The 224,831-nt window shown below is 71.3% G+C and carries 219 protein-coding genes and 2 tRNA genes (1 of these 221 running past the window's edge); 101 read left to right on the top strand and 120 right to left on the bottom strand.

All coding sequences use genetic code 11. The features are described from left to right. The 8 genes from FLV34_RS00005 to FLV34_RS00040 all read right to left on the bottom strand — a co-directional run. Nucleotides 1-413, bottom strand: a 413-nt coding sequence (locus tag FLV34_RS00005) for a transposase (RefSeq protein WP_187280500.1), incomplete at its 3' end; no start/stop codon positions are given. Nucleotides 414-526: 113 nt separating this feature from the next. Next, nucleotides 527-1,765, bottom strand: a complete 1,239-nt coding sequence (locus FLV34_RS00010) for an IS110 family transposase (RefSeq protein WP_147942084.1) — start codon at nucleotides 1,763-1,765, stop codon at nucleotides 527-529. A gap of 567 nt (nucleotides 1,766-2,332) precedes the next feature. Next, a complete protein-coding gene (locus FLV34_RS00015) occupies nucleotides 2,333-2,983 on the bottom strand; it encodes a bifunctional 2-polyprenyl-6-hydroxyphenol methylase/3-demethylubiquinol 3-O-methyltransferase UbiG (RefSeq protein WP_147942085.1) in 651 nt (216 codons plus the stop codon). Continuing rightward, nucleotides 2,980-3,888 carry a phosphotransferase gene (locus tag FLV34_RS00020; RefSeq protein ID WP_222709369.1) on the bottom strand — a complete coding sequence of 303 codons (909 nt, stop codon included), beginning with the start codon at nucleotides 3,886-3,888 and terminating at the stop codon, nucleotides 2,980-2,982. The genes FLV34_RS00015 and FLV34_RS00020 overlap by 4 nt, the downstream gene beginning before the upstream one ends. 78 nt (nucleotides 3,889-3,966) lie before the next feature. After that, entirely contained in the window at nucleotides 3,967-4,713 is a 747-nt protein-coding gene (locus FLV34_RS00025) for a hypothetical protein (protein ID WP_147942086.1), read from the bottom strand. A gap of 44 nt (nucleotides 4,714-4,757) precedes the next feature. Then, nucleotides 4,758-4,910 carry a hypothetical protein gene (locus FLV34_RS42110; RefSeq protein ID WP_205831149.1) on the bottom strand — a complete coding sequence of 51 codons (153 nt, stop codon included), beginning with the start codon at nucleotides 4,908-4,910 and terminating at the stop codon, nucleotides 4,758-4,760. Between the two features lie 189 nt (nucleotides 4,911-5,099). Further along, nucleotides 5,100-5,393, bottom strand: coding sequence for a hypothetical protein (locus FLV34_RS00035; RefSeq protein ID WP_142651842.1), 294 nt, complete (start codon nucleotides 5,391-5,393; stop codon nucleotides 5,100-5,102). A gap of 58 nt (nucleotides 5,394-5,451) precedes the next feature. Then, the gene (locus FLV34_RS00040) at nucleotides 5,452-6,702 is read right to left on the bottom strand and encodes a helix-turn-helix domain-containing protein (protein ID WP_147942087.1); all 1,251 of its coding nucleotides are present in this window, start codon (nucleotides 6,700-6,702) and stop codon (nucleotides 5,452-5,454) included. A gap of 111 nt (nucleotides 6,703-6,813) precedes the next feature. Here FLV34_RS00040 and FLV34_RS00045 point away from each other — a divergent pair, with 111 nt between their 5' ends. Both FLV34_RS00045 and FLV34_RS40085 read left to right on the top strand, forming a co-directional pair. Beyond that, the gene (locus FLV34_RS00045) at nucleotides 6,814-7,374 is read left to right on the top strand and encodes a flavoprotein (protein ID WP_142651844.1); all 561 of its coding nucleotides are present in this window, start codon (nucleotides 6,814-6,816) and stop codon (nucleotides 7,372-7,374) included. A 32-nt stretch (nucleotides 7,375-7,406) separates the two neighbouring features. Next, nucleotides 7,407-7,580: a hypothetical protein gene (locus FLV34_RS40085; protein WP_168066541.1), complete on the top strand. Its 174-nt coding sequence runs from the start codon at nucleotides 7,407-7,409 to the stop codon at nucleotides 7,578-7,580. A 280-nt stretch (nucleotides 7,581-7,860) separates the two neighbouring features. Here the strand turns inward: FLV34_RS40085 and FLV34_RS00050 are convergent, their stop codons facing one another. From FLV34_RS00050 to FLV34_RS00060, 3 genes are read right to left on the bottom strand one after another with little or no spacing between them, the layout of a single operon-like run. Next, nucleotides 7,861-9,177 carry a hypothetical protein gene (locus FLV34_RS00050; protein WP_147942088.1) on the bottom strand — a complete coding sequence of 439 codons (1,317 nt, stop codon included), beginning with the start codon at nucleotides 9,175-9,177 and terminating at the stop codon, nucleotides 7,861-7,863. A 9-nt stretch (nucleotides 9,178-9,186) separates the two neighbouring features. Further along, on the bottom strand, nucleotides 9,187-9,639 hold the full coding sequence (locus tag FLV34_RS00055; RefSeq protein WP_142651846.1) for a hypothetical protein: 453 nt from the start codon (nucleotides 9,637-9,639) through the stop codon (nucleotides 9,187-9,189). A 31-nt stretch (nucleotides 9,640-9,670) separates the two neighbouring features. Then, entirely contained in the window at nucleotides 9,671-10,570 is a 900-nt protein-coding gene (locus FLV34_RS00060) for a copper resistance protein CopC (protein WP_142651847.1), read from the bottom strand. A 241-nt stretch (nucleotides 10,571-10,811) separates the two neighbouring features. Here FLV34_RS00060 and FLV34_RS00065 point away from each other — a divergent pair, with 241 nt between their 5' ends. The 5 genes from FLV34_RS00065 (at nucleotide 10,812) to FLV34_RS00085 (ending at nucleotide 14,757) form a co-directional block, all read left to right on the top strand. Continuing rightward, nucleotides 10,812-11,426, top strand: coding sequence for a hypothetical protein (locus FLV34_RS00065; protein WP_147942089.1), 615 nt, complete (start codon nucleotides 10,812-10,814; stop codon nucleotides 11,424-11,426). 203 nt (nucleotides 11,427-11,629) lie between these two features. Then, nucleotides 11,630-12,310 carry an SCO family protein gene (locus FLV34_RS00070; RefSeq protein ID WP_187280501.1) on the top strand — a complete coding sequence of 227 codons (681 nt, stop codon included), beginning with the start codon at nucleotides 11,630-11,632 and terminating at the stop codon, nucleotides 12,308-12,310. After that, nucleotides 12,307-12,783, top strand: coding sequence for a copper chaperone PCu(A)C (locus tag FLV34_RS00075; RefSeq protein ID WP_147942091.1), 477 nt, complete (start codon nucleotides 12,307-12,309; stop codon nucleotides 12,781-12,783). Before FLV34_RS00070 ends, FLV34_RS00075 begins: the two co-directional genes overlap by 4 nt. After that, nucleotides 12,780-14,000 carry a Dyp-type peroxidase gene (locus tag FLV34_RS00080; RefSeq protein WP_147942092.1) on the top strand — a complete coding sequence of 407 codons (1,221 nt, stop codon included), beginning with the start codon at nucleotides 12,780-12,782 and terminating at the stop codon, nucleotides 13,998-14,000. Before FLV34_RS00075 ends, FLV34_RS00080 begins: the two co-directional genes overlap by 4 nt. A 40-nt stretch (nucleotides 14,001-14,040) precedes the next feature. Then, nucleotides 14,041-14,757 carry a thioredoxin domain-containing protein gene (locus FLV34_RS00085; RefSeq protein ID WP_147942093.1) on the top strand — a complete coding sequence of 239 codons (717 nt, stop codon included), beginning with the start codon at nucleotides 14,041-14,043 and terminating at the stop codon, nucleotides 14,755-14,757. Between the two features lie 84 nt (nucleotides 14,758-14,841). Here FLV34_RS00085 and FLV34_RS41225 read toward each other — a convergent pair whose 3' ends face one another. From FLV34_RS41225 to FLV34_RS00115, 5 genes are all read right to left on the bottom strand, one after another. After that, nucleotides 14,842-15,810, bottom strand: coding sequence for an acyl-CoA dehydrogenase family protein (locus FLV34_RS41225; RefSeq protein ID WP_222709370.1), 969 nt, complete (start codon nucleotides 15,808-15,810; stop codon nucleotides 14,842-14,844). 436 nt (nucleotides 15,811-16,246) lie between these two features. Next, on the bottom strand, nucleotides 16,247-17,422 hold the full coding sequence (locus FLV34_RS00100) for a cytochrome P450 (RefSeq protein WP_147942094.1): 1,176 nt from the start codon (nucleotides 17,420-17,422) through the stop codon (nucleotides 16,247-16,249). Nucleotides 17,423-17,557: 135 nt separating this feature from the next. Beyond that, nucleotides 17,558-18,181, bottom strand: coding sequence for a copper resistance protein CopC (locus FLV34_RS00105; protein ID WP_147942095.1), 624 nt, complete (start codon nucleotides 18,179-18,181; stop codon nucleotides 17,558-17,560). After that, nucleotides 18,178-18,774, bottom strand: a complete 597-nt coding sequence (locus FLV34_RS00110; protein ID WP_147942096.1) for a copper resistance protein CopC — start codon at nucleotides 18,772-18,774, stop codon at nucleotides 18,178-18,180. Before FLV34_RS00110 ends, FLV34_RS00105 begins: the two co-directional genes overlap by 4 nt. Nucleotides 18,775-18,996: 222 nt before the next feature. Further along, nucleotides 18,997-19,617 carry an MFS transporter gene (locus tag FLV34_RS00115; protein ID WP_142651865.1) on the bottom strand — a complete coding sequence of 207 codons (621 nt, stop codon included), beginning with the start codon at nucleotides 19,615-19,617 and terminating at the stop codon, nucleotides 18,997-18,999. A gap of 189 nt (nucleotides 19,618-19,806) precedes the next feature. Between FLV34_RS00115 and FLV34_RS00120 the strand changes: the two genes are divergently transcribed. The 4 genes from FLV34_RS00120 to FLV34_RS00135 all read left to right on the top strand — a co-directional run bounded on the left by FLV34_RS00120 (nucleotide 19,807) and on the right by FLV34_RS00135 (nucleotide 22,527). After that, nucleotides 19,807-20,379: an MFS transporter gene (locus FLV34_RS00120; protein WP_147942097.1), complete on the top strand. Its 573-nt coding sequence runs from the start codon at nucleotides 19,807-19,809 to the stop codon at nucleotides 20,377-20,379. 139 nt (nucleotides 20,380-20,518) lie between these two features. Continuing rightward, nucleotides 20,519-21,070: a copper chaperone PCu(A)C gene (locus tag FLV34_RS00125; RefSeq protein WP_261985600.1), complete on the top strand. Its 552-nt coding sequence runs from the start codon at nucleotides 20,519-20,521 to the stop codon at nucleotides 21,068-21,070. Beyond that, the gene (locus FLV34_RS00130) at nucleotides 21,063-22,325 is read left to right on the top strand and encodes a Dyp-type peroxidase (RefSeq protein WP_147942098.1); all 1,263 of its coding nucleotides are present in this window, start codon (nucleotides 21,063-21,065) and stop codon (nucleotides 22,323-22,325) included. Before FLV34_RS00125 ends, FLV34_RS00130 begins: the two co-directional genes overlap by 8 nt. Before the next feature lie 4 nt (nucleotides 22,326-22,329). Further along, nucleotides 22,330-22,527, top strand: a complete 198-nt coding sequence (locus FLV34_RS00135) for a recombinase family protein (RefSeq protein WP_205831152.1) — start codon at nucleotides 22,330-22,332, stop codon at nucleotides 22,525-22,527. Between the two features lie 501 nt (nucleotides 22,528-23,028). Here FLV34_RS00135 and FLV34_RS00140 read toward each other — a convergent pair. Then, the gene (locus FLV34_RS00140; RefSeq protein WP_147942099.1) at nucleotides 23,029-23,466 is read right to left on the bottom strand and encodes a helix-turn-helix transcriptional regulator; all 438 of its coding nucleotides are present in this window, start codon (nucleotides 23,464-23,466) and stop codon (nucleotides 23,029-23,031) included. 139 nt (nucleotides 23,467-23,605) lie between these two features. Between FLV34_RS00140 and FLV34_RS40090 the strand changes: the two genes are divergently transcribed. From FLV34_RS40090 to FLV34_RS00160, 5 genes are read left to right on the top strand one after another with little or no spacing between them, the layout of a single operon-like run. Next, the gene (locus tag FLV34_RS40090; RefSeq protein WP_222709371.1) at nucleotides 23,606-23,881 is read left to right on the top strand and encodes a hypothetical protein; all 276 of its coding nucleotides are present in this window, start codon (nucleotides 23,606-23,608) and stop codon (nucleotides 23,879-23,881) included. Continuing rightward, nucleotides 23,878-24,726: a DUF2637 domain-containing protein gene (locus tag FLV34_RS00145; protein ID WP_187280503.1), complete on the top strand. Its 849-nt coding sequence runs from the start codon at nucleotides 23,878-23,880 to the stop codon at nucleotides 24,724-24,726. The genes FLV34_RS40090 and FLV34_RS00145 overlap by 4 nt, the downstream gene beginning before the upstream one ends. A 12-nt stretch (nucleotides 24,727-24,738) precedes the next feature. Further along, nucleotides 24,739-25,800, top strand: a complete 1,062-nt coding sequence (locus tag FLV34_RS00150) for a toprim domain-containing protein (protein WP_147942101.1) — start codon at nucleotides 24,739-24,741, stop codon at nucleotides 25,798-25,800. Then, nucleotides 25,769-26,404 carry a hypothetical protein gene (locus FLV34_RS00155; RefSeq protein WP_147942102.1) on the top strand — a complete coding sequence of 212 codons (636 nt, stop codon included), beginning with the start codon at nucleotides 25,769-25,771 and terminating at the stop codon, nucleotides 26,402-26,404. The genes FLV34_RS00150 and FLV34_RS00155 overlap by 32 nt, the downstream gene beginning before the upstream one ends. A 27-nt stretch (nucleotides 26,405-26,431) precedes the next feature. Continuing rightward, on the top strand, nucleotides 26,432-26,647 hold the full coding sequence (locus FLV34_RS00160) for a superinfection immunity protein (protein WP_167530297.1): 216 nt from the start codon (nucleotides 26,432-26,434) through the stop codon (nucleotides 26,645-26,647). A gap of 6 nt (nucleotides 26,648-26,653) precedes the next feature. Here the strand turns inward: FLV34_RS00160 and FLV34_RS00165 are convergent, their stop codons facing one another. The 3 genes from FLV34_RS00165 to FLV34_RS00175 form a co-directional block, all read right to left on the bottom strand. Further along, complete coding sequence (locus tag FLV34_RS00165; protein WP_142617318.1) at nucleotides 26,654-27,466, bottom strand: hypothetical protein; 813 nt, start codon at nucleotides 27,464-27,466, stop codon at nucleotides 26,654-26,656. Between the two features lie 826 nt (nucleotides 27,467-28,292). Next, entirely contained in the window at nucleotides 28,293-29,735 is a 1,443-nt protein-coding gene (locus FLV34_RS00170; protein WP_142652670.1) for a relaxase/mobilization nuclease domain-containing protein, read from the bottom strand. Further along, nucleotides 29,732-30,151: a MobC family plasmid mobilization relaxosome protein gene (locus tag FLV34_RS00175; RefSeq protein ID WP_142617316.1), complete on the bottom strand. Its 420-nt coding sequence runs from the start codon at nucleotides 30,149-30,151 to the stop codon at nucleotides 29,732-29,734. The genes FLV34_RS00170 and FLV34_RS00175 overlap by 4 nt, the downstream gene beginning before the upstream one ends. Nucleotides 30,152-30,658: 507 nt before the next feature. Here FLV34_RS00175 and FLV34_RS00180 point away from each other — a divergent pair. After that, the gene (locus FLV34_RS00180) at nucleotides 30,659-30,877 is read left to right on the top strand and encodes a hypothetical protein (protein WP_142617315.1); all 219 of its coding nucleotides are present in this window, start codon (nucleotides 30,659-30,661) and stop codon (nucleotides 30,875-30,877) included. A gap of 41 nt (nucleotides 30,878-30,918) precedes the next feature. Here FLV34_RS00180 and FLV34_RS00185 read toward each other — a convergent pair whose 3' ends face one another. Together FLV34_RS00185 and FLV34_RS00190 are read right to left on the bottom strand one after the other, a co-directional pair. Beyond that, nucleotides 30,919-31,281, bottom strand: coding sequence for a hypothetical protein (locus tag FLV34_RS00185; protein WP_142617314.1), 363 nt, complete (start codon nucleotides 31,279-31,281; stop codon nucleotides 30,919-30,921). A 361-nt stretch (nucleotides 31,282-31,642) separates the two neighbouring features. Further along, complete coding sequence (locus FLV34_RS00190; protein ID WP_147942103.1) at nucleotides 31,643-32,188, bottom strand: GNAT family N-acetyltransferase; 546 nt, start codon at nucleotides 32,186-32,188, stop codon at nucleotides 31,643-31,645. Between the two features lie 65 nt (nucleotides 32,189-32,253). Between FLV34_RS00190 and FLV34_RS00195 the strand changes: the two genes are divergently transcribed. The 7 genes from FLV34_RS00195 to FLV34_RS40095 all read left to right on the top strand — a co-directional run bounded on the left by FLV34_RS00195 (nucleotide 32,254) and on the right by FLV34_RS40095 (nucleotide 38,736). After that, on the top strand, nucleotides 32,254-33,858 hold the full coding sequence (locus tag FLV34_RS00195) for an ABC transporter substrate-binding protein (protein ID WP_147942104.1): 1,605 nt from the start codon (nucleotides 32,254-32,256) through the stop codon (nucleotides 33,856-33,858). A 17-nt stretch (nucleotides 33,859-33,875) separates the two neighbouring features. Further along, nucleotides 33,876-34,838, top strand: coding sequence for an ABC transporter permease (locus FLV34_RS00200; RefSeq protein WP_261985601.1), 963 nt, complete (start codon nucleotides 33,876-33,878; stop codon nucleotides 34,836-34,838). A gap of 62 nt (nucleotides 34,839-34,900) precedes the next feature. Further along, nucleotides 34,901-35,692: an ABC transporter permease gene (locus FLV34_RS00205; RefSeq protein ID WP_244312456.1), complete on the top strand. Its 792-nt coding sequence runs from the start codon at nucleotides 34,901-34,903 to the stop codon at nucleotides 35,690-35,692. Next, the gene (locus tag FLV34_RS00210; RefSeq protein WP_147942106.1) at nucleotides 35,689-36,636 is read left to right on the top strand and encodes an ABC transporter ATP-binding protein; all 948 of its coding nucleotides are present in this window, start codon (nucleotides 35,689-35,691) and stop codon (nucleotides 36,634-36,636) included. The genes FLV34_RS00205 and FLV34_RS00210 overlap by 4 nt, the downstream gene beginning before the upstream one ends. Next, complete coding sequence (locus tag FLV34_RS00215; RefSeq protein ID WP_142617308.1) at nucleotides 36,623-37,285, top strand: ABC transporter ATP-binding protein; 663 nt, start codon at nucleotides 36,623-36,625, stop codon at nucleotides 37,283-37,285. The genes FLV34_RS00210 and FLV34_RS00215 overlap by 14 nt, the downstream gene beginning before the upstream one ends. Before the next feature lie 162 nt (nucleotides 37,286-37,447). Continuing rightward, on the top strand, nucleotides 37,448-38,053 hold the full coding sequence (locus FLV34_RS00220) for a superoxide dismutase (RefSeq protein ID WP_142617307.1): 606 nt from the start codon (nucleotides 37,448-37,450) through the stop codon (nucleotides 38,051-38,053). Nucleotides 38,054-38,598: 545 nt separating this feature from the next. Beyond that, nucleotides 38,599-38,736 carry a hypothetical protein gene (locus FLV34_RS40095; protein WP_167530296.1) on the top strand — a complete coding sequence of 46 codons (138 nt, stop codon included), beginning with the start codon at nucleotides 38,599-38,601 and terminating at the stop codon, nucleotides 38,734-38,736. A 195-nt stretch (nucleotides 38,737-38,931) separates the two neighbouring features. Here FLV34_RS40095 and FLV34_RS00225 read toward each other — a convergent pair whose 3' ends face one another. After that, nucleotides 38,932-40,338 carry a PepSY domain-containing protein gene (locus FLV34_RS00225; RefSeq protein ID WP_147942107.1) on the bottom strand — a complete coding sequence of 469 codons (1,407 nt, stop codon included), beginning with the start codon at nucleotides 40,336-40,338 and terminating at the stop codon, nucleotides 38,932-38,934. A 154-nt stretch (nucleotides 40,339-40,492) separates the two neighbouring features. After that, entirely contained in the window at nucleotides 40,493-41,146 is a 654-nt protein-coding gene (locus tag FLV34_RS00230) for a hypothetical protein (protein WP_147942108.1), read from the bottom strand. 303 nt (nucleotides 41,147-41,449) lie between these two features. On the opposite strand from FLV34_RS00230, the gene FLV34_RS40100 reads away from it, so the two are divergent. Further along, on the top strand, nucleotides 41,450-41,614 hold the full coding sequence (locus FLV34_RS40100; RefSeq protein WP_167530295.1) for a hypothetical protein: 165 nt from the start codon (nucleotides 41,450-41,452) through the stop codon (nucleotides 41,612-41,614). A gap of 118 nt (nucleotides 41,615-41,732) precedes the next feature. On the opposite strand, the gene FLV34_RS00235 is transcribed toward FLV34_RS40100, so the two are convergent. The 5 genes from FLV34_RS00235 to FLV34_RS00255 all read right to left on the bottom strand — a co-directional run bounded on the left by FLV34_RS00235 (nucleotide 41,733) and on the right by FLV34_RS00255 (nucleotide 49,154). Further along, a complete protein-coding gene (locus FLV34_RS00235; protein WP_222709372.1) occupies nucleotides 41,733-43,994 on the bottom strand; it encodes a DEAD/DEAH box helicase in 2,262 nt (753 codons plus the stop codon). Beyond that, nucleotides 43,963-45,315: an ATP-binding protein gene (locus FLV34_RS00240; RefSeq protein WP_147942109.1), complete on the bottom strand. Its 1,353-nt coding sequence runs from the start codon at nucleotides 45,313-45,315 to the stop codon at nucleotides 43,963-43,965. Before FLV34_RS00240 ends, FLV34_RS00235 begins: the two co-directional genes overlap by 32 nt. Continuing rightward, nucleotides 45,312-47,384 (bottom strand): TerB N-terminal domain-containing protein, encoded by a 2,073-nt coding sequence (locus FLV34_RS00245; protein WP_168066519.1) that lies wholly within the window; start codon nucleotides 47,382-47,384, stop codon nucleotides 45,312-45,314. Before FLV34_RS00245 ends, FLV34_RS00240 begins: the two co-directional genes overlap by 4 nt. 495 nt (nucleotides 47,385-47,879) lie before the next feature. Then, a complete protein-coding gene (locus FLV34_RS00250; RefSeq protein WP_142651618.1) occupies nucleotides 47,880-48,668 on the bottom strand; it encodes a DUF6461 domain-containing protein in 789 nt (262 codons plus the stop codon). Between the two features lie 412 nt (nucleotides 48,669-49,080). Next, nucleotides 49,081-49,154, bottom strand: a tRNA-Pro gene (locus FLV34_RS00255). A 92-nt stretch (nucleotides 49,155-49,246) separates the two neighbouring features. Between FLV34_RS00255 and FLV34_RS00260 the strand changes: the two genes are divergently transcribed. Continuing rightward, nucleotides 49,247-49,681 carry a hypothetical protein gene (locus tag FLV34_RS00260; protein WP_147942110.1) on the top strand — a complete coding sequence of 145 codons (435 nt, stop codon included), beginning with the start codon at nucleotides 49,247-49,249 and terminating at the stop codon, nucleotides 49,679-49,681. 10 nt (nucleotides 49,682-49,691) lie between these two features. On the opposite strand, the gene FLV34_RS00265 is transcribed toward FLV34_RS00260, so the two are convergent. After that, a complete protein-coding gene (locus tag FLV34_RS00265) occupies nucleotides 49,692-50,027 on the bottom strand; it encodes a DUF6458 family protein (RefSeq protein WP_147942111.1) in 336 nt (111 codons plus the stop codon). 119 nt (nucleotides 50,028-50,146) lie between these two features. Between FLV34_RS00265 and FLV34_RS00270 the strand changes: the two genes are divergently transcribed. The 5 genes from FLV34_RS00270 to FLV34_RS00290 all read left to right on the top strand — a co-directional run bounded on the left by FLV34_RS00270 (nucleotide 50,147) and on the right by FLV34_RS00290 (nucleotide 56,042). Then, nucleotides 50,147-50,788, top strand: coding sequence for a hypothetical protein (locus FLV34_RS00270; RefSeq protein ID WP_240972105.1), 642 nt, complete (start codon nucleotides 50,147-50,149; stop codon nucleotides 50,786-50,788). Beyond that, entirely contained in the window at nucleotides 50,785-51,747 is a 963-nt protein-coding gene (locus FLV34_RS40105) for a hypothetical protein (protein ID WP_187280504.1), read from the top strand. The genes FLV34_RS00270 and FLV34_RS40105 overlap by 4 nt, the downstream gene beginning before the upstream one ends. 7 nt (nucleotides 51,748-51,754) lie before the next feature. Beyond that, nucleotides 51,755-51,949, top strand: coding sequence for a hypothetical protein (locus FLV34_RS00280; protein WP_142651622.1), 195 nt, complete (start codon nucleotides 51,755-51,757; stop codon nucleotides 51,947-51,949). A gap of 377 nt (nucleotides 51,950-52,326) precedes the next feature. Then, a complete protein-coding gene (locus FLV34_RS00285; protein ID WP_147942112.1) occupies nucleotides 52,327-54,060 on the top strand; it encodes an ABC transporter ATP-binding protein in 1,734 nt (577 codons plus the stop codon). Then, nucleotides 54,057-56,042 (top strand): ABC transporter ATP-binding protein, encoded by a 1,986-nt coding sequence (locus FLV34_RS00290; protein ID WP_147942113.1) that lies wholly within the window; start codon nucleotides 54,057-54,059, stop codon nucleotides 56,040-56,042. The genes FLV34_RS00285 and FLV34_RS00290 overlap by 4 nt, the downstream gene beginning before the upstream one ends. 194 nt (nucleotides 56,043-56,236) lie before the next feature. On the opposite strand, the gene FLV34_RS00295 is transcribed toward FLV34_RS00290, so the two are convergent. The 3 genes from FLV34_RS00295 to FLV34_RS00305 all read right to left on the bottom strand — a co-directional run bounded on the left by FLV34_RS00295 (nucleotide 56,237) and on the right by FLV34_RS00305 (nucleotide 58,920). Beyond that, a complete protein-coding gene (locus FLV34_RS00295) occupies nucleotides 56,237-57,535 on the bottom strand; it encodes an NAD(P)/FAD-dependent oxidoreductase (protein ID WP_142651625.1) in 1,299 nt (432 codons plus the stop codon). 15 nt (nucleotides 57,536-57,550) lie between these two features. Continuing rightward, nucleotides 57,551-57,967 carry an ATP-binding protein gene (locus tag FLV34_RS00300; RefSeq protein ID WP_168066521.1) on the bottom strand — a complete coding sequence of 139 codons (417 nt, stop codon included), beginning with the start codon at nucleotides 57,965-57,967 and terminating at the stop codon, nucleotides 57,551-57,553. Nucleotides 57,968-58,140: 173 nt separating this feature from the next. Further along, nucleotides 58,141-58,920: a SigB/SigF/SigG family RNA polymerase sigma factor gene (locus FLV34_RS00305; protein ID WP_142651627.1), complete on the bottom strand. Its 780-nt coding sequence runs from the start codon at nucleotides 58,918-58,920 to the stop codon at nucleotides 58,141-58,143. Between the two features lie 184 nt (nucleotides 58,921-59,104). Between FLV34_RS00305 and FLV34_RS00310 the strand changes: the two genes are divergently transcribed. Beyond that, a complete protein-coding gene (locus FLV34_RS00310; RefSeq protein WP_260617518.1) occupies nucleotides 59,105-59,461 on the top strand; it encodes an STAS domain-containing protein in 357 nt (118 codons plus the stop codon). 46 nt (nucleotides 59,462-59,507) lie between these two features. On the opposite strand, the gene FLV34_RS00315 is transcribed toward FLV34_RS00310, so the two are convergent. After that, a complete protein-coding gene (locus tag FLV34_RS00315) occupies nucleotides 59,508-60,218 on the bottom strand; it encodes a GAF and ANTAR domain-containing protein (protein ID WP_142651629.1) in 711 nt (236 codons plus the stop codon). 97 nt (nucleotides 60,219-60,315) lie between these two features. Here FLV34_RS00315 and FLV34_RS00320 point away from each other — a divergent pair, with 97 nt between their 5' ends. The 5 genes from FLV34_RS00320 (at nucleotide 60,316) to FLV34_RS00340 (ending at nucleotide 66,559) form a co-directional block, all read left to right on the top strand. After that, the gene (locus FLV34_RS00320; RefSeq protein WP_240972106.1) at nucleotides 60,316-62,121 is read left to right on the top strand and encodes a SpoIIE family protein phosphatase; all 1,806 of its coding nucleotides are present in this window, start codon (nucleotides 60,316-60,318) and stop codon (nucleotides 62,119-62,121) included. 304 nt (nucleotides 62,122-62,425) lie between these two features. Then, entirely contained in the window at nucleotides 62,426-63,478 is a 1,053-nt protein-coding gene (locus FLV34_RS00325) for a glycosyltransferase (protein WP_147942114.1), read from the top strand. Nucleotides 63,479-63,570: 92 nt separating this feature from the next. Continuing rightward, nucleotides 63,571-64,926, top strand: a complete 1,356-nt coding sequence (locus FLV34_RS00330; RefSeq protein WP_142651631.1) for a glycoside hydrolase family 16 protein — start codon at nucleotides 63,571-63,573, stop codon at nucleotides 64,924-64,926. Between the two features lie 43 nt (nucleotides 64,927-64,969). Continuing rightward, entirely contained in the window at nucleotides 64,970-66,034 is a 1,065-nt protein-coding gene (locus FLV34_RS00335; protein WP_260617519.1) for an RNA polymerase subunit sigma-70, read from the top strand. Between the two features lie 87 nt (nucleotides 66,035-66,121). Next, nucleotides 66,122-66,559 carry a hypothetical protein gene (locus FLV34_RS00340; protein WP_142651632.1) on the top strand — a complete coding sequence of 146 codons (438 nt, stop codon included), beginning with the start codon at nucleotides 66,122-66,124 and terminating at the stop codon, nucleotides 66,557-66,559. Nucleotides 66,560-66,562: 3 nt separating this feature from the next. Here FLV34_RS00340 and FLV34_RS00345 read toward each other — a convergent pair whose 3' ends face one another. Further along, nucleotides 66,563-67,612 carry a CdaR family transcriptional regulator gene (locus tag FLV34_RS00345; protein WP_240972107.1) on the bottom strand — a complete coding sequence of 350 codons (1,050 nt, stop codon included), beginning with the start codon at nucleotides 67,610-67,612 and terminating at the stop codon, nucleotides 66,563-66,565. 83 nt (nucleotides 67,613-67,695) lie between these two features. Between FLV34_RS00345 and FLV34_RS00350 the strand changes: the two genes are divergently transcribed. After that, nucleotides 67,696-68,607 carry a proline dehydrogenase family protein gene (locus tag FLV34_RS00350; RefSeq protein WP_142651634.1) on the top strand — a complete coding sequence of 304 codons (912 nt, stop codon included), beginning with the start codon at nucleotides 67,696-67,698 and terminating at the stop codon, nucleotides 68,605-68,607. Continuing rightward, the gene (gene pruA / locus FLV34_RS00355; protein ID WP_142651652.1) at nucleotides 68,607-70,280 is read left to right on the top strand and encodes an L-glutamate gamma-semialdehyde dehydrogenase; all 1,674 of its coding nucleotides are present in this window, start codon (nucleotides 68,607-68,609) and stop codon (nucleotides 70,278-70,280) included. The genes FLV34_RS00350 and pruA overlap by 1 nt, the downstream gene beginning before the upstream one ends. A gap of 86 nt (nucleotides 70,281-70,366) precedes the next feature. On the opposite strand, the gene FLV34_RS00360 is transcribed toward pruA, so the two are convergent. The 3 genes from FLV34_RS00360 to FLV34_RS41235 are packed head-to-tail and all read right to left on the bottom strand — an operon-like array spanning nucleotide 70,367 to nucleotide 71,501. Beyond that, complete coding sequence (locus FLV34_RS00360; RefSeq protein WP_142651635.1) at nucleotides 70,367-70,699, bottom strand: putative quinol monooxygenase; 333 nt, start codon at nucleotides 70,697-70,699, stop codon at nucleotides 70,367-70,369. Further along, nucleotides 70,696-71,058 (bottom strand): hypothetical protein, encoded by a 363-nt coding sequence (locus FLV34_RS41230; RefSeq protein ID WP_222709373.1) that lies wholly within the window; start codon nucleotides 71,056-71,058, stop codon nucleotides 70,696-70,698. Before FLV34_RS41230 ends, FLV34_RS00360 begins: the two co-directional genes overlap by 4 nt. Next, nucleotides 71,010-71,501: a serine hydrolase gene (locus FLV34_RS41235; protein ID WP_205831103.1), complete on the bottom strand. Its 492-nt coding sequence runs from the start codon at nucleotides 71,499-71,501 to the stop codon at nucleotides 71,010-71,012. The genes FLV34_RS41230 and FLV34_RS41235 overlap by 49 nt, the downstream gene beginning before the upstream one ends. 126 nt (nucleotides 71,502-71,627) lie before the next feature. On the opposite strand from FLV34_RS41235, the gene FLV34_RS00370 reads away from it, so the two are divergent. Then, entirely contained in the window at nucleotides 71,628-72,236 is a 609-nt protein-coding gene (locus FLV34_RS00370) for a copper chaperone PCu(A)C (RefSeq protein WP_142651636.1), read from the top strand. 134 nt (nucleotides 72,237-72,370) lie between these two features. On the opposite strand, the gene FLV34_RS00375 is transcribed toward FLV34_RS00370, so the two are convergent. The 3 genes from FLV34_RS00375 to FLV34_RS00385 form a co-directional block, all read right to left on the bottom strand. Continuing rightward, a complete protein-coding gene (locus FLV34_RS00375; protein WP_142651637.1) occupies nucleotides 72,371-73,036 on the bottom strand; it encodes a triacylglycerol lipase in 666 nt (221 codons plus the stop codon). Between the two features lie 215 nt (nucleotides 73,037-73,251). Further along, the gene (locus FLV34_RS00380; RefSeq protein WP_147942115.1) at nucleotides 73,252-74,382 is read right to left on the bottom strand and encodes a PP2C family protein-serine/threonine phosphatase; all 1,131 of its coding nucleotides are present in this window, start codon (nucleotides 74,380-74,382) and stop codon (nucleotides 73,252-73,254) included. Continuing rightward, on the bottom strand, nucleotides 74,383-75,174 hold the full coding sequence (locus tag FLV34_RS00385) for an alpha/beta fold hydrolase (protein ID WP_147942116.1): 792 nt from the start codon (nucleotides 75,172-75,174) through the stop codon (nucleotides 74,383-74,385). A 193-nt stretch (nucleotides 75,175-75,367) separates the two neighbouring features. Here FLV34_RS00385 and FLV34_RS00390 point away from each other — a divergent pair, with 193 nt between their 5' ends. Then, nucleotides 75,368-75,778 carry a hypothetical protein gene (locus FLV34_RS00390; RefSeq protein WP_142651640.1) on the top strand — a complete coding sequence of 137 codons (411 nt, stop codon included), beginning with the start codon at nucleotides 75,368-75,370 and terminating at the stop codon, nucleotides 75,776-75,778. Nucleotides 75,779-75,797: 19 nt separating this feature from the next. Next, nucleotides 75,798-76,253, top strand: coding sequence for a DUF6789 family protein (locus FLV34_RS00395; protein ID WP_142651641.1), 456 nt, complete (start codon nucleotides 75,798-75,800; stop codon nucleotides 76,251-76,253). Nucleotides 76,254-76,297: 44 nt separating this feature from the next. Here FLV34_RS00395 and FLV34_RS00400 read toward each other — a convergent pair whose 3' ends face one another. Both FLV34_RS00400 and FLV34_RS00405 read right to left on the bottom strand, forming a co-directional pair. Further along, complete coding sequence (locus tag FLV34_RS00400; protein WP_142651642.1) at nucleotides 76,298-77,137, bottom strand: MBL fold metallo-hydrolase; 840 nt, start codon at nucleotides 77,135-77,137, stop codon at nucleotides 76,298-76,300. 134 nt (nucleotides 77,138-77,271) lie between these two features. After that, nucleotides 77,272-77,697 carry a PPOX class F420-dependent oxidoreductase gene (locus tag FLV34_RS00405; protein ID WP_142651643.1) on the bottom strand — a complete coding sequence of 142 codons (426 nt, stop codon included), beginning with the start codon at nucleotides 77,695-77,697 and terminating at the stop codon, nucleotides 77,272-77,274. Nucleotides 77,698-78,001: 304 nt separating this feature from the next. Here FLV34_RS00405 and FLV34_RS00410 point away from each other — a divergent pair, with 304 nt between their 5' ends. Then, on the top strand, nucleotides 78,002-80,230 hold the full coding sequence (locus tag FLV34_RS00410; protein WP_147942117.1) for a M4 family metallopeptidase: 2,229 nt from the start codon (nucleotides 78,002-78,004) through the stop codon (nucleotides 80,228-80,230). A 114-nt stretch (nucleotides 80,231-80,344) separates the two neighbouring features. Here FLV34_RS00410 and FLV34_RS00415 read toward each other — a convergent pair whose 3' ends face one another. From FLV34_RS00415 to FLV34_RS00450, 8 genes are all read right to left on the bottom strand, one after another. Further along, nucleotides 80,345-83,374, bottom strand: coding sequence for a LuxR family transcriptional regulator (locus tag FLV34_RS00415; RefSeq protein WP_147942118.1), 3,030 nt, complete (start codon nucleotides 83,372-83,374; stop codon nucleotides 80,345-80,347). A 129-nt stretch (nucleotides 83,375-83,503) separates the two neighbouring features. After that, nucleotides 83,504-84,241, bottom strand: a complete 738-nt coding sequence (locus FLV34_RS00420) for a 1-acyl-sn-glycerol-3-phosphate acyltransferase (RefSeq protein WP_147942119.1) — start codon at nucleotides 84,239-84,241, stop codon at nucleotides 83,504-83,506. Between the two features lie 228 nt (nucleotides 84,242-84,469). Next, on the bottom strand, nucleotides 84,470-86,224 hold the full coding sequence (locus tag FLV34_RS00425; RefSeq protein WP_142651647.1) for a thiamine pyrophosphate-binding protein: 1,755 nt from the start codon (nucleotides 86,222-86,224) through the stop codon (nucleotides 84,470-84,472). Next, complete coding sequence (locus FLV34_RS00430) at nucleotides 86,221-87,006, bottom strand: cyclase family protein (protein ID WP_261985602.1); 786 nt, start codon at nucleotides 87,004-87,006, stop codon at nucleotides 86,221-86,223. Before FLV34_RS00430 ends, FLV34_RS00425 begins: the two co-directional genes overlap by 4 nt. Nucleotides 87,007-87,240: 234 nt before the next feature. After that, a complete protein-coding gene (locus FLV34_RS00435) occupies nucleotides 87,241-87,780 on the bottom strand; it encodes a DUF1062 domain-containing protein (protein ID WP_261985603.1) in 540 nt (179 codons plus the stop codon). A gap of 572 nt (nucleotides 87,781-88,352) precedes the next feature. After that, nucleotides 88,353-88,736, bottom strand: coding sequence for a DoxX family protein (locus FLV34_RS00440; RefSeq protein WP_142645192.1), 384 nt, complete (start codon nucleotides 88,734-88,736; stop codon nucleotides 88,353-88,355). 455 nt (nucleotides 88,737-89,191) lie between these two features. Beyond that, nucleotides 89,192-90,118, bottom strand: a complete 927-nt coding sequence (gene sigJ / locus FLV34_RS00445; RefSeq protein ID WP_147942121.1) for an RNA polymerase sigma factor SigJ — start codon at nucleotides 90,116-90,118, stop codon at nucleotides 89,192-89,194. A gap of 6 nt (nucleotides 90,119-90,124) precedes the next feature. Then, entirely contained in the window at nucleotides 90,125-90,808 is a 684-nt protein-coding gene (locus tag FLV34_RS00450; protein WP_147942122.1) for an NAD(P)-dependent oxidoreductase, read from the bottom strand. Nucleotides 90,809-91,025: 217 nt separating this feature from the next. Here FLV34_RS00450 and FLV34_RS00455 point away from each other — a divergent pair, with 217 nt between their 5' ends. From FLV34_RS00455 to dhaL, 3 genes are read left to right on the top strand one after another with little or no spacing between them, the layout of a single operon-like run. After that, complete coding sequence (locus FLV34_RS00455) at nucleotides 91,026-91,796, top strand: MIP/aquaporin family protein (RefSeq protein WP_147942123.1); 771 nt, start codon at nucleotides 91,026-91,028, stop codon at nucleotides 91,794-91,796. Further along, nucleotides 91,793-92,785, top strand: coding sequence for a dihydroxyacetone kinase subunit DhaK (gene dhaK / locus FLV34_RS00460; RefSeq protein ID WP_142645188.1), 993 nt, complete (start codon nucleotides 91,793-91,795; stop codon nucleotides 92,783-92,785). Before FLV34_RS00455 ends, dhaK begins: the two co-directional genes overlap by 4 nt. Before the next feature lie 28 nt (nucleotides 92,786-92,813). Then, entirely contained in the window at nucleotides 92,814-93,440 is a 627-nt protein-coding gene (gene dhaL / locus FLV34_RS00465) for a dihydroxyacetone kinase subunit DhaL (protein WP_142645187.1), read from the top strand. 149 nt (nucleotides 93,441-93,589) lie between these two features. On the opposite strand, the gene FLV34_RS00470 is transcribed toward dhaL, so the two are convergent. Beyond that, nucleotides 93,590-94,354, bottom strand: coding sequence for an IclR family transcriptional regulator (locus FLV34_RS00470; protein WP_142645186.1), 765 nt, complete (start codon nucleotides 94,352-94,354; stop codon nucleotides 93,590-93,592). Nucleotides 94,355-94,390: 36 nt separating this feature from the next. Here FLV34_RS00470 and dhaM point away from each other — a divergent pair, with 36 nt between their 5' ends. Beyond that, complete coding sequence (dhaM, locus tag FLV34_RS00475; RefSeq protein WP_142645185.1) at nucleotides 94,391-94,765, top strand: dihydroxyacetone kinase phosphoryl donor subunit DhaM; 375 nt, start codon at nucleotides 94,391-94,393, stop codon at nucleotides 94,763-94,765. 169 nt (nucleotides 94,766-94,934) lie between these two features. Next, entirely contained in the window at nucleotides 94,935-95,198 is a 264-nt protein-coding gene (locus FLV34_RS40110; protein ID WP_187280505.1) for an HPr family phosphocarrier protein, read from the top strand. Nucleotides 95,199-95,253: 55 nt separating this feature from the next. On the opposite strand, the gene FLV34_RS00485 is transcribed toward FLV34_RS40110, so the two are convergent. Together FLV34_RS00485 and FLV34_RS00490 are read right to left on the bottom strand one after the other, a co-directional pair. Beyond that, entirely contained in the window at nucleotides 95,254-96,144 is an 891-nt protein-coding gene (locus FLV34_RS00485; protein ID WP_187280506.1) for a tetratricopeptide repeat protein, read from the bottom strand. Then, the gene (locus FLV34_RS00490) at nucleotides 96,084-98,054 is read right to left on the bottom strand and encodes an AfsR/SARP family transcriptional regulator (protein ID WP_187280507.1); all 1,971 of its coding nucleotides are present in this window, start codon (nucleotides 98,052-98,054) and stop codon (nucleotides 96,084-96,086) included. Before FLV34_RS00490 ends, FLV34_RS00485 begins: the two co-directional genes overlap by 61 nt. 116 nt (nucleotides 98,055-98,170) lie before the next feature. On the opposite strand from FLV34_RS00490, the gene FLV34_RS00495 reads away from it, so the two are divergent. Both FLV34_RS00495 and FLV34_RS00500 read left to right on the top strand, forming a co-directional pair. Further along, the gene (locus FLV34_RS00495) at nucleotides 98,171-98,623 is read left to right on the top strand and encodes a carboxymuconolactone decarboxylase family protein (protein ID WP_142645184.1); all 453 of its coding nucleotides are present in this window, start codon (nucleotides 98,171-98,173) and stop codon (nucleotides 98,621-98,623) included. A 30-nt stretch (nucleotides 98,624-98,653) separates the two neighbouring features. Continuing rightward, nucleotides 98,654-98,944 (top strand): hypothetical protein, encoded by a 291-nt coding sequence (locus FLV34_RS00500; RefSeq protein ID WP_147942127.1) that lies wholly within the window; start codon nucleotides 98,654-98,656, stop codon nucleotides 98,942-98,944. A gap of 94 nt (nucleotides 98,945-99,038) precedes the next feature. Here FLV34_RS00500 and FLV34_RS41240 read toward each other — a convergent pair whose 3' ends face one another. Then, nucleotides 99,039-99,338 (bottom strand): MarR family transcriptional regulator, encoded by a 300-nt coding sequence (locus FLV34_RS41240; protein WP_222709374.1) that lies wholly within the window; start codon nucleotides 99,336-99,338, stop codon nucleotides 99,039-99,041. A gap of 384 nt (nucleotides 99,339-99,722) precedes the next feature. Between FLV34_RS41240 and FLV34_RS00510 the strand changes: the two genes are divergently transcribed. Then, a complete protein-coding gene (locus FLV34_RS00510; protein ID WP_147942129.1) occupies nucleotides 99,723-100,202 on the top strand; it encodes a cupin domain-containing protein in 480 nt (159 codons plus the stop codon). 868 nt (nucleotides 100,203-101,070) lie between these two features. Here the strand turns inward: FLV34_RS00510 and FLV34_RS00515 are convergent. The 4 genes from FLV34_RS00515 to FLV34_RS00530 all read right to left on the bottom strand — a co-directional run bounded on the left by FLV34_RS00515 (nucleotide 101,071) and on the right by FLV34_RS00530 (nucleotide 103,698). Then, nucleotides 101,071-102,294: an RNA polymerase sigma factor gene (locus tag FLV34_RS00515; RefSeq protein ID WP_147942130.1), complete on the bottom strand. Its 1,224-nt coding sequence runs from the start codon at nucleotides 102,292-102,294 to the stop codon at nucleotides 101,071-101,073. Further along, nucleotides 102,294-102,692 (bottom strand): YciI family protein, encoded by a 399-nt coding sequence (locus tag FLV34_RS00520; RefSeq protein ID WP_142645178.1) that lies wholly within the window; start codon nucleotides 102,690-102,692, stop codon nucleotides 102,294-102,296. The genes FLV34_RS00515 and FLV34_RS00520 overlap by 1 nt, the downstream gene beginning before the upstream one ends. 196 nt (nucleotides 102,693-102,888) lie before the next feature. After that, nucleotides 102,889-103,143 (bottom strand): Smr/MutS family protein, encoded by a 255-nt coding sequence (locus FLV34_RS00525; RefSeq protein ID WP_030509549.1) that lies wholly within the window; start codon nucleotides 103,141-103,143, stop codon nucleotides 102,889-102,891. 126 nt (nucleotides 103,144-103,269) lie between these two features. Beyond that, nucleotides 103,270-103,698: a CBS domain-containing protein gene (locus FLV34_RS00530; RefSeq protein ID WP_142645177.1), complete on the bottom strand. Its 429-nt coding sequence runs from the start codon at nucleotides 103,696-103,698 to the stop codon at nucleotides 103,270-103,272. Between the two features lie 166 nt (nucleotides 103,699-103,864). Here FLV34_RS00530 and FLV34_RS00535 point away from each other — a divergent pair, with 166 nt between their 5' ends. Then, nucleotides 103,865-105,259 (top strand): aminopeptidase P family protein, encoded by a 1,395-nt coding sequence (locus FLV34_RS00535; protein WP_142645176.1) that lies wholly within the window; start codon nucleotides 103,865-103,867, stop codon nucleotides 105,257-105,259. A 580-nt stretch (nucleotides 105,260-105,839) separates the two neighbouring features. After that, nucleotides 105,840-106,487 (top strand): 4'-phosphopantetheinyl transferase superfamily protein, encoded by a 648-nt coding sequence (locus FLV34_RS00540; protein WP_142645175.1) that lies wholly within the window; start codon nucleotides 105,840-105,842, stop codon nucleotides 106,485-106,487. On the opposite strand, the gene FLV34_RS00545 is transcribed toward FLV34_RS00540, so the two are convergent. Beyond that, nucleotides 106,467-107,408: a cation diffusion facilitator family transporter gene (locus FLV34_RS00545; RefSeq protein ID WP_147942131.1), complete on the bottom strand. Its 942-nt coding sequence runs from the start codon at nucleotides 107,406-107,408 to the stop codon at nucleotides 106,467-106,469. The two genes, FLV34_RS00540 and FLV34_RS00545, sit on opposite strands and share 21 nt — an antisense overlap. Before the next feature lie 38 nt (nucleotides 107,409-107,446). Here FLV34_RS00545 and FLV34_RS00550 point away from each other — a divergent pair, with 38 nt between their 5' ends. The 3 genes from FLV34_RS00550 to FLV34_RS00560 all read left to right on the top strand — a co-directional run bounded on the left by FLV34_RS00550 (nucleotide 107,447) and on the right by FLV34_RS00560 (nucleotide 110,311). Then, nucleotides 107,447-107,914 (top strand): MarR family winged helix-turn-helix transcriptional regulator, encoded by a 468-nt coding sequence (locus tag FLV34_RS00550; protein ID WP_142645173.1) that lies wholly within the window; start codon nucleotides 107,447-107,449, stop codon nucleotides 107,912-107,914. A gap of 115 nt (nucleotides 107,915-108,029) precedes the next feature. After that, entirely contained in the window at nucleotides 108,030-108,677 is a 648-nt protein-coding gene (locus FLV34_RS00555) for an LppX_LprAFG lipoprotein (protein WP_142645172.1), read from the top strand. Then, the gene (locus tag FLV34_RS00560) at nucleotides 108,674-110,311 is read left to right on the top strand and encodes an MFS transporter (RefSeq protein WP_142645171.1); all 1,638 of its coding nucleotides are present in this window, start codon (nucleotides 108,674-108,676) and stop codon (nucleotides 110,309-110,311) included. The genes FLV34_RS00555 and FLV34_RS00560 overlap by 4 nt, the downstream gene beginning before the upstream one ends. A 108-nt stretch (nucleotides 110,312-110,419) precedes the next feature. Here the strand turns inward: FLV34_RS00560 and FLV34_RS00565 are convergent, their stop codons facing one another. Next, nucleotides 110,420-110,887, bottom strand: a complete 468-nt coding sequence (locus FLV34_RS00565; RefSeq protein ID WP_222709375.1) for a MarR family winged helix-turn-helix transcriptional regulator — start codon at nucleotides 110,885-110,887, stop codon at nucleotides 110,420-110,422. Nucleotides 110,888-110,948: 61 nt separating this feature from the next. Here FLV34_RS00565 and FLV34_RS00570 point away from each other — a divergent pair, with 61 nt between their 5' ends. Both FLV34_RS00570 and FLV34_RS00575 read left to right on the top strand, forming a co-directional pair. Further along, nucleotides 110,949-111,326 carry a cupin domain-containing protein gene (locus tag FLV34_RS00570; protein ID WP_142645169.1) on the top strand — a complete coding sequence of 126 codons (378 nt, stop codon included), beginning with the start codon at nucleotides 110,949-110,951 and terminating at the stop codon, nucleotides 111,324-111,326. A 193-nt stretch (nucleotides 111,327-111,519) separates the two neighbouring features. Continuing rightward, a complete protein-coding gene (locus FLV34_RS00575) occupies nucleotides 111,520-111,936 on the top strand; it encodes a cupin domain-containing protein (RefSeq protein ID WP_147942133.1) in 417 nt (138 codons plus the stop codon). A 109-nt stretch (nucleotides 111,937-112,045) separates the two neighbouring features. On the opposite strand, the gene FLV34_RS00580 is transcribed toward FLV34_RS00575, so the two are convergent. The 4 genes from FLV34_RS00580 to FLV34_RS00595 form a co-directional block, all read right to left on the bottom strand. Beyond that, nucleotides 112,046-112,693 (bottom strand): response regulator transcription factor, encoded by a 648-nt coding sequence (locus FLV34_RS00580; RefSeq protein WP_142645167.1) that lies wholly within the window; start codon nucleotides 112,691-112,693, stop codon nucleotides 112,046-112,048. Next, on the bottom strand, nucleotides 112,684-113,931 hold the full coding sequence (locus FLV34_RS00585) for a sensor histidine kinase (RefSeq protein ID WP_147942134.1): 1,248 nt from the start codon (nucleotides 113,929-113,931) through the stop codon (nucleotides 112,684-112,686). Before FLV34_RS00585 ends, FLV34_RS00580 begins: the two co-directional genes overlap by 10 nt. Nucleotides 113,932-114,002: 71 nt before the next feature. Beyond that, nucleotides 114,003-114,680, bottom strand: a complete 678-nt coding sequence (locus tag FLV34_RS00590; RefSeq protein WP_147942135.1) for an alpha/beta fold hydrolase — start codon at nucleotides 114,678-114,680, stop codon at nucleotides 114,003-114,005. A gap of 16 nt (nucleotides 114,681-114,696) precedes the next feature. Continuing rightward, nucleotides 114,697-115,953, bottom strand: coding sequence for a YbfB/YjiJ family MFS transporter (locus FLV34_RS00595; RefSeq protein ID WP_261985604.1), 1,257 nt, complete (start codon nucleotides 115,951-115,953; stop codon nucleotides 114,697-114,699). Between the two features lie 79 nt (nucleotides 115,954-116,032). Between FLV34_RS00595 and FLV34_RS00600 the strand changes: the two genes are divergently transcribed. Next, complete coding sequence (locus FLV34_RS00600) at nucleotides 116,033-116,782, top strand: TetR/AcrR family transcriptional regulator (protein ID WP_147942136.1); 750 nt, start codon at nucleotides 116,033-116,035, stop codon at nucleotides 116,780-116,782. A gap of 140 nt (nucleotides 116,783-116,922) precedes the next feature. On the opposite strand, the gene der is transcribed toward FLV34_RS00600, so the two are convergent. Then, entirely contained in the window at nucleotides 116,923-118,353 is a 1,431-nt protein-coding gene (der, locus tag FLV34_RS00605) for a ribosome biogenesis GTPase Der (protein ID WP_142645164.1), read from the bottom strand. A 151-nt stretch (nucleotides 118,354-118,504) separates the two neighbouring features. Continuing rightward, nucleotides 118,505-119,152, bottom strand: a complete 648-nt coding sequence (gene cmk, locus FLV34_RS00610; protein ID WP_142645244.1) for a (d)CMP kinase — start codon at nucleotides 119,150-119,152, stop codon at nucleotides 118,505-118,507. 275 nt (nucleotides 119,153-119,427) lie between these two features. Here cmk and FLV34_RS00615 point away from each other — a divergent pair, with 275 nt between their 5' ends. The 3 genes from FLV34_RS00615 to FLV34_RS00625 all read left to right on the top strand — a co-directional run bounded on the left by FLV34_RS00615 (nucleotide 119,428) and on the right by FLV34_RS00625 (nucleotide 123,527). Beyond that, nucleotides 119,428-120,555 carry a MerR family transcriptional regulator gene (locus FLV34_RS00615; protein WP_222709376.1) on the top strand — a complete coding sequence of 376 codons (1,128 nt, stop codon included), beginning with the start codon at nucleotides 119,428-119,430 and terminating at the stop codon, nucleotides 120,553-120,555. After that, complete coding sequence (locus tag FLV34_RS00620) at nucleotides 120,552-122,393, top strand: MFS transporter (protein ID WP_147942138.1); 1,842 nt, start codon at nucleotides 120,552-120,554, stop codon at nucleotides 122,391-122,393. The genes FLV34_RS00615 and FLV34_RS00620 overlap by 4 nt, the downstream gene beginning before the upstream one ends. A 114-nt stretch (nucleotides 122,394-122,507) precedes the next feature. After that, nucleotides 122,508-123,527: a TIGR03617 family F420-dependent LLM class oxidoreductase gene (locus tag FLV34_RS00625; RefSeq protein WP_142645162.1), complete on the top strand. Its 1,020-nt coding sequence runs from the start codon at nucleotides 122,508-122,510 to the stop codon at nucleotides 123,525-123,527. 248 nt (nucleotides 123,528-123,775) lie between these two features. Here the strand turns inward: FLV34_RS00625 and FLV34_RS00630 are convergent, their stop codons facing one another. From FLV34_RS00630 to FLV34_RS00650, 5 genes are read right to left on the bottom strand one after another with little or no spacing between them, the layout of a single operon-like run. Next, on the bottom strand, nucleotides 123,776-125,386 hold the full coding sequence (locus FLV34_RS00630) for a PQQ-binding-like beta-propeller repeat protein (protein WP_142645161.1): 1,611 nt from the start codon (nucleotides 125,384-125,386) through the stop codon (nucleotides 123,776-123,778). Next, nucleotides 125,386-125,895 carry an ester cyclase gene (locus FLV34_RS00635; protein WP_205829684.1) on the bottom strand — a complete coding sequence of 170 codons (510 nt, stop codon included), beginning with the start codon at nucleotides 125,893-125,895 and terminating at the stop codon, nucleotides 125,386-125,388. Before FLV34_RS00635 ends, FLV34_RS00630 begins: the two co-directional genes overlap by 1 nt. 29 nt (nucleotides 125,896-125,924) lie before the next feature. After that, complete coding sequence (gene fabG / locus FLV34_RS00640; protein ID WP_142645160.1) at nucleotides 125,925-126,629, bottom strand: 3-oxoacyl-ACP reductase FabG; 705 nt, start codon at nucleotides 126,627-126,629, stop codon at nucleotides 125,925-125,927. Continuing rightward, the gene (locus FLV34_RS00645; RefSeq protein WP_142645159.1) at nucleotides 126,626-127,276 is read right to left on the bottom strand and encodes an HAD family phosphatase; all 651 of its coding nucleotides are present in this window, start codon (nucleotides 127,274-127,276) and stop codon (nucleotides 126,626-126,628) included. Before FLV34_RS00645 ends, fabG begins: the two co-directional genes overlap by 4 nt. Then, a complete protein-coding gene (locus FLV34_RS00650) occupies nucleotides 127,269-128,282 on the bottom strand; it encodes an AfsA-related hotdog domain-containing protein (RefSeq protein WP_168065563.1) in 1,014 nt (337 codons plus the stop codon). Before FLV34_RS00650 ends, FLV34_RS00645 begins: the two co-directional genes overlap by 8 nt. A gap of 178 nt (nucleotides 128,283-128,460) precedes the next feature. On the opposite strand from FLV34_RS00650, the gene FLV34_RS00655 reads away from it, so the two are divergent. From FLV34_RS00655 to FLV34_RS00675, 5 genes are read left to right on the top strand one after another with little or no spacing between them, the layout of a single operon-like run. Continuing rightward, nucleotides 128,461-128,709: an acyl carrier protein gene (locus FLV34_RS00655; RefSeq protein WP_142645157.1), complete on the top strand. Its 249-nt coding sequence runs from the start codon at nucleotides 128,461-128,463 to the stop codon at nucleotides 128,707-128,709. After that, nucleotides 128,702-129,919, top strand: coding sequence for a beta-ketoacyl synthase (locus tag FLV34_RS00660; RefSeq protein ID WP_147942139.1), 1,218 nt, complete (start codon nucleotides 128,702-128,704; stop codon nucleotides 129,917-129,919). Before FLV34_RS00655 ends, FLV34_RS00660 begins: the two co-directional genes overlap by 8 nt. Further along, nucleotides 129,916-131,022 carry a beta-ketoacyl synthase N-terminal-like domain-containing protein gene (locus tag FLV34_RS00665; protein WP_168065561.1) on the top strand — a complete coding sequence of 369 codons (1,107 nt, stop codon included), beginning with the start codon at nucleotides 129,916-129,918 and terminating at the stop codon, nucleotides 131,020-131,022. The genes FLV34_RS00660 and FLV34_RS00665 overlap by 4 nt, the downstream gene beginning before the upstream one ends. Beyond that, nucleotides 131,013-131,471, top strand: coding sequence for a MaoC family dehydratase N-terminal domain-containing protein (locus FLV34_RS00670; RefSeq protein WP_168065559.1), 459 nt, complete (start codon nucleotides 131,013-131,015; stop codon nucleotides 131,469-131,471). Before FLV34_RS00665 ends, FLV34_RS00670 begins: the two co-directional genes overlap by 10 nt. Beyond that, nucleotides 131,468-131,908 carry a MaoC/PaaZ C-terminal domain-containing protein gene (locus FLV34_RS00675; protein WP_260617032.1) on the top strand — a complete coding sequence of 147 codons (441 nt, stop codon included), beginning with the start codon at nucleotides 131,468-131,470 and terminating at the stop codon, nucleotides 131,906-131,908. Before FLV34_RS00670 ends, FLV34_RS00675 begins: the two co-directional genes overlap by 4 nt. A 10-nt stretch (nucleotides 131,909-131,918) precedes the next feature. Here the strand turns inward: FLV34_RS00675 and FLV34_RS00680 are convergent, their stop codons facing one another. Further along, a complete protein-coding gene (locus tag FLV34_RS00680) occupies nucleotides 131,919-132,677 on the bottom strand; it encodes an AfsR/SARP family transcriptional regulator (RefSeq protein WP_187280509.1) in 759 nt (252 codons plus the stop codon). Nucleotides 132,678-132,871: 194 nt separating this feature from the next. Here FLV34_RS00680 and FLV34_RS00685 point away from each other — a divergent pair, with 194 nt between their 5' ends. Together FLV34_RS00685 and FLV34_RS00690 are read left to right on the top strand one after the other, a co-directional pair. Then, nucleotides 132,872-133,276 (top strand): MaoC family dehydratase N-terminal domain-containing protein, encoded by a 405-nt coding sequence (locus FLV34_RS00685; protein WP_142645152.1) that lies wholly within the window; start codon nucleotides 132,872-132,874, stop codon nucleotides 133,274-133,276. Then, nucleotides 133,269-133,691, top strand: coding sequence for a MaoC/PaaZ C-terminal domain-containing protein (locus FLV34_RS00690; RefSeq protein ID WP_142645151.1), 423 nt, complete (start codon nucleotides 133,269-133,271; stop codon nucleotides 133,689-133,691). The genes FLV34_RS00685 and FLV34_RS00690 overlap by 8 nt, the downstream gene beginning before the upstream one ends. A 37-nt stretch (nucleotides 133,692-133,728) precedes the next feature. Here FLV34_RS00690 and FLV34_RS00695 read toward each other — a convergent pair whose 3' ends face one another. Together FLV34_RS00695 and FLV34_RS00700 are read right to left on the bottom strand one after the other, a co-directional pair. Next, nucleotides 133,729-134,385 carry a MerR family transcriptional regulator gene (locus tag FLV34_RS00695; RefSeq protein ID WP_142645150.1) on the bottom strand — a complete coding sequence of 219 codons (657 nt, stop codon included), beginning with the start codon at nucleotides 134,383-134,385 and terminating at the stop codon, nucleotides 133,729-133,731. 59 nt (nucleotides 134,386-134,444) lie between these two features. Next, nucleotides 134,445-135,863 (bottom strand): MFS transporter, encoded by a 1,419-nt coding sequence (locus FLV34_RS00700; RefSeq protein WP_142645149.1) that lies wholly within the window; start codon nucleotides 135,861-135,863, stop codon nucleotides 134,445-134,447. Nucleotides 135,864-136,019: 156 nt separating this feature from the next. Between FLV34_RS00700 and FLV34_RS00705 the strand changes: the two genes are divergently transcribed. Together FLV34_RS00705 and FLV34_RS00710 are read left to right on the top strand one after the other, a co-directional pair. Further along, nucleotides 136,020-138,116 (top strand): MMPL family transporter, encoded by a 2,097-nt coding sequence (locus FLV34_RS00705; protein WP_222709377.1) that lies wholly within the window; start codon nucleotides 136,020-136,022, stop codon nucleotides 138,114-138,116. A 107-nt stretch (nucleotides 138,117-138,223) separates the two neighbouring features. Next, nucleotides 138,224-139,177, top strand: coding sequence for a hypothetical protein (locus FLV34_RS00710; protein ID WP_147942142.1), 954 nt, complete (start codon nucleotides 138,224-138,226; stop codon nucleotides 139,175-139,177). A 125-nt stretch (nucleotides 139,178-139,302) separates the two neighbouring features. On the opposite strand, the gene FLV34_RS00715 is transcribed toward FLV34_RS00710, so the two are convergent. The 3 genes from FLV34_RS00715 to FLV34_RS00725 form a co-directional block, all read right to left on the bottom strand. After that, nucleotides 139,303-141,054 (bottom strand): biotin carboxylase N-terminal domain-containing protein, encoded by a 1,752-nt coding sequence (locus tag FLV34_RS00715; protein WP_147942143.1) that lies wholly within the window; start codon nucleotides 141,052-141,054, stop codon nucleotides 139,303-139,305. 93 nt (nucleotides 141,055-141,147) lie between these two features. Beyond that, entirely contained in the window at nucleotides 141,148-141,330 is a 183-nt protein-coding gene (locus tag FLV34_RS00720) for an acyl-CoA carboxylase epsilon subunit (protein ID WP_142645145.1), read from the bottom strand. Next, nucleotides 141,327-142,841 carry an acyl-CoA carboxylase subunit beta gene (locus FLV34_RS00725; RefSeq protein ID WP_240970874.1) on the bottom strand — a complete coding sequence of 505 codons (1,515 nt, stop codon included), beginning with the start codon at nucleotides 142,839-142,841 and terminating at the stop codon, nucleotides 141,327-141,329. The genes FLV34_RS00720 and FLV34_RS00725 overlap by 4 nt, the downstream gene beginning before the upstream one ends. Before the next feature lie 689 nt (nucleotides 142,842-143,530). Between FLV34_RS00725 and FLV34_RS00730 the strand changes: the two genes are divergently transcribed. The 5 genes from FLV34_RS00730 (at nucleotide 143,531) to FLV34_RS00750 (ending at nucleotide 148,436) form a co-directional block, all read left to right on the top strand. After that, a complete protein-coding gene (locus FLV34_RS00730; protein WP_147942144.1) occupies nucleotides 143,531-144,613 on the top strand; it encodes a lactonase family protein in 1,083 nt (360 codons plus the stop codon). Between the two features lie 278 nt (nucleotides 144,614-144,891). Further along, nucleotides 144,892-145,920 carry an aldo/keto reductase gene (locus tag FLV34_RS00735; protein WP_147942145.1) on the top strand — a complete coding sequence of 343 codons (1,029 nt, stop codon included), beginning with the start codon at nucleotides 144,892-144,894 and terminating at the stop codon, nucleotides 145,918-145,920. A gap of 250 nt (nucleotides 145,921-146,170) precedes the next feature. Next, entirely contained in the window at nucleotides 146,171-147,166 is a 996-nt protein-coding gene (locus FLV34_RS00740) for a sensor histidine kinase (protein ID WP_147942146.1), read from the top strand. Then, a complete protein-coding gene (locus FLV34_RS00745) occupies nucleotides 147,166-147,894 on the top strand; it encodes a response regulator transcription factor (RefSeq protein ID WP_142645140.1) in 729 nt (242 codons plus the stop codon). Before FLV34_RS00740 ends, FLV34_RS00745 begins: the two co-directional genes overlap by 1 nt. A 23-nt stretch (nucleotides 147,895-147,917) precedes the next feature. Then, nucleotides 147,918-148,436 carry an ABA4-like family protein gene (locus FLV34_RS00750; protein WP_142645139.1) on the top strand — a complete coding sequence of 173 codons (519 nt, stop codon included), beginning with the start codon at nucleotides 147,918-147,920 and terminating at the stop codon, nucleotides 148,434-148,436. 11 nt (nucleotides 148,437-148,447) lie between these two features. Here the strand turns inward: FLV34_RS00750 and FLV34_RS00755 are convergent, their stop codons facing one another. From FLV34_RS00755 to FLV34_RS00795, 9 genes are all read right to left on the bottom strand, one after another. Further along, a complete protein-coding gene (locus FLV34_RS00755) occupies nucleotides 148,448-149,542 on the bottom strand; it encodes a prephenate dehydrogenase (RefSeq protein WP_142645138.1) in 1,095 nt (364 codons plus the stop codon). A 157-nt stretch (nucleotides 149,543-149,699) separates the two neighbouring features. Next, complete coding sequence (gene aroH / locus FLV34_RS00760) at nucleotides 149,700-150,059, bottom strand: chorismate mutase (protein ID WP_142645137.1); 360 nt, start codon at nucleotides 150,057-150,059, stop codon at nucleotides 149,700-149,702. 113 nt (nucleotides 150,060-150,172) lie between these two features. Further along, the gene (locus tag FLV34_RS00765; protein ID WP_261985605.1) at nucleotides 150,173-152,017 is read right to left on the bottom strand and encodes a pseudouridine synthase; all 1,845 of its coding nucleotides are present in this window, start codon (nucleotides 152,015-152,017) and stop codon (nucleotides 150,173-150,175) included. Further along, the gene (gene scpB / locus FLV34_RS00770) at nucleotides 152,017-152,727 is read right to left on the bottom strand and encodes an SMC-Scp complex subunit ScpB (RefSeq protein WP_142645135.1); all 711 of its coding nucleotides are present in this window, start codon (nucleotides 152,725-152,727) and stop codon (nucleotides 152,017-152,019) included. Before scpB ends, FLV34_RS00765 begins: the two co-directional genes overlap by 1 nt. A 127-nt stretch (nucleotides 152,728-152,854) precedes the next feature. Continuing rightward, nucleotides 152,855-153,721: a ScpA family protein gene (locus FLV34_RS00775; RefSeq protein ID WP_260617031.1), complete on the bottom strand. Its 867-nt coding sequence runs from the start codon at nucleotides 153,719-153,721 to the stop codon at nucleotides 152,855-152,857. A gap of 55 nt (nucleotides 153,722-153,776) precedes the next feature. Next, nucleotides 153,777-154,637, bottom strand: coding sequence for a ParA family protein (locus tag FLV34_RS00780; RefSeq protein ID WP_260617044.1), 861 nt, complete (start codon nucleotides 154,635-154,637; stop codon nucleotides 153,777-153,779). A gap of 125 nt (nucleotides 154,638-154,762) precedes the next feature. Then, the gene (locus FLV34_RS00785; RefSeq protein ID WP_260617030.1) at nucleotides 154,763-155,689 is read right to left on the bottom strand and encodes a site-specific tyrosine recombinase XerD; all 927 of its coding nucleotides are present in this window, start codon (nucleotides 155,687-155,689) and stop codon (nucleotides 154,763-154,765) included. A gap of 35 nt (nucleotides 155,690-155,724) precedes the next feature. After that, a complete protein-coding gene (locus tag FLV34_RS00790) occupies nucleotides 155,725-156,354 on the bottom strand; it encodes an NUDIX domain-containing protein (RefSeq protein WP_142645131.1) in 630 nt (209 codons plus the stop codon). Continuing rightward, the gene (locus tag FLV34_RS00795; RefSeq protein ID WP_142645130.1) at nucleotides 156,351-158,021 is read right to left on the bottom strand and encodes a CTP synthase; all 1,671 of its coding nucleotides are present in this window, start codon (nucleotides 158,019-158,021) and stop codon (nucleotides 156,351-156,353) included. Before FLV34_RS00795 ends, FLV34_RS00790 begins: the two co-directional genes overlap by 4 nt. A gap of 155 nt (nucleotides 158,022-158,176) precedes the next feature. Between FLV34_RS00795 and FLV34_RS00800 the strand changes: the two genes are divergently transcribed. Both FLV34_RS00800 and FLV34_RS00805 read left to right on the top strand, forming a co-directional pair. Beyond that, complete coding sequence (locus tag FLV34_RS00800; protein WP_147942147.1) at nucleotides 158,177-158,872, top strand: acyltransferase; 696 nt, start codon at nucleotides 158,177-158,179, stop codon at nucleotides 158,870-158,872. 82 nt (nucleotides 158,873-158,954) lie between these two features. Beyond that, nucleotides 158,955-159,422 carry a Uma2 family endonuclease gene (locus FLV34_RS00805; RefSeq protein WP_260617043.1) on the top strand — a complete coding sequence of 156 codons (468 nt, stop codon included), beginning with the start codon at nucleotides 158,955-158,957 and terminating at the stop codon, nucleotides 159,420-159,422. A 59-nt stretch (nucleotides 159,423-159,481) separates the two neighbouring features. Here FLV34_RS00805 and FLV34_RS00810 read toward each other — a convergent pair whose 3' ends face one another. The 6 genes from FLV34_RS00810 to uvrB form a co-directional block, all read right to left on the bottom strand. Beyond that, nucleotides 159,482-160,087 (bottom strand): DUF4126 domain-containing protein, encoded by a 606-nt coding sequence (locus tag FLV34_RS00810; RefSeq protein ID WP_142645127.1) that lies wholly within the window; start codon nucleotides 160,085-160,087, stop codon nucleotides 159,482-159,484. Between the two features lie 160 nt (nucleotides 160,088-160,247). Further along, the gene (locus tag FLV34_RS42115) at nucleotides 160,248-160,379 is read right to left on the bottom strand and encodes a hypothetical protein (protein ID WP_260617029.1); all 132 of its coding nucleotides are present in this window, start codon (nucleotides 160,377-160,379) and stop codon (nucleotides 160,248-160,250) included. Further along, nucleotides 160,376-161,671 carry a cell wall metabolism sensor histidine kinase WalK gene (locus FLV34_RS00815; RefSeq protein WP_142645126.1) on the bottom strand — a complete coding sequence of 432 codons (1,296 nt, stop codon included), beginning with the start codon at nucleotides 161,669-161,671 and terminating at the stop codon, nucleotides 160,376-160,378. The genes FLV34_RS42115 and FLV34_RS00815 overlap by 4 nt, the downstream gene beginning before the upstream one ends. 49 nt (nucleotides 161,672-161,720) lie before the next feature. Further along, on the bottom strand, nucleotides 161,721-162,203 hold the full coding sequence (locus tag FLV34_RS00820; RefSeq protein ID WP_147942148.1) for an Rrf2 family transcriptional regulator: 483 nt from the start codon (nucleotides 162,201-162,203) through the stop codon (nucleotides 161,721-161,723). 470 nt (nucleotides 162,204-162,673) lie between these two features. Further along, nucleotides 162,674-163,213, bottom strand: a complete 540-nt coding sequence (locus tag FLV34_RS00825) for a hypothetical protein (RefSeq protein WP_142645124.1) — start codon at nucleotides 163,211-163,213, stop codon at nucleotides 162,674-162,676. Nucleotides 163,214-163,784: 571 nt separating this feature from the next. Then, complete coding sequence (gene uvrB / locus FLV34_RS00830) at nucleotides 163,785-165,896, bottom strand: excinuclease ABC subunit UvrB (protein WP_147942149.1); 2,112 nt, start codon at nucleotides 165,894-165,896, stop codon at nucleotides 163,785-163,787. A gap of 241 nt (nucleotides 165,897-166,137) precedes the next feature. On the opposite strand from uvrB, the gene FLV34_RS00835 reads away from it, so the two are divergent. Genes FLV34_RS00835 through FLV34_RS00845 form a run of 3 tightly spaced genes read left to right on the top strand, consistent with a single transcriptional unit; the run spans nucleotide 166,138 to nucleotide 168,640 of the window. Further along, nucleotides 166,138-167,175 (top strand): hypothetical protein, encoded by a 1,038-nt coding sequence (locus FLV34_RS00835; protein WP_142645122.1) that lies wholly within the window; start codon nucleotides 166,138-166,140, stop codon nucleotides 167,173-167,175. Continuing rightward, nucleotides 167,172-167,825: a hypothetical protein gene (locus tag FLV34_RS00840; RefSeq protein WP_147942150.1), complete on the top strand. Its 654-nt coding sequence runs from the start codon at nucleotides 167,172-167,174 to the stop codon at nucleotides 167,823-167,825. Before FLV34_RS00835 ends, FLV34_RS00840 begins: the two co-directional genes overlap by 4 nt. Continuing rightward, nucleotides 167,798-168,640 (top strand): inositol monophosphatase, encoded by an 843-nt coding sequence (locus tag FLV34_RS00845; RefSeq protein WP_147942151.1) that lies wholly within the window; start codon nucleotides 167,798-167,800, stop codon nucleotides 168,638-168,640. The genes FLV34_RS00840 and FLV34_RS00845 overlap by 28 nt, the downstream gene beginning before the upstream one ends. 118 nt (nucleotides 168,641-168,758) lie before the next feature. On the opposite strand, the gene FLV34_RS00850 is transcribed toward FLV34_RS00845, so the two are convergent. The 6 genes from FLV34_RS00850 to FLV34_RS00875 all read right to left on the bottom strand — a co-directional run bounded on the left by FLV34_RS00850 (nucleotide 168,759) and on the right by FLV34_RS00875 (nucleotide 174,165). Beyond that, nucleotides 168,759-169,364 (bottom strand): energy-coupling factor transporter transmembrane protein EcfT, encoded by a 606-nt coding sequence (locus FLV34_RS00850; RefSeq protein WP_142645119.1) that lies wholly within the window; start codon nucleotides 169,362-169,364, stop codon nucleotides 168,759-168,761. Next, a complete protein-coding gene (locus FLV34_RS00855; RefSeq protein ID WP_142645118.1) occupies nucleotides 169,361-170,035 on the bottom strand; it encodes an energy-coupling factor ABC transporter ATP-binding protein in 675 nt (224 codons plus the stop codon). The genes FLV34_RS00850 and FLV34_RS00855 overlap by 4 nt, the downstream gene beginning before the upstream one ends. After that, on the bottom strand, nucleotides 170,036-171,181 hold the full coding sequence (locus FLV34_RS00860) for a thiolase family protein (RefSeq protein ID WP_147942152.1): 1,146 nt from the start codon (nucleotides 171,179-171,181) through the stop codon (nucleotides 170,036-170,038). A 14-nt stretch (nucleotides 171,182-171,195) separates the two neighbouring features. Further along, nucleotides 171,196-172,569 carry an AMP-binding protein gene (locus FLV34_RS00865; RefSeq protein ID WP_147942153.1) on the bottom strand — a complete coding sequence of 458 codons (1,374 nt, stop codon included), beginning with the start codon at nucleotides 172,567-172,569 and terminating at the stop codon, nucleotides 171,196-171,198. A gap of 7 nt (nucleotides 172,570-172,576) precedes the next feature. Further along, nucleotides 172,577-173,188, bottom strand: coding sequence for a biotin transporter BioY (locus FLV34_RS00870; protein ID WP_222709378.1), 612 nt, complete (start codon nucleotides 173,186-173,188; stop codon nucleotides 172,577-172,579). Nucleotides 173,189-173,319: 131 nt separating this feature from the next. Continuing rightward, nucleotides 173,320-174,165, bottom strand: coding sequence for an NAD(P)H-binding protein (locus FLV34_RS00875; protein ID WP_147942155.1), 846 nt, complete (start codon nucleotides 174,163-174,165; stop codon nucleotides 173,320-173,322). 107 nt (nucleotides 174,166-174,272) lie between these two features. On the opposite strand from FLV34_RS00875, the gene FLV34_RS00880 reads away from it, so the two are divergent. Beyond that, on the top strand, nucleotides 174,273-174,665 hold the full coding sequence (locus tag FLV34_RS00880) for a helix-turn-helix domain-containing protein (protein ID WP_240970792.1): 393 nt from the start codon (nucleotides 174,273-174,275) through the stop codon (nucleotides 174,663-174,665). Between the two features lie 27 nt (nucleotides 174,666-174,692). Here FLV34_RS00880 and FLV34_RS00885 read toward each other — a convergent pair whose 3' ends face one another. Then, nucleotides 174,693-175,883, bottom strand: coding sequence for an SLC13 family permease (locus FLV34_RS00885; protein ID WP_142645113.1), 1,191 nt, complete (start codon nucleotides 175,881-175,883; stop codon nucleotides 174,693-174,695). Between the two features lie 78 nt (nucleotides 175,884-175,961). On the opposite strand from FLV34_RS00885, the gene FLV34_RS00890 reads away from it, so the two are divergent. Next, nucleotides 175,962-181,748 (top strand): TIR domain-containing protein, encoded by a 5,787-nt coding sequence (locus tag FLV34_RS00890; protein ID WP_147942156.1) that lies wholly within the window; start codon nucleotides 175,962-175,964, stop codon nucleotides 181,746-181,748. 137 nt (nucleotides 181,749-181,885) lie between these two features. Here FLV34_RS00890 and FLV34_RS00895 read toward each other — a convergent pair whose 3' ends face one another. Beyond that, nucleotides 181,886-182,446, bottom strand: a complete 561-nt coding sequence (locus tag FLV34_RS00895; protein ID WP_147942157.1) for a TetR/AcrR family transcriptional regulator — start codon at nucleotides 182,444-182,446, stop codon at nucleotides 181,886-181,888. Beyond that, nucleotides 182,439-183,275, bottom strand: a complete 837-nt coding sequence (locus FLV34_RS00900) for an alpha/beta fold hydrolase (RefSeq protein WP_142645110.1) — start codon at nucleotides 183,273-183,275, stop codon at nucleotides 182,439-182,441. Before FLV34_RS00900 ends, FLV34_RS00895 begins: the two co-directional genes overlap by 8 nt. Nucleotides 183,276-183,404: 129 nt before the next feature. Between FLV34_RS00900 and FLV34_RS00905 the strand changes: the two genes are divergently transcribed. Both FLV34_RS00905 and FLV34_RS00910 read left to right on the top strand, forming a co-directional pair. Continuing rightward, nucleotides 183,405-184,022 carry a TetR/AcrR family transcriptional regulator gene (locus FLV34_RS00905; RefSeq protein WP_260617027.1) on the top strand — a complete coding sequence of 206 codons (618 nt, stop codon included), beginning with the start codon at nucleotides 183,405-183,407 and terminating at the stop codon, nucleotides 184,020-184,022. A gap of 54 nt (nucleotides 184,023-184,076) precedes the next feature. Next, nucleotides 184,077-185,234 carry an SRPBCC family protein gene (locus FLV34_RS00910; RefSeq protein WP_222709379.1) on the top strand — a complete coding sequence of 386 codons (1,158 nt, stop codon included), beginning with the start codon at nucleotides 184,077-184,079 and terminating at the stop codon, nucleotides 185,232-185,234. Nucleotides 185,235-185,496: 262 nt separating this feature from the next. On the opposite strand, the gene coaE is transcribed toward FLV34_RS00910, so the two are convergent. The 5 genes from coaE to FLV34_RS00930 form a co-directional block, all read right to left on the bottom strand. Further along, the gene (coaE, locus tag FLV34_RS00915; protein WP_142645109.1) at nucleotides 185,497-186,102 is read right to left on the bottom strand and encodes a dephospho-CoA kinase; all 606 of its coding nucleotides are present in this window, start codon (nucleotides 186,100-186,102) and stop codon (nucleotides 185,497-185,499) included. A 10-nt stretch (nucleotides 186,103-186,112) separates the two neighbouring features. Beyond that, a complete protein-coding gene (locus FLV34_RS00920; RefSeq protein ID WP_142645108.1) occupies nucleotides 186,113-186,586 on the bottom strand; it encodes a GNAT family N-acetyltransferase in 474 nt (157 codons plus the stop codon). Between the two features lie 51 nt (nucleotides 186,587-186,637). Continuing rightward, nucleotides 186,638-186,787, bottom strand: a complete 150-nt coding sequence (locus tag FLV34_RS41245; protein WP_222709380.1) for a hypothetical protein — start codon at nucleotides 186,785-186,787, stop codon at nucleotides 186,638-186,640. 101 nt (nucleotides 186,788-186,888) lie between these two features. Further along, nucleotides 186,889-188,349 (bottom strand): 30S ribosomal protein S1, encoded by a 1,461-nt coding sequence (gene rpsA / locus FLV34_RS00925; RefSeq protein ID WP_142645107.1) that lies wholly within the window; start codon nucleotides 188,347-188,349, stop codon nucleotides 186,889-186,891. 208 nt (nucleotides 188,350-188,557) lie between these two features. After that, on the bottom strand, nucleotides 188,558-189,607 hold the full coding sequence (locus FLV34_RS00930) for a polysaccharide deacetylase family protein (RefSeq protein ID WP_142645106.1): 1,050 nt from the start codon (nucleotides 189,605-189,607) through the stop codon (nucleotides 188,558-188,560). A gap of 74 nt (nucleotides 189,608-189,681) precedes the next feature. On the opposite strand from FLV34_RS00930, the gene FLV34_RS00935 reads away from it, so the two are divergent. After that, nucleotides 189,682-190,479, top strand: coding sequence for a DUF2127 domain-containing protein (locus FLV34_RS00935; protein ID WP_142645105.1), 798 nt, complete (start codon nucleotides 189,682-189,684; stop codon nucleotides 190,477-190,479). 261 nt (nucleotides 190,480-190,740) lie between these two features. Here the strand turns inward: FLV34_RS00935 and polA are convergent, their stop codons facing one another. Further along, nucleotides 190,741-193,422: a DNA polymerase I gene (polA, locus tag FLV34_RS00940; protein ID WP_147942158.1), complete on the bottom strand. Its 2,682-nt coding sequence runs from the start codon at nucleotides 193,420-193,422 to the stop codon at nucleotides 190,741-190,743. A gap of 98 nt (nucleotides 193,423-193,520) precedes the next feature. On the opposite strand from polA, the gene FLV34_RS00945 reads away from it, so the two are divergent. From FLV34_RS00945 to FLV34_RS00970, 6 genes are all read left to right on the top strand, one after another. After that, complete coding sequence (locus tag FLV34_RS00945; RefSeq protein ID WP_142645238.1) at nucleotides 193,521-193,901, top strand: PaaI family thioesterase; 381 nt, start codon at nucleotides 193,521-193,523, stop codon at nucleotides 193,899-193,901. 616 nt (nucleotides 193,902-194,517) lie between these two features. Beyond that, entirely contained in the window at nucleotides 194,518-195,663 is a 1,146-nt protein-coding gene (locus tag FLV34_RS00950) for a branched-chain amino acid ABC transporter permease (RefSeq protein ID WP_261985606.1), read from the top strand. 13 nt (nucleotides 195,664-195,676) lie between these two features. After that, the gene (locus tag FLV34_RS00955) at nucleotides 195,677-196,666 is read left to right on the top strand and encodes a branched-chain amino acid ABC transporter permease (protein WP_142645102.1); all 990 of its coding nucleotides are present in this window, start codon (nucleotides 195,677-195,679) and stop codon (nucleotides 196,664-196,666) included. Next, nucleotides 196,656-197,585 carry an ABC transporter ATP-binding protein gene (locus FLV34_RS00960; protein WP_142645101.1) on the top strand — a complete coding sequence of 310 codons (930 nt, stop codon included), beginning with the start codon at nucleotides 196,656-196,658 and terminating at the stop codon, nucleotides 197,583-197,585. The genes FLV34_RS00955 and FLV34_RS00960 overlap by 11 nt, the downstream gene beginning before the upstream one ends. Beyond that, the gene (locus tag FLV34_RS00965) at nucleotides 197,582-198,460 is read left to right on the top strand and encodes an ABC transporter ATP-binding protein (RefSeq protein WP_147942159.1); all 879 of its coding nucleotides are present in this window, start codon (nucleotides 197,582-197,584) and stop codon (nucleotides 198,458-198,460) included. Before FLV34_RS00960 ends, FLV34_RS00965 begins: the two co-directional genes overlap by 4 nt. Nucleotides 198,461-198,562: 102 nt before the next feature. Then, a complete protein-coding gene (locus FLV34_RS00970) occupies nucleotides 198,563-199,039 on the top strand; it encodes a hypothetical protein (RefSeq protein WP_147942160.1) in 477 nt (158 codons plus the stop codon). A gap of 112 nt (nucleotides 199,040-199,151) precedes the next feature. On the opposite strand, the gene FLV34_RS00975 is transcribed toward FLV34_RS00970, so the two are convergent. Next, nucleotides 199,152-200,453, bottom strand: coding sequence for an ABC transporter substrate-binding protein (locus FLV34_RS00975; RefSeq protein ID WP_142645098.1), 1,302 nt, complete (start codon nucleotides 200,451-200,453; stop codon nucleotides 199,152-199,154). A gap of 206 nt (nucleotides 200,454-200,659) precedes the next feature. After that, nucleotides 200,660-201,256, bottom strand: a complete 597-nt coding sequence (locus FLV34_RS00980) for an ANTAR domain-containing response regulator (protein ID WP_260617025.1) — start codon at nucleotides 201,254-201,256, stop codon at nucleotides 200,660-200,662. A 112-nt stretch (nucleotides 201,257-201,368) separates the two neighbouring features. Here FLV34_RS00980 and FLV34_RS00985 point away from each other — a divergent pair. Continuing rightward, nucleotides 201,369-201,454 (top strand) — tRNA-Leu (locus tag FLV34_RS00985). Between the two features lie 77 nt (nucleotides 201,455-201,531). On the opposite strand, the gene FLV34_RS00990 is transcribed toward FLV34_RS00985, so the two are convergent. Further along, nucleotides 201,532-202,710 (bottom strand): CdaR family transcriptional regulator, encoded by a 1,179-nt coding sequence (locus FLV34_RS00990; protein ID WP_142645097.1) that lies wholly within the window; start codon nucleotides 202,708-202,710, stop codon nucleotides 201,532-201,534. Nucleotides 202,711-202,897: 187 nt separating this feature from the next. Here FLV34_RS00990 and FLV34_RS00995 point away from each other — a divergent pair, with 187 nt between their 5' ends. The 7 genes from FLV34_RS00995 to FLV34_RS01025 all read left to right on the top strand — a co-directional run bounded on the left by FLV34_RS00995 (nucleotide 202,898) and on the right by FLV34_RS01025 (nucleotide 209,794). After that, complete coding sequence (locus FLV34_RS00995; RefSeq protein ID WP_147942161.1) at nucleotides 202,898-203,854, top strand: ABC transporter ATP-binding protein; 957 nt, start codon at nucleotides 202,898-202,900, stop codon at nucleotides 203,852-203,854. Continuing rightward, a complete protein-coding gene (locus tag FLV34_RS01000; RefSeq protein ID WP_240970791.1) occupies nucleotides 203,842-204,738 on the top strand; it encodes an ABC transporter ATP-binding protein in 897 nt (298 codons plus the stop codon). Before FLV34_RS00995 ends, FLV34_RS01000 begins: the two co-directional genes overlap by 13 nt. Further along, nucleotides 204,738-205,628 (top strand): branched-chain amino acid ABC transporter permease, encoded by an 891-nt coding sequence (locus FLV34_RS01005; RefSeq protein ID WP_142645095.1) that lies wholly within the window; start codon nucleotides 204,738-204,740, stop codon nucleotides 205,626-205,628. The genes FLV34_RS01000 and FLV34_RS01005 overlap by 1 nt, the downstream gene beginning before the upstream one ends. A gap of 229 nt (nucleotides 205,629-205,857) precedes the next feature. Continuing rightward, a complete protein-coding gene (locus tag FLV34_RS01010) occupies nucleotides 205,858-206,907 on the top strand; it encodes a branched-chain amino acid ABC transporter permease (RefSeq protein WP_261985637.1) in 1,050 nt (349 codons plus the stop codon). Beyond that, nucleotides 206,868-208,142, top strand: coding sequence for an ABC transporter substrate-binding protein (locus FLV34_RS01015; protein WP_142645094.1), 1,275 nt, complete (start codon nucleotides 206,868-206,870; stop codon nucleotides 208,140-208,142). Before FLV34_RS01010 ends, FLV34_RS01015 begins: the two co-directional genes overlap by 40 nt. 75 nt (nucleotides 208,143-208,217) lie before the next feature. Beyond that, nucleotides 208,218-209,363 carry an acyl-CoA dehydrogenase family protein gene (locus FLV34_RS01020; RefSeq protein ID WP_147942162.1) on the top strand — a complete coding sequence of 382 codons (1,146 nt, stop codon included), beginning with the start codon at nucleotides 208,218-208,220 and terminating at the stop codon, nucleotides 209,361-209,363. Then, nucleotides 209,360-209,794: a thioesterase family protein gene (locus FLV34_RS01025; protein WP_168065553.1), complete on the top strand. Its 435-nt coding sequence runs from the start codon at nucleotides 209,360-209,362 to the stop codon at nucleotides 209,792-209,794. Before FLV34_RS01020 ends, FLV34_RS01025 begins: the two co-directional genes overlap by 4 nt. Nucleotides 209,795-209,810: 16 nt before the next feature. On the opposite strand, the gene FLV34_RS01030 is transcribed toward FLV34_RS01025, so the two are convergent. The 5 genes from FLV34_RS01030 to pyk form a co-directional block, all read right to left on the bottom strand. Beyond that, complete coding sequence (locus FLV34_RS01030) at nucleotides 209,811-210,419, bottom strand: NAD(P)-dependent oxidoreductase (protein ID WP_187280510.1); 609 nt, start codon at nucleotides 210,417-210,419, stop codon at nucleotides 209,811-209,813. Between the two features lie 11 nt (nucleotides 210,420-210,430). Beyond that, nucleotides 210,431-210,712, bottom strand: a complete 282-nt coding sequence (locus tag FLV34_RS01035; protein WP_142645091.1) for a hypothetical protein — start codon at nucleotides 210,710-210,712, stop codon at nucleotides 210,431-210,433. A 126-nt stretch (nucleotides 210,713-210,838) separates the two neighbouring features. Further along, nucleotides 210,839-212,683, bottom strand: a complete 1,845-nt coding sequence (locus tag FLV34_RS01040; protein ID WP_142645090.1) for an ABC transporter ATP-binding protein — start codon at nucleotides 212,681-212,683, stop codon at nucleotides 210,839-210,841. Beyond that, nucleotides 212,680-214,473 (bottom strand): ABC transporter ATP-binding protein, encoded by a 1,794-nt coding sequence (locus FLV34_RS01045; protein WP_147942164.1) that lies wholly within the window; start codon nucleotides 214,471-214,473, stop codon nucleotides 212,680-212,682. Before FLV34_RS01045 ends, FLV34_RS01040 begins: the two co-directional genes overlap by 4 nt. Nucleotides 214,474-214,640: 167 nt before the next feature. After that, the gene (pyk, locus tag FLV34_RS01050; protein WP_142645088.1) at nucleotides 214,641-216,074 is read right to left on the bottom strand and encodes a pyruvate kinase; all 1,434 of its coding nucleotides are present in this window, start codon (nucleotides 216,072-216,074) and stop codon (nucleotides 214,641-214,643) included. Between the two features lie 198 nt (nucleotides 216,075-216,272). Between pyk and FLV34_RS01055 the strand changes: the two genes are divergently transcribed. Continuing rightward, the gene (locus tag FLV34_RS01055; RefSeq protein ID WP_147942165.1) at nucleotides 216,273-217,037 is read left to right on the top strand and encodes a hypothetical protein; all 765 of its coding nucleotides are present in this window, start codon (nucleotides 216,273-216,275) and stop codon (nucleotides 217,035-217,037) included. On the opposite strand, the gene FLV34_RS01060 is transcribed toward FLV34_RS01055, so the two are convergent. From FLV34_RS01060 to gltB, 4 genes are all read right to left on the bottom strand, one after another. Further along, the gene (locus FLV34_RS01060; protein ID WP_142645086.1) at nucleotides 216,958-217,374 is read right to left on the bottom strand and encodes a DUF2784 domain-containing protein; all 417 of its coding nucleotides are present in this window, start codon (nucleotides 217,372-217,374) and stop codon (nucleotides 216,958-216,960) included. The two genes, FLV34_RS01055 and FLV34_RS01060, sit on opposite strands and share 80 nt — an antisense overlap. Before the next feature lie 107 nt (nucleotides 217,375-217,481). Then, nucleotides 217,482-219,179 (bottom strand): S8 family serine peptidase, encoded by a 1,698-nt coding sequence (locus FLV34_RS01065; protein ID WP_261985607.1) that lies wholly within the window; start codon nucleotides 219,177-219,179, stop codon nucleotides 217,482-217,484. A gap of 179 nt (nucleotides 219,180-219,358) precedes the next feature. Next, on the bottom strand, nucleotides 219,359-220,843 hold the full coding sequence (locus FLV34_RS01070) for a glutamate synthase subunit beta (protein WP_142645085.1): 1,485 nt from the start codon (nucleotides 220,841-220,843) through the stop codon (nucleotides 219,359-219,361). 68 nt (nucleotides 220,844-220,911) lie between these two features. Then, on the bottom strand, nucleotides 220,912-224,831 hold the 3' portion of the coding sequence (gene gltB / locus FLV34_RS01075) for a glutamate synthase large subunit (RefSeq protein ID WP_147942166.1). The gene runs 607 nt beyond the window's last position; 3,920 of the gene's 4,527 nt are visible here — the last part of the coding sequence; the start codon falls outside the window, past its right edge; it ends in the stop codon at nucleotides 220,912-220,914.

Below are 224,831 nucleotides of genomic sequence, written 5' to 3' on the forward strand. Positions count from 1 at the left end.
GGGACGAAGTCACCGGAGGACAGGCCGTGCAGGTAGAGCAAGGGCAGCACTTCGGTGATCTTCGGTGTCTTGCGCGCCCAGGGCGGCAGGATCGCCGAGGAGAAGCGTTTGCGCTCGCCGGTGACCTCATCGACGCGCCTGTCGTTGACCCTGGGCGCCTTGACCTCGATCGCGCCGGCCGCGGTGAGCACCTCGCGCGCCTGGTGGTAGCCGTTGCGCACGACCAGACGGCGCCCATCGTCGTCACGCTGATCGGCGAACTGGGCGATATAGGCATCGACCTCGGCTTTGAGCGCTTCGGCGAGCATCCTGCGGGCGCCTTCCCGGACGATCTCGTCGATCAGGGAGGAGGAGACCGGGGCGTCTGCGGTACGGCGGTCGCCGTCAGCGGGGTCAGGGACTACGGTGAGCACGGGTGTGCCTTCCCGACCGACGTTGGCGCGTCGGTCATGCATGAGACCTACATGATCATCGGGAAGGTACACCCCTTCCCTGAAGATCCACAGACATCCGATCTCGCTAAGAGTCAAGCCGCGGTGGGCTCGGATCGGTCCGGACGCGTGGGGAAGGCCTTGTCCGGGTCGAAGGTCTGCCGGGTCTGCAGGCAGTGGTACAGGCAGCCGAGGAACCGGTTGAACAGGTTGCGCATCGCGGCCGTGTGCTTGTCGCCGGCTGCCCGGCGGCGGTCGTAGTGTTCCTTGACCTGCGGCGAGGGAAGAGCACCGAAGATCCAGACGTATCCGGCCGCCGCGAGCCGCTGGTTTTTCACCGTCCGGTGGCGCACGACCAGGCTCTTGCCGCTGGCCATGGTGATCGGCGCCGATCCGGCATAGGCCTTCAAGCCGCGGGCGTCGCGGAACCGGGTGCGGTCGTCGCCGATCTCGCCCAGGACGCGTGCCCCGGTGAGCGGGCCGATCCCTGGGAAACTGGTCAGGATCTCGGCGTCGGGGTGCTGAGAGAACGCCTCTGCCACGGCTTCGGCCAGGTCGTCGGCCGCGCGGCAGGCGGCATCGAGCTGCAGAACCAGCGCCTGCGTCTGGCGTCCCATGGCCTGCTCAACGAGCGGCAGTTGATGCAGTTGCTCGCCGGCAAAGACGGCCAGCAGGCGCTGCGCCCAGGCGTCGATGCCGCGCTGGCGTCCACAGGCGCGCAGCACCGACCCCAGGCGTGCCAAGGTGAGCTTTGCGGCTGTGGTGGGGTCAGGCGCCACGGCGAGCACTGCTCGTGCTTCGCGGGAGTCCAGGCCGATGCCGCGGACCTGAAAGGCCTCCAGCGCCGCCGGGAAGTACTGCTTGAGGTGCGAACGCAACTGGTTGGACAGCTGCCCGCGGTTCCACACCGCATCCTGCTGCGCCCTGGCCAGCACCGCGATGGCCTGCACCAGTTCTGAATCGGCTGGCAAGGGCCGGTGCGCATCTGCGTCGGTGCGCAGGATGTTGGCCAATGCCATCGCGTCGGCGTGGTCGGACTTCGCGCGGGTGACCCGGTGGCGTTCTCGGTAGCGGGCCACTGCCATCGGGTTGATCGAGTACACCTTGCGTCCGGTCGCGCGCAGGCAGGAGATCAGCAGGCCTCGGGCGGTTTCCACCGCGACGGGGATTGGGTGCTCGGCGGTGTCACCGGCCTCGGCCAGCAGGTTGAGCAGTCGCCGGTAGCCCTCGGCGTTGTCGCTGATGCGCTGCTTGGCGACCAGCTTGCCGTTCTCGTCGATCAGTGCAACATCATGGTGTTTCTCCGCCCAGTCGATACCACAGGTGATCGCCAATGGAGCCTCCCGTGTTCTGATGTGCGCCCAGCGTGTGAGCCTGTGCGGGGTCACGCAGCGCCCTAATAGAAGGGCTCGGTGGCCCGACATCCGATGAGCAGTTCGCGGCCCCAGCTCACCGCACGGGTGTCAGTCTGTGGGCAGAGCTCGCGGCTCGCGTTGCAAGAGGGGAAGTCACCGTGCGGTCGGCTCAGGTCACGATCATGGCCCTCGTGCGGCCAGGAGCGCATCTGCTTCACGAGAGGCACGGCACCGGAGCCCGCCGCCTGTGGATAGGGGTCAAGCCCCGGGTTTCAAGTAGGAGTCATCCGGTGCCGTGCAGTGCTATTAGGTTCTAAGCATTGCTCCCGGTGTCAGAGGCAGCTCGCTGATCAGCTTCGCCAGCATGGAACCGTGCGTGGAATTCAGCCATATGGGGACGGGTGAGCCCGCGTCATAGCCGGTGGGGACGACGCTGTGCCTCACATGAGTAGCCGGTCCGTTCCCCTCACTGTCGGGGAACGGGATCAACACGCCGTCGACGTCGATGAGCAGATAAACCTCAGGCACGACAGCCTCCTCGAACCGTCATGATTTCCGGGCGACAACGAGCAAGGTCTTCGGGCCGGCTGGCGGCTCACCAAGGTTCTGGAGGTCGTCGACTCGGAAACCGGCTGCCGACAGCAGCGCGACCCAGCCGAGCACGCTCGGCTCCCAGCGGCGGATCGGCACCCTGCCGCCGGACGGCAACAGCAACGTGCTGCCCCGGTCACTGCGTCTGGGATGCGGAACGGCGAAGGCCAACACTCCGCCGGGCCGCAGCACCCGCGCGATCAACGGCACGAGCACATTCGGCGATGTGAGTCCCACGGCGCCGAAGACGGAGTAGCAGATGTCGTACGGATGGCACGATGCCTGCAGGAACTGGGCCGCGTCGTCGGCGATGAAGGCGATCCCCGGCAGGTGCCCATAGCGCGTGCGCGCCCGTTCGACTTGCCTCTCGGAGATATCGACGCCGACCCCGGTGGCGCCATGGACTCCGACAAGGTGAGCGAGGTGATGGCCCGCGCCACATCCCAACTCGAGAACGCGCGCACACGCGAGGTGTCCCAGGATCTCGGCTCCTGGCCCACCGTCAAGCTCCGGCGTCCAATACATGCGAGACGGAGCCGCCGCCGGCAGTGCCGGCTCGACGGCCTGACGTTGCCGGGCGTGCTCCTGCCATGCCTGGCGGTTCATGGCACGAGCAGCCGTACGGCTTCGCGGAGGTGACGCCGTACGACCTTGATGTAGACCGGATCGCTCGTCGGGTCGTTGATCCAGCGCACGGTCTGATCCATGAACCACTCCACGATCCAGACCCGGTGCCAGCCGAGGGCCCACGCCTCGGCGGACAGACCACCCCGTGGCGCCAATGCCTCCTGCGATCCGCCGGCGGCGACGTAGGCTTCGATCAGCCGACGGACCCGTTGCACGTTTGCGGGCTGTTGGGTTCCGGGCCAGGATGCCAGGTCGAGCAGACCGGGGCCGTTGAACGCGCGGGCGAAATCGAGCAGCCGCCATCCCATCCGCCCGATGTGCAGCGAGCTGTGGTGGAACTCCGAGTGGCACAGCCCGAACGGCGTCAGCTCCGCCCCCTGAGCACGTGCGGGAGCCACCTTGTCCAGGGCGGAGAGCATCTCTGCGATGTCGAGAGTGGATTTCCAGCGGCGGACCTGCCGCAGGTAGTCCAGGTGGGCGAGCGCCCGCAAGGGCAGGGCCCGCAGTTCGTCGGCGTCGATGGTCGTCGGCAGGATCTCCGAGGGGCGAACCCGGTGGAGGACAACCGCCGCCTTGACCCCGTCGTCGTCCGCTGCCTCCCGAACCGGTTCGCCAAGGTCCTGCATCAGCATGCCGAGGATGCCGCCGCTGACGGCGGAGGCGTACAGCTCGGGGACGGGTACGCCATGAACGCCGGCCAGCTTGAGCGCCCGGTCCTCGCCGGTGAACGGCTCGGCGGCGAATTTGAAGATAGCCGTGGAGCCGTCGGGAAAGTGCAGGCGTTCCACCGCCGACAGCGACCAGGCACGCATCGGCTCACGTTTCGGCTCACCCGGGACCCTCGCCTTGGCACACAACTCGGCGCACAGCCGGGTGACGGTCAACTCATGCACGACGGTTACTCCTTCGGCATCTGGGGCGCACGGCCCGCGCTCATCGAAGCGCGGGCCGTACGGGAAGGGTCAGCTGGCGGTGCGACAGGCGTAGACCTTGGCGAGCCACTCCTCGCGGAAGCTCGTCAGCTCGGTGCGGAAGGTCTGCATCGAGGCGCCGTACGGCACGCAGGCGCCGCCGGACTGGTTGGGCACGGACTGGCAGCCGTGGACCAGCCGGCCGCCGAGCGCGGCGTGCGCCTTGATCGACTCGATGCGGCGGTACTCGTTGAACCAGGTGCCGTGGTAGACCTCGTCGAGCATGCCACCCTCCTCCTCGTCCAGCTCGTAGACGACGGAGGTCGCGGCGGGAAAGAACCAGCACGGGCCGACGTTGGAGATGTGGCCGTCCAGCTCGACCTTGTTGAGCGCCATGAAGGTGGCGGCCTCGCGGAGCATCCGCAGGTGGTCGGCGGTGATCTGGGGCAGGCCGAGGGTGGGCAGGTGCTCCTCGCGGAACAGGTAGCTGTAGACCTCCCAGGCCGTGGCCAGCACCCGGCCCGCGTCGGAGGTGGAGAAGCCCTGCTCCTGCACGAACTCCAGGGCGAGCTGTTCGACGGCGGTCTCCGCGGACTCCTCGGTGCCGAGAAGCTGACTGGCGACGAGGTTCCAGTCACACAGGAGCCAGGTGGAGTTCTCGAACCGGAAGAAGTACTTCTCGGGGTCGACCGTGATGGTGGCTCCGTCCACGGTGATCCCGGGGATGCGGTTCCAGCGTGGGTCGAAGACGACCGGCAATTCGACGGCGAACGCGTCGAGCTGGGCGCTCAGGGTCATTGAGGCACTCTCCTTCTGACGTGGGATTACTGGCGAAGGGGGAGCTATCGGGCCTGCCCGGCGAGCAGGCGTCGCCAGAGCTCCATGGCTCTGGCCGTCAGGAGCCACTCCGTCTCGCGTACGGACAGACCGGCCGGCTTGCGGACGGTGCGGCGGATGAACACCAGGCCGCCGGAAACGCACAGCTCGTAGACCACCGGCTGGCACTCACAGGTGTGCCGTCGTACCCGCAGGTGTGTGCACCGCGCCGTCGGTTTCCTCCACACGAGCCTTTCGCAGCCTGTCTGCGGTGGCGCGACGTGGACACCGTGGAACGGCGCGGGAAGCTGCGCGTCCTTGGGAACGCCGCGAGGTGCACCGTGCGAGACCATACGGGCGCACTCCGGCTAACGGTCTACCTCGGCCAGCACACGCTCGATGCGGTCTGCGGCCTCGGTGACGTTCGTGACGAGAGCGATCCGTTCGGGCCAGGGGAACCAGAAGCTCCACTCCCCCTCCGCATCCGGCACGATCATGATGTGTTCCGTGAGGACGGGAGCCTCAGGGTTCATCACGAACAGGTGGAGCGAAGACCCCTCACCGCTGCGGAGCCGCGCGGCGAAGCCCCGGCCTTCGAGTGCGGCGGCGAGCGACTGGAGCGCGTCGCGGACCACCGCCGGATCGGCAAGCTGCGTACTCATGGCGCGACCGTACGGCCGGCTCACGTGGGCAAACCCAACCAGCGGTTGGGGGTGGCATTCAGGCGATGACGCGGGCTCTTGTCGCGAGGTCCAGCAACAGAGCCGGAGGACGGCGCCTCGCCTCGATCATCTCGCCGATGGTCTGACGTGCGAGCGGGTTGAAGACGACGGTCTCCGTCGACTGTGTCTCCGACATCCGAAGGCAGGTGAGGGCTGCGTCGAAATCCCGCTGCCGCATGTGCCCTCGCGCCAGGTCGAGGAGGTGCTGCGCCCGCCGATTCGTCGAAGGGATGGCGGAGACGGTGATGGCCTTGGCCCGGTCGATCGCCGCGCTGGAACGCCCTGTCTCCACCTCGATCGCGACGCCATAAATGGCGACGTTGGCCTGGCCGAACATCGTCAGAGGGTTGTGGTGAGCAGGACCGAGAGCGGAGGCGGCCCTGTGAGCGAGGTCCCAGTGCCGCCAGGCGTCGGCGCCGCGGTGGTTCTTCGCGCAGGCGATGGCGGCGAACAGGTGCAAGGAACCCCACGCCGACAGCACGGCCTGTGAGGAGCTCGACCTCGGCTCCAAGTAGGTCGCCGCGGTCGACGCCACCTCGAAGGCCTCGTCAGTCTGACCGCGCCCGAGTGCGGCCATCGTGGAGGTCCAGGCGGAGATCGCGATCAGTTGCGGATCATCGGTCTCCTCAGCGGCGACCATCGCGCGGTCGGCGGCGCGGGCCGCCAGCTCGGCCTCCCCGACGCAGTAGAGGAAACGCTGCGCGAGCTGGAAGGTCTCGGCGAGAAGCGCCCAGGTGCTGCGCCGCATGCTGGGCGCGGCCGCTCGGTGCAGGTTCAGCGCGTCTTGTAGCAGGCCGGGTGCCACCGCGCCCAAAGCGGTGTAGGGCCGAGCCGACCCGTGCCAGGCCGACCAAGCGACGGCCAGCCGACGCCGCAGCTTCTCGCTCTCGGCGGGCAGGTCTTTCACGGGTTGCGACGGATAGAGCGGCGTGGACAGCACCTGCCGAATGGCTGGGACGGCCTCGTGCCGGATCCTGCCGCCCTCGGTGACGGTGCACGTCATGCCCTGAAGCCGGTCTTCGACGATGAGGCTGAGATCTCGTACACCGAGCACGTTCGCCAGGGCGACGAGGGTGGAGAGCTTGTCCAGGCGCTGCTCGCCGCGCTCGACCTGACGCAGCCACTCCTCCGTCCGTCCGCACAACTCCGCACACGCGCGCAATCCAAGGCCTCGGCGCAACCGAAGCACTCGGACGCGCCTGCCGATGCGCCGGTCCAGCTCTCCACTTTCCACGTGCTCAGTCGCCATGGCACGACCTCACGTTGGGGACGTAGTGTTCGCCTCGACCACGGTAACCGTGTCCGTGGGTCAGCGGATAGTAACCGATGGTGATCGCAGAGGAATGGGGAACGGCGGGATATGGCAGAAAGCAAGCCGGTTCTGTATGTGATCGCGTGCGGAGGCCGGCCGGCGGGTGAGCTTCCCGCCTTCGTCGAGCGCCTTGCGGCGGACGGCTGGACGGTCTGCATCATCGCGACGCCGTCAGCCACGAAGTTCACCGACGCCGAGCGGCTCAGCAAGCTCACCGGCTATCCCGTACGGCACGACTACAAGCGGCCCGAGGAGCCGGACGTGCTGCCCCCGGCGGACGCCATGGCGGTCGTCCCGGCGACCTTCAACACCACCAACAAGTGGGCCCAGGGCATCAGCGACACCTTGGCACTGGGCCTGCTGAACGAAGCCCTCGGGCTCGGCCTGCCGATCGTCGCCGTCCCCTGGCCCAACCATGCGCTCGCGAGGCATCCCGCCTTCCCCAGCAGCGTGGCCCGGCTCGAGGAATGGGGCGTACGGATAATCCTCGATTGGGACCGTCTCCCCGCCCCCAACTCAGGCGCCCCAGGAGCGGTCTTCTTTCCCTGGGACGATCTTTACGAAGCACTGCACGCCATACGCGAAGGCTTCGATTCTTCATCCAGCTGAAGCGGTTTCACTGCCCCGCTCTCCACATCACGGTGGCCGTCACACGCGAAGGCCTTTCGCCACACGCCCTGCAGGCCACCGTGGTCCGCTTCCCCGTCTACCCGGTCGGCGGGCTCATCGCGGTGCTCGCCACGCTGTACCTCATGTGGCGCTTCATGGCCTCCCGGTTCACCCTGCAACGCCGCCCACCACAACCACCGGCATGACGGGGACAGCAGCCGAAAGCCGCGCACTCGCAAGTTGCGGTGATAGCCCCCCGATACCCGGGCATCAGGGGGAGGCCGGGCATCGCTCACACGCCCGGTAAGGCGGGCAGGTCGGCTCCCAGCGGCCTGCTCATCGTCCCGCTCCCCGAGCGAATCGCCTGGTGAGCGGTGCCGTCTCCCTCATGCACGACCTGAGGTGCGGACAGGGTGTGACTACGGAGCCTGGGGCCTGTAGTAGCGGGCCCGGCTCTCGCGGTTCGTCACGGGCTCCCTTCGCGCCTCAGGCGGCGAACAGGAGAAGCAGCCCCACGACGGTGTAGACCACCATCAGCACGAGCAGGGGAATCTGCCCGAGGACGGCGGTCCGGCGGGGGAACAGGGCCAGTGCGCGGTCGTGCGCCAGGACGGTGCCCAGCACGTGGCCGATGACGATGACCGTCACCTGGAGGGTGGCGACTCCGGCCGGGGTGGTGCCGAACGCCTGGATGGTCCACCCGGCGGTGCCGAGCCAGTCCGCGCCGGTGTCCAGCGGGTCGGACAGCAGGGCGATGGTCCGCTGCCCCTCCAGCAGGAACAGGGTGTAGTAGTGGGCGACGACGTATCCGACGGCGATCGGCACGATCGAGTGGGCGATCTCGCCCGCCGTCATGCCGGGATCGGCCGCGCCCCATCGGCCGGCGAGCGCGGTCGCGGCACGGTACGCCGCGAGCACCACAGCGATGACGGCCACCAGGCCCGCGGTGCCCGTGACCGGGGCCGGCACCGCGCTCTCCTGAACGAAGCGCACCCACACCGGGGCGTTGGACAGGCTGTCGTACATGGTGGAGCCCAGGAGCACGACCACCAGCGTCGTCAGCCCCGGCGCCGGTCGCAGCCCGGCCATGCCGTCGAGGGAGTTACGCCAGACCACGACGCCGTCGCCGCGTCTCGCCGACGGGGCGAGCCTGCCCACGAGGTCGCTGTAGACCTCGAACGGATCGGCGTGGCCGAACCACCGGGAGCCGAAGACCACCGCCCCGGCGAGCATGAGCACGGCGTAGGCCGCGAGCCAGGCGCCGATGACCGGCAGGGTGGCCCGTTCGGGGGCGACCAGTTCCAGCCAGACGAAGGCGAACAGACCGGCGCAGGCGGGCCAGTATCCGACGCGAACGGGCAGTGGCCGCAGGCCGAGTTCGGGGTCGCGTCCGAGTCCCCTGCAGGCCAGCAGGTGCAGCGTCCGCAGCGGGCTCAGGCCGCGCCACACCGGGCCGAACAGCACCGACAGCGGCACCAGGCCGACCCAGAACAGGACGTAGAACGCCCCCGCCGTGGGATTGTCGGCCCGATCGGGACCGAAGACCAGCCCGATGCAGAAGTACGCCGCGACGACGAGCCCGGCGATCCGCCAGCCCCACCGCCAGGCCGGCGAGGTCACCGCCGTCTGGATGGCGGCGGGCACCGAGCGGGCAGCGGTGAGGGCGGCGTCCAGGCGCGGTTGTTTCCACAGCGCGCCGAGCGCTACGAACGACACCAGCAACGCGAGGGCCGCGCCGGTCAGCGCGGCCGAGAACGGGATCGGCAGGTCCTGACGGCCCCCGACGCCGTGAGCCAGCAGCATCCCGGCGGCCTAACGCACGACGAGCTGGAACAGCTGCAGTCCCGAGCCGTGGGTTTCCATCTCGAACAGACCGGTCTGATCGGCGACGAACTCGATGCTCGCCGGGGTGCCGGGCTGAAGCTCGGCCTCCTTGTCGTACCCGTGCAGATGCGCCTCGTCGGCGGCGTCGCCGGTGACCGTGATCCGCACCGTCTGGCCCTTGGTCACCTCGATCCGTCCCGGCGGCGGGGTGACCTTCCGACCGGCGATGGTGACCGTGATCTCCTTCACGGCCGAATCGGCGGGGGCGGCGGCTGCTGACTCCGCAGGGGCCGCGGGAGCCGATTCGGCGGATGCCGGGGCGGCCGACTGGGCGGGGGCGGCGGCATCCGACCCGCCGCAGGCAGACGTGGCCATCAGCAGGACCACGCCGAGCGGGAGCGCGGCGAGCAGCGGGCGCAGGCGGGCAGGGACGATCATCATGGGGGGGTTCTCCTGAAGGGGTGGTGGCGCGTCAGCGTCGCCTGGTGGATTTGGAACGCTCTGGGGTGCGCGACGACGCCGCGCGTGCGGGTTTCTTCGCCTGTGGGCGGCCGGAAGGCCGCCCTGGCGCCGGGGTGACGGGCGCAGGTCTCCGCGCTGCCCGCACCACCAGGACGCCCGCTCCGACGACCAGGACCGCGGGCACCAGCCATACCGACAACCCGCTGCCGGAGTCGCCCGGCTGCGCTGCCCTCGCGGCGGTGCCGGCCGTGCCGGTTTCGGGCACGGCGCCCTGACTGCCACCGGTTTCGGGAACCGCGGCCGCGCCGGCGCCAGCCTGTGGCGCCGCGGGGCCCATCGCCGCCGGGCTGCCCCCACTCTGCGGCGCCGGGGGCTGGGCGCCGCTTCCTGGCTCGGCCGAGGCGAGCAGGCTGGGGTCGGGCTCGTCGTCCGGGGCCTGCCAGCCCTTCGGCGGTCCCGAGGTCGGGCCCTTGTAGGTGAACCGCAGCTCACCCTGCACCGGCTCCCCGTCCGAGGCGATCGACAGATACCGGACGACGTACTCGCCCCGCTCCGGCCAGTAGGCGACCGGGATCTGCGCCGGGTATCCGGTGTTGTACACGCTCGGTTCCCAGAAGCCGTTCACCAGGTGATACTCCTGGACCGGCTTGTCGAGGCGCTTGGGTCCACCGTGCGTCCAGGGCCGGTCGACCCGGGCACCGCTGGGAGCGGTGACCGCGAAGTACGCGTTCGGAGCGGGCGCCTCGGTGAAGTAGAGCGCGAGGGACTCCATCGGCTCGCGCACCGTACTGTCCTTGACCGGTGTCGACATCGCGAGCTGGCCGTGGGCGGAAGCAGGCGCCGCCAAGGCGGCCATCGCCAGCACACCGACGATGATCAGCAGAAGCAACCGGCCCAACCAGCGCGCCATGGTCACTTCTGCTCTCCACGAAATACGGCCCCTGAATAGGGAGATTCGGCTCGGACCGATAAGACCGACAGCGACGAGATTACCGACTTTCACCACAAAAGAACACAACTTGGATCGCTGACAACAGAAGTAGATATGTTGCCGTTAGCGCTGCCGCGCGGGTCCGCCTGTAGACTGCTGCTCTACGCGGCGTAGAGCAGAGGTGGAGGTCGTGCGGCGCCCGCCTGGATGGTTTCGGCTGATGCGTGCCGGGGTTTTCGCCCTGGTGTGCGTTGGCCTGTCCCAGGTAGGTCATGATCTGATGGCCCCGCGGCCGGTGCCGGCATGGTCGGTAGGCATGGCATTAGGCCTGGTCACGATGATCGGCTACCGGCTGGCCGGTCACGAGCGGTCGACCCGCTGGCTTCTGGCGGCGGTGGAGGCGGTCCAGCTCTACCTACACGCGTGGTTCACCTGGACGACCCCGGCGGACGGAACCTACAGCGTCGGCGCACACACCATGATGCCGGGGCACACGGCCTCGGTGGCCCTCGCGCACGGCGCGATCCCCGCACATCACGGGATGTCTGTCCCGGCGATGTTCGCCGCGCACGCGGTGGCGGGCGCGTTGGTCGCCTTCTGGCTGTCGGTGGGTGAACGCGCGCTCTGGCGGGCCCTGCGTTCGCTGGCGTTCGCCGTCTCAGCCCACCTCTGCCGCGTTCTCGCTCTTATCGGGCCTGTGGCGATCCCCACCCACCCGGGCGCGGCGCCCGTGTCGCACGACGAAGACGATCTTTCGGCCACGACCGCGCTCCGGCACACCGTGGTCCGTCGGGGGCCCCCGAGGCGACGGCGTATCTCCCTTCATCCCGCCTGACCGCGCCGGATCTCGTCCGGGCAAGGCACCGCGTCGTCTGAAGCACCGCGTCGTCTGAAGCACCGGGCCGTCCACGGCCCCGGGCCGCCTGTGGTCGTCCTCGGCATCGTCCTGGTCAGGCGTGCCGTCAGCCTGCCCGAGAACGAGGAACGACCTTGACCCATCCACCAATTACTTCGGCGGCGCCCCGGCGAAGGTCCGCTGTGCGACGATCGGCGGCCGGGCTCGCCCTGCTGCTCCTGACCGGAGTGCTCGCCGGCTGCGCGGGATCGGCGGACACCGCCGCAGCGCCCGTGCGGTTGCTCGGCCCCGCGCGCGAGTTCCACGGGACCTGGCTGGAGCAGCCGCTTCCCGAGCCCGACGTGACGCTGACCGACACCTCCGGCAAGCCGTTCGACCTGCGGCGAGACACGGCGGGCCGGCTCACGCTTGTGTACTTCGGCTACACCCACTGCCCGGACATCTGCCCGACCACGATGGCCGACCTCGCCGCAGCCCTGAGAGATCTGACCGGACCCGAGCGCGACAAGATCTCCGTCGTCTTCATCACCACCGACCCCGACCGGGACACCCCAGGGGTCGTCAAGTCGTGGCTCGCGGCCTTCGATTCCTCCTTCGTCGGGCTCACCGGCGACTACGCGACGATCCGGTCCGCGGCCAAGTCGGTGGGGATCGCGCTGGAGCCGCCGGCGACCGAGAAGGGCACATACGAGGTGACGCACGGCGCCCAGATCATCGCCTTCGACGGCACCCACCGAGGCCGCCTGATCTTCAGCTCGGGCACCTCGTCCGCCGATTACGTGGCCGACCTGCGCAAGCTGCTCGGGCGAGTCACGCTCGGAAGCTCCACACCGGGTGCCGGCGGCCAAGGAGCGGCGTCATGACCGCTCTCGCGAGAACCCGCACACCTCTGATCGTCGTGGCCGCCGTCGTGGCCGCGATCGCCTGGGTGTCGACCGGCCACGCCGGGCCCATGAAGATTTCCGATCTGCGGGTGACGGGGGCGTACGTTCCGCAACCGGCCTCCCCGGACGTGGCAGCCGCCTACTTCACCGTCACCAACTCTGGCAACGTCCCCGCCGTGCTCACCGGCGTCCACACGGATGTCTCCGACATGTCGATGATGCACGAGAGCACCGGCACCACCATGACGATGCTCCACTCGGTGACCGTACCCGCGCACGGCACCGTCGCCTTCAGTCCCGGCCGCTACCACATCATGATCGAGTCGCCGACGCGGGCGCTGAAGCAGGGCGACCACGTGACACTCATGCTGAGCTTCGCCAAGGTCGGCCAGATCACGGTGACCGCTCCCGTCATGCCGGTGGGCTACCGTCCCCCGGCCCAGGGCCGATGAGCGCCGCGGGCGCACCGCGCCGGTTCACCCGGCGCGGCGTGCTGGCGGCGACTACGGCGGCCGGCGCCGCGGCCGTCGCGGGAGCGGTGGGCGGCGACGCCGCGGCCTCGGTCTTCGGAGGGGAGCGTGCCGAGGAGGTGGGGGGACGGCGCATTCCGTTCGACGGCGCCCACCAGGCCGGCATCCTGGCCCCGACCGCCGCACACGGGTGGTTCGCCTCCTTCGACCTGGCCCCCGGCGTCACGGCCCGCCATCTGGAAGCTCTGCTGCGCACATGGACACGTGACGCCCGGCTGCTGACGGCGGGCGAGCCCGTGCCGGGAGACGACGCCATGGCGCTGGGCCACGGGCCGTCCTCCCTGACGATCACCGTGGGGTTCGGCGCCTCGCTGTTGCGCAAGTTCACGATGGCCGTTCCCGCCGCGCTCGCCGCGATCCCGCCCTTCCCCCGGGACCAGTTGGACCCGCGGCGCGGCGACGGCGACATCGGCGTGCTGCTGACCGCCGACGACGCGGTCGTCGCCGCCCACGCCCTGCGAGCGCTCAGCCGTACGGCACGCGGAACGGCGGCCCTGCGATGGCAGATGAGCGGCTTCAACGCCGTCGACGGAGTCACCGTGGCCAAGGGAGCCACCCCCCGCAACCTCATGGGCCAGCTCGACGGAACGGGCAACCCGAAAGTGGGCGAGCCGGGGTTCGACACGCACATCTTCGCCACCGATCCGGGGTGGATGCGCGGAGGCAGCTATCTGGTGTTCCGGCGCATCCGGATGCTGCTCGACGCGTGGGACACCCTGTCACGCGAACGGCAGGAGCAGATCGTCGGGCGGCGCAAGGACACCGGGGCCCCGCTGTCCGGCGGCACCGAGTTCACCCCGTTCGACCTCGGCAAGCAGATCCCCGGCGGCGGGCTGGCCATCGGCCCCGGCGCCCACGTGCGGCAGGCCGCCCCCGCGTCGAACGGCGGGGCGACGATCCTGCGGAAGGGGTTCTCCTATTTCGACGGCCTCCGGCCCGACGGCGCGCCGGACGCCGGGCTGCTGTTCCTCGCCTTCCAGCGCGACCCCAGGGACGGATTCACCCGGATCCAGCAGCGCCTGGCGCTGGCCGACGAACTCAGCCGGTTCATCGTGCACGAGACCAGCGCGCTGTTCGCCGTCCCACCCGGGACGAGTTCCCACGGCTACCTCGGCCAGAGCCTGCTGGAGGCTCTGTGACCGCGCCGCACGACCGAATCTCGAAGATCAGGAGAGATGCATGAGCACATCGAAGCGCGAGCGGCTGCGTCAGGAGCGGATACGGCAAGCGCAGAGGGAGAAGCGGCGCCGCAGACTGGTGATCGTGTCCGTCTGCCTGGTGGTGCTCGTCGCCGCTGTGACCACCATCCTCGTACAGATGAGCCGCACCAAGGCCACGTCGTACGCCGGCGACCTCGCCCCCGTCAGCGTGCAGGAGGACGGGACGGTCGTCATGGCCCGATCCGGGACGACGAAGCCGGTGCTGGACATCTACGAGGACTTCCAGTGCCCGATCTGTAAGGAGTTCGAGCACATCAACGGCGCACAGATCAAGCAGTTCGCCGCGGAAGGCAAGATCAAGGTCGTCTACCATCCGATCGCCTTCGTCAATCCGCAGGGGTCCCTGCGGGCCGCCGCCGCCGCGCGGTGCGTACCCGGCGACTCCTGGACGGCCTTTCACGACGAACTGTTCGCCAAACAGCCGGACGAGCGGGTCGCCCTCACGGTCGACGACTTGAAGAAGTTCGCCGACGGCGCCGGAATCACCGACTCGGCTGTGCTGTCCTGCATGGAATCCCAGAGGCATGCCGCCCAAGTGCAGCAGTACACGCAGACGGCCTTCTCCTCCGGTGTCCAGGGCACTCCCACGGTCCTGCTCGACGGCAGGAAGCTGCCCGACGACCAGGTCCTCACCTCGAGTGGCCTGCGCGGCACGCTGGAGAACGCGACCAAGTAGGAGGCGCGTACCGACCCGGCCGTTCCCCAGCGAGAAGACTGACGCCACGGCCGGGGCCGGTGTCAACGACGCCGCCGCGCCGGTTCAGGCGGTTCCGTGCATTCGCGATGGGCACCGGTACTGACGCCGTTGTCGGCGCCTCTGGCCTGACGCTCGCCGACGACAGCCTCCGGCCGCTTCCGCTGACCGGCCGCACCTTCCGGGGCTTTCGCGGTGCACCCGTCGGGCCGTCGCGGTGATGTGCAGCTCATCGGGCCCGTCGAGGATGCCGGCCGTCCGGCCGGTGCGGAACAGCCGGGGCAGCGCGGTGTCGGGACCCAGTCCTTCCGCACCGTGGACCTGGATGGCCGCGTCGGTCACCTGCCGTAGCATGCGGGCGGCCGCGACCTTTGCCAGGCCCGTCTCTGTTCTCGCGTCCAGCCCCGCATCCAGACGGGCGACGGCCTCGAAGACAAGCGGCCGGGTCGTCCTGATGGCGAGCAGCGCGTCGAAGACGAGCTTCTGGACGAGCTGGTGATCGGCCAGCCGTCCCGTGGAGGTCCGCCGGTCACAGGCTCGCCCACACATGAGGGCGAAGGCGTGTTCGGCCTGGCCCAGCCAGCGGAGGCATCGAAGCAGACGGCCGAGCCGTACGCGCCGCGCCACCACGCGCAGGCCCTCGCACTCCTCACCGAGCTCGTCGGCGGCACGAACCGACCGCTCCAGGTGACCGCCGCTCGCGAGCAACTCGCTCACCAGGAGCGGAAAGCGGCCGCGGTCTAGCGCTGGGGCACCCAGGCCACCTCCGATCGGCGCCGGGCCCAGTCGGCCGTCCCGCTCGCCCGTGCTCCGCCGACCTCGATCAGGCCGCTGGTCTCGCGGATGCCGGCCGAGGATCGCGCGGAGCAACGTGCTCTTGCCCGACCCGTTGGTGCCGGTGATGGCCAGATGCTCGCCGGGGGCCAGATCGAGATCCACGCGATCGACCGCGGTGAGCCGGCCGTGCCGGCAGGTGACACCGGCGAGGCGGAGCGGGGTGGCGCGCGCGGACAGACCTCGGGGAGGTGATGACATGGTCATGCTCCTGCGGGAGGTGGGTAGGCGTGACCTACCGCGGCCCGGCGCGGACCACGGCGAAGGAACCGGCGGGCCAGGCGGCCAACCGGGAATTGAAGCAAGCTGACGATTGACGCAGCCGGCGCCGGTCAAAGGCGGGATGTCTTCGCGGCTACACCGGAAGGGCGATGCGCGACCCGAATAGGCGAGTCATCGCCTACGCCGACCGAGGCACACGGGATGATGCGGCGTACTCCAGGATGGCATTCCGACTTGTCGCCCGATCGCGATATAGAGGCAGGAAACGCCCATCAGAGACGTCGACAGATGTCAGCCGGCCAGGATGGACACAGGCGGCGTTCGGCCTCGCAGCCCTGTCGCTCCGTAGGTTGTTCGGACATCGGTAGGTGGCCGGGGAACGACCGGAGAGCCGGTCGTTCCCCGGCGAGCGGTGCTACCAGGCGACCGGCAGGGAATCGAGACCGTAGACGATGGAGATCTCGCGAAAGGCGAGTTGCTCGAACGGCACGGCCAGCCGCAGACCGGGAAAACGGCGTAGCAGCGCGGGGAAGGCGATGCGCATCTCCATCTGCGCCAGAGGAGCCCCGATGCATCTGTGGATGCCGTGTCCGAAGGCGACGTGAGGGCTCACCTTGCGCCCCGGGACGGCCAGGTCCATGTCCGCGCCGAGAGCGGGATCGCGATTGGCCGCGGTCAGCGAGCACAGCACCATCTGCCCCCTGGCGATGGGCTGCCCGGCCAGCACGAGATCCTCGCGGGCGAAGCGCGGGAAGGCGACCTGAACAACTGTCAGGTACCGCAGGAGCTCCTCCACGACCTGATCGACGTGGTCGTCGGTGTCGCGAACCAGGGCGGCCTGCTCGGGATTCTCCAACAGCCACAGCGTGCCGAGAGCGAGCATGCTGGTGCTGGTGTCGTGCCCGCCGGTCAGCAGGCCATCGGCCAGACCGGCCAGCTCGCGATCGCTCACCTCGTCACCGTGCTCACGCAGCAGCGTGCCCAGCAGGCCGTCGCCGGGGTTCGCGCGTTCCTTGGCGACCAGATCGGTCAGGTACATGATCGAGTCGTTGACCGCCTGGATGGACGCTTCGGGACCGGCGGACAGGTCGAACCTGTCGGCACTCATCCGGAGGAAATCAGACCGGTCGCCGTACGGCACACCCAGCAGTTCGCAGACGACGAGCGACGGGATGGGAAGGGCGAACGACCGGACCAGGTCCGCTTCACGCCCGCTCCGCTCCATCGCGTCCAGATGGTCGTTGACGATCTTTTGGATGCTGCCGTCCAGCCGCCGCAGCCGCCGCATGGTGAACTCGGGCGTCAGCAGGCGCCGCAGCCGCGTGTGCTCGGGCGGGTCGCGGAAACCGAGACCGCCCGGGTCTTCCTGGTTCGCTCCCGCGGCGATCACGTTCGCGAAGTCGTTGCTGAACCGAGCCGCGTCGCCCAGCACCGCCCGGACGTCGTCATACCGGGTCACCAGCCAGACAGTGGAACCGTCGGGCATCCGCATCGGGAAGACGGGCTGCTCGGATCGAATGCGTCCGAGCTCCGCCACAGGATCGAAACCCTGACGGAGGAACTGCATGAGGGGAAATTCGTCATCTGCCATCGAAGATGATCCTTCGTACGAAAGGCGCGCCGGCTGTCACATCGGCCGGAAGCCGGCGCGGACGATGGGAGGCCGGAGGGAGACGTCGCATCAGCGGCTGTCCGGTCCGGAAACTGGTCTTGGGAAATACGGCGGTCAGGAAGGGGTGTCCCCGCCGGCGGGGTTTCTTCTCCGCCACATCAGCAGTGCCACGGCTCCGGCGAGTGCCAACCCGGCCATGACCGCCCATGTCCAGCCGGGGAGGGCGCCCTGCTCGTCCGTCTCGCCCGTCGCGCTCACGGGTGTGCGGGCCGGAACCGGGCTGGGCACGGGGATACTGGACACGGGGGTGCTGGAAACGGAGGCGCTGGACACCGGGGTGCTGGACACGAGGGTGCTCGGCAGCGCAGCCGACGAGGAACCCACGATGAAGGGGATCTCTCCTTCGATGGGGCGGCCATCGGCGGAGACGACCCGCCAGACGACGGTGTAGCTGCCGGAGGGAAGCGGCTCGTCGACGTCCACAAGCACCTTGGCGCCGCGGGTTCGGGGTGTGCCGGAGGGGAAGCGCTGCCCGGCCGCGTCGTGCAGGAGCACGACGGGATAGCGCACATTGTTGTTGAACTCCAGCTCGATGAGGTCGAGGCTGGAGACCACGGCGTTGCTGGCGGGTGTGCTCGATCGCAGGGTGTCGTGTGCCAGCGCCGGTGCGGCGGATGCTCCCAGGACGGCGCTCAGAAAGCCGAGGAGGAGAAACGCTCTGGCTGTTTTCCTTGTCACCCGCGTTCACCGTTCTCGGGACCCGATGGGCGGTCCTCCACGTCGTCCGGGAGCGGTGGCGTCGGCGGTTTCCTGCCCCGCGCCACCAGGACGGCGGCCACTCCGAGAACCACGACCGCGGCCACGACCGCCCAGATCCAGCCGGGTGTGCCGGTCTCCTGACGTGGGCCTTCCTCTCCGGCCACCGGGGAGGCGACGGGCGCCGTCCCTCCGGCCGATGCCGCCGACGAGGATCCGACGATGAACGGTATCTCCCCTTCGATGGGGTGGCCGTCGGAGGAGACGACCCGCCAGGCGATGGTGTAGCTGCCCGGTGAAAGCGGGCCTGCGACCCCTTCCACCACCGTGGAGCCGTCGACGCGCGGAGTCCCCGATTCGAAGCGACGCCCGGCCGCGTCATGAAGAACGACCACGGGAAAACTGACATGCGCGCTGAACTCCAGCTCGATCTCGTCGAGGCCGGAGACGACGGCGTTCGCAGCGGGTGTGCTCTTCTTCAGACTGTCGTGCGCAGACGCGGGTGAGGCGAACACCACCGCGAACAGGCACGAGATGCCGAACAGAAAAACCGCTCTGACCGAGGGATGCTTCACGACAGGCTCCAGGCATGCGGGGAGGTCGTGGCCCGGCGTGTGACGGTGGACGGCGGTGTCATCGGGGTATCTCCAGTCGTCGTGTGTGGGTACCTGCGGGCGCGCGGGCCGTACGGACCGGGATGAGTGGTCCGCGGGTCGTCGGGACGAGCCGCTGCGGGCAGGCGTGACGTCCGACCGGATAAGCCGCGCGAAGGAAACCTCAGAAGGGTTCGGAGAGGATCACAGGAACACGAGAACCGGCGGTCCACGCCGTACGACGGCGTGTCGCAGGACAGCCTCACGCCGAGGTTCGCGGTCAAGGTTGTACGACGCGAGCCGGGGGCGGGGGCGTATGCGGGCAAGGAACTGGAACAGCGTGAGCAGCGCCCGGAGCCAGTGGATCGCGCCCGTGCCGATCCTGTGCAGGATCGACCACAGCGCCGCTTCGCCCCGCGACAGCCACCACCCCGTGATCAGCGCCGCGGTGAGATGCGCGGTGAGCATCCCGGTGCCCACCCCCAGCCGGTGCGTGTGCGCCACGGCCGTTGTCTCCGTCGAGAGCGCGAGCGACCCGAGGAGTTCGTGCAGGAAGACCTGCGCTGCCAGGAGCAGGCCGATGACGACCAATGGTGACCGCTCCCGGCCCGCCGTCGCCGCGGCGACGGTCATGACGCCCGCTCCGCCGATGAGAAGTGCCTGGGGAGTCGGGGCGGCCCCACCGGCGAACCAGTGCGCGCCCACGGCGAGGAGCACGCAGACGACCGAGAAGGCGGCCGACCGCGCGAGTCGCAGAGGTAAGGCGGCGCGCATGACGAAGACGACTATCGCACAGAGGCTGGTCGGCCCCAAGACCGCCGCCATCCGTTCGCTCGGTCGGGCTCGGTCTGGCACACGAAGGGGAGAATCGGTGCCGGACGACAGGGTGGGCGCCTTGGTTCCTTCGTCCTCATCGACCGCTCGCACTCCTTCACGAGGCATTCGGCCCGATTATCACGATTTGCGCCGCATGCACTGAGGGGCGGAGAGGCGGTGTGCGATGATTGCGGCGCCATGACAGCAACCATGCCCTTCCGTGCCATACGGGCCGCCGCGTTCGCCGCGGTCTCGGTGGCGCTCGGCGTCGGGGCGCATGCTGTCGGCGGCGGGTCGGTCTCCGTGGCCGCCGTTCTCATGGCCCTGCTCATCGCCTTCCTGCCCGCGCACGCCCTAGCGCGGCGTGAGCGGACGCTGGCCGTGATCCTGCCGGCGCTGGTGGCCTCGCAGGCGGCGCTCCACCTGCTGTTCTCGTTCGCGCACACCCTGGAACCGAGCGTCGCCGGTTCCGCGATGAGCGGCGGGCACGTCCATTCCGGGTTGGTGCCCGGCCTGGGCATGCTGGTCATGCACGGCTGGGCGGTCGCGCTGACGGCGGTCTGGCTGGCGCATGGTGAGGCGCTGCTCTGGGCCCTGCTGCGCCGGCTGGCCGTCCGGCTGCGGATCGTGTTCGCCGTCTTCCTGGACCCGGCGTACGGCGCGATCGTCGTCCCGGTGATCGAGCACCGGGTGGTCGCGCGGTCGGTCCTGCTCGGCCATTCGATGGGTCGGCGCGGCCCTCCTGGCACCGTTCGCACTGTTCCTGCCTGACCGGCATCTGGTCGGCGGGCTCTCTCTGATGTAACCAGCACCCCGTAGTGGCGGGGGGCGTCGGTGTGCGCTCGCGCGCGCCGAATTCGTTCAGTGCAGCGGTACCAGTACCGGCTCTCAGCCGGATGAAGGGATCTTCATGTTCTCCCGCGTCATGCTCGTCGTTCTCAGCCTGGGCGCAGTGACGGCCACGGCCGCCTGCGGCTCTGAGGAGGCGTCCTCCGTATCAGCGGCTGCTTCGCCCGCTGCGGTGGCGGCCTCCCCGTCGTCCACCTCTGCCCCACTCAGCATCACCGACCCGTGGGTCAAGACCGCCAAGAAGGGGATGACCGCCGCCTTCGGCACCCTGGTCAACAACTCCGATTCGGACATCACCGTCATCGCCGGCAGCACTCCCGCGGCACCCAAGGTGGAGTTGCACGAGGTCGTGGAGTCCGAGGGGAAGATGGTGATGCGTCCGAAGGAGGGCGGTTTCGTGGTCCCCGCCCACGGCTCCCACGTCCTGCAGCCCGGCGGCGACCACATCATGGTCATGGACGTGCCTTCCGAGATCAAGCCAGGGTCCGAAGTGCCGTTCACGCTGGAGCTTCAGGGGGGCGGCACCTACACCTTCACGGCTCTGGGCAAGGACTTCGCGGGAGCCAAGGAGAACTACCAGCCGGGCGCCGACATGGGCGGCATGGATGAGTGAGCGGCTCAATGGGACAGATGACGTCTCCCGCCCGCGACTGAGCCGCAGGGCGCTGCTGTCCGGCGGCGCCGTGGTCGCCGCCGCCGCGACGAGCGGGGCCGTCGTGGCGCGGGCGAGCGCCGACGCCGACGACACGGTTACGGCGGGCCGTACCGCCGATCCGGACGTGAACTCGCCCCGGGCGACGGCGGTGGAGCCGTTCTACGGCGCCCACCAGGCCGGTGTCGCGACGACTCCGCAGGCGCACGCCGCGTTCGTGGCGTTCGACCTGCGGGCGGGCTCGGACCGTGAGAGCGTGGCGCGGCTGATGCGCGTGCTCACCGACGACGCCCGGCGCATCACTCAGGGACAGCCCGCGCTCGCCGACACCGAGCCCCATCTGGCCGTGCTGCCCGCCCGATTGACCGTCACCTTCGGCTTCGGACCGGGTCTGTTCGCGGCCACCAAGACCTCCGATCAGCGGCCGGAGTTCATCGCTCCCCTCCCCGCGTTCGGCATCGACCGGCTGAAGAAGCGGTGGACGGGCGGCGACCTGCTCGTCCAGATCTGCGCGGACGACCCGCTCACCGTCACCCATGCGCTGCGGGTGCTCGTCAAGGACGCCCGGTCGTTCGCGAAGGTCCGCTGGACCCAGCGGGGCTTCCGGCGGGCCGCGCACTCCCAGCAGCCCCACACCACCCAGCGCAACGTGATGGGACAGCTCGACGGGACCGTCAACCCCGTCGCCGGCACACCCGACTTCGATCGGGCGGTCTGGTTCGCCGGGGAGCAGGAGTGGCTGCGCGGCGGGACCACCCTGGTCCTACGGCGCATCCGCGCGGAGATGGAGACCTGGGACGCCGCCGACACCGTGGCCAAGGAGTTCACGATCGGCCGCCGCCTCACCGACGGCGCCCCGCTCACCGGCGCCCGCGAGCACGACGAACCGGACTTCGCGCGGCTCACCCCCGCCGGGCTGCCGGTCATCTCCGAATACGCCCACATCCGGCGAGCACACGTGGCCGACCCCGGCGCACGTATCCTCCGTCGCATCTACAACTACGACGAGGGCGTTTCCCCCGACGGCACCGCCGACACCGGGCTGCTGTTCGCCTCCTACCAGGCCGACATCGCCCGGCAGTTCATCCCGGTACAGGAGCGACTGGCCGAGGCGGACCTGCTGAACGAGTGGACCACACCGATCGGTTCCGCCGTGTTCGCCATCCCTCCCGGCTGCGACCCCAATGGGTGGATCGGAGAAACCTTGCTGTCATGACGCAGTGCCGGCCAAGGCCGGGCGGATCGCCGCCACCCTCAATGCCCGCGGAGTGCCCTGCCCGTCCGCCCATGACCGCGCGCGGAACTCTCACCGCTCCGGCGAGATGCGGACGGACGGCACCACGTCCATCCTCCGCAACCCTCGCTACACCGGCAACCAGGTGTGGAACAAGCAACGCGCGACCGAGGTGCTGACGTGATGGATCCCCGTGGCGACGCCACGGGGATCCATCACGTCAGGCAGCGTGATCCCGGGTCCGCACGGACTTCGAACGTGTCCAGTTCGCTCCTGTGATCCTCGGTACACCACGGACCTATGCGTTCAGAGGGCTGCTGCGCTGCGGCCTCTGTCAGCGGTCCATCAAAGGGTCGCGGACCAACAACCGGTCCAATTATCGGTGCCGCCAGGGGGTGTCGCGATACTGGCGCTGATCGCGGTGGTCGTGTCGTTCAGGCACATGCACGAGCCCTGCCTCCGCCACTGTGAGCACCACCTCGCGGCCAGCAGGAAAACGCCGGCGATCGTCGTACGCTAGATCTGGTGTACCGCAAGGAAGTTCGGGGCCATCACTGTTCAGGCCTCCTCGTCCAGGGAGAGGTCAGCGGCAGCGATCCGCGCATAGTGATTTGATTCCAGACCCCCAGCGACTCGAACCCCTATAGAGCAAGATCATGGTGTGCTACAGAGGTACACCGAACCTTCAGTGACCTCTGCCGCGTTCGAGGCGGGCGGCACTGATGATGAAGTCGGCCACGAGCTGGCGGCCGCCGTCGGACATCTCGACCAGGGCGCGGAGCGCCTCACGGTTGAGCCCGGATTCTCCGGTTAAAGAGGACGCCGCCACCTGGTCGGCCATCGCCTCAGCGTCCTCGTCGTCGCCGAAGTAGCCGATCGGCACGCCGAAGAACCTGGCCAGCGCCTTCAACGTCTTGAGCTGGGGATTGTCCGACCTACCCGTCCGCAGCTTCCAGATCGTTGTCGACGACAGTTCCTCCCCCGTCGCCTCCGAGATTGCCGCCGCCGCCTCGAGGTTGTTCTTAGGCGGCCGGTTACCCGCCGGCCAGCGGTTCTGGATCAACCACTCGATCTTGTCGGCGAGGGACCGCGTGGTGTTCGCCGCGCTTCGGTCGTCAGCCACTGCTCACCACATCAAGTTGGAGCGACACGCGCCCTGCTTCATCGCTTTTAGTTGACAGCCGGTGACGGAGAGTGCCTATCCTGCTCTCGCCATCAACTTTAGTTGATGGAGTCCGCCTCTCCACGCCCGAAGGTTACCGATGCGAGCCACACCGATGCGAGCACCTGACGAGAGCAAAGCTCGTCATGAACGACTCGTCCGCCTCGGCCTTGAGGTCAGCCGCCACCTGCCAGCCCGGCTGATCCGCCGCCGCAACGGCCAGTGGGCCCTCACCGTCGGCACCGAGACTGTGTACTGCGCGGGCGCCGAAGGCGTCTACGCCTACGTCACCCATCACGGCCTGATCCTCTCCCCCGCCAACGACGAGGGCGTCGCCCAAGCCGCGACCCACCTTGCAGCAGGTGGCGGCCGGTGACCCGCAACCTCACCCAGGCCGTCGCCCTGGCCGCGTGCGTCGTGGCTCCGCTCGTAGTCGCACTGGCCGTACTCGGCGGGATCGGCTCCTTCGCCACCCTGCGCCGCCTCGCCGAGCCATGGTTCGGCCCGCAGGCGTGGATCGTCCCGATCGGCATCGACCTCGGCATCCTCGCCCTGCTGGCCTGGGACCTCCTCATGGAGTTCGCCGATCTGCCTTGGCCGGTCCTGCGCTGGATCGCCTGGACGTTCATCACCGCCACCGTCATCCTCAACATCTCCGCCGCACACGGTGACCCGATCGCCGGCCTGATGCACGCGGCCATGCCCGTCCTGTTCGTCACGGTGGTCGAGGGAATCCGCCACCTCATCCGCCGCTGGGTCGGCCTGGCCACGGGCACCCGGCGTGAGCGGGTACCTCTTTCACGCTGGCTCCTCGCCCCCGTCTCCAGCTTCATGCTCTGGCGACGCATGGTGCTGTGGAACGTTACGAGCTACCCCCGCGGCCTCCAGCTCGAATACCTCCACCTCGAAGCCGTCTCCGCGCTCCACCAGGCGCACGGCCGCTGGCTGTGGCGGTGGAAGGCGCCCCTGTCCGAACGGACCGCCGTACGACTCCAACTCGCTGGCGCGGCCTTTCCCACTCCTCAGATCCCACAGCAGCAGGACTCCGACGACCAGCTCATCCAGGCTGCTCAGGCCATCGTCGCCAGGGCCGAGCAGCGCGGCGTACGGCTGAGCCAGATGGACCTGGCCGCCCAGCTCCGTGCTCAGGGCCACCGCATCGCGAACGAGCGGCTGCGCTGGCTGGCCACCGCCATCGGGCTCCGCCGCGAGCCGGTCTAAGGACGCGACCTCATGCTCCTCGCTATCCACGAGCACGCCGAACGCTTTTTCCAGGCCCACGTCTCCACCAGCTGGGTCCCCGACTACCTGCGTCAGCGTGGATTCGACGACGACGTGCAGCGTCAGTGGCGCATCGGCTACGCCCCGAACGAATGGCGAGCGCTGACCAGACACCTGCGCAGCCTCGGCTTCCCTGACACCGCGATCGAGGCCTCCGGCCTGGCCCGGCGGACCACCCGCGGCATGCTCATCGACTTCTTCCGCGACCGGGTCATGTTCCCCATCACCGAGCGCGACGCGACCACGATCGCCTTCATCGGTCGCAGCCGTACGAGCGAACCCAAATACCTCAACAGCCCGAACACCCTTATCTACGCGAAGGGACGGGCGCTGTTCGGCCTGCACACGCTCAGCGCCGGGGCCAAGCCGGTCATCACCGAAGGCCCCCTGGATGCCATCGCCGTCACCGTCGCCGGCGGGGGTCGTCTGGCCGGGCTCGCCCTGTGCGGCACCAGCCTCACCCCCGACCAGGTCAGGGCTCTCGACGCAGCCGCCGACCTGCGCGCCGACGGTGTGCTGGTCGCCTTCGACGGCGACCGCGCCGGGCGGCAAGCCGCGGCACGCTCCTACTCGCTACTCAAAGACGCCGGTACGGCGGAAGCCTTCGTGCTCCCATCGGACTGGGATCCAGCTGCGGTACTCAGCGACGCCGGCCCCCAAAGGCTTGCGGCACTGCTTCGTGTGCGAGTACGGCCCCTGGCCGACCTGGTGACCGACGCCGCCATCGAGCCCTGGCACGACTCCCTGCAGTACGCCGAAGGGCGTGTCGGCGCACTTCGCGCCGCCGGTGCGGCTATCGCCACGATGGCACCCCGTGACGTCGCCCGGCAGGTCGCCCGTGTCGCCGCGCAGCTCAACTTCGACCATGCGACCGTCACCGAGACCACCACCGATTCGGTGACCGCCCAGCTGGCCCTCGCCGATTTCCCGGCAGCGCCCACATCCGGCAGCACGACCACACGCTCGGGCGAGAGGAGAGCGAATGAACGACCACTACGCGGACCCACTCCGTGAGGCAGCCGCCCACGGCATGCAGAAGGTAGTGCAGGTCACCCCTACTGCCGCGGCGGCAGTTCAGGTGTGGCTGCACGTGAAGGCCCAGCGCGTACGCGAACAGGCCGAGCGGGAGCGTCAGGCAGCAGACGCCCTCCGCACCAAGCAACGCGCCGCCCATCGGGCGGCACGACTGCAGTGGCTGCCCGCCAACGACCCGGCATGGCTGCGCACCGCCGACCTGCTGCAGGTGAGCCGCGCCTGGGGAGCGGCCCTGCCGTACGCGACGAACGACCCGGGCGCCGAGCGCGCACTGTTGAGATGCGAAAGCCGGCTGCGAGAGCTCCACCCGTACGCAATGAACCGCTATGACCGGCTGCGAGTCGAAGGACATACTCCCGAAGCGGCCATGCGGGAAGTCACCCCGTTGTTCGCCCGAGAGCCATGCCCGCGAACCGGATATCCAGCGCCCGTTCGGCCTCAGCTGCCTCCGGTCGTGAGGCTCGCCCAGGAGGACTTCCCGCACACCATCGACAAAGTTGTCGAAGCGTGTGGCAGCACCAGGGCGACGGCAGGAGCTACGGCGCAGCCAGCTCGGACAGCTACTCTTAATCGCCGCCCGTGATCGGTCGATTACGAAAGGATGGGAGAGGTGGACGCCCTCGCGCACAGCTACCTGTTCTGGATCGGCCTGATCCTGCTGCTCGTTGTGCTGTACCTCCTGCCAACGCTGATCGGGCTCTTACGCGGCGTGGAGAACGTCCTTCTACTCATAGCGTTCAACTTCTTCGGCGGCCTCACCTGCATCGGCTGGCCGGCAGCGCTCTTCCTGGCCTTCGCACTGCCCATCCGCCACGACCGCCGATGACGTCCGTCAATCACAGCCCTCCAGATGCCGAACCGCGTCGGACTGGCTGCAGATCGCCAGGCGATGCGCGGTCCAGGCTGGGGCCGAGCGTCCTTCCAGATCTAGGATGACGCCGTGTTCGTCGACGGTGCAGGTGATGCCATACGGCCAGTCGCCGAGGAAGACCCCCAGAATCAGATCCTCCGTACCGCCCTGGACGATTCGGTGCAGCCGCTCAGCTGCGGCACCCGGCGAGGCAATGACGAACAACCAGGACTGGCCCTCCGGAACTCTCGCGTCCGTACGCTGCCCGCTTCGTCTGACGATCTCCACTTCCAGCTCGGTCACTACCTCCTGCATGGTGTCGAGCACCACGAGCCCCGGATTCGCCGTGTGTAGCGCTTCCTCGCCGAACAGGCGCACCGCGTCTTCGCGCGGCACGAGTACGCGAGCCGCCATATGACGCCCGGCCAACAGCTCCAGGACCATGGCACGCGTCACGTTCTCCGCGCCCGGTCCGGTGAGTCCCGTCCCGTTCATGGCCGCCAGCGCGACGAGGTAACCCAAGCTCGTCGACTCCTGTTCGAGCATGGAGTCGAGCGTTGTGACCGGCACATCATCGTCGGACCTTATGACGGTGACCGACTCTTCCGAGGCTTCCACCGGTGGGAACGGCAACATGTCCCTCACCTCGCTGTAGCGAACCAGCCGATCGCCCTGCCTGGTCAGACGGGTACGCCGCCACCACATCACCGCAGCGCCGACACACTGACGTCGTCGGTGGTAGGCGATGGCGAGCACAAGCAGCGCGGCAAGGCCGACGGGAATCGTCAGGGACATCGTCGACGCCGACGACTCCAGAGTGGCGTTCGCTGCATAGGGAGCCGGCTCATGCTCTTCGCTGAGCGTCGACCGCGGTGCCGGGCTCCTCTTTGGCCGCGTCAGAGGCTTGGCTGAGGGCGTTCGAGCGATGATTGCCGTTGGCCGATGGTCAAGCCCACGTCTCGCCGCCACCTCCTCTATCACCTGCGGATTCTCCCTCGTGGCCGTTGCTGCCGGGCTCGCCGCAGGATGGCCTAGCGTCCGCCGGCGATCGCGCCGGGGCCGGTTCCGGACGTGATGCTCCTCCGCTTCACCGTCACGGCTTATGGGTGCCGCCGCCGCCACCTTCTCGGGACTCTTTGTAGCCATGAGAGAAGGTGCGGCGGCTGGAGCAGCTGTCGGCTGCTGTGGAACCTGCGGAAGGCGTACGACCTGTTGGGACTGCTCCGGGGCCGGCTGCGAGGCCTGCCCGCGCCACGAGTCCCGTACGGCGCGGCCCACGTCGATGCTGTCACCAGCGAGCCAGTTCTGCACCTCGCGCTGCATGGCCGCACACAACTTCGTGTTGTCGACGTACCGGCCTGCCGTACCGGTCAGGTGCGGGCAGCCGGGCGGCGGGTCCGCCTGAGCGGTTCCCGCCACGGCCAGCGCTGCGGCGCCTGCCAGCACTCCTGCGGCAGCCGACCGCCACATCGCCGTCCGGCCTCGGAACGGATTGCTGGCTGTCACGACGGCACCCCCGGGTCGATCACGAAGCGAAGATGATCAACCACGATAGGCAGCTATGCCGGTGCAACAGCGCAGCTCAGAGCCGAGTCGCGCGAGCAAAATAACGATCTTCCAGCTACCTATGCCGGGGTGACGCGGATGGTGCCGGAGGACCGGCGGAACGCCCGGACGAGCGAGGATTCTGGCCGGGATCCGTGCCGAGCGGCCTGGCGACGGGCTGCGGGAAGTCCGCCGCGGCCAGCCGTACCGGGGCACCCGCCGCAGGTGACGCCACAGCGAGGTGTTGGGCCGCCGCTCGTGCCGCGACCGCCTGGGCCATCCTGCCCTGGGCCGTACGGAGCTCGGCCACCGCGACGACCAGCGCCGCGATGTCGGCGATGAGCGATCCTCCGGACCCTCGCGTCCCGGCACCGAGCCTTCGCACGGCCCTCCGCAGCTCCAGCCCTGCTCGTGTCGGTGGCAGAATCCGCGCGTACGGCTCTCGCGCGGCGCGGTCGAATGCCTCTGCGGCATTGCGAAGCCGCTGGTCCTTCAGCAGGCGCGCCGCGACATGTAGCAGGTCGGAGGTCGCCCCGGGCACGTCCGCCGCGCCGCCCGTTTCGCCGACTGTGGCCTCGCGCAGCTGCGCGGCGGCCTGCCGGGCGGCCGTCGTCACCAGCTCCCAGATCTCCCGGCGGTCGTCGGCACCCGCTCCGTCGGGGTGGTGATCGCTTCCGCCGCGCCACCGGGCGCGGAGTTTCGGAAGAGTGAGGTCGGCGGCGAGCCTGCCGCCGCCGAACCACACCAGCTCGCCGGCGCGGTTGCGATGCTTCGGCAGCGCCACCGCGTACCCCGTCACCTCGCCGGGATTGCGCTGGCTCATCCGCTGCCGCACCAGCACCCCGGCGGCTTCCAACGACCGGAAGAACTCCTCTTCCGAGGCCGCTGCGGCGGCTGCGGTGACGACGTGCTGCCGTAGCACCGTCCGCGGCACCTCGTCCCACCCGCGCCGCCGGGTCTGTTCCGTCTCGCTGCGGGTCGGCCGGCGCGCCGCCGTCCGATCTCCGGGTGCGGTCACGCGCAGGCCGTACCGGCGCTCGACGGCTTGGCAGGCCTCCCGTACCCGGTAGAAGTCGTTCCAGGTCCGGGGCTTGGTGCCGTCCTGGCGGGCGAGCGTGGCGACGATATGGATGTGGTCGTCGGCGTGCCGCACGGCGACCCAGCGCACGCCGTTGTCATCGTCGGCCGGCGCGAGACCGGTGCGGGTCATGATCTCCTGGGCGACCTGCGCCCACTCGTCATCGCTCAGGATGCGGTCCTGGCGTGCGGCACGGGCGACGCAGTGCCACACCGGCTCGGCGTAACCGCGCTCCCCCAGCGCGGCGAGCGGCTGGTTGAGCAATCCGATCAGATTTCGGAAATCCCGCCCGCCTTCCGGTCGGAGCGACGGCTCCACCTCGGCCGGATGCCGCCACCCGACGACGATGTGCGGGTTGACGTGCTCGTTGGCCCGGCCCGGGCCGTACAGGTAGTACAGCAACCCGCCGACGCGGCGCCCGCGCATCACCTTTCCGATCACCGGATCGCCTTCCGGACGCCTTCCGCGATTCCGTCCAAGCGTTGCACCGCCCGCAAGCACGCGGCGGCGTACGGAACCAGGTTGCCGGGATCGGCGCCGGTCGCGTTGAGCGCCGCGACGGCCTGGTTGAGGTTGACCCCGATGCGGCGCACCTGGCCAGCGGCGTGCATCAGCTCGATCAACGCCTCACGCAGCGGGTCGGGCATCGGCGGGTTCACCATCCGCGCCGCCGCCAGGGCCGCCTCCGCCGCATAGGCCCCGCGCGCCAGCCCAAGACGTTCGGCGGCCGTGCGGAAGTCGGCGTACTCCTCCTCGGTCAGCACGAACTTCACCACATGCGGCCGCGGCACCGCCTGGCGTTGACGCCGCCGCTGCCGCACCTGCCTGGACCCGGTGTCCTCTCCCTCATCAGACATCTTCGTGACCGCTCCCCCGACGACCGCGCCCGGTCGCAATCGATCAGAACCCACCCCGAACCAGTGGCGGGAGTGGGCGGTTCTGATCACGAATGTTCCCCGCCACATCCCGCCGGATGCAGCGGTAACGGGACATTACGAATATCTTGCTCCCGCCCTGCGGGACTCAGACTGCGGGTGCAGCGCCGTGGACCGACTGCCGCCATTCCAACGCCTCGGGCACGTCGCGGTACTCCAGCAGGTACTGTCCGTGATCTTTAGAGGTGACAGGGAGAGGCTGTCGCCTGAACGGCAGAACTAGCACGAGGCGGGGGCGTCAAACGGCGCAGGAGACTGAACCTCGCCGCTGCATGAAGGCGTGGGATGGAGTTCCAAATTCCGAGCTGGTTCTGCCTGCCAGAGAGCGCCACGTCGGCGACAATTTGCACATCGCCGGTTTCAGTAAGCAACAGAGGGTGGGCTCCGCAATGCCTCACCCCGCACAGCTACGAAGGATGTCGAGGCGGAGTGAACCATCCCTGGGCCATCTACCTGCGGGCGTACCTGGGTGTTCGGATTCAGCACGCGCGAACAGCTCCGACGCGTGGAGCCTCGGCCGTTGAGTGGGTGATCATCACGGCCATCATCGCCGGCGTCGCACTGGGCCTGGCCACGTTGATCAAGACAGTGGTGGAGCAGAAGCAGGGCGAGATTCAGCACACCCTCGGGGGCGGCGCGAGCGGCTGACCGGTTGCCTACGACAGTCGCGCCGCCCCGAGCAGGGTCGGTCAGCGGCCGCCCGGCCATACCGCCGCTCTGCAGGCACCCCACCTGACGCGCTTGTCCGAACCGATCTCCCCCTGGCAAAGCTTGAAGACCTTGACCGATCCGAACAGGGAACTGTCGGTAGCACAGCCGCCCTGCGGCGCCCGCACCTCGAACGGCTTGCGCGCGTCGACGGGATTGTCGTTGTGCCACACGGCCTTGTAGGCCACGTTGTCCTTCCTGCCGTCGCAGACCTTGATCATCGATCGATCCGCCGGAACGCTCACGCGGCCCTCGCCGTAAGCATCGCTCCAGCCTGGCGCGCCGGCCCGCGCCGATCCGACCGTCCCCAAGACCAGCGCCCCGGCCAGCAGCGCGACGGACAACCCTGCCCTCGATGCCATGTCTCCCCCGTTGATCCTCGACAGCCGTCCCTACTCTAAGTATTCGATCTTGCACTTCAAGCATTTGCGAGGCTGTTTCTAACAACTCAAGTGGGCTCTTCTGGCCGTCGTACAACCAGGACACGCCTCATTGCTGGCATCTGCAGGAAAGTGATGGCCAGCTGAATGAGCGCGGTTGCCGTCACCGGCGTGAACCATCAATTCACCTTGTAGGGGTCGTAGTGGGCGATTGCCGTTTGGAGATGTCGCCGACCCGGTTGACGAGCACGGAGGAGAAAGGCAGACCTTGGGCTCAGAGGCGTACAAGGCATGTCCCCGCATCGCCGTACCGGCCAATTTCCGCTCATGCGCTCACGGAGACGTGGTTCTCTCGCGCGTAGACGACGAGGCGATGACCGGTAGAGCTGTCGAACTCGCCCTTGGACATCCATCCGAGATGCTGGTAGAGACGAGCGGCCGGGCTGTCTTTCAACGTCAGCAGCCACGCTCGTTCGCATCCACCGGCCACACGGTGGAGAAGCGTCCTGCCGAGGCCACTGCCTCTCGCTTTTCCGGCGACCATCAGTTCCACTACTTCGAAGGCGTTGCGCGACATCTCCGCGAAGGCGGCGGGACCGACCGCGTCGTGTACCTGCTCTATCAGCGGATCGGCGTCTCTGGTCGTGCGTGCGGGCCAGCCGTAACAGACGCCGAGCAAGGTGCCGTCCTCCGAGGCTAGCGCGGAGCGGAACCCGGGTTGCGCCACGTGGCCCGCGAGTCGCGAGGGGAAGGCACGCAGGCGCTCCTCCGGCTCTGACCAGGGCGGTACGGAGAAGCATTCGATGTAGAGATCGTGCATCGGTTGTTGCCATCTGAGCACTTCGGCCGCGTCCAGGTCATCCACCAGCACATAGCAAGTCTTTCGCAGTTGCGAATAACTTGCAATAAGTTGCCTGGGCGCTTTACCTTCGCCCCATGAAGATCCTCCGTGCCCGGTTTGTCACCCTCGCCCGGCTCGGCGTGGTGGCGATCCTCGGCCTGTCCGCCTCCTGCACGGCGCCATCGTCACCTGGCACCTCGTCGAGCAATCCGGGAACGCGGGACACGTTCGTCCTCGGTCTCGCTTCTGAGCCGGACACACTGAACCCGGTGCTCGGCTATGAACCTGATGGCGGGTCCTTACTGTTCGACGGTCTGGTCCGGCGTAATGCGGATCTCACGCTGGCGCCGGCGCTGGCCGAACGGTTGCCCGACGTCAAGGGCACGACCGTGACCTTCACCCTCCGCCAGGGTGTGCGGTTCCACGACGGCACGCCTCTGACCAGCGATGACGTGGCCTACACCTATCAGGCCGTGCTGGACCCGAAGAACAACTCCGGCATCCGGGGTGACTACACGGCGATCGAGTCCGTCGAAGCGCCCGATCCGGCCACGGTGGTGTTCCATCTCAAGCATCCCTACGCGCCGATCCTGCAGCGCGCCACGCTGGGCATCGTGCCGCGGCGTCTGCTGCAGGGCCAGAGCTTGGACAAGGCCGCGTTCAACACCAAGCCTGTCGGAACGGGACCGTACCGGTTCGTGTCCTGGACCCCGGGCGACAAGGTCGTCCTGGAGGCCAACCAGTCGTACTGGGGCGGCGCCCCGGCGATCAAACGCCTGGTCATGGCGTACTCGGCCGACGACAACGTACGCGCCACCCGGATGGCGGCGGGCGAGTTCGACGCCACCGAGCTGCCACCCAAGGCGGCCGCCCGCTTCGAAGACCAGGTCGGCCTGACCGTCTACAAGGTGCCGAGCGCGGACTACCGCGGTGTGATGTTCCCCCTGGACGCGCCGGTCACCGGCGACAAGGCCATCCGCAAGGCGCTGAGCCTGGCGCTGGACCGCTCGGCCATGGTCGGGGCCATCCTCGCGGGTGCCGGTCGGCCGGCCTTCGGTCCCGTGGCGCCCGGCACCACCTGGCACAACCCGGCCGTGGACGGCACGCCCACCCCCGACCGCGACCAGGCGGCCCGGCTTCTGGACCAGGCGGGATGGAAGCCGGGCTCGGGTGGCGTCCGAGTGAAGGACGGAACGCCCGCTTCCTTCACGCTCATGTACCCCGCAGGCGATTCCCTGCGGAAGGATCTCGCCCTCGCTGTCGCCTCGGACGCCAAGAAGATCGGTGTCGACGTACGGCTGGCAGGGCTGGACTGGGACGCCATCGAACCCCGCATGGCCAAGGACGCGCTCATCATGGGCTACGGAAGTCCGTACGACCCCGACTACATCAACTACGAGATGTTCCACTCCAGCTTCTCCGGCCAGGGATTCTTCAATCCCGGCCACTACAAGGAGCCTGACGTCGACGCCCTACTGGAGAAGGGGCGGGCGGAGACCGACCCGACCGTGCGCAAGCAGACCTACGACGCCTTGCAGCAGCGCATTCGCGACGACGAGGTCTGGACCTACCTGGTCTATCTCCAGCACGTCTACGTCGTGCGCGGGAAGTGGACCGGCATCGCTCCGGCCGTGGAAGCGCACGAGCATGCCACCGGCGGGTTGTTCCGCACCCTGGCGGAGTGGAAGCCCGCCGCATGACGCGCGCCCTGGGACGGATGGCGGCATGGAGGCTGGCGTTCACCGCGCCGCTGCTCCTGGTCGTCACGCTGGGGATGTTCGTGCTGGCGAAGGCGTCGCCCTTTGATCCGGTGCGGCAGTATCTCGGCGATCGGGCGCTGACCACGAGCCCGGAGATCGCCCGGCAGATACGGGCCAACTGGGGTCTGGACCGGCCACTCGCCGAGCAGTACCTCACCTGGCTCGGCAACCTGCTCCGCGGCGATCTCGGGGAGTCACGGAGCATGCACCGGCCCGTCGCCGAGGTGATCGGGGAACGGCTGGGATGGACCCTGCTCGCGGCCAGCTGCGCCATGGTCGTCATGCTGGCCGCAAGCCTCGTGCTGGGGTCGCTGGCGGCCTGGCGTCGTGACTCCTGGGCCGACCGGTTGATCAGCGGCACGGCCTATGCCAACGAAGCGGCTCCGGTGTTCTGGACCGCGCTCATCGTGATCTGGATATTCGCCGTGAGACTGCGATGGCTGCCTCCCGGCGGCCTCACCGACGCGGCGTCCGGGACGGTGGAGCCCGCCGACGTGCTCCGGCACATGATCCTCCCGGTGGCCGTCCTGGCGTTCTCGCAGTCCTCATGGCTGGTGCTGTTCGTCCGCGAGTCGCTGATCACGACCTTGCGGGAGGACTTCGTCATCGGCGCCCGGGCCCGTGGCCTGCGCGAACGCACGGTCGTCGTCCGCCACGCGCTCCGGTCGGCGCTGCTGCCGTTCATCACCCTGCTGGGCGCCCGCGTTCCCGAGCTCGTCACCGGGGCGATCCTCGTCGAGACCGTCTTCTCCTGGCCCGGAGTGGCCTCCGCGTCCGTGCAGGCGGCGCTCGCCGCGGACTTCCCGCTGCTCGCCGCGCTCACGCTGCTGGCGACCCTTGCGGTGGTCGCCGGCAACCTGCTCGCCGACACCGCGTACGTGATCGCCGACCCGCGGGTGCGGGTCCTGGGGGTGAGCTGATGGCGACAGGAGTCGCGGGTGGGCTCACACGTTCCCGACGCCGCTTCCCACGCGGCGCCGCGGTGACGCTGGTGTTGCTCCTGCTCGCCGTGGTGCTCGTGCCGCTGTTCGCCAGGCTCGACCAGCAACTGGTCGACCTTCACGCCGCCTCGCTGCCGCCCTCGCTCAGGCATCCGTTCGGCACCGACGAGGTGGGCCGCGACGTGCTGCTGCGCGCCGTGTACGGCCTGCGCGTCTCCGTGCTCGTCGGTCTCGCCGCGGCCGTCGTCTCTGTCACGATCGGCACGTTGGCCGGGCTCGCCGCCGGAGCGGCCGGCGGGACGCTGGACCGGCTCATCATGAGGATCGTCGACGGTTTCAACTCCGTGCCGCACCTGCTGTTCGGCATCTTCATCGTCGCGCTGTTCACCCCGAGCACCACCGCCGTCGTCGTATCGGTCGCGCTCACCCATTGGATGACCGCGGCCAGGATCGTGCGCTCCGAGGTCCTGACCCTGCGCGCCCGGCCGTTCGTCGACGCCGCGATCTCCGGCGGATCGAGGCGGCTGCGGATCGTGCGCCGCCATTTCCTGCCCCATCTGATACCGCACATCATGCTCGCCGCGGTGCTGATGATCCCGCACGCCATCTGGCACGAGACCGCGCTCAGCTTCCTCGGCCTGGGACTGCCGGCCCATCTCGCCTCACTCGGGAACATGATCAACGACGGTGCGCGGTCCCTGCTCGCCGGCAACTGGTGGGCCTCGCTGTTCCCCGGCCTGTTCATCTTCCTGCCGACCCTGGCGATCTCCGCGCTCGCCCAGTACTGGCGCGACCGATCCAATCCGCGCTGGCGATCGGAGCTGCAGCTGTGAAACCACCACGTCTCCGCGTCGAGGGCCTGTCGGTTCGCTTCCACCTACCCGGCGCCACCGTGCGGGCCGTCACCGACGCCCACTTCGAGGTGCGGCGCGGTCAGTGCCTCGCCCTCGTCGGAGAATCCGGCTGCGGCAAATCCGTGATGGCCCACGCCCTTATGGGCCTGCTCCCCGGCAACGCCTCGGTCGAGGGCGCCGCCTGGCTCGAGTCCGGCGACACACCCCCCGTAAACCTGATTGCGGCACCGGAGAAGGTCCTCGCACGCACCGTGCGGGGCCGACGCATCGGGCTCGTCCCGCAGAGTCCCACCACGCATCTCACCCCGGTCCGCACAGCGCGCGCCCAGCTCACCGAGGCCCTGCACGAGCTAGGAAACCCCGATCACGCCGACACGCTGGCCGAGCGGGCAGGCCTGCGCCCATCTGACCTCGACCGTTATCCCCACCAGCTCTCCGGCGGGATGGCGCAGCGTGTGGTCAACGCGATCGCCCTCGCCGGCGACCCGTGGCTGATCATCGCCGACGAGCCGACCAGCGGCCTCGACCGCCCCCTCGTCGAGGCGACCATGGCCGAGCTACGCCGCCTCGCCGACGACGGCCGGGCCGTCCTGCTCATCACGCACGACCTGCGGGCGGCGCAGCAGGTCGCCGACCACGTCGCCGTCATGTACGCCAGCCGTATCCTGTCCCTCGAACCGGCAGCCGACTTCTTCACCGGGCCCCGTCATCCGTACGCCGCAGGGCTGCTGGACGCGCTGCCTTCCCGGCGTTTCGCCGCGATTCCCGGCCAGCCGCCCGAGCTCACCGATCTGCCCGAAGGGTGCGCCTTCCGGCCGCGCTGCGCCAGGGCAACCGACGACTGCGGACGACTGCCCCTGCCACCCCTCGGTGACAACCGGGTGGCCTGCCACCACCCTCTGGAGAGCCATGTTGCGCGCTGAGGGCGTCGTCGTCTCCTACGGCCGCCAACGGGTACTGGGCGGCGTCGGCATAGAGGTATCGCCCGGACAGGTGACCGGACTCGCCGGGCCGAGCGGCTGCGGGAAGTCCACGCTCGCCCGCGTGCTCGCCATGCTGCTGAAGCCCGCCGCGGGCAGGCTCACCGTCGACGGAGTGGACGTCCGCCGCTGGCGCCACCGCGTCCCACGCGAGCTTCGCGGCCAGGTCGCACTGATATTCCAACAGCCCCGGCTCGCCGTCGACCCCCGCTTCACCCTGCTCGACGTTATCGCCGAACCCCTCCGCGCCGCCCACCGGTCGATCGAGCACGCGCGGGAACTGGCCGAGGAGATGGGCCTGACACCCGAACTGCTCTCCCGCCGCCCACATGAGGTCTCCGACGGTCAGCTCCAGCGGGCGTGCGTCGCCCGGAGCCTCACCCTCCGCCCTCGCTACGTGATCTGCGACGAGATGACCACCATGCTCGACGCGTCCACCCAGGCCCATCTCGTCGCACGGCTGGAGGCCTACCGCCTCGAATCGGGGGCCGGAGTGCTGGCCATCACCCACGACGACGAATTGCTCATCCGCTGGACCGGACCGTCCGGCGGATCCATCCGTCACCTGTCCGAGATGGCTCCTGCCGCCTGAGGACGTCGATCCGCTCACAGCGATCGACGCGGACAGCGGCAGCGTGGTCCTGCACCCCGATGGAGGTTCGAGTTCGACGATCACAGCGATCACACTCACACCTCCGTGTTGCGTGATAGATGTAGTTGCAAGTGATTCGCAATAACTGTTTGGAGGGACCTGATGGGCCAGTACGCCCTGCCCGACCTGCCCTACGACTACGCCGCGCTCGAACCGGCGATCACGGGCGAGATCCTGGAGTTGCACCACGCGAAGCATCACGCCGCCTACGTCAAGGGCGCCAACGACACCCTCGATCGCCTCGCCGAAGCCCGGGACAAGGGCGACTTCAGCGGACTGGTCGGCCTGGAGAAGACCTACGCCTTCAACCTGTCCGGGCACGTCCTGCACACGATCTTCTGGCAGAACCTCTCACCGGACGGCGGTGACCGGCCCGACGGGGCACTGCGCGACGCGATCGACGAGCACTTCGGCTCCTTCGAGGCGTTCCAGAAGCAGCTGACCACCGCGACCAGCACGGTGCAGGGCTCCGGCTGGGGAGTTCTGGCCTGGGAGCCCCTTTCCCGCCGGCTCGTCGTCGAGCAGGTCTACGACCACCACGGCAACGTCGGGATGAACACCACCCCGCTCCTGGTCTTCGATGCCTGGGAGCACGCCTACTACCTGCAGTATCGCAACGTCCGGCCGGACTACGTCGAAAAGCTCTGGAGCCTGGTCAACTGGACCGACGTGACTTCCCGCTTTGAGGCCGCGCGAGGCGTGGCCTGAACCTTCCCGCCCAAGACCGCGGCGGCCCGTGGTGCTAGGAGATCCTTCCGCAGCACTGTTCCAACCACGGGCCGCCGCCCGGGACTTCTCTCCCCAGCCCCGACAACCTGATGCGGAGAGGCGCGAACGAGCCTCCTTCAAACTCTCGCGCCGCGTCCGTCAGTCGCGCTCACCGTTCTCCGGTCCTGATCCGGGGTCCTCCGAGCTGTCCGGGAGCGGCGGCGTCGACGGTTTCCTGCCACGTCCAGCAGGACGGCGGCCACTTCGAGAACAGCGAGCGCGGCCACGACCGCCCAGATCCAGCCCGGCATGCCAGTCTCCTGATCGGGCTGTCCGCCACGGTCACCGGGGTAGCGGAGGGTGCCGCACCTCCGGCCGATGCCACCGAGTTCCTCCTGGATGGGCAGCGGACCATCGCCCTGCTGTCCGACCCGCTGGACACCGGCGCGAACTGGCTCGGCACCGCCGGGTGAACCACCCAGGCGCTCGGCACCACCCCCGCCGGAGTCGCCACCCTCCAGGTCACGGTCATCGTCATCGGCCACGTGCTGGGCACCGTCCTGGCACACGACCGCGCGCTGGCCCCGTCCCCCCGCCGGACCGCCGTCCTCGGCCAGATCCCCCTGCTCGTGCTGATGGTGGTCTACACCGTCGTGGGCCTGCTTCTCCTGTTCGCCGCCTGAGGCGCGAAGGGAGCCCGCGACGAACCGCGAGAGCCGGGCCCGCTACTACAGGCCCCAGGCTCCGTAACCGTGCCCTCCCCGCCGTACGCGCATCACGGTCATGTCCACACACGCCCACTGTTCACCACTCGGCGGGTGATGTGGCCGGAGCCCGAATTCTCGCGGATCCGGGCTCCGGCTGCACAAGCCATGCGCCTAGCCGGCGACCCTGGAACGGAGCCCGAGTAGGGTGTCAATCACCAGGAACGCGGCCAGGGAGATGCCCATCAGGGGCAGGAAGTACCCCACGACGAGGGCGAGCAGGGCCAGCGGCGCCAGGACTCCCCAGTGCACCGCCCGCCAACCGCCGCGGGGGTAGGGCCGGCCGAATCCGCGGGTCGGACGGCGCCGCCACCACATCCGGTAGCCCAGCACGATCAGCGTGACGAGCCCGATTGCGATCGCGGCCAGGACGATCTGGTTGGCCAGGCCGAACAGCAGCCCCATGTGCGCGTCGATGCCCCACTCGGTGAGCTTGGCGGCCAGCGGGTAGTCGGCGAACCGCAACTCGCCCACGAACTGCCCGGTCGCCGGGTCGAACGCCAGCTGGTCCAGTCGCGTGGGAGCGGTCTTGCGGATCTCCTTGACCACGTACGCGGCCCCGGGCTCGGCCGGCGGGACGATCTCCAGCGGGCCGGACAGCCGCCAGCTGGCCGCCGCCTGCGCGATCTTGTCGATTCCCACGTCCGCGGTGTCGCCGGCCTGGCCGCCGCTCGCGGCGTGCCCGGCGTGCCCCGTGTGCCCGGCGTGCTCACCGAGATCGGTGCTGATCGACGGAGTCGCCCAGCCGAACCTCGTACGCAGCTCGCCGATGTTCTCTCCGGCGTACTTCGACCAGGTCAGGCCGGTGGCGGACAGGAACAGCACGCCCAGCACGGCCCACAAGCCCACCGAGCCGTGCCAGGACAGCGTGCGGCGTAGCCCAGTGGCGGCGCGGTCGGGAGTGAGCAGGCCACGGAGGCGGCGGCCGTTGCGGCGACGCCTGCTCAGCCACAGCGCCAGCCCGCCGAGGGCGACGACCCACAGCCAGCTGGCGGCCAGCTCGCTGTAGATCCGCCCGGGCTCTCCCAGGTGGAGGCGACGGTGCAGGTCGGAGATCCAGGCGCGTACGGGCAGCGCGCCGGAGCCGCCGTAGCTTTCCAGCGTGCCGCGCACCTGACCGGTGCCGGGGTCGACGAAGACCGCCATCTGAGTGCTTTCGGGCAGGTTCGGCACGTCCAGCAGCACCCGGGTGGTCAGGCCGGGCTCGGCCGCGGGCCGCACCGCGGTCACCTTCCCTTCGGGGAGCGCCTGGCGAGCCGCAGTGACCTGCTCGCTCAGGGGAACGCTGGTCTGAGTCACCGGCGCGGTCAGCTCATGCCGGTAGACGACGTTCTCGATCTGGAAAGAGGCGGCGTACAGCAGGCCCGTGGTCGCGGCCACGAGCAGGAAGGGGGCGATGAGGATTCCGGCATAGAAGTGCAGGCGCAGCACCAGCGGGCGCAGCACCGCCCAGGTCGCACGCCTGGGCTGGGGAGGCCGGGCCGGATCGACGGCACGCTGAATATCAGCGGTAGAAGTCATGGGGTTCTCCGTTCACGGCGAGCGCACACCGACAGGTACGCGTCACCTGCGTAGGGGGGTTACGCCGCGGACCGCGTTCAGCGCGGTTCAGGGCGGCGAAAACGGGCGTACGGCATGGCGAGCCGATGCCGCCAATGGCAGGCGGCAGCCCGTATCAGAGAACGGAGACGGCCAGAGGCGGACCGCGCCGAGCGACCACCACGACGAAGTCGGAACGACGAGGGACCCGGAGGAGAGGTTCCACCACGGGGCGGGGAGAGGGTGCGGCGATGCCGACCAGCGCACCCGCGAGGACGCGCAACACGGCCCGCAGACCGCGCACCGGCGTGACGGCCAGATGCACGATCAACGCCAGGGCCGACTCACCGTGTTCCAGCACCCAGGCGGACAAGACCGCCAGCGCGGCATGGATCAGCAGCATTCCCAAACCGGTGCCGTGCTCACCCGTCCACGGCGACGGCGACGCGTGCGCGGCGCCGAGAGTGAACAGATGGTGCATCCCGTACTGCGCGCCGAAGGAAGCGCTCAGCAGGACCCCCAGGCCCCGCTGACGGCCTGCGAGGAGGAACGCGCCCAGCCAGGTCAGCGCCATTGCGGCGACCAGGGTTCCCCCACGCACGGGAGCCCCGCCGGCCAGCATGTGCAGAGCGGCTGAGACCAGCACGCACGCTGCCGCGAACACCGCGGCACGTAACGCACGCAGGGACGATCCGCCGACATGCACAGCGCAATCGTCCCAGAACGCCCATATACCTTCCATTCTTGACATGTTTGATCGCTGTCGGATATGGGTGTCCATTTCCTTCATATGGGGCCTGGCCAGGCTCTACAGCCTGCCGCGGTTGCGGAATCAGCCGGAGGAACTCCTGAAACGCTCACAAGACGGGTAGATCAGACGATGGCCAGGTCTTCGGCACCAGCGTCGGCCGGGCGAGGCTGGCCTGGGCGCGGCTGGTGCTTTTAGCCCCGGGGACGACCGGTTCCTACGTCCCGCTCTCGACCGGCAAGAGGGTCCTGCGACCGGCTTCGTCGTACGGCCGAAGAAGAAAGACCGCTGGTACGTCACCCGCATGCGGATGAGCTGCTGCGCGGCCGACGCCATCGCCCTAAGGTGGCTGTGCTCGGCGCCGCTCCGCCGCCCGACGACACCTGGGTCGAGGTGACCGCCACCTGGGTCCCGCCGAGGTCCCGCAAGATCCCGAACGGAACCGTGCCACCGGAGATGACCGCCATCCAGGTGACGGAAATCCCAGAACCGAGCGAGCCGTACGAGTAGGCCGACACCACCCCCCAACTCTCCTCCGCCTTCCCACCCGACCCCCCACCGCCGGTCGCTTCGCCCTCTCGCTGACGCCGCTTCCGGATGCTTCACGAAGCAACGGACCGGTTTGGAGCTACGAGAGACAGGCGAGGGCGCTCTGCTCGGCGAGACGGCTGATCACGTTTCGAGCACCAGGAACATCAAGCTGCCGGGCAGCGAAAGATCGGGCCAAGAGCTCCTCCCCGATCAATTCGTCGTACTTGTCAATTCTCTTGTCGGGGATCAGCCGAGCCAGCTCGGTCGCTGTGGGCAGCTCGGATTCGCTCATTTCTCTCAGCAGGTCGGCGGTGGTCTGCGGCGATGCTCCGGACAGTGCCAGTGCCAGCCCCTGTCGTTCCACGCTGACTCCCCTGGTATGCAGGGTGAGCGCGATCGTCGTCATGATCGCATCACCGCAGAACGGGAAGAGCAGGGTGTCGTTTCCGTAGGCCAGGATCGGCTGGGCTTCCAGGCCGAAGCGGCGGTAGGCGGCGCGGCCCTCCTCCAAGAGGGGCTGGGCGGTCGCATCCAGGTAGATGGGAACAGCGCTGTCCTGGTAAACGCGCCGCATCTCGGTCCGAATGCGGTCGTGTACCTCCGGGCCGGCTCCGGTGAAGCGTGGCGGGCGGCCGCCTGATGCTCGCGCGACCTCGATGACCTTCGCCCGCGTATCTATGGCGAGGACCCGCCAGCGCCGGCCCGCGAAAATCAGCAGAGCGCCTTCGGGGAGTGACTGTTCGATCGGCAGGCTTCCGAGAGTCCGTCCCCCATGCACGATGCGGTATTCGGTGGGAGCTGCGAAGGCGGCATAGAAGGTGTAATGGTTGACCAGCTTCTCCCCCGCGTCGCCGTGCAGCAGGAGGCCGTCGGTCTCCTGCCGGATTAGCGTCGCTTCGCCGAGGTCGCGCAGCAGGGCGGCGAAGGTCGCCGCGTCGACCAGCCGAAACGGCCCCTGGACGCAGAGCGTGCGGTAGGCGTCGTTCGGGGTGATGCCGCCGTGTTGCGCGATCAGCGAGAGAGTCTGCTGCACCAGGGTGGACAGATGCAGCGCCTTTTCGTGCGGGGGTTCGTACCAGCGCTGCAGCAGGAGCTCGATCGTCGCGATGGTCTGCACGAGTTGCGCGCGAAGTTCCTCGGCTGGGTGCAGCGTTGGTGACAGCTCAGGCTCGCGGATGTAGACCCGAAGGATCGCCGGTCCTCCGCGTCGCCCGGAACGGCCGAGGCGCTGACGCAGGGCGGCGACCCCCGGAGGCGCTCCCACCTGGGCGACCGACGAGACCGATCCGATGTCGATGCCCATTTCCAAAGTGGAGGTGCAGACGGCGGTGACCGGCCGGGTCCGGTCCTTGAGGCGGGACTCGGCATGCTCGCGGATGTCCTTGGAGAGGTTCCCGTGGTGCGGGACGAACTCGTTCGGCACGCCCGCCTGGTCACACCGACGAGTGAGCAGGTCGGTGAACTCCTCCACGGCAGCCCGGGAATTCGCGAAGATCAGATTGTGGGAGCCGCGCAGCGCCGTGAACAGGTGATCGGCGATGGCGGATCGGTCCCCTGAGTCCTCCTCTCCCGTCTGTTGCTCCGCGTCCACATCGGCGGTTCTGTCCAGGGCAGAGAGGTTGGGCTGCGTTTCGACGTAGCCGCGCACCTGCAACTGAAGCTCTTGACCGTCGGCGTCCGACACGATCACGGTGACCTTGTCCCCGCTGCCGGGCCGGAGGAAGTCCGCCGCCGCGCGCATGTCGCCGAGTGTGGCCGACAACCCGACCCGTGGGACGCGGCGACGGGCGGCCAGGTCGAGGCGGTGCATGAGGGATTGCAGTTGTGCCCCACGCTCGGTTCCCATGAACGAGTGCATCTCGTCGATGACGACGTAGCGCAGGGCACCGGCTAGGTCGCGCATCTTCCATCCGCGCAGGACGAACATCGCCTCCAGCGATTCGGGGGTGATCAGGAGGATGCCCCGCGGCCGCTCGAGGAGCTTGCTTTTGCTGCTGGCACCGACGTCGCCGTGCCAGCGTGCCACCGGAATGTCCAGGTGTTCGCACAGCTCATCGAGCCTGCCGTACTGGTCATTGATCAACGCCTTGAGCGGACTGATGTATATCGCGGCGAACCCGCCGATCTGCGGTGGATCTGCGGTCAGCGCCGAGCAGATGGGCAGGAACGCGGCCTCGGTCTTCCCCGAGGCGGTTGCCGCGGCGATGAGCACGTCTGTCTCACCTGCGAGTACGGGAGCGGCCGCCGCCTCCTGGGCCGGGCGTAGCTCGGGCCAGTCCTGCTGCCAGATCCACCGTTGCACCTTGGGGTGGAGCAGCTGGAAGGCGCTAGAGCCGGAAGGAGGCGAGGTCGTCGTCACCGAAAGCTCCTGGCTGGGTCACCGATGGCCGCAGGGCGGGGTCCTCGTCTTCTTCAATCGGGGCCAGGTCGGGGTTGCTCTCCTGGTCCAGCTCGACCGAGGGGAGAATCCGCCGCCAGTCCGCTCCAGGATTCTGCTCCAGTACGGCCAGCAGGTCGCAGAATGCCTTGATCGTCGTTCGTGGCGTACGGAAGTAGGCGTCACCGACGCGGCTGGAGCAGTGGTGCATGAACGCGGGCAGCGCGTCGTCGGCGACGAGATAACGTGACGGGTCGCCGAAGGCGTAGACGTGACGGATCTTCGTGAGCAGGACGTAGAGGTCCTCCGGGGTCAAGGCGCCGAGGCGGAGCACCGGCCCGGAGTAGTCCACCAGCCCGTCCCTGGCAAAAGAGTTCTCCGCCAGTCGCGACTGAAGTGCGGCGTAGCTGTAGAGCCCGCGACGGGAATCGGTGAGGAACTCGGGGGTGCCGCCGAACAAGAAGCCCAGGTGCGCGGCCGTCCCCTGCAGTGTGTCGTTGAGGATGCGCAGGATCTGCTCGTAGTTGGCGTTGCGGGCCTGGGTGGAGGCCAGCTTGTAGAGGTTGACCATCTCATCCAGGCACACCAGCATGCCGTCGTATCCGGCCAGGCGGACGAACCGGCTCATCAGCTTGAGGTGGTCGTGGAAGGTCGCGTCGTCGATGATCGTCCGGACGCCGAGCGCGGACCTGGCTTCGGTCTTGGTGGAGTATTCGGCCCGCAGCCAGCGCACCGCGGCGGCCTTCAGTTGCTCGTCACCGCTGTCGTGCCCGCGCCAGTAGGCGCCGACGACCTCGGCGAAGTCGTATCCTCCGGTCATCTCGGCCAGGTGGGCAAGGCGCGTACGGATGACCTGCCCGGGGTCGGCGCCGACCTGCTGGGCCTCGGCAAGTGCCGTGGAGACGAACCTCTCGACGACTGCGGAAAGTGCCCCGCCGTCGGGCTTGGCTCTGGTGGCCATGTTGCGCATCAGTTCGGCGTAGAGGCTGCGTGCCTGGCCGCCGGTGGAGTGCAGGCGGCGGTCGGGGTTGAGATCGGCGTGAACGGTGACCAGTTTCTTCTCCAGAGCGATGGATCGCACCAGGTGCAGGAAGAAGGTCTTGCCCGCGCCGAAGTCACCGATGACGAAACGCACGGCTGACCCACCACCGGCGATTCGATCGATGTCGGTCACCAGGGCCTGGACCTCGGGGGCCCGGCCCACCTGCACATGCCGCTGGCCGGCCCGAGGGACTACGCCCGCCCGCAGCGACTGGAGGAGGGCGTCACGCTCGCGGGGGCGGATCGGGATCGTCGTGGTCACGTCAGCATCTCTCCCAGCAGGTATCGATTGACCCAGATCGGGTCGTCTCCCTCGAGTAACGGCTCACCGCCCACCTCGTAGGCGGCTTCGTTGATGCGATCGAGTGCGCCATCGGGGAGCAGGTTCCATTTCGCCGCGAGGTCCTCGAACTCCCCCCGAGACAACTGCTCCACCTGCGGGAGGCCGCGTACGAGGCCGGAGTGCGGGCCGTCCAGCCCGGCGACCGGATCAGCGGCCGGAGGCGGCGAGGGCGCGTGTGTCGGCTCCTCTTCAGTGAAGATCGAGCCCAGCAACGCCCCCACCCTGGCCGTCTCCTCAAGCTTGGCGGCGATGGCACCGTGGTCGAGGTGCACGGCGGCCGGGGCCGTTCGAACGTCGACAGGGCGGGGAATCGCAAAGCCCGGCTCCGGCTCAGCATGGCGAACGACCACTGGACCGGCCGCTGGAGCGGGGTGAGCGGCGGCAGGCAGCACGGCCTTCACCATGGCGGGATCGAGTCCGAGCAGCCGATAGATACGGCTGAGGGTCTTGACCTCTTCAGGAGAAATATGACCGTCGGCTGCGGCCACCCCGGTGAGGAACTCCGCCACGTAGGCCCGCTGTCTCTCGTCGATCTCGGCCAGGCGCCGGGTCAGGCCGGTGAGCTTCACCTCGGTGGCGATGAGCCAGCGCAGGTGCGCGTGCAGGCGCCGGCGTTCGTCCTGTGTCAGGTGCAGGGCCCGTTCGAGGTGATCGCTGAGATGACCCTGCTCCGCCTCCGAGGTCTCCCCGTCGGCGGCGCTCACGGCCGCCGCCAGATGGAGCAGGATCGTCGCGGCGCGGTAGGCGTCCGAGGATGCCGCGGTGGGACCGCCCGGAGCGGCGAAAAGCACCATGGGACCGCTCGACAGGACCGGACCGCCCAGCCGCGGATCGGGTTCGACTCCGATCCCCACGCTGCCCAGCAGTTGCGCCAAAGCGACGACGTCTTTCTTCGCCGGCTTGGCCTCAGACGCGTCCAGCAGCGCGGCGAACTCCTCCGTCGGCACGAGAGCGGTCTCCTGCGCGCCAAGACGGTTCCGCGCCCACGTCACGGCGCGGCTCGCGCCTCCCGACTCGAGGTCCAGCAACTCTGCCGGAAGCAGTGCTTGCGCCTGCACACTCGCCTGCCGGTCCGGGAAGCGTCCGACGAAACGGCTGTAGGCGTCCAAGTCGGTGGTGCACTCGTCAGCCAACGCCACGAGCTTGCGTGTCGGCGCGGCCAGCGTCAGCACGTCGGGGATGCCGTGGAGTGTCAGCCGGGGGTACCCGCCGAAGCCGGCACTGGCGGGCCGGTAATCAAGGGAGACTTCCTTGCGTCCAGGCCGGACCACCAGCCCGGCACGATGACGCGCGGCGTACCGCGCGCGGAACAGCGCATCGAACTGAGCGGCGCAACGCGTCGCCGGAGTACGCGGGTAGTAGTCGGGGTGGGAGCGGATCCAGGCCAACGCCCACTCGGCGGGGACTGGTCGTCCCTCCGCCGCGAACTCCCCCAATCCCACCGTCAGCCGAAGCGGCGTCACCTCGCGAGAAGGCTCAGGGGGATGCCCAGCGCTGGGCTGCGTGTCCTGGCCCGCCAGGATCAGCAGGTCGAGGACTTGGTCGAACTCACCGGCATAGCTCCGGAAGGAGGAGTTCTCACCGTAGATCCGGAGAAGCCGGCGAACCTCGGCCTGGATGATCGACAACTCGCGCCCCACAGTGGAACGATCCAGGCGTAGATCGTGCAGAGCCCGTCGTTCCAGGCCATAGAAGTAGAGGAACACATAGCCAATGGGCACATGCGGGTAGCGCCGTCCGTCGGCGAGCCAGGACAGATAGGCGGCACGCGAATCCGGCGGAATCGACGCATAGGACGGCCAGTAGCGCAGGCCCTGTCCCGTCCAATCCGGACGGCGCAGGTCGACGGGCAGTCGCGGGTCGATCAACGCCGGTTCGACCGTCTGCCCCGATACCGACGGTAAACCGGCGCCCACATACAGCAGGCCGCCGACGATGTTGAGCCCCGCGACGCCGACCCCGACGCCTGGCGGCAGCCAAGGTCCCACGGGAGGCGGCGGAGGCGGGGGCGACTGCGGCTGCTGCGGATATCCCGTTCCTGCAGGGACTACCGCGCGGCGGGGAGCTGCAGCCTGCCTACCGTCGTGCCCGGACGGATGATGCCCCTCGGCCGCTCGACGCCGGCCCGGCTCACCCCGAAAACGGTCCAAGAATCCCACGCGCTCACCTCTTCCGATCACACGCACGATCAGCAGACCGAGAAGCCGTGTGGATGCGATCAAGAAGCACGAGTGAACACTAGCCCCGAACGCCTTTGCCCTACCGTTCGAGCAATCACCTCGTTATCAACTTGAACCACAATTACGGGCAGGAATAAAACCACGATAAGGGACAATTCGACGCCTTCCGTAACCGTCCCATGACCCCAGTGGAAGCACCTCCGACTATCGTCCGGCTGCAAGTCGGCCCGGAGAACTCGCAGTTGACCATCCGGCCTCTACGCCGGTTTGGATCAGCCGGACACCGAGGCGGCAGAGCCGGCTTCAACGGAAGAATGCAGCACCGAGAACGGGACGCTCGATGTGCGCGGGTGTGACCACGACGCCGGAGATTCGGCCGGCAAGCGCGAGGACGGCCTGGATGGCGTTGTCGATCCAGTCGTCGGTGGCCGGGTCGATGCCGAGCTGGCGAAGATGCCGGTTGAGCCGGTCGGGTGCGGTGCCCCAGCGGGTTCCGGGTTGGCTCGGATCGAAACCGGTGACGAGCTCACCGTCGAGGGCGTAGGCGAAGTCGTGCCTGGCGGCGTAATCGTGTCGCATCACGGCGACAGCCTCCTCGCCATCGCGGGACAGCTTACCGATGACCTCGCGTTGCACGCCGAGCCAGCCGCACTCCTCGATCACGATGGTCCAATCTCCCGCCCGCCGTACCGTGACGATCTCTGTGCGGCTGGAGTCGGGGTACTCATCCACGTCGATCAGGCGGATGTGTTCCGGGGCGGCGCCCAACCGCCGCAGCACCTCGTACTCCTCCACTCCCCTGACGAGGGTGATCGTGTAGATCGGTCCCAGCGGGCCCTCGTCCTGCCACGCATAGTCCTCCGGCGAGGCACCGGGCATGCGGGCGGCGGCATGCACCGCCTCGGTCTTCTCAGCCCGCTCATACACGTCAGGGTTGGCAGCGAAGAATGCCTCGACGAGCCCGTGACCGACCCGGCCGCAATCGCTGATCGGGTGTCCATTGGCCCGCGCCCACTCCCGGATCGCCAAGTCGATGTCACGCCCGTACGCCACCTGGGTGACACGGAGCGGAGTGAAGTCGGCGTCGGACATGATCGGAACCTACCGATGCTCGCTACAGGTGACAACGCACTGCTCCCAGCCCCGGCTCGCAGCTCTCCACGTCCCCAGCGTCGGTGTGGCGAACGACGGTCACCAAGTCGTAGCCAGGAAGGTCGCCAGGGCAGCTACGGGCGTCTGCGATGGCTTCCCGCTGCGGATGCGTTGTCGATCAAGTTCCTACCGCTCAGAAGCAGGGTCCTTTACGGTGTAGATCTCCCAGTCCGTTTGAACACGAGGCGCTCCCCCGGCCAGAGGACCGGCGAATGCGGTGACACGCTGGACAGACATCTGTCACCGGGCGGCACGGCCCGGGAGGGTCACTCTTGATGACACCTGTGTGACACAACAGAAAAGCCACAATCCCCGATCTTGGGAACTGTGGCTCTGACCTGCTAGAACAGTGTCGGGACGGCGGGATTTGAACCCACGACCCCTTGACCCCCAGTCAAGTGCGCTGCCAAACTGCGCTACGTCCCGTTGCCCTGGTCTCCCTGGGCACACCCAAACCTTAGCGCAGATTCCGCCCTCGTGCGTACACGAACCGCGCCGGTGGGCCTAGGCTGGCGATCATGGGGCGGAAGGCACGCATCGACCAGGAAGAACTCGTCCGGCTGACGGCCGAAGGGTGGACCAACGCCCGTCTGGCCGAGCACTTCGGTGTCACGGAGTCGGGCGTCCTCCAGGCGAAGCGGGCCGCCGGCCTGTCCAAGCCGATGACGGACCACAGCCGCGCCCTGCCGTGGAAGCTCCGGCGCGAGCACAGCCAGAGCGGCCCCGCCACCAATCTGCGGAACCTCTCCGCCGCGGCCCAGGGGCGCCCGATCCCCAAGGAACGGCTCAACACCGCCTTGCGGTGGGCGAACCGGCTGGTCGACAACGGGCTCGACATCGCCTATGACCCGGAGATGGGCTTCCACGAGGTGCCCGCCGGGGACGACTCGCACATCGCCCGGGTCCTCGCCGAGGCCCGCGAAGCCACGGACGCGGCGGGCACCACGTCCTGACCCGTACGGCTCACGCGCCGTCGCGGGGCAGGTGCGTGGTTTCCTCGCGTACGTGCACATGGCGCTCGCCCGGGTGGACGGCGGTGTGCGGCTGGGTCTCCTGGACGTGGACGTGCGGCTCGGCCGCCGGGTCCACGGTGTACATCGTGTCCGGCTCGATGGTCTCCACCGTCTCCTCCGTCCGCGGACGGCGGGTGTAACGGCCGGTCAGCACCATGCCGATGACCCCCACGGTCATGAGAATCCAGCCGATCATTTGCAGGTCGATTCCAGGAACGTCCCATTTGACGGCGAACGCGAGAACCGCGCCGACCGCGATGAAGGCGAGACTGGCCCCGAAGCCCATGGCTACCTCCTCTGCTGGTAGAACGCCCCTTTACCCCCAGAATTCGCGATTACGCGAGGCGTGAAGGCCGCATTCCAGGGCAGTGCGGGTGAACAACGCAATCACCCCTGGAGGCAGAAATGACCGCCGTAGCATGGGTGGCCGTCGTGATCGTCGCCGTGCTGGTGATCCTTGCAGTCGGTTACCTGGTGTCGGCCCGCAACCGCCGGCGCCACCTGCAGGACCGTTTCGGGCCCGAGTACGAACGGGCGGTGCGGGAGAGCGACAGCCGTAAAGAGGCCGAGCAGGAACTGCTCGCCCGCGAGGAGCGCCACGCCACGCTGGACATCCGCCCGCTCGACCCGCAGACCCGGGAACAGTACGCGAGGAAGTGGGCCGAGGTGCAGGAGCGGTTCGTGGACGCTCCCGGCTTCGCCGTGACCGAGGCGGACGCGCTGGTCACCGCGGTGATGGCCGAGCGCGGCTATCCCACGGACGAGTTCGAGCAGCGTCTGAGCGACCTGTCGGTGGCCCACGCCACCACGCTCGACCACTACCGCAAGGCCCACGACGTCAGCAGCCGCGCCGCCCGGCAGGAGGCCACCACCGAGGAGCTCCGCCAGGCGATGGTCCACTATCGCGCGCTGTTCCAGGAGCTTCTCGGCGACGGCGCCGACGCTCCCCGGCACGACCACACCGACGACGCCACGTACGCCACCGACGGCTACGACGGCACTTCGACGAACGGCCACCACGCGGACGTACGGAAGGCGCAGCGATGACCATGCGGACGAACAGGCACGACGAGCGCGACGACATCACCGAGCGACCGACTCCCGAGACGCCCGAACCCCTTGAGGAGGAGGCGCGCAGGGAGCAGGCCGTCGCGGACGCCGGACGCGACGAGCACGAGGGCCCCGGCCCGGTCTACTCCCCCGGCGCCGCGTACGCCCCCGACCACACGGACGGCACAGCGCAGACGAAGGGCACGGCGGACACGGACGGCACTGCGGAGACGGACGGCACAGCGCACTCGAACGGCACCGTGCACACGAACGGCACGGTGGATACGGACGGCACGGTGGATACGGACGGCGCGGCGGACACGGACGGCGCCGCGTACGCGGATGGCACTGCGCACGCGGACGGCACCGTTCCCGACGCCGGCGACCGCGCGTACTCCGACGCCCCGGAGACCCGCGATGACGCGGACGACGAGCCGTACGGCCAGGCGGGCGACGACGTCCTCACGTCGCCCAAGACCGGCGGCGGGCACACGGCGGAGGACGACCGCCTCGTCGCGGGCGACCACGCCGGATCCCTCGCCGAGGCATCCGGCGACGCCGCGACCGGCGCGTACGGCACCCACGACGCCGCCACGGACCTCGACCCCGGCACGGACCTCGACCCCGGCACGGACGGCAACGCCATCACCGGCGCGACCACCGGCGCCATGGTGGACGGTCCGGTGGCCTACCCCACCACCACCACCGCCGCCGCCCCCGGAGACGACGAGGCGTTCGACAGCCGGTGGCGGGAGATCAAGACGGGCTTCGTCGACGATCCCCGTCACTCGGTCGAGCAGGCGGACGCGCTGGTGGAGGAGGCCCTGTCGGCCCTCACCAGCCGCCGTCAGGAGCTGCTCGACCAGTGGAAGGACGACGAGCGGGGCGACACCGAGGCGCTGCGCCTGGCCCTGCACGAGTACCACACGTTACTTGCCCATCTGAACCGGAAGTGAGGTAACAATGCTCGCCATCGCCGCGGCGGTCGTCTTCGGGATCGCCTTTCTCCTCGATCTGCTCAACGCGAGCATCGGCATCGGCCTGACCGCGCTGCTCGCCCTCGGCCTGTGCCTGCTGGCCCTGCACCAGGCCGGCGTCGGCACCGCCGGGGTGAACTCCTGGCGTGGCGGCTGGCGCGGTGGACGCGTCCGCCGCTGACCCCGCGACGTCTCCCCGCACCACGCCGAAAGCACCACGCCGACAGCACAACGCCGACAGCACAACGCCGAAAACGCGATGAGGTCTCGCGGGTGCCCACCCGCGAGACCTCATCGCTGTGTGTCACGAGAAACCCGCGAGAAGTACGCCCCATTGACCCCTGAGCCCGGCACGTGGGAAAAGGCCGACCCGCACGATCGGCCGCGTGCCCGACGCCCCCTGACGCCCCCTGACGCCCCCTGGACGTCCTCGATTCCGTCCACGACCAGCGAACGCCGTTCGCTCGTGCCGAAAACCACGAGTGAGTGAGTTAGCTGCTCATATAGCGTGTTCGGCATGATTTTCCCCTCCCCGCGACGCTTCCCTGGACCACCGCCGTGCTGAGCCGTCTGCTCCGCACGTTCCTGCGGCCCTACTCCCCCGCGCTCGCGGCGGTGGTGCTGTTCCAGCTCGTCGGCACCATCGCCTCCCTCTACCTGCCGAGCCTGAACGCCGACATCATCGACCAGGGGGTGGCCACGGGCGACACCGGCTACATCCTGGCCACCGGCGGCTGGATGCTGACCGTGTCCCTCGTGCAGATCGCCTGCTCGATCGCGGCGGTCTACTACGGCGCCCGGGTCGCGGCGGGGTTCGGCCGGGACGTCCGGTCGGCGGTCTTCCACCGCGTGAGCGGCTTCTCCCAGCGGGAGGTCTCCCACTTCGGGGCTCCCTCGTTGATCACCCGCAACACCAACGACGTGCAGCAGATCCAGATGCTCGTGGTGATGACCTGCACGATGCTGGTCGCCGCGCCCATCATGGGGGTCGGCGGCATCATCATGGCGCTGCGTCAGGACGTCGGGCTGTCGTGGCTCATGCTGGTCTGCGTCCCGGTGCTGCTGGTCTCGATCGGGCTGATCGTCTTCCGCATGGTCCCGCAGTTCCGCGCCATGCAGACCCGCATCGACGTGGTGAACCAGGTGCTGCGCGAGCAGCTTTCCGGCATCCGGGTGGTGCGGGCGTTCGTGCGGGAGCGTGAGGAGACCCGCCGGTTCGCCATGGCCAACGACGAGCTGACCGGCACGGCGCTGCGCGTCGGGCGGCTGACCGCGCTCATCTTCCCCACCGTGATGCTGATCCTGAACGCCTCCAGCGTCGCCGTGCTGTGGTTCGGCGCCGCCCGGGTGGACAGCGGCGAGATGCAGGTGGGCGCCCTCACCGCGTTCCTCATGTATCTGATGCAGATCCTTATGTCGATGATGATGGCCACCTTCATCTCGATCATGATCCCGCGCGCCGCGGTCTGCGCGGAGCGCATCACGGAGGTGCTGGACACCGAGTCGTCCGTGCGCCCGTCCGATAACCCCGTACGCCACGTGGACCGCCGGGGCGAGCTGGAGCTGCGCGACGTCGAGTTCCGCTACCCGGGTGCGGAGGCGCCGGTGTTGTCCGGCATTTCCTTCCGCGTGACCGCGGGACAGACCACGGCCATCATCGGCAGCACCGGTTCGGGGAAGACGACGCTGGTCTCGCTGGTGCCCCGGCTGTTCGACGCGACGTCCGGCGCCGTGCTGATCGACGGCGTCGACGTACGCGACCTCGATCCCCAGATGCTCTGGACGCGCATCGGCCTGGTGCCGCAGAAGCCGTACCTGTTCTCCGGAACCATCGCGAGCAACCTGCGGTACGGCAACCCGGACGCCACCGACGAGGAGCTGTGGGAGGCGCTGGAGGTGGCCCAGGCCCGCGACTTCGTCGAGGCGATGCCCGAGGGCCTGCAGGCCCCGATCTCCCAGGGCGGCACGAACGTGTCGGGAGGGCAGCGCCAGCGCCTGTCCATCGCCCGCGCGCTGGTCGCCAAGCCGGAGATCTACCTGTTCGACGACTCGTTCTCGGCGCTCGACCTGGCCACCGACGCCCGGCTGCGCGCCGCGCTGCGCCCCCACACGGCCGGCGCCGCCGTGGTGATCGTCGCCCAGCGGGTCTCCACCATCGCCGACGCCGACCAGATCGTCGTGCTGGACGACGGTGTCGTCGCCGGCATCGGCACCCATGACGAACTGCTCGGCACCTGCCCGACGTACGTCGAGATCGTCGAGTCCCAACTGACCGCGGGGAGTGCGGTATGAGCAACCGGCCCACGGCACCCGTACGACCCCGGCCCGGGGGTGGCGGCTTCGGGCCCTTCGGCGGCGGGCAGATGCCGGCGGAGAAGTCGATGAACTTCGGCCCCTCCATGCGGCGGCTGCTGCGCCGGTTGAGCCCCGAACGGCCGAGGCTCGTGGCCGTGATCGCCCTCGCCGTGATCAGCGTGGTGTTCTCCGTCATCGGGCCGAAGCTGCTCGGCCGCGCGACCGACGTGATCTTCAGCGGTGTGATCGGCGGACGGCTGCCCGCCGGGACGACCAAGGAGCAGGCCGTGGAGGGCCTGCGCGCCTCGGGTCACGGCGACTTCGCCGACATGCTGGCGGGGATGGACGTCGTTCCCGGTCAGGGCATCGACTTCGGCGCGCTGGGCACGGTCCTGGCGTGGGTGCTGGTGCTGTACGTCGCGGCGTCGCTGTTCATGTGGCTGCAGGGCCGGCTGCTCAACGACGTGACGCAGCGCACGGTGTTCCGCCTCAGGGCCGACGTCGAGGACAAACTGCACCGGCTGCCGCTGAAGTTCTTCGACGGCCAGCCGCGCGGCGAGCTGCTCAGCCGGGTCACCAACGACATCGACAACGTGTCGCAGACCCTGCAGCAGACGCTGAGCCAGCTGCTGAGCTCGCTGCTCACCGTGATCGGCGTGGTGGTCATGATGTTCGTGATCTCGCCGCTGCTCGCGGTGATCGCGCTGGTGACGATCCCGGTCACGATGATCGTCACGGGGCGGATCGCCAAGCGGTCGCAGAAGCAGTTCGTCGCCCAGTGGGCCCACACGGGCACGCTGAACGCCCACATCGAGGAGGCGTTCACCGGTCACGAGCTGGTGAAGGTCTTCGGGCGGGGCCCGGAGGTGGAGCAGGTGTTCCGGGAGCGCAACGAGGCCCTCTACAAGGCGAGCTTCGGCGCCCAGTTCATCTCCGGGATCATCATGCCGGCGATGATGTTCATCGGGAACCTCAACTACGTCGCCATCGCGGTCGTCGGCGCCGTACGGGTGGCGAACGGCTCGATGAGCCTGGGCGACGTGCAGGCGTTCATCCAGTACTCCCGGCAGTTCACCCAGCCGCTGACCCAGGTCGCCTCGATGGCCAACCTGCTGCAGTCGGGGGTGGCCTCCGCCGAGCGGGTCTTCGAGCTGCTGGACGCCGAGGAGCAGGAGCCCGACCCGGCCGAGCCGGCGCTGCCCGCGACCCGGCGGGGGCGCGTGGAGTTCGAGCACGTGTCCTTCAGGTACGACCCCGAGCAGCCCCTCATCGAGGACCTGTCGCTGGTTGCCGAGCCCGGGCACACGATCGCGATCGTCGGCCCGACCGGCGCGGGGAAGACCACGCTGGTCAACCTGATCATGCGCTTCTACGAGCTGGACGCGGGCCGCATCACCCTCGACGGCGTCGACATCACGGCGATGCGCCGCGAGGACCTGCGCTCCCAGATCGGCATGGTGCTGCAGGACACCTGGCTGTTCGGCGGGACGATCCGCGACAACATCGCCTACGGCAACCCGCGGGCGACCGACGAGGAGATCCAGGCGGCGGCACGCGCGACGTACGTCGACCGGTTCGTCCGCACCCTCCCCGACGGGTACGACACCGTGATCGACGAGGAGGGCGGCAACATCAGCGCCGGCGAGAAGCAGCTGCTGACCATCGCCCGCGCGTTCCTCGCCGACCCGTCGCTGCTGATCCTGGACGAGGCGACCAGCTCGGTCGACACCCGCACCGAGGTCCTGGTGCAGCACGCGATGGCCGCGCTGCGCAGCGACAGGACCAGCTTCGTCATCGCCCACCGGCTGTCCACCATCCGCGACGCCGACCTCATCCTGGTGATGGAGTCCGGAAGCATCGTCGAGCACGGCACCCACGACGAGCTGCTCGCCGCGCGGGGCGCCTATCACCGGCTCTATTCGGCGCAGTTCGCCGGGGCCCTGACCGATGAGGACGCCCCCGCCGCCGAAGTGGGGTGATCAGCGCGTTTCCCGCCGGGCCGCCGGTTCCCCCGGCCCGGCGGGGGGTGCCCGGGCTCGGAGCCGCCCGGCGCAGCCGCCTCCCAGCCGCCTGCAGCCGCCTCCGAGCCCCCCGAGCCACGTAGCGTGACGCTCGTCGCAGGCACGACTCGGCGCCGGTGTGACGCCCCGGAAAGGCGGCCGCCGGAGTGCGCTCACGAGCGGGCGGACAGCGTGAACTCCTTGCGCGGCTCCTCGATGGCCCCCAGCGAGATGATCTCGCGAGGGAAGAACAGCCCGAGCGTCCAGTCCATGAGGATCCGGGTCTTCTTGTTGAACGTCGGCATCCGCGTCAGGTGATAGGTGCGGTGCATCAGCCAGGCGGGGAAGCCGCGAAGCTCCCGGCCGTAGATCTGCGCGACCCCCTTGTAGAGCCCCAGGCTCGCCACCGACCCGGCGTACTTGTGCCGGTAGGGCCGCTGGACCTCCCCCCGCAGCGCCGCGAGGAGGTTGCCGGCCAGCGTCCTGGCCTGCCGTACGGCGTGCTGGGCGTTGGGCGGGCAGAACTCGCCCGGCCGGGTCAGGTCGGGGACGGCGGCGGAGTCGCCCGCGGCGAAGGCGAAGTCGGTGCCGTGCACGCGCAGGCAGGCGTCGACCTTGATCCTGCCCCTCTTGTCCAGGGGCAGGTCGCCCGCGGCGACCAGCGGGTTGGGCTTGACGCCGGCCGTCCAGACCAGGGTGTCGGCGTCGAACTCCTCGCCGTCGCTCAGCACGATGTGGCCGCCCTCCGCGGACTTCAGCAGCGTGTTCATGCGGATCTCGATGCCCCGCTCGCGCAGCTGGAGGGCAGTCCACTTGCCCATGTCGGGGCCGACCTCGGGCAGGATGCGGTCGGTGGCCTCCACCAGCACCCAGCGCATGTCCTCGCGGCGCAGCCCGGTGAAGTATTCGAGCGCGTCCGACGCCATGTCCTCCAGCTCGGCCAGCGCCTCCACGCCGGCGTAGCCGCCGCCGACGAAGACGAAGGTGAGGGCCCTGCGGCGGACCTCCGGGTCCGGCGTGGACGCGGCGATGTCGAGGCGGCCGAGCACGTGGTTGCGCAGGGCGATGGCCTCTTCGATGGTCTTGAAGCCGATGCCGTGCTCGGCGAGGCCGGGCACCGGCAGCAGCCGGGAGATCGAGCCCGGCGCGATGACGAGATAGTCGTAGTCGATGGTGAGGTCGGGCCCCTCGTGCGGGGTGAACTCCGCCTTGCGGTCGCCCAGCCGCACCTGGGTGATCCGGCCGCTGAGGATCTGGCACCGGTTCAGCACCCGCCTGAGCGGGACGACGACGTGCCGCGCCTCGATGTTCCCCGCGGCCGCCTCCGGCAGGAAGGGCTGGTAGGTCATGTAGGAGTCGAGGTCCGCGACGGTCACGAGCGCCTCGCCGCGGCGGAGCCTGCGCTGCAGGCGCAGTGCCGTGTACATGCCGACGTATCCGCCGCCGACGATCAGAATCCGTGGGACAGCCATGGCTGTCCCCTACCCCTACGCGAGGAGGAAACGCATCGTCACCGTGGTTCCCCTGGGACCGGTGGTGACCTGGAGCTCGTTGCTCAGCATGCGCGCGACCCACAGCCCCATGCCGCTGGTCGCGTTCTCCGGAGGCGGGTCGTGGCCGGGCTCGCCCTCCGGACGCCAGGCCCGGCCGTCGTCGTGCACGGCGACCACCAGGGCGGTCCCGTCGCTCCGGATGCCCAGCCGCGCCTTCGTCGACCCGTGGGTGACCGCGTTGGTGGCGACCTCGTTGAGCGCGACCAGGAAGTCGCCGATCGCGTCCTCCGGCATGCCGCGACGCAGCGCCTCGGCGGCGGCGAACTCCCGCAGGTCGGGCAGATCGGCTAAGGAGAAGGCACGCTCCTTGGCCGCTCCGGTGACGTGCGCGGGAACGCCGTCATCTTTCACCCGGTACACGCCTCCCGCCGGAAATCTGGCCGTCTCAGGGTCTTTGGGCTATGGGCAGGACGAAGATACCCCGGGACACCGCCGTGGCACAGCCGCCGTGGCACAGCCGCCGTGGCACAGCCGCCGTGGCACGACGGTGTCCCGGGCATCGTCCCGGCCATCGCCGCATCCTCTCATCCCGCGACGAGCTCCGCCCGGAGCTGGTCGAGGGTCTTGCGGAGGATCCGTGAGACGTGCATCTGCGATATGCCGAACTCAGCCGCGATCTCGGCCTGCGTCATGTTGCCGTAGAAGCGCAGCAGGAGGATGTTCTTCTCCCGCTCGGGGAGAAGGTCGATGAGCGGCTTCAGCGCCTCGCTGTCCACGAGGGTGTCGAGCGCGTCGTCCTCTTCGGGGATCACGTCGCCGAGCGCGGCGGCGTCGTCGTCCGCGCCGATCGGCGCGTCGAGGGAGAGCGTGCTGTACGCCGCGGAGGCGTCCATGGTGAGGAGCATGTCCTCCTCGGACAGCCCCATCTTCTTGGCGAGCTCGGCGACGGTGGGGAACCGGCCCAGCTCCTGGGTCATGTCGGCGACGTGCCGGTTGAGCTCGGCCCGGCGCTCCTGGTAGAGGCGGGGCACCCGGACGGCCCAGGTGCGGTCGCGGAAGTGCCGCTTGACCTCGCCCGTCATGGTGACCATGGCGTACCCGCGGAAGCTGTGGCCGAGGGTGGGGTCGAAGCCGTTGATGGCCTTCATGAGGCCGACGTACGCGGCCTGGAGGAGGTCCTCCATGGGCTCGCCGCGGTTGAGGTACCGCCGGGCGATGTCCCTCGCCATCGGACGGTGCATTTCGACGATCTTCTCGCGGAGGCGTTCCCGCCGCTCCTCGGACAGACCGTCCATGACCAGTTCGGCCAGGAGCTCTTCGGCGGTCGGATTGCTGGCGGTCTCTGCACGGACCTCGGCAGCCATCTGCGCAGTCCCCTCGTATTTCTCGCGAGGGCGCCTACGCCTGGGTTGACCACGCAGAAGGCACGCCTCGCTACAGTATCGAGACGAGGCCCTCTGCTGGACCTCTGCATCAGTATATTGCCGGAAAATCGGGAGTATCACCACCCCCTCGGCACCAGTAATGTTGCCGCAGAGGAGGCGCGAGGTGTCTGACAACGGGCTGCTGTCCCTGACGTCCAGCATGGCGGGGGACATCGTGGTGATCCATGTGAACGGCGTCCTCGACGCCACGACTCGTGAGCAGTTCTCGGACTACCTGGACGCCGCGGCCGACGACCACGGCCCCGGCATGGTGCTCGACCTGGGCGGCGTGACGTTCATGGACTCGCGCGCGCTGGGCCTGATCGTGCACCACTGGCAGCGCTCGACCACGGCCGGCGGCAACTTCGCGCTGATCTCCGTGCAATACCCGAACTCCAAGGTGATGTGGGTGACCGGCCTGTCGGAGCGGCTTCCCCTGTTCGACACCCTCGACGAGGCCCTCGCCGCGTTCGCCGCCTGAGCCCGCCCGCCGGCCGCCACGTGCCCGCCGGCGCGTACGGCTCCGCTCAGTCCGGGGCGGCTCCCCCGTGCTTCTGCTGGTGCTCGGTCACCAGGAGCCTGGCCAGGTCGGCCACCTTGACCTGGTGGTGCTGCGACACCCGTCTGAGCTCGTCGAACGCCTCCTCGGCCGAGCAGCCGCTCTTCGACATGATGATGCCCTTGGCCTGGTCGATCACCGACCGGCCGGCCAGCGCCTCCTGCATCTGCGCCGCGCCGGTCAGGACGTCGTCGAACTCCCAGATGTTGGCCAGCGCCACGGTGACCTGCTCGCGCAGCAGGGCCATGAGCGGGCCGCCGGAGCTGAACACGCCGGGGCGCACGCCGTACAGGCCGATGATCACGACGGCGCCTTCCACGGCGATCGGCACGACGAGCACCGAGCGCACCCCGTGCCGTACGGCGGTGGCGGCGTAGCGGGACCATCGGGTCTCGCGCATGACGTCGGGGATCGTCATCGGCCGCCCGGTGGACAGCGCCTCCCGCGACGGGCCCTCGCGCAGGTCGCGTTCGCGGTCGATGAGCAGGGTGAGCTCGCTGTGGGAGGCGGCCAGCAGCACCCGCCCCTCCATCCACAGCTCGGCGGTGCCGCCCGCGCAGCCGGGGACGCCCCGGGCGACCGCCTCGGTGATGCCACGCAGAACGCTCTCGGCCGACGTGCCCTCTGTCACGCGGCCCAAAGCCGCGAGGTCACGCGCGAGAATGGATGTCGTCTCCATGGTAGAAAGACCATTCCCATAGTTTTCGGGTTAATCCAGGCTGGATCGATTAGACCTGGGGTTTGGCGTAGCGTCTACGTCGAGAGAGGGGGGCAGCTTGCCCGACACCGCCGAGCTCGAGCGCGCGTTGAGCGGGCTCGCCGACCGCATCGCCACCCTACGGGAAGATCCTGACCCGGGCGCGATGCTACGAGAGCTGGACGCCGCCGAGGAACTGGTCCGCAAGGCCCTGAGCGAGCTGGCGCGCAGCCGCAGGCGCAGGGACGGCGGCGGTCAGCGCGAGCAGAAGCTGCTGCGCCAGGTGTTCCGGGCGCTGCCGATCCCCGTGGTCATCATGGACACGGGCGGCACGGTGCGCCGCATCAACAACGAGACCACGCGCCTGCTCGGCAGCCCCGCCGGCTATCTGATCGGCCGCGCGTTCCCCCTGCTCGTCGACGTGACCGCCCGCGCGGCGTTCCGGCAGCGTTTCGCCGCCGTCCTCCACGGCGACGACAGCGCCTCGTTCCTGACCCGGCTGGCCCACCAGGGCCGCGCCCACACCGTACGGCTGGTGCTGAGCCGCCTGCACATGCCGGGCGAGCCGCAGGAGATGATCGCCGGGGTCGTGCTGCCCACCGAGGTCCAGCTGCCCGAGCCCGCCGTACAGGGAGGCGTGCCCGACGACGCGGCCGTGCTGGCGGCGGCCAGGCGGCACGAGCTGCTGTCGCGGCTGACCACGCTGCTGCTCGACGAGGAGAGCCTGCGCGAGCCCGTCGCCCTGCTGCGGGCGGCCCGCCTGCTCGCGGCGGAGACGGCCGACTGGGTGATCGCGGACGTCGCCAGGGACGGCGGCCTGGTGCGCACGGTCGTCATCGGGCCGAGCGACCAGCCGGTCGGGCGGCTGCAGCGGGCCGTCGAGGAGGCTCCGCCCGCGCTCGCGCCGGTCGTGGAGCAGGTGATGACCACGCAGAGCGGCGTCGTCCACGAGATGCTGACCGACGACTCCCTGCTCGGCGGCGACGTGCTCCAGGCGATGCGCGCGGGCTCGCTGCTCAGCGTGCCGATCCGCGCCGACGGCGAGGCACGCGGCGTGCTCACGCTGGTGCGGCTGCGCGACCGCCCGCCGTTCGGCCTCGCCGACCTGGGTCTGCTGGAGGAGATCGGGCTGCATCTCGGCCTCGCGATGCGGGCCCAGCAGGGGTTCCAGCGCCGGGCCCACGCCGCCGACACCCTGCAGACCGGCGTGCTCCCCCGGACGCTCCCCGAGATCCCCGGCTTCGAGATCGCCGCCGCCTATCATCCCGGCTCCGGCATGCGCGCCATCGGCGGCGAGTTCTACGACGTGTTCACCGTCAAGAACGGGTGGGGCTTCGTGATCGGCAGCGCGGCAGGGCGCGGCGAGGAGGCGGCCGCCGTGACCGCCATGGTCCGCAACGGCCTGCGCGTGCTGAGCGTGTGGGAGGACGACCCGGGGCAGGCCCTGCGCAAGGTCAGCGATGCCCTCGTCGTGCAGAAGACGGGCATGTTCGTGATGGCCGCCGCGGGCTTCGTACGGGGTCGAAAGGTGCGGCTCGCCTCCGCGGGGCATCATCCCGCGGCGCTGATCCAGCCGGGCGGCGGCGTCCGGTTCTCCGAGGGCGGCGGTGTCCCGCTGGGCTTCGAGGAGGGCTCCGTGCCCGCGACGGAGGAGATCACGCTCTCGGCCGGGGAGACGCTCGTCCTCTACAGCGACGGCCTGGTGGGCTCGCAGAGCCCGGCCGGGGACAACTACGGCGAGCAGCGGCTCACCGAGGCGCTCGCCCGCTGCTCCGGGCAGCCCCCTGGCGCGGTCGTCAAGGCCATCGAGGAGGACCACCGGGCCTTCTGCGGCACCCACGCGGTCGACGAGATCACCGTCCTCACGCTGCGCCGGGCCCGCTGACGGGATCCTCCCCCGCCGGGCCGAGAGGGCGGTCGAGACGGGCGGGCGGAGGCGGATGCGGCGCATGGCGGCGAGCGGCCCGATGAGGATGGTCCGTGAGGGTCGGATCGGCGGCTACCTGGGCATATGTCAGGAGAAGGGCGGCTGCCGTCAGGGGGCCGGCCGCCGCGCCGGGCCTGCGGACATGCGCATGATTTTTCCCGATTAGGCGTTTAGCGCGAATCAGAGTAAGGTAAACATCATCTACATCGTGCCTAGGACGCAGGCACACCCTTTCAGACGCCTTCCTGTCTTGAGGTGTGCCATGGATATCGCCATCGTCTCCGCGCACGAACTGACTCCCGACACTCCCGCCATCGCCCGCGAGCTGGGCCGGGGCCACCGGGTCACCGTCTACACCCGTTCGAAGGTGCAGGGGGACGGCGTCGAGCACGTGCCCGCCGGGCCCGACATGGAGCTGTCGGAAAACGACCTCCTCCCCTACATCCCGGACTTCAGCGACGGCCTGCGGCGCCGGTGGCGGGAGCACCGCCCGGACATCATCCACGCCTACTCGTGGTCGAGCGGCCTGGCCGCCATCGCCGGGTCCGAGGGCCTGGGCGTGCCGGTCACCCAGACCTTCCACAGCCACTACGACGACAGCCGCAGCGCCGCGCCCGTACGGCGGCTGGAGTGCGCGATCGGCCGCAGGGCCAGGGCCGTCATCGCCGCCTGCGCCGACGAGGAGTCCGAGCTGATCCGGATGGGCGTGCCGCGCCGCAACATCTCGGTCGTCCCGCCCGGCGTGGACATCGAGCGCTTCCGCCGCCAGGGCCCCGCCTTCCCGAGGGGCGAGCGGCCCCGCCTCCTCCACGTGGGGCACGTGGGCGCCGACTGGGCCGTGCACGCCCTGCGTGCCGTTCCGGAGGCCGAGCTCGTGATCGCCGGCGGCGACGACCTGAGCGTCGAGCGGCTGCGCGCCCTCGCCACGGAGCACGGCGTGGCCGACCGCGTGGAGATGCTCGGCATGGTGCCGCACACCGCGATGCCCAAGCTCATGCGCAGCGCCGATCTGGTGCTGTCGCTGCCGTCGACCGTCCCCACGGGCACGGCCGCGCTGGAGGCCATGGCCTGCGGCATCCCGGTCATCGCCTCGGCCACCGGCGCGCATCTCGACTCGGTCGTGGACGGCGTGACCGGCTTCCTGACCCGGCCCGACCGCCCGCTGGAGATCGCCCATCGGATCCGCCGCCTGCTCGGCGACCCCACCCTGCGCACGGCCATCGGCTACGCGGCCGCCGACCGCGCGCGTTCCCGCTATTCGGTCGAACGAATCAGCATGGAACTGCTCCGCGTTTACGAGAAGACGTGCGCGTAAAAAGGCAAGAGATATTACCGGATTAAGGCAGTTATCTGAGTGAAATGATGTGATTAACTCGGCTCATGTCACGTCATGGGCCTGGTTTAGCGGTGGCGGCGGCGATGCTCATCGCCGCCGCCACGGCCTGTTCGAACGCGGACTCCGTGAAGGTGTTCACCGCCGGAGACGAGTCCGCCGCACAGGGATCGGCGTCCTCCCCCGACTCGTCCGGCGCGCGGCCGGGCAACGCGAACGCGGCGGGGCTGAGCGCGACGCAGATCGCCACCCCGGCCGCCGCACCCGCCGAGGACGCCGGGCAGGAGGGCGAGAAGGCCGCGGACACGACCGGCGACGCCACGATCGCGGAGAAGATCGGCGACATCCCCGCGGTCGCGCCGCGTCCCTCCCCCAGCCCGTCCCCCCTTCCGTCTCCCGGCCTTTCGCCCGGCGCGCGGGCGTCGGCCGGAACCGGAACCGAGCCGCCGATGCGGCTGGCGGAGCCCGTTCGCCCCGCGGACGGGCCGGTCGTGGTTCACGCCATCGAACCGGAGGACGTGCCCCGGGCCGCCGCCCAGGCGACCCCCGGGGCCGCACCGGCGTCCTCTCCGCCGCCGAGCACAGCGCAGAGCAAGGCGCCGAGCGCGCCGGCGAGCCCGCCGTCCGGCACACCGGCTCCCCGCGCGTCCGGAGCCTCCGCGTCCGGCGCCTCCGCGACCGGCTGGGGCGCGCCGGCCCTGGCCGAGGACTTCGGCGGGCAGGCGCTGCGCGTCACCGCGAACGGCGGCGGCGTGGACCTTTCCGGGGCCGCGCTCCAACGGTACGGCCGCTGGGAGGTCCGCCTGCAGGCCGACGAGGGGGCGCTTCCCGCCGTGCTGCTGCAGTCGCCCCGGTCGGACGCCGCCGAGTATGGAAACGCGCGGCGCGGCGGCTCCCGGTCCGGCCGATCCTCCGCCGAGGCACCCCGCTACGACGACCCCTCGTACGACTCCCTCGACGGTGCCCGATACGACAACCCGTACGGCGACTCGTACGACGACGTGTACGACGACGTGTACGGCGACTCCGCGTACGGCTCGCAGTACGGTGGCTCGCGGCGCGGCGGCTCGCGGGACGACGTCCCGGGATCCGCGCGGTTCCCGGGGACGCGTGGCACGGGGGCCGGGGACGCCGGGGCCGAGGACGCGGCGATCGGCGTGGCGGCGACCGCGGGCGGGCGCGCGGAGCTCTCCGTCCGGCAGGGCCGGGAGCTGGCCCGGGCCGAGCTGGCGACCGCCTTCACCCAGGGGCACACGGTCACCGTCGACTGGCTGCCCGGCCGGGTGACCTTCTGGCTGGACGGCAGGCAGGTGTGGAACTACACCGGCCCGTACGTCCCCCGGTCTCCGCTGGGCCTGGTGCTGCGCAACGACGCCTCCGGCGGCACGGTGTACGTCGAGTGGGTGCGGGTCTACCGGGCCCCGCAGTAGGCTCCGGCTGATCACGTACGGGTGACGGAGACGCGGGGCGGGCGTGAGCGAACAGCACGTCACGGCCGGGGACTCCCCGGCCGCCGACGCCATGGCGGAGGCCGTCCGGTCGGGCGACCAGGCCGTCTTCGGCGAGCTCGCCGCGCGTCACCAGCACGAGCTGCGGGTGCACTGCTACCGGATGCTCGGGTCGTTCACCGACGCCGAAGACATGGTGCAGGAGACGCTGCTGCGGGCCTGGCGGGCGCGGGAGAGCTTCGAGGGACGCTCGACGTTCCGGGCGTGGCTCTACCGGATCGCCACGAACGCCTGCCTCGACGCACTGTCCGGCCCGGCCCGCGCCCGCGAGACGGTGGCGGCGGACGTCGCGGAGAGCCCGGGGCGTCCGGCCGCGGCCGACGTCGCCTGGCTCCAGCCCTATCCGGACGACCTGCTCGACCTGGCGGCGCCGGACGAGGGCGCGCCCGACGCGGCGGCCATCGCCAGGGAGACCGTCGAGCTGGCGTTCCTGGCGGCGATCCAGCACCTCCCGCCGCGGCAGCGGGCCGTGCTGATCCTGCGCGACGTCGCCGGCTGGCCGGTGACCGAGACCGCCGAGGCGCTGGAGATGAGCGTCGCCTCGGTCAAGAGCGCGTTGCAGCGCGCCCGCGCGACGCTGCGCGAACGGCTGCCCAGGCGGCGGGCGGACTGGGCCGCGGCCACCCGGCCCACCCGCGAGGAGCTCGACCTGCTGCAGCGCTATGTCACCGCATCCAGGAACGCCGACCTGCCGGCGCTGGCGGCGCTGCTGCGCGAGGACGTCCTGCAGGCCATGCCGCCCGCCGCCCTGGTGTACGTGGGGCGGGCGGCCGTGCTCGACATGTGGCGTCCGGTGCTGGAGGGCGAGGAGCGCTGGGGCGAGTGGCACTGCGTCCCGCTCGCGGTGAACCGGCAGCCCGCGGTGGCGAACTACGTGCGGCGGCCCGGCGAGACCTCCTACGCCGCCGTCAACATCGACGTGCTGTGCGCCGAGGACGGCCTCATCACGGAGATCACCACGTTCGGCCCCGAGCTGCTGCCGCTGTTCGGCCTGCCGCTCTCGATCGAATCCGCCGTTATCGAGTCGTGATCTATTTCTTCCGTCCGGACCGATTCCCTTTCCCCGCCCGCGCCGTCGTACGAGCGGCATCACACGAACGGAAGGAAGGGAGACACCATGCCGGACATCACCACGACGCAGCCGGACGAACAGCTCCGGGCGCTGAACCGGCTCGTCGGCACCTGGCGCGTGACCGGCGGCTCGGAGGGCACGGTCACCTACCGCTGGATGGAGGGGGGCTTCTTCCTCATCCAGGACATCCGGCTGGAGCAGGACGGTCAGCCGATCACCGGCCTGGAGATCATCGGCAGGGAGAGGTCGTACGGGGCCGACGGGCCGAGCGAGGACATCAAGTCCCGCTATTACAGCAGCTCAGGCGACACCCTCGACTACGTCTACGAACTCGACGGCGACACGCTGACCATCTGGTTCGGCGCGAAGGGGTCTCCGGCGTACTTCCGGGGCACCTTCACCCCGGACGGCGACGCCATGACCGGACGATGGAACTACCCGGGCGGCGGGGGCTACGAGTCGAACATGACCAGGATCGGATAGCCGTCACGAGGGGAGCAGGGCCGCCGCCTTCAGCGACAGGTGGAGCAGCAGGCGGTCCTCCCCGTCGGCGAGGTCGAGCCCGGTGAGGCGCCCGGCCTTGCCCAGGCGGTAGTACAGCGTCTGCCGGTGCACGCCCAGCACCGCAGCCGTCTCCTGGACCTGCCCGGCGTGGTCGAGGTAGGTCTCCACGCTCGCCGCGATCCCGGGCGTGAGGGCGGCCGACTCGGCGGCGAGATCGGCCAGGTCGCGCGGCGACAGCCGGGCCAGCAGCCGATAGACGCCGAGCGTGCTCCAGTCGGCCACCGGGGCGTGCCGCCCGACGTGCTCGGCCACCCGCAGCGCCAGCAGCGCCTCCCGCCAGCTCTGCCACGCCTCCCCCGGATCGTCGCGCGGACCCCCGATCCCGGCGGCCATGCCGTACAGCTTGTGCAGGAGGCGCGCGACGTGCGCGGCCTGCCCGGCGGGCGCCAGCACGGCGAGCAGCGGCGCGTCCACGGCCGTGTCGGTCACGTCCGGGTCGGCCAGCACGCCGCGCGGCAGCGTGCGCGGCGGCCCGGAGACCGCCGTGGGCGTCCGCACGGCCAGCGCCGTCACCGGTCCCTCGACGTCCACCCGGGCGGTGGCGCGGACCGCGGGGTCGGCCGAGAAGAACTGGCGCAGCGGGGCGTGCCGGCCGCGGGCCTGCCTGGCCAGCAGCGCGGCCGCCTGAGCGACCAGCGGCGCGATCTCGGCCAGCCGCTCGTCGGTGAGCTCCCCGGATTCGAGCGCCCACAGGTAGCCGTAGGTCACCCCCTCGTGCCGCAGCGGCACGCACACGCGGCCGAGCAGGCCGGACAGCCCGGGGATGCGCACCGGGCCCGTCGCGGTGGCGATGCCGTACGCCTCGAAGTGGGCCCTCACCTCGTCGGACGCGTGGCGGCGCAGGATCGACTCCTGCCGCACGCGGTCGATGTCCCCGCTCTGCGCGCCGTACGCCAGCAGGTTGAAGGAGCGGTCCTCCAGGGTCACGGAGGCGTCCAGCAGCCGGGAGATCTCATCGACGATGTCTTGCATGCTGACATTCTTGTACATTTGTCGAAAAATGCTGTGGCGGATGTCCGTGGAACTTCCGTGACGTGCGGATTTAGCCTGAGGCCATGCTCGGTTCCCTGCTTCTCGCGTGCTCACGAAGCCCGCTCGCCCGCCGGGCCGTGTCGGGGCTCCCGCTCACGCGCAAGGTCGTCGACCGCTTCGTGGCCGGAGAGTCCACCGCGGACGCCGTCGCCGCGACGCGCCGCCTGACCGGCTCGGGGCTGTCCGTCACCATCGACCATCTGGGCGAGGAGGTCCGGGACCCCGGCGCCGCCGTCGCCACCGCCAAGGCGTACGTCTCCCTGCTCGAGGAGCTGCGGCCGCTCGGCCTCGGCGACCGGGCCGAGGTGTCGGTCAAGCTGTCGGCCGTCGGCCAGGCCCTCGACCCGGGCATGGCGCTGGAGAACGCACGGCAGATCTGCGCGGCGGCGCGCGAGTGCGGCTCCACCGTCACCCTGGACATGGAGGACCACACCACCGTCGACGCGACGCTCGGCACGCTGCGCGCGCTGCGGGAGGACTTCCCGGAGACGGGCGTGGCGATCCAGGCCTACCTGTTCCGCAGCGAGGCCGACTGCCGCGATCTCGCGGGGTCGCGGGTGCGGCTGGTCAAGGGCGCCTACGCCGAGCCCGCCTCGGTGGCCTGGCAGAGCAAGGCCGAGGTCGACCGCGCGTACGTGCGGTGCCTGCGGACCCTCATGTCGGGCACGGGCTATCCCATGGTGGCCACGCACGACGACCGGCTGATCGCGATCGCCGAGTCGCTCGCGGTGAGCGCCGGGCGCGGCCCGGACGACTACGAGTTCCAGATGCTCTACGGCATCCGGGCCGACAGGCAGGCGGCGCTGGCCGCGGCCGGGTCCCGGGTGCGGGTCTACGTCCCCTACGGCGACGACTGGTACGGCTACTTCATGCGCCGCCTCGCCGAGCGCCCGGCCAACGTCGCCTTCTTCCTTCGCGCTTTGAGGGGTAAATGATGGATGCGATCACCGAGGTCCCGGTGCCGGCGAACGAGCCGGTGCACGCGTACGGGCCGGGCAGCGCCGAGCGCGCGGCCCTGGAGACCCGGATCAAGGAGCTGTCGGGGACGTCCCTCGACCTGACGATGACGATCGGCGGCGAGCGGCGCATGGCCGGCGGCGCCCCGATCGACGTCGTGCAGCCGCACAACCACGCCGCCGTGCTCGGCCGTACGGCCGACGCCACCGCGGCCGATGTGCGGGCGGCGGTCGGCGCGGCGCTGGAGGCCGCGCCGCGCTGGCGGGCCCTGCCGTTCGAGGAGCGCGCCGCGGTGTTCCTGCGGGCCGCCGAGCTGCTCAGCGGCCCGTGGCGTAACACGCTCAACGCGGCCACCATCCTCGGCCAGTCGAAGTCGGCGCAGCAGGCCGAGATCGACGCCGCCTGCGAGCTGATCGACTTCTTCCGGTTCAACGTCGCCTACGCGCGGCGGCTGCTCGCCGAGCAGCCGGTGTCGTCGCCGGGTGTGTGGAACCGGATGGAGTATCGCCCGCTGGAGGGCTTCGTCCTGGCGATCACGCCGTTCAACTTCACCTCCATCGCGGCCAACCTGCCCGCGGCGGCGGCGCTGATGGGCAACGTCGTGGTGTGGAAGCCGTCGCCGACCCAGCAGTTCGCGGCGCACTTCACCATGCGCCTGCTGGAGGCGGCCGGGCTGCCGCCCGGTGTGATCAACATGGTCACCGGCAACGGCGCCGCCGTCTCCGAGGTCGCCCTGCCCCACCCCGAGCTGGCCGGGATCCACTTCACCGGCTCGACGGCGACGTTCCAGCACCTGTGGCGCGCCGTCGGGGAGAACATCTCCGGCTATAGGAGCTACCCGCGGCTCGTCGGCGAGACCGGCGGCAAGGACTTCATCCTGGCCCACCCGTCCGCGGACACCGGGGTGCTGTCGACCGCGCTGCTGCGGGGCGCGTTCGAATACCAGGGCCAGAAGTGCTCGGCGGCCTCCCGGGCGTACGTGCCGCGCTCGCTGTGGACGCGGATGCGCGACGACTTCGTCTCGGCGGCCGAGTCGCTCACCGTGGGCGACGTGTCGGGCGACCTGTCCACGTTCATGGGCGCGGTGATCGACGCGCGGGCCTTCGCCAAGCACAAGGAGGCCATCGACCGGGCGCGCTCGGCCGACTCGATCTCGGTGCTCACCGGCTCCTACGACGACTCGACCGGCTACTTCGTGCGGCCGACCGTGCTGGAGTGCGCCGACCCCGCAGACGAGGTCTTCGTGAAGGAGTACTTCGGCCCGATCCTCGCCGTCCACGTCTACGACGACGCCGCGTACGACTCCGTGCTCGACCAGATGGAGGGCATCGCGCCGTACGCGCTGACCGGGTCGATCATCGCGCAGGACCGGTACGTCATCGACGACGCCACCGAGCGGCTGCGCTTCGCGGCGGGCAACTTCTACGTCAACGACAAGCCGACCGGCGCGGTCGTCGGGCAGCAGCCGTTCGGCGGGGCCCGCGCCTCGGGCACCAACGACAAGGCCGGTTCGATCTTCAACCTGATCCGCTGGGTCAACGCCCGCACGATCAAGGAGACCTTCGTGCCGCCGGTCGTGAGCGGGCCGTACCGGGGCGACGTGCCGCAGGGCGGCTGGCAGCAGCCCGACCTCGGCGACCTCGGCTACTGACACACCACGATGCCCTCGGACCCCCTCACTGGGGGCTCCGAGGGCATCGTCGTCTCACACGGGGACCCGGCTCTTCTGGGTGCGTTTCAGTCCTCGGCGGGGACGGCCATCTCGCCGAGGAGGGACCAGTCGTCCTGCGGGACCTTGACGTTGACGATTCTCGGGGTCTCGGCGAGGTGGGGCGGCAGCGTCCGCTGGGCCGTACGGAAGTGCTCCGACCCGACGTGCGCGGCTCCGGCCTCGTCGTCCCGGAACGCCTCGACGAGCACGTACTCGGCGGGGTCGTCGAGGCTGCGCGACCAGTCGAACCACAGGCAGCCCGGCTCGGCGCGGGTCGCCTCGGTGAACTCACGGGTGATCTCCGGCCACTGGTCGGCGTACTGCGGCAGCACCCGGAACTTCGCGGTGATGAAAATCATCTGGCGTCTCCTCGTGTGATCGCGGCCAGCACCACATCTTCCAGGACCGCTCTCGGCGCCGTGTCCTGTCCGGCCTCATCGTAGGCGCCCGCCGGGACGACGACCACGAGATCGAGATCGGGCAGCAGGAACAGCCGCTGGCCGCCGTTGCCCATGGCCGTCGCCCGCCCGTCCTCGCCCACGTACCACAGGTGCCCGTAGGAGACGCCCTCCCAGGCGGGCACCCGCGGGCGCAGCATCTCCCCGATCCAGCCGGGGGCGATCTCCCGGTTCAGCAGGGCCTGGCCGATCCGGGCCAGGCCGCGCGGCGTCAGGTGGCGCTCCAGCACGTAGCGGCAGCGGTCCCGCGCCAACTCCATGGCGATCTCGCTGTTGGCCGGGCTGGTGTAGGCGCGCTCTCGTCCCACTCCAGGCCCATCGTCATCGTCAGCGCGTGCCCGATCGTCAGCCCGGCCCGGCGGGGATCGGCCGCGAGGTCGGCGTGCTCGGGGAAGACCGTCAGGAGCGGCTCGCCGGGCTCCGGCACCAGGCCGGACTCCAGCGCCATGCCGTACAGGAGCGCCACCAGGCTCTTGGTGACCGAGCGCAGGTCGTGCGGCGTGTCCGGCCCGAAGTCCACGTGGCCGAGCGGGGTGTTCAGCACGTGGTCCTCGCCGCCGCCGTACCACTCGAGGACGACGCGGCCGTGCCGGGCCACCACGACGCCGTGCAGGGCCGGGGCCCCGCCCCGCCGTACGAGGGCGTCCAGCCGGTGGGGCAGGTCCGCAGGGAACCCTGCCCTCTCCGGGGCGATCAGCCGCATGCGTCTCCTCCGCGTTCTCGGGGATTCCTCCGGGGTCCCGGCGCTCGCATGATTCCCCGGCGGTAAACAACCGGGTTAGAGGGGTACCCAGCCTCGAAAGACGCCTACGAGCGAGCCGAGGTCGACATGCGCGCAATCCTGGCGGCTCTCTGCGTCGCGGCCGCGACCGTCACCGCGGCCTGCGGCGACATGAAGCAGGACTTCTACACCGAGACGATCCCCCAGAACGACGGGGCGAACGCGGACCTGCCCGGCATGCTGCTCCGCAACGCCTTCATCATCGGCCCGCTGCAGCCCGCCCCGCCGGGGACCGACATGCCGATGTACATGATGCTGCTCAACCAGACGGGCCGCGCCGACCGCCTGGTGTCGGTGGACACCGGGGGCCTGTTCCGGGAGGCCCGCCTGCCCGCCCCGGACGGCCTGGAGATCCCCGCCGGGAAGTACGTCGGCGGGACGCCCTTCCCGCAGGTGCTGCTCGTCGGCCTCACCCGCCCGCTGCGCAGCGGCGGCACGATCCCCGTGACGTTCCGGTTCCAGAACGCGGGGACGACCCGGGTGGACGTGCCGGTCCTGCCGCCGGGAACGTGGCGGAGCACCTACTCCCCCTGGCCGGGCATGTCGCCGTTCGCCTCACCCACTCCGTCGCCCGCCCTTTCGCCCAGTCCGACGCCTGCCCTTTCACCCGGCTCCTCGCCGGCCGTCTCGCCCAGTCCGTCGCCGACCGGGAGCTGACCCGTCCCGGATCCCGGGGTTCGCGGCGATGATCCCGCCGCCCGCGCGTCCCGCACCCGTGTCACCGATGGCGTCACTCCTCCATCGTGACGCGGCCGGGCGGCGGTGGGCCGCCCGGCCGGAAACAGAGGCGATCAGCTGTTGAGCAGATCGCGGATGCCGGACATCGCCTGGATATTGCTCAGGATCGACAGGTGGTCGACACAGGCGAGGGTGTGGTTGTCCGCCCCGGACAGCCGGGTGCTGGTGTAGGGGATGATGATGCCGTCGCAGGGCGACACCCAGGTGCCGTATTTCGCCGACCCGGGCGTCTCGTCGCCGCTCAGCGAGGTGATGTACGCCGAGCCGGGCAGCATCTCGATGCACGAGACATAGATGGTGCAGGCGGCGGCGTACGTCGTGCCGTGGTTGGCGCCGGCCAGCGAGGCGACGTGGCCGACGTTGGCGGCGCCGCCGAGCTTCTGCAGGTAGTACCGCGTCACCAGGCCGCCCATCGAGTGGTTGACGATGTCGACCTGGGACGCGCCCGTGCTCGCCTTGATCTGGTTGACGAGGGCGGCCAGGCCCTGGGCGCTGACCACGTTCGAGCCGGCCCAGTTGTAGTTGTAGCCGTACAGCCGGCTGGCGGACCAGCCGTTGGCCACCAGGTACGCCTGCAGGGTGGCGAAGTTGGTGCTGTTTCCGGTGTAGCCGTGGACGAATACGACGGGGTTGTGCGTGGCCGCCTGCGCGGGGGCAGTGGGGGCGAGGAAGCCGAGCAGGGCCAGGATGCCGAGGAGGGGGCCGACGATCCTACGCATGAGATCTCCTTGCCGTGGGGGATGACAGGAGTCTCGTGATCTGAACCGGTCACGGCATCGGGGAAATCACCAGTCGCCGTCCCCTGTTTCCGCCCGGGAGGACGGCACGGGCGGGCGGAGCGGGCAGACAGCGCGGGCGGCACGGGCAGACAGCGCGGGCAGACAGCGCGGGCGGCGCGGGCGGGCGGCGCGGGCGGCGCGGGGAGACGGCGCGATCAGGCGGGGATCTTGAGCACGAGGACGGCGATGTCGTCGCGCGGCAGCCCGGACTGGAAGGCGACGGCCTCGTCCACGACCGCCTCGGCGATCCCCGCCGCGTCCATGGCGCGGGAGGCGCCGAGCAGGCGCCGCAGCCGGTCCTCGCCGTACAGGTCCTCGCCCCTGCGCGCCTCGACGACGCCGTCGGTGTAGAAGAGGACCACGTCGCCGGGGGCGAGATCGACGTCGACGTCGGTCAGCCTGATCTTGGGCAGCAGGCCGAGGACGCTGCCGGGTCGCCCGATCTCGCCGACCATGTCTCCGGCGGCCCGCAGCGGATGCGGGTGACCACCCAGGGAGACGGTGAGCCGGAAGTGCCGGCCGGCGGGCACGAGCCTGCCGTACACGGCGGTCACGAACCGGCCCGCCCGCTCGCGCAGCAGGGTCCGGTTGAGCTCGGCCAGCACCGCCGAGGGGCTGGGCTCGCGGATCGGCGCGGCGCGCAGCGTGTAGCGGGCCAGGCTGGTGACGACGGCGGCCTCCACGCCCTTGCCGCACACGTCGCCGAGGGCGAGCGCCCAGCCGCCCGCGGTCTCGTGCATGTCGTAGAAGTCGCCGCCCACCACGTCGCCGCGCTCGGCCGGCCGGAACGCCCCGGCGACCTGGAGCCCCGGAATTTCGGGCAGGGTCGGCGGGATGAAGCTGCGCTGCAGGGTGCGGGCCAGCTCACGCGCCTCCGCCTCCGACCGTTCGGCGCGCTGGCGGGCGCGCAGCAGCTCGCGCTCGTACTCCCGCCGGTCCGTCGCGGCGAAGAGACAGAAGCGGATCACCCTCGGGTCGTCGCGCATGACGGCGTTGAGCAGCACCGGCAGCCGGGTGCCGTCGGCGCGGCGCACGTCGACCGCGATCTCGCGGACGACCGACTGCATGGCGAGCAGCGGGGCGAAGTGGGTCTCGTAGAAGATGCGGTCGCCGACGGCCAGGAGGTTCTGGATCCGCGTGCCGCCGGTCAGGTCACCGGGGCCGTAGCCGGTGAGCTCCAGCAGGGTCCGGTTGACCCGGATGATCGTCCCGTCGGGCAGCGTGGACAGAAAGCCGCAGGGCGCGTGTTCGTAGAGCTCCTCGAAGTCGTCCTCGACACCGTCCACCTACAGGAACGCCTTGATCGCGGCGATGGTCTCCTCGGGCGCGCTCAGGTTGGGGCAGTGCCCGGTCGCCCGCATCAGCACCAGCTCGCTGGTGGGGATGTGCTCGTGCACATATTCGCCGACCTCGACCGGGGCGATCACATCCTCGGAGCACTGCAGGATCAGGCAGGGCACCGGCACGCGCGCCAGGTCGGCCCGGTTGTCCGACATGAACGTCACCGTCGCGAACCGCTTGGCGATGTCCGGATCGGTGCGGCAGAAGCTGTTGGTCAGCTCGGCCCCCAGCTCGGGGCGCTCCGGATTGCCCATGATCACCGGGGCCATGGCGCTGGACCAGCCGAGGTAGTTGCTGTCGAGAGACTCCAGCAGTTCCTCGATGTCGGCCGCGCTGAAGCCGCCGGTGTAGCCCTCGTCGTCGATGTAGCGAGGCGACGGCCCGACCATCACCAGCGCCCCGAAGCGCGCCGGCTCCCTGATGGCCGCCAGCGCGCCGATCATCGCGCTCACCGAATGGCCCACGAAGACCGCGCCGGTCAGGTCGAGCTCGGCGCAGACGTCCAGGACGTCCTGCGCGTACCCCTGGAGCGAGGAGTAGCGCTCGGGCGAGTAGGCCGACAGGTCGGAGTCGCCGGAGCCCACGTAGTCGAACAGGACGACCCGGTGGTCGTCCTCGAACGCGGGCGCGACCAGCCGCCACATGTTCTGGTCGCATCCGAACCCGTGGGCGAAGACCATGGGGCGGCCGTCCGCCCGGCCGGTGACTCGCACGTTGTTGCGCACCTGCACGCTCATGACGCGCAAGCGTACAAAGCGAACGGGCGCCCGGGTACGCCGGGCCGCCGGGGGTGGACGGCCGTCCGTCCGCGCCGTACGGCGGGCGGTCGCCGGAACCACGGCCCTCCCCGGGCCGGGGCTTCGCGGGAGGCCCTGTTTGATCTGGGCCGAGGGGGTATGGCGGCTTGTGCGCGCGCCGGAAGGGGGAGCGATGACCGACGACACCATGGCGGGCACACCGGAACGCTTCGCGTTCGACTTCGACTCCCGCTTCGCCGCCCTGCTGTCCGTGCTGGGCATACGCCAGGACACCGCCGGGGTCCTGGTCGGCCCCGGCACGCTGCGGGTCCGCTTCGGGCCCTGGGTGATCGAGACCCCGCTGGCCAACGTCTCGGGCGTCGAGACGACCGGCCCCTACTCCCCATGGCGGGCGATCGGGGTGCACGTGTCGCTCGCCGACCGCGGCCTGACGTTCGCCACCAACGCCCGCAAGGGGCTGTGCGTACGGTTCCAGGAGCCGATCCGGGGCGGCGAGCCGCTCGGGCTGCTGCGCCATCCCGGCCTGACCGTGACGGTCGCCGACCCCGCGGGACTCGCCGAGAAGCTGTCCCGCCGTCTGTAGAAGCTCCAGGAGGAAGACCTTGATCCGCCGACTCGTACGCGGCGCCGCCGCCGGAGCGCTGTCCACCCTCGCGATGAGCGGGGTGATGCTCGCCGGGCAGAAGAGCGGCCTCATGCCGGGCCAGCCGCCCAAGCACATCGTGAGGGCCGCTCTGCCGGGCCACCGGCACCGGCCCAAGCCCGGCGAACGCGTGCTCGGCGCCGCCGCGCACCTGGGATTCGGCGCCACCTGCGGCGCGGCGTTCGCGCTGCTCACCCGCGGGCGCGGGGCCGGCGTTCCCCTCGGGGTGGGCTACGCCCTGCTGATCTGGCTCGGCGCCTACGAGGGCTGGGTGCCCGCGCTGAACATCCTGCCGCCCGCCTCGCGCGACCCCGCGCGCGGACGCCCGGTCGTCATGGCCGCGGCGCATGTGGCGTACGGCGCCACGCTGGCGCTCGTGGTGCGTGCCATGGCGGACGGACGACACGACGCATAGGCGCGCCCCTCTGGTCCTGTTCGCGTGCCACGGCGCGAGACGGCTCAGGACGTGACGGCCCTCGCGGAGTTCCACAGCACCCCGCGGTTGATCCGGTCGGGATAGAGGGCGACGACGGCCTCGTACAGGTCGGCGTGGTCTCCGGCCTTGTCCGCCGCGGCAGCGAAGTCCTCGATGTAGCGGCGGGTCCTGGCGAGGTCGCCGGGGCTGTCGGGATCGCCGTCGCGCTTGTGGCCGGAGACGACGGCGCTGGGCCGGAGGCTCTCGATGGTGTCCAGTGCGTCGAGCCACTGCCGCGTGCCGTCGCCCTTCGACTCGGCCATGTAGAGGTGGACGTCTCCGTACACGGCGTCGCCCGCCACGACCAGCCCGATGGACGGGACGTGCAGTGCGCTGGTGGCGTCGGTGTCGGTGTGTCCCAGCTCGATCGCGTGGAGCCGCTCCCCTTCCAGCTCGATGTCGCCGGTCAGCGGTCGCGCGACCACGCGCCGATCCGAGATCTGGCCGGGGAAGCGCGGGTCCCAGAACCCGTCGAACCAGCGCGGCCCCCATTGGGCGCCCATCTGCGCCGCCACGGCCGGCGTGGCGACGAGCGTGGCCTCCGGGAAGCGCTCGAGGAGCGCGGGGGCACCGAAGAAGTGGTCGCCGTGGGCGTGCGTGACGAAGACGGTGGTCACGTTCTTGCCGGTGGCCGCCACCCAGTCGGCCAGGGCACGTGATTCGTCGATGGTCATGAGCGGGTCCACCAGGACCGCGTCGTTCGCGCCGTAGATGAGGGTCGACGCGGTCGGCGACCACATCCGCCGTGCCTCGCCGGGGGGCAGGTCGTCGGAGACCACGAACTTCGACGGTGCGACATACACGGAGTAGTCCAGGCGTGCCATGGGGGTGTTTCCTTCGGGAAGCCGGTCCGGCTCTCAGCCGGGTTGACTGAGGCGTAATTGTTTTGCCTCTGTCATCATGCTCGCGCCACACAACAGAAGTCAACACGCTTTGCCTATGTCGCCGGGCGGCGTCCTCAGCCGGCGACGTCCTTGAACGCGATGACCTTGCCGACGCGCAGCCGCACGAGGAGCTCTCCCGGCACGCCGTTGCGCCTGCCGTACTCCTCGGCCCGCTCCTGGCCCATGTAACGGCCGCCGAGCACCGTCGCCCAGTGGCGCACCTCGGCGAGGTCGTCCGACAGGGTCGTCTCCCCCTCGATCAGCACGTACGAGTACGGCGGGGCCTGGTCGTCGACGCACATGGCCGCCCGGGGATCGCGGCGCAGCGCGCCGGCCTTCACCCCGCTCTCGTGGGTGGTGAACACCACGTCGTCCCCGTCGAGGGCGAACCAGATCGGCGTCACGTGCGGCCGCCCGTCCGCCCGGGTGACGGCGAGCTTCCCGGTCCTGGTGCCGCTCATCGCGAACTCGCGCCACTCCGCCTCGGTCATCCTCTCCATGGTGTCGAAGCTATCGCCCCGCATCTTTCGTCTTCCCCACGTGGCGGCCGTTTTCTTACGACCTACGCACAAAGCCAGTCGCTTTTCCGTAGATGTACGGATATCGCTACGGATGTTCGCGTCGGGACCGTGGTTCTAACGTCGCGCACGGGCCGGATTCCCCGGCCGGAAGCCCCCATCCATTTCTCTCATCCCCCCCCGAACCCCACCGTGTCCGCCGCCCGGGTTCGTCTCCCGGAGGCGGGCCGCCGGTGCCCGCCCACAAGGCGGACGCCCCGTGGGAGGCAGAGAAAGGAAGACGCCCATGAGGCGCACAGCACTGCTCGCGGCCGCCGCCGCGCTGGCCGTGACCGGTGTGGTGGCACCCGCCACCGCCGCTGCCGCCAAGCCCACGCCCGGCAGCGAGACCGCGGTCAGGTCCCTCGCCGACGACCCCGCGCAGCGGGCCGCGGCCGCCGCGGACCAGGCCGTCGCGAGCGGCCTGGACGACCTGCGCGTGTCCCCGAACGAGACCTACCGGCGCACCGCCGTCACACCGGGCGGCGGCATGTTCTACGTCACCTACGAGCGCACGTACAAGGGCCTGCCCATCGTGGGCGGCGACGCGGTCGTGGTCACCGACTCCAACGGGCGGGTGCGCGACACCGAGTCGGCGTCCGGCGCCCTCCCCCTGGGCGTGCCGACCTCGCCGACGGTCAGCGCCGAGGCCGCCACCGAGACGGCGAAGACCGTGCTGTCCCGCGTCGACGACACCGCGGCCCCGCGCCTGGTCGTCCTGGCCTGGGGCGAGAAGCCGCGGCTGACCTGGGAGGCGGTGGTCTCCGGCATCGCCGGCGGCAGGCCGAGCATCCAGCACGTGTTCGTGGACGCGGTCTCCGGGGAGATCGCCGACTCCTACGACCAGGTGAAGGCCGGCACCGGCAACGGCTACTACTACGGCACGGTCACCATCAACACGAGCGGCTCGGGCAGCTCCTACTCGATGACCGACTCCACGCGCAGCGGCATCCGGTGCGGCGGGCAGAACGGCTCCGCGTACACCGGCTCGGACGACTCCTGGGGCAACGGCAGCGGCACCAACCTGGAGACCGCCTGCGTGGACGCGCTCTACAGCGTGCAGCGCGAGTGGGACATGCTGCGCGACTGGCTCGGCCGCAACGGCATCAACGGCAGCGGCGGTGGCTTCCCCGCCCGCGTGGGCCTGAACGACGTCAACGCCTACTGGAACGGCAGCTACACCAACTTCGGGCACTCGCAGGACAACGCCCGCCAGGCCACGCCGATCGACGTCGTGGCGCACGAGTTCGGCCACGCCATCTTCCAGACGACCGCCGGCGGCGCCGGCTCGGGCAACGAGAACGGCGGCCTGAACGAGGCCACCGGCGACATCTTCGGCTCGCTCACCGAGGCGTACGCCAACAACCCGAACGACCCGCCGGACTACCAGGTGGGCGAGAAGGTCAACCTCGTCGGTTCCGGGCCGATCCGCTACATGTACAACCCGTCCCTCGCCGGCGACCCCAACTGCTACTCCAGCTCGATCCCGAGCACCGAGGTGCACGCCGCGGCCGGCCCGCTGAACCACTGGTTCTACCTGCTCGCCGAGGGCTCCTCGCCCGGCGGCGGCAAGCCGAACAGCCCGATCTGCTCGGGCGGCCCGTCCTCGGTGACCGGCGTCGGCATCCAGAAGGCCGGCAAGATCTACATGGGCGCGCTGCAGCGCAAGACCTCGACCTGGAAGTACGTCAACGTCAGGACCGCCTCGCTGGCGGCGGCGGTCGAGCTGTACGGCGCGAGCAGCGCCGAGTGCGCGGCCACCAAGGCGGCCTGGAACGCGGTCGGCGTGCCGGCGCAGTCGGGCGAGGCGAGCTGCACCTCGTCGGGCGGCGACTTCTCGCTGTCGCTCAGCCCCACCTCGGGCAGCGTGACGCCGGGCCAGTCGGCCACCGCCACGGTCGCGACGTCGACCACCTCGGGTAGCGCGCAGACGGTGAGCTTCAGCGCCTCCGGGCTTCCCTCCGGCGCCACCGCGAGCTTCAGCCCGTCGTCGGTGAGCTCGGGCGGCTCCTCCACCCTGACGATCGCCACCAGCGCGTCCACGCCCTCCGGGACGTACACGGTGACGGTCACCGGAAGCGGCTCGTCCGGCTCGCACACCGCTTCCTACACGCTGACGGTGTCGGGCACCTCCGGCGGGCGTACGTTCACCAACGGCACCAACTACACGATCAACGACCTGACCACGATCAACAGCCCGATCACCTCGACCGCCACGGGAGCGGCGATCTCCCCGGTGCAGCTCAGCATCACGATCTCGCACACCTGCGCCGAGGACCTGCGGATCAGGCTCCGGGGCCCGAGCGGCACCTACTACACGGTCAAGTCCAGCGGCGGATCGAGCTGCACCTCCTTCGGCACCAGGACCTACTCCGTCCCGGTCACCCAGACGGCGGCGGGCACCTGGACGCTTGAGATCCGCGACCAGTACTACCTCGACACCGGCTACCTCGACTCGTGGAGCATCACGCTCTGAGCGACGCGGCACCGGCCCCCGGGATCGCACGGTCCCGGGGGTTTCCGCGCGTCCAGGGGTTTCCGCGCGTCCGGGGGTTTCCGCAGGTCCAGGGTGCCGCGTGCCCGGTGCTCGTCAGGCGGGCGGCGCGATCTGGGTCCGCGACCGCACGCCGAGCTTGCGCAGCACGGTCGCGACGTGGGTCTCGACGGTGCGCGTGGACAGGAAGAGCACGTCGGCGATCTCACGGTTGGTACGGCCGAGCGCGACGAGCCGGGCCACCTCCCGCTCCCGCTGCGACAGCGTCCCGGCGCCGCGCCGCCCGCCGCGCGGGAGCGGGACGTCCACCCCGATGTCGCGCAGCACCCGCCTGCACCGGGCGGCGTCGTGGGTGGCGCCGAGCATGCCGTACGTCTCCGCGGCCTCCCGGAAGCCCGTCGCCGCGGCACGGTCCCCGAGCGCGAGCCGGGCTCCCGCCTCTCCTTCGGCCGCCCGCGCCGCCGCGTACGGCTGGGGCAGAGCGGCGTACGCCTCCCGGGCCCGGGCGAAGAACGCGGCGGCGTCGGCGTGCCGGAGCCGCGCGGCGGCGAGCGCGCCCTGGGCGGCGTCGAGCGCGGCGTGCGCGGCGGGCGCCACCCGGCCCGCGATCCCGGCGGCGTACTCGTCCACCAGCTCCGCCGCCGTCTCCATGCGGCCCACCCGGGCGAACGCGGCCACGGCCGGCGGGACGAGGCCCGCGCCCCACACCCACACGCCCTTGCGGCGCAGCCGGGCGACCGCCGCCTCGGCCTCCGCGGCCGCCTCGTTCACCGCCCCACGGGCGAGATGCAGATCGACGAGCCCACCGGCGGCGGCCATCACGACCGGGACGTTGCGGGCCTCCGGCGCGTCCAGCCCCGCGCGGTGGAACTGCCTGACCGCCTCCTCCCATTCGCCCGTCGCGAGGGCGAGCAGCCCGAGCACCAGCCACAGGTCCACCGCGACCAGCGGCGTCTCCGTGGCCGACTCGCTCAGGGACGCCGCCCGGTCGCGCAGCCCGTCCCATCGCCCGGTGAGCCACTCCCTGCGGATCGTGGAGGCGTCGAGGAGGAAGGCGGGATACTGCGCGCCGGTCTCCAGGGCGAGCCGCCGCCCCTCCCGGCCGAATCGCTCGGCCGCCGCGTAGAGGCCCACGGTCGTCGCCGAGTCGTGGAGGTTGCAGTAGGCGCGGGCGACCTCCCGCCGGACCCCCGTACGCGGGTCGTCGGCCGGCAGCCGGGCGGCGACGTCGAACGCGCCGGGAGAGCCGGTCGTCATCTCGAAGGAGGCACGGTTGGCCAGGACCGCGGCCGACAGCTCCGGGTTGTCTGCGGTGGCGACGAGCGCCTCGGCCCTCGCCATCCATTCCGCGTGCTCCGCCAGCGACTCGGCGCCCCACTCGGGCATCGCCATGCTGGCCCAGCCGCGGGCGGCGAGCGTCGGCCGGTCGGTCAGCTCGGCGAGGGCGGCCATGATCTCCGGCCGTCCCGCGGCGGCGTCGCCCGCCTGGTTGGACAGGACCACCCCGAGATTGAGCCGCACCTCGCCGCGGACGCCGCGGGACAGGAAATCGCCCCGCAGCACCTGGCGCAGCAGCCGCACCACCCGCTGGTGCGACAGGCCCGTCGCCGCGAAGCGGCTCAGCATCAGCACCAGCGGACCTCTGTTGCGCACCGGGAGATCGGGGTCGTCGAGCATGCCCTCGACCACCTCGACGGCGAGGGCGGTGTCGCCCAGCCCGGCGGCCTGCTGGGCGGCGGCGGCCCCGTGGCGCACCCAGGCGTCGGTGTCCCCGGCCTGCCGGGCGTGGAAGGCCAGTTGCACCAGTGGCGGCGCGTCCGTCGCCGCGAGCGCGGCCATCGCCCGGACGTGCGCGGCACGGCGTTCCGGGCCGGGGATGGCGTCGTAGACGGCCTGCTGGGCCAGCGCGTGGCGGAAGCCGTACCGGCCGCCGGGGTGCTCGTGCAGGACTCCGGCGCGCAGCGCCTCGGCCAGCCCCGCAGCGCCCGATGCGACAGGACCCGGTCCGGTGGAGTCCGGCCCGGCGAGGCCCTGCCCGGCAGGGTCAAGGGCGGCGGGGCTCACGACAGCAGGGCCCAGCGCAGAAGGGCCCAGCGCAGAAGGGCCCAGCGCAGAAGGGCCGAACGCAGAAGGGCCGAACGCAGAAGAGCTCAGGACAGCAGAGCTCAGCGCGGCGGGGTCGGCGCCGACCGCGGTGATGAGCCGCTCGTCCGCGGGGAGCCGCAGCACCGCCGCCGCCCGGACCGCCGCGGCCGCCGCCGGGGAAAGACCGGCCATCCGCTCGGCCATCGCCTCGCGCAGCAGCAGCGGGACGCCCGCCCGGTCGACGGCGCGGTCGAGCGCGTCCGGGTCGTCCGTGCCGGGCGGCGAGGCGGGCAGGGACCGGACCAGCTCCTCCACCACGAACGGGATGCCCGCCGTGCGCTCGTGCAGCCGCGTGACGAACCCCGGTGACAGATCGGACCGCTCCAGAAGCGCGCCGGCCAGGCTGGCCACGCCTGACGCGTCCAGCGGCGTGAGCCGTACGACCACGCTGGTCGTGTCGGGCTGGTGCCGGTAGGCCCGGCCGAGCGGCGGGCCGGTGACGCCGTCGCGGCGGCACGTCGCGACCACCGCCAGCCCCTGCGGCGGCTGCCCGGCCAGGAAGCGCAGCAGGTCGAGCGTGCCGTCGTCGGCCCAGTGCAGGTCCTCCACGACGAGCACGGCCGGTCCCACCGCCGCCAGCAGGGCGCGTATCGCGCGGAACACCCGGTGGCGTTCGGCCCGCGGGTCGTCCAGGGGCTGTGGCGACGGCGGCAGTGCGCCGTCCAGCTCGGGGAGGTGGTCGCGGAGCGCGCCGATGACCGGGTTGAGCCGGTGCGCCGCCGGGAGCCGTCCCCTGATGTCCCGCAGCGCCTCGAAGACCGGCCCGTACGGGAAGGGCTCGCGGATCTGGTGGCAGTAGCCGAGGAGGACGGCCCGGTCGCCGGACGGCAGGCGGTCGAGCGCGGCGCGGACGAGCCGGGTTTTTCCGATGCCCGCCTCGCCCTCCACCAGCACGACCGCCGGGGGGCGGGTCACCGCGTCGATGAGAGTCCGCAGCTCAGTGGCGCGTCCGACCAGCGGGGGCGGGGGCACGATGCTCATCCACGGCTCCAGGGTCAGGGTTGCGAGTCCCCCAGGCTCGGCTACGGCTCAGTTATCCCCGCCTCTTGACCGCCGGTCAACCCTCCGGAGTAACGGCCGTGTTGCGGAACCGGACAGATCTCCGGAGCCCTACGCGCGGCGGGGCCGGGCGGCGGCGTCGAGCGCGGCGGCCTCCTCCGGGGTGGGCGCCGTGCCGCCCAGGTGGGCCGGCTGCCACCACACGCCTTGCCGCTGGTCGGGGTAGGTCCGCTGGGCCGCGTCGAGCAGGTCCGCCATCCGCCGCCGCAGGTCGCCGGTGAGCGCGGCGATGTCGTCGCCCACGCTGGGAAGCACGGGCTCGCCGACCAGGATCGTGATCGGGACATGCCGCTGCAGCAGCCTGCGGGGCCGGCCCTTGGTCCACAGCCGCTGGCCGCCCCACAGGGCGACCGGGATCACGGGCACCCCGGCCTCGGCGGCCATCCGGATCGGGCCGCTCTTGATCTCCTTGACGGTGAACGACCTGCTGATCGTCGCCTCGGCGAAGTTGCCGACGATCTCGCCGTCCTTGAGCGCCCGTACGGCGGCGTCGTAGGCGCCCGCCCCGGCCGACCGGTCCACCGGGATGTGGTGCATGCCGCGCATCAGCGGGCCCGACACGGGGTGGTCGAAGACCTCCTTCTTCGCCATGAACCGGACCAGCCGCCCGGCCGGGTGGGCGGCGAAGCCGGCGAAGATGAAGTCGAGGTAGCTGACGTGGTTGCTCACCAGGACCGCGCCGCCGCTCCGCGGAATCCGCTCCGTGCCCTCCATCCGGAACCTGATGTCGAGCAGTTTGAAGGCGGTCAGCGCGGTCCACAGGACCGGTGGGTACACGATCTCGGCCATGCCTGAAACCGTAACCTACTCGCCCGTAACTTTTGTGGGCCGAAAGTCCTCTTTCCGGCCGCTACACGTCGGCGCCCCGCGTCGGTCCCGCGTTCGGCACCGCCCCGGACCGGCTCCGGTGCGGCGCCGTGCCCGGTGCGGCGCTGTGCCCGGTGCGGCGCTGTGCCCGGTGCGGCGCTGTGCCCGGTGCGGTGCGGTGCCGTACCCGGTGCGCGGCGCCGTGTCCGGTCAGTGACCGCGGAAGGCCTCCTCCAGCCACCACGAGGGGCGGTCGGCGGTGACCTTCGCGTGGACGAGCAGGGGCTTGTCGCGCGGCCCCTTCAGCCACGCGGCGACCCCCGACAGGTCCTCCTCACGCCGTACGGTCACCGCTTCGAAGCCGAAGCCCCGCGCGATCGCCGCGATGTCGGCGGGCGGGAACGTGACCGCGCCGAGCGGGAACCCGTGCGGGCCGAAATGGTGGACCTCCGCGCCGTATCCCTCGTCGTCGTAGACCACGACCACCATCGGCAGGCCGAGCCGTACGACCGTCTCCAGTTCGGCGACGCCCATCAGCGCCCCGCCGTCCCCGAGGGCGGCGACCGCGAGCCGGTCGGGCCGCGCGACGGCCGCGCCGATGGCGGTCGCCAGGCCGAGCCCGATCGACTGGTACGCCTGGGTGAAGCAGAACGCGCTGCCGTCCGGGACCGTGAGGAACATCGACGGATATCCCATGAAGTTCCCCGAGTCGACCGACACCAGCCGCTCCTGCGGGAGCAGGTCGTCGAGCCCGATGGTCAGCGTGCGGGGGTCGATGCGCCCGCCGGTGCTCAGGTCGTCGTAGGGCACGTCGCGCCAGCGGCCCTCGCGGGCGATGCGCTCGGCGATCTCCGGGGAGCGGTAGCCGCGCGTCCCCGTCTCCCCCTCCGTCGCGGGCTCGGCCTCGCCGAGCAGGGCGACGACCGCCCGCGCGGTCTCGCGTACGTCGCCGACCACGCCGAGGTCGATCTCGCGGTGCACGCCGAGCGCGTCGGGGTCGAGGTCCACCTGGACGACCTTCGTGTCCGGCCCGATCAGCGCGCCGTGCCGCGTGGTCCACATGGTGAACGTGCAGCCCCAGCCGACGACGAGGTCGGCGCTCCGGATCAGCTCGGCCGCGAGCGGGGTGGCGAAACCGCCGCTCACGTCGAGGTCCCACGGGCTGCCGTGGAAGTGGCCCTTGGCGACCGCCGAGGTGGCGAACAGCGCCCCCACCCGCTCGCCGAGCGCCTCCAGCTCCCGCCGCGAGCCGCGGGCTCCCCGGCCGGCCACGAAGACCGGCCGCTCGGCCTCCGCCAGCATCCGCGCGAGCCGCGTCAGCGCGTCGGACGGCTCCGCCGGGATGCCCTGCGTCTCCTCGTCGTCCCTGGCCTCGATGGGGAACGTCAGCCCCCACGCCGCCGGCACGCGGCTCGCCACGTCGCGGTGCGCGCCGCCCCGGCCGGCCAGCAGTTCGCGTACGGCCTCGGCGGCCTCGTCGGGCAGCTCCTCGGCCTGCACATCGAGAGGCAGGTTGAGCACCACGGTCCGGCGCCCGAGCAGCGCGGCGAGGAAGGCCATCACGGTGTCGTCCACGACCGTGGCGGCCGAGCCGACCCTGGCGCAGTGCGCGCCCACGGCCTCGGCGAGCGCGGTCTGGTCGATGCGGAAGTTGGAGGTGGGCGAGGTCACCTCCGGGGCGAGCACGAGCAGCGGCGTGCGGCTCTTGGCCGCCTCGGTGACACCGGTCAGCGCGTTGGTCAGGCCGGGCCCCTGGTGGACGGTGAGCACGGCGACCGTGCCGCTCATCCGGGCGTAGGCGTCGGCCATCGTGGCGGCCCCGCCCTCGTGCCGCGCCGCGACGTAGCGCACGCCGTGCTCGATGAGGGCGTTGGTGACGTGGAAGTTGCCGCTGCCGACGACGCCGAAGGCCGCCCTCACGCCGAGGGCGGCGAGGGCCGCGCCGACGGCCTCCGCGACGTTCACCGCTCCACCAGCGCGAGCACGCGGACCGGGCTGCCCGAGCCGCCGACGATCGGCAGCGGCCCGGCGACCACCACCGCTCCAGTGGGCGGCAGCCGGTCGAGATTGCGCAACTGCGTCAGGCCGTACTTCCCGGCGCCGAGCAGGAAGGAGTGGCAGGGGAAGGGGGGGTCGAAGGAGTGGGCCGCGCCCGCGTCGGTGCCGACGGTCTCCACGCCGATGCCCGTGATCGGGGTCTCCTCGGCAAGGTAGCGGGCGCAGTCGATGGACATGCCCGGCGTGTGCGGCCCGGTCTCGTCGGCGTTCAGAAACTCCGCCTGCTCTTGGGCGCGGGCGTCCCACCCGGTGCGGTAGAGCAGCCAGCCGCCGTCGGGCAGCGGCCCGTGCTCGGCCTCCCATGCCTTGACGTGGTCGACCTCCAGCAGGAAGTCGGGGTCGGCGGCCGACTGGGCGCTGAAGTCGAGCACCACGGCGGGCGCGATCAGCTTGGCGGGGGCCACCTGCGACACGTCCTCGCCGTCGCGTCCGGTCACCCAGTGGACCGGCGCGTCGAAGTGCGTGCCGGTGTGCTCGCCCGTGGTGAAGTTGTTCCAATACCAGGCCGGGCCGCGGTCGTCGTATCGGCTGATCTCCTGCATCGAGAACGGCACCGTCTGCCCGAAGGGCTCCGGCAGCAACAGGATCGGCGTCTTGTCGCTCAGCGGCGCGGTGAGGTCGAGCACCTCGATCCCCCCGCTCCGGATGCCGTCCACCAGATCACGCAACACCGACACAACGCCTCCCATGACTCAGGCCCCTGCGATACTCCTACACCCGCCCCCCGGAACGCCATATCAGACGCGGGTGAACGTACGCGACGATGATCGTCCAAATCATGCGTGCGACGCCAGACACGGCGGGCACTCCGAGCCCCGGAACCACCGCGCGGCCGGGCCGGGCCTCGCTCCGTACGCATCCGGGGGCGGCTCCGGGCCTCCGGAACCGCCCCCGTCCGGCTCACGCGCCGCGGCTACATCCGGTCAGTCCCCGGGCAGCACGGTGAAGGCGAACCCGGTGCTCGTCGTACGGCGCGGCGGAACGTCGCACTTGACCCGGCGCAGCACCTCGTTCCTGCTGAGGCCGAGCCCCTGCGCGATGAGCCGCTCCGGGCGCACCGGCACCGGATCGTCGAAGACGACCTCCACCCGGACGGGCCACCCCTCGTCGAGCCATGCCGACGGGGTGTCCAGCCGCCAGGCCCCCGTCCAATCGAGAGCGACGCGGTTGCGCCGGGCGAACAGCGGATCGAGCAGCGTGGACGCCACCAGCTCCGGATCGTTGGCGTGGTAGCGCTCCAGCTCGGCCGGGTCGAACGAGGCGACCGGCGCCCGTTCGTGCACGTTGAGCTTGCTCGTGCGGTCGCAGGACACGCAGCGGACCAGCAGCCACACGTCCAGCAGCTTGCCGTTGGCGTTGACGCGGAACCTGCCCTCGCCGGTGGTGGCGGACTCCGACCGGCAGTCCACGCACCGCGACGACAGCAGAGGCAGCCTGGTCCGGCGGACGACCCAGGGCAGCACGATATGAGGTTGTGAAGACATGATCTCTCTAGACCTGACACGAGGCCGATTGCGCGCGGCCCCAAACGCTGCATGACCGGGCGCACGCGGGCAGCCCGGCAGAGCCGACGGAACGGTCGGCGTGAAGGTGAGCGGAAGAAGGTGTCAGGTCTACAGAGCGGGCGGGGTCACGCGGTTATGTCCTCTGTCCTCACTGCGATGGGCCGCAGGCACCCTACGAGAGCGCGTACGGCAGGCTCAAACGGTTTTCCCGCCGGCGACAGCGCGGCGCTCGAACGTTTTCCTCCGGCGTTGGCCGCGGCCTCGGCACCGGCAGCGGGAGTAGACGCCGGCGCGCGGGGAGCACACGCCCACGAACGGCAGGGGCGTGCGGTCGGCAGAGGCGTGCGGTTGACAGGGGCGTGCGGTTGGCAGAGGCGTGCGGTCAGCAGGGACATGTGGTCCGGCGGCGGGCCGACCGTGGTCCGACCGTGGTCCGACCGTGGTCCGGCAAGCGTCGCGCCGGGGGCCGCGCGGGGGGCGGGACCGAGCCCGCCGGTCCGGCCCCCCGGCATCGCCCTGGAAGCCGGCGGTCAGCCGGTGAAGGCGCCGGGGCCGAAGCGGCCCCAGGCGACGAAAACGGCGAGCGCGAGGTAGGCCAGGTTCAGCGCCGCGAACCGGAGCTCGCCGCGACGGCCGTGCGTGATCATCGCGCCGACCATCAGCGCGATCCAGCAGAGCGCGGTCACCGGCACCAGCACCGGTGCGATGCCGGTCGCGGGGGGCAGTGTGAAGCCGGCCGCGGCGAGGATCTCCAGGACGCCGAGGGTCTTGACTCCCCCGGCGCTGACGCTTCGCGTCCATGCTCCACCTGGGGTCGCGGCGAGCTTCTCCTTCGGCGTGAATGCCTTGATGGCACCACCGGCCAGGGCCACCACGGCCAGCAGTCCGGCAACGATCCACAGTGCGAGGTTCATCGAGTCGTCCAGTCGTGATCAAGGGTACGAACGTCGTGGAAGGGCCCAGGGGCGCGGATGGAACAGAGGCCGCCGGGCGTCCGGCGGCGGTTGAACCGGTGGTTTCCGGCGGCTGCCGGACGGTGCCGGGTCCGGCGACGGCACCGCTCGGCCGCATCAGCGATGCAGGCGCCTGGCTCGGCCGGTTCGGGGACGGCACCGCTCGATCGCATCAGCGATGCAGGGCACCTGGCTCAGCCGGTTCGGGGACAGCGCCGCTCGATCGCATCAGCAATGCAGGGCACCTGACTCGGCCGGTTCGGGGACGGCGCCGCTCGATCGCATCGCGCGATGCGATCGCCATGCTCGGCCGGTTCCGACGGCGGGCCGCTCGTCGCCGGGGGCCGGCGCTGGGGACCGCCGGGGGCCGGCGCTGGGGACCGCCGGGGGTCGTCAGCCCCGTGTGCCCGGCGAGATCAGCCCTTCCAGGTGCCCCCGTGGCTTGCGCGGACCAGGGCGCCGAGGTCGCCGACCCGGTCGAAATGCTGGAGCTTGTCGGGGTTGACGATGGAGTGGATGGTCTGGATCCGGCCGTCGGCGATGTCCAGTCCCATCACCCCGACCAGCAGGTCGCGGGCGTCGTAGACCAGGGCCCCCGGCTGGCCGTTGACCTGCGTGAGATGGAAGCGCACACCGCCGGCACGGGCCAGCAGGGGCGCCATCGCCGCCAGGACGCGCGCCACGCGCAGGCGTCCGTTGAGCGGACGTCCCAGCGCCGGCACCTTGCCGCCGCCGTCGCCGTGCATCGCCACGTCCTGCGCCAGCAGCTCTTCCAGCGCGCGCAGGTCGCCGTGCTCGACGGCGGCGAAGAAGCGCCCGGCGAGCTCCTGCCGCTGCTGCCGGGAGGCGTGATAGCGCGGGCGGCGCTGCCGGAGGTGGCCGCGGGCGCGGGCGACCAGGTGCCGCGTGCTGTCCACGTCGGTGCCGACGATCTCGGCGACCTCCGCGTACGGATAGTCGAAGACCTCGCGAAGCAGGAACGCGGCCCGCTGCTGTGGCGTCAGGCTTTCCAGCAGCACCAGGACGGCCAGCGACAGCGAGTCGGCGGTCTCGGCGTGCTCGCCCGGCGTGGGATCGGTGGCGAGCGGTTCCGGCAGCCCCTCGCCGATGTAGCGCTCCCGCCGTACGCGTGCCGAGCGCAACTGGTCGATGGCCAGCCGGGTGACCAGGGTGGCGATGTAGGCCCGTGGTGAGGCGATCGTCTCGCCTCCGCTCTGGGTCTGGTGCAGCCGCAGGAACGCCTCCTGCACCACGTCTTCGGCTTCGCCGACGCTGCCGAGCATCTGGTAGGCGATGGCGAAGGCGCGCGGCCGCAGCTCGCCGTACAGATCAGAGGTGGACATGCCGGGTCAGCTCAATCCGTCGATGAACCCGGTGCGCCAGCTCGGGTGCCGCGGCGCCCACCCCAGTTCGCGCTTGGTCTTCTCGCTTGAGATCCCGCGGGCCCGTGTCATCATGTCGACCGCCCCCTCGCAGGCCAGCGGGCGGGCGAGCCAGGCCGGCACCCGGCGCGGCGGTCCGGCGCCGAGCGTACGGGCCAGGTAGGGCAGCCAGACGCGCACCGGAGCCGGGTCGTCGTCGGCGACGTGGTAGATCCCGGTCTCGCCTTTCTCGACGGCCGCGACGGTGGCCGCCGCGGCATCGGCGATGTGCACCATCGACCACACGCCGTCGCCGCTGCCGATGATGGGGAACCTCCGCTTGCGGATCTGCTCGGTCATGACCGCGTCCGGCGCGGCGCTGAGGCCCGTCCCGGGGCCGTAGAAGGAACCGTAACGGAGCACGATGCCGTCGGCCCAGGTGATGCCGGTCACAGCGTGCTCCACGTGGCGCAGCGCGGCCCTGGCCACCGCGTCGGCCACCGAGTCGGGATCGAGCGCGTCGACGACGACCGGTTCGGCGCCCAGTGCACGCAGCGGCCCGGTCTTGGCCTGCGAGCGGGTCGTGCCGACCACCTGATGGCCGCGTGCCACCAACCGGGTGACGAGGTGGGTGCCGATCGCCCCGGACGCCCCGGCGATGAAGATCTTCATGTCGTCTCTGTTCGTCGCGCTGATGAAGTCGCGCTCGGCACTAGAGACGAGACAGCCCGCCTGCCCATGAACGGCAGTGACGCACCTCACACGGATGCCGTGGACGGCTCCCGCGCGGGAAGCGCCGACGACCCCTTGACGTGGATGGCCTCCAGATTTAACTTCTATGAAATCGCGTTCGACATTATCGAACGATGTTCACGGTCTGGACGGTCTCATGAACGACTCACCCCCCTCCACGTTCCAGAAGCTCCTGTCAGAACTGCTCGGCACCGCCTTCCTCGTGTACGTCGGCGCCGGCTCGGCCGCCGCCACCGGGGTCATCGCCGCCGGATCCCAGGCACCCTTCTCCATGGCCCAGCTCGGCATGATCAGCTTCGCGTTCATGCTGGTCATCGTGGGCACGGTCTATGCCATCGGGCACATCTCCGGCGCCCACATCAATCCGGCGGTCACGGTCGCCCTCGCCGCGACCGGCCGCTTCCCCTGGCGTGAGGTGCCCGGCTACGTAGCGGCGCAGGCCGCCGGGGCGGTCGCCGGCGCGCTCGGGATCTTCGCGACGCTCGGCGCGGACGCCGCCAAGGCCGCCGGAGGCGGCGTCACCGCGTACGCCGCCGAGGTCGGCTTCGCCCGCGGCACGCTGGTCGAGGCGATCGGCACGTTCATCCTGGTCTTCGTCATCTTCGGGGTGCTCGACCGGCGGGCCATACCCGGATGGGCGCCGATGGCGATCGGCTCGATCGTCTTCGCGATCATCGTCATCGTGGGCCCGGTGACCGGGGCCGCGATCAACCCGGCCCGCTACCTGGGCCCGTTCCTCGTGGACGCCGCCTGGGGCGGCTCGGTGAGCTGGGCCCAGGTGCCGGCGTACTTCATCGGGGAGTTCGCGGGCGGCCTGATCGGGGCATTCGCCTACACGGCGCTTGCGGCCTCGCGAGGAAGGACGAAGCTGGAGAGCACGACCACGGCAGTAGGGACCGCATCATGAAGAAGCTCATCAACAGCGTCGACTCCGTCGTCACCGACGCGCTTCGCGGCATCGCCGCGGCGCACCCCTCGCTCCGCGTCGACATCGAGAACAAGGTGGTCTTCCGCGCCGACGCCCCACGGCAGGGCAAGGTCGGCCTGGTCTCCGGCGGCGGTTCCGGTCACGAGCCGCTGCACGGCGGGTTCGTCGGCTACGGCATGCTCGACGCGGCCTGTCCCGGCGAGATCTTCACCTCCCCCGTCCCCGACCAGCTCATCGAGGCGACCAAGGGCGTGGACGGCGGCGCGGGCGTGCTGCACATCGTGAAGAACTACACGGGCGACGTGCTGAACTTCGAGATGGCCGCCGAGCTGAGCGGCGACGAAGGCGTCGAGGTCGCGACCGTGCTCGTCAACGACGACGTGGCGGTGCAGGACTCCCTCTACACGGCGGGCCGCAGGGGCACCGGGGCCACGCTGTTCGTGGAGAAGATCGCCGGGGCGCTGGCCGAGACCGGCGCGCCGCTGGCCGAGGTCGCGCGGGTCGCCCGGGAGGTCAACGAGCGCAGCCGCTCGTTCGGGGTGGCGCTGACGCCCTGCACGGTCCCGGCTGCGGGCAAGCCCACGTTCGAGCTGGGCGACACGGAGATCGAGCTCGGCATCGGCATCCACGGGGAGCCCGGCCGCACCCGGGCCCCGATGCGCGAGGCCCGGGAGATCGTCCGTACGGCCATGGACGCGATCGACGCCGACCTGCCGCTGTCCGGCGAGACGCTCGTCATGGTCAACGGCATGGGCGGCACGCCGCTCATCGAGCTGTACATCGTCTTCGCCGAGGTGGAGGCCTACCTGCGGGAGAAGGGCGCCACGGCCGTACGCAGCCTGGTCGGCAACTACGTGACCAGCCTCGACATGCAAGGCTTCTCGGTGACGACGTGCTCGCTGACCGGCGAGCTCACCCGGCTCTGGGACGCGCCGGTGGAGACACCCGCGCTGCGCTGGGGCCGCTGACCGCCATCCGAACCTCTGGAGTCCGCTCGTGAACACCCAGTTCTTCGCCGCCTGGATCGAGGAGATCGCCGCCGCCGTACGGGCACAGCGCGACCACCTCACCCAACTGGACGCCGCGATCGGCGACGCCGACCACGGCGCCAACCTCGACCGCGGGTTCACCGCCGCGCAGGAGGCGCTGGCCGGCGCCTCCCCGCAGACCCCGGGCGCGCTCCTCGTGCTCGTCGGATCCACGCTGATCCGCAAGGTCGGCGGGGCCTCGGGTCCCCTGTACGGCACCGCCTTCCGGGAGATGGGCAAGGCGTTCGGCGAGGCCGCGGAGATCACGCCGGCCGAGCTGAGCACGGGCCTGAACGCGGCCCTGTCCGGCGTACAGCGCCTCGGCGCGGCGGCCGAGGGCGACAAGACCATGGTCGACGCCCTCGCCCCGGCCGCCAAGGCGCTGGGCCAGGCCGTACAGGACGGGCTGAAGCCGGAGGAGGCGCTGGAGGCGGCGGCCGCCGCGGCCGAGCAGGGCGCCAGGGCGACGGTCCCGTTGCAGGCGCGCAAGGGGCGGGCCAGCTACCTGGGACCGCGCAGCGTCGGGCACGAGGATCCCGGCGCCGCCTCCACGGCTCTGCTGTTCGGCGCGCTGAAGGCCGCCGCCTCCCGATGACCGCGAGCCGCGGCCGGGCCGCGACGAGCCGGGTCCCGGCGCCGGCCCACCCGTCCAGCGCCCGGGAGCAGGGGCACGCGAACCGGCTGGACGGCCGGGTCGTGAGCCGCCGGGGCCGGGCGGGTTCGGGCCGGGTGGACGTGGGCCGGTCAGACGGCCGGGCCGCCGTAGCGGGGCGCGCCGAGATCGCGCGAGACCGCCCGTGCGGTCTCGCGCACGGCCAGCGCGATCTCCTCCCGCCGCGCCGGGTCCAGCACCCGCTCGACCGGCCCGACCACGGCGACGGCGCCGGCCACCGAGCCGTCCCGGGAGAAAACGGGCGCGGCGACGCCCGCGTCTCCCAGCGCCGCCTCCTGGTCCTCGACGGCGTACCCCCGGCGGCGCACCTCCGCGAGCACCCGCTCAAGGTCGTCGCGGACGGTCCTGGTGAGCCCGGTCAGCGGGGCGAGGTCGCCCGACAGCAGCTCGTCCCGGCGCGGGTCGTGGGCGGCGATGGCGTGGCCGAGGGCGCAGGCGTGCCACGGGATCGCCGCGCCGACCTCCAGGATCTGCACGACGTCGTCGGGCCGGAACACGTGGTGCAGCACGATCACCCGGCTCCCCGACAGCGTGCCGACCCAGACGGCCTCGTTGACCCGCTGGGCCAGGGAGTCGGCCCACAGCAGGCTCCTGGCCCGCAGTTCGGACCCCTCCAGATAGGCGTTGCCGAGTTGCAGCACGGCGGGCCCGAGCGCGTACTTGCCGGTGTCGGGGTCCTGCACGACCAGCTCGCAGGCGGCGAGCGTGCGCAGCAGCCCATGCACGGTCGGCTTGGCCAGGCCCACCCGCTCGGCGATCTCGGTGACCCCGAGCCGGGGGGTGCCTGACCCGAGGACCTTCAGGATGAGCGCCGCGCGCTCCACCGACTGGATCACTTTTCGATTATGCCGAACGATCTTCAGGAATAACGAATGGTTGGCATCGTACTCATTTCACACAGCAGCAGCCTGGCCGCGGAAGTGGCCGCACTGGCAAGGCAGATCGGCGGCGCACATGTGCCGCTGGCGGCGGCGGGAGGCACCGAGGACGGCGGTCTCGGCACCAGCCCCGACCTGGTGACCGCCGCCATCAAGGAGGTCGACCGGGGGGACGGCGTCGTGCTCATCCCCGACCTCGGCAGCTCGGTGCTCACCGCCAAGTTGCTGCAGACCCCGGATGACGTCGTGATCGCCGACGTGCCGTTCGTGGAGGGCGCCATCTCCGCGGTCGTGGCGGCGGGCGGCGGCGCCTCGCTGGACGGTGTGCTGGCGGCGGCCGAGGAGGCGTGGCATGTCCGTAAGCTCTGACCCCACGGCAACCCCAGCGCCGACGGCAAGCCCTGCCGGCGCGAGCCCTCCGCCTGCGACGCCCCCTGCGGTGGCGGCCCCTGCTGCGGCCGCGACGAGCCCCGCTGTGGCTGACCCCGCCGCAGCGACCGCTGCCATGATGCCCCCTGCTGGGGCGAGCCCTGCGGCTGTGCCTTCCAAGGCCGGCGCGGACGAGCGCACGATCGTCCTGAGCGAGGACCTGCACGCCCGCCCCGCGAGCGCGCTCGCCCAGACCGCCGCCGCCTTCACCTCGGCCGTCACCCTCTCGTACGGCTCCCGCTCGGTCGATGTGCGCAGCGTGCTGTCACTGATGGGCCTGGGCGCCACCAGTGGGCAGACCGTGACCCTGCGCGCCACCGGCGACGACGCCGCCGAGGCTCTGACCGCTCTCAGCGCGGTGCTCGGCGGCTGACGGACGCGCCGGGAGTCCGGTCCGAGGCGGCCGAAGCCGTGCTGCGGCGGAGCGGTTATGACCCCACGGACTGCGCGTGGCTCTGCCTCGCGGACTCTCCGGCGCTCTCCAGGAAGTCGCGGACCTTCTCGGCCTCCGGAACACCGAGCTCGCCGTAGAGGCCGAGAGCCAGCCGCCCATGCTCACACGCCTGCTCCGCGTGCCCGAGCGCGAGGTGGGCGCGCGCCAGCCCGTCGTGCGCACGCGCCCGCTCCGGCCGGTTGCGCGTCAGGTCGGCGAGCGCGAGCGCGGCCGTGTGCTCCTCGACGGCCCGAGCCGGGTCGCCCGCCGCCTCGGCCAGCCCGTTGAGCGCGGCCGCCTCGTCGGCGGTGTCGCCGAGGGCGCGGTAGACCGCCGCGGCCTGCTCGTGGCGGATGCGCGCCTGGGCGAGCTCGCCCTGGCGCCGCAGGACGACGCCGAGATGGTCGAGGATCGCCGCCTCTCCCGCCGGGTCGCCCACCTTGCGGTGGAGTGCCAGCGCCAGGTCGAGATGGCGCCGGGCCTCCTCGGGACGGCCGGCCCGGTCGAGGAGGAGGGCGAGGACGCCGAGCACGTTGGCCTCGCCCCAGGTGTCGGCGCCGATGCGGGTGAGGTCGAGCGCCTGCTTGAGGTGCTGCTCCGCCTGGGTGTCCCGGCCACGGCGCAGGGCCACGTTTCCCAGGGTGAGCAGTGCCCGGGCCCGTTCGCCGGCCTCCTCGCACGCGTCGAGGGCCTGGTGAGCATGCTCCTCCGCCCGCTCGTACTCGCCGAGCCGCCAGTAGGTCCGCGCCAGGTCGGTGAGCGCTCGCGCCTGAACGTCGGGATCGCCGAGCGTGCGGCTGCGCCGCAGCGCCAGGGTGTGCAGCGTCAGCGCGTCGTCGTGATGCGCGTGCCGGTCGAGGTAGGGGCGCATCGCCAGGGCCAGCATGCCCAGGCAGATCTCGGGGCCGTGGACGGCGGTCGCGATGATGTTGGAGCGTTCGGCGTCGAGCCAGGCGATCGCCTCCGCGGCGTCGCGGATGGGCGCGATCGGGGCGGCCGGCTGGGGGATCCCCTCCCGCTGGCCGACGGTGTACGGGAAGAGCCGGTCCATCGCCGCGCGGGAGCGGTGCACAGCCGCATGACGGCGCCGTCGTCCTCGGCGAGCGAGCGGGCGTGCTCGCGGAGCAGATCGTGGAAGGTGTAGCGGCCCGGTTCGAGCTGCAGGAGCATGTGGGCGTCGAGGAGGCCCTCGAGCAGTTCCTCGGCCTCGTCTTCGCGGATCCCGGCCAGCGCGGCCGCGCCGCAGACGTCGATGTCGCGCCCCGGAACCAGCCCGAGCAGGCGGAACATGCGCTGCCCGTCCTCGTGGAGCTGCTCGTAGGAGAGCGCGAAGGCCGCCGACACCCCGTCCAGGAGCCGGCGATGGTCCCGCAGCCGCCCGGCCAGATAGGACACGGTCCAGCGCGGGCGATGCTGGAGGCGGGCGGCGGAGATCCGGATGGCGAGCGGGAGGTGCCCGCACAGCCGCAGCACCTCGCGTACGGCCTCCGGCTCCTGGTGAGCGCGTTCGCCCACGATCCGCTCGAACAGCTCGGCGGCGTCCGCCTCGCCCAGCACGTCCACCGACAACGCCTGGGCGCCGTCCAGGTCGACGAGCCGCCGCCTGCTGGTGATCAGGACGAGGGTGCCGGAGCGTCCCGGCAACAGGGGGCGCACGTGCTCGGAGTCGAGAGCGTTGTCCAGTACGGCGAGCACCCGGCGATCGGCCAGCTCGGCGCGCCAGAGGGCGCTCCGCTCGGCCGGGGCGACCGGGATGCGGTCGGCGGGCACCCCGAGCTGGCGGAGGAGTGTCTCCAGCGCCGCGGCGGCGTCGATCGGCTCCCGGCCCGCCGTGTGGGCCTGCAGGTCGATGAAGAGCCGGCCGTCCGGATAGCGGGCGGCCAGCCGGTGGGCCACGTGGACGACGAGAGTGGTCTTGCCGATCCCCGCCATGCCGTCGATCGTGACGACCGCCGGCCCGTTGTCGGTGTGGTGCTCGTCCGCGAGCCGCTGCAGTTCGGCGGTCCGTCCGGAGAAATCGGGAATGTCGTACGGCAGGAAGGTGGAGCGGGACGCCGGTTGGGAAGCCGCCGTCGCCGCGCCGGCCAGGCGCAGGGCCGGGTCGTCCGCCAGGACCGCCCGCTCCATTTCGGTGAAGGCGTGTCCGGGGTCGAGCCCCTGTTCGTCCGCGAGAGCCGTACGGTAGGCGCGCGCGGCGGCCAGGGCGTCGGGCTGCCGCCCCGCCCGGTGCAGGGCCAGGACGAGATGGCCGTTGAGCTTCTCGCGCAGCGGGTTGGCGGCCACCTGGGCGGCGAGCTCGTCGAGCAGATCTCCGTGCCGCCCGGCGGCGAGCTCACCCTCCACCAGGCGCTCGTACGCCGACAGCCGCCGGTCGTTCCAGAGCTCCCGGACGCCGGTGACGTAATGCGCGTGCACGTCCTCCAGCGCCTCGCCGCTCCACAGGTCCAGGGCCCTGCGCAGCTCACCTGCGGCCACCAGCTCGGTGAACTCCTGCGCGTCGACCTGTCCGGGCGCCGGCTGCGCGATGTAGCCGCCGGCGCGCGTCTCCAGGAGCCGTACGGCTCCCGCGCCGCGCAGCACCTTGCGGATCGCGGTGATCGAGGCGTGGATCTGCGACCGGGCGGTGTCGGGCCGGTCGTAACCCCACATCGCGTCGATCAGCCGCTCGATGCCGATCACGCGGCCGGCGTTGAGCAGGAGGTAGGCCAGGACAGCCCGGTGACGTGGGGCGATGCCCGTCAGCGGCGCGCCGTCGACGACCATCTCGACGGGGCCGAGCAGGGTGAAGCGCAGCATCGTCCCCCCATCACGATCGCATCGTGCGCGCATAGCGAATGTATCAATCCGGACGGCCACTCTGATCTCACACGAACCGAGACGAATCTCGCAGAACCGATACGGAGGAACCACCGATGGAAGCCCGGATGAAGAACCCCGCCGCGATCATCCCCGCCGCGATGAAGCCGATCATGGAGCTGATGAAGGCCGCTCAGTCGCAAGGTGTCCCCCAGGAGCTCCTGGAGCTGGTGCACCTGCGGGTCAGCCAGATCAACGGCTGCAGCCCCTGCGTCGACAGCGGCCTGAAGAGCCTGCGCAAGCTCGGCGAGAGCGACGAGCGCATCGGCCTGGTCAGCGCCTGGCGCGAGGCCCCGTACTACACCGACGCCGAACGGGCCGCGCTGGAGCTGGCGGAGGCCTCGACCCGGTTGGCCGACCGCGCCGACGCCGTCTCCGACGTGGTCTGGGACAACGCCGCCGGCCACTTCGACGAGAAGCAGCTGGCCTCGATCCTGTTGATGATCGCCGTCACCAACCTCTTCAACCGCCTGAACGCCCCGGTCCGGCAGATCGCCGGCAGCTGGTAAGCCCCCACCCCTCACACAGGAGACACCGGTATGTCCGCCGTCCGCTCGCACCGCTACTCCGTCCCCGAGGCCGACCTGGAGGAGTTCCTGGCCCGCAGGACCTCGCTGATCGCGACCATCGGGGAGGGGCACCCCGGCCTCATCCGCACCGTGCTGGTCCAGCTCGAGGACGGCACCTACACCGACACCTGGCACTGGGAGAGCGGGGAGCAGATGGGCGCCGCGCTCGCCGCCCTGCCCACCTTCCCGGAGGCGCCGCTGACCATGGCCCTGACCAAGGACGCCACCGCCCTGAACGGCCGGGTCATCGACGAACGCTGACCCGGCCCACGCACGGTGGCCGCACCGGGCGGAACCGCCCGGTGCGGCCGGTGGAGAGAGCGGCGGGCCCCGCGCGCGGAAGGGGCGCGCGGCCTCAACGGCTCCGCGTGCGCCGAGAGCGGGGCACACCGGCGAGCTGGTCGCTCCGGATCTCCTCCAGATACGTCCGCATCAGGTCGCCCGCGCGAGTGAACCAGTCGGACAGCACGGCGATCTCCGCGGGCGTGTAGTCGGCGAACAGCTCGTTCAACCGCCGATAGAAGGGTTCGTAGACGGCCGCGGCGGTGGCGGCCACGGCCGGGCCGGCGACGACGCGCACCCGGCGGCGGTCCTCGGGATCCGGCTGCCGGTGCGCGTACCCGGCCTTCTCCAGCCGGTTCAGCACGCCGGTCACCGCCGAGGAGAACCATGAGCGGCATACACGACGATGTGGACCTCGGGCACACGATCGCGGGCTGGACCGGCTGCGTCGTTGTCGTGTGCGGCTGCGCGACGATCGGCGTGGCGATGTGCGGCGGTTCGGCCTGTTGCTCGACCAACGCGGTGCGACGACCTCCGCCGTGCCTTGGCGGTTCAGCACGCCTCAGCAGGAGCCGGCGGTGTGCGCATCACCTATACCTCGGCGGGCGGTGGGCGTACGGTCGACTTCGGTCGGCGAGTGCCGCTGTGCGCACCCGGCGACACCGGGTAGGAACTCGCGAGTGACGACGATCGGCCTTCAGCGGCGCGTGCCGCGATCCGGAGGCCGAACGGCTCGAACCCGAGGAGAGGACGAGCAGTGACCTATCCCCCACCGGCCTACCACGGTGAGACGGGCGAGCCGACGGCGTCGTACCGGCGCCCGGACGCCACGCCCGAGCTGGTCTACCCGAGCGGAACCACGGTGCACTATCTGGCGACCGGTGCGACCACCAACGGGCAGTTCGGGCTCTACCGCTGGGACATGGGACCGGAGCCCAGCGGCCCGGCGGCGCACTTCCACCGGTCGATCTCCGAGTCGTTCTACATCCTCACCGGCACGGTGCGGATCTACGACGGCCGGCGTTGGATCGACACCGGCCCTGGCGACTTCGTACACGTTCCGGAGGGCGGCACCCACGCGTTCCGGAACGAGTCGGGAGAGCCGGCGTCGATGCTGCTGCACTTCGCGCCCGGCGCACCCCGGGAGGGCTACTTCGAGGGGCTGCTCACACTCGCGGACATGAGCGAAGAGGAGAAGGCGGAGTTCTACCTCCGCCACGACACCTTCTGGCTCTGAAACGGAGCGGACACGGGCGTACGGAGCAGAGGCACCACCGGGGCTTATGACACTCAATAGCGCGGGAGGCACAGGCGCGGCAGGGCCGCCAGGGCCTATCGAGCCGGGTTCAGGGCTGGAGGTCGATCGCCAGTCCGATGTTCCGCGCCGGAGCGCCCCCAGGCGGGTTCTCTGAACGATCCGTCGTTCGCCGGTCGTGCGGGTAGGCCGGTCGCTGCTCCGGGTCGCGGGGCCGCCACCGGCCGCCCGGGTGTGAGCCTGCGTACGGAGGCCGGTGATTCGCGCGGGAAACCGAGGCCTCGGGCACGCAGTCGTACTGCGGGCATGGTGTGGTGAAGCACTGCTTGGGAGAGGGCACGCAGACGCGGCCGGGACCACAGTCGACCGCCGCACACGGCGATCCGGGGCTGCACGCACCCGCCGTCTGCCCGGCCGGCGAGGTTGCTGCGACCGTCCGTGCCTGTGGAACCGCAGGCACGTCGCCTGCCCAGGCGTTGGCGGCCGGCGACGCCGCTACGGCCATGCCCACCAGCACGATCAGTGTTCGAAGCATGCTTCCCCCAAGCCGTGGTGATCGCTTCTGCCTCTCGCGATGCTCGCACCGGCCACACCCGCTGACGGCAAAGCGGCTCTCTGCCAATCGCACGGCTTGCCGAAAGCCGGGTCACACAGAAGGTGACCGGATCGCGTGTCCACGGCGCGCGCCGGTCAGTCCCCTTGACGCGCTCCCCGGACTGAAGACCGGAGCGCTACGAATGACTCCGGTAGCGCACCCGGCCGGCCGAACGTGCATCCCCGGCCGCGTTCGGATCCCGGCCGGTCGGGCCGGAGAAGTCAGCCCAGCGCAGAAGTCAGCCCAGCCCAGAAATCAGCTCAGCGCGGCCGCCTTGCGCAACAGCACCGAGCGTTCGCGCTGGTTGGCGCACAGCCGGGCCGCCAGCTCCAGCTCGGCGCGCGCCTCCGGTTTCCGGCCGAGGCGGGCCAGCAGCTCCCCGCGTACGGTCGGAACCAGATGCGACCCGGAGAGCCGGCCCGAGGCGATCAGCTCGTCCACGATGGCCAGGGCCTGGGCCGGACCCGAGGCCATGGCGACGGCGACGGCCCGGTTGAGCTCGACCACCGGCGAGGGCGCGACCCGGCCGAGCGCCTCGTAGAGCACCACGATCCGCTCCCAGTCGGTCTCCTCGACCGAGGGCGCCGACGCGTGGGTGGCGGCGATCGCGGCTTGCAGGCCGTAGGGGCCGAGGCCGCGGGCGGACGCCTTGGCCAGCGCGGCAAGCCCGCGGCGGATCGCCGAACAGTCCCACCGCCGCCGGTCCTGGTCCTCCAGCAGGATCGGCGAGCCGTCCGGGCCGGTGCGGGCCGGGAAGCGCGCGGCCGTCAGCTCGCACAGCGCCAGCAGGCCGTGCACCTCCGGCTCGTACGGCTGTAGCGCGGCCAGGGTGCGGGCCAGCCGGATCGCCTCGTACGCGAGGTCGGGGCGCATCAGCCGGTCGCCCGATGTGGCGGTCGAACCCTCGGTGAAGATCACGTAGAGGACGCTGAGCACGCCGCCCAGCCGCTCCCGGCGCTCGTCGGCCGGCGGCAGCTCGAACGGCACTCCGGCCGCCGCGATCGTCTTCTTGCCCCGGGTGATGCGGGCCTGCACGGTGGGGACGGGGACGAGGAACGCACGGGCGATCTCCTCGCTGGACAGGCCGGCGACCACGCGCAGCGTCAGCGCCACGCGGGCCTCGGGCGAGAGCATCGGATGACAGCTGACGAACATCAGCGCCAGGATGTCGTCGTCGATCCTGTCGGGGTCGGCCTCCTCATCGACCGGCGGATCGTCCGGGTCGGCCGCCAGCAGGGCGTACCGGTCCTGGAGCGCGGTCCTGCGGCGGATCGCGTCGATGGCCCGCCGCCGCGCCGTGGCCATGAGCCAGCCGGCCGGATTGGCCGGAGGTTCGAGCGGCCACGACACCAGCGCCTCGGCCACCGCCTCCTGGGCCGCGTCCTCGGCCAACCCGAAATCGCCGGTGAACCGGGTCAGAGCGGCGACGATCCGCGCCGACTCGATCCGCCAGACGGCCTCGACGTCGGCCGCACCCATCAGACCCGGGCCCGTCCCTCGACGGATCGCACGGTGTCCTGCGGCATCTCGTCTTCGCCGGCCACCCGCCGGACCTCGATCTTGGAACCCGTGACGGCCGGGACCCGCTTGGCCCACTCGACCGCCTCCTGCTTCGAGGCGACGTCGAGCAGGAAGTAGCCCCCGAACAGTTCCTTCGTCTCTCCGTACGGCCCGTCCGTGACCACCGGGACCTCGCCATTGAAGTCGACCACGGCACCCTGGCGCGGATCGTCCAGCCCTTCCGCCGCGAGGAGAACGCCGGCCTTGACCATCTCATCGATGAACTGACGGGTCCTGGCCATCATCTCCTCGATGTCGGCCATCATGGCCGCGTTCGACTCGTCGGTGCCCCGCATGATCAGCATGTAGCTCGGCATCCTGTTCTCCTTCTCCGGCGGGGCCGCGTCTCGTCCCTCGCACCCCTACGTCGAACGAGCGGCTCAGGGATCGACACGGCCCGGAAAAATCTTCCGCCGAGTCACCGGCCGATCCCTCCTGCCCGCGTTCCGTACGGACGCCGCGGGTGTGGCCTCGGGCCGGATCAGCAGGTTCTTGACAGGACGTGAGACGCCGCTACTTCCACTGGAAATAGACGAACAGGCGGCCGTGGTTCTTGGAATCCTTGTCGATCCGGTGGTAGAGCGCCTTGATCTCCTTCTGCTCCAGGAAGCGCAACACCTTCTTCTTGAGCTGGCCGGACCCCTTGCCCGGGATGATCTCCACCTGGGTCGCCTTCTTGCGTACGGCCTCCTGGATGATGCCGTGCAGCGCCTTGTCGATCTCGCTGCCCTTGTTGTAGATGTCGTGGAGGTCGAGCTTCAGCTTCACGCAAGCGAGTCTAAGTCGCCGCTCGCCGCGCAATACGAGATACGTGACGCGGAACAGGGATGCGGAACGCGCGACAGGGACGCGGGGCGAGGCGGGGACCGCACCCCACGCAGACAGGGCCCGGAGTCAGCCGTTGATGTAGCCGACGAGGGCCTCCTTCTCGCTCTCCAGCTCCTGGATCGAGGTCTTGACGACGTCGCCGATGCTGACGATGCCGGCCAGCCGGCCCTCGCGGACGACGGGCACGTGCCTGATCCGGTGGTTGGTCATGGTGCGGCGCAGCTCGTCGACGTTGGTGTCCGGGCCGCAGGTGCGTACCTCGGCCGTCATGATCGATGAAACGGGCATGGTGAGCAGCGCGGCGCCGTGCTCGTTGAGCCGCCGTACGACGTCGCGTTCCGACACGATGCCCGCGATGGTCAGACCGTCCTCGGAGACCACGACCGCGCCGATGTTGAGCTCGGCGAGCCGGGCGAGAAGCTCGGACACCGTGGCGTGCGGCGGAACGGTCGCCACACCTGTTCCCTTGCTCTGCAAGATCGTCCCGATGAGCATCGACACCACCTCTCAGGGGCACCCGGGGGATCTGTCCCCGCTTCCGCTCCCGCCGGCCGGCCGGAGCGGCGAAATCCTGTTTCCCCAGGCAACAGCGGTCGTCGTACATCGTCAAGGGCCCCCACCCCTACGATGGCGAAATATCACCGCACCCTGGGGGCAGAGGATGGCCGAGAAACTCAACACCGGGAGTCACGATCTCCCGGTCACGGAAGCGCTCGCGGAGTTCATGCGCGGAGGCTGGGCCGACGTGCACGAGGACGTGGCGCCGCTGCCGGTCGCCGCGTACGCGGCCAAGCGGCGGGCCCGGCTCATCGAACGGCTGCCCGGCGAGCGCCTCGTCATCCCCTCGGGCACGCTGCAGGCCCGCAGCAACGACGACGACCACCGGTTCCGCACGCACAGCGCGTTCGCCTACCTGACCGGCGACCAGCAGCCGGACGACGTCCTGGTGATCGAGCCGTCGGGTGAGGCGCGGCTGTTCCTGCATCCCCGCCCGTCCCGTGCCGAGTCGCAGGAGTTCTACCGCGACCGGCGGTACGGCGAGTTCTGGGTGGGCCGCCGTTTCGACCTCGCGGAGGCCGAGGCGGCGTACCAGATCGAGTGCGCGCACATCGGCACGCTGCCGGCCGCGCTGAGCGGGCCCGCGCGCGTGCTGCGCGGGGTGGACGCCTCGGTGGACGCGCTCGTCTCCCCCTCCGGCGACGACCGGGACGCCGAGCTGGCCGCGGTCCTGTCGGAGCTGCGGCTGGTCAAGGACGAGTGGGAGATCGCGGAGCTCCAGCAGGCGGTGGACGCGACGGCGCGCGGGTTCGAGGACGTGGTGCGCGCGCTGCCCGCGGCCCTCGCGCACCCGCGCGGCGAGCGGTACGTCGAGGGCGTCTTCGGCCTGCGCTCGCGGCTGGAGGGCAACGCGGTGGGCTACCAGTCGATCGTGGCGTCCGGCGCGCACGCGTGCGTGCTGCACTGGATCCGCAACGACGGACGGCTCGACCCCGCCGAGCTGCTGCTGCTGGACGCCGGGGTCGAGGGCGACAACCTCTACACGGCCGACGTCACCCGCACACTGCCGCTGTCGGGCCGGTTCAGCCCGGTGCAGCGGCAGGTGTACGACCTGGTCTATGAGGCGCAGACGGCCGCCATCGCGGTGCTGCGCCCTGGTGTGCGCTTCCGCGAGTTCCACGAGACCGCGATGCGGGTGATCTCCGACGGGCTGCGCGAGTGGGGCCTGCTGACGAAATCGCAGGCCGACGCGGGCCTGCACCGGCGCTACACCCTGTGCAGCAGCGGCCACATGCTGGGCCTCGACGTGCACGACTGCGCCCGGGCGCGGGCGGAGACCTACCTGGACGGCGTGCTGGAGGAGGGGCAGGTGCTGACCGTGGAGCCGGGGCTCTACCTCCAGCCCGACGACCTGACGCTGCCGCCGGAGCTGCGCGGGATCGGCGTCCGCATCGAGGACGACCTCGTGATCACGGCCGACGGCGCCCGCCTGATGTCGGCCGCGCTGCCCCGCCGCTCCGACGAGATCGAGGCGTGGATGGCCGCTCTGGCCGGGTGAGCGACCCCCGATCCGGGCTTCCGGTCCGGGCCCGCCGCCGGGCCGGAAGCCATACGAGCACGTCCGTCGCGGACCCGCGCGCACCTCACAGAAGGGATGCCGTGCAGCACCTCACAGACGGGGTGCCGGCACGACCGGCAGACCGGCCGTCCGTTGAAGGCGGCCTGCGCACCGACCGTCGTGAACTGCGCCTGCGTGGAGACCTGTGCCTCGGCGTCGCCCCCCATCAGGCCTCGGCGTCGCCCGCCATCAGAACGGCTGCGGTAGCGAGAGCGGCACACGGCACACCGGCCGTCGGCAGCGCTGTGGCGTAGCGCGCTGATCGTCACGCATGCCGTCATCCGGATGCCGTTGTCCGGGCCGGACGGCGCCCGCCCCGTGTCCGCGCTGCGCCGGCCCCGCGGACGGGCGGGTCGCACCCCGCGCGAGCCGTAAGAGCCGTACGGAGCCGTCCGCGGAGCCGTCCGCGGGGCCGTCCGCGGAGCCGTCCGTGCCGCGACCCGTCTCGGCCAGGTCAGCGCACCCGCGATGGAGAGGCCCAGTTCACGTGATCGTCACATCGCTCCCCTACAGTGGCCTCGTGCGCCCCCCACTGGCCGTGGCCGGCCACACCGCCGACGTGCTGGACATGGTCGCCGGCACGCTCACCGAGGCAGAGCGCGAACGCGCCGAGCGCTTCACCCGCAAGCGGGACCGCCTCGACTTCGTCGCCGCCCACCTGCTCGTACGGCACTGCGCCGCCGAGCTGCTCGGCACCCGCGCCTGCATGCTGACCGTGGTGCAGCGCTGTGAGACCTGCGGGCAGGCCCACGGACGGCCCTGGCTTGCCGAGGCCCCCGAGGTGTCGATCAGCCTGGCGCACACCTCGGGCTACGTCTGCGCGGTCGCCGGGCTCGGGCGGGTGGGCGTGGACGCCGAGCACGCCACGTACGGCCCGGCCGACGAGAGGCTGGTGGAGCTCGCGCTGACCCCCGCCGAGGCGAAGCTGGTCGGCGACGACAACCGCGGGCTGATCCGCCAGTGGGTGCGCAAGGAGGCGCTGGTCAAGCGGGGAGAGCTGACGCTCGACCGGCTGCGCGAGGCGGACCTGTCGGCCCTGCCGCTTGAGGAGGGGCTGTCGGGCCCGCTGGAATGGCAGGGCCGTCACTTCGTCGAGTGGACGGCCGGCACGGTGATCGCGTCCGCGGTCACCGACGAGCCCGCCAAGCTACGCCTCCTTGGCGGCTGACCGTCCCGGGGTGGGGTCGAGGAAGACCTGCCGGATCTCCGGGAACCGCTCCGTGAGCCGCCGCTCCACCTGGTCGGAGGCGAGCTCCAGCCGCTGCCCGGACGTCTCGTCGCGGAAGTCGACCTTCGCCGCGACCATGACCTGGCCGGGCCCCATCATGACGGTGACGAGCTCGACGACGGCCTCGACCTCCGGCTGGGCGGCCAGCTCGCCGCGGATCTCCTCCTGCAGCCCGTACGGCGCCGCCTGGCCGATGAGCAGCGAAGCGTTGGTCCTGATCAGGCTCAGCGCCACGCCGAGCAGCAGCAGACCGATGACGATCGAGGCGGCGCCGTCCCACACTGCCGAGCCGGTGAGCCGCGACAGCAGCAGGCCGACGCCGGCCGTGGCGATGCCGAGCAGCGCGGCGGAGTCCTCCAGCACGACGGCCTTGAGCACGGTGTCGGAGGTGCGCCGCAGCAGCCGCCCAGGGCTCACCCGCCAGCGGCGGGCCTCGCCGCGGAGCTGCCGCAGCGCCTTCCCGAGGGAGAGCGACTCGATCGCGAAGGACACCCCGAGCACGACGTACGACACGCCGACGTCGCCCAGGCTCTCTCCTTCGGTGATCGTGTGCCAGCCGTGCGTCAGCGAGAACCCTGCCCCCACGACCAGCGTGAAGCAGGCCGCCACGATCGCCCACAGGTAGGCGGCCCGGCCGTGGCCGAGCGGATGGCGGGAGTCGGCGGGGCGCTCGCCGTGCCGGATCGCGGCGAACAGCACGACCTCGGTGGCCGTGTCGGCCGCGGAGTGCGCCGCCTCGGACAGCATCGCCGAGGAGGAGCTCATCAAGCCCGCGACCAGCTTGGCCAGCGCGATGGCGAGGTTGGCCGCGCCCGCGACCACGACTGTGCCGAGGCTCTCACCGTTCTCGCTGTCGGCCATTCCGCTCCATTCGCTCAAGTGATCTTATGCTGGTCGTCATGGAAGCCCCTCATTGGCTCACCCCGCACGAGCAGCGCGCCTGGCGGGCCCATCTGGCCGCCCACCGCCTGCTCTTCCACCAGCTCGACCGGGAGCTGCAGGGCACCGGGCTGTCGCTGAACGACTACGAGATCCTCGTGAACCTCTCCGAGAGTCCCGGCCGCCGCATGCGCATGAGCGAGCTGGCCGACGCGACGATCCAGTCCCGCAGCAGGCTGTCCCACCAGATCTCCCGGATGGAGGCCGCCGGCCTGGTGACCCGCCAGGACTGCGAGGACGACCGGCGCGGCACGTTCGCCGTGCTGACCGACCACGGCTGGGAGACGATCCAGCGGGTCGCGCCGGACCACGTGGCGAGCGTCCGCCGGCACTTCATCGATCTCATGACGCCCGAGCAGGTGTCCGCCCTCGACGAGATCTACACGCCGATCGTCGATCATCTGCAGGCGGTACGCGGCACCCGGTGAGGAGGCCGTGGGGCGGCGCGGGGTGAGCACCGGCTCCGGCTTCCCGCGACAGGCGGGGCCAAACCGTTTCCCGCGGGAGCGCGTGCCGGCCGCGCTCGATCGCTACGATCCGGCTGTGCGAACAATCCTCGGGCTCGTCGTGGCCGGCCTGCTGCTCGTGACCGCCTGCAGCGCGAAGAGCGAGACTGCCCTGCCGGACGGTCCCGCGCTGCTGAAGCGCTCGGCCGATTCCATGCGCACGGTCAAGACGGTCGCCTTCACGATCGAGACCAAGGACAAGCCCGCCATCCCGGTCCGGCATGCCGAGGGCAGCCTCACCCGGGAGGGCGACGCCAAGGGCACCCTGCAGATCGAGATCGCGGGACTGCAGGAGATCGAGTTCGTGCTCGTCGGTGACAAGGTCTACTTCAAGGGACCGACCGGCGGCTTCCAGACGATGACCCGGCAGCAGCTCATCGCCCTGTACGACCCCTCCGCCGTGCTGACCGGCGTACCCGACCTGCTGTCCACCGCGCAGGATGTCCGGACGCAGGCGGAGGAGAAGATCGGCGACGCCGCCGCCTACCGGGTGACGGCCGCGCTGTCGCAGCAGGTGCTGGCCAAGCTGGTCCCCGGCGTGCAGCAGGGGGTCAACGGCACGCTCTGGCTCGACAAGGCCACCAGCCGCCTGCTCAAGCTCGACCTGCCGCTCACCGGCGGCTCCGTGGCCGTGACCATGGGGGACTACGACGCCCCCGTGACCATCGCCCCGCCCGCGTCGTGACCGGCGCCACCGACGCCACCGGCACCGGCAGCGCGAACGCGACCGGGGCGGCCGGGCCGGCCGGGTCCGTCGCGCGGCGGCGCCGGCTCGCGCTCGGCGTCGGCGGGGCCGCCGTGCTGCTCGCCGCGCTCGACGCGTACGTCGTCGTCACCGTGCTCGTGGACGTCGCCGCCGATGTGGGCGTGCCGCTGAACCACCTGGAGCGGGCGACTCCGGTCGTGACCGGGTTCCTGCTCGGGTATGTCGCGGCGATGCCGCTGCTCGGCCGCCTGTCCGACCGGTACGGCAGGCGCGCGCTGATCCACGCCTGCCTGGCCGGGTTCGCCGCCGGGTCCCTCGTCACCGCTCTGGCGGCGGGCGTCCCCGCCCTGGTCGCGGGCCGTACGCTCCAGGGCGTCGCGGGCGGCGCGCTGCTGCCGATCACGATGGCCCTCATCGGCGACCTGTGGGACGAACGCACCCGTGCGGTGGCGCTCGGCGCGGTCGGTGCGGCGCAGGAGCTCGGCAGCGTGCTCGGCCCGCTGTACGGCGCGGGCCTGGCCGCCCTCGCCGGATGGCGCGGCATCTTCTGGGTCAACCTCCCGCTCGCGCTGCTGGCCGCCGTGGCCGTTCAGGTGGCCGTCCCCGGCGGGCGCGGGCCGTACGGCCGGCCCTCCCGCGAGGCGGGCACGGGCAACGCAGGCACGGGGACGGTGGGCGCGGGGACGGCGAGCACAGACGAGGCAGGCGCGAGCACGGGCAAGGCGGGCGTGGGGAAGGTGGATGCGGGCGGCGGTGTCCTGCTCGCGCTGGCACTAGGCCTGCTGGTCGCCGGGCTCTACAACCCCTCCCCCGACACGGCCGTGCTGCCGCCGTGGGGGCTGCCGTGTGTGGCCGCCGGAGTGGTCGCGGCCGTGCTGTTCGTGCTGTGGGAGATCCGCTCGCCGGTCCGCCTGCTCGACCTGACGGGCGTCCCCAGGACGCCGCTGCTCGCCACGCTGGCGGTGAGCCTGCTGGCCGGGGCGGCGCTGCTGGTCACGCTGGTCGACGTGCAACTCGCCGCACAGACGCTGCTCGGGAAGGACGCGGTGGGCGGAGCCCTGGTGCTCACCCGGTTCCTCGCCGCGCTGGCGGTCGCGGCGTTCCTCGGCGGGCTCCTGGTGCGGCGCTTCGGCGAGCGCCCGGTGGCCGTGGCGGGGCTGGCGGTGGCCGCCGTGGGCTACTGGATGATCTCCCGGTGGCCGCTCGACCTGGCCTCCACCGGCGTGCGGATGGACGTCGACCTCGTGGTGGCCGGCCTCGGCCTCGGCGTGGTGATCGCCCCGGTCTCGTCGGCGGTGCTGCGCCTGGTGCCCGCGGCTCAGCACGGGGTGGCGTCGGCGGCGGTCGTGGTGGCCAGGATGATGGGCATGCTGCTGGGCGTGGCCGCGCTGTCGGCCTGGGGCTTCCACCGGTTCCAGTCGCTCACCGCGCACCTGGACACGCCGCTGCCGTTCGGGGTGGAGGCGGCCGAGTACGCCCGCAGGCTCGCGGACTACACGGCGAAGGTGCAGGCGGCGCTGCACGCGGAGTACACCGAGATCTTCCTGATCACGTGCGGGCTGTGCGTGCTCGGCGCGGCCGCCGCCCTGGCCCTGCCGCGCCGCCGCGCCTGACCCCGAGCCTCATCTCCCCCGCCTCGTCTCGCACCTGCTCGCGGGATTCCTCGTTCCACGACCCATCCCGCGTCTGTTCCCGGGCCCTTTTCCGGCGCGGGGACCGGGTCAGGTGCCGAACCAGCCGGGGACGTCGAGGCGGAAGATGTCATGCGGCGTCACCTTGCGCAGGTCGGCCTCCAGTTCCCTGAGCCGTTCCTCGCCGATGACGGCGGCCCAGCGTGCTCGCAGCTCGTCGAAGACGCGGGCCGAGCGCACCAGCATGTCCACCCCGGACTCCGTCAGCCGTACGATCTTGCGGCGCGTGTCGCGGGGGTCGCGGGCGCGCTCCACGTAACCGATGCGCTCCAGCGTCTCGATCGTCTTGCCCGCCGCCTGTTTGCTGACGCCCAGCGTGCGGCCCAGCTCCACCGCGGTCGTGCCCTCCGGGCCGATCGCCTGCATGGCGAAGCCGTGCATGGGCCGGGCGTGCGGGTGCCCCTGCCGGGCCAGCTCGGCGTGCAGCTCGTCGATGAGTACGCGAAACCCCAGGAAGAGCCGCAGGGGCAGCTCGAAGCCGGGCGGGTCGATTGACACAGATAGACAACCTGGTTCACTATTACCGACAACGACGTTGTCTATCTTAGGAGACGCCCGGATGTCTGTCATCCGCCATGCCCAAAGCCGCAGATCCGAGACCCCGGCCGGGGTCATGACCACCTTCGCCTCGCCCACCCTGGGCGGCGCCACCCGGGCCCTGTGGCGTGTCGAGGCGACCCCCGCGACCAGTGGGCCGCTGCACGACTTCGACGCCGAGCAGGTGTGGACCTTCCTCGGCGGCACCGCCACCATCGAACTCGGCGACGAGACGTTCACGGTCGCGCCCGGCGACACCGTGGTCATGCCGCCCTCGACCCCGCGGCGCGTCACGGCGGGCGCCGACAAGGGGTTCACCGCCGTCGTCACCGCCCCCGCCGGAGCCAGGGCCATCCTGCCCGACGGCACCGTGCACGGCGTGCCGCCCTGGATCGCCTGACCTCCGGTCTTCCCTCCTGTCTCGCCCTTCTCCCCCGCGGACCGTGCGGCAACCCGTCCGGCACCCCTGCCCGGGCGACCCGTCCGGACGGCACCCGGGCCGGGCAGCCCGTCCGGCACCCGGGCCGGCGACCCATCCGATGCTCGCCCCGGCAACGTCCGGCACCCGGCCCGCTCTCACCAAGGAGTCACGCATGCCCCTCATCCGTTCCGCCGACAGCCGCAGGAGCACCACTCCCAACGGCGTCATGACCACCCTCGCCTCGCCCACACAGGGAGGCGCCACCCAGGCCGTCTGGAGGGTGGACATGCCGGCCGGAAACTCCGGTCCGCACCACGCCAGCGACGGCGAGCAGGTGTGGACCTTCCTCACCGGCGGCGCGACCATCGCACTCGACGGCGCGACCATCGCCGTCGAGGCGGGAGACACCGTCGTCATGCCCGCCGACGTGAGCCGCCGGGGGCACGCGGACGCGGAGTCCGGCTTCAGCGCGATCGTGGCCGCACCGGCCGGCTTCGAGGTCTACAACCCCGGCGGGACGACCGCCGTGGACGCATGCGACCTCGCTCCGAAGGGGACCGACCGGATCGTGCCGCCCTGGATCCTCTGACCGGCCGTACGCCGCGCGGGGTCGTCCGGCGCGCCTCCGGACCGCCCCGGCGGCAACCCGAACGACTCAGGACGAGATCGGCTGCGGCCACCCGGCCCGGCGCGCGTGGTCAGGAGCGGAGGTAGGCCAGCACCGCGAGGACGCGGCGGTGCTGGTCGCCGTCCTCGGCGTGCAGGCCGAGCTTGGTGAAGATGCCGCGGATGTGCTTTTCCACCGCGCCTTCGGTGACGACGAGGCGGCGGGCGATCGCGGGGTTCGACCTGCCTTCGGCCATCAGCGACAGGACCTCGCGCTCGCGCGGCGTCAGCGAGGCCAGCGGGTCGTCGCGGCGCCGCCGCACCATCAGCTGGGCGACGACCTGGGGATCGAAGACCGTCCCCCCGGCGGCGACCCGGCGCAGGCCGTCCATGAACTCCTCGACGTCGACCACGCGGTCCTTCAGCAGGTAGCCGACCGCGCCCCGGGCGTCGGCCAGCAGGTCGTCGGCGTACGACACCTCGACGTACTGCGAAAGGATCAGCACGGGCGCGCCGGGCACCTTCTCCCGCACCTCGACGGCGGCGCGCAGGCCCTCGTCGGTGAACGTCGGCGGCATCCGCACGTCGACCACCGACACGTCGGGCCGATGGGCCGCGACGGCCTCGATCAGGGCCTCTCCCGTGCCCGCGGTCGCGACGACCTCGCAGCCGAACTCCTCCAGCAGGCGGACGAGCCCCTCCCGGATGAGGACGGCGTCGTCGGCCACCACTACGCGCACGGAACCTCCGCCGTGATCAGTGTCGGTCCGCCCACGGGCGACCGCACCGACAGCTCGCCGTCGACGGCCCGCAGGCGGTCGGACAGGCCGGACAGGCCGTGTCCCTTTGCGACGTGTGCGCCGCCGACCCCATCATCCCCGATCGTGAGGATGAGCGCGTCGCCGATCCTCGTCAGCCCGACCGTGCAGGACGTCGCCCTGCTGTGCTTGGCCACGTTGGTGAGCGCCTCGGCGGTCACGAAATAGACGGTGTTCTCGATGAGCGCCGGATAGCGCTCGGCCGTCTGTACGTCCAGCTCCACGGGCACCGTGCAACGGCCGGCCAGGGCGGCGAGCGCCGGGGCGAGGCCGCGGTCGGCCAGGATCGGCGGGGCGCTGCCGCGCGACAGCGCCCGCAGCTCGTCCAGGGTCTCCCTGGTCGCGCTGATGGCCTTGCCGATCGTCTCGTGCGCGGCCGTCGCGTCCCTTTTCAGCTCCCGCTGGGCCCGCGACAGCTCCATGGCCAGGTGGACCAGGCGCTGCTGGGGGCCGTCGTGGATGTCGCGCTCCAGGCGGCGCAGCGCATCCGCCTCCGCGTGGGCGGCGGCGTGGCGGCCCTCGGTGAGGTCGTCGATGCGCTCCTGCAGCTCGGCGACGCCGGTCAGCAGCGCCCGCGCCAGCGACGCCTTGATCAACGCGCAGGAGCGGACGGCCGGATAGAGCGTGAGGGCGAAGACCCCGCCCACGACCAGATAGAAGACGCTGTCCACCAGGTAGCCCCGGCCGAACCCGAGCAGCTCCGGCAGCTGGTGGTTGTCCGGGATGTTCGACAGGATCCATCCGTACAGCGGGTAGGTCAGCCCGCTGATCGTCACGCACCACCAGACGACGGTCACGCAGAACGCCACGAGCGCGACCGGGAAGTTCAGCAGCGCGTGCAGCACGTCGAGCCAGGGCTGGCCTCCGGCGAGCGGGGTGACGGTCTTCCGGAGCACGCCCGCCCCGGGCGGTGATCTCGGATAGCGCGGCCGGGGCAGATCCCTGCCCAGCACCGCGCGGATGCGGAGCCGTTCGACGTCGCCCATTCCCCGGGCGATGAGGAGGGTCAGGGCGAGGACGGGCACGCCCAGCCAGACCACCAGCAGGCCGGCGCCCGCCGACAGGCCGGTGACCGTGAGGCAGAACGTGATGGTCGCGAGGGGGAACCCGACGAGGATATAGACCGTGTCCCCGCCGAGGCGGGAAAGAAGTCGGCGCATGTCCTCCACGCTATTGACTCGCCCGCCGCTGATCGATCCGGCGGACGGCAGTCTCGGGGGTAGGGCTTTCCCTACCCTCGGGCCCCGGCCGCCTCGGCAAGAATCTCCAGCAGGTCCTCCGGGGCGTCGCGCATGAGGTTGTGCCCGCCGTCCAGCGCGTACGTCGCCCACGCGGGGTCCGCGCGCAACCGCTCGTACGTCGGCGTGAAGGGGGACGGGCCCTCCCAGCCCGCCGCGTACACGTAGACCCGGCGGCCGGCGCGCGCCGGATCGCCGGTCAGCCGGAGCGGCTGGAGCAGCGAGGCGATCGGGTGAGGGGTGGCCCGGGGGTCGAAGAACGGCAGCGGCCGCGTCGCGAAGCCGGTGTCCACCACGTCCGCGTACCACCGCCGCTCCCGGTCCGAGACCAGGCTCCAGCAGGAGTCGCCGTCCGCCGGCACGACCGCGTCCAGATAGACCAGACCGGTGACGCGGCCGGGCAGGCGGTCGGCGACCCCGGTGATCACCATGCCTCCGTAGCTGTGACCGACCAGCACGGCGTCGCGGACGTCCTCGGCCTCGAGCACCCCGGTGACGTCCCGGATGTGCGTGTCGAGGTTGACCTCGCCGTCCAGCAGGTGGGCGCGTTCGGCGAGCCCGGTCAACGTCAGCGGCACGGCCCGGTGCCCGAGGCGGCGCAGCCCCTCGGACAGCTCGTGGAAGCACCAGCCTCCGTGGCACATGCCGGGGATCAGGACGAACGTGGTCATGGTGGGCCTCACTGCCTCACTGCCTCGTGGACGATTCGACGTCGCGGGTCTTCTCGGCGGGAGCCGCTCCGGCGCGGCGGGTGGGAGCCGCGAACGCCGCGACCACGGCCGCGGCGGCGCACAGGATCGCGGTCCACGCCAGGGTGGCGGTGGTCGAGGTGTGGTCGGCGACCAGCCCGGCGAGCCACGGCCCCGCGGTCTGCCCGGCCGCGAAGATCGTGGTGAACGCCGCCAGGATGGCCGTCCAGTCGGCGGGCGGGGTGTTCGCCTTGATGAGCGCGGTGACGGCGGCGGGCACGCCCATGAACGTCGCCCCGTAGACGATCGCGGAGGCGAGGACGACCGGCGGCGCGGGCGCCGTCATCGCCAGTGCCGCGCCGCTGCTCAGAAGGCCGAGGAGCACGGCCAGGGCCCGGGTGCCGGGCCACGCGGCGGTCGGACGGCTCCACAGCGCGGGCGACGCCATCACGGCCAGGCCGAGCGCCGTCCAGGTGAGCACCACCTGGCCGAGCGGCGCGTGCCGGTCGGCCAGGTAGGCGGACAGGAAGGTCATGTAGGTGATGTAACCGGCGGCGAACAGCAGGTAGGCAAGTGCGATCCCCCACAACGGCCGCACGTGGACCCGCACGTGGACCCGCCCGGCGGCCCGCGTCTCCCTGCCTGCCTGCGCCTTCCGGTCCATCTCCGGGTCCTCCCCCGCACGGGCGGGGCCCCAGCTCAGCAGCGCCGCCAGCCCGGCGGCCACGCCCAGACCGGCCCAGGCCAGATGAAGACGGTCGCCCAGCGGCGGGATGCCGACACCGCCGAGCACGATGCCCAGCCCGGTGCCGGCGAAATACACGGTGATGGGCGTGCCGGAGGCCGCACGGGCGGCGAGGCGCGACGCGATGACGCCCCCGGCGATGAACACCGCCGCGCCCGCCGCCCCGGCCCCGGCTCGCGCCGCCACCAGCACCGGATAGGCGTCGCTCGTCGCGGTGACCGCCAGCGACAGCGCGGTGAGGACCATGCCCCACCGGAAGGTGGCCGCCGTGCCCAGGCGGCGTACGACGACCGCGGTCACCAGCGCGCCGAGCAGATAGCCGAGCCCGTTGGCGGTGCTCATCGCCCCGGCTTCGGCCAGGGACCAGTGCAGCTCGTCCCGCATCGCCGGAAGGAACAGCCCGTACGCGAAGCGCGCCAGCCCGAGGGCCGACGCCGTGCCGAGAGCCAGCAGCACCGCCTGCCGCGTCTGACGGCGCGCCGGCGGGCCCATGACGAGGGCGTCGGACATGATGGCTCCCATAGATCGAACCGATCGGTACGATCTCGGAGCGTAGCAGTGGATCGAACCGGTCGGTACCATCTGGGGTATGCCGGTTCCCAAGGGCTCGACGATCGACCCGGAGCGCACCCGCGCCGCCATCCTGAAGGCGGCCACCCCCGTGCTGTACGAACGCGGGCTCGACGGCATCGGCGTCGCCGAGCTGTGCGCCCTCATCGGGGTGTCGAAGGAGACGCTCTATCGGCACTTCGGCACGAAGGACGGGCTCGTGGAGGCCATGCTCCGGGCCCGCAGCGAACGGGTGGGCCGATGGCTGGCCGAGGCCGTCGCCGCGGCCGGGGACGACCCTCGCGACCAGCTCGCCGCGGTGTTCGACACGCTGGGCGAGTGGTTCGAGGACCCGGTCTTCCGCGGCTGCGCGATGGTGAACGCGGCGGCCCAGCATCACGACGAGACCGTGCGCGCCGTCACCACGCGCCACCTCGGCCGCTACATCGACCTGCTGACCGGCATCGCCGAGCGCGCCGGGGCCGCCGCCCCGCCCCTCCTGGGGCGTCAGTTGCTCATGCTGGTCGAGGGCGCCACCGTCGTCGCCGCGCACCACGGCGCGGCCGGCACGAGCGGGCAGGCCCGCGAGGCGGCGCTCACCCTGCTGTCGGCCGCCACACAGAGCGCCGGCGGAGACGCCCCAGGCGGCAACGGCGGCAACTCGGGTGCCAGAGCGGGCAACCCAGGCGGCAACGGCGACAGCTCAGGCGCCGGCGGAAAAACCCCAGGCGACAGCGGCCACGGCTCAGGAGCCGGCAGGGACAACCCGGGCGGCAGCGGCCACAGCTGAGGCGGCGGCGACTGAAGCGTCCACCCGGGAGGCGCCCCCGGCGGCGCCCGAGGCGGCCGGCTCAGGCGGTGGGCTCAAGCGGCGGCGGCCGAGGCCCCGCACCGGCCGGGGGTTGCCTAGGCCCCCGGCCGGCCCGAAGGTTACTTCTTCTTGCGCTTCTCGCGGATCTTCATCGTCACCTCGATCGGAGAGCCCGCGAAGCCGAACTCCTCGCGGATGCGCCGCTCCAGGAACCGGCGGTAGGTCTCCTCCAGGAACGCCGAGGTGAACAGCACGAACTTCGGCGGTTCCGTGGACGCCTGGGTGGCGAACAGGATCTTCGGCTGCCGGCCGCCGCGCACCGGCGGCGGGGTGGCCTGCAGCAGCTCGGTGAGGAACTGGTTGAGCCGGGCCGTCGGCACCCGCGTGCCCCACGACTCCAGGGCCCGCTCGATGGCCGGGGCCAGCTTCTCGACATGGCGGCCCGTCTTCGCCGAGATGTTCACCCGCAGCGCCCAGGGCGTGCGGACGAGCTGCCGGTCGATCTCCTTCTCCAGGTAGTAGCGCCGGTCCTCGTCGACCAGGTCCCACTTGTTGAACGCGACCACCATCGCCCGGCCCGACTCGATGACCAGGCCGATGATCCGCAGGTCCTGCTCGGTCAGCACCTCGGAGGCGTCGATCAGCACGACCGCGACCTCCGCCCGCTCCAGCGCGGCCCGCGTGCGCATCGCCGCGTAGAAGTCGGCGCCCTTCAGCTCGCGGTCGCGCCGCCGGATGCCGGCCGTGTCGATGAACCGGTACGTCGTGCCGCCCAGCTCGACCAGCTCGTCGACGGGGTCGCGGGTGGTGCCGGCCATCGGGTCGACGAGCACCCGCTCCTCACCGGCGAGCTTGTTGAGCAGCGACGACTTGCCCACATTGGGCTTGCCCAGCAGCGCGATCCGGCGCGGGCCGCGCCGTTCGCCGAACGTCTGCGGCGGCGTCTCGGGCAGCGCGTCGAGCACCACGTCGAGCAGGTCGCCGCTGGCGCGGCCGTGCAGGGCCGAGACGGGGTGCGGCTCGCCCAGGCCGAGCGACCACAGCCCGCTCGCCTCCAGCTCCATCTGCTGGTTGTCGACCTTGTTGGCGGCCAGCACCACCGGCTTGCCGGAACGGCGCAGGACCGCGCCGACGGCCTCGTCGGAGTCGGTGACGCCGACGCTCGCGTCCACCACGAACAGGATCACGTCGGCCAGCTCGGCCGCGATCTGCGCCTGCTCGGCGATGCGCAGCGCCATACCGGTCGCGTCGGGGTCCCAGCCACCGGTGTCGACCAGCGTGAACCGGCGGCCCCGCCAGGTCGCCTCGTAGGTGACCCGGTCGCGGGTCACGCCCGGCACGTCCTCCACGACCGCCTCACGGCGGCCGATGATGCGGTTGACCAGCGTCGACTTGCCGACGTTGGGGCGCCCCACCACGGCGACGACCGGCAGCGGGCCCGCGTCGGGCTCCCGCTCGGTCTCCTCACCGGAAAGCTCGGCGAGCTCGGCCTCGATCCAGCCGCCCTCGTCCTCGTCGTACTCCCCCGTCACGTCCATACCCTGCCTCATCGGCTGCTCTTCCCGTTTCTCCCCGGCCTCCCGTGAGGCCTCCCGGCGGACCGCTTCCGGGGCCGGGCTCCGTTCGTACGCCGCACCGCGTGGCCCATCCCCGGCGCGGCGGACGCGGCGCGGGAGGGGGGTCAGGCGGGGCGGGCGGGCGTCAGACCCGCTCCTTGACGAGCCGGAGCACCTCGGCGATCACCTCGTCCAGGTCCAGCGGCGTCGTGTCCAGTTCCACCGCGTCCGCGGCCTTCGCCAGCGGATCGGCCTTGCGCGTCGAGTCGAGCGCGTCGCGCCGGGCCATCGCGGCCTTCTGCGCCTCCACCGTCGTGCCGTCCAGCTCCGCCGTACGGCGCAGGGCGCGGGCCTCGGGGTCCGCGGTGAGGTAGATCTTGACGGGCGCGTCCGGCGCTACCACGGTGCCGATGTCGCGGCCCTCGACCACGATCCCGCCACCGGGCAGGGAATCGGCGATGATCTGCCGCTGCAGGGCCACCAGCCGGCGGCGTACCTCCGGGACCGCGCTGACGGCCGACACCGCGCCGGTCACCTCGGGGCCGCGGATCGGCCCGTTGACGTCGACGCCGTCCACGGTGACACCCGGCGCGTCGGGGTCGGTGCTCATCACCAGTGTGGGCTCGCCGGCCCTCGCGGCGATCTCGGCGGCGTCCTCCAGGTTCACGCCCCGCTGGAGCATCCACCAGGTGACCGCGCGATACATGGCGCCCGTGTCGAGGTATCGCAGGCCCAGCGCCCGCGCGACGCCCCGCGAGGCGCTCGACTTGCCCGATCCCGAGGGACCGTCCATGGCGACGACCAGACCGGACACCGGTTCTCCTTCTCCCCATCGAGTTGTCGCCCACGAGGCTACCGGGATACCGCCGGAAAGCGTGCATCGGCGGCGGACCTGCCGCCCTGGACCGGACGGCGCCGGACGGCCACGCCGAGACCGGGCCCTCCCGCGCCCGTTCCATATATCCCTGTGTAGCTTCCTGCGCGGATTGACCTTGCCCCTGGGTGAAGCCGCAGCATCGTCGGCACCGGCCACGGCGGCCGGGACGAGGAGGACCGGGAGGAGGAGTGGTGCGGGAGCTGCTGACCATCGGGACGTTCGCACGGGCCGCCCGGCTGTCGCCCAAGGCGTTGCGGCTCTACGACGAGGCCGGGCTGCTGCGGCCCGCCGCGGTGGACGGCGAGTCGGGTTACCGCTACTACGACCCGGCGCAGCTGGAGCGGGCCCGCCTGATCGCCCGGTTGCGGCGGCTCGGCATGCCGCTGGCGCGCATCCGGCGGGTGTGCGACCTGCCCGCGCAGGACGCGGCCGAGGAGGTGGCCGCCTATTGGCGGCAGGTCACGGCCGAGACCCGGTCCCGGGACCGGCTCGCCGCCTTCCTCGTCGACCACCTGTCGGGAAGGGGCAGTGCCGTGCAGGACGCCACGACCACGCTGGAGATCCTTTATGCCGCCCGGTCGGAGCCGGGCCCGGTGCGGACGAGCAACGAGGACTTCGCGTACGCCGACGAGCGACTGCTGGCGGTGGCCGACGGCATGCGCGGCCAGGGCGGCGACCGCGCGAGCGCGGCGGCCGTCGACGCGCTCAATCGCCTGCTGACCCTGCCGGTGCCCGCCGAGGACCTGCTCGGCGCGATCGCCGACGCCGTCGGCGACGCCGAGCGCGCGATCCGGGAGATCGCCGCCTCCATGCCCTCGGGAGAGGCGGTCACCACGCTGACCGCGCTCGTGTGGTCCGGGTCGCGACCCGCGCTGGTGCACATCGGCGACAGCCGGGCCTACCTGTTCCGCGGCGGAGGGCTGTTCCAGATCACCCACGACCACTCGTACGTGCAGTCGTTGATCGACGAGGGCCGCCTCACCCCGGAGGAGGCCGCCTCCCACCCGAGGCGCTCGCTCCTCGTCCGCGCGCTGACCGGCGCCGGGTCCTCCCTGCCCGACCTGTCGATGCGCGAGGCCGCACCCGGCGACCGTTATCTGCTCTGTACGGACGGGCTGCCGGGTGTCGTGCCCGCCCGCGTGCTGCGCGAGACGCTCGGCGGCCCCGGAGGTCCGCAGCAGGTCGTCGACGAGCTGATCGACCGCGCGTACGCCGCCGGAGCCCCCGACAACGTGGCCTGCGTGGTGGCGGACGTGACAGCCCGCCCGGCGGCGGAGGAGGATTCCACGGCCGCCGGCGAAGCCGGGGCCGCGCGATGAGCCCCACGACGGCGCGGCAGCCCCGCTCTGCCACCCGATCCTCCAGGCGGGCCTCCGTTCGGGCCTCCGTTCGGGCCTTCGGCGTCGACTGGCGGCCGCTGGCCGTCCCGGCGTTCCGCCGGATGTGGGCCGCCTCGGTGATCTGTGCCGTGGGCGGATCCTTCAGCGTGGTCGCGGTGCCGACGCAGCTGTTCACGGTCACCGGATCGTCGTCGGCCGTGGGAACCGCCGCGGGGTTGTCGTTCGCCACGCTGGTCGTGGCAGCGGTGTGGAGCGGCGCCCGCGCCGACGTGAAGGACCGCCGGACGATACTGCTGGCCGCCCACCTCGGCCTGGCGCTGACGTACACGGCGCTGTGGCTCCAGGCGGTCCTGGGCGGCCGCTCCGTCCCCGTCCTGCTGGTGGCGGTGGCCTTCCAGGGGCTGACGTACGGGACGGTGCTGACGACGACGGGGGCCACCGTGCCCCGTCTCGTCCCGGCCGAGCTGCTGCCCGCGGCCAACAGCCTCAGCTCGCTGGTCCGCTACGGCGGGTCGGTCCTGGGGCCGATGCTCGCCGGTGTGCTGGTCCCGGTCGTGGGGCTCGGCACGCTGTACCTGTTCGACGCCGTCGCGCTGCTCGCCGTGGTGTGGGCCGTCGCCATGCTGCCGCCACTGCCGCCGCCTCCCGCGACGGGCACGCAGGACACAGCGAACGCGGCGGGCACCGGGGGCAATGGGGGCAACGGGGGCAACGGGGGCAACGGGGGCAGGCCGAGCGAGGGGAGCGTGGCGGGCAAGGAGGCCGCGGCGGGCGCGGAGCACGCGGCGAACGCGGCGGGGCGGATGCTTGCCGGGTTCCGCTACCTGGCGGCCGACCGGCTGCTCGTGGCGGTGCTGGCCGTGGACCTCGCGGCCATGGTCTTCGGCATGCCGTCTGCGCTGTTCCCCGAACTGGCCCGTGACGTCTTCGGCGGCGCGGCCGGGGGCGGCCCGGAGACGGGACTGCTCTACGCCGCCTATCCCGCCGGGGTCGTCGTGGCCGGGCTGCTGTCGGGCACGTTCACCCGTGCTCGACGCCACGGCGCGCTCGTGGCGGGTGCCGCCGTCGTGTGGGGGCTCGCCGTCGTGCTCGTCGGCCTGGCCGCCGAGCTGTGGATCGCGGTGTCGGCACTCGCGCTCGGCGGCGCGGTCAACTGCGTGCTGAGCGCCTTCCGCACCACGATCACGCAGGCGCGCACCGACGACGCCGTACGCGGGCGCGTGCAGGGCGCGCTCACCATCGTGCTGAACGGAGGGCCGCAGATCGCGAACCTGCTGCACGGTTTCGCCAGCGCACGCGTGCACGACCTTGCCGGCGGGCACTTGCACGATCCCACCAGCGCGCACCTGCACGACCTCACCAGCGCGCACCTGCACGACCTCACCAGCGTGCACTTGCACGATCCCACCAGCGCGCACCTGCACGACCTCACCAGCGCGCACCTGCACGACCTCACCAGCGTGCACTTGCACGATCCCACCAGCGCGCACCTGCACGACCTCACCAGCGTGCACCTGCACGACGCCACCGCCGGTGTGCTGGACGGCCCACGCCTCGTGATCTGCGCGGGCGGGCTGCTCACCGTGATCACCGCGGCGGCGATCGCCTGGGCGGTCCCCGAGCTGCGCCGCTACAGCGCTTCCGCTCCCGCCACGGCCCCGCTCCCGCCCCAGAGCCGGAACCAGGCGGGCCGGCTCGCCGGGCGACGCCCGAAAGGTTGCCGGGAGGCCGCCGGAGAGAGGCGTGGGAAACCCGGAAAGGCGCACGGACGCCTCGCCCGCCGCCGGCGCTGGGCCAGGAATATCCACACGACCTAAGTGACAGGCCCTTCTCCACCTAAAGAAACATGTTCCCCGGCGCCTTCTGGCCCCCTATATCGCTGCGATGTTTTCATCGCTGCCGTGAGTTGACGTGCGAGGAGGAGATCGTTCGTGCGAATCGATTTTCACGGCATAACTGCCGGGCCCGAGATATTCGGGGACTGGGCGGCGCGGGCGGAGGAGCTGGGTTACGACTCGATCTGGCTGTCGGAGACCCAGCACGATCCGTTCGTCGGCCTGACCGCCGCGGCCCTGCGCACCACCCGGCCCTCCATCCGGACGGGCCTGGCCGTGGTTTTCGCCAGGAACCCGATGACGACCGCGATGCTGGCCAACGACCTCCAGCTGGTCTCCCGGGGGCGTTTCGCGCTCGGCATCGGATCACAGCTGCAGACGCACATCACCAAGCGTTTCAGCATGCCCTGGTCCAGCCCGGCGCCGCGGATGCGCGAGTACATCCTGGCGCTGCGTGCCATCTGGGAGTGCTTCGCGACGGACGGGCGGCTGCGCTTCCGCGGCGAGTTCTACCGCCACACGGTCATGAGCCCGTTCTTCAATCCCGGGCCCAATCCGTACGGCCCGCCGCCGATCCTGCTGGCCGGGGTGGGGCCGATGATGACGCGCCTGGCCGGCGAGCTGGCGGACGGGTTCCTCGCGCACATCATGACCACCCGCAAGGCCCTGGAGGAGGTCACCCTGCCCACGCTGCGCCAGGCGCGTGAGGCGGCGGGCAAGTCGATGGACGGCTTCCAGGTCCATGTGACGCCGATCGTCGCGGTCAGCGACGACGAGCGGGAGCTCCAGGCGGCGATCCGCCGGGCCAAGGAGTCGATCGCCTACTACGCCTCCATCCCGAGCTACGCGCCGGTGCTGGAACTGCACGGCATGGGCGCACTGAAGGACGAGCTCTACCGGCTGGCCGGGGCCGGCCGGGCCGCCGAGATGCCGGACGCCGTCGACGACTCGGTGCTGGAGACGTTCGCGATCGTCGGCGGGTTCAAGGAGGCCGCGGTCAAGATCCACGAGCGGTTCGGCGACCTGGCCACCAGCCTCGCCTTCTTCCAGTCGATCGAGCGCTCGCCCGACGAGATCCAGCCGTTGCACGAGGCCCTGCGCGGCCAGTTGTCCTGACAGGACCGGTCGTCCTGACAGAAGACGCGAGACGAGCGGTGGCCGGGAGCCGGCCACCGCTCGTTTCGGTCTCGCCCCGCGTGCCGCTCAGTTCTCCGACCCGACCGCCGCCGGTGGGAGGAACTCCGGCAGGACGACGGCCTCGCCGAGCCGGCGAAGCCGCCCACGACCACGATCACCGCGAGCGCCCTCCCGGAGGGGCAGAAGTGCCGTGGCCGGGAGGGCCGCCGCGACGACGGGTGCGAGCATCATCGCCCGTTGACGGAGAACGCGTAGAACGTCTTGCTGCCCTTGCCGTGGATGAAGCGGTTGTCGTATCCGTTGCCCCAGAACACGGTGCCGTCGACAATGGCCGGCCCGGCGTTCGAGGATCCCTCACCCAGGTAGTCCCAGAGGATCTTGCCGGTGGCGCCGTCCAGGGCGTACATGTGACCGCTCATGGAACCGGCGAACATGACCCCGTTGGCCGTGGTCACCGCGGCCATCGTCTCCTCGTTGGACGGATCGGCGCGCTGCCACAGGATCCTGCCGGTGACCGCGTCGAGCGCGAAGAAGATGCCGTTCGTGGTCACCGTCCCGTCGGGAAGCGTGTACGCCACGTGGCTGGTGTTGGCGTTGCTCAGATAGATCTGGCGCCCGTCGGTGGCGCTGCCCCACTCGATGCCGCCGTGCGTGCCGCCGGGGCCCACCTGCCTCTTCCAGATGGTCTTGCCGGTCCGGGCGTCGAACAGCCAGTACACACCGCTCTTCTGGCCCGCGCCGACCACCAGGCGCGGCAGCCCGCCGGGGCCGGGAACGGTGTAGAGATGGCCGCCCTCGGCGAAGTCGTAGTCGCCGCCGTTGTGCGGCGGGCAGTGCTCCGGAGGGCCGATCTGGCAGGCCACGGTCCAGGCGTCGAACACCTTGTCCCCGGCCGCCCACTTGATCGCGCCGGTGGTCAGGTCCAGCGCGAGCAACTGGTCGATGTGGTTGTCGTCGGGCAGGCACTCCTCGGGCGTGCCGCCGTTCTCCTGGCACTGCAGGACGTCGTCGGGCAGGCTCACGTTCTGACCCGTCCCGATGATCACCTGGTGGTGCACGGGGTCGATCACCGGGTTGGTGGGCCACACCCCGCCGCCGGCGAACCCGCCCGGCCTGCCGCCGTTGTCGGGCACGGTGTACGTCTTCCAGAGGATCCTGCCCGTCGCGGCGTCCACCGCGTTCATGCTGCCGCGGAAGCTGCAGCAGGGGTAGCCGGGCAGGCCCGCCAGCGCGGCCTCCTTCGAGGAGACGCCCTGGTAGACGACCCCGTTGTAGACGACGGGCGAGCCGGTGAGCACGGCCGCGAACTGGTCGTCCAGGGTGGTCTTCCAGATCAGGTCGCCGGTCCGGGCGTCCACGGCCATGAGGTGCGCGCCCTGGCCGCCGTTCGGGCCGTTCTGGTCGCCGAAGTACAGCCGGCCGTTGACGTAGGCCGGGCTCGACCGGACGATGCTGCCCTCGATGCCGTTCCAGTCCGACACCTTGCGCTGCCAGATCACCTTGCCCGTGGCGGCGTTCAGCTTGTAGAAGTAGCCGCCCCAGTCGGGCACGTAGACCGCGCCGTCGACCACGGCGGGGATGGCCGAGGTGTCGCCGGTCGTGGTGAAGGTCCACTTGACGGCGAGCCGGCGGGCGTTCGCCGGGCTGATGCGCCGTTCGAAGGGGTTGGACTTGCTGTTGAAGGTGTCGTGGCCGCCCATGGCCCAGTCCGCCGGGGACGGCAGACCCCATGTCCGGGCCGGCACCGGGACCGACGCCTGGGCCGGGGCCGTGCTCGCCCCCACCACCAGGGCCATGACCGCGGCGGCCACCAGCCGCATGCGCACTCGCCTCGTCATCACAGCCCCTCCGCCGCGGCGGCGTCGGCGGGCGTGCGGTGCTCGGGGGTGAACACCCCGATCTGCCGCAGCAGGGTCAGCTCGTCCCGGGCGCCCCAGTGCTCGACCGCCTTCCCGTCCGCGATCCGGTAGAAGTGCAGATGCTGCACCCGCACCTGCCTGCCGGTCGGCGCCACGCCCAGGAAGTCGCCCGTGTGCCTGCCGCTGAAGGTCACCCGGCAGGCGAACTTGTCGCCTTCGGCGATGAACTCGTCCACCTGCCACCTGGCCTCGGAGAAGGCGCGGCGCATGTAGCGGGCCGTCGCGAGGTATCCCTCCGGGCCGCCGCCCACGCCCGGCGACGCCTCGTGATCCACGAAATCCGGCGCCACGTACTTCCTGGCCGCCTCGTCGTCCAGCTCGCCGAACACCTTGGCGATGCCGATCGCCACCTCGACCAGTTCGGGCGTCGCGCCGGGTGGCGGGGCCTGCACCGAGGAGAGCATCTCCCCTACCTCGTCGATCATCATCGTTTCCTTTCTGCCGGTGCCTCGGTGGTTCAGTGGCCCAGACCGGATCCGCCGCTGATCGGGATCGCGGCGCCGGTGATGAACGAGGCCTCGTCGGAGGCCAGGAAACGCACGGCCGGCGCCACCTCCTCGGGGCGTCCCGACCTGCGCAACGCGGTGATGCTGTGCAGATAGGCGCGGTGCTCCGCGCTGAGGCCCGCCACCATGTCGGTCTCGATGAGGCCCGGCATGACCACGTTGACGGTGACCTTGCGGGGACCGAGCTCCCAGGCGAGGGAGCGGGCGAAGCCGACGAGGGCGGCCTTGGACGCGGCGTAGTTGGTCACGCCCGGCGAGCCCCAGAAGGCGGTGGTGGAGCCGATGAAGATGATCCGCCCCCACCGGGCCTTGACCATGTCCGTGACGGTCGCCTTGGCCACCCGCATGGCGCCGAGGAGGTTGGTGTCGACGACGGTGGCGAAGTCCTGCTCCTTCATCGCCATGAACAGGTTGTCCCTGGTGGTGCCGGCGTTGGCGACCAGGACCTGGACCGGGCCGTGCTGCACCCGCACCTCGTCCACGGCCGCCTCCACCGAGGCGCTGTCGGTCACGTCGCACCGCACGCCGAACAGGCCCTCGGGCGGCTCGCCCGAGCGATAGGTGACGGCGACCTTGTCACCCGCGTCGGCGAACGCGCGGGCGATGGCCAGGCCGATCCCGCGGTTGCCCCCGGTGACCAGGACGGAACGGCTCACGGTGTCCTCACTTTCAGGTGCTCGCCCAGCGCGGTGATCGCCTGGGCCGTGTCGGTGAACCGGACGGCGCGCCATCCGGCGGCCTCCGCGCCCTCGCAGTTCCTGGCCAGGTCGTCGACGAAGATCGAGCGGGAGGCGGGCACGCCGGACCGCCGTACGGCGAGCTCGAAGATCTCCCTGCCGGGCTTGCGGCAGCCCACCTCGAAGGACAGCACCACCTCGTCGAAGTGGGCGGCGGGGTCGATCATGCGGCGCCAGTGGTCGTCCCACGCGGGCACCATGTTGGACAGCAGCCCGACGAAGAAGCCCTGGCCGCGCAGCGCGCGCAGGTGCCCGGCCCACTCGTGGTTGGCCTCGCGGCCGTCGAACCACGCGTCGGCCAGGCTCGTCAGGCGGGGCTCGATCCCGTGGTCGGCGCGCAGCACCTCGCCGATCTGGGCCAGCCACTCGCTCTCGGTCACGAGGGGCGTGTCGATCGGCAGCATGATGTCGTCGGTGCCGTACGTCGCGGTGACCTTGAGCACGGCGTCGATCAGCGGCTCCATGGGGATGTTCTGCTTGGTGCAGAAAGTGGCCAGCGTGTGGCTGATGGGCGGAGTCAGGACGCCGCCGAAGTCGGTCCAGATCGCCTCGACGGGTTCAGCCATGGCGCACCATCGCCAGCGTCACCTCGGCGATCACCGTGCCGTCCTGCGTGAAGGAGACGTCCACCCGGTCGCGTGCCGGCCCGCCCGCGCCGGAGCCGCGCGCCCGATCACCGCTCGCGCCGTACGGCACGCGGACCGCGGCGGCGTGCACGGGCAGGTCGAGCTCGGCGAAACGGCGGAACCCGCCTGTCACCGAGACCGGCCAGACCACCGCGTCGCCGCAGGCCACCACCGCGAGCTGGCGCGCCGCCTCGGTCAGCACCATCGCGGGCAGGTGGTCGTAGTCGTGGTCGAACAGGGACCGGTTGCCGAACCGGGGCCGCACGAGCGCCCGCGCCCCCGCCTCCCCGCGCTCGACCTGGGCGAGGACGACGTTGAGAGGGTTGTTCCGCCCGACCACGGCGGGCGGAGCCGCGAGCGGGCCGGCGTCGTCGGGCATCTCTCCGGTGGAAGGAGCGGGAGTGCCCCGGACCACGGTGCGCAGCGCCGCCAGCTCGTCGTGCGAGACGACCTGGACCTGCATCTCGTGCGTGCCGGCGTGCCGGTCGCCGAGCCGCAGGTCCTGGCGGACCACTCCCTGGCGTACGCGCCCCCGGCGCAGCCGGGTGACCTCGAAACGGCTGTCGATGAGCAGCTCGCCGGGCAGGCGCCCGATCCGCAGGGCGTCGGCGTCGGGCAGATCCAGCTCGAACCTGTCGACCATCATGATCGTGTCAGGCGGGAAGCCCAGCATGTGCCCGCCGGCTATCCCGGCCTGACGGCCCGCCTCGAGGATCAGCAGCGGGTCGAACAGACCAGGCCCGCACGGATGGTCGCTGTAGTACCCGTGGCTGAGCGGCAACTGGGCGGCCACCAGCAGCCGCTGGGGCCCGGCCAGGGCCATGTCGGTCACGAACACCTCGGCGACCGAGGTCCGGTGGACGAGTGTGCGCTCCATGGTGCGGTTGAAACGTAATTCGGCGGCGCTCACCGGGTCGTCGGCGACTTCCAGGTCGACCGTCATCATCACCTCCACTGAATGGAAATGGAGCAGAGGCGACTGTGACACAGGCCGATGAAACGGAGGTAGAAGGACGATAAAAGCAGACGGGCGCATACCACTTTCGGCTCACTCGCCTTGCCGGTCGCACGACGGCCTGTTTAACGTTCCGGCACGGAAAAGGCAGTCGCCGAAGGGATCAGCAATGGATATTCACGAGAAGGTGCGCGACATCATTTCGCAGGAGCTCGAACTGGAGCCCGGCGAGCTCACCGAGACGGGTCATTTCATCGACGAATACGACGCCGACTCCCTTTCCCTCATCACGATCCTGGCCCGCATCGAGAAGGAGCTGGGGATCGCCGTCCCGCAGGACGAGCTGCCCAACATGCCGAACCTGCAGGGCGTGTACCAGGTCATGGACAAGCTCGCCGGAGAGACCAGCGGTGTCTGAGCCCCGCCGCGTGGTCATCACCGGGCTGGGCGCGGTCAGCTGCATCGGCATCGGGGTCGAGGCGTTCGTCGAAGGGCTGCGGGCGGGCCGCACGGGCTTTTCCCCCATCCGCAGCTTCGACGCCTCGGAGTTCCCGTCGGTCGTCGCCGCCGAGGTGCACGACTTCGATCCCGCCGCCCTCGTCGAGCGGCTGGACCCCGGGCAGTGGGGGCGCAGCGGGCAGTTCGCCGCGGCCGCCGCGCGGCTCGCCGTACGGGACGCCGGAATCGACCCGGACCTGCTGTCGGCGCGCCGGACGGGTTCGATCATGGGCACCACGGCCGGCGAGTCGCAGGTGCTCCAGGCCGCGGTGGAGCAGTGGGTCGGCAACGGGCTGAAGAACGTCGACCCCCGCCTGCCCGGGATGACGCCCGTCAGCCAGATCGCCAACGCGGTCAGCTACGAGCTGCGGCTGTCCGGCGACTCCCAGACGATCCCCACGGCCTGCTCGGCGAGCAACATGGCCCTGGGGTACGCCTTCGACCTGGTGCGCACCGGACAGGCGGACTTCATGCTCGCCGGGGGCGCCGACGCGGTGAACCGGGCCTGCCACGCGGGCTTCTACCGTCTCGGCGCGCTGGCGGAGCAGGTCTGCCGGCCGTTCGACGTGAACAGGTCGGGCATCATCACCGGCGAGGGCGGCGCGGTGCTGCTGCTGGAGCCGCTGGACCACGCGCTGGCCCGCGGCGCGCGGATCTACGCCGAGGTCCTGGGCTACGGCGTCAACTGCGACGCCAGGCACATGGTCAACCCGGACGCCGACAGCATCGCCGAGTGCATCAGGATCGCCCACCGCTACGCGGGGGTGCGCGCCGAGCAGATCGACTACATCTGCGCGCACGGCACCGGCACACCGACCAACGACCTCACCGAGGTGAAGGCGGTGCGCGAGGTGTTCGGCGACCGGCTGCCGCCCGTCAGCTCGATCAAGTCGATGATCGGCCACACCATGGGCGCGGCCAGCGCGTTCGGCGCGATCGCCTGCAGCAAGGCCATCGAGGAGGGCTTCCTGCCCCCGACGGCGACCGTGCAGGAGCTGGACCCCGCGCTCGGCGAGGGGCTGGACGTGGTTCCCGGCGCGGCGCGGCCGGCCTCCGTCCAGGTGGCGCAGAACCAGGGGCTCGCCTTCGGCGGCAACAACGTCGTGATGATATTCGGGAGGTTGCGTTGAGCCTCGTCCTCACCGAGACACCGCTGGCGATCACCTCGTGCGGCGTCGTCTCCCCCGCGGGACTCGGGCTGGAGCCCCTGGAGCACGCGTTGCGGCACGGCCTGGAGAGCCGGGCCGAACCGGAGGAGTCGCCCGAGGACTATCCGCCCCGCCCGTTGTGGGCGATTCCCGACCTCGAGGTGGCCGAGCTGCTGGGCCGCAAGGGGCTGCGGCACGTCGACCGCTTCACGAAGCTGGGGCTGGTGGCGTGCCGGCTCGCCCTGGACGGGATCGGCGGGCTCGACGCGGACGCCGGGGCCGACACCGGTGTGGTGCTCGCCACCAACACCGGGAGCCTGACCAGCATGGTCGAGGTCGGCATCGACACGCTCGTGCAGGAGAAGCCCTACCTGGTCAACCCCGGCAACTTCCCCAACGTGGTGACGAACGCCTGCACCGGGCAGGTGGCCATCCGCAACTCCCTGCGTGCCGTCAACTCCGTCGTGTCCAGCGGCCAGGCCGCGAGCCTGGCCGCCATCCGGTTCGCCCGTACGGCCATCGAGCAGCGCCGGGCGGGCAGGGTCCTGGTCGGCGGCGTGGAGGAGCTGTCGCCCGCCGCCGCCTGGGGCTGGCACCTGTCCGGGGCGCTGGTGGACGACGCGCCGGTCGGCGAGGGCTGCGCCCTGTTCCTCGTCGAGGACGCGGAGGCGGTCAGGGCGTCCGGCCGGACCGCGCCGGCCGAGATGCTGGCCTGCGAGGTCGCCTACCGGGGCCACGGCACCGCGCAGGAGCAGGCCGAGGCGCTGACGGAGTGCGTGGAGCGGGCGCTGGAGCGCAGCGGGGTGAGCCCCGGAGCGGTCGACACGGCCAGTCTGGGCGCGACCAACCACTGGGTCCGCGACGACCTGGAGAGATGGGCTCTCGGAGAGGCGCTCGGCCGTCCCGTCCCGCACGTCAGGGTGGGCGAGGTCCTGGGCGAGCTCTACAGCGCCAGCGGCGCCATGCAGCTGGCCGCGCTGCTCGCGCTGTGGCGTGAGCCGGCCAGGGAGCCCCGCATCGGGCTGGTCACGTCCATCGGCGAGGACGGCAACGTGGGTTGTCTGGTGGTGCGCGAGTGGCGCTGAACCTCTCCTGCGTGGGCAAGGTCTACCCGCCGAGCGAGCCGTACGAGGTCAGCAGGGAGAAGATCAAGGAGTTCGCCCTGGCCCTGCGCGACGGGCACGACGCCTACGTGGATCCGCGGGCGGCGCGTGCGCTGGGCTACCCCGACGTGATCGCGCCGCCGAGCTTTCCCATGGTGGTCACGCTCGACGCGGAGTATCGGGCGGTGCTCGACCCCGAGCTCGGCGCCCAGGGCCAGGACCGCTTCGTCCACCGGGAGCAGCGCTTCGCCTACGAACGCCCGATCCACGCGGGCGACGTCATCACCGTGACCGTGCGCCTGGCCGCGGTGGAGACGCTCGCCCGGGGCGACGTGGTCAGCTACGAGAGCCGGATCACCGACCTGGGCGGACGGCACGTCTGCACGGGCCGGTCGATCTTCGTCGTCTTCGGGGAGGAGGTGCCTCGGTGACCGTCCAGAGCGTGACCCGGCCACGCTACGACCTGCTGGAGCCGGGCTTCCGGCTGCCCTCGCGCGCCTTCCGGGTGCGGCGCAAGGATCTGGTCAGGTACGGCGGGGCCGCCCGCGACTACAACCCCATCCACTGGGACGACCGTACGGCCACCGGGTTCGGCCTGCCCGGGCCCATCGCGCAGGGCATGCTGACGATGGGCCTGGCGCTGGGCTACCTCGTCGAGTGGGCTGGCGATCCCGGCGCCGTGGTCGACTTCGGCGGGCGCTTCCCCCGGCTGGTTCCGGTGCCCGACGACGACGCCGGCGTCGAGCTGACCGTGGAGGCGTCGGTGGCGGAGAAGCTGGAGCCGCCGAAGGTGCGGGTGAACCTCGCCGTACGGCTCGACGGGGCGAAGGTCCTGCTCATGCCCAAGGTGATCGTCGCGCTGCGGTGAGCGGAGGCCGCTACCCGGCCTCGGCCAGCACGGCCAGCTGGAGCCGCCGCACCTCGGCGGAGGGTTCCACGCCCAGCTCGTCGTGCAGCATCCGGCGCAGGCTCTGCACCGCGTTCAGCGCGTCGCCGCGGCGTCCCGAGCGGTGCAGGGCCTCGATCAGCCGGGCGTGGAACCATTCGTTCAGCGTGTGCACCGCGACCAGCTCGCGCAGGTCGGCGATGAGCTCCCGATGCCGGCCCAGGCTCATGCCCGCCTCGACCCACAGCTCCAGCCCCCGGATGCGCACCTCCTCCAGGTGCGCGACGTGCTGGGCGAGGACCGGGCCGAGCGGCACGTTGGTGAGGGGCGAGCCCCGCCACAGGTCCAGGGCCCGGCGCAGCACCCCGGCGGCGGTCTCCGCGTCGCCCTTCTCCAGGTGCAGCCGCCCCTCGCCGACCATCCGGCGGAACCTGTCCACGTCACCCTGCCCGGGCGGCACCCGGAGCAGGTAGCCGGTCGGCTCGGTCACCAGCAGCCCGGCCGCGCCCGGCAGCCCCGCCTCCCGCTCCAGCCCCGTCCGCAGGTTGTAGACGTGGGTGCGGATGGTCTGCACCGCCGTACGCGGCGGGCTGCCGTCCCACAGCTCCTCGACGAGCGTGTCGAGGGTGACCGTCTGCGATGGCCGCATCAGCAGCAGCGACAGAAGCTGCCGCACCTTCGGCCCGCGTGGAGTCCACTTCTTGTCCCCCTGATTCAGCTCGACAGCTCCCAGCAGGGAAAAAGACAACATCTCCGCCTCCCGGTCCGGTTGCCGATCACTCCCTAGACTGCCCGTACGCCAGGTGAGGCCCCCAGTGCACATAGGGGGTAGGGCGTACCGCTCCCGAGGCATCGCCTCTACCCCCAAAGAGGAATGCCGCCCGACCGGACCGCGCGCATAGATTCACCGCTGACCGGCACGTCTCCGCGTACGGAAGGGTCGCGATGCCGCTGAATGCCGCTCTGGTGGGCCGGGTCTACCCCGCCACCGATCCCTATCTCGTCAGCCGGGAGAAGATCCGGGAGTTCGCCCGGGCCATCGGCGACTCCGGTGATCCGGCGTGCGCCCCGCCCACCTTCGCGGTCGTGGTCACGATGCCTGCCGAGCTGCGCGTCGTCTTCGATCCCGAGGTCGGGTTCGACACGACGAGGCTGCTCCACCGGGAGCAGCGCTTCGAGCACCGGCGGCCCATCGAGCCGGGCGACGAGCTGACCGTGACGGTCACCGTCGCCGAGGCCGGCCACGTGGGCGGCACGGACGTGCTCACCCTCTCCAGCGTCGTGCGCACGACCGAGGACGAGCTGGTCTGCACCGGCACGTCGACGCTGATCGCGAGGTCCGATGGCTGAGCCCCGCTACGAGGAGGTCGGCGTCGGCACCCGCCTGCCCGGGCTCACCCACACCCTGCGACGCGGCGACCTCGTCGTCTACGCGGGCGCGTCGGGCGACTTCAACCCCATCCACTGGAGCGAGCGCGCGGCGGCCGGGGCGGGCCTGCCGGCCGTCGTCGCGCACGGCATGCTCACCCTGGGCGTGGCCCTGCGGGTGCTCACCGAGTGGGCGGGCCGCGACACGGTGCTGGAGTGCGCCACCAGGTTCGCGGCGCCGGTGCTGGTGCCCGACACCGACGAGGGCGTCGAGATCACGGCCGGCGCGGTGGTGAGCGAGAAGCTCGGCGACGGCCGGGTGCGGGTGGACCTCACCGTCCGGTGCGGCGGGGAGAAGGTCCTCGCGCGCCCGCGCGCCGTGGTCAGGCTGCGCTGACCCCACCCCGGCCTTGCCCACGGGTCCTGCTGCCTTTTCAGTCCTGCTGCTCGCCCTCGGCCGTGAAGACGGTCTCGCCGAACCGGCGTACGGTCTCGGCCTCCTGCGAGAGCCGGCGCAACGCGGTGAGCATCGAGTCGCCGATGGCGGTCCAGATGACGATCGCCTCGGCCATCCCGTCCAGGTTCCTGCGCGCCAGGACCCCGTCCACCTCCATCGTCGTCATCTCGCCGACGATCTCGGCGTAGCGGTCGAGCATGGCGAGGTAGTCGTCCTGGCCGAGGCGGCGCAGCGTGGCCAGCGCCTCGGCGAGCTGGAGCCGGGCGGGGTTGTTGCGCGAGACCTTCCAGCCGTGCTTGGCGAGCAGACCGTCCACCTGCTCGCCGGCCCACTCCCATGCCTCGTCCGGCTCGTGCTCCCTGCGGGGGGTCAGCGCGTACTGGGCCTTGCCCAGGCGGGCGAGGTCGCTCGTCTGCGCGTCCATCAGGCTCAGCACGTCGCGGGTGGCGGCGATGGACAGCCCGCCGACCTCGACCAGCGCCCTGACCAGTTTGAGCCGGCGCAGGTGCGTCTCGTCATACTGCGCCTGGTTGAACTTGGTGCGCTCGCCCGCGGGCAGCAGCCCCTCGCGGACGTAGTACTTGATCGTGGGGATGGACACGCCGCTCTCCCGGCTGAGCTCACCTATGCGCACGTCGCCGCCCTCCCCATCCTTACGCCGATCGTTTCCAGAATAGATAGCGGAAGTTGTGCTTATCCACTTTCGATCGTGCTCAAAGTGGTCTCCTCACGTTCGCCCGGGGTGGCGGAGACGGGACGCGGCACCAGCATCGCGACGACGGCGCCCAGCAGCACGATCGCGGTCCCGGCCCACAGCGCCGGATGCAGACCGGCGACGAACCGCGCCGGCGCCGCGTAGCCTCCCGCCGTCGCGAACACCGCCGACAGCACGGCCACGCCCAGCACCACCCCGATCTGACGCATCGCGTTGTTGACGCCCGAGGCCAGCCCTTCCTCGTCGGTGGAGACGTAGTCCATGGCCACGCGGGCGGCCAGGGCGAAGAACAGGCCCATGCCGACGCCCGCGACCACCATTCCCGGGAGAAGCACGACGTACGCGACGTCCGTGGTGGAGACCACCGCGAACCAGGCGAGGGCGGCGGCCTGCAGCAGCGCCCCCGCGGTGAGCAGCCGCCGCGGCCCGATCCGGTCGCCGAACACGCCGGCGGCCGGCGCGACCAGCAGCGGCATCATGGTCCACGGCAGGGTCATCGCGCCGGCGCGCAGCGGGGTGTGCCCCAGGGCGTTCTGCAGGAACTGCGTCAGCAGGAAGACCGCGCCGAACATGCCGCCCTGGACGAGCAGCGCGACCGCGTTCGACAGCGTGAAGCCGCGGCTGCGGAACAGGCGCGGCGGGATGATGGGGTAGGCGGCGCGCCGCTCCCACCGGACGAACACGGCCAGGATCGCGAGCCCGGCCAGGACGGACAGCACGACCTGCGGGTGCAGCCAGCCGAGCCGTACGCTGCGGATCAGGCCGTAGACGATCCCGAACAGGCCGGCCGTGACGAGCACGGTGCCGCGGACGTCGAGACGGTCGTGCGGGCCCCTGCCGGCGCCCAGCAGCCGTGCGGCGAGCGGCGCGAGCACCAGCCCGATCGGCACGTTGATCCAGAACACCCACTGCCAGTCGCCGTACTCGACGATGAGCCCGCCGATCCAGGGGCCCAGCGCGATGCCGAGGCCGCTCATGCCGCCGAAGCCCGCGATGGCCAGGCCGCGCCTGGCGGGCGGCGCCGCCGTCACCACCAGGGTGAGGGCGAGCGGGAAGACGAGTGCGGCGCCGATGCCCTGGACGGCGCGGGACGCGACCAGCACGCCGACGGATCCGGCGGAGGCCGCGGTGGCCGAGGCGGCGGTGAACACCAGCAGCCCCGTCACGAAGACCCGCCGCCGCCCGAAGCGGTCCCCGAGGACGGCCGCGGTGAGCAGGCAGACCGCGTAGGTGAGCGTGTAGGAGTTCACCGTCCACTCCAGCCCCTCGAGAGAGGCCCGGAACTGCCGCTGGATCGTCGGCAGCGCGGTGGTGACGACGAGGTTGTCCAGGGCGGTCATGAAGGCCGCCAGACCGGCGATCAGGAACGTGACCAGACCGCCCCTGCGTGAGCTCATGGAGGCCTCCTGAGGCCCGTTGCGCAATGAACATGGATAGTGGATAGTGAAGCTGACGGTAATTATAGATAGCCCAACTTTCCACCTCTTGACAGATGAGGGCAGTTCATGTTCAGCGCTCTAGGCACTTTCGTGGTCCGACGGCGTCTATGGATAGTGATAGGCGCCCTGATCTTCGCCATCGGCGCGGGCGGCTGGGGCACCGGTGTCCTGGGCGCGCTCGGTGGCGGAGCCGGCTTCGACGATCCGGGCAGCGAGTCCGTCCACGCCGACAAGGTGCTGGCCGGGCCGCTCGGCAGGTACGCCAACGACGTGGTCGTCCTCTACGAGAGCGACACCCTGACAGTGGACGACCCGAGGTTCGCCGAGCCCGTCCAGCGGGCGATCGCGTCGGTGCCGCGCGACGACGTCGTGCGGCTCGAGTCCTTCTGGTCCACCCACTCGCAGAGCTTCGTCTCCAAGGACCGGCACGCGACCTACGTCACCGTGCAGCTCGGCTCCAGCGTCGACCAGGAGCGTGTGCAGATGCTCCGGGCGATCCAGGACAAGTTCAAGGCCGACGGCCTCACCGTCCGCTTCGGCGGCATCACCTCGATGACCGACCAGGTCAACCGCCAGACCATGCGGGACCTGCTGTTCGCCGAGGCACTGTCCATCCCGATCCTGCTGATCCTGCTGGTGGTCATCTTCCGCAGCCTGCCGGCCGCCTCGCTTCCGCTGCTCGTCGGCATCGTCGCGGCGCTGGGCTCACTCGCCGTGCTGCGGCTGGTGACCTTCTTCACCGACATCTCGACCTTCGCCATCCAGGTGGTCACCATCCTGGGGCTGGGCCTGGCCATCGACTACGCGCTGCTCATGGTCACCCGGTTCAGGGAGGAGATGAGCCAGGGCAGGCCCCTGGACGAGGCGATCCGCCGGACCACCGCCGCGGCCGGCCGCACGATCATGTTCTCCGGCCTGGTCGTGGCGATCTCACTGGCCGGGCTGACCCTCTTCCCGTCCAGGTTCCTGCTGTCGATGGGCTTCGCCGGCGCCGGAGTGACGCTGCTGGCCGTGCTGGCGTCGCTGACCGTGCTCCCCGCCCTGCTGCGTCTCGGGGGCCGGCGGCTGGTGCCGCGCCGGGGCCGCGCGCTGTCCGCCCCGCCCGAGCAGGGGCGCTGGTATCGCGTCGCCCACGCGGTGATGCGGCGCCCGCTGGTGACCACGATCGGCATCGTGGTCCTGCTCGTTGGGCTCGGCCTGCCGTTCGCCGGGGTCAACTGGGCCCGGCCCGGCGACTGGGTGCTGCCCGCCTCCGCCGACGCCCGCGTGGTCACCGGGGAGATGGCGGCCAGGTTCGACGGCGATCCCGGCAAGCTCATGACGATGGTCGTCGAGTCCGCGCCCGACCGCGCGGCACTCGACGCCTACGCGACGCGGCTCGGCGCGGTGCCGGGCGTCGCGGACGCCCGCGTCACCGGGACCCAGGGGACCGAGGGACGGGTGACGCTCGCCTACTCGGGCGACCCGATGTCGCGTGAGTCGCGCCGCATGGTGGAGGACCTGCGCGCCGTCACCCCGCCCCCGGGCGCGAAGACCTCGCTCACCGGAATGCCCGCCTCCCGGGTCGACATCGTCGACATGGTCACCTCGCGGATGGTGTGGATGGCGCTGTTCGTCGCGGTCGTCTCCTTCGTGGTGCTCTTCATGGCCTTCGGTTCGGTCCTGCTGCCGCTGAAGTCCGTGCTCTTCAACCTCCTGTCTCTGTCGGCGTCCTTCGGCGCCATCAAGCTGATCTTCCAGGACGGCTGGCTCTCCGGAGCGCTGGGCTTCGTCCCGATCGGCGCGGTCGACGTGAACTTCCCCGTGCTGATCGTGGCCATCGCCTTCGGCCTGGCCATGGACTACGAGGTGTTCCTGCTGTCGCGCATCCGCGAGCAGTGGATGCTGACGGGCGATCCCGTCGAGTCGGTGGCGGTCGGCCTCCAGCGCACCGCGAAGATCATCACGAGTGCCGCGCTCCTGGTCGTGGTCGTCGTCGGCGGCTTCGCCGTCTCCGGCATCGCGTTCATGAAGATGGCCGGAATCGGCCTGGTCATCGCGGTCGTCGTGGACGCCACCATCGTCCGCAGCCTCCTCGTGCCCGCGACCATGCGGCTGCTGGGCCGCTACGCCTGGTGGGCGCCGCGGCCCCTGGCCCGGCTGTGGGACCGGTTCGGCGTACGGGAGGGCGAGTCCGTCGTGGAAGCCGGGCAGGTCGACGCGAAGGTCTGAGCCCGGGGGCCGGGTCCCCCGGCCGCCGGCGGCTTCGTTTCCGGCAGATCCCCCGGTGCGGCCCGAGGCGGGCCGCACCGGGGGCGACAACTTCGACAGGAGGTCCCATGCGAGCGCTCCTCCGCAGTGTGCTCGGCCTGCACCGCACGCTCATCGTCTTCTGCGGCGCGATGGCCGTGCTCGCAGTGGTGTCCCTGGTGGGGCTCGTCGTCGACGACCGCACCCTCCTCGGCGTGCCCGTGTGGATGAAGCCGTTCAAGTTCGCCGTCTCGTTCGGCGTCTACAGCCTGACCCTGGCCTGGCTGCTGACGCTGCTGAAGCGCGCCCCGGTCGTGGCCAGACGGCTCGGCGACCTGATCGCGGGCATGAGCACGGTGGGCGTCGGCCTCATCACGCTCCAGGCGGCGCGGGGACGGCAGAGCCATTTCAACGTGAGCACCCCGCAGGACGCGGCGATCTTCGGCCTCATGGGGACGCTGGTGACCGCCCTCTGGGTGGTGACCATCGCCGTCACCGGGCTGGTGCTGCTGCACCGGGTCGGCGACCGGCCCACGGCCTCGGCGCTGCGCCTCGGGCTCGCGCTGTGCGTCGCCGGCATGGCCGAGGCCTACCTGATGGTGGGCTCCACGTCCAACGCCGGCGGCGTCTCCGGGGCGCACAGCGTCGGCGTGCCCGACGGCGGGCCGGGGCTGCCCATCCTCGGCTGGAGCACCACCGGGGGCGATCTCCGGGTGGCGCACTTCGCCGGGCTGCACGCCCTGCAGGCCCTGCCCCTGCTGCTGGCGGCCCTCCGGGCGCTGGGCACGCGGGTGCCCGTCCTCGCCGACGACGGTGTGCGCCTGGGCCTGGTCAGGGTGGCGGCCGCCGGATTCGGCGGGCTGCTCGTGCTGCTCACCTGGCAGGCGCTCAGGGGCGAGCCGCTGATCTACCCCGGCCCTTCCACCGTGACCGCGTTCGCCGTACTGGTGGCGGCCGTGACGTCGGCCGCCGCGGCGGTGGTCGTCGCGGGCGCGCGGCGCGTCCGGACCGGCCCCCGCCCGCCCGTCCCCGCCCGGGCCTGAACCCCCTCGTCCACCGGACCGCTCCCGCTCCTCCCTGCCGCCGGTGCGGGAGCGCCGATCGCCCCGGCCGGGCGACGCGACGGCGTCACCGGGCCGGGGCGATCGTCCGCCCGCTCCCCGCGAGGTCAGGTGCCGAGCACGCAGAGGACCTCGCCGCCGGCGACGGCCTGGCCCACCGTGACGGCGAGACCGGCGACGCGGCCGGCCCGCTGCGCGAACAGCGGCTGCTCCATCTTCATCGCCTCCAGCACGAAGAGCAGCTCGCCCTCCTCCACCGTCTCGCCGTCCGCCTTGTTGATCTTCACGATGGTGCCCTGCATGGGACTGACCACCGCGCCCTCGGCGGCCGGCGCACCGCCGCCCGCCCCGGCCCGGCGCGCACCCCTGCGCCGCGGCCCCGCGGCGACCCGCTCCGCGGCCGGCGTGGTCAGGCCAGCCGGCATCACGACCTCGACCCGTCGGCCGTCCACCTCCACCACCAGCGTCTCGGTCCCCGCGCCGGGCTCCGGCTCCACGACGAGGCCGCCGTACGGCTCGACGCCGCCGGCGAACTCCGTCTCGATCCACTGCGTGTGCACCGTGAGGCCGGGGGCGAACGCCGGGTCGTCGACGAGGGCCCGATGGAACGGCAGCGTGGTCGCCAGCCCCTCGACTTCGAACTCGGCGAGCGCCCGCCGGGCCCGGGCCAGGGCCTGCTCCCGGTCCCGCCCGGTGACGACCAGCTTGGCCAGCAACGAGTCGAACGCCTGGCCGACCTGCGTGCCCTCCACGACGCCGGAGTCCAGGCGGACCCCCGGCCCGCCCGGCGGCCGCCAGCGGATCACCGTGCCGGGGGACGGCAGGAAGTTCCGGCCCGGATCCTCCCCGTTGATCCGGAACTCGATGGAGTGGCCGTGTATCTCCGGGTCGCCGTAGCCGAGCGGTTCCCCCGCCGCGACGCGGAACATCTCGCGGACCAGGTCGAGGCCCGTGACCTCCTCGCTGACCGGGTGCTCCACCTGGAGGCGGGTGTTGACCTCCAGGAACGACACCAGGCCGTCGCGGGCCACGAGGAACTCGCAGGTGCCCGCCCCGACATAGCCGGCCTCGCGCAGGATGGCCTTGGAGCTCTCGTACAGCAGCCGCGACTGCTCGGGGGTGAGGAACGGCGCAGGGGCCTCCTCGACCAGCTTCTGGTGGCGGCGCTGCAGCGAGCAGTCGCGGGTCGAGACCACCACCACGTTCCCGTGCGCGTCGGCCAGGCACTGGGTCTCGACGTGCCGGGGCCGGTCGAGGTAGCGCTCGGCGAAGCACTCGCCCCGGCCGAAGGCGGTCACCGCCTCCCGCACCGCGCTGTCGTACAGCTCGGGGATCTCCTCCATGGTCCAGGCGACCTTGAGGCCCCGGCCACCGCCGCCGTACGCCGCCTTGATCGCCACGGGCAGGCCGTGCTCCTCGGCGAAGGCCACGACCTCGGCCGCGCCGGAGGCCGGGCCGGGGGTGCCGGGGGCGAGCGGGGCCCCCACCCGTGCCGCGATCCGCCGGGCCGACACCTTGTCGCCGAGCTCCCTGATCACGCCGGGCGGGGGCCCGATCCAGGTCAGCCCGGCGTCGATCACGGCCTGGGCGAAGCCGGCGTTCTCCGACAGGAATCCCCAGCCCGGATGGACGGCGTCGGCGCCCGACTTCAGCGCCGCGTCGAGCACCTTGCCCACGTCCAGGTAACTGGCGGCGGGAGTGTCTCCCCCCAGGGCGAACGCCTCGCCGGCCAGCCGCACGTGCGGCGCGCCGGCGTCGGGCGCCGCGTAGACCGCGACGCTGTCCAGCCCCGCGTCCCGGCAGCCCCGGATGATCCGGACCGCGACCTCTCCCCTGTTGGCGACCAGGACCTTACGCACCGTTCCTCCTCCGCGCGGCCGGGGCGTCTCCCGCGGCCGCCACGCCTGCTCCCACGACTTCGTACGGCCCCCGCGCGGGGCGGCCCCCGCGCATCACGCCGGCCGCCATACGGACTCCACCGACCACCGGGGGCGGGGGACCGGGGGCGGGGGCGTCCCGGTCCCCCGGGCTCCGGACGCCGCCGACAGCACGGCCAGCACGGCCGCGAGCTGCTCGTCGGTCGGCGCCCCACGCACGACGGCCACCGGCGTCCGCGCCGGTTCCCGGGCCGTCATGCCGGGGGGTTGGCGTGCTTGCGATGCGGCAGCACGGCCTGTTTGCCGCGGAGCGTGGCCAGCGCGCCCGCGAGGACCTTCCTGGTGTCCCTCGGGTCGATCACGTCGTCGACCAGACCGCGCTCGACCGCGTAGTAGGGGTGCATGAGCTCCGCGCGGTATTCCCCGACGAGCTTCGCGCGGGTGGTCTCGGGGTCTGCGGAGGCGGCGATCTCCTTGCGGAAGATGACGTTCGCGGCGGCGTCCGCGCCCATGACGGCGATCTCGTTGGTCGGCCAGGCGAACGACAGGTCGGCGCCGATGGAACGGGAGTCCATGACGATGTAGGCGCCGCCGTACGCCTTCCTGACGATCACCTGGACGCGGGGCACCGTGGCGGCGCAGTAGGCGTGCAGGAGCTTCGCGCCGTGCCGGATCACCCCGCCGTGTTCCTGGTCGGTGCCCGGCAGGAAGCCCGGCACGTCGACGAACGTGACCAACGGGATGTTGAACGCGTCGCACATCTGCACGAAGCGGGCCGCCTTCTCCGAGGCGTGGATGTCGAGCACGCCCGCCATGGACAGCGGCTGGTTGGCGATGACGCCCACCACGTGGCCGTCCAGCCGGGCCAGCGCGCAGATCACGTTGGCGGCCCACCGCTCGGAGAACTCGAGGAACTCGCCGTCGTCGACGACCTCGGCGATGACCTCCCGCATGTCGTAGGGCCGTCCGGGGTCGGCGGGCACGATGTCGATCAGCGCCTCACAGCGCCGGTCGGCCGAATCGGCGGTGAACTCCACCGGCGGGGTCTCCAGGTTGCTGGCGGGCAGCAGCGAGACCAGGTATCGCACGTCTTCGAGACAGCTCGCCTCGTCCTCGTGCACGAAGGTCGCCACGCCCGACCTCGTGGCGTGCACGTCGGCGCCCCCGAGGCCCTCCTGGCTGATCCGCTCGCCGGTCACGGCCTCCACGACGTCGGGACCGGTGATGAACATCTGCGAGGTGTCCCGCACCATGAACACCACATCGGTGAGCGCGGGGGCGTACGACGCGCCGCCCGCGCAGGGGCCGAGCATCACGCTGATCTGCGGAATCACGCCCGACGCCCGGACGGTCCGCTGGAAGATGCCGCCGTAGCCCGCGAGGCCGGTCACGCCCTCCTGGATGCGGGCGCCGGCGCCGTCGTTGAGGCTGATCAGGGGCGCCCGGGCGGCGTAGGCCAGGTCCATCACCTTGTGGATCTTCTGGGCGTGCGCCTCGCCGAGCGAGCCGCCGAAGACCCGGAAGTCGTGGGCGTAGACGAAGACCCGGCGGCCGTCGATCATGCCCCAGCCGGTCACCACGCCGTCGCCGTGCGGCCGGCGCCGCTCCATGCCGAAGCCCGTCGCGCGGTGGCGGCGAAAGCCCTCGATCTCCGTGAACGAGCCGGGGTCGAGCAGGATATCCAGGCGCTCGCGTACGGTGAGCTTGCCACGGGCGTGCTGCGCCTCCGTCGCGCCCGCGCCCGGCCCCTCGGCCAGCCGCCTGCGCATCCGGTCGAGCTCTGCGAGCCTGCCCTCCATGGAGTCCGGCGGCGCCTCGGTCACGGCGTTTCTGTCGTCAAGCAATGTCATGCGCGAAGGCCTTTCATCAGTCACTCCGCATTTGCCCGAATGATTCCAACAAGGGCCGCCGGGGCAAAGGAGAGTCACCCCTAGGAGGCACCGGCCGTATGTCTTAGGTGACATGGTCCGCGGCCGTTCCGAATGATGAGATCGCGATCGGCGGCGGGCCGGCTTTCCCACGCGCCGCCGGCGCCGCGCGCGCCGGATGAGCCAGGTGAGCAGGGTGAGCCGGCCACGCCGGGTGGCGTGTTCCCCGGCCCCGCCGCGACAGGACTCCCGGGGGGACGGCCGTCCACCTCGGGACTTGAGGGGAAAACAGAGGGGCTCCGGCGATCCCGGAGTCCCTCGCTCTCCCATCCTGGATCGGCGGTGACCCGGAGCCGGCTCCGGGGGGCCTACTCCTTTCGAAACATCCATTACCCCCCAAGTGACATCTCGTCATCTGCGCAGATAAGGCTAATTCCGATAAAGTCGGGAAACGGCTCGGCTCCTCCCCCAAAGGAGCCGCATGCCGCGCCGCCGGCGGTCGCGATCCTGCCCGGTGGCCGTCCGGCGGATCGGCGGGCCCCGCCCAGAGCGGCGACTGCGACCGATGCGACGAGGAAGGCGCGGCTGTGATGCAACTGTTCGTCGGCGGCTACTCCTGGACCGAGACCCTCGCCAGGGGCGTGCGCGCCGTGATGTCCGCTCCCACGACAGGTGAGCTGGTGCTCACCGGCACGTTCACCGACATCCCCAACCCCTTCCACCTGCTGCCGTCCCCCTCCGGGCGGACGCTCTACGTGGCCTCCAACGTGCCGGAGGGCCGCGTGCACGTCCTGCGCGTCGGGCGGGGCGGCTCCCTGGAGCACCTGGCCGAGCGGCCTGCCCTGGGCGCCGGCACCGTCCACCTGTCCCTGCACCCGTCGGGACGGCACCTGTTCGCCGCCAACCACGACTCGGGCGAGGTCGTCGTGTTCCCCGTCGAGTCCGGCGAGCTCATCGGGCCGCCCGCCGACGTCGTACGCCACACCGGGAAGGGCCCGGATCCGGTCAACCAGGCGGGTCCGCACCCGCACATGACGGCGACCGATCAGACGGGAACGTTCGTACTGGTGCCCGACAAGGGCGACGACCACGTCCACGTCTACCGATACTCCGCGCCGGACGGACATCTCACCGCCGCGGGACGGACCCACGTCGGCGAGGGTGTCGGGCCCCGCCACCTCGTCTTCCACCCCTCGGGCCGGTACGTGTACGTGGTCGGCGAGCTCCGGCCGGTCGTCGTGGTGTGCGAGTTCGACGCCTCGGGGACCCTGCGCCCTCTCGGCTCGGTGCGTACGGTGCCCGACGAGGCGGACGGATGGATCGCCCCCTCCACCGTCGTGACGACGGCCGACGGCCGGTATGTCTACGTGGCCAACCGGGGCCATGAGAGCGTGGCGGTCTTCGAGACCGGCGCCGCGGGCGCCCTGCTGAAGCGGGTCGGAGAGCACCGGTTCGGCGACCCGTTCACCACGCTGCCGTGGGACCTGCTGATCGACCCCTCGGGCTCGGTCGTGTACGTCGCCAGCCAGATGGCGGGGACGCTGACCGCCCTGTCCGCCGACGCCGGCACCGGCCTGCTCGGCGCCCTGGGCGCACCGCTGGCCGTCCCCGACGCGGCCTGCGTGGTCGCCGTACCGGCGCCGGCCACCCGACCCCGGCCGCCGGTCTCATAGGGGATGTGACACGGCTCACTCTTGTCCGTCAAATGGATAGTGGATAGCATAGCTATCAGCTATTCACGGCACATCGCCACTTTCGGCGGAGGCGACGCGTTCGCCCGGCCGACCGCACCCGCCATGCGGAGCCGCCGTTCGGGGCCGCCGTTCGGGGCCGCCCGCGACGTGCGCCCGGGTCCCGCCGTCCGCCGTGTCCGCCGCGACAGGAGTACGCGCGCCCCCGGCCGCCTCCCCGGCGCCCGCGGCCTTCCGACCCCCGACACGAGGGAGAACGCATGCAGTACGAGGTGCTCGGCCGGACCGGTGTCTCGGTGAGCCGGTTGTGCCTGGGCGCGATGATGTTCGGGTCGTGGGGCAACCCCGACCACGACGACTCGATAAAGATCATTCACCGCGCGATCGAGAGCGGCGTCAACTTCATCGACACCTCCGACAACTACTCGGCCGGAGAGTCGGAGGAGATCGTCGGCAAGGCCCTCGCGCAGGGCGGGGTGCGCGACCGGGTGGTCCTCGCGACCAAGTGCCACTTCCCGATGGGCGCCGACCCCAACATGCGGGGCAACTCCCGCCGGTGGATCATGCGGGAGGTCGACAACAGCCTGCGCCGGCTCGGCACCGACTGGATCGACCTCTACCAGATACACCGTCCCGATCCGTCCACGGATATCGACGACACATTGGGCGCCCTGACAGATTTGGTCAGAGCTGGCAAGATCCGATATTTCGGCACATCCACGTTCCCGGCCCACATGATCGTCGAGGCGCAGTACGTGGCCGCCCGCGGGTCCCGGGAACGCTTCTCCGCCGAGCAGGCGCCCTACTCGATCCTCGCCCGGGGGATCGAACGTGACGTTCTGCCGGTCTGCCGGCAGCACCGGCTGGGCGTGCTGACCTGGAGCCCGCTCGCCGGCGGCTGGCTCACCGGCCGGTATCGCAAGAACCAGGAGCTTCCGTTCAGCATGCGCAGCTTCGTGGTGCCCGGCAGGTACGACATGGAGCTGCCGGCCAACCAGCGCAAGCTCGACGCGGTCGAGGAGCTGGCCCTGCTGGCCGAGCGCGCCGGGCTCAGCCTCGTCGGCCTCGCCCTCGCCTTCGCGCTCCGGCATCCAGCGGTCACGTCGGTCATCATCGGCCCGCGTACTGTGGAGCACCTTGACACCCAGCTCGGCGCGGTGTCGATCGACCTGGACGACGAGGTGCTCGACGAGATCGACAGGATCGTCCCGCCGGGCGTCACGCTCAACCCGCACGACGAGGGCTGGCAGCACCCTGAGCCGGCCGACGCCGCGCTGCGGCGGAGATAGTTGAGAATTACAGAATAGCCCGTTCCACTAACACCACTCGAATCGCGTTCGAAAACATAACAGCTTTCTCTACTATCTGTCATACCCGCAGAAAGTAATCCCCTGGGCGTTGCCTTGAAAGGCGAAATATCCGGATAATTGGGGAGATCAAGGCTGGTGGTTTTCGCCGGCTGGCACCATGTGGTCGTAACGCGGACCCCCTTCTGGTCCGTGGACAAGGCGGGGGTGAACAAGGTGCGGGGGATCGAGTATGACGGAATACGTGTCGCCGGAGCTGCTCATACGGAGTCCGGCGTTACTTCACTCGTACGAAAGCCGCCTGCGGGCGCTGGCCAGTCCCGTCGTCCAGGATCCCCTGGTCTGGCAGGAGTGGCGCAGGCAGACGCGGGCCCTCCTGAAGATCTGCGCGGCATCCGTCGGCGGTGACGCGACACCGGCCACGCCGGAACCGCCGGGGCCGGCCGTCCGGGAGGTCGGTCTCGCGGCGGCGAGCCTCGCGTGGGCGGAGCTGTTCCAGACGGTGGCCGACCATCTCGCCGAGGCCGCGGGGGCGGCCCCGGACCGGGAACGGCTGGCCCGCCGCGTCCTGCCCACCCTCAACCGGGCGATCCTCGCCCGGGTGGGCAGCTTCGCCGACGAGGTGGAGACCCCGGAGCGGATCCGCAAGGCCATCGCCCGGGACGTGCACGACTGGGTGGGCAGCAGCGTCAGTCTCGCGCTGCGCCGCCTGGACCTCTACGAACTGCGCCGTGACACTCCGGAGGGACGCGACGACCTGCGCGGGTTGCGCCAGGCTCTGAACGACGCCTGGGAGACGGTCCGGCGCGTGATGCGGGGCCTTCGGTCGTGCCCGCACGACGTCGGCCTCGAAAGCTCGCTGCGGGCGTTCGGGGAGGCCGTCAAACCACCGGGGGTGAACCTCCAGGTGTCCGTACGCGGGGAGGAGTCCCGCCTTCCCGACGAGGTGCGCGCGGAACTGCTGGCGATCATCAGGGAAGCCCTGCGTAACGCGCTCACCCATGCCGGGGCGGAGGGAGTGAGCGCACACGCCGAGATCCTGCCGGAGAAGGTGGTGGCCGTCGTCCAGGACGACGGGACAGGACTGGACCCCGGCCGGTCCTGGCGGAGCGGCGGCTTCGCCTCCATGCGCGAGCGCACCGAGTTGCTCGAAGGCGAGTTCCGCATGAGCAGCCATCCGTCCGCGGGAACGCGAATCCACATCTCCGTGCCGCTCGGAGGGCGCTGATGAGTATCGAGCATCCCATCCGGATCGTCGTCGCCGACGATCACACGCTCCTGCGCGAGGCGCTGTGCGAACTGCTGCGCGCGCAACACGACTTCCGCGTCGTCGGGCAGGCCGGAGACGCCCGGACCGTCGTGTCCGCGGCCGCCGCGACCCGTCCCGACATCGTCCTGCTGGACATCGAGATGCCGGGCCACCCGCCCACGTACACGCTCAAGCAGATCGCCCACGTGTCGCCGCACAGCACCGTGGTGGTGCTGACGGTGCACGACGACCCGCATCTCGTGCACGAGATGCTCTCCGCGGGCGCCCGGGGCTACCTGCACAAGGGCGTGAGCTGGCAGGACCTGACGTCGGCCCTGCGCGGCGTGCACCGCAACTCCTACCGGGTGATCGTGTCGTCGCGCCCGCCGAGGGCCGTCGGGGAGCCGCCGCGCACCGCTCTGCTCACCGAACGGGAGGAGGAGGTGCTCGCCCTGGTCGCCCGCGCGCTCAGCAACCGGCAGATCGCGGTCCAGCTGTCGATCACCGAAGGCACGGTCAAGCGGCACCTGCGCAACATCTTCGGCAAGCTCGGCGCCGTGTCGCGGCTCGACGCCGTCAACCGGGCCAAGGTCGCCGCACCGGCCTTCGAGCCCGCCGTGCCGGCCCCCGTGCCCGTACCGCTGAAGCGGGTCCCGCCCTTCCCCTCCGAACCCGTCCGGCAGAACGGGTCCCTGACCTACCGGTAGCCCTCCTCAGGCAGAAGGAGCCGATGACCGAGACCCTCTTCGAGCTGGCGTTCCCGCTCGCCACGCCGTTCTGGATATTGATGATCCTCGTTCCGGCGTGGTCGTGGACACACCGGATCGTGTCCTCACCACTGATCGTCGTACCACCGCTGCTGGTCTACCTGGTGCTGGTGATACCGCGCTTCGGCGCCCTGTGGGCCGCCGTGAGCCGCCCGGATCTGCGCGTTCTCACCGACTTCTTCGGCAGCCCGGACGGCGCCGCCGTCCTGTGGGCCCATGTCATCGGGTTCGACCTGTTCGTCGGGCGGTGGATCTACCTCGACTCCCGGGAACGGGGCATCTCCCCGCTGGTGACCAGCCCCATCCTGCTGCTGACGGTCCTGCTGTCGCCCATCGGGACGATGCTCTATCTCGCCGCCCGCCTGATCCTGCCGTCCCGCGCCGCGAGGGCGCGCGGGACGGTCCCCGGCGCGCATGATCCGTCGCCGGGGCCGGTACCCGCCGCGCGTGACCCGTCTCCGGGGCCGCTCCCCGCCGACTGACGACCGGGCGCCTAGCTCGGCAGCTGCCAGCCGCGCTCGCGCAGGCCGTCGGTGAGCGTCTGCACCGCCTCCGGCTGGACGTACAGCTCGGCCGCGCCGAGCTCCAGCCCGGTGGCGTGCTCCAGGCGGATGTCCTCGATGTTGACGCCCGTCTCCCCCGCGGCCTGGACCAGGCGGGCCAGCTCGCCGGGACGGTCGCCGATGAGCACCTGGACCACCGCGTACGTGCGCGCCGGACCACCGTGCTTGCCGGGGATCCTCCCGGTCCCCCGCACACCCCGCGACAGGAGATCGGTCACCTGCCCCATGGCCGCGCCGTCGCCCGCCAGCGCGCGAAGCGAACGGGCGGCGGCGCTCAGATCGGCCACGAGCGCCTCCAGCACCTCGGCGACGGGCAGCGCGTTGCCCGCGAGGATGCCGGTCCACAGCGCGGGGTCACTGGCGGCGATGCGGGTCACGTCGCGCACACCCTGCCCCGACAGCCCGAGGGCCGTCTCCGACGCCTCCGCCAGCCGGGCCGCCACCGCGGCCGCCGTCACGTGCGGAGCGTGCGAGACGACCGCGACGGCACGGTCGTGCTCCTCCGCCTCCACCCGCACGGCGTTGCCGCCGCACAGTGAGATCAGCCGCTCCACCGCGGCCACCGCCCGCGGCGACGCCTCGTCCGTCGGGCAGTACGCCCACGGACGGCCGAGGAACAGGTCGGCGCGGGCCGCCGCCGGGCCCGACCGCTCGCGGCCCGCCAGCGGATGCCCCGCGACGTACGTCGTCAGGTCGCAGCCGAGCTGGGCGGCCTGAGCCAGCGGGAGCGCCTTCACGCTCGCCACGTCGGTGTAGAACCGGGCGCTGTCACGCTTTTGCAGATCCAGCAGTTGCTGCGCGACGAACTGGGGCGGCACGGCGACGACCGCCAGATCCACCCGCTGCTCGCCGGTCCAGTCCTCCCCCGCCCCCAGCTCACGCGCCAGCCGTACGGCTCCCGCGTCCCGATCGGCCAGGAAGACCCGCACGTCCCGCTGCCGCAGCGCCAGCGCGATCGACGTGCCGATGAGGCCCGTCCCGACAACGACCACACTGCCGATCTCGGCATCCTCGATGGGAGTCATCGCGTTCTTCCTGCCATCGCCGTCCCGGGCGCGCTGTCCCGCGACGCATCTCTTGTGGGTGGATTGTGGTGATTCACCGGCCCCGCCGTCCCGGCGCGAACCCGCCGGGACGACGTCTACCGTGCGTCGCCCGATGGACGACGCCCGAGGGAAAGGTTCACTGCGCGATGTCCACGCGCAGCGCCGCGGCGCCGCGCAGGTACACGTGCTGGATCTCCTGCCGGGGCCGGTCGGTCTGCACGTGGGCCATCAGCCGCACGACGCGAGGGAGCGCGCCGGGCACGTCGATCTCGGTCGCGCACAGCAGGGGCACGTCGTGGAAGCCGAGCTTGCGCGCGGCCAGCGCGGGGAACTCCGCGGTGAGGTCGGGGGTGCACGTGAAGATCACGCTGATGACGTCGTCGGTCGTGAGGTTGTTGCGCCCCATCACCTCGGTCACCAGCTCGGTCGTCCCGGCGAGGATCGCGTCACGATCGTTGCCGTCGACCTGAATGGCTCCCCGAATCGCTCGCACCATGTCGTTCCCCTCTCGCTGGGCCGGGCCGGTCTCCCGCGGAGACGAACCCGACCCATATACGCGCTTCATCCAATTCCGCCCGGCTTGCGGCTTTCGCCCGCCGCGCGGAAAGGCTACAGGCCGACCGCCGCGTACAGCTCACCGATCTCCTGCACGGTGAGCTGGCGTACGGTCCCCGGCTTGAGCCTGCCGAGCTTCACCGGGCCGAACTCGATGCGAGCCAGGTCGATCACCCGATGACCGACGACCTCCATCATGCGCCGGACGATGTGCTTGCGGCCCTCGTGCAGCACGATCTCGACCAGCGCCTGCTGGCCGTGCTCCTGCACCACCCGGAACTCGTCGGCCTTGGCCAGGCCGTCCTCCAGGTCCACGCCCTTGCGCAGCACCTTGTGCAGGTCGCGCGGGATGGGGCCGGGGACCTTGGCCCAGTATTTCTTCTGCACGCCGTAGCTCGGGTGGGTCAGCCGGTGGGCGAGCTCGCCGTCGTTGGTCAGCAGCAGCAGTCCCTCGGTCTCGGTGTCGAGACGCCCCACGTGGAACAGCCGGGGCGCGAGGTCCTGCACGTAGTCGTTCAGGCAGGGCCGGCCCTCGGGGTCGTCCATCGTGCTCACCACGCCGATCGGCTTGTTGATCGCGTAGTAGACGGTCTCCGAGGACGTCGGGATGCGCTTGCCGTCGACCCGGATGACCTGCTTGGCGGGATCGACCCGGGCGCCGAAGCGGCGCACGGTCTGGCCGTCCACCGTCACCCGGCCGTCGCCGATCATCTCCTCGCAGGCCCGCCTGCTGGCCACCCCGGCCTGGGCGAGGACCTTCTGCAGCCGCTCGCCGCCCGGCACCTCCGTGGTGTCGCGCTCGTCGGTGTAGTCCTCGTCGTAGAAGTCCGGGTCGCGCAGCGGCTGCCGGGACGTCTTGAACGGGTTGGCCACCGGGCCTGTCACGCCGGGCCGGCCGGCGCCCGAGGGACGGCCGGCACGGGAAGGCGCGCCGGTGCGGGAGGGTGCCCCGCGCTCCGCGCCGCGCGAGCCGGACCGGCCGCGCGGGCCGCCAAGGCGGCCGATCGTCTGTACCTCGTCGCTTCGGGCCCTGCCGCCGCCGCGCGCCGCGCGCAGCCCGCCGCCGCTGCGCCCGCCGCGATCGTCACGGCGGTCGTCACGGCGATCGTCGCGCCGGTCACGGTCGTCGCGGCGGTCGTCCCTGTCGTTCCGGCTCCATCCGCGATCACCGCGGGCCTCGAACCGGTCACCGCGGCCTTCATAGCGGTCGCCACGGGCCTCGCCCCTGTCACCGCGCTCGGCGAAGGACGGGCGGCCTGCGCCCCTGACGGCCTCGCGGTCCCGGCCGCCCTCGGACCTGCCGTACCGGCCACGCGAACCCGTGCCCTCGCCGCGGAACGCGGGCCGCTCGGCGGGCGAACCGCCCCGGGAGCCGCGCTCACGGTCGTCACGGCCGAAGCTGCGGCCGTCGCGGTCACCGCGGCCGAAACCGCGCTCACGGTCGAAGCCACGCTCACGCTCGAACCCACGGCCGCGGCCGGAGGCGTCGTCGCGGGCGAAGCCGCGGTCACGCCCGCCGTCACGGTCGCGGTCGCCGAAACGGCCGCCCTCGGGCTTGCCGTACCGGCCACGCGAGCCGCCCCGCTCCGCCCGGAACGCGGCCCGGTCGTCGTCGCGGCGGCCCATGCCGCGGGGCCGGTCGTCGTATCGGTCGCCGCGGGCGTCCGGCCGGCGCTCGCCGTACCGGTCGCCGCGCGCGTCGTCGTCGCGGGAACGCCTGGAGTCGAACCCGTACCCGGACCGGGAACCAGGAACGCGGGAGCCTCCGCGCCGGTCGCCCTGGGGGCGGAAGCCGCCGCCGGACCCGCTGCGGGATCCACGCGGGCTCGCGCCCTGCCGACCGGTGTTCCGGCTCCGACCGCGTCCCTCACCGGACGGGGTGCCACGCCTGTTGTCCACTACTTCTGCTCCTCAAGAATTTCCACGTCGTCCGGGAGGAACGGGGCGAGCTCGGGAAGCTCGTCGAGGCTTCGCAGCCCCAGTCTCTCCAGGAAGTAACTCGTCGTCCGGTAGAGCACTGCCTGGCTCTCCGGGTCGGTTCCGGCCTCTTCCACGAGGCCTCGTGCGACCAGCGTCCGCATGACGCCGTCGCTGCTCACGCCGCGCACCGCCGCCACCTTGGCCCGGCTCACGGGCTGCCGGTAGGCGACCACGGCGAGGGTCTCCAGTGCGGCCTGCGTCAGCCGCGCCTGCTGGCCGTCCCTGACGAACTTCTCCACCAGGGCGGCACACTCCGCCCGCGTGTAGAAGCGCCAGCCTCCGGCCACCTCTCGAAGGTCGAAACCCCGTCCTGCGGCCGTGTATTCCTCTGACAGGGCGCGCAGGGCGGCCGTGATCTCGGCGGTGGGCCGTTCCAGCACCTGCGCGAGGGTGACCTCGGCGACCGGTTCGTCCACGACCATCAGGATCGCTTCCAGCGCCGCGGTGAGCGCGGGCCCGTCCGCCGGCACCTCCGCCTCGGGATCGCGGGCGCCGGAGACCGGATCCGGCGTTCCGGGGCCGGAGGACGCGAGGCCGGAAGACGCGAGGTCGTCCTCGTCCCGTCCGGTCACGTCGCCGGCGGGGCCGGAGAGATCGTCGCCGGAGCCGGGGGTGTCGCTCGCTTCCATCGCTCCTCGCTCGTCGTGCGGGTCACCATCTCCGCCGTGCCGTACGCCGGCGCCCGCAGGCCGGGCATGCTCGGCCGGTGTCCGCCGGTCCGGCGTTTCCGGTCCGGTGCGGCCCTTGGTCCCGGCCTCACTCGTCCCGCGTGTCCGCCGCCTCGGCGGGCCGTTCCTCACGCCTGCCCTCGTCGTAGTCGTCGCCGACCGTGACATCGCCCTCGGCGCTTCCCGTCCAGGTGACGTACAGGTCGCCGAGCGGTTCGACCTGCTCGAAGGAGACCGCGGCCTCCCTGAACAGCTCAAGGACGGCCAGGAAACGGGCGACGACCTCGAACGTCCCCGAGCAGTCGGCGGTCAGTGCCCGGAAGGTCGCCCGGTTGAGCCGCCTCAGCCGCTCGACAAGGATAGCGGCTTGTTCCCGTACGCTGGCGAGCGGTTGGTAGATGTGCGCGACCGACACCGACGGCGGCGCCTTCGGTGTGAAGGCCCTCGCCGCGATCTTCGCGAGCTGATCGGGCCCGATGCCGAGCACGAGCTCCGGCAGCAGGTCGGCGAACCGCTTCTCCATCGGCACCGCGCGCGGGAAGCGCAGCGCCTCCTCGGCCATGCGCCCGGCGAAGATCTTCGCGACCTCCTTGTACGCCCGATACTGCAGCAGCCGGGCGAACAACAGGTCGCGTGCCTCCAGCAGGGCGAGGTCCTCCTCGTCCTCCACCTCGCCGGTGGGCAGCAGCCGGGCCGCCTTGAGGTCGAGGAGGGTCGCCGCGACGAGCAGGAAGTGGCTCGTCTGGTCGAGGTCCCACTCCGGGCCCCGCGACCGGATGTACGCGATGAACTCGTCGGTGACCTTGTGCAGGGAGACCTCGGTGATGTCCAGCTTGTGCTTGGAGATCAGCCCGAGCAGCAGGTCGAACGGCCCCTCGAAGACGTCCAGGTGCACCTGGAAGCCGCTCGGGGCGCTCTCCTCGCCGCCCTGGTCGGTCTCCGGGCCGGTCGTCACACCTGCCATTGTCCCCTACCGGCCCGTTGTCCCCTTCCGGCGCGGCCCGGGGGGCTCACACGCGGGCGGGCCACCTGGCCAGCAGTTCGCGGGCCAGCTCACGGTAGGCGGTGGCACCCATCGAGCCGGGATCGAACTGGGTGATCGGCTCCCCCGCCAGCGTGGCGTCGGGGAAGCGCACCGTGCGGTTTATGACCGTGTGGAACACCTTGTCGCCGAAGCCCTGCATGATCGTCTGCAGCACCTCGCGGGCGTGCAGCGTCCGGGGGTCGTACATCGTGGCGAGCAGGCCGTCGATCTCCAGGCTCTTGTTGAGCCGCTCCTGGACCTTGCCGATCGACTCCATCAGCAGCGCCACGCCGCGCAGCGCGAAGAACTCGCACTCCAGCGGGATGATCACGCTGTGCGCGCAGGTCAGCGCGTTGACCGTCAGCAGACCGAGGGACGGCTGGCAGTCGATCAGGCAGATGTCGTAGTGCGGCAGCAGGGGCTCGAGCGCCCGCTGGAGGGCGTACTCCCTGGCCACCTCGTTGACCAGCCGGATCTCCGCGCCGGACAGGAAGATGTTGCTCGGCAGGAGCTGCATGCCGTCGACGGTGGTGTCGAGCAGCACGTCCTCGACCGTGACGTCGGGCTCCTCCATGATGAGGTCGTAGACCGTGGCCTCAAGCGGCCGGGGGTCTATTCCCAGGCCGACCGACAGCGCGCCCTGCGGGTCGAAGTCGACGAGCAGCACCCGCTGACCGACCTCGGCGAGCGCGGCGCCCAGGTTGATCGTGGTCGTCGTCTTGCCGACGCCGCCCTTCTGGTTCACCATCGCGACGATGCGCGCGGGCCCGTGCGACTCCGGCGGGGTCGGCTCGGGGAACACCGGACGGGGACGGCCGGTAGGCCCGATCGCACCGGGAGCCCCCACCCACGTCCCCTCTGTGGTCGCAGTCACCTGTTGGTCCTCCCTGACGGCCCTCGAACCTGATCGAATCTAAAGGGTAGGCACGTGGTCGGCAAGGCGGCGCGCCAGAGGCTGCCGAGATGGGTTTTCTAATGCAACGCACGGGGATGCGCCGCCGCGTAGACCTCCCGGAGCTTGTCGACCGTCACCAGGGTGTACACCTGCGTGGTGGTCACCGAGGCGTGGCCGAGCAGCTCCTGGACAACCCTAACGTCGGCGCCGCCGTCCAGGAGATGAGTTGCGAACGAATGGCGCAACATGTGCGGTGATACACCGGAAAGTCCGGCTCGTTCCGCCGCCGCCTGAAGCACCTCCCACGCGCCCTGGCGGGTGAGCCGCCCGCCCCGCGCGTTGAGGAACAGCGCGGGCGTCCCCCGGCCGTGCGCCGCCAGCCGGGGCCTGGCCCTCACGAGGTACGCGTCGAGCGCCTGGCGGGCGAAACGGCCGAGCGGCACGATCCTGGTGCGCCCGCCCTTGCCGCGCAGCCGCACCTGGTCCTGGTCGGACTCCTCGTCGTGGACCGGCCCCGTCGGCACGTCGTCCACCGCCAGCCCCACGGCCTCGGAGATCCGGGCGCCCGTGCCGTACAGGACCTCCAGCAGCGCGCGGTTGCGCAGGGCCAGCGGCGAGTCCTCCGGGCCGCAGGCGGCGATGAGCCGCTCGACCTCCGCGACGGTGATCGCCTTCGGGAGCCGCCGGAGCTGGCGCGGCGGGCGCACCTCGTGGGCGGGATCGTGGCCTGCCACGCCCTCGCGCAGGGCGAAGCGATGCAGCCCGCGTACGGCCGACACGGCGCGGGCCGCCGAGCTGGCGACCAGCGCCGGGTGATCCTCGTCGCCCTCCCGCAGCGCGGCGAGGAAGGCGACCACGTCCGACTCGGCGACCTGCGCGAACGTCTCGAGCCCGCGCGCCCGGAGATGCTCGACATATCGGCGCAGGTCACGCCGGTAGGAGGCGAGCGTGTTGGCAGACAGCCCCCGCTCCACCGCCAGGTGGGCGAGGTAGCTGGACAGCACCGCCTCGGGCTCGCTCAGAACGTCTCCCTACGGAATCATGCCTCCGGCGCGTCGGCGGGACGAAGGCCCTTGAATCCGTCGGCGGAAGCAGCGTACGCGGCGAGGATACCGGCGACCGCAGGAGAATTGTGGATCATTCCGCTCAGGGCCTTGTCGACCGCCACGCCCAGCGGAATCCAGACCGACGGCATGTCGGCCTCCTCGTGGTGGCGTACGTACGTGTTCTCCTCGTCGGGGATCGGCTCCAGGTCGCGGGCCAGGAAGACGCGGATCCGCTCATCCGTCATGCCCGGGGAGGTGCGCAGATCGACCAGCGTGTGCCACGTACGCGCCCGGTAGGCGGCCTCCTCGGCGAGCTCGCGCGCCGCGCACTCGACCAGCGGCTCGCCCGGCACGTCGCGGATGCCGGCCGGCAGCTCCCACAGCAGCCGCCGCGCCGGATGCCGATACTGGCGGATCAGCAGCACGCGGTCCTCGGTGTCGAGGGCGAGCACCGCGACCGAGCCGGGGTGGACGACGTAGTCGCGGTCGGCGGTCACCCCGCCCGGCATCTCCACCGTGTCGGTGCGCACCCTGATGATCCGCCCGCTGAAGTGCTCGACGGAGGCGACGACGTTCCAGGACTCCTCGACGTCTTCGACGTTCACCGTGTTGTCCGCGGTCACTTGGCCCGGCCCGCCTTCGCGACGTTCTCACGCCGGCCCGCGTACTCCAGGGCGGCCCCGACGAGCCCCTTGAACAGGGGGTGCGACCGGGTCGGGCGGGAGCGGAACTCCGGGTGGGCCTGCGTGCCGATGAAGAACGGGTGCTGGTCGGTGGCGAGCTCGGCGTACTCGACGAGGCGGCCGTCGGGCGACAGGCCGGAGAACACCATGCCGACCTTCTCCAGCCTCTCCCGGTAGGAGTTGTTCACCTCATAGCGGTGCCGGTGGCGCTCCTCAACCTTGGCCTTGCCGTACAGGCGGCGGGCCAGCGAGCCGTCCACGAGCTTGGCCGGATAGAGGCCGAGCCGCATGGTGCCGCCCATGTCGCGCTCACCGGCGACGACGTCCTTCTGGTCGGCCATGGTCGAGATGACCGGGTTGATCGTCTCGGGGTCGAACTCGGTGCTGTCGGCGTCCTCGATCCCGGCCAGGTTGCGGGCCGCGTCGATGACCATGCACTGCATGCCGAGGCAGATGCCGAGCAGGGGGACGCGCTGCTCGCGGGCGTGCCGTACGGCGCCGACCTTGCCCTCGATGCCGCGCACGCCGAAGCCGCCGGGGATCAGCACGCCGTCGACGCCGTCCAGCTCGCGGGCCGCGCCCTCGGGGGTCTCGCAGTCGTCGCTCTTGACCCAGCGGATGTTGACGCGCGCGTCGTTGGCGAAGCCGCCCGCGCGCAGCGCCTCGGTGACCGACAGATACGCGTCGGGCAGGTCGATGTACTTGCCGACCAGCGCGATCGTGACCTCCTTGGCGGGCCGGTGGACCCGCCGCAGGAGCTGGTCCCACTCGGTCCACTCCACGTCGCGGAACGGCAGGCCGAGCCGGCGCACCACGTACGCGTCGAGCCCCTCGGCGTGCAGCACCTTCGGGATGTCGTAGATCGAGGCCGCGTCGACGGCGGAGACCACGGCGTCCTCGTCCACGTCGCACATCAGGCTGATCTTGCGCTTGAGCGAGGTGGTGATCGGCCGGTCCGAGCGGCAGACGATCGCGTCGGGCTGGATGCCGATGCTGCGCAGCGCGGCGACCGAGTGCTGCGTGGGCTTGGTCTTCAGCTCCCCGCTCGGGCCGATGTACGGCAGCAGGGAGACGTGCAGGAAGAAGACGTTGTCACGGCCGACCTCGTGACGGACCTGCCGGACTGCCTCCAGGAACGGCAGCGACTCGATGTCGCCGACCGTGCCGCCGACCTCGGTGATGACCACGTCGACGTCCGGGCCCGCCATGCCGCGGATGCGGTCCTTGATCTCGTTGGTGATGTGCGGGATGACCTGGACGGTGTCGCCCAGATACTCGCCGCGCCGCTCCTTGGCGATCACGTTCGAGTAGACCTGGCCGGTGGTGACGTTGGCCGAGCCGTGCAGCTCGGTGTCGAGGAAGCGCTCGTAGTGGCCGATGTCGAGGTCCGTCTCGGCCCCGTCGTCGGTGACGAACACCTCACCGTGCTGGAAGGGGTTCATCGTGCCGGGGTCGACGTTCAGGTAGGGGTCGAGCTTCTGCATGGTGACGCGGAGGCCGCGAAGCTTGAGGAGACGACCGAGGCTGGAGGCCGTGAGTCCCTTGCCGAGACTGGAGGCGACGCCGCCGGTGACGAACAGATGCTTGGTTTGTGCGGCGCTGCGCAAGAAGAACTCCCGTGGTCGATGTCGATCCGGCCGTCCGGTTGGACGCCGCGATGCCCACGGGCTCTCAGAATATCAAACGTCGGGCAACATTGGGCTTACCACGTGCACTAACCCGCCATAGCGGACACGCCGACCTAGCGGTAACTTGTCGCGTTATGTCGTTCGTGAAGCGCGCCGTAGGCCGTCTGGTCCATCGGGGGTGGACCTACGTGCGGGAGGCCGCGGCGATCAGCCCGGCCGCCCCGGGCGGCTACCGGTTCCGCAGCATGGGCGAGGGAGTGTGCCTGTCCTTCCCCCAGGGCGCGATCTTCGGTGAGCAGTGGATCGAGATCGGCCCGCACACGCTCGTCGGAGAACGGGTGTCGATCTCGGCGGGCATGGGCCCCGGCGTGGACCTCGGGCCCGACTCGATCGTGCGGATCGGCCGGGGCTGCTCGATCGGCAGGGGCAGCCACATCGTCGGCCACCAGTCCATCGACATCGGCGACGACGTCTTCACCGGCCCCTACGTCTACATCACCGACCAGAACCACGTGTACGACGATCCCGACATCCCCATCGGACGGCAGTGGCCGCGCAACAAGCCCGTCTCCATCGGCTCGGGATCGTGGATCGGGACCGGGGCGATCATCCTGCCGGGGACGCGCATCGGCCGTCAGTCGGTGGTCGCGGGCGGCGCCGTGGTGCGCGGGGAGTTCCCCGACCACTCGGTCATCGCCGGCGTCCCCGCCAAGATCGTGCGACGACACTCCCCCGACCTCGGCTGGCACAGCCCCTCGGCCGCCCGCCTCACCTCTCCCCCCCCCGCCGATCCCCGCACCCTTTCCGAGCACGAGTCCCGTACGGCCTAGCCGAACCGGCCCGGGCTTCGCACGCCTCCGCGAACGAGCCATGCACGACTACCGAACGTGACATGATCGCCATGGGTTCCTCATCATGAGGTCTCCCCAGACCAACTTCCACATGTTGATGGTCAACCTGCTGGTCGACCGTGACCGCGGCATCCGGCCTCCGAGCCATCTCGCCGTCGCCAGGGAGATGTCGATAACTCTGGGCCTACGGCAGCGGCCGGAACCGGATGTCCTTGTCGTCAAGAAGGAAGCGCTCTCCGATTTGCGGCGGACCTCTTACCGACCGGAGGAAGTCCAGCTCGTCGTCGAGGTCGTGTCACCCGACTCGGAGGAGCGGGACCGCACGACGAAGCCGATCAATTACTCGGACGCCGGGATCAGATATCTCTGGCGCATCGAATTGGAAGACCAGGAACCGGTCGCGTACACGTTCGAGCTGGAGCCGAGCGTCAGGGCGTACGTGCCGACCGGGATCCATCGCAAGCGCCTCACGACCTACGTCGGCTTCGACGTGGACATCGACCTCGACCTGAGCCCCTTCATCGGCTGAGCCCCTTCATCGGCTGAGCCGAACAGCGCCGGCCGCGAGCGAGGGTGGTGAGCCGCCGGTCAGCCGGGCGGCGCGGTGGCGCGGGCGCGGCGGGCGGCCCGGTGGCGCCGCACCCTGCGGATGAGCCGCCAGGCCACGAACGCCAGCACGGCCAGCGCCGCCACCACCAGGATGGGCAGGAAGATCGCGATCAGGCTCATGCCGAGCGAGCCCACGTCCTCGGCCACGCTGACGACCGGCGCGCCCACACCCGCCGTGGTGGCGTTCACCACCGGCCGCGCCGAAGCCTTGATCAGGTGCACGGCCAGTGCGGCGGCGATGCCCAGCAGCCAGCCGACCGCCGGGTGCTCGGCCATCCACGCCGAATTGTCGATCTCCGCCGCGGCCGCCGTGGCGCTGAAGACCACGCCGCCCGCCGCGGGCCGTACCGCCGTCTGGATCATGTCGTTGACGTGGTCGACCACGGGCACCTTGTCGAGGACGAACTCGGCGACCAGCAGCACGGCGATGATCGCGAGAACCCAGGTGTCGGACAGCCAGGCGTACTCGGCCGGCAGCCGCACGGCGTCGGTGACCCGCGCGAGCACGCCGACGAGCAGCAACGGGATGTACGCGTTGAGCCCGGCCGCGGTCGACAGTCCAAGCCCGGTGAGCGCCGCGAACATCAGCCACCTCCTCCGGCCGGCGGGGCGATCCCGCCTTCCCGTCAACGGACGGCGGTTGCGCCGTGTCCCCGGTTGCCCCCGCGAATCGACACGGGTGAGCGGGCACGGCCGCGGGCCGTGTGGCCGCGCTCGCCCTCTCGGGCGCCGCCCCGAGACGTCGTCAGCCTGGCGTGGCGGCGAGTTCGTCGATCGCCGTGGCGACGTCCTCCGCGTCGGCGCCGCGCTTCACCAGCGCGCCCAGGCGCTGGGCCTGCTTCGTCGTGGGAAGGCCCGGAGCGACCGCTGCGCTCATGGGCCGGTCCCGGCAGACGGCCGACGCTCGGCCCGGGTGTTCTTCCGAGACTTGGCGGCGGCCTGCCCGGGCACGGCGGTCGACTCCGCCGCGGCTCCCGCCGTCCCCGCCAGCGGCAGCGTCAGCACGAAACGGGCGCCTACCGGAGAGTCCTCGATTCGCAACGTGCCGTTGTGGGCGTGAGCGATGTCGCGGGAGATGGCGAGGCCGAGACCACTGCCGCCGGAATCCAGGCGATGCCCCTCGTCCAGGCGAACGAAAAGTTCGAAGACGCGCTCGCGATCCGCCGGGGGGACGCCCGCCCCGTCGTCGGTGACCGCCACGACAGCCTGGTCGCCGACGGAGTCGACCGTCACCGTGACAACGCTGACCGCATGCCGTTGCGCGTTGCTCAGGAGGTTGCCGATCACGCGGGCCAGCCGGATCCGGGAGCCGTAGACGCGCACGTCGCCGGCCGCCAGAACGTGCACCGGCACCCCGGGGGCCAGCGCCGACGCCTCCTCCGCCGCCAGCGCGCCGAGCTCTACCAACTCCGGCGCCGCCGCGGCGGTGCCGTGCAGCCGGGTCATCAGCAGCAGGTCGTCGACGATCGCCTCAAGCCGGCCGGTGGCCCGCAAGGCTCCCTGGATGGTGTCGCGCGGGTCGACGTCGTCGGGATAGAGGAGAGCCTCCTCCAAATGCGCCCGCAGACCGGCGATCGGCGTCCTGAGCTCATGGGATGTGGTGGAAGCGAACTGGCGTTCCCGCTCGACCGAGCGCAGGGTCCGCCCCATCGCCCACCACGTCATCCGGGCGACCGAGATCAGGATCAGGATGCCGCCCACAGCTATGGCGTACTCCAGATTGTGCGTGGCCAGGAGGGACGGCTGGGCCGTGCCGGCGTACACGACCGGCGAGTCCGCGGCCGGGGTGACCCGATTGGCCATGAGCATGATGCACCGGCCCTGCGCGGAACACTCCGTGCGCTTCTGGAGGCGATCGTCCGCCGGAGGGCGCAGCGTGCTGAGCGGCCGCATGCCCGCAGCTTGCATGCTCGAGTTGACGACTTCGCCGCGGGCGTTCACGAACTGGACGAGGGTGATGTCGGTGGTGGTGGGGATCGGGCGCGGCACGGCGCCGTTGCGCGCCGCCGCGCTCCATCGCGCGGCGACCTGCTCGGCCGAGAAGAAGACTTCGCTCTGGACTCTGTAGCGGATCGCCAGGTCGAGGCCGACGCCTCCCACGACCAGAGCGAGCAGCAGGAGCCCTGCCGCGGCGATCGTGGAGCGGGCTTTTATGGAATGCGGGTTCACATCCGGTTACCCCTCCCTGGTTCCGGCGATGGTCATCGTCGCGGGACGATCAGTTCTGCTCGTACCAGCGCCGGATCACCTCGCCCGCCTGGGGCGCACGCCGGTTCGCCGCGGCCTGCACGTCGGCCAGGGTCTGCGCGGCCAGCACCCGCCGCCACGCCATCTCGGCCTTGCGCATCGCGGTCGAGACCGCGCACGGAACGCGGAACTGCTCCTCCGGCCGCCCCGCGCCGGCCCCGCGCCGTCGGATCTCCGTGCACTGGAACGCCTCGGCAGGCCCTTCGATCGCCGTCACGACGTCCATGACCGAGATCTCCTCCAGGGGCCGCGCCAGCCGGAACCCGCCCCTCGCCCCCGGAGTGGACGTCATGATCCCGGCCTTGGCCAGTGCCTGAAGCTGCTTGTTGAGATACGCGGGCGGCAGCTCGAACCCTGCGGCGAGCTTCGCCGTCGAGACCGGCACCTCGTTGCCGAGCCATGCCAGCGTCAGGCAACAGTGCATCGCCCACTCGACGCCTTCGCTCATCCGCATACCTGGATACTACACATCCAGGTTTTTGATCGGCATACATTTTGCCTGGTCAGAAGTGGTGCAGCCATCATCTGTGGGTATTGGGCGCGCGCTGCGCGGGACCCATCAGACCGCGCGAGCGGGCCCGTGCGGGGGTGTCGCGGCCACCGGGCGTGGCCGGAAGTCCCGGCTCCGCAGAAGGCGCAGCGCTTGGGAGGCGGCGCGAGGAACCCGGCGATGAGAGCGGCTCGGAAGCGTGGTCACGAGCGACCGGGCCGCCCCCACCACCACGAAAATCACCGGTGAGCCAGATCGCCGGCGGCTCCGGACAGCCCCAAAGCTGTACGGAGATCACCAGTAGCCGAGCGAGGAGACATCGCACCGGCTCCGGCCCACCTCGGCGCCGCACGAAAATCACCAGTAGCCGGGCCACGAGACATCACACCGGCTCCGGCCGGCCCCTAGGAGCAGGGGTGCGAATGCCTGTCGTCCTACCGGGTGACGGGCTTCAGCACCAGCGCGGCGGTGTCACCGGCCACCTGGGCGAGGCGCAGCGCGACGTCGCCGATGCGGCCCGGCCTGCTCGTGGTGATCGTCACCGCTCCCCTGACCCTGCAGTCGTCGTTGTTGCAGGTCCGGCTGATCGTGGTGTCCAGACCGTCGACGACCGTCGAGGTGCCGGTGAACGAGAGCCTGACGGCGTTTCCCCGCAGGCCCACGACGGTGATCTGGTCCACGCCCAGGCTCGGGTCGATCGTAATGCGGTCCTCCGCATGCACCCGCACCTCGCAGTCGCCGTCCCGGCACCCGGCGAGGTCGCCCGGCGTCGCCGACGGGCTGGGCTCCGACGACGGCGCGGGCGTAGCGGACGTGCTTGGAGAGAGCGGAGCGAACGCGACGGGCCGATGCATCGCCACCGCGGCGTACGACCGCGCCGGAGATTCGCCGCCACCGGCGAGGAGAGCGGTCACCGACCCGGCGGTGAGCACGAGGCCGGCGTAGGAAGTGAAAACGAAAGTCGTCGAACGCATTGTTTCCCCGATTTGCCACAGACGGATTCGCCCGGCGGGGGCCGCTCGAACGAGCCACCCCCATGACATATGGACGTTCATCCACACGCCGACGAATGCCTTCCCTGCATCAGACCAGGTCAATCGCATCCGGCGCCGCATCCGCCGATTTCACCTGCCGGCCATGATTTCGCCGGAATAAGAACGCCAGAAACGCGGTCAGTTTTTCACGCTTCGCCCATCAATGGCCACATCGCGCGATTCACCAGATTCGCCGACCTGGAATCTCGGCCGCATGGCCGGGCACCGGGTGACGCCACCTCGCCGCCGGGCTCGGCGGTGACACGCTGAACCTCGCGGCTCGCCCGGGCCTGCCGGCCCGGGCGGTCACGGCACGGCGGCGCTCGGTTGTCCGATCGCCAGCGCCGGGCCGGCGATCACAAGCTGGACCCCGCCTCGCCCAGGCCCGCCTGGCCCAGGCGAGCACGGCGCGGTCGTGCCTCCCTGCCGGCGCTCGGTTGCCCAATCACCAGCGCGGCCCGGCGTGCCCGGGGCGGGGCACCGGGCAGGGGATCGCGTGGCCGCTGGGCCGTTACTTGACGCCGGCCTCGCGCATGTCGCGGACCTCCCGCTTGAGCTCCTTGATCTCGTCGCGCAGCCGGGCCGCCACCTCGAACTGCAGGTCGGCGGCGGCGTTGTGCATCTGCTCGGTCAGCGACTCGATCAGCGACTCCAGCTGGGCGCGTGGCATCTCCCCCGCGATCGCCTTCGCGTGCTGGCCCGCGCCGCGGGAGGCGAGACCCGGCACCGGCGCCTTGCCGCGCGACTGCTGCCGCCCCGCGCCGCCGAGAAGCTGCGCGGTGTCGGCGTCCTCGCGGACGAGGCTGTCCAGGATGTCGGCGATCTTCTTGCGCAGCGGCTGCGGGTCGATGCCGTGCGCCTCGTTGTAGGCGATCTGCTTGGCCCGGCGCCGGTTGGTCTCCTCGATCGCCCGCTCCATGCTGGGCGTGATCTTGTCGGCGTACATGTGGACCTGGCCGGACACGTTGCGCGCCGCGCGGCCGATCGTCTGGATGAGCGAGGTCTCCGAGCGGAGGAAGCCCTCCTTGTCGGCGTCGAGGATCGACACCAGCGACACCTCGGGCAGGTCGAGGCCCTCACGCAGCAGGTTGATGCCGACCAGCACGTCGAACTCGCCCATGCGCAGCTCGCGCAGCAGCTCGATGCGGCGCAGCGTGTCGACCTCGCTGTGCAGGTAGCGGACGCGGATGCCGTTGTCGAGCAGGTAGTCGGTGAGGTCTTCGGCCATCTTCTTGGTCAGCGTGGTGACCAGGACCCGCTCGTCCCGCTCCGCCCGGGCCCGGATCTCCTCCATGAGGTCGTCGATCTGGCCCTTGGTGGGCTTGATGATCACCTCGGGGTCGACCAGGCCGGTGGGGCGGATCACCTGCTCCACCACCTCGCCCTTGCTCCGGCCCAGCTCGTACGGCCCCGGCGTGGCGGACAGGTAGACGGTCTGGCCGATACGCTCCAGGAACTCCTCCCACTTGAGCGGGCGGTTGTCCATGGCGGACGGCAGGCGGAACCCGTGGTCGACCAGCGTCCGCTTGCGCGAGGCGTCGCCCTCGTACATCGCGCCGATCTGGGGGACGGTCTGGTGCGACTCGTCCAGGACGAGCAGGAAGTCGTCGGGGAAGAAGTCGAGCAGCGTGTGCGGCGGGCTTCCGGCCTCACGGCCGTCGATGTGCCGCGAGTAGTTCTCGATCCCGGCGCAGGTGCCGACCTGGCGCATCATCTCGATGTCGTAGGTGGTGCGCATGCGCAGCCGCTGGGCCTCCAGCAGCTTGCCCTGCCGCTCCAGGTCGGCGAGCCGCTCGGCCAGCTCCGCCTCGATGCCGGCGATGGCCCGCTCCATCCGCTCGGGACCGGCCACGTAGTGGGAGGCGGGGAAGATGTGCAGCTCGTCGTCCTCACCGACGACCTCGCCGGTGAGCGGGTGCAGCGTCGCCAGCTTCTCGATCTCGTCGCCGAACATCTCGATGCGGACGGCCAGCTCCTGGTAGACCGGGATGACCTCGACCGTGTCGCCGCGCACCCGGAAGGTGCCCCGGGTGAAGGCCAGGTCGTTGCGCGTGTACTGCATGTCGACCAGCCGCCGCAGCAGCTGGTCGCGCTCGATCTGCTGGCCGACCTTGAGCCCGACCATCCGGTCGACGTACTCCTGCGGCGTGCCCAGGCCGTAGATGCAGGAGACGGAGGCGACCACCACCACGTCGCGGCGCGACACCAGCGACCAGGTCGCCGAGTGGCGCAGCCGCTCGACCTCCTCGTTGATCGAGGAGTCCTTCTCGATGTAGGTGTCGCTCTGCGGGACGTACGCCTCGGGCTGGTAGTAGTCGTAGTAGGACACGAAGTATTCGACCGCGTTGTTCGGCAGCATCTCGCGCAGCTCGTTGGCGAACTGGGCGGCGAGCGTCTTGTTGGGCTGCATGACCAGCGTCGGGCGTTGCACCCGCTCGATCAGCCACGCCACCGTGGCGGTCTTGCCGGTGCCGGTCGCACCGAGCAGGACCGTGTCCTTCTCCCCAGCCCTGACCCGGCGCTCCAGCTCCGCGATCGCCGTGGGCTGGTCGCCGGACGGCGTCATGTCGGTGACGACCTGGAAGGGCGCGACCTTCCGATTCAGGTCCATCATGGATGTCATCGCCGTTCAGCTCCTCACTCGCCCCGTCCACCGGCGCGGGCGGCCGCACAGGGGCATTCACGCTCGCTCCGGTTCACCTCCATAACCTACGCGCGCCGACCGACAATTCCGGTCCTGATGCCGGCTCCGCCCCTCGCCTCCGCGCCGCCGCGCCCGGGCAGGCCGACCCTTTGCCGGACCATGACCCTGTCGTTACGATTCGAGTCGGGGGCCGACACTGACGGGATGGCGGGGCTGACCTATGGCGGGGTTACGGAGTGCCGTCGGCCGGTCACTCGCATGGGCGGCCAAGAACGTCGACGGGGCCATCGCACTCGTGCTGGCCGTCGTGGTGGGCGTGCTCGGCGTGCTGCCCGACGAGATGATCCCCCTCAACGTGAGGACTCAACTCGTCAGCGGCACCACCCTGGTCGTCCTGGCCCTCGTCGCGACCGCACTGCTGCGCGACCGGGTCCGGCAGGAGCCCGTCGAGGAGGCCATGCACGCGACCTCCGGCGTCCTCGCGCGGCTGCCCGAGCGCCTCGACCGCCTCGACGAGCTGGAGGACCTGGTCGCGGGCACCCGCAGGGCCCTGCAGGACATGTCGGTCATCCGCGTCCTGGTCAGTCAGCACGAGATCGCGCAGGCGCACGCGGACGCCCGCCGGGGCACCGACCGCTGGACGTTCAAGGGCGGCACCGGCACCTACATGCGGGCGGTCACGCTGCCCGAGTGCGTGGCCGCCGCGCGGCGCGAGAAGCGGCACCTCACGGTGCGTCTGGAGATCATCGACCCGACGGACGAGGCGGTGTGCGAGAGCTACGCGCACTACCGTAGGTCGCTGTCGGACCGTCCGGACGGCACCGGTGAGGTGTGGACGACCGACCGGGCCAGGAAGGAGTCGTACGCGAGCGTCCTGGCCGCGTTCTGGTATCGCCAGCGGTACGGCCTGCTCGACATCGCGGTGGGGCTCTCGCCGGTCATGACGACCTTCCGCTGGGACATGTCGGGCCGCGCCCTGATCATGACGTCCGAGGACCCCAACCGGGCCATCATCGCCTTCAGCGGCTCGTTCTTCTACGAGAGCTGCGGCACCGAGCTGCGCACGAGCTTCGAACAGGCCCGCCGCGTGGCGATCGACCGCTACCGGTCGGTGCCGCTGAGCGACGAGCCGACCGTCGAGGAGGTCCGCAGGCTGTTCGAACGCGTCGATCTCCCCCTGCCCAAGTCGTTCATCGACCGCGACGTGGTCGAGGTCACCCGCAAGGCCCTGCGCGCCAAGGATCCGTACGCGCCATGAGATATGGGGACGTGTTCGACGTGCTCGCCGGCGGGAGCGCCCGCGAGTGGGCCCTCGGCGTGCTCGGCGAGATCGCGGAGGGCGGCTCGGGGGTGCGGGGGGTGCGGCATCCGCTGGGATTCCTCTGCCTGCCGCTGGTCCGCGAGGGAGAGCTCGGGGCGTGCGTGCACGTGTGGACCGCGGCCGCCCGGCGCGCCCGCAGCACCACCTCACAGGTCCACTGCCACAGCTGGGACCTGACCAGCTATGTCCTGTACGGCCAGGTGCGCAACGTCCACGCCGTGGTGACCGACACCACCCGTTCCCCCACCCACCGCGTCTTCGAGGTCGTCAGCACCTCGTCGGGCGACGTCATCCGCCCCACCCCGAGGACCGTGGCGTACGCCCCGGGACGTGCCGAGCTGTTCGGCGCCGGGGACACCTACCCGCTCGTCGCGGGCGCCTTCCACAGCAGTGTCATCCCCGAGGACGGCGAGGCCGCCACCGTGGCGCTCGGCCGTGGCCGTCCGGGGCTGAACGACCTGTCGCTCGGGCCGCTCGCCACGCCGCTCCACCACGTCAGTCGGGAACGCCTCGACGACGCGGAGACCGCACGTGCCGCCGAGCTGGCCAGGAGGAGCCTGTGGACCTCGAACACGCCAGGCGGGTAGCCGTCGAGGCGGCCCTGGCCGCCGGATCAGTGCTGCGCGAGAGCGCGCCGGGGGCGGTCGCCGTCCACGACAAGGGCGGGTCGGGCGACGTCGTGACCGACCTCGACGTCGCCGCCGAGAAGCTGATCCTCGACCGCATCCGGGCGGAGTTCCCCTCCCATCGGATCGTGGCCGAGGAGTCGGGCGTCCACGGCGGTGATCGCCCGCAGGGCGGATGGACCTGGCTGGTCGATCCGCTCGACGGCACGAACAACGTGGCGATCGGCCTTCCCGCGTACGTCGTGGGCCTGGCGTTGTGCGCGGACGGCCGCCCGGTGCTCGGGGTGGTCCACGAGCCGCTCTCCGGCCGCACCTGGTCGGCGGTCAGCGGCGCGGGGGCCCGTGGGCCGGCGGGGCCGCTGACCGGGCCGCCGCGGCGCGACCTCCGGCACGGGCCGGTGCTCGCCTGGACGCAGGGCCACGGGGTCTCCCGGCTGGATCCGGCGGCGCGGTCGCTGAAGATGACGATGGACGCCCGCGCCCGGCGGGTGCTCCAGCTCTGGGCGCCGCTGCTGTGCTGGGCCATGCTCGCGCGAGGCGACATCGACGGCATGATCGGCTACCGCGCGGAAGGACTCGACCTGCCCGCCGGGGCCCTGATCGCGCGGGAGGCCGGTCTGGAGATCGTGGGGCTCGACGGCGGACCTTTCGAGGCGTCCGCGGAGGGCCCGGCCGAGGACCGCAGCTTCGTGGCCGCGCCGCCCGGCCTCGTCGGAGACCTGCTCGACCTGGTCGCCGAGGCCCGCCGCCTGGCCCCCGCCCTGCCGCCGCTCTGACCACCCTGCTCTGACCGCCGTGCTCTGACCGCCGTGCTCTGGCCCGCCACCGCCGTGCTCTGACCCGCCATCGCCCCGCATGGACCCGCAGCAGGCCCGGGAAAGCCGTCGAGGCTCTTCAGTCGTCGAGACCGCGCGCGGCGAGCGCCTCCCCCAGCGCGTCGGCGTGCCGCAGGGCGCCCACCACCAGCGGTACGGCGAAGGCGCGTGGGCTGCGCTCGACCCCTCTGGCGCGCTGGGCCTCCCGCACCCGGGTGACCAGATCCGCGATCACGGGCACGCTCCGCAGCGTGAGCGACAGCAGCAGCGACAGGCGGAACGGATCGAGGCCGACGAGCCTGGCGGGGGCGAGGCAGCGCTCCAGGGCGGCCATGACTGCGCCGGTGCGCGTCGTGAGCGTGACCAGCCCGGCCAGGGCGATGGCGAGCACGACGCGGAGCGTCGAGGACGCCGCGGTGGGCAGGTCGGCGAACACGAGCTGCACGCCGAACAGGGCCACGGCGAACCAGCGGACGGGCCGCACCTGCGCCCAGGCCGCGGCGGGCCCGACCCCGGAGACGACGTACAGGAGCACGACGACGGCCGCGGCCCCCGCGAGCGCCGCGGGCCCGCGCAGCAGCAGGAGCGCCGTGCAGGACACGGCGAGCCCGGCGAGCTTGGCCCCGGCGGGCAGCCGGTGCAGGAGCGAATCGCCGTGGACGTAGGCGCCGGTGAGCCCCCTCACGCCATCATCTTCCGGTAGTGACCGATCGCGGCGGCGGGCTCGGCGTCGGCGACGATCCGCCCCTCGTCGATCACGAGCACGCGGTCGAAGTCCTCCAGCAGCGGAAGATCGTGGGTCACCACGACCACCTGCTGCGGAAGCGTCCGCAGCAGCGCGGCGACCTGCCTGGAGTGGCGCAGGTCGAGCAGCGTGGTCGGCTCGTCCATGACCAGGATCTCCGGTTCGAGCACCAGCACCGAGCAGAGGGCCAGCAGCTGCTTCTGGCCGCCGGACAGGTGATGCGCGGGGTGGTCGGCGTGCTCCCCCAGGCCGTACCTCTCCAGGATCTCCCGCACCCGGCGCTCGACCTCCTCGCGCGTCAGGCCCTTGCGGCGCAGCGAGAAGGCCACGTCCTCGGCCACCGTGGGCATCACGATCTGGGCGTCCGGGTCGGTGAACAGGAACCCCACGCCGCGCCTGATGCGGGCCGCGTGACGGCGGGTGTCGAGCCCGGACACCGTGACCGTGCCCGAGGTCGGCAGGACCAGACCGTTGACGAGGCGGGCGAGCGTGCTCTTGCCCGAGCCGTTCGCCCCGACCACGCCCACACGGCGCTCGGTCAGCGAGGCCGTGACACCGCGCAGCACCTCGCGCTGCCCCAGGCGCACATGGACGTCCTCCAGCCGGATCACTCACACCACCTCGAACAGGGCGGCGATGCCGAGACCGCCGCCGACCGCGACCGCCGCGAGACCCAGGGTCCCCGGCGGCGCTCCCACAAGCCTGCTGAACAACCGGGTCACCACCACCGCTCCGCTCGCGCCCCAGGGGTGACCGAGGGCGAGCGCGCCGCCGTCGGCGCACACCCGCTCGGAGTCGGACCCCAGGGGATCGAGGCCGAGCGCGTCGGTGACCGCGAGCACCTGCGCCGCGAACGCCTCCACGACCTCCACCGCCGCCACCCTCTCCAGGTCCGTTCCGGTCCGCCGCAGCACTCGCCGTACGGCGGGCACGGGGCCCCACCCGGGCAGCTCGGGGTCGCAGCCGGCGACGGCGCCCGCCAGCAGCCGCAGGCCGGGCAGTCCGGCCGCGGCGCGCAGCCGCTCGGGCACGACCGCGACGGCCGCGGCGCCGTCGCTCACCGGGGAGGAGTTGCCGGCCGTCACCGTGCCCCCCGGCACGAACGCGGCGGGCAGCCGGGCCAGCGACTCCGGCCGCAGCACGCGCGGGCGCTGGTCGTCCGCGCGCCCGCCGATCGGGACGATCTCGCGGGCGAAGCGCCCGGCCTCCCGCGCGGCCAGCGCCCGCGCGTGGCTCCGGCAGGCGTACGCGTCCTGGCGTTCCCTGGTGACGCCGCGCGCGGCGGCGAGCGCCTCGGCGGCCGGGCCCATGTCCGGGTCGGGGTGCCCCCCCGGGGCGAACGGCGCCCGCTCGTACGGCACGCCCGGCTCGCCCTCCCGCCGGTGAACCCGCAGCGGCGCGGTGGAGGCGCTCTCGACGCCCCCGGCGACGACCAGGTCCGCGTCGCCGCAGCGCACCGCCTGGGCGGCCAGCAGGATCGCGGCGAGGCCGCTGCCGCACTGCCGGTCGACGGTGACGCCGGGCACCTCGTGCCCCATCCCGGCGGCCAGCGCGCAGACGCGGGCGAGGTTGCCTCCGGGTCCGGTGCAGTTGCCCAGCACCACGTCGTCCACGGGGACGCCGAGGTGCGCCACGTCGCGGGCGACCGTCTCGATGACGGGCGCGGCGAGCCGCTCTGCCGTCAGGCCCCGGAACGCGTGCCCGGCGGTGCCGATGGGGGTGCGGCGGGCCGCCACGACGGCCGCGTGCTCGTCCATGTCACTCGTCCACGTCAGGTGAGCCGCCTCAGGCCGGGGGCGCCGCCGGCCGCCAGACGGGTGGCGAGGAGGCCGCGGGCCGGCTTGCCCGCGGGAGTCCGGGGCAGGGACGCGGCGGCATACCAGCGCCGGGGCCGCTGCGCCGGGTCGAGCTCGGCCCGCGCCGCCGCCTCCAGTGCGTCCCTCGCCACGTCGTCGCCCTCGACGACCGCGGTGACCACGGCGCCCAAGTAAAGGTGCGGCGTGCCGACCACGACCACGTCGTCCACTCCCGGCACCTTCCTCAGCACCTCCTCGACGTCCTCCGGCACCACCGTGGCGCCGCCGGTCTGGATCGCGCCGTCGCCCCGCCCGCGCAGCCGCAGGATCTCACCGGGCCGGTGCGGCTCCGCGAGGTCGCCGACGGTCATCCAGCCGCCGTCGTCACTCCGCAGAGGGCCGGTCGCACCGGCCAGGTAACCCTCGCAGAGCCACGGGGAGCGCACCCACACCTCGCCCAGAGCCTGTCCGGGCGGCACCCTGACGTCGATCTCCACGCCGGGGAACGGCCGCAGCCCGGAGCCGTCGGCGTCCACGGCGACGAACGACAGCTCGGTCGCGCCGTAATAGGACACCACACGCACTCCGGCCTCCACCGCCCGGGTCCTGGCGGCGGCGTCGAGGGCGGCCCCTCCGACCACGGCGGTACGCAGCGGGCCTCCGGCCGCCTCCAGGGCGTCCAGTACGGCAGGCAGGCGATGGGGCACCACGTGGACCGCGGTGGCCCTCCGCATCTGCTCAGCCAGCCCGCCGGGCGCCCATCGGCCGGGCACCACGGCCGTCGCTCCCGCGGCCAGCGTGTGCACGGCGGCGAAGCCGTACAGGGAGGAGACCAGCGGGCCGGGGATCAGCACGACGTCGTCCGGGCCGATCCCGATCAGCGCGTCCAGGTGGGCGAACGACACGGTCCACGAGGCCCGGCCGCGCACCACGGCGCGGGGCCTGCCGGTGCTGCCGGAGCTGAAGCAGGCCCAGGTGAGGTCGTCCGGCGCGGGGCGGTGCTCCACGGGCGGGCCGTCCACCTCCGGCAGGGGGTCGTCGAAGCGGGCGGCGACCGGCACCGCGGCCATGACCTGCGCCCGCCGTTCCTCGCTCCAGGCGGGGTCGCACAGCAGCGGCGTGGCTCCCACCAGGTCGGCGGCGAGCACGGCGACGAGCAGGGCCACCGGGTCGGCCTGGGCGACCGCGACGAGCGCGCCGCGCCCGACACCCTGGCCGGCCAGGGCGCGGGCGGCACGACCGGCCCGGGCGGCGAGCTCGGCGTAGCCGAGGTCGCCGCCCGGGCCGGACACCGCGATCCGGCCGGGGGTGGTGGAGGCGTGCCGCAGGACCTGGGCGGCTACCGGCACGGGCGCGTCACCGCCCGCCCGCCCGCAGCCGCTCGCGGTGCACCGCGGGAACCGCGTCGGGGTAGGCCCGCTGGGTGCCCCGCGCCACGATCGACGCGAGCACCGCCTTGGCCACGTCGCCGGGCAGGAAGACGGCGCTGAGCAGCGCCGTCTTGCCCAGGGACAGCCCGGTGACCAGGGCCTGCACGGGGATGCCGAACAGGTAGACCACGCCGACGCCGCCGGCCAGGCAGGCGGCCACCAGCCGCACCGTGGACGGCGTGCGCCCGCCGCGTTCGACGATCCAACCGGTCACGGCCGCGCCGGGAAGCCAGCCGATCAGGAAGCCGGCCGAAGGCCCGGTGAAGACGCCGAGCCCGCCGCGTCCGCCGGCCAGCAGGGGCAGCCCCGCGGCGACCAGCACGAGCAGGACCACGATGGCGAGGGCGGACCGCCACGTGCCGAGGATCGCCCCGGCGAGCATGACGCCGAGCGTCTGCAACGTGATCGGCACCGCGTCGCCGAAGATGTTCAGCGCGCCCGGCATGCCGAGCACGGCGATCAGCGCGGCGAAGACGCTGACCCTGGCGATGTCGGCCGTGGGGAAGCGCCGCCCACGCGGACTCTGTTCATCTGTCACGGATCGATCCCATACCAAGACCCTCCGTGCGGCGAATGAGGATTCCGACAACTTTTCGCCGTGTCGTTCTCAGCACCCTCCATAGCCGCCGGCCACCCGCGCCCGGAGCGCCGGGGCGGCCGTGTCACGGTTCACCGGAAGGCGTCGACGTTGCCGCGGGCCCACTCGGCGAACGAGCGGGGCGCCCGGCCCAGCACATGCTCGACGTCCGGGCTGAGCCGGAGTTCGGCCGCGTTGGGCTCGCCGAGCACGGCCAGCGAGGTCTCCACGGCCGGCTCCGGTATGAACGTGGACATCAGCGCGTGCGCCTCCGCCCGCGTCAGCTCCTCGAAACGCACGGGCTCCCCGAGGGCCGCGCCGATCGCCTCCGCCTGCTGCCGGGGTGTGACGGCCGCCGGCCCGTTCAACGTGTAGACATGGCCCACGTGTTCGTCCCCGCGCAGGGCCACGGCCGCGACCTCCGCGATGTCCGCCGGGTCGATCACGGGGATCCCGACGTCGCCGAACGGCGCGGCGACCGTCCGCTCGGCCCGTACCGACTCCGCCCAGGCGTAGGCGTTGGACGCGAAGACGCCGGGCCGCAGGATCGTCCAGGCCAGGCCCGACTCGCGCACCGCCTCCTCGGCCGCCCGCATGACACCGCCGTGCGACTGCGACTCCGGCCTGGTCACCACGCCTTGCGAGGAGAGCAGCACCACCCGCCGGACTCCGGCGGCCCCGGCCACGTCCAGGATGGCTCGCGGGTCGAGCCCGACGCCGCCCGTGCCGCCGTCGTGCAGGAACAGAGCCTCGGCACCGTCGAAGGCGGGCCGCAGGGTCTCCGGTGCGGCCAGGTCGGCCCGGACGTGCCTGGTCCCTCCCGGCAGGTTCACCGGGGCCGTCCCCCTCGACACCGCCGTCAGCCTCTCCCCTGCCTCCGCCAAGGCCCGCACCAGCGTACGACCGACGTTCCCGGTCGCACCCGTCACCACGATCATGTCGACTCCTGCGTCTTTCTCTGCGGTTTCTCGCGATGACGGCGACGCTAACACCGTCGGTATAGTAGGTACCTAGAGGAAAGTGACTACCTCAGAGGGTATGAGCCATGCCGATCGAGATGAACCGGCCCGCGGCCGATGCCACCGCCGACCCCGAACTGGCCTGCCCGATCTCCCCGGTCGTCGACATCGTGTTCAGCCGGTGGACCTCGCCCATCCTCTGGTCGCTCCAGGCCTTCGGCCGCCAGCGGTTCGTCGAGCTGGAGCGGCGGATAGAGAACATCACCCCCAAGGTGCTCACCCAGCGCCTGCGCCAGCTGGAACGCGACGGCCTGGTCGTCCGCACCTACCATCCCGAGGTGCCGCCGCGCGTGGAATACGAGATCAGCGAGCTCGGCCGCACCCTCTCGCCCCTGTTCTCCCAGATCGCCGAGTGGGGCGCGGCCAACCTCGAGCGCGTCGAACGGGCACGGCGACAGTACGACGACGCGAGGGCCTGATCCGCCGGGACCCGCCCCAGTGACGCCTCAGGCGGTGAGGATCAGGACGGTCACCGTGGCGGCGAGGCCGGTCAGGGCGAGGCCGGCACCGGTGGCGACGAACTTGGCCAGCGGCACCCGTACGTCTCCGCGACGGCACCACTCGAACCACAGCAGCGTCGCGAGCGAGCCCCAGGGCGTGATCACCGGGCCCAGGTTGGTGCCTGCGAGCAGCGACAGCAGCTGCGTGTGGTTGGCCGCGGGGATCACCTGCTCGCCCGCGACGTACGCCGGGAGGTTGTTGAGCACGTTGGACAGCGCCGCTCCGGCGGCGGCCGCGCGGTAGGCGCCGTCCCCGTCGCCGCCCAGGCCGACGAGCGCGCGCATCACGTCGGCCAGGCCGAGGCGGCTGAGCGTCGGGACCACGAGGAAGAGCCCGGTGACGAAGACCAGCAGCCGCCAGGGGATCAGGCCCCACACGAGCTTGGCCCGGTCGCGCCAGGCGAAGGCGGCGACCACCGCGACCGCCGCGACGAGGGCCGCCACGCCGATCTCCACGCCCGCGAGGATCGCGGTGATGAAGAGCAGGCATGCCACCCCCGCGACGCCGAACAGCACCCGGTCGGCCACCGGCACCGGGGGCGGCGCCACGTAACGGTCCTCGCCCCGCTCGCCGCGCCGCCAGTAGAACGCCCAAAGGAACGCCATCGTCACCACGATCGACGCCGCCTGGGGCGCCCACATGCGCGCGGCGAACTCCTGCGTGGTCAGCGCCACCCGGTTCATCGCGAGCAGGTTGGTGAGGTTGGAGACCGGCAGCAGCAGGCTCGCGGTGTTGGCCAGCCAGACCGTGGTCATCACGAGCGGCAGCGGCGCGATCTTCGCGCGCGGCGCCAGGGCCAGCATGACCGGCGTCAGCAGTACGGCCGTCGTGTCCAGGTTCAAGACGATCGTGACCAGCGAGGCGAAGGCCGTGCAGAGAAAGAAGAGAGCGGCGTAGCTCCCCCGGCCGACGATCGCGAGGCGGGTCGCGATGACGTCGAAGACCTGCGCCTCCTTGGTCAGCTCGGCCAGCACGATCACCGCGCCGAGGAACAGCAGAAGCGGGGCGATGCGTTCGACGCTGGCCCTCGCCTCCTCCGCGGGCAGCAGGCCGGTGGCCACGAAGACCAGGCCCGCGGCGAGCAGCCCGAACCTGATCCAGTCGAGAACACTCAATCGCCGCAGCCCGGTCGCCACGCGCACACCTTATATCGGCGGCCCGAGGATGATCGAACCCCCTCCAAACCGTCGGGGGCAGCGGGGATACTGGGCTCCATGACGCACACGGGGCGGGGGGACGCGCGGACCGAGATCTTCGTCAGTTACTCTCCCGCCGACGAGCGGTGGGCGACGTGGATCGCCTGGCAGCTCGAAGCCGCCGGTTACCGCACGATGCTGCAGGCGTGGGACTTCGTCCCGGGCACCAACTTCATCGACTTCATGGACCGCGGGGTCAGCGAGGCCGACCTGGTCGTCGCCGTGCTCACCCGCAACTACCTGGGTTCCCGGTACGGCAGGCTCGAATGGCAGGCGGCCCTGCGCGCCGATCCGGACAACCCGTCCAACAAGCTCGTGACGGTGCGGCTGGAGGACGTCTCGCTCGACGGCCTGCTGTCCACGATCACCTGGGTCGACCTGCTCGGCGTGACCGACCCCGGCGAGGCGCGGCGGCTGCTGCTGACCCGGATCAGGCAGGCGCTGGCCGGCCGGGCCAAGCCGGCCGAACCGCCCCGGTTCCCCGGGGGGCCGGGCGCGCGCGCCCTCCATCCGCCCGCCGAGCCCGAGCCCCCCGCCGTACGGGTGCCCCGGCCCCGGCGCGCCCCGGCGGCCGAGCCCGCGTTCCCCACGGCCGAGCGCGCGGGCGGCGCCTCCTCGGTGACCGTGCTGCACGTCGCCGGGCCCCGGTTCGGACGCGGCCTGGCCGAGGCCGACGAGCCGCTCGACGCGGGCGAGCTGCAGGCGAGCGTGTGGGCCGACCTGACCCGCCTCGCCGACGCCGGGATGCCCCGACCCGACCTGCTGATGGTCACCGGCGACCTCACCGAGTCGGGCAGCATCCGCGAGTGCGAGCAGGCCCTCGCGTTCCTCACCGGGCTGCGCGTGCTGCTGGGGCTCGAACCCGGGCGGCTGGTGGTCGTCCCCGGGCCGCGCGACGTCACCAAGGCGGCCTGCCGGGCCTACTTCGCGACCTGCGAGGCCGACGACGTGCGCCCGCAGCCGCCCTACTGGCCCAAGTGGCGGCACTTCTCCACGCTATTCGGCGAGCTCTACCAGGGCCTCGACGGCCCGGCCTTCGACAGCGCCCAGCCGTGGACGCTGTTCGAACTGCCCGAGCTGCGCACGGTCGTCGCCGGGATCAACTCCACGATCGCGATGAGCCACCGCGAAGAGGACGACTACGGTTTCGTCGGCGAGGCCCAGGCGGCGTGGTTCGCCGAGCGGCTGCGGCCGTTCGAGGGCTGGCTGCGGATCGGCGCCGTCGCCCATCCCCCGCGCCCCGGGCTGCGCGACGCGGCCACCCTGGAACGGCTGCTCGGCTCCCGGCTCGACCTGCTCGTGCACGGGCGCGACGCCCGGCGCGGCGGGCCGGATGAGGTCTGGGAGCTGGAGGGGCTGCCGTGCGTGCCCGCGCTCGCCCCCGGCCGTCACCAGATCCTCCAGATCACGCCGCAGGGGCTGCGCCGGTGGACCAGGGACCGGCCGGAGCTGGGCGACGCCGAGGCCCTGCCGTACGGCTGGCGCGGCTGGCGGCCGCAGACCCCCGCCGCGGCGGCCCCGGAGCCGCCGGCACAGGAGCCGGAGGAGCCCGCCGGACCGGCCGACCTGCTGCTCGACCGGATCGCCGAGGTCTGCGAGACCCGATTCGAACGCGCCAAGATCCGCCGCGTCGCGGGGGACCCGCCGCGCCTGCTCGTCACCCACCCCGAGGACGGGTTCGTCCGCCAGGTCCTGATCGGCGCGCACGCCGGGGAGCTGAGCCAGGACCGGGTCGAGGCGTTCCTCGGTCACGTCCACGCGGCGGGGCTGGAGCACTCAGCCGAGCTGGTCTACCAGGGGCCGCAGCCGTCGCGGGCCTTACGCGACGACGCGATGCGGCGCGGCCTGCGGCTGCGCAGCTTCACCGAGTTTCAGGGCCTGCTCGACCTGTCGTCCTACGTGGCCGGGCAGACGGCCAGGCTGCGCGGCGACCGCCGTTATCCGCCCGAGCTGTACGTGCCGCAGCGGTTCAGGGAGCTCGACCGCACCGGCGGCGAGGTGCGCGACGACCTGACCGACGAGCTGATGAACCTGCTCGCGGCCGACCACGGGCGGTTCGTGCTCGTGCTCGGCGACTTCGGCCGGGGCAAGACGTTCTCCTTGCACGAGGTGGCCAGACGCATCCCCGGTGAGCTGCCGCACCTCACGCCGATCCTCATCGAGCTGCGTGCCCTCGACAAGGCGCACTCGGTCGCCGGGCTGGTCGCGGCGCACCTCGCCAACCACGGCGAGGAGCTGATCGACCTCAAGGCATTCCACTACATGCTGCGCCAGGGCCGCATCGTGCTGCTGTTCGACGGCTTCGACGAGCTGGTCACCCGGGTGACGTACGAACGGGCCGCCGACCACCTCGACACCCTGCTGCGCGCGGCGGAGGACAAGGCGAAGATCGTCGTGGCCGGGCGCACCCAGCACTTCAAATCCCGCAGCCAGGTGATGACCGCCCTCGGGGAGAAGGTCGGCCTGCTGCCCAACCGGCGGGTGCTCAGCATCGAGGAGTTCACCGAGGAACAGATCCGCGCCTACCTGTTCAACCGGTACGGCTCGCAGCAGGCGGCCGACGAGCGCATGGCCCTGCTCACCGGCATCGGCGACCTGCTCGGCCTCGCGCACAACCCCCGCATGCTCAGCTTCATCGCCGACCTGCCCGCGGAACGGCTGCGCGCCGTCGCCCAGGCCGGGGAGGCGATCAGCGCCGCCGGTCTCTACCAGGAGATCCTCGACACGTGGCTGGCCTTCGAGGAGGAGCGCGTGGGCGGCGTCGCCGGGGCCCCCGGCGGGCTGACCCGCGAGGAGCTGTGGCGGGCCGCGACCACGCTCGCGCTGCGGCTGTGGGAGACCGGCGAGACCTACCTGCGCCCGGCGGAGCTGGCCGAGGTCGCCGACACGCTCACCGATCTGGCCGCCGACCCGCAGGGCCGCGCGCCGTACGGACCGCAGGCGGCCCCGGCCGGCACGGACGGCGGCGCGGCCTCTGCGGGGCAGGGGATCTCGCGGCTGACGCCCGAGCAGGCCGCGCACGCCGTCGGAGCCGGCAGCCTGCTGGTCCGTACGGACGAGGGGTTGTTCGGCTTCATCCACGCCTCGGTCGTGGAGTGGCTGGTGGCCCGGCACCTGGCGGAGTCGCTCGACGGCGGCCACGCGCCGGGGCTCGGCCTGCGGCCGTTGTCGGCGCTCGCCGTCGACTTCCTGTGCGACCTGGCCGACGCCTCGCGGCTGCAGACCTGGGCCGCCCGCACGCTCGCCTCCCCCGGCGCCGGCGACGTCGCGCGGGCCAACGCCATCAAGGTGACCACCCGGCTGCGCACCTCGGCCGCCACCGACCTGCGCGGGGCCCGGCTCAGCGGCGAAGACCTGTCCTACCGCGAGCTGCAGGGCGTCGACCTCACCGGCGCCGACCTGACCGACACCCGGCTCGTCGGGGCCGACCTGTCCCACGCCGTGCTCAGGGACGCCCGGCTCGCGGGGGCGCGCCTGGACGAGGCCGTGCTGGTGGGCGCCGACCTGCGCGGCGCCGACCTCACCCGGGCCCGGTTCGCCCGCGCCGACCTGCGGGACGTCGCCGTCGAAGGCAGCCGCTGGGACCGTGCCGCGCTCATCGACGTCACCGGCGTCCCCAGGGGAGCGCCCGAGCTGCGCGGCGCGGCCGTGGCGCCCGCCGTCCCCGGCACGGACGGCGGCACGGGCGGCGGCACGGGCGGCGGCCCGGACGGTGGCAGGGTCGGCGCCGAGCTGGCCCCCGCCGTCGTCGGCGTGCCGTACGGCTATCACTTCAACAGCAGCCGCCTGCCCGAACCGGTCGCCTATGACCCGGGCGGGGGCGTGGTCGCCCTGGGCGGAGAGGACGGCGGCGTCCTCGTCTGCGACAGCGTCACCGGGTCCGCCCTGCGCACGCTGCAGGGCCACCGGGGCCGCGTCTACAAGGTCGCCTACGGCGAGGCCGGGCTGGTGACCGGCGCGAGCGACGGCACCGTCCGGGTGTGGGACCCGGCCACGGGCGAGCCGGCGCACGTCCTGCGCGGCCATCCCGAGGGCGTGTGGCCCGTGGTCACCTCGGGCGACCTGATCGCGGCGGGCGGCGCGGACGGGATCATGCGGGTCTGGGCGTCCGGCGAGCTCGTGTGGGAGCTGCCGGGCCACACCGCCCCGATCTACACCGCCGTGTTCCTGCCGGGACTGCTGGTGACCGGCGACAGCGCGGGGGCGATCCGCGTGTGGGACCTCGCCACCGGGCGGGTGCGCCACCACCTGCACGGCCACAGCGGAGCCGTCTATCGCCTGGCCCTCAGCCCCGACGGCACCCGCCTGGCCGCCGGTGACGGCCAGGGCGTGCTGCGCGTCTGGGACCCCCGCACCGGCGCCGCGACGCACGAGCTGACCGGTCACCCCGGCCGGATCTACTCCCTCGCCTTCCACCCCCAAGGCCGGCTGCTCGCCTCCGGCGACACGGAGGGAGCCGTACGGCTGTGGGACCCGGCCACGGGCGAGGCCGCCGGCAGCCTGCCCGGGCACCGTGGCGCCGTCTACCAGGTCCTGTTCGACCCCACCGGCGAGCTGCTTGCGACCGGCGACAGCGACGGGGTCGTACGGATCTGGGACCACCGCACCGGCCAGGTGCGGGCCGAGCTGACCGGGCACCGGGGCTCGGTGTGGCCGTTCGCGTTCCGCCCCGACGGCCGGCAGCTCGCGACCTCCAGCAACGACGGCACCGCCCGCCTGTGGGACCCGCGCACCGGGCAGTGCGTCCAGACGCTGCGCGGCCACGGCCGCCGCATCACCTCGGTGCGCTTCTCCACCGACGGCGGCATGCTCGCCGCGTGCGGCAACGACGGTTACGTACGGCTGTGGGACCCGGTCACGGGCCGCCGCCTGCGTTCGCTCACCGGGACGGCCGACCGGCTGGTGTCGGCCGTCTTCAGCCCGGCCGGTCCGCTGCTGGCGACCGCGAGCAACGACGGCGGCGTCTACCTGTGGAACCCGGTGGCGGGCACGTACGAGCGGGAGCTCAACGTGGAGACCGACCACGTGTGGGCCGAGGCGTTCAGCCCCGACGGGCAGCTGCTGGCCACCGCGAACGACGACGACAGCGTGCGGCTGTGGTATCGCCCCTCCGGACGGCAGGTCGCCAACCTCGCCGGGCACCGGGGCAGGGTCAGGTCGATCGGCTTCAGCCCCGACGGCAGGCTCGTGGCCACGGGCTGCGACGACCGCAACGTGCGGCTGTGGGACGCGCCGACCGGCCAGTGGGCGGCGACGCTGAGCGGCCACGACGACCGGGTGTACGCGGTGGCCTTCTCTCCCTCGGGCGACCTGCTGGCGAGCGCGAGCAACGACGGCACCGCCCGGCTGTGGGACGTCGCCTCGGGCGAGTGCCTGCACGTGCTCGCCGGCGGCGGGCGGCTGTGGACGGCCGCCTTCAGCCCATCGGGCGATCTGCTGGCCACCGCCGGGGACGACCTCGGCGTCCACCTGTGGGACCCGGCCTCCGGCGCGCGCGTCGGCACCCTCTCCGGTCACGGCCGCCGGATCTGGTCGGTGGCGTTCCATCCCTCCGGGGACCTGCTCGCCAGCGCCGGCGACGACGGCGTGGTGCTCCTGTGGGACGTCCCCCGGCGCGAACGCCGCGCCACCCTGCTCGGCCTGCCCGAGGGATGGGCCGCGTTCTCGCCCGGCGGGCTGTACAAGCTGGAGGGCGACGTGACGGGCCAGTTCTGGTACGTGATCGGCATGTGCCGGTTCGAGCCCGGTGAGCTTGACGAATACCTGCCCGAGGTCAGGCGGCTGGCCCTCGACGAGCCGTTCTGACGGCCTCAGGCGGGGGGCTCGGCGCTCGCGGGCGGTGCGCAGCCCGGACACGCGGCGGGCTCAGCGCTCGGCGGCGTTGGGCGGCCCGGGCACATCGCTCGCGGGCGCTGCACAGCCCGGGCAGGGCACGGGAGGGCTCAGCGCTCGTGGGCCGTCCGCAGGCCGGACACGACCATGTGGATCAGCAGGGCGTGGCTCTCGTCGAGATCCTCGGCGAGCTGGAAGGCGCCCGCCGCCTCCAGGACGGCGAAGCCGTGCATCGCGGCGCGCAGGCAGCGCACCGCGTGGATCGCGGCCGAGCCCTCGAGCCCGTACGCCCGCAGCGCGGCGACCATGATGCCGACCAGCCGGTTTCCCGTCTCGGCCGTCTCGGGCCGGGGCGCCTGGATCAGCGCGGAGTAGCGGTGCGGATGCCGGCCGGCATAGGCGCGCCACCCGTCCATCAGGGCGCGCAGCGCCTCGTCTCCCGACCGGCCGAGCACCGCCTCGCTCGCGACCTCCGTCAGCTCGCCCATCACCCTCCCGGACACCAGGACGCGCAGCTCGGCGAGGTTGCGTACGTGCTTGTAGAGGGAGGGCGTGGCGACGCCCGCCCGCCCGGCGACCGCGGACAGGGTGAGCGCCTCGGGGCCCTCCTCGTCCACGACGCGCAGCGCGATGTCGACGACGGCGTCCGGGGACAGGGCGGCCCTAGCCACGGACGCGCTCCTTGAGGAACGCGAGCATCGCGGCGGCGACCTCGTCGGGGTGCTGCGCGTGCGGGTAGTGCCCGGCGCCCTCGATCATCACCACCTCGCCGAGACCCTGCGGCATCCCGGCGACGACGCCGTCCGCCTCCGCCCGGGGGTCTGCCCAGTCGGGGTCGCGGGTGCCCATGACGACCAGGGCGGGGCAGCGGATGTCGCCGAGGTGGGCGCCGGCGTCCGTGGGGGCGGACGCGCCCATCGCGCTCACGACGGCCATCCGGCCCGGCCTGCGCAGGTCGCTCTCCAGGGCGGCCAGGTAGTCCGCCCAGTCGGCGGGCTTGACGCCCGGGTAGGCGTGGTCGAGGTAGCTCTTCCACAGCCCGATGCTGCGGAAGAGCGCCACGCCCATGAGCCGCGTCATGCCCTTGCGGTAGTGACCGTTGCTCAGCAGCCCGCCCAGGTCGGGCTTCTGCGGCCGGGTGAAGGGGCCGACCTCCACGAGCGCGTCGACCAGCTCGGGCCGCTGCGCGGCCGCGATGGTGGCCGCTCCCCCGGCGAACGAGTGCCCGACGACGACGGCCGGCCCGCCCAGGTGCTCGATCAGGGCGACGATGTCGTTCGCGGTGTCGGTGCGGGTGTAGGAGTCCCAGCCGAGGCTCGACTCGCCGTGCCCGCGCAGGTCCATGGTCGCCACGCGATATCCGGCGGTGGTCAGCGCCGAGGCGAGGAAACGGTACGCGCGACGGCTGTCCCCCATGCCGGGGACCATCACGACCAGCGGGCCCCCGCCGGTCACGTCGTACGCGATCTCACCCTCGCCGATCTTCAGGAACTCGGTCATTTTCGCCCTCCAGGCTCATCATTATAGCCCAAAGGCTAATGGCATTAGCCGCTACCGTCAAGACGGGCCGTCCCCGCCGCGAGGAGCGGCCACTGACGCGCCGTTCCCGCCGCCGCTAAGGTTGTGGAGGTGAGCCCGAGGCCCGTGCGCGCGATGGACGCCGACGAGAAGATCGACCGGCAGGCGCGGATCCTCGAGGCGGCACTCCGGCTGCTGTCCCTGCAGGGCATCTCGGGGGTCAGCATGCGCGCCGTCGCGCGCGAGGCCGGGGTCTCCCTGGGGCTGGTGAACTACCACTACGAGGACAAGACGAGCCTCATTCGGGCGGCCCTGCGCCGCATCGAGGAGCAGGACATCGCACTGGTCGAGCCGGACCCTGCCCTGGAACCGGAAGAGCGGCTGCGAGCCGCGCTGAAGCGGGTGGCCGATCCGGAGTTCCTGACGACCGAGTATCTGTCCCTGCGGCTGCAGCTCTGGGCGCTCGCCCAGGCCCACGAGGACTTCGAACGCATCAACACCGAGGCCCAGAAGCGCTACCGCGCCGGACTGGCCGCGCTGATCCACGCGGCCCGCCCCGAGTTGCCGGCCGACGAGTGCGGCAGGCGTGCCGCCGACATCGACGTCATCCAGAACGGCCTGTGGCTCACCGCCCTGCTGGGGCTCGATCACGCCTCGATCAGCAGGAACGTCGCCCGCTGCGAGGAGATCGCGCTCGCCGGCACACCGGCGGCACAGCGGCAGGACTGAACGAACGTCCAGGAATATATTGAACGATCGTTCAGACGCTCGTATGCTCCGGCCATGGCTTCAGTCACGATCGACGACGTACGCCGCGTCGGCACCGGATATCACGAGGACCCCGCACGATCGATGTCGCTGCGGGCCGAGACGTACACCGACCCGCGATGGCTCGACGTCGACCTCCGGGCGATCTTCGCCCGCACCTGGCAGTGGATCTGCCATGTGGAGAAGCTCGCGTCCCCCGGCAGCTACGTGTCGGCCACCGTGGCCGGCATGCCGATCGCGGTCGTGCGCGATCGCGACGGAGCGCTGCGCGCGTTCTACAACGTCTGCAAGCACCGCGCCCACGAGCTGCTCACGGGGTCCGGCACCACGCGCAACATCGTCTGCCCGTACCACGCGTGGACGTACGCCCTGGACGGCCGGCTGAAGGCGGCCCGCCGCGCCGACGCGATGGAGACCTTCGACAAGAACGAGATCTGCCTCGACCAGGTGCGGGTCGAGGAGTTCGGCGGATTCGTCTACGTGAACCTGGACGCGGACGCCGTCCCCCTGGCCGAGCAGGCCGGAGATCTGGCGGCCGACATCGCCAAATGGGCCCCCGACGTGGCCGAGCTGACCTTCGCGAAGCGGCTGACGTACGACATCGCGTCCAACTGGAAGAACGTCATCGACAACTTCCTGGAGTGCTACCACTGCCACATCGCCCACAAGGAGTTCGTCGACCTCGTCGACATGGACACCTACGAGGTGAAGACCCGCGGCATCTGGTCGAGCCACTTCGCCGAGGCCGGCACGCACGACAACGCCGCGTACGACGTCGCGGGCGCGTCGGTCACGCAGCACGCGGTGTGGTGGCTGTGGCCCAACACCTGCCTGCTGCGCTACCCCGGCCGCGGCAACTTCATGGTCCTGCAGGTCATCCCGGCCGGTCCCGGCCGCACCCTGGAGACCTGGGACTTCTACTTCGAGACGGCCGAGCTCCTGGACGCCGAGGTGGAGGCGGTGCGCTACATCGACGAGGTGCTGCAGCAGCAGGACATCACGATCGTGGAGAGCGTGCAGCGGGGCATGAACACCCCGGCCTTCGACCAGGGCCGCATCGTGTGCGACCCGTCCGGCTCGGGGTTGTCCGAGCACGGCGTGCACCACTTCCACGGCCTTGTCCTCGACGCCTACCGGTCCTGGGTGGAAGGCGCCGCCGCCGGACGCCCGTGAGCGCTCCGGGCTCGACGGCTTTACGTTGTAGATTCGCTCCGCCCGGACGCCGGTGCGGCCTCCGGGCGGAGCGGCCCGGGCGATGGGAGTGCTCACTCACCGGCGGCTCCCGGAGACCGGGTCCGCCTGATACCCGGCCAGTTCCCGGCCGGGACGGTCGTCTCCAGGCCGGCCAGGCAGGGCTCGGCCAGGCGGCGCCGCCGCGCCGAGGTGATCCGGCCCTCGGGGGCGCGCCGACGGCAGACCGACCCGGTGGCTCCTGTCAGGCGTTGTGGGCGACCCGGCCGCTCAGGTCCTGCCAGACCTTGTCGACCTGAGCCTCCAGGTCGTCCAGCGACCCCTCGTTGCGGATGACGATGTCGGCGATCTTCAGCCGGTCCTCCCGGGATGCCTGGGCGGCGATCCGGGCGCGGGCGTCCTCCTCCCGCATGCCGCGGAACCGCTGCAGACGCTCCAGCCGCACGTCGTCCGGAGTGTCCACCACGATCACCACGTCGTACAGCGGGGCGAGGTTGTTCTCGGCCAGCAGCGGCACGTCATAGACGACGACCGCGTCGTCCGGGGCCTCCCGCTGGAGCCGCTCGCTGCGCTCGCCCACCTTGGGGTGGACGATGCCGTTGAGGATCTTCAGCTTCTCGGCGTCGGCGAAGACGATCGCGCCGAGCCGTTCCCGGTCGAGGCTGCCGTCGGGACGGAGCACGTCCTCGCCGAACGCCTCGACGATCTCCGCGAGCCCGGGGGTGCCCGGCTCGACGACCTCTCTGGCGATCTTGTCCGCGTCGACGACGACCGCGCCGCGGGCCGCGAGCAGCCGCGCCACCTCGCTCTTGCCCGAACCTATGCCGCCGGTGAGCCCAACTTTCAGCACGTGCCGCAGCCTATCGGGCCGGCTGATGCCGGGGCTCCCGGCGCAGGTGGACCAGGGTCAGGTGGTCCTGCACCCGCTCGCGCTGGGTCTCCCGATAGCCGAGGCGGCGGTAGAGCCGCAGGTTGCCGCCCGACAGATGGCCCGTGAACAGGTCGAAGGCCGTCGCCGTGGGCACGGCCTCGTGCATCGCGGCCAGCAGCGCGCTGCCGATCCCCTGCCCCTGCCGGTCGGGCGCGACCACGAGCCGGCCCACGAGGCAGGTCGAGCCGGACATCTGGCCCCGGACCGCGCCGACCAGCCGCCCGCCGTCCATCGCCTTGAGCACGACCGCCGTCTCGATCACCGTACGCACCTGGTCGAGCGACTCGACGAGCGGCGCGATGAACGGGTCGCCGTAGAGCTGCGCCTCGGTGACGTACGCCGCCCGCTGCAGGGTGAGGATCTCCCCCGCGTCCACGGGCAGGGCCCTCGTGATCTCCACCACGAGGGCCACCCTATCGGCACGCCCCGCTCCGCAGGGCCGGGCACCCGGACGTCACTCGCCGCGCACCGCGTATCGCAGGATCACGTTGTCCGAGCCGTCGCCGCGCCGGGTCTCCAGGAGCCGCAGCGGCGGCACCGGCCCGGCGCTCTCGATCACGGGACCCATCCTGCCGCCCATCGGGGCGAGGCGTCCCCCCCGCATGGGAAAACCGCCCGGACATGGCGAAAGGCCCCGCCGAAGCGGGGCCTTTCGTGATGCTGTGGAGGACTGGCCGTTGACCTCCGGTCAGAAGAGACCGGGTGTCAGCTCTGGCCGCCCGCCAGCTTCTCACGCAGGGCCGCGAGGGCCTCGTCGGAGGCGAGGGCGCCGCCGCCGGACTGCGTGCTGGTCTCGCCGCTGTAGGACGACGGAGCGGCCTCGCTGGCCGCCGCCTCCTCCTGGCGGGCCTTCTCGATCTGCGAGCGGTGCGCCTCGAAGCGGGCCTGGGCCTCGGCGTACTGCCGCTCCCACTCCTCACGCTGCTTGTCGAAGCCCTCGAGCCACTCGCCGGTCTCGGCGTCGAAGCCCTCGGGGTAGATGTAGTTGCCCTGCTCGTCGTAGGTCGCCGCCATGCCGTACAGCGTGGGGTCGAACTCGACCTCGGCGCCGACACCCTCGTTGGCCTGCTTGAGGGACAGCGAGATGCGGCGGCGGTCCAGGTCGATGTCGATGATCTTCACGAAGATCTCGTCGCCGACCTGCACGACCTGCTCCGGGATCTCCACGTGGCGCTCGGCCAGCTCGGAGATGTGGACCAGGCCCTCGATGCCCTCCTCGACCCGGACGAAGGCACCGAACGGCACCAGCTTGGTGACGCGGCCGGGCACGACCTGACCGATCTGGTGGGTCCGGGCGAACTGCTGCCACGGGTCCTCCTGCGTCGCCTTGAGCGACAGCGAGACCCGCTCGCGCTCCATGTCGACGTCGAGAACCTCGACCGTGACCTCCTGGCCGACCTCGACGACCTCGGACGGGTGGTCGATGTGCTTCCAGGACAGCTCGGACACGTGCACCAGGCCGTCGACGCCGCCGAGGTCCACGAACGCACCGAAGTTGACGATCGAGGAGACGACGCCCTTGCGGACCTGGCCCTTCTGCAGGGTGTTGAGGAACGTCTGGCGGACCTCGGACTGCGTCTGCTCCAGCCAGGCACGGCGGGACAGGACCACGTTGTTGCGGTTCTTGTCCAGCTCGATGATCTTGGCCTCGAGCTCGCGCCCGACGTACGGCTGAAGGTCGCGGACGCGGCGCATCTCCACCAGGGAGGCGGGGAGGAAGCCGCGCAGACCGATGTCGAGGATCAGGCCACCCTTGACGACCTCGATGACCGTGCCGGTGACGATGCCGTCCTCGTCCTTGATCTTCTCGATCGTGCCCCAGGCGCGCTCGTACTGGGCGCGCTTCTTGGACAGGATGAGGCGGCCTTCCTTGTCCTCCTTCTGGAGGACCAGGGCCTCGACGTGCTCTCCGACCTCGACGACCTCGGCCGGGTCGACATCGTGCTTGATCGAGAGCTCGCGCGACGGGATAACGCCCTCGGTCTTGTAGCCAATGTCGAGCAAGACCTCGTCTCGATCGACCTTGACAACGGTGCCTTCAACGATGTCCCCATCGTTGAAGTACTTGATGGTCTCGTCGATCGCGGCGAGGAAGGCCTCCTCGGAACCGATGTCGTTGACCGCTACCTGCGGGGTGCTCGAGGTGGCCTCAGTGCTGCTCGTCATGTGTGGAATTGCTCCGAACCGGACAGATGTCGTTGTGACAGAAGCGCGGCGGGCCGTTTTTCGTTCACCGGATGATGCTGCTTTCCTGGTAGCCACCAGATGACCGAGCGCGAGCCCGCTCCGTCCGTGACGCGCGCGAGCCCACAGCGCAGCGATCAGCATATGAGACGGAGCGAGCCGGGTCAATCCGAGGCAACCAGGCGAACGGCTAGTAGGTGATCACCGACTTCGCGCGGGACGGCGAGAGCGTTGCCCGGAGTTTACGCGGCACCGAGACTCGGGCCGGATCCCCATCCGACGTATAACGCTCTCCTGGGTGTTTGTCGAGCCAATCCAGCCAGTAGGTCGTGCACCAGCGCCGGCATTCGCCGTGTTTTCCGTTGGACTGGATCCTCGGGATCGCGTAGCGCGGGAAACTTTTCGCGTAGGGCGAAACCGTGGGCTCCGCCCCGGCGAGGAAGACGGCGTCGAAGCGGTAGCGGGTGCCGTCCCAGGTGCCGTCGTGCGCCTTGCTCCGTTTCCTCGGCATCGACCCGTACGGCAGCGCGAAGGTCGTCGAGGCCGGCACGCCGATCTTCTTCAGCAGCCGCTGCTGCCGCACGATCTGCTCGGCGACCTTCTTGTTCGAAAGCCTGCGGAGATCGGGATGGGAGTAGGTGTGGTTGGCCACCTCGAAGCCGTGGTCGAGCAGCCACTTCACCGCCTGTTTCTGCTGCTCGCGGTCCCGCAGGCCGAAGGGGTCGTGGTTGACGTAGAAGGTGGCGGCAGGCCGGAAGGTCGGAAACTTCGCCGCGACCTCGAAGATGATGCCGACGACCGTGTCGTTCTTCGGCATGCCGTTCTTGTCCAGGGCGAAGTGGCTGGGATGACCGTCGTCGAAGGTCAGGACGACGGGATGGGCCCCGGCCGGGATGTCGATCTTCCTTGCCACCAGCTCGGCCGCGGTGATCGGCACGTAGCCGTCCTTGGCCAGGCGCTCCAGCTCCTTGCGGAGCTGGGCGGGAGTCCGGTCGATGGACGCCAGCCGCTTGGGCAGGATGCGGTGATACATGATCACCGGCACCAGGCCGGCCTCGTTCGCCTTGACCTTCCTGGCCGACGCGGCGGTCGCCTTCGGCGGTGCCGCACTGGGCTTGGGCGACGGCGACCTCGGCTGCGCCGGCCGCGCCTGCGGCCGTTCCTCGCCCGTGGACCGGGGTAACAGCACGAGCACGGCAAGACCGATCACGACGACGACGACATTCACGATCGCCGTCATCCGGGCAAGGTTGCGCACAGTTATTTGACCTTACTGCCCGGCGTGTCCGCATTCGCGTGTGTTGCAATTTTCCTGTGGACTGGAGCCTGCGTGCCTGCGGACGGCACGGGCACGTCACCTACGCGCCGGACGAGGAGGCGCTGCGAAGCCGCCTGCGCGCCGACACCGCGCTGGGCGAGGCGTGGCGCTGCCTGCGCTGCGGCGACTTCACCCTGGGCCCGCCGCGCGGGGCCGGACCGGCCCGCGACGCGCCCGTCGTGCTGCGCGGCCGGGCGCTGCGGGACGCCGCCGTGCTACGGCTGATCGCCGTCTTCCGCTGGGCCAAGGCGCTGCTCGTGATCGCGGGAGCCTACGGCGTGTGGCGGTTCCGGGCCCACCACGACGCCGTACGGCGGGCGTTCGACCAGGACCTCCCGCTGGTCCAGCCGCTGGCCCGCAAACTCGGGTGGAACCTCGACCACTCGGGCGTGGTGCACACGCTGCGGACCGCGCTGGGCGCGCGGACCACGACCCTCACCTGGATCTGCCTCGCCCTGCTCGTCCTCGCGGCCCTGCTGCTGACCGAGGGCATCGGGCTGTGGCTGCTGAAGCGATGGGGCGAGTACTTCTCGGTGGTCGTCACCTCGGCGTTCATCCCGGTGGAGATCTACGAGATCGCCGAGAAGGCGAGCCCGTTCCGGATCGTGATCCTCCTGATCAACATCGCGGCCGTGCTGTACATCGCGCTGAGCAAGCGCCTGTTCGGGCTACGCGGCGGGCGGGCGGCGTACGAGACCGAGCGGCACGAGACCAGCCTGCTGGAGGTCGAGCAGGCGGGCCTGGCCCTGGCCGGGCGCGACCGCAGGCGCACCCGCCCCACCGGCCATCCCTGACCCGTCGCCATCCCTGACCCGTCGCCCACTCTGAGCCGTCGGCCGCCCTGACCCGTCGGCCACAGGGCCGGCCCCGCTTCGACCAGCGCGCGGCGAACCCTGCCGCCCGGTAGACGGCGCAGTCCGCCCGGCCCTGCGCGCCGGGCGCGCGAGAGCGCCCGGAATGCCGTGGTCATCGCCCCTGCCCCCAGTAAGACGGCCCGGGAGGACAGCCCGGTTCGCGGGGTGCGGGAGCGCGCGGGCGCGTGCCCGGGCCGTGGGTCAGTGGCCGGCGTCCTCCCAGGTGGTGCCGACGCCCACGCTGACCTCCAGCGGCACGCTCAGGTCGTAGGCCCGGCCCATCTGCGTGCGCACGACCTCGGTCAGCTCCTCCAGCTCGCCCGGCGCGACCTCGAACACGAGCTCGTCGTGGACCTGGAGCAGCATGCGGGAGCGCATGCCCTCGATCGCCTTCTGCACGTTGAGCATGGCGACCTTGATGATGTCGGCGGCCGAGCCCTGGATGGGCGCGTTGAGCGCCATCCGCTCGGCCATCTCCCGGCGCTGCCGGTTGTCGCTGGTCAGGTCGGGCAGGTAGCGGCGGCGGCCGAGGATGGTCTCGGTGTAGCCGTCCTTGCGGGCCTGGGCGACGATCGACTCCAGGTAGTCGCGGACGCCGCCGAACTCCTCGAAGTATTCCTCCTTGAGCGCCCTGGCCTCCGCGACGGGGATGTTGAGCTGCCCCGACAGCCCGAAGTCGGACAGGCCGTAGGCCAGGCCGTAGTTCATGGCCTTGATCCGGGCGCGCAGCTCGGCGTCGACCTGCTCCGGGGGCAGGTCGAAGACGCGGGACGCGGTGGCCTGGTGGAAGTCGTGGCCCGACTCGAAGGCCGCGATCAGCGACTCGTCCCCGGACAGGTGGGCCATGATCCGCAGCTCGATCTGGCTGTAGTCGGCCGTCAGCAGCGTCTCGTAGCCCTCCCCGACCACGAAGCCCTTGCGGATGCGACGGCCCTCGACCGTGCGGATCGGGATGTTCTGCAGGTTGGGCTTCTCGCTCGACAGCCGCCCGGTGGCCGCCACGATCTGGTTGAAGGTGGTGTGGATCCGCCCGTCGTCGGCGATCTCCTTGATCAGGCCCTCGACCGTGGTGCGCAGCTTGGTCTGGTCGCGGTGGCGCAGCAGGATCACCGGCAGCTCGTTGTCGGTCTGCTGGGCCAGCCAGGCGAGCGCGTCGGCGTCGGTCGTGTAGCCCGTCTTGATCTTCTTGGTCTTGGGCAGGCCGAGCTTGCCGAACAAAACCTCCTGCAGCTGCTTGGGCGAGCCGAGGTTGAACTGCTCGCCCACCACCTGGTGGGCGGCCTCGACCGCCTGCTTGACGGCCGCGCCGAACTCGGCCTCCAGCGCCGCGAAGTATTGCCGGTCGGCGGCGATGCCTGCCCGCTCCATCTGGGCCAGCACCCGCACCAGCGGGAGCTCGACCTCGGTCACCAGCCGGGTGCCGCCGCGCTGGGACAGGTGGGCCTCCAGCGCGTCGGCCAGGTCGCGCACGGCCTGGGCGCGCAGCGCGAGGTCGCGGGCCGCGCCCTCGTCGGCATCCTCGAACAGGGAGGTCTGCCCGCCGGGCGCGGACTCCGCCCGAAGCTCGCGGTGGAGATAGCGCAGGACCAGGTCGTCGAGCGGGAACGACCGCTGCCCCGGCATCGCCAGGTATGCGGCGAGCGCCGTGTCGCAGGTGAGCCCGCGCAGGTCGTGCCCGTGGGCCCACAGCCCGAGCAGCGGCCCCTTGGCGTCGTGCACGGCCTTCGGCCGCTTCTCGTCGGCCAGCCAGGCGTGCAGCGCCGCCTCGTCCTCCTCGGTGAGGCGCGTGGGGTCGAGGTAGGCGGCGCCGCCCGGCGAGGCGATCGCCAGGCCGTCGATCCGCCCGGTGCCGCTGCCGTACGTGCCCTGGAAGGCCAGCCCGGCGCGGTCCTCGGGGAGGGCGGCCAGCCAGCCGGCCACCTGGCCGGGTTCGAGCACGGTCACTTCGAGCTCGAAGCCCTCGCCCGCCTCCGGCTCGGTGGTGCCGAGGGTCTTGAACAGGCGCTCGCGCAGCTCTCCGCGGATCTGCACCGCGTCGAGGAGCTTGTTGACCTCCTCGCGGTCCCACAGGCCCATGGTGAGCGCGGACGGCTCCACGTCGACCGGGGCGTCGCGCCGCAGCTCGGTCAGCATCCGGTTGTGGATCACCTGGCCGAGGTGCTCGCGGAGCTTCTCGCCGACCTTGCCCTTCACCTCGTCGGCCCGCCGGACCAGCTCGTCGAGCGAGCCGTACTCCACGATCCACTTGGTGGCGGTCTTCTCCCCCACGCTCGGGATGCTCGGCAGGTTGTCGCTCGGGTCGCCGCGCAGGGCCGCGAAGTCCGGATACTGCGCCGGGGTGAGGCCGTACTTCTCCTTGACGGCCTCGGGGGTGAAGCGGGTCATGTCGCTGATGCCCCGCCGGGTCATGAGCACCGTGATGTTGTCGTTCACGAGCTGGAGCGCGTCGCGGTCGCCGGTCACGATGAGCACGTTCATGCTTTCGGCCGAGGCCCGGGTCGCCAGCGTCGCGATCAGGTCGTCCGCCTCGAAGCCGGCCACGGACAGGCGCGGGATGCGCAGCGCGTCGAGCAGCTCGAAGATGAGCTGCATCTGGCCGCGGAAGTCCTCGGGAGTCTCCGCCCTGTTGGCCTTGTAGCCGTCGTACGCCTCGTGCCTGAAGGTCGGCTCGCTCCGGTCGAAGCACACCGCGACGTGACTCGGCTGCTCGTCACGCAGGATGTTGGCCAGCATCGACGTGAAGCCGTACACCGCCTCGGTGTGCTGACCATCGGTGGTCATGAGGTTCGCGTCCTTCAACGCGTAGAACGCGCGATAAGCAAGGGAATGCCCGTCCAGGAGCAGCAGACACGGACGGGTGGGGGTCGCTTCACTCTTCGGCACATCCGCAGCCTAGTCTCCCTGTACGACAGAAAACCCGTGCTCTTCCCACAGGAGGCGTCCCCTTGACCTTGACGAATCCCGAGGAGTTCGTGGCGTTCATGAACGCGCCCGGGGACCACCTGCACCGGCGGATGGGGCTCGAGATCCTGGAGGCCAGCGCCGAGCGGGTGGTCGGCCGGATGCCCGTCAAGGGCAACACGCAGCCGTACGGGCTGCTGCACGGCGGCGCGTCCTGTGTGCTTGCCGAGACCCTCGGCTCGACCGGCGCCGCCCTGCACGCGGGCCCGGGCAGGATCGCCGTCGGCATCGAGATCAACGCCACCCACCACCGCTCCGCCACCTCGGGACACGTCACCGCCGTGGCCACCCGTGTGCACGGCGGGCGCACGCTCGCGACGTACGTCATCGAGATCACCGACGACGAGGGCCGGGCGGTGTGCACGGCCCGTCTGACCTGCATGCTCAAGGACGCCTCCTGAGGCCGCCGGGCTCGCGGGGCACGCCCGCCCGCGGGCCGGCCGGGCAAGAACCACGAAAAACCCTTACGACGCATTGGGCCTCATAACGGAACGGCTTGCGACTCTCTTTGCACGGGGGTCGCTCCGGTCGCTACCGTTGTGGCTCCAGAGCCCGTGAGAAGACCGAGTAGACAACGTGCGGAGCCGGGGAAGCTGTGTACGGTCCCAAAGGTCCTTCTCACGGGCTCATGCTTTTCTCCGGCGCCGATCCCCCGGCTCCTACAGCAGTGATCCTCCAGTTGACTCCTTACATGCCCTGACCTGCGAAGCCTTTCTCACGTCAGTGACACACCATGGTCACCAATTGGTGACGAACAACCCGGAAACGGGCGTCTCAGGCTTATGCTCCGGCCACAACATCGCAGCAACCTGGACGATGTTGCGCGTCCGCAGTGGGGGCACGACCCCGCCAAGACCTGAACCAGAGGGAGCACCATTGCGCAGAGCCGTGATCGCGTTCACGGCCTTCCTGGGTGGACTCGTATTTCTCCTCTCCTCCCCCGCCTGGGCGGACGGGGAGGCGTTGAAGGGCACACTCCAAAACCAAGGCCAGCCGGTGAACGGCGTGAAGATCAGCGTGGCAGGCGAAGACGGCAAACCCGTCGGAGACGCCACCACAGGTGCGGACGGCAAGTGGGAGGTGCCGGTCCCCCAGGCGGGCACATATAAGGTCACACTCGACGAGTCGACCCTCCCGCAGGGGGTCGCGCTGAAGTTCAAGGACCGGGCCACCCTGAACGTCCAGGTCTATGAGGGAAGCGAGCGCAACGTCCTGTTCGCCCTCGCCCCCGCGGGCCAGCCGGGCGAGGCCGCCGCGGAGTCCTCGTCGGGCGCCTCCTCCTTCTGGGACCGGGTCGCGCAGCTCACCTTCGAGGGCTTCAACCTCGGGCTCATCATCGCCCTGGCGGCCATGGGCCTGTCCCTGGTGTTCGGCACCACCGGGCTCACCAACTTCGCCCACGGCGAGTTGCTCACGTTCGGCGCGATGTGCGCCTACTTCTTCAACGTCGTCCTGGGAATCCCGCTCGTCCTGGCCGCGGTGATCTCCGTGGTGATCGGCGGAGCCTTCGGATACACCCAGGACCGGTTCTTCTGGGGAGTGCTGCGCAAGCGCGGCAGCAGCCTGGTCGCGATGATGATCATCTCGATCGGCCTGGCACTGTTCCTCCGCTACGTCTTCCTGTTCTTCTTCGGCGGCGAGGGCGCTCCGTACGCGGACTACAACGCCCAGCCGGGCATCCAGGTGGGCCCGATCTCCGCCGCGCCGAAGAACTTCATCGCGATGGGCATCGAGCTCGCGGTGCTCGTGATCGTCGGGCTCGCGCTCCTCAAGACCCGCATCGGCAAGGCGGCCAGGGCCGTCGCCGACAACCCCGCGCTGGCGGCCTCCTCCGGCATCAACGTCGACGGCGTCATCCGGATCATCTGGACCGTCGGCGGCGCCATCGCGTCGCTCGCGGGCGTGATGCTCGGCCTGTCGCAGAACGTCAGCTACCAGATGGGCTTCCAGATCCTGCTGCTCGTCTTCGCGGGAGTCACCCTCGGCGGCCTCGGCACCGCCTTCGGCGCCCTCGTCGGCTCCATCGTCGTCGGTCTGTTCATCCAGCTGTCCACCGTCGTGGTGCCGACCGAGCTGAAGACCGTCGGCGCGCTGCTGGTGCTCATCCTCGTCATGCTCTTCCGGCCGCAGGGCATTCTCGGCCGGCGCGAGCGCATCGGCTGATCGGAGACCACACGTGGACTGGAACACCATTTTCGTCACCACGGTCAAGGCCTCGATCGGCCTGGAGACCGTCGTCTACGCGCTCGCCGCGATCGGCGTCAACATCCAGTTCGGCTACGCCGGGCTGCTCAACTTCGGCCAGGCGGCCTTCCTCGGCGTCGCCGCGTACGGCATGGCCGTCACCGTGGCCACCTTCCACCTGCCGTTCTGGCTCGGCATCCTGATCGGCCTGGCGGCCACCATCGTGCTGGCCTTCCTGCTGGGCATCCCCACCCTGCGGCTGCGCGCCGACTATCTCGCCATCGTCACCATCGCGGCGGCCGAGATCGTCCGGCTCGTCTTCAGATCGGTCCAGTTCAGCAGCGTCTTCGGCGGCTCGGACGGCCGGCAGAACTTCTCCGGCGACTTCTTCGCGATGAACCCCTACTCCCCCGGCACGTACGGCATCGGCCCGATCAGCTTCAACGAGCGGGTGACGTGGGTGCTGACCGTCGGCTGGGTGCTCATCGCGATCGCCTGCGGGCTGGTCTACCTGCTCATGAAGAGCCCGTGGGGCCGCGTGCTCAAGGCCATCCGCGAGGACGAGGACGCCGTGCGCAGCCTCGGCAAGAACGTCTTCTCCTACAAGATGCAGGCGCTCGTGCTCGGCGGCGTGATCGGCTGCTTCGGCGGCTTCCTGTTCGCGCTCGGCCAGGCGTCGGTGCAGCCCGACCTGTTCAGCACGGAGTTCACCTTCTACGCGTACACGATCGTGATCCTCGGCGGCGCGGCCCGCGTCTTCAGCCCCGTCGTCGGCGCCGCGATCTTCTGGGTGCTGCTGGTCTTCGTCGGCAACACCCTCAGCGAGGCCGTGAGCGCCGGGCTGCTGCCCTCGTTGTTCACCGTGAACAACATCGGCGCGGTCCGCTTCATGCTGGTCGGCCTCGGCCTGATGCTCCTGCTCATCTTCCGGCCACAGGGCATCTTCGGTGACAAGAGGGAGATCGCGCTCGATGCACGCTGACACCACCCAGAGCAGGAAAGCGGCGGCGGTGGCCGCCTTCGCGGGCCTCGACCGCGAGCCCGGCGTGCCCAAGCCCGACCCCATCCTCGTCGTCGACAAGGTCGTACGCCGGTTCGGCGGACTCACCGCCGTCGACGTCGACCACGTCGAGGTCCAGCGCGGGTCGATCACCGCGCTGATCGGGCCGAACGGCGCGGGCAAGACCACGTTCTTCAACCAGCTCACCGGCTTCGACAGCGCCGACGAGGGGTCCTGGACCTTCAACGGCAAGCAGCTCAAGGGCATGCCCGCCCACCGGGTGGCCCGTGCGGGCATGGTCCGCACGTTCCAGCTCACCAAGGCCCTGTCGAAGCTCACCGTGATGGAGAACATGCGGCTCGGCGCGCAGAACCAGCTCGGCGAGAACTTCTTCCGCGCGCTGATCCCGGGCAGCTGGCGCCGCCAGGAGGACGAGATCACCGAGCGCGCCGAGGAACTGCTCGAGCGCTTCAAGCTCGCCGCCAAGCGCGACGACTTCGCCGGCTCGCTGTCGGGCGGCCAGCGCAAGCTGCTGGAGATGGCCCGGGCCCTGATGGTCGGCCCCGAGCTGGTGATGCTCGACGAGCCCATGGCGGGCGTGAACCCGGCCCTGACCCAGTCGCTCCTCGGGCACGTGAAGGACCTCCGTGAGGAGGGCATGACCGTGCTCTTCGTGGAGCACGACATGGACATGGTGCGCGACATCAGCGACTGGGTGATCGTGATGGCCCAGGGCGCGGTGATCGCGGAGGGGCCGCCGGACACCATCATGTCGGACCCGCGCGTGGTCGACGCCTACCTGGGCGCCCACCACGACGCGCCGATGTCCGCCGAGGAGTTCGAGGAGCAGCTGCAGGAGGCCGAGGCCGAGCTGGAGTCCGAGATCGAGGAGAAGGCATGACCGCCCCCACTCCGGAAAACCCCGCGGAGCCGGACCGCGACGCCGCGGCGGGCGAGGCCGGCGAGCCCACGCCGGTCACGGCCGCGGAGGAGGACGACGCGGCCGTCTCGCGTGCGGCCGTCGTCGACCGCTCCGACCACCTCGCCGGAGCCGAGAACGCGCTGCTGCGGGCCGACGAGCTGTACGCCGGCTACATCCCCGGCGTCAACATCCTCAACGGCGCCGACCTGTACGTGAAGAAGGGCGAGCTGATCGGCATCATCGGCCCGAACGGCGCCGGCAAGTCGACCCTGCTGAAGACCCTCTTCGGGCTCGTGCCGGTGCGCAGCGGCACGGTCACCCTGAACGGCGAGGACATCACCAGCCTCAAGGCCCACTCGCTGGTGGCCCGCGGGGTCGGCTACGTCCCGCAGACGAACAACGTCTTCCCCAGCCTCACCATCGAGGAGAACCTGGAGATGGGCGCCTTCCAGGTGCCCGGCAAGTTCAAGGAGCGGTTCGAGTTCGTCTGCGAGATCTTCCCCGCCCTCCGGGAGCGCCGCAAGCAGCGGGCCGGCTCGCTGTCCGGCGGTGAGCGGCAGATGGTCGCCATGGGCCGGGCGCTCATGACCGAGCCGTCGGTGCTGCTGCTGGACGAGCCGTCCGCGGGTCTGTCGCCCAAGCTGCAGGACCTGGTCTTCATCCAGGCCCAGCAGATCAACAAGGCCGGTGTCACCGTGATCATGGTGGAGCAGAACGCGCGGCGCTGCCTGCAGATCTGCCACCGTGGCTACGTGCTCGACCAGGGCCGCAACGCCTACATGGCCAGCGGCCGCGACCTGATCAACGACCCGAAGGTCATCCAGCTCTACCTGGGCACGCTCGCCAAGGCCTGAGCCGGCTCGCCACGAGGGCCCCGGCGGACGCCGGGGCCCTCGTCGTACGTCTGTGACCTTTTTTCCACCACATCGGCAACATGCAGGGGAACAATGTTCGGTATGACCCGAATCCCCCTCCGCACCGCACTGGTCGTCTCGGCGCTCGCGGTGGGCCTCGCCGCCTGCCAGTCGGCGTCCTCCGAACCCGGAGCCTCTCCGGACTCCGTCTCGTCCCTGGGGACCGCGTCCGGGAAGACGACCGGCGCGGTCTACGTCACCGGCGCGAAGGCCGACGACGACCCCTGCGCCCGCGTGGTGTCCGCCATCGGCTACCTGGGGCTGTCGCTGCTGCCGGCCGGGCAGGAGGAGGCCCAGCACTGGGACGGGGACGTACGCGGCCGCTTCGGCTATCTGCGCGGCACGCTGGCGATGTACGGCCCCCACCTGCCGGCCTCCGCCTCGGCCTCCGTCTCGGCCATCGACGGCGTCGCCGCGACCCTGTCGCGGGCCGACACGGCCGGCTCGGAGCGTAAGGACCTGCTGCGCCGGTATCGCAAGGCGTCCGCCGCCGTCCTCACCGCCTGCGGCCGTTCCTGAGCCGCCACGGCGAGACGCCCCGCGACCGGCCGGCCGTCCTTCACGGCCCGCGGGTCCCGGGCACGCGGAAAGGGCCCGCTCCAGACGGAGCGGGCCCTTCGTGTGTCCGCGATCAGCCGGCGATCTTGCCGGTGTTGAAGGCGATGTTCTTGTTGGTGTTGTCGGGGCCGTACTCGTAGATGCCGATCGTCGCCTCGGCCGGGTCACCGGCCTCGTTGAACTCGATCGGGCCGGACGCGCCGTCGTAGTCGATGTCCTTGCCCGCCGCCAGCAGGTCGTTGCAGGACTTGAAGTCCTTGCACTTCTCGCCGCCGGTGGAGACCTCCTGCAGGTGGGCCGCGATGTCCGCGGGCGCGTCGCTCTTGGCGGCGACCGCCGCGAGCGCGGTCAGGATGGTCGCGTCATACGACTCGGGACCGTAGTTGAAGTCCTTGAGGTTCGGGTCGACGCTCAGCAGCTTGGCCTTGAAGTCGTCCGAGACCTGAGCGCCCGGCTGGGTGCCCTTGGCGCCGTCGAGCGTGCCCTTGGGGAAGCCGTCCTTGCCCGTGCCGTAGTTGGACAGGTTGCCGTCGACGAAGTAGTACTTCACCTTCTTGGCGGTCAGGCCCTGCTTGACGAGCTCAGGAATGATCTTCTTGGTCTCGTCGAAGCCGATCAGCGCCACGGCCTTCGGGTTGGCTTCCTTGATCTTGGCGACGTCCGCCGAGTAGTCGGCCGCCTTCGGGTCGTAGATGACCTTCTCCACGACCTGGCCGCCGCCGCCCTCGACCGCCTTCTGCACGTTGTCGGCGAGGCCGGTGCCGTACGCGTCCTGGAGGGCCAGGATGCCGACCGTGTCGTTGCCGTCGGCGAGGATCAGGTCGCCGAGGACACGGCCCTGCAGCACGTCCGGCGGAGCCGTACGGAAGTACAGACCCTTGTCGTTGTAGGTCGTGAACTGGTCCGAGGTGTTCGCCGGCGAGATCTGGACGACGCCCGCACCGGTGATCTTGTCGATGACCGACAGCGACACCGAGGACGAGGCGGCGCCGATGACCACGTCGGCCTTCTGCTGCAGCAACTTGTCGACAGACTGGGACGCAATGTTGGTCGAGGTGTCGCCCGAGTCCGTGTCGATCTGCGTCACCGGCTTGCCGAGAACACCACCGGCGTCGTTGATCTCCTTGACCGCCAGCCCGACACCCGCGAACTCCGGCGGGCCGAGGAAGGCGAGCGAGCCGGTCTGCGGCAGCAACGTGCCGACGGTGAGAACGCCATCGCCCTGGGCGGTGGCGGCAGCGGGCGCCGAGGACTCGGCAGCCGGCGCCGAGGAAGCCGGCGCGGCGCTGTCCTCACCACCGCCACAGGCCGTCAGCGCGAGGCTGGCGGCCGCGGCGACGGCCAGCGCCCGCCCGAGGGGGGCAATGCGGATCATGAAGCATCTCCTTCATCCAGGCCCGGGAATCGTCAGCGCTGCCGACTGGTCCCGATCGAATGGCTGAAAGGTACATAGCCGCGGCAAGCCCCGACCAGGGATGCATCAGAACTGTCCGCACTTGGATGCGGAGTCGTAATAACTCCTCAACTTAGCGGGACGGCCCCTGACCAGGAGTCTTCCGAACCGCGCTCCGCAGGGCGTGATCAGGCGGGCGGCTGGGCCTCGCCGCCGTTCCCGCTGACCACGATCTGGGCCACCTGGCGCATGCTCATCCGCCGGTCCATGGACGCCTTCTGGATCCACCGGAAGGCCTGCGGCTCCGTCCACCCGTGCTGGGCCATGAGCAGGCCCTTGGCCCGCTCCACGAGCTTCCTGGTCTCCAGCCGCTCCGACAGCGTGGAGACCTCCTTCTCCAGCGCGGCGATCTCCTCGTGCCTGCTCACCGCCATCTCGATGGCCGGAACCAGGTCGCCCTTGGTGAACGGCTTGACCAGGTAGGCCATCGCGCCCGCGTCCCTGGCCCGCTCGACCAGGTCGCGCTGCGAGAACGCGGTGAGAATGAGGCACGGCGCGATGCGTTCCGAGACGATGCGCTCGGCCGCGGAGATCCCGTCCAGCACGGGCATCTTCACGTCGAGGATCACCAGGTCAGGGCGGAGCTCCACGGCGAGTTTCACCGCCGTCTCGCCGTCGCCGGCCTCGCCGACCACGGCGTAACCGTCCTCTTCGAGCATCTCCTTCAGGTCGAGGCGGATCAGCGCCTCGTCTTCCGCGATCACCACTCGCCGCTGCGTACTCACGCACAAGAGGTTACCGACGTCCGCTACATTAGAACCACGTCAGGTGGAAGATGATCGACTGCCCGTCGATCATTCTAAACTTGGACATATCGGGACATAGTCCGATAAAAGCGCCGGAATGATGGAATGGCAGACATAGACGCCTCAAAAGCGTCCGCCTGAAAGGGCGTGCGGGTTCGAATCCCGCTTCCGGCACCAAGAGTCACGGCCGGAAACCGGTGGCCACGTCCGGCATCGTCGCGCGCCCGTGTAACCGGCACGTCCGATACGGGAAATCAGGTGCCGGGGAGGAGACGGACGGCGTCGAGGGCGAGGGACAGCTCGACGACGTCCAGGGGGCGGGCCAGCGACCGGCCGGTGAGCTGCTCGATGCGGCGCACGCGGTTGAAGACGGTGTTGCGGTGGCAGTAGAGCTCGGCCGCCGCCCGGACGGCCGACCCCTCGCAGCGCAGCCACGCCTCCAGCGTCGCGAGCAGCACGCCGCCGTCGGACGAGGCGATGATCGGGCCGAGGACGCCGCCCGCGAGGTGACCGGCCAGCTCCGGCTGGCAGACCACCAGGGCGGCGGGCAGCCGCTGATCCAGCCGCGCGATCTCCGGCCCGGTCCCCGAGCAGGTGCGCATGGCCACCTCCGCCAGGCGGCGGGCCGTGCCGAGGTCGGCGAGGCTCTCCACCACCGGGCTGACGCCGGCGCTCGCGAAGACGACCGGCGTGATCGCCGCCACCAGGTCGTCCAGCTCCCGGTCGCCGAGGTGCACCACCGCCATCTCCAGGTCAGGGCGCATGCGCCACAGGAACCGCAGCCCGCCGATCTCGTCGGGGCGGTGCACGCGGTCGGGCTGCGCGGGCAGCCGCGTTGTGACGACCGCATAGCGGCCGTGCTCCGGCAGGCCGAGGGCGCCCGCCGCCACGCCCGCCACGGCCGGGTCGGCGCGGCCCTCCAGGAGGGCGTCGAGCATGGCGTTGACACGCTGGTTGGTCCGGCCGAGCAGCTCGTTCTCCCGGCGGCGGTAGGCGTCGGCCGCAGCCACGGCCTGGCGGTCGATGGCGTGCCAGACGTGGGTGGCGCTGCGCAGCAGGGCGGGCAGCCGTTCCTGGCCCTGGTCGCCGATGATGTCGATGACGCCGTTCCAGGTGACCTGCGCGGCCAGGCGGTAGCTGCGCATGAGCGAGTCGAGCGGCAGCCCGAACTCGGCCCGCCTGCGCCCGACCGTCTGGGCGTACGCGACGTCGCGCCGTTCGTGCCGGGGCTGCAGGATCGCGGTGATGCCGACGCGCAGCCCCTCGTGGGTGCTCTTCCAGTGGTCCTCGAAGGGGACCGTCATGCGGTAGGCCTCGTCGCTTTCCCTGCCGCGCTTCACCAGCTCGTCGGCGAGCTCGGGCAGCCGTTCCAGCAGGCCTGCGGCGGAGGTCCGCAGCAGTTCCCGGACCTCGGCGTCCGTCCTGGACCTCATGCCCCGAATGTGCCAGCACACAGCGTCCGGAACAAGGTTCGGTTTTCGTTTCGTGATGCGGGATTGTGCTGGAGCACAGGGCGCGACGGGCGGGCATGGGCTGGGGTCCCGACTTGACGTCCGGCGCTGGACGGCCCTCGACCACGGTGGGTTGGGTGTGCCTTCATCGAAGTCACAGGAGGCGCGGATGTCTGGTGAGGCGGGCCCGGAGACCGACGGCCCGAGGATCGAGGGCCCGCGGATCGCGGACCCCGAGGAGACCGGTGGCCTCGATATCAGGGGCCTGGATGTGCGATACGGCCCCGTGCGCGCCCTGCGCGGCGTCCATCTGTCCGTGCCCGTGGGCACGGTGGCCGCGGTGCTCGGCGCGAACGGCGCGGGCAAGACGACGCTGCTGCGTGCCGTGTCGGGGACGCTGCGGTTCCACCGGGGCGCGATCACGTCGGGGACGGTCGCCTTCGGCGGATTCCGGCTCGACAGGGTGCCGGCCGCGGCGGTCGTACGGCGCGGCGTGGTCCAGGTGCCGGAGGGGCGACGGGTGTTCGCCCGCATGACGGTGGCCGAGAACCTCCGCGCCGGAGCGCTGGGCGTGCCGGGCAGGCGCGCGGCGGAGGGCCGCGAGCGGGTGTTCGAGCTCTTCCCGGTGCTGGCCGAGCGGGCCCACCAGCGGGCGGGCCTGCTGTCGGGCGGCGAGCAGCAGATGCTGGCGATCGGACGGGCGCTCATGGCCGGGCCGTCGCTGCTGCTGCTCGACGAGCCCACGCTCGGGCTGGCGCCGCTGATGGCGGCCCGGATCGCCGACACCGTGCGGCAGATCAACGCCCAGGGGACGTCGGTGCTGCTGGTGGAGCAGAACGCGGCCATGGCGCTCGCGCTGGCCGAGCGGGCGTACGTGCTGGAGGTCGGCGAGGTGGCGCTGTCGGGCCCGGCGGCGGACCTCGCGGCCAGCGACGAGGTGCGCCGCCGCTATCTCGGTGTCGGCGCGCCCGAGACAGACCGACCGGTCGGTACCGGCCCCGGCCCTGCCCCAGACTCCGCGACCGGCTCCGCGACCGGCTCCGCCCGCGACTCTGCGACCGGCTCTGCCCGCGACTCTGCGACCGAGAAGCACGAGAGGACCAGGCTGGCGAGATGGACGGCATGACCCACCGCCGCGGCGAGCCGCGCGCGTACCCGGCGAGGCGGCGACGCATACCCCTGAGAAACCAACCGGTCGGTACGGTCGGCGGCGACGGCCCGGCGGAGCTCGTGGTCAGCGAGGTGACGGTGCGCTTCGCCGGGCTCACCGCCCTCGACGCGGTGAGCTTCACCGTGGCCCCCGGCAGCGTGCACGCGCTGATCGGCCCGAACGGCGCGGGCAAGTCCACCTGCTTCAACGTGCTGTCGGGCGTCTACCGCGCCACCTCGGGCAGCGTGCGCTTCGGCGGCGCCGAGCTGACGTCGCTGCGCCCGCACCAGGTGGCCGCGCTGGGCGTGGCGCGGACGTTCCAGAACATCGCCCTGTCGCCCCACCTGACGGTGCGCGACAACCTCATGCTCGGGCGGCACCGCCTGACCCGTGCCGGCTTCGTCTCGGCCGGCCTGCGGCTGCCCGCGGCCAGGCACGAGGCCGTACGGCACGGCGCGCGGGTGGCGGAGATCGCGGAGTTCGCGGGCGTCGGCGACGCGCTGTCCATCCCCGTGGGGCTGCTGCCGTACGGCGTGCAGAAGCGGGTGGAGCTGGCCCGCGCGCTGTGCATGGAGCCGCGGCTGCTCCTGCTGGACGAGCCGGTGGCGGGGATGAACGGCGGCGAGCGGCGCGAGATGGCCGGCCTCATCGAGTCGGTGCGCGAGAGCCTCGGCATCTCGATCCTGCTGGTCGAGCACGACATGGGCATGGTCATGCGGATCGCCGACGCGGTGACCGTGCTCGACTTCGGCAGGCGCATCGCCGACGGGCCACCCGAGGAGGTCCAGCGCGACCCCGAGGTGGTCCGCGCCTATCTCGGCGACTTCGGCCGCCCCTCCGATGAACGGGGGGAGGCGTGATGGCGGTCTTCCTGGAGCTGCTCGTCAACGGGATCTCGGTCGGGGCCGTGTACGCGCTGATCGCGCTCGGCTTCGTGGTGATCTTCAAGGCGACCGAGGTGGTCAACTTCACGCACGCGTCACTGCTGCTGGCGGGCGGCTACGTGATCGCCCGGCTGCACCCGCTGATCGGGTTCTGGGCGGCGCTGGCGGCCGGGATCGCGGCGGCGGCGGTGGTCGGCGCGCTGGTGGAGTTCCTGATCCTGCGGCGGGCGCACGTCGGCTCGCGCGGTGTGCTGGCCATCGTCACGATCGGCGTGGACATCCTGCTCACGACCGAGCTCACCCGGCAGATCGGCACCGAGGTGCTCGCCCTCGGCGATCCATGGGGCGACCGGGTGCTGCACTTCGGGCCGGTCACGGTCGCCGAGACCCGTGTCGTGGCCCTCGTGGTCGCCGCCGCGCTGATCGTGGCGTTCCTGCTCGCCTTCAAGTTCACCGGCTGGGGCGTGGCGATGCGCGCCACGGCCGAGGACGCGGAGACCGCCGCGCTGATGGGCGTACGGCTCGGCCGCGTCTCGCTCAGCGCGTGGGCCGTCGCCGGGGCGCTGGCCGCGGTCGCGGCGATGTTCCTGTGCGTGTTCCCGACGCCGGGCCTCGACAGAGGGACGGCCGCGGCGGCGATGAAGGCGTTCCCCGCGGCCATCCTCGGCGGGCTCGACTCGACCACGGGCGCGCTGGCCGGCGGCCTGATCGTGGGCGTCACCGAAACGCTGATGAGCGGCTACCAGAGCGAGCTCGCCTTCCTGGGCCGCGGCATCGGCGACGCCGCGCCGTTCCTCGTGATGATCGTGATCCTGCTGCTGCGGCCCGCCGGGCTGTTCGGCACGAAGGAGCCGGCCCGTGTCTGAACCCACGCCCGACGCCGCCACGCCCGTACGCGACACGCCCCCGACGGCAGCGCCCCCGACAGCAGCGCCCCCGACAGCAGCGCCCGCACTAGAGACGCCCGCACCCGGCGCGTCCCGGTCCCGCCCGGCCGCGCCCAGGATCACGGCACGCGCCCTCCGGTCGGTGCTGCGTTCCCCGGCACGGACCCTCCGGTCCGTGCTGCGTTCCCCGGCACGGACCCTCCGGTCCGTGCTGTGGCTCGCGGTGGCCACGGTGGCCGTCGCGGTCCCCTTCTACCTGGAGGGGTTCTGGCTGCAGGCGGGGCTGTTCGCGATGTCCGCGGCGATCGGCGCGATCGGGATCAACCTGCTGACCGGGGCGACCGGGCAGCTCTCCCTGGGACACGCCTTCTTCCTCGCGGTCGGGGCGTACTCCTACGTCTCCCTGTCGACCGACCTGGGCCTCCCGACGCCGCTCGCGGCCGTGGCCGCGGTGATCGTCGCGGGCCTGTGCGGCGGCCTGTTCAGCCCGATCGCGGGCCGCCTCAAGGGCGCCTACCTGGGCATCGCCACGCTCGCCCTGATCTTCGTCGGCCAGCACATCCTGTTCAACGCCGAACCGGTGACCGGCGGCTTCAACGGACGGCCGGTGCCGCCGATGGAGCTGTTCGGCCTCGTCTTCGCCGACACTCCGGAGCTGGTGGTGCTGAACGTGCCGTTCGGTTCGCTCGAACGGCTGTGGTTCCTCGGGATCGCGCTGCTCGTGGGCGCGGCCGTGTTCGCCAGGGGCGTGCTGCGCGGCCGTCCCGGGCTGGCGATGAACACCATCAGAGACCACGAGATCGCCGCCGGGGTCATGGGCGTCCCCGTCGCCCGATACCGCGCGGGCGTGTTCGTCCTGTCGTCCATGTACGGCGGGCTCGCCGGGGTGCTGGTCGCCCTGGTCTTCCAGCAGGTCGTGCCGGACTACTTCGGCATGCTGCTGTCGCTCGACTACCTCGCGATGATCGTGATCGGCGGCCTGGGATCGGTCGCGGGAGCGGTCGCCGGGGCCGCGTTCGTCTCCCTGCTCCCCCAGCTGCTCACGCGCTACAGCGACGCCCTGCCGCTGGTGGCCGAGCCGGGTTCCGGCGGGGTCTCCCCCGCCGAGGCCGCGCGGATCCTCTACGGCGCCGCCGTCGTCGCGGTGGTGCTGTTCCTGCCCGGCGGTCTGGCCGGGCTCGCCACGCGGCTCGGCCGCGTTCGACTCAAGGAGCTCAGATGGGCAAAATCGGCACCCGCGCCGGCGTCGCGGCGTTAGCCCTGCTGTCCCTGGCCGTCTCATCGTGCGCGAGCGGCAAGGCCACGGGCGGAGGCGACGGCGCCGGGGCGGCGGCCGGCGGCGACGGGGTCAAGACCGGCCCCGGCGTCTCGGCCACCACGATCACCGTGAGCGCGCTCACCGACCTGACCGGTCCGTACGCGTCGTTCGGCAAGAGCCTGACGCAGGCACAGCAGCTGTACTTCGACCAGGTCAACGCCGCCGGCGGGGTCTGCGGCCGCAAGTACGAGCTGATCGTCCGCGACCACGGCTACGACACGCAGAAGGCCGTGGCGGCCTACACCGAGGTCGCGCCCAAGTCGGCGGCGATCCCCCAGTTCATCGGCTCCCCGATGATCACGGCGCTGAAGCAGCGCATCGACGGCGACAAGCTGCTCACGATCCCGATGGCATGGGCGACCACGCTGCTCGGCAGCCGGGCCATCCAGGTGACCGGCACGACGTACGACGTGGACATGATCAACGCCGTCGAGTTCCTCGTGAAGGAGAAGGGGATCACGTCCGGTGACAAGATCGGGCACCTCTACTTCGAGGGCGACTACGGCGAGAGCTCGCTCAACGGCTCGAAGTACGCCGCGGACAAGCTCGGCCTGCAGATCGTCGAGCAGAAGATCAAGGCGACCGACCAGGACATGAGCGCCCAGGTGGCGGCGTTCAAGGCGGCCGGGGTCAAGGCCGTGCTCGTCTCGGTGGGGCCCCGGCAGACGGCCTCGCTGGTCGGGGTGTCCCTGGCCAAGGGCATGGACGTGCCGTTCGTCGGCAGCAACTCGGCCTACTCTCCGCAGCTTCTCCCGACCCCGGCCGGGCCTGCCCTGCTGAAGGACTTCTACTACGTGTCGGCGGGGACGCCGGTCAGCGCCCAGAACCCGTCGATGCAGCGGCTGGTGGCCGACTACCAGGCGAAGTATCCCGGCGAGACCATCGACAGCGGCGTGCCCACCGGCTGGAGCGCGGCGATGATCGTGGACGAGGCGATGAAGAAGGCGTGCGAGGCCAAGGACCTCACCCGTGAGGGCGTCCTGACCGCGCACCGCACGCAGTCGGGCTTCGGCGGCGACTTCGGCACGCCGATGGACTTCACGTTCTTCGACAAGCCCGCCTCCCGGTCGTCGTACGTGCTCAAGCCCGACAAGGCGGCGCTCGGCGGCGCGGTGGTCCTCAGGGAGGCGGAGGTCTCCGAGCTGGCGAAGGACTATCCGGTGCCGGTGGGCTGACGGGCGACGGCCGCCGCGTCCGCGCCGGAGGTCAATCGCTAGCATCCCCCTACCGAACAATCGTCTGGAGAATCGATGCGACGCACCATCTACGGCGAGGACCACGAGGCATTCCGCGACTCCGTCCGGCAGTTCGTGATCCGCTCCGTCGCCCCGCGGGCCGAGGAGTTCATCGAGCGCCGGCTGATCGACCGCGAGGTGTGGCGGGAGGCCGGCCGGCAGGGGTTCCTCGGCCTGGAGGTCCCCGAGGAGTACGACGGCGCGGCGGCCGGCGACTACCGCTTCAACGCCGTGCTCATCGAGGAGCTCGCCGGGGTGGGCATGGCTCTGGCGTCCAGTTTCGGCATCCACTTCGACGTGGTCGCGCCCTACCTGGTGGAGCTGACGACGGACGAGCAGAAGAAGCGCTGGCTGCCGCCGTTCTGCTCGGGAGAGCTGATCACCGCGATCGGCATGACCGAGCCGAGCGGCGGGTCGGACCTGGCGGCGCTGCGCACGACCGCCGTAAGGGACGGCTCCGACTGGATCATCGATGGTTCCAAGACGTTCATCACGAACGGCTACCAGGCCGACCTCGTCGTGGTGGCGGCGCGCACCAGCCCGGAGAAGCGGGCCAAGGGCATCACGCTGTTCGCGGTCGAGGAGGGCATGCCCGGCTTCCACCGGGGGCGCAAGCTGGACAAGGTCGGCCAGCCTGAGGCCGACACGGCCGAGCTGTTCTTCGAAGGCGTGCGGGTGCCGGCCGCCAACGTGATCGGCGAGGTGGACCGGGGGTTCATCGCGATGATGGAGCGCCTCCCCCAGGAACGGCTCGGCAGCGCGGTCACCAACATCTCCCACGCCGCCGCCGTGCTCGCCGAGACCCTGTCGTACGTGAAGGAGCGCAAGGCGTTCGGCCAGGCGATCGGCAGCTTCCAGTACAACAAGTTCACCCTCGCCGACCTGGTGACGAAGGTGGAGGTGACCCGGGCGTACGTCGACCAGTGCGTGGCCGCCCACACCGCCCGGGAGCTGACGGCGGTCGACGCGGCCAAGGCCAAGATGTGGACCGCCGAGGTGCAGAACCAGGTGATCGACGCCTGCGTGCAGCTCTACGGCGGCTACGGCTACATGAAGGAGTATCGCGTGGCGCGGGCCTGGGCGGACGCCAGGGTGACCCGGATCTGGGCGGGGTCCAACGAGATCATGCGCGAGATCATCGGCCGGGACCTCGGACTGTGAACGAGCCCGTGATCGACCGGACGGCCTATCCCCACTGGCGTGACGTGCCCACCCGATGGAAGGACAACGACGTCTACGGGCACGTCAACAACGTCGTGCACTACTCGCTCATGGACACCGTGATCAACACCTGGCTGATCGAGGAGGCCGGGCTGGACATCCACGAGGGCCCGGCGATCGGGCTGTGCGTGGAGTCGCGCTGCTCCTACCACGCCTCCGTGTCCTTCCCGCAGGTGATCAGCGTGGGCCTGCGGATCGGGCGCCTCGGCCGCTCCAGCGTCCGCTACGAGCTCGCGCTGGTCGCCGGGGACACGCTGGTCGCCGAGGGCGACTTCACGCACGTCTTCGTGGGCCGGCGCACCCGCCGTCCCGTGGAGATCGGCCCGCCCCTGCGCCCCGCCATGGAACGCCTGCTCCTTCCCCACGCGTGACTTACGGGTGGCGGGCTCAGCGCCCGTTGACGTTGACCGCCACCCGGCTCAGGTGACCCTCCTGCGCGATGTCCAGCAGGGTGGCCGCCACGTCCGCCCTGGTCAGGGCGTGCGGCATGCCCAGCAGCTCGCGGCGGATCACGACCGCCCCGGTGGCGGGCCGGTCGGTGAGCCGGGTCAGCCTGACGATGGTCCAGTCCAGGTCGCCGGCGCTCACGGCCCGCTCCAGGTCGCGGGCGTCGGCGTACTGGGTGGCCAGCAGGCGGCGCAGCAGCCACAGGACCAGGAACGGCCTGCGGGCGACGATCGGATAGGGGGTGGTGACGATCAGCCGCCGGACCCCGGCCTCGGCCATCGCCCGCATGACGGTGCGGGTGGCCTCGGCCGCACGGTGCGGGTCGCGGCTGTCGCCGCCGTTGATGATGGAGATCACCGCGTCCGCGTCCGCCACGGCCGTGCGCATCTTCTCCAGGTCGCGGCCGTCGCCCTCGACGACGGCGTGCGGTCGCGCTTCCAGGGCGGCGGCGTTGCGGGTGAAGGCGGTGACCCGGTGGCCGCGGCGCAGCGCCTCGGCCAGGACGTATCGGCCGGTGTGGCCGGTGGAGCCGATGAGAGTGAGGTTCACGGACGTTCTCCTCAGCGGTTGGCGGGCCGGTTGACGACGGCCACGGCGACGATCAGGACGAAGGCGGCCAGCGTGGTCAGGGTGCGCAGGTCGTGGAACAGCTCCCAGCGCCGGAAGATCTCGGCGTAGCCGGCCGGCACCGGGCCCGCGGCCCATTGGAAGGTCAGGCGCACGTCCAGCGGAACGGCTCCGAACGTGGGGATCTCGTTGGCCGCGCCGTACGCGAACGCGCCCGCGAGCAGGCCGGTGGCCAGCAACGCCACCCCGTGGACATACCTCTGTGGGGTTTCCATGACCGCCAATACTCGTCCGGCCGGAGCGCGGCGGCGTCCTGCCCATGGAGTCATCCGCCGCTACCCCACCGGGATCAGCCCGGCCGGACGGGCTAAGCCGCCGGGAGTAGCCCGCGGTGGCGGGCCTCAGGCGAGGCTGTCGAGCCAGGCGCGGTGGAGGCGGGCGAACCGGCCCGCTCCGGCGATCAGGCGGTCCGGCGGGCCGTCTTCCACGATCCGGCCGTGCTCCATGACGAGCACCCGGTCGGCGATCTCCACGGTCGACAGGCGGTGGGCGATGATCAGCGCGGTGCGGTCGGCGAGGATCGTCCGCAGCGCCCGCTGGACGAGGCGCTCGCTGGGCACGTCGAGGCTGGAGGTGGCCTCATCGAGGATCAGCACGGCGGGGTCGGCGAGGAACGCCCGGGCGAACGCCACGAGCTGCCGCTGCCCGGCCGACATGCGCCCGCCGCGCTTGCCGACCTGCGTCTGGTAGCCGTCCGGCAGCATGGAGACGAACGTGTGGGCGCCGATGGCCTCGGCGGCCCGCTCGATCTCCGAATCCGGCGCGCCGGGCCGCCCGAACCGCACGTTGTCGGCGACCGTCCCGCTGAACAGGTAGTTCTCCTGGGTGACCATCACAACGTGGCGGCGCAGGGTGTCCTCGTCCAGGTCGCGCAGGTCCACGCCGTCGAGCAGCACCCGCCCGGCGACCGGGTCGTGGAACCGGGCGATGAGCTTGGCCAGCGTGGTCTTGCCCGCGCCCGTGGTGCCGACGACGGCCACGGTCTGCCCGGCGGGGATCTCCAGGTCGAGCAGTGGAAGCACCGGCGGGCCGCCGGGATAGGCGAACCGGACGGCCTCGAACCGCAACGCCCCCGCGGCGCGCGGCAGCGGCACCGGGCGGCGGGGCGGTGCCACCGAGGGCCGCTCCTCCAGCACGCCCGACAGCTTCTCCAGCGCCGCCCCGGCCGACTGCAGCGCGTTGTAGAACTGCGAGATCTCCTGCATCGGCTCGTAGAACTGGCGCAGATAGAGCAGGAACGCCGCGAGCACGCCCACCGTGACCGTGCCGTGCAGCGCCAGCAGGCCGCCGTACAGCAGGACTGCGGCGATGGTGATGTTGCCGATCAGCTTGATGCCGGGCATGAACACCGCGACCAGGCGCATGCCGCGCGTGTTGGCGGCGCGGTAGTCCGCGTTGAGCCGCGCGAAGATCTCCTGGTTGCGCGGCTCCCTCCGGAACGCCTGCACCGCCCTGATCCCGGTCATCGACTCCACGAAGTGCACGATCACCAGCGCCACCGCCTCCCGCGTACGGCGATAGGCGACGCTCGACTCGCGGCGGAACCACCGGGTGAACAGCAGCAGGACCGGCAGCGGCAGCAACGCCACCAGGCCGAGGCGCACGTCGAGCACGAGCAGCATGACCGCGGTGCCGCACAGCGTGAGCACGGCCGTGACCAGGCCGTCGAACCCGGAATCGAGCAGCTCCGCGATCGCGTCCACGTCGGAGGTGAGCCGGGAGATGACCCGCCCCGAGGTGTACTTCTCGTGGAACGACAGCGACAGGCGCTGGAAGTGGTCGAAGACCCGGCGGCGCAGCTCCAGCAGGATGTCCTGGCCGATCCGGCCCGACATCTGCAGGAACGCCTGCCGGGTGAGCGCCTGGGTGAACGTGGCGCCCAGCAGCGCGCCGACGATCGCGAGCAGCGTGCCCGCGCCCTGTCCGCGCAGCATGGGCGGGATCCCGTCGTCGATGCCCGCCTTCACGAGGTACGGCAGGGCCAGCCCGGCGGCGTTGGACACCACGATGACCGCCGTGAGCACGGCGATCGCCCTGCGGTGCGGGCGCAGCAGGTCGCCGAGCAGGCGGCGCGACCGGGTGCGCAGCAGCAGGGAGACCCGCTCGGAGATCTCGTCCCGCTCCTCCGCGGCGACCCCACGCCACGTGTCTGTCTCCGTCGCGTCGTCGGCGGGCCGCTGGGTCATCGCATCGATCCCTCGGGGTCGAGGTCGGCGTCCTGGGCGAGCAGTTCGCGATATTCCGGCACGGCCGACAGCAGGTCGCCGTGGCGGCCGACGTGGGTGACGGTGCCGTCGCGCAGCAGCGCGACCCTGTTGGCGAGCAGCACGGTCGAGGCGCGGTGGGCCACGACGATGCCGGTCGCCTCGGCGAGCACCCGCCGCAGCGCCTCCTCGACCAGCGCCTCGGTCTCCACGTCGAGCGCCGACAGGGTGTCGTCGAGGACGAGCACCCGCGGCCTGCCGAGGACGGCCCTGGCCAGCGCGAGCCGCTGCCGCTGACCGCCCGACAGCGACATCCCCTGCTCGCCGATGCGGGTGTCGAGCCCCCACGGCAGGTCGTACGCGAACGTCGCCTGCGCGATCTCCAGGGCCTGCCGGATCTCGTCCTCGGTGGCGTGCCCGTGGCCCAGCGTCACGTTCTCGCGGACGCTCATGGAGAACAGCGTCGGCTCCTCGAACGCGGTGGCGACCACCGAGCGCAGCGAGGTCAGCGACAGGTCGCGCACGTCGTGCCCGTCCACGGTGACACGGCCCTCGGTGACGTCGAGCAGGCGGGGCACGAGCGCGGTGAGCGTCGTCTTGCCCGACCCGGTGGCCCCGACGAGGGCGACGGTCTCCCCCGGCCGCACCTCCAGCCACACGTCGCGCAGCACCGGCCGGTCGGCGCCGGGGAAGCGGAACCCTACGCCTTCGAAGCGCACGTGGCCGCGCGGACGCTCGATGACGGCCGGGCCGCCGCTGATCGCGGGCACCGTGTCGAGCACCTCGATCACCCGGTCGGCGGAGGTCATGGCCTCCTGGCCCATCGTGAGGATGTAGCCGAGCGAGGCGACCGGCCACACGAGCTGGAGCACCAGTGTGGTGAACGCGACCAGGGTGCCGAGCGTCAGCGCGCCGGCGCCGACCGCGATCGCGCCGAGCAGGAGGACGAGGGCGAGCGTGACGTTCGGCACGACTTCGAGGAAGGTGAAGAACCGGGAGGCCAGCCGCACCTTCGCCAGCGAGGTGCGGCGGATCTCGCGGGCGGCGGCGGCGAAGGTCCCGAACACGTGCTCGCGCCGCCCGAACGCCTTGACCGTGCGGATGCCCACGGCCGACTCCTCGACCAGCGTGGCGAGGTCGCCCTGCTGGTCCTGCACCTGCCGGGAGACGACCCTGTAGCGCCGCTCGAAACGCAGTGACAGGGCCACGATCGGGACGGCGGAGACGGCGACGAGCAGGCCGAGCGGCCAGTGCATCCGCAGCAGCACCACGGTGACCGCGGTGAGCTGCAGGATGTTCATGATCAGGAACAGCATGCCGAAGCCGAGGAACCTGCGGATCGTCGACAGGTCCGTCGTCGCCCTCGACAGCAGTTGCCCCGACTGCCATCCGTCGTGGAAGCTCATCGGCAGCCGCTGGAGATGCCGGTAGAGGTCGTCGCGGATCGCGGTCTCCAGGCCGAGGACCGGACCGGCCTGCGACCAGCGGCGTACGAACGTGAGAACGGCCTCGGCGACGCCGAGGCCGACGGCCAGCAACCCGAGCGGGACCAGCCCGCCGAGGTCCCCGTGGGCCACCGGGCCGTCGATGATCTCCTTGCTCACCAGCGGGATCACCGTGCCCGCGGCGATCCCGAGCAGCGCGGCTACCCAGCTCACCACCAGGCTGCGCACGTACGGGCGCAGGTAGGACCGCAGTCGCCACAGCGAGTGCCATGGTCTGTGACCAGTGCCGCCGCTCGCGCCGGGCCCGGGGTCCTGGGGGGAGTCCATCAACGGGCGCAGCGCTCCTCCGGCATCCGGCACGACGGCATCTGACAGGAAAGGTCGACTCGATCCTGCCATGCTCCGTCGAAGGACGCCGCGCCTTCAAGGGGTTTTCCCCCGCCGCCGGGTGCCCCAGGTCATGCGGCCCGGGCACCCGGGCGTGCGCCGGGAGGTCAGCTCGACGGGTGGGCGACCGCCGAACCGATGGTGTGGACGCGCAGGGCGTTGGTGGAGCCGTGGTTGCCGGGCGGCGACCCCGCCACGACGACGACCTTGTCGCCCTTCTCACAGACGCCGAGCGACAGCAGCGAGGCCTCGACCTGGCGGACCATGTCGTCGGTGTGGTGCACGAACGGCACCTCGAACGTCTCCACGCCCCACGTCAGCGCGAGCTGGCCGCGCACCTGCGGGTTGGAGGTGAACGCCAGCAGCGGGATCGGCGAGCGATAGCGGGCCAGCCGCCGGGCGGTCTCGCCGGACATCGTGAACGCCACCAGGGCCTTGGCCCCGACGATCGCGCCGACCTCGGCGGCGGCGCGGGCGATGGCCCCGCCTGTCGTCTCGGGCAGGCGGTCCAGCGTGTGGGTGGCCTGCAGCGTGGTGCTCTCGGCGGCTACCGCGATGCGGGCCATCGTGGAGACCGACTCGATCGGGTAGTTGCCCACCGAGGTCTCGCCGGACAGCATGACCGCGTCCGCGCCGTCCATCACGGCGTACGCGACGTCGGACGCCTCGGCGCGGGTCGGCCGGGGGGCGCTCATCATCGAGTCGAGCATCTGGGTGGCCACGATGACCGGGTGGGCCTTCTCGCGGCACAGCTCGATGATGCGGCGCTGGACGATCGGCACCTGCTCAAGCGGCAGCTCGACGCCGAGGTCGCCGCGGGCGACCATCACGCCGTCGAAGGCGTCCACGATCTCTTCGAGGCGGTCGACGGCCTGCGGCTTCTCGATCTTGGCGAGGAGCGGGAGCCTGACGCCCTCCTCCTCCATGATCCCGTGGACCAGCGCGGCGTCGTCCGGCGACCGGACGAACGACAGGGCGATCATGTCGAAGCCGGTGCGCAGGGCCCAGCGCAGGTCCTCCTCGTCCTTCTCCGTGAGCGCCGGGGCGCTGACGGCGACGCCGGGGAGGTTGAGGCCCTTGTTGTCGGAGATCATGCCGCCGATGACCACGCGGGTGACGACGCGCGGCCCCTCGACCGCGGTCACCTCGAGGTTCAGCCGTCCGTCGTCCACGAGGATCGTGTCGCCGGGCTTGACGTCGCCCGGCAGGCCCGCGTAGGTCGTGGAGACGATGTCCCGGTCTCCGGGGACGTCCTCGGTCGTGATCGTGAAGACGTCGCCGAAGCCGAGCCGTACGGGACCGGAGGCGAAACGTCCGACGCGGATCTTGGGACCCTGGAGGTCGGCGAGGACGCCCACGGCGCAGCCCAGCTCGTCGGCGGCGGCTCTGACCCGGTCGAACACCTCCTTGTGCAACTCGTGGCTGCCGTGCGAGAGGTTGAAGCGGGCGACGTTCATCCCCGCCTTGATGAGCTCGCGTAGGCGCTCCGGTGAGGAGGTGGCGGGCCCGAGGGTACAGACGATCTTTGCTCGACGACTCACAGCACTACCCTAATTGGTACAGACCACTTGCAGAGACGGGCGCACACAGCTGTCGCCAAATGTTCAGACACTTCACGCGATCACCCGCGTGCCCTAGCCTTGGCAGCCATGGGACGTACCCGGACTTGGGGGGCAATAACGGCGCTGTTCACCCTGGCCGCGTGCGCAGGACAGGCTACCGAATCGGCAGCGCCGCCGATGGGTGTTTCGGTGTCGCTCAACCAGTGGCGCAGCGACGAGACATCCCATGAGCTCGAGGTGTCCGTGCGCAACGACACCACCACGCGGGTGCGCTTCCAGGACGTCCAGCTCGTCACGGACTCGTTCGCGACGCTCCCGCCGGCCCCCGTGGACACCACCCTCGGCAAGACGCCGCGTACGGACCTGCGGATCCCGTACGGCGAGGCGCGCTGCGACCCGGAGAAGATCCCGCCGGTGCGCCCGGCCACGGTGGTGGCGCACATCCAGGTCGGCGACGGCGCCCTGCACAAGGTGGAGTTCCCGGTCCACCACCCCGATCCCACGCTGGACGGGCTGGTGAAGGCCGAGTGCGGGGCCTACATCCTGCGCCAGTCGGTGGACGTGACCTTCGGGGACACCTGGACCCGCGCGGGCCGGATCCTCCACGGGAACCTCGTCGTCACCAGGAAGGGCGGCTCCGAGCCGGTCACCATCGACGAGCTCGGCGCCACCACGCATTACACGATGCTGCCCCGCTCCGGCAAGAGCCGGCCGGTGGCGGTGCTCGCGGCGGACGCCACCCGGCTGGAGATCCCGGTGGAGATCACCCCCATGCGCTGCGACTGGCACGCCTTCGCCGAGGCCAAGAAGGCCTACCTGTTCCCGGTCTACGGCACCGTGGGCGGCGGCGAGAAGCGCTACCTCATCGCGACGCCTCCGGCTCCGGTGCAGCAGACGTTCCTGTCGTACGCGCAGGACGTGTGCGGCGTCGGCGGATCCTGATCGCGAGCCCCGCCCAGGAGGCGAGCACGACGGCGATCACCGCCAGCCGCACGTGCCACACGTACGCCTCCGGATAGACGACGCCCTCGATGTAGGTGTCGATGAAGCCGCCCGGCAGCAGCCCGCCCTCCCCCGCCCTGGCCCGCGCCCAGTTCTCCAGCGCGGTCAGCGGGCACTCCACGAGCCCGGTGAGCTGCACCAGGCCCCAGGCGGCCAGCGCGAGGTGCGGCCAGATCAGCCGGGGCCGCCACCAGGCGAGGAAGCCGCCCAGGGCGATGTAGGCGATGACGACGAAGTGCACCACCATCGTGGCCTGCCAGACCAGCCCGTAGATCATGCTCTGCCCTCCTCGCGGAGGAGGGTAGGCCCCCGTAGCCCGCCGGACATCCGGCGGGCTACTCAGACGCGTACTCAGGCGGCCCTGGAAACGGCCCAGGAGGCCGCTCAGGACGTGACGGTGGCGGCTCGGGCGGCATTGACCAGACCGTGCCCGAAGAAGCCGTTCTTCGCCGTGGGCCCCTCGCAGACCTGGCTCTCGCCCGTGCTGTAGCGGTAGGTGCGGGGCGTCGGGCAGCCCTTCGGGGTCGCCGTCGCGTACAGCAGGCGCTCCACCTGCGCGGGGTCCATCTGCAGCCCGCCCCTGCCCGGCTTGCCGAACCGGCCGATGATCAGCGCTGCCACCCCGGTGACGTGCGGCGCGGCCATGGAGGTGCCCTCCAGGTACTGGTAGTAGGCGCACTTGCCGCCCTGGCAGTCGCGGACCACCGACGACGTCTTCGGCTTGCCGTCGGCGAACAGCAGGCCCCTGGCGCGCAGCACGTGCTCGGGGGCGGCGGCCAGGATCTCCCGGCTCACGCCCTTGAGATCGGTGCCGCCGTCGAACAGGTCGCCGCCGGGCGCGGAGATGTCGGTCTGCTCGACGCCGTAGTCGGAGTACGGCGCCTTGCGCCCGCTGGGGCCGACGGAGGACACCGAGATGACGCCGTCGAGCTCGGCCGGGACGTTGAGGCAGGTGTTGTCGATGATCCGCTTCTTCTCCGAGCCCTTGGGGAAGTCGGGGCTGGAGGTGTCGGTCTTCACCTTGCCGAGGTCGAGGCTCTCGTTGCCGATCGCGCTGACGAGCGTGACGCCACGCGTGTAGGCGTACCTGACCGCGCGGCGCATGCCCTCCAGGATCCCCCGCTGCTCAAGGCTCTCCCTGGTCGTGTCGCTCGGGTTGCTCGCGCAGTTGAACGTCCAGGGGTCGACGTAGAAGCTCATGTTGACCACGTCGACGCCGACGTCGGCGGCGTACTCCAGGGCGTCCATGGTGGGCTTGAGGAAGAAGAAGCCCGAGTCGGTGCCGGCGCGGAGGTTGACCAGCGACACGTCGGGGGCGACCCCGGCGACGCCGATGCCGTTGATCGGCGAGCCGATCGTGCTCGCGACGTGGGTGCCGTGGCCGTCGTCGTCGACGTCGGCCGGGTCCTTGCAGCCCGCGTGCTCGCAGGGCCCGTCGAGCGGCTTGCCGTTCTCGTCGAAGGGCTGGTCGATCACGAAGTTGCGGCTGAGCGCCCGGTTGAAGTTGGGCGCGATGTCGGGGTGATTGCCGTCGATGCCGGTGTCGATGACGCCCACCAGCACCTTGTGGCTGCCCCGGGCCTTGGCGTACGACCCGGTGGGGGTGGCGCCGATCATCTTCATGTCCCACTGGCGGTCCGAGAGCGGGTCGCCCCCCTGTGCCGCTTGCTTCGGGGCCGCTTGCTTCGGGGCCGCTTGCTTCGGGGCCGCATGCTTCGGGGCCGCCCGGACGTGCTTCGGGGCCGGCCCGGCGTGCTTCGCGCGCGGCGCGACGGGCACGTCGGCGGTCCTGCCGATGGGACGGTCGAGCGTGACGCCGACCACGGAGGGATCGGCGCCGATCCGCTCGGGATCGGTCGTGCGCACGACGAAGTAACCGAGCTTGTCGTCCCGCGCCTGGATGGTCGCTCCGGCTGCCTCGACCGCCCGCTGCGCGGCGTCGCCGCCGCCGTCCTTGTAGAAGACCAGGTAGTTCTGCGCGGGTTCGGACGCGGTCGCCGCCCCCGGCAGTCCCGCGGCCCCCAGCCCGCCGAGCAGCGTGATGGACATGATGGCCCCGGCGAGCCGCCCCCGTGCGTGCAACGATCCTCCTCGATTGCGGGCACCCGGTGCCGGGGCCCCTCGATACGGGCTCAGCATCCTCCCGGCAGCCGTACGCGCTCGCAACCCGGCCACCGAATTGGGATATGCCCGTTTTATCCCCTAAATGCCCACACCGGCCGTGGTCCGGTCCCCTGGGACCACGGCCGGTGGATCACGTCTCAGACGAGGGGGCGCGCCGTCGGAGGGATGGGAACGGGCAGCACGGTCCGCCCGCTCAGATAGCTGTCCACCGCCGCCGCGGCCGAACGGCCCTCGGCGATCGCCCAGACGATCAGCGACTGGCCGCGGCCCATGTCGCCGGCCGCGAACACGCCCTCGACCGATGTCGCGTACGACGCGTTCCTGGCCACGTTGCCCCGGGCGTCGAAGAACGACTCCGGGTCGCCGGACAGCGCCGCGAGGTCGTTCAGCAGCGGGCCCTTCTCGGGGCCGAGGAAGCCCATGGCGAGCGTCACCAGCTCGGCCGGGATCTCCCGCTCGGTGCCGGGGATCGGCTTGAAGCCCGCCGCCGGGCCCTCGACCTCGACCAGGCGCAGCGCCCGCACGTTGCCCTCGTCGTCGCCGACGAACTCGGTGGTGGACACCGCGTAGACGCGGTCGCCCGCCCCGGCCTCCAGCTCCTCGTGCGCGCTCTCCATCTTGAACAGCATCGGGTAGGTCGGCCACGGCTGGCTGCCCGGACGCGTCGCCGGCGGCTTCGGCATGATCTCCAGCTGGGTGACCGACAAAGCCCCCTGGCGGATCGCCGTGCCGATGCAGTCGGCGCCGGTGTCGCCGCCGCCGATCACGACGACGTGCTTGCCCTTCGCGGAGATCGGCGACTCGGGGAAGTCGCCGTGCTGCGCCTTGTTGGCCGGCGGGAGATACTCCATCGCCTGGTAGACGCCCTTGAGCTCGCGGCCGGGCACCGGCAGGTCGCGCCACGCCGTGGCGCCGCCCGCCAGCACGACCGCGTCGAACTCCTCGCGGAGCTGCGCCGCCGTGACGTCCACGCCGACGTCGACGCCGGTGCGGAACTCGGTGCCCTCGGCCTCCATCTGGGCGATGCGGCGGTCGACGTGCCGCTTCTCCATCTTGAACTCGGGGATGCCGTAGCGGAGCAGCCCGCCGATCCGGTCGGCCCGCTCGAACACGACCACGTCGTGCCCGGCGCGGGTGAGCTGCTGCGCGGCGGCGAGACCGGCCGGGCCAGAGCCGACGACCGCGACCTTCCTGCCCGTCCTGGCCGCGGGCGGCTGCGGCGTGACCCAGCCCTCGGCGAAGGCGCGGTCGATGATCTCGACCTCGACCCGCTTGATCGCGACCGGGTCGGAGTTGATGCCGAGGACGCACGCCGACTCGCACGGCGCGGGGCACAGGCGGCCGGTGAACTCCGGGAAGTTGTTGGTCGCGTGCAGCCGCTCGATCGCCTCACGCCAGTCGTCGCGGTAGACGAGGTCGTTCCACTCGGGGATGAGGTTCCCCAGCGGGCAGCCGTTGTGGCAGAACGGGATGCCGCAGTCCATGCAGCGCGCGGCCTGCTTGGTGAGCGCGGGCCGGGGGAAGTCCTCGTAGACCTCGCGCCAGTCGCGGATGCGAACGTCGACCGGGCGGCGCGCCGGCAGCTCACGCCCGTGTGTCAGGAACCCCTTCGGGTCAGCCAACGGTGTAACCCCCCTCTATCCCTGTGCGGAAACGGTCGCGGAAACGGACGCGGTGATTCGCATCGGCGTCACCCGTGGGCGGCGGTCATGACCGCCTCGTCGATGTCGCGGCCCTCGGCCTCGGCGGCGGCCCGCGCCTGCAGGACCCGCTTGTAGTCCGACGGCATGACCTTGGAGAAGCGGCCGAGCGCGATGTCCCACTCGGCGAGCAGGGCCTTGGCCACCGTGGACCCGGTCTCCGCGAAGTGCTTCTCGACGATCTCGCGCAGGAATTCGGCGTCGTCGTCGTCCAGCGCCTCCAGCTCGACCATCTCGCGGTTGACCCGCTCGGACCGCAGGTCGAGCACGTAGGCGACGCCGCCCGACATGCCGGCGGCGAAGTTGCGGCCGGTCGGGCCGAGGACGACGGCCCGGCCGCCGGTCATGTACTCGCAGCCGTGGTCGCCCACACCCTCCACGACGGCGGTCGCGCCGGAGTTGCGCACGCAGAACCGCTCGCCCACGATGCCGCGGACGAAGACCTCGCCGGACGTCGCGCCGTAGAGGCCGACGTTGCCGGAGATGACCTGCGTCTCGGCCTCGAACGGCGCGTCGGGGTGCGGGCGGACGACGATGCGGCCGCCCGACAGGCCCTTGCCGAGGTAGTCGTTGGCGTCGCCGGTCAGCCGCAGCGTGATGCCGCGCGGCACGAACGCGCCGAACGAGTTGCCCGCCGAGCCGGTGAACGACACGTCGATCGTGTTGTCCGGCAGGCCGGCCCCGCCGTACCGCTTGGTCACCTCGTGGCCGAGCATCGTGCCGACCGTACGGTTGACGTTGCGGATGGGCAGCTCCAGCGTCACCGGCTCGCCGAGGTTCAGCGCGCCCTCGGCAAGCTGGATCAGCGTGTTGTCCAGCGCCTTGTCGAGCCCGTGGTCCTGCTCGACGACCTTGCGGCGCGGGGTGCCCTCGGGCAGCTCCGGCTGGTGCAGGATCGGCGACAGGTCGAGGCCGGAGGCCTTCCAGTGCTCGACCGCCTGGGTGGTGTCGAGCAGGTCGGCCCGCCCGATCACCTCGTCGAGCGAGCGGTAGCCGAGCTCGGCGAGGTACTCGCGCACCTCCTGGGCGATGAACTCGAAGAAGTTCACCACGAACTCGGGCTTGCCGGTGAACCGCTTGCGCAGCTCGGGATTCTGGGTGGCCACGCCCACCGGACAGGTGTCGAGGTGGCAGACCCGCATCATGACGCAGCCGGAGACGACCAGCGGAGCGGTGGCGAAGCCGTACTCCTCGGCGCCGAGCAGCGCCGCGATGATCACGTCGCGGCCGGTCTTGAGCTGGCCGTCGGCCTGGACGACGATGCGGTCGCGCAGCCCGTTGAGCAGCAGCGTCTGCTGGGTCTCGGCGAGGCCGAGCTCCCAGGGGGCGCCGGCGTGCTTGATCGAGGTCAGCGGTGAGGCGCCGGTGCCGCCGTCGTGGCCGGAGATCAGCACGACGTCGGCGTGTGCCTTGCTGACGCCCGCCGCCACGGTCCCGACCCCGACCTCGGCCACCAGCTTCACGTGGACGCGGGCGCGCGGGTTGGAGTTCTTCAGGTCGTGGATGAGCTGGGCCAGGTCCTCGATCGAGTAGATGTCGTGGTGCGGCGGCGGCGAGATGAGGCCGACGCCGGGCGTGGAGTGCCGGGTCCTGGCGATCCACGGATACACCTTGTGGCCTGGCAGCTGGCCGCCCTCGCCGGGCTTGGCGCCCTGCGCCATCTTGATCTGCAGGTCGTCGGCGTTGACCAGGTATTCGCTGGTCACACCGAAGCGGCCGGAGGCCACCTGCTTGATCGCGCTGCGCCGCTCGGGGTCGTACAGCCGCTCGGGGTCCTCGCCGCCCTCACCGGTGTTCGACTTGGCGCCGAGCCGGTTCATCGCGATGGCCAGCGTCTCGTGCGCCTCCATGGAGATGGAGCCGTACGACATGGCGCCGGTGGAGAACCGCTTGACGATCGACTCGACCGGCTCGACCTCCTCGATCGGCACGGGCGCGCCGGCGGGACGCAGCTTGAACAGGCCGCGCAGCGTCATGAGCTTCTCGGACTGCCCGTCCACGAGGGACGTGTACTCCTTGAAGATCTCGTAACGCCGGGTGCGGGTGGAGTGCTGCAGCTTGAAGACGGTGGTCGGGTTGAACAGGTGCGGCTCGCCCTCGCGGCGCCACTGGTATTCGCCGCCGACCTCCAGCCGCCGGTGCGGGTTCTCCGCGCGCGGGTAGGCCCGCGCGTGCCGCTCCAGCGCCTCCGTGGCGAGCACGTCGAAGCCGACGCCGCCGAGGCGGGAGGTGGTGCCGGTGAAGCACTGGTCGATGACCTCGGTGCCGAGGCCGAGGGCCTCGAAGATCTGCGCGCCGGTGTAGGAGGCGACCGTGGACACGCCCATCTTGGACATGACCTTCAGCACGCCCTTGCCGTACGCCTTGATCAGGTTGCGCACGGCCTTGCGCGGGTCGAGGTCGAGCTGACCGGTGGCGATCATGTCCTCGACCGTCTCGATCGCGAGGTAGGGGTTGATCGCGCTCGCGCCGTAGCCGATGAGCAGCGCCATGTGGTGGCACTCGCGGGCCTCGCCGGTCTCGATCACGAGCCCGACCCGGGTGCGGGACTTCTCCCGGATGAGGTGGTGGTGCACCGCGCCGGTGAGCAGCAGCGACGGGATCGGCGCCTTCTCGCGGGACGACCCGCGGTCGGACAGCACGATGATCCGCGCGCCGTCCTCGATGGCCCGGGAGACCTCCTGGCGGATCTCCTCCAGCCGCCGCACCAGCGCCTCGCCGCCGCCGGCCGCGTCGAACAGGCCGGACACGACGTACGGCTGGAAGCCGGGCAGCGCGCCCTCGTCGTTGATGTGGATGATCTTGGCGAGCTCGTCGTTGTCGATCACCGGGTAGGGCAGCACGAGCCGGCGGCACGAGGCCGGGCCGGGGTCGAGCAGGTTGCCCTCGGGGCCGATCGTCGACTGCAGCGAGGTGACGAGCTCCTCGCGGATGGCGTCCAGCGGCGGGTTGGTGACCTGCGCGAACAGTTGGCTGAAGTAGTCGAACAGCAGCCTCGGCTTCTCGCTCAGCACCGCCACCGGGGTGTCGGTGCCCATCGAGCCGATCGGCTCGGCGCCGTTCTTGGCCATCGGCCCGAGGATGACCCGCAGCTCCTCCTGCGTGTAGCCGAAGGTCTGCTGCCGCTTGACCAGCGCCTCGTGGGTCGGGTGCTCGTGCTCGCGCTCGGGCAGCTCCTCGAAGCGGACCAGGCCCGCGTGCAGCCACTCGCCGTACGGCTCGGCGGCGGCGAGCTCGGCCTTGATCTCGTCGTCCTCGATGATCCGGCCGCGCGCGGTGTCGACCAGGAACATGCGGCCCGGCTGCAGGCGGCCCTTGCGGACGACCTTCTCCTGCGGGATGTCGGACAGCACGCCCGCCTCGGAGGCGAGCACGACCAGGCCGTCGTCGGTGACCCAGAACCGGCCGGGACGCAGGCCGTTGCGGTCGAGGACCGCGCCGACCAGGGTGCCGTCGGAGAAGGTGATCGACGCGGGGCCGTCCCACGCCTCCATGAGGGTGGAGTGGAACTCGTAGAAGGCCCGGCGGGCCGGGTCCATCTCGGTGTGGTTCTCCCACGCCTCCGGGATCATCATCAGCACGGCGTGCGGCAGCGACCGGCCGCCGAGGTGCAGCAGCTCCAGCGTCTCGTCGAACGAGGCGGTGTCGGAGCCGTCGGGGTCGCAGATCGGGAACAGCCGCCGCAGGTCGCCCGGGATCAGGCCGGTGGCGAGCATGGCCTCGCGGGCCCGCATCCAGTTGCGGTTGCCGCGCACGGTGTTGATCTCGCCGTTGTGCGCGATGTAGCGGTAGGGGTGCGCCAGCGGCCAGGAGGGGAAGGTGTTGGTCGAGAAGCGCGAGTGCACCAGCGCGATGGCGCTGACGTAGCGCTCGTCGGACAGGTCGGCGAAGAACGGCTCGACCTGCAGCG

This window comes from Microbispora sp. CSR-4 (genome assembly GCF_008033685.1).
Lineage (GTDB): Bacteria > Actinomycetota > Actinomycetes > Streptosporangiales > Streptosporangiaceae > Microbispora.

Coding starts and splice junctions, on each gene's coding strand:
- dhaM (WP_142645185.1), top strand. CDS start 94,391: ATGGTTGGCATCGTACTCATTTCACACAGCAGCAGCCTGGCCGCGGAA.
- FLV34_RS01005 (WP_142645095.1), top strand. CDS start 204,738: ATGGCGGTCTTCCTGGAGCTGCTCGTCAACGGGATCTCGGTCGGGGCC.
- FLV34_RS41235 (WP_205831103.1), bottom strand. CDS start 71,501: ATGCGGCTGATCGCCCCGGAGAGGGCAGGGTTCCCTGCGGACCTGCCC.
- FLV34_RS00900 (WP_142645110.1), bottom strand. CDS start 183,275: ATGACCGAGTTCCTGAAGATCGGCGAGGGTGAGATCGCGTACGACGTG.
- FLV34_RS42115 (WP_260617029.1), bottom strand. CDS start 160,379: ATGAGCGCAGCGGTCGCTCCGGGCCTTCCCACGACGAAGCAGGCCCAG.
- FLV34_RS00890 (WP_147942156.1), top strand. CDS start 175,962: ATGACGCACACGGGGCGGGGGGACGCGCGGACCGAGATCTTCGTCAGT.
- FLV34_RS00225 (WP_147942107.1), bottom strand. CDS start 40,338: ATGACTTCTACCGCTGATATTCAGCGTGCCGTCGATCCGGCCCGGCCT.
- FLV34_RS00345 (WP_240972107.1), bottom strand. CDS start 67,612: ATGCAAGACATCGTCGATGAGATCTCCCGGCTGCTGGACGCCTCCGTG.
- FLV34_RS00360 (WP_142651635.1), bottom strand. CDS start 70,699: ATGATTTTCATCACCGCGAAGTTCCGGGTGCTGCCGCAGTACGCCGAC.
- FLV34_RS00340 (WP_142651632.1), top strand. CDS start 66,122: ATGCCGGACATCACCACGACGCAGCCGGACGAACAGCTCCGGGCGCTG.
- FLV34_RS00370 (WP_142651636.1), top strand. CDS start 71,628: ATGCGCGCAATCCTGGCGGCTCTCTGCGTCGCGGCCGCGACCGTCACC.
- FLV34_RS00680 (WP_187280509.1), bottom strand. CDS start 132,677: ATGTTGTCTTTTTCCCTGCTGGGAGCTGTCGAGCTGAATCAGGGGGAC.
- FLV34_RS00100 (WP_147942094.1), bottom strand. CDS start 17,422: ATGGCAGATGACGAATTTCCCCTCATGCAGTTCCTCCGTCAGGGTTTC.
- FLV34_RS00065 (WP_147942089.1), top strand. CDS start 10,812: ATGCGTGCCGGGGTTTTCGCCCTGGTGTGCGTTGGCCTGTCCCAGGTA.
- FLV34_RS00840 (WP_147942150.1), top strand. CDS start 167,172: ATGAGATATGGGGACGTGTTCGACGTGCTCGCCGGCGGGAGCGCCCGC.
- FLV34_RS00025 (WP_147942086.1), bottom strand. CDS start 4,713: ATGACCCTGAGCGCCCAGCTCGACGCGTTCGCCGTCGAATTGCCGGTC.
- der (WP_142645164.1), bottom strand. CDS start 118,353: ATGAGGCAGGGTATGGACGTGACGGGGGAGTACGACGAGGACGAGGGC.
- FLV34_RS00960 (WP_142645101.1), top strand. CDS start 196,656: ATGCACGCTGACACCACCCAGAGCAGGAAAGCGGCGGCGGTGGCCGCC.
- FLV34_RS00215 (WP_142617308.1), top strand. CDS start 36,623: ATGTTGCGCGCTGAGGGCGTCGTCGTCTCCTACGGCCGCCAACGGGTA.
- FLV34_RS00930 (WP_142645106.1), bottom strand. CDS start 189,607: ATGACGGCGATCGTGAATGTCGTCGTCGTCGTGATCGGTCTTGCCGTG.
- FLV34_RS00175 (WP_142617316.1), bottom strand. CDS start 30,151: ATGTCTGATGAGGGAGAGGACACCGGGTCCAGGCAGGTGCGGCAGCGG.
- FLV34_RS00220 (WP_142617307.1), top strand. CDS start 37,448: ATGGGCCAGTACGCCCTGCCCGACCTGCCCTACGACTACGCCGCGCTC.
- FLV34_RS00645 (WP_142645159.1), bottom strand. CDS start 127,276: ATGGCTGAACCCGTCGAGGCGATCTGGACCGACTTCGGCGGCGTCCTG.
- pruA (WP_142651652.1), top strand. CDS start 68,607: ATGGATGCGATCACCGAGGTCCCGGTGCCGGCGAACGAGCCGGTGCAC.
- FLV34_RS00315 (WP_142651629.1), bottom strand. CDS start 60,218: ATGGAGACGACATCCATTCTCGCGCGTGACCTCGCGGCTTTGGGCCGC.
- FLV34_RS00730 (WP_147942144.1), top strand. CDS start 143,531: ATGCAACTGTTCGTCGGCGGCTACTCCTGGACCGAGACCCTCGCCAGG.
- FLV34_RS00120 (WP_147942097.1), top strand. CDS start 19,807: ATGACAGCAACCATGCCCTTCCGTGCCATACGGGCCGCCGCGTTCGCC.
- FLV34_RS00740 (WP_147942146.1), top strand. CDS start 146,171: ATGACGGAATACGTGTCGCCGGAGCTGCTCATACGGAGTCCGGCGTTA.
- FLV34_RS00295 (WP_142651625.1), bottom strand. CDS start 57,535: ATGGCTGTCCCACGGATTCTGATCGTCGGCGGCGGATACGTCGGCATG.
- cmk (WP_142645244.1), bottom strand. CDS start 119,152: ATGGACGGTCCCTCGGGATCGGGCAAGTCGAGCGCCTCGCGGGGCGTC.
- FLV34_RS00860 (WP_147942152.1), bottom strand. CDS start 171,181: ATGGACGAGCACGCGGCCGTCGTGGCGGCCCGCCGCACCCCCATCGGC.
- FLV34_RS01040 (WP_142645090.1), bottom strand. CDS start 212,683: ATGACCCAGCGGCCCGCCGACGACGCGACGGAGACAGACACGTGGCGT.
- aroH (WP_142645137.1), bottom strand. CDS start 150,059: ATGGTGCGAGCGATTCGGGGAGCCATTCAGGTCGACGGCAACGATCGT.
- FLV34_RS00440 (WP_142645192.1), bottom strand. CDS start 88,736: ATGAACCTCGCACTGTGGATCGTTGCCGGACTGCTGGCCGTGGTGGCC.
- FLV34_RS00835 (WP_142645122.1), top strand. CDS start 166,138: ATGGCGGGGTTACGGAGTGCCGTCGGCCGGTCACTCGCATGGGCGGCC.
- FLV34_RS00350 (WP_142651634.1), top strand. CDS start 67,696: ATGCTCGGTTCCCTGCTTCTCGCGTGCTCACGAAGCCCGCTCGCCCGC.
- FLV34_RS01020 (WP_147942162.1), top strand. CDS start 208,218: ATGCGACGCACCATCTACGGCGAGGACCACGAGGCATTCCGCGACTCC.
- FLV34_RS00200 (WP_261985601.1), top strand. CDS start 33,876: ATGGCGGCATGGAGGCTGGCGTTCACCGCGCCGCTGCTCCTGGTCGTC.
- uvrB (WP_147942149.1), bottom strand. CDS start 165,896: ATGACATCCATGATGGACCTGAATCGGAAGGTCGCGCCCTTCCAGGTC.
- FLV34_RS00800 (WP_147942147.1), top strand. CDS start 158,177: ATGTCGTTCGTGAAGCGCGCCGTAGGCCGTCTGGTCCATCGGGGGTGG.
- FLV34_RS00995 (WP_147942161.1), top strand. CDS start 202,898: ATGTCTGGTGAGGCGGGCCCGGAGACCGACGGCCCGAGGATCGAGGGC.
- FLV34_RS01015 (WP_142645094.1), top strand. CDS start 206,868: ATGGGCAAAATCGGCACCCGCGCCGGCGTCGCGGCGTTAGCCCTGCTG.
- FLV34_RS00270 (WP_240972105.1), top strand. CDS start 50,147: ATGACCGCCGTAGCATGGGTGGCCGTCGTGATCGTCGCCGTGCTGGTG.
- FLV34_RS00265 (WP_147942111.1), bottom strand. CDS start 50,027: ATGGGCTTCGGGGCCAGTCTCGCCTTCATCGCGGTCGGCGCGGTTCTC.
- FLV34_RS00875 (WP_147942155.1), bottom strand. CDS start 174,165: ATGATCGTGGTGACGGGTGCGACCGGGAACGTCGGTCGTACGCTGGTG.
- FLV34_RS00970 (WP_147942160.1), top strand. CDS start 198,563: ATGACCCGAATCCCCCTCCGCACCGCACTGGTCGTCTCGGCGCTCGCG.
- sigJ (WP_147942121.1), bottom strand. CDS start 90,118: ATGTCCACCTCTGATCTGTACGGCGAGCTGCGGCCGCGCGCCTTCGCC.
- FLV34_RS00990 (WP_142645097.1), bottom strand. CDS start 202,710: ATGAGGTCCAGGACGGACGCCGAGGTCCGGGAACTGCTGCGGACCTCC.
- FLV34_RS00035 (WP_142651842.1), bottom strand. CDS start 5,393: ATGAGTACGCAGCTTGCCGATCCGGCGGTGGTCCGCGACGCGCTCCAG.
- FLV34_RS00495 (WP_142645184.1), top strand. CDS start 98,171: ATGGAAGCCCGGATGAAGAACCCCGCCGCGATCATCCCCGCCGCGATG.
- FLV34_RS00050 (WP_147942088.1), bottom strand. CDS start 9,177: ATGCTGCTGGCTCACGGCGTCGGGGGCCGTCAGGACCTGCCGATCCCG.
- FLV34_RS00195 (WP_147942104.1), top strand. CDS start 32,254: ATGAAGATCCTCCGTGCCCGGTTTGTCACCCTCGCCCGGCTCGGCGTG.
- FLV34_RS00305 (WP_142651627.1), bottom strand. CDS start 58,920: ATGGCTGCCGAGGTCCGTGCAGAGACCGCCAGCAATCCGACCGCCGAA.
- FLV34_RS00405 (WP_142651643.1), bottom strand. CDS start 77,697: ATGGAGAGGATGACCGAGGCGGAGTGGCGCGAGTTCGCGATGAGCGGC.
- FLV34_RS00385 (WP_147942116.1), bottom strand. CDS start 75,174: ATGAGCGTGCAGGTGCGCAACAACGTGCGAGTCACCGGCCGGGCGGAC.
- FLV34_RS00410 (WP_147942117.1), top strand. CDS start 78,002: ATGAGGCGCACAGCACTGCTCGCGGCCGCCGCCGCGCTGGCCGTGACC.
- FLV34_RS01035 (WP_142645091.1), bottom strand. CDS start 210,712: ATGGAAACCCCACAGAGGTATGTCCACGGGGTGGCGTTGCTGGCCACC.
- FLV34_RS00085 (WP_147942093.1), top strand. CDS start 14,041: ATGAGCACATCGAAGCGCGAGCGGCTGCGTCAGGAGCGGATACGGCAA.
- FLV34_RS00655 (WP_142645157.1), top strand. CDS start 128,461: ATGGATATTCACGAGAAGGTGCGCGACATCATTTCGCAGGAGCTCGAA.
- FLV34_RS00635 (WP_205829684.1), bottom strand. CDS start 125,895: ATGATGATCGACGAGGTAGGGGAGATGCTCTCCTCGGTGCAGGCCCCG.
- FLV34_RS00490 (WP_187280507.1), bottom strand. CDS start 98,054: ATGCTGCGCTTCACCCTGCTCGGCCCCGTCGAGATGGTCGTCGACGGC.
- FLV34_RS00040 (WP_147942087.1), bottom strand. CDS start 6,702: ATGGCGACTGAGCACGTGGAAAGTGGAGAGCTGGACCGGCGCATCGGC.
- FLV34_RS00130 (WP_147942098.1), top strand. CDS start 21,063: ATGAGTGAGCGGCTCAATGGGACAGATGACGTCTCCCGCCCGCGACTG.
- FLV34_RS00755 (WP_142645138.1), bottom strand. CDS start 149,542: ATGACTCCCATCGAGGATGCCGAGATCGGCAGTGTGGTCGTTGTCGGG.
- FLV34_RS41225 (WP_222709370.1), bottom strand. CDS start 15,810: ATGTCATCACCTCCCCGAGGTCTGTCCGCGCGCGCCACCCCGCTCCGC.
- FLV34_RS01055 (WP_147942165.1), top strand. CDS start 216,273: ATGGGTGTTTCGGTGTCGCTCAACCAGTGGCGCAGCGACGAGACATCC.
- FLV34_RS00570 (WP_142645169.1), top strand. CDS start 110,949: ATGTCTGTCATCCGCCATGCCCAAAGCCGCAGATCCGAGACCCCGGCC.
- FLV34_RS00415 (WP_147942118.1), bottom strand. CDS start 83,374: ATGAGCATCGTGCCCCCGCCCCCGCTGGTCGGACGCGCCACTGAGCTG.
- FLV34_RS00745 (WP_142645140.1), top strand. CDS start 147,166: ATGAGTATCGAGCATCCCATCCGGATCGTCGTCGCCGACGATCACACG.
- FLV34_RS41245 (WP_222709380.1), bottom strand. CDS start 186,787: ATGCGGGGGGGACGCCTCGCCCCGATGGGCGGCAGGATGGGTCCCGTG.
- FLV34_RS00750 (WP_142645139.1), top strand. CDS start 147,918: ATGACCGAGACCCTCTTCGAGCTGGCGTTCCCGCTCGCCACGCCGTTC.
- FLV34_RS00455 (WP_147942123.1), top strand. CDS start 91,026: ATGAACGACTCACCCCCCTCCACGTTCCAGAAGCTCCTGTCAGAACTG.
- FLV34_RS00390 (WP_142651640.1), top strand. CDS start 75,368: ATGACCGACGACACCATGGCGGGCACACCGGAACGCTTCGCGTTCGAC.
- FLV34_RS00325 (WP_147942114.1), top strand. CDS start 62,426: ATGGATATCGCCATCGTCTCCGCGCACGAACTGACTCCCGACACTCCC.
- FLV34_RS00825 (WP_142645124.1), bottom strand. CDS start 163,213: ATGCGTTCGACGACTTTCGTTTTCACTTCCTACGCCGGCCTCGTGCTC.
- FLV34_RS00975 (WP_142645098.1), bottom strand. CDS start 200,453: ATGATCCGCATTGCCCCCCTCGGGCGGGCGCTGGCCGTCGCCGCGGCC.
- FLV34_RS00550 (WP_142645173.1), top strand. CDS start 107,447: ATGGAAGCCCCTCATTGGCTCACCCCGCACGAGCAGCGCGCCTGGCGG.
- FLV34_RS41230 (WP_222709373.1), bottom strand. CDS start 71,058: ATGGAGTTGGCGCGGGACCGCTGCCGCTACGTGCTGGAGCGCCACCTG.
- FLV34_RS00820 (WP_147942148.1), bottom strand. CDS start 162,203: ATGCGGATGAGCGAAGGCGTCGAGTGGGCGATGCACTGTTGCCTGACG.
- FLV34_RS00530 (WP_142645177.1), bottom strand. CDS start 103,698: ATGCTCATCGGGACGATCTTGCAGAGCAAGGGAACAGGTGTGGCGACC.
- FLV34_RS40090 (WP_222709371.1), top strand. CDS start 23,606: ATGCGAGCCACACCGATGCGAGCACCTGACGAGAGCAAAGCTCGTCAT.
- FLV34_RS00080 (WP_147942092.1), top strand. CDS start 12,780: ATGAGCGCCGCGGGCGCACCGCGCCGGTTCACCCGGCGCGGCGTGCTG.
- FLV34_RS00600 (WP_147942136.1), top strand. CDS start 116,033: ATGCCGGTTCCCAAGGGCTCGACGATCGACCCGGAGCGCACCCGCGCC.
- FLV34_RS00700 (WP_142645149.1), bottom strand. CDS start 135,863: ATGAGCTCACGCAGGGGCGGTCTGGTCACGTTCCTGATCGCCGGTCTG.
- FLV34_RS00630 (WP_142645161.1), bottom strand. CDS start 125,386: ATGACGAGGCGAGTGCGCATGCGGCTGGTGGCCGCCGCGGTCATGGCC.
- FLV34_RS00595 (WP_261985604.1), bottom strand. CDS start 115,953: ATGTCCGACGCCCTCGTCATGGGCCCGCCGGCGCGCCGTCAGACGCGG.
- FLV34_RS00290 (WP_147942113.1), top strand. CDS start 54,057: ATGAGCAACCGGCCCACGGCACCCGTACGACCCCGGCCCGGGGGTGGC.
- FLV34_RS01060 (WP_142645086.1), bottom strand. CDS start 217,374: ATGATCTACGGGCTGGTCTGGCAGGCCACGATGGTGGTGCACTTCGTC.
- FLV34_RS00430 (WP_261985602.1), bottom strand. CDS start 87,006: ATGGGAGGCGTTGTGTCGGTGTTGCGTGATCTGGTGGACGGCATCCGG.
- FLV34_RS00450 (WP_147942122.1), bottom strand. CDS start 90,808: ATGAAGATCTTCATCGCCGGGGCGTCCGGGGCGATCGGCACCCACCTC.
- FLV34_RS00685 (WP_142645152.1), top strand. CDS start 132,872: ATGCCGCTGAATGCCGCTCTGGTGGGCCGGGTCTACCCCGCCACCGAT.
- FLV34_RS00155 (WP_147942102.1), top strand. CDS start 25,769: ATGAACGACCACTACGCGGACCCACTCCGTGAGGCAGCCGCCCACGGC.
- FLV34_RS00810 (WP_142645127.1), bottom strand. CDS start 160,087: ATGTTCGCGGCGCTCACCGGGCTTGGACTGTCGACCGCGGCCGGGCTC.
- scpB (WP_142645135.1), bottom strand. CDS start 152,727: ATGGAAGCGAGCGACACCCCCGGCTCCGGCGACGATCTCTCCGGCCCC.
- rpsA (WP_142645107.1), bottom strand. CDS start 188,349: ATGACGAGCAGCACTGAGGCCACCTCGAGCACCCCGCAGGTAGCGGTC.
- FLV34_RS00545 (WP_147942131.1), bottom strand. CDS start 107,408: ATGGCCGACAGCGAGAACGGTGAGAGCCTCGGCACAGTCGTGGTCGCG.
- FLV34_RS01000 (WP_240970791.1), top strand. CDS start 203,842: ATGGACGGCATGACCCACCGCCGCGGCGAGCCGCGCGCGTACCCGGCG.
- FLV34_RS00015 (WP_147942085.1), bottom strand. CDS start 2,983: ATGAACCGCCAGGCATGGCAGGAGCACGCCCGGCAACGTCAGGCCGTC.
- FLV34_RS00880 (WP_240970792.1), top strand. CDS start 174,273: ATGCCGATCGAGATGAACCGGCCCGCGGCCGATGCCACCGCCGACCCC.
- FLV34_RS00515 (WP_147942130.1), bottom strand. CDS start 102,294: ATGGGTGCGGCCGACGTCGAGGCCGTCTGGCGGATCGAGTCGGCGCGG.
- FLV34_RS00075 (WP_147942091.1), top strand. CDS start 12,307: ATGACCGCTCTCGCGAGAACCCGCACACCTCTGATCGTCGTGGCCGCC.
- FLV34_RS40105 (WP_187280504.1), top strand. CDS start 50,785: ATGACCATGCGGACGAACAGGCACGACGAGCGCGACGACATCACCGAG.
- FLV34_RS00535 (WP_142645176.1), top strand. CDS start 103,865: ATGGCCGAGAAACTCAACACCGGGAGTCACGATCTCCCGGTCACGGAA.
- FLV34_RS00485 (WP_187280506.1), bottom strand. CDS start 96,144: ATGCTGGCCCTGGCGATGCGCCCCTACCTCGACCGGCACGCGCATCAC.
- FLV34_RS00965 (WP_147942159.1), top strand. CDS start 197,582: ATGACCGCCCCCACTCCGGAAAACCCCGCGGAGCCGGACCGCGACGCC.
- FLV34_RS00115 (WP_142651865.1), bottom strand. CDS start 19,617: ATGGCGGCGGTCTTGGGGCCGACCAGCCTCTGTGCGATAGTCGTCTTC.
- FLV34_RS00575 (WP_147942133.1), top strand. CDS start 111,520: ATGCCCCTCATCCGTTCCGCCGACAGCCGCAGGAGCACCACTCCCAAC.
- FLV34_RS01045 (WP_147942164.1), bottom strand. CDS start 214,473: ATGGACTCCCCCCAGGACCCCGGGCCCGGCGCGAGCGGCGGCACTGGT.
- FLV34_RS00280 (WP_142651622.1), top strand. CDS start 51,755: ATGCTCGCCATCGCCGCGGCGGTCGTCTTCGGGATCGCCTTTCTCCTC.
- FLV34_RS00725 (WP_240970874.1), bottom strand. CDS start 142,841: ATGCGCAGGCGGCTGGCCGAGGGGCCGGGCGCGGGCGCGACGGAGGCG.
- FLV34_RS00060 (WP_142651847.1), bottom strand. CDS start 10,570: ATGGCGCGCTGGTTGGGCCGGTTGCTTCTGCTGATCATCGTCGGTGTG.
- FLV34_RS00710 (WP_147942142.1), top strand. CDS start 138,224: ATGCGAGCGCTCCTCCGCAGTGTGCTCGGCCTGCACCGCACGCTCATC.
- FLV34_RS00260 (WP_147942110.1), top strand. CDS start 49,247: ATGGGGCGGAAGGCACGCATCGACCAGGAAGAACTCGTCCGGCTGACG.
- FLV34_RS00720 (WP_142645145.1), bottom strand. CDS start 141,330: ATGACGGCCCGGGAACCGGCGCGGACGCCGGTGGCCGTCGTGCGTGGG.
- FLV34_RS00045 (WP_142651844.1), top strand. CDS start 6,814: ATGGCAGAAAGCAAGCCGGTTCTGTATGTGATCGCGTGCGGAGGCCGG.
- FLV34_RS00650 (WP_168065563.1), bottom strand. CDS start 128,282: ATGATGACGGTCGACCTGGAAGTCGCCGACGACCCGGTGAGCGCCGCC.
- FLV34_RS00150 (WP_147942101.1), top strand. CDS start 24,739: ATGCTCCTCGCTATCCACGAGCACGCCGAACGCTTTTTCCAGGCCCAC.
- dhaK (WP_142645188.1), top strand. CDS start 91,793: ATGAAGAAGCTCATCAACAGCGTCGACTCCGTCGTCACCGACGCGCTT.
- FLV34_RS00620 (WP_147942138.1), top strand. CDS start 120,552: ATGAGCCCCACGACGGCGCGGCAGCCCCGCTCTGCCACCCGATCCTCC.
- FLV34_RS00520 (WP_142645178.1), bottom strand. CDS start 102,692: ATGCCGAGCTACATGCTGATCATGCGGGGCACCGACGAGTCGAACGCG.
- FLV34_RS00250 (WP_142651618.1), bottom strand. CDS start 48,668: ATGTCCGACGCCGACTTCACTCCGCTCCGTGTCACCCAGGTGGCGTAC.
- FLV34_RS00585 (WP_147942134.1), bottom strand. CDS start 113,931: ATGCGCCGACTTCTTTCCCGCCTCGGCGGGGACACGGTCTATATCCTC.
- FLV34_RS00420 (WP_147942119.1), bottom strand. CDS start 84,241: ATGGCCGAGATCGTGTACCCACCGGTCCTGTGGACCGCGCTGACCGCC.
- FLV34_RS00590 (WP_147942135.1), bottom strand. CDS start 114,680: ATGACCACGTTCGTCCTGATCCCCGGCATGTGCCACGGAGGCTGGTGC.
- FLV34_RS00500 (WP_147942127.1), top strand. CDS start 98,654: ATGTCCGCCGTCCGCTCGCACCGCTACTCCGTCCCCGAGGCCGACCTG.
- FLV34_RS00165 (WP_142617318.1), bottom strand. CDS start 27,466: ATGTCCCTGACGATTCCCGTCGGCCTTGCCGCGCTGCTTGTGCTCGCC.
- FLV34_RS00735 (WP_147942145.1), top strand. CDS start 144,892: ATGCAGTACGAGGTGCTCGGCCGGACCGGTGTCTCGGTGAGCCGGTTG.
- FLV34_RS00400 (WP_142651642.1), bottom strand. CDS start 77,137: ATGGCACGCCTGGACTACTCCGTGTATGTCGCACCGTCGAAGTTCGTG.
- FLV34_RS00230 (WP_147942108.1), bottom strand. CDS start 41,146: ATGAAGGAAATGGACACCCATATCCGACAGCGATCAAACATGTCAAGA.
- FLV34_RS00055 (WP_142651846.1), bottom strand. CDS start 9,639: ATGATGATCGTCCCTGCCCGCCTGCGCCCGCTGCTCGCCGCGCTCCCG.
- FLV34_RS00910 (WP_222709379.1), top strand. CDS start 184,077: ATGGCTTCAGTCACGATCGACGACGTACGCCGCGTCGGCACCGGATAT.
- FLV34_RS00375 (WP_142651637.1), bottom strand. CDS start 73,036: ATGCGTAGGATCGTCGGCCCCCTCCTCGGCATCCTGGCCCTGCTCGGC.
- FLV34_RS00125 (WP_261985600.1), top strand. CDS start 20,519: ATGTTCTCCCGCGTCATGCTCGTCGTTCTCAGCCTGGGCGCAGTGACG.
- FLV34_RS00945 (WP_142645238.1), top strand. CDS start 193,521: ATGAACGCGCCCGGGGACCACCTGCACCGGCGGATGGGGCTCGAGATC.
- FLV34_RS00690 (WP_142645151.1), top strand. CDS start 133,269: ATGGCTGAGCCCCGCTACGAGGAGGTCGGCGTCGGCACCCGCCTGCCC.